Origin of the sequence: Pelagovum sp. HNIBRBA483 (assembly GCF_040931995.1) — a bacterium.
Classification (GTDB): Bacteria; Pseudomonadota; Alphaproteobacteria; order Rhodobacterales; family Rhodobacteraceae; genus JAEPMR01.
The window spans coordinates 956,716-1,181,845 of sequence record NZ_CP162412.1; the positions used below are offsets into that span (position 1 = coordinate 956,716).

The 225,130-nt window shown below is 59.5% G+C and carries 212 protein-coding genes, 3 tRNA genes, 1 other RNA gene, 1 pseudogene and 1 riboswitch (2 of these 218 running past the window's edge); of the genes and pseudogenes, 124 read left to right on the forward strand and 93 right to left on the reverse strand.

What is annotated here, in order from left to right:
* Positions 1-68, forward strand: partial view of a VanZ family protein gene (locus tag AB1E42_RS04745; protein WP_368345849.1) — the 3' end only. It extends 301 nt beyond the left edge of the window; only the last 68 of its 369 coding nucleotides appear in the window; its start codon lies off the left edge, out of view; its stop codon occupies positions 66-68.
* Positions 69-77: 9 nt separating this feature from the next.
* Here AB1E42_RS04745 and AB1E42_RS04750 read toward each other — a convergent pair whose 3' ends face one another.
* Both AB1E42_RS04750 and AB1E42_RS04755 read right to left on the reverse strand, forming a co-directional pair.
* The gene (locus tag AB1E42_RS04750) at positions 78-581 is read right to left on the reverse strand and encodes a hypothetical protein (protein WP_368345850.1); all 504 of its coding nucleotides are present in this window, start codon (positions 579-581) and stop codon (positions 78-80) included.
* Positions 582-662: 81 nt separating this feature from the next.
* Positions 663-2,198: an FAD-binding domain-containing protein gene (locus tag AB1E42_RS04755; RefSeq protein ID WP_368345851.1), complete on the reverse strand. Its 1,536-nt coding sequence runs from the start codon at positions 2,196-2,198 to the stop codon at positions 663-665.
* A gap of 129 nt (positions 2,199-2,327) precedes the next feature.
* Between AB1E42_RS04755 and AB1E42_RS04760 the strand changes: the two genes are divergently transcribed.
* The 8 genes from AB1E42_RS04760 to AB1E42_RS04795 all read left to right on the forward strand — a co-directional run bounded on the left by AB1E42_RS04760 (position 2,328) and on the right by AB1E42_RS04795 (position 11,676).
* On the forward strand, positions 2,328-2,459 hold the full coding sequence (locus tag AB1E42_RS04760; protein ID WP_368345852.1) for a hypothetical protein: 132 nt from the start codon (positions 2,328-2,330) through the stop codon (positions 2,457-2,459).
* Positions 2,460-2,586: 127 nt separating this feature from the next.
* The gene (locus tag AB1E42_RS04765; protein WP_368345853.1) at positions 2,587-5,559 is read left to right on the forward strand and encodes a calcium-binding protein; all 2,973 of its coding nucleotides are present in this window, start codon (positions 2,587-2,589) and stop codon (positions 5,557-5,559) included.
* 124 nt (positions 5,560-5,683) lie between these two features.
* Positions 5,684-6,247, forward strand: a complete 564-nt coding sequence (rfbC, locus tag AB1E42_RS04770; protein WP_368345854.1) for a dTDP-4-dehydrorhamnose 3,5-epimerase — start codon at positions 5,684-5,686, stop codon at positions 6,245-6,247.
* Entirely contained in the window at positions 6,244-7,293 is a 1,050-nt protein-coding gene (gene rfbB, locus AB1E42_RS04775) for a dTDP-glucose 4,6-dehydratase (RefSeq protein ID WP_368345855.1), read from the forward strand. Before rfbC ends, rfbB begins: the two co-directional genes overlap by 4 nt.
* A complete protein-coding gene (rfbD, locus tag AB1E42_RS04780) occupies positions 7,290-8,141 on the forward strand; it encodes a dTDP-4-dehydrorhamnose reductase (protein WP_368345856.1) in 852 nt (283 codons plus the stop codon). Before rfbB ends, rfbD begins: the two co-directional genes overlap by 4 nt.
* Positions 8,138-9,013 (forward strand): glucose-1-phosphate thymidylyltransferase RfbA, encoded by an 876-nt coding sequence (gene rfbA / locus AB1E42_RS04785; protein ID WP_368345857.1) that lies wholly within the window; start codon positions 8,138-8,140, stop codon positions 9,011-9,013. The genes rfbD and rfbA overlap by 4 nt, the downstream gene beginning before the upstream one ends.
* 57 nt (positions 9,014-9,070) lie before the next feature.
* Positions 9,071-10,342, forward strand: coding sequence for a glycosyltransferase family 4 protein (locus AB1E42_RS04790; RefSeq protein WP_368345858.1), 1,272 nt, complete (start codon positions 9,071-9,073; stop codon positions 10,340-10,342).
* Positions 10,342-11,676 (forward strand): hypothetical protein, encoded by a 1,335-nt coding sequence (locus tag AB1E42_RS04795; RefSeq protein ID WP_368345859.1) that lies wholly within the window; start codon positions 10,342-10,344, stop codon positions 11,674-11,676. The genes AB1E42_RS04790 and AB1E42_RS04795 overlap by 1 nt, the downstream gene beginning before the upstream one ends.
* Here AB1E42_RS04795 and AB1E42_RS04800 read toward each other — a convergent pair.
* The 6 genes from AB1E42_RS04800 to AB1E42_RS04825 form a co-directional block, all read right to left on the reverse strand.
* Complete coding sequence (locus AB1E42_RS04800; RefSeq protein ID WP_368345860.1) at positions 11,564-12,814, reverse strand: lipopolysaccharide biosynthesis protein; 1,251 nt, start codon at positions 12,812-12,814, stop codon at positions 11,564-11,566. The genes AB1E42_RS04795 and AB1E42_RS04800 overlap by 113 nt on opposite strands.
* Complete coding sequence (locus AB1E42_RS04805; RefSeq protein ID WP_368345861.1) at positions 12,811-13,596, reverse strand: sulfotransferase family 2 domain-containing protein; 786 nt, start codon at positions 13,594-13,596, stop codon at positions 12,811-12,813. Before AB1E42_RS04805 ends, AB1E42_RS04800 begins: the two co-directional genes overlap by 4 nt.
* Complete coding sequence (locus AB1E42_RS04810) at positions 13,593-14,489, reverse strand: sulfotransferase (RefSeq protein ID WP_368345862.1); 897 nt, start codon at positions 14,487-14,489, stop codon at positions 13,593-13,595. Before AB1E42_RS04810 ends, AB1E42_RS04805 begins: the two co-directional genes overlap by 4 nt.
* On the reverse strand, positions 14,486-15,574 hold the full coding sequence (locus AB1E42_RS04815) for a glycosyltransferase family 4 protein (RefSeq protein WP_368345863.1): 1,089 nt from the start codon (positions 15,572-15,574) through the stop codon (positions 14,486-14,488). Before AB1E42_RS04815 ends, AB1E42_RS04810 begins: the two co-directional genes overlap by 4 nt.
* Positions 15,575-15,643: 69 nt before the next feature.
* Positions 15,644-16,549 carry a hypothetical protein gene (locus tag AB1E42_RS04820; RefSeq protein ID WP_368345864.1) on the reverse strand — a complete coding sequence of 302 codons (906 nt, stop codon included), beginning with the start codon at positions 16,547-16,549 and terminating at the stop codon, positions 15,644-15,646.
* Positions 16,549-16,815, reverse strand: a complete 267-nt coding sequence (locus AB1E42_RS04825) for a hypothetical protein (RefSeq protein ID WP_368345865.1) — start codon at positions 16,813-16,815, stop codon at positions 16,549-16,551. Before AB1E42_RS04825 ends, AB1E42_RS04820 begins: the two co-directional genes overlap by 1 nt.
* A gap of 157 nt (positions 16,816-16,972) precedes the next feature.
* Here AB1E42_RS04825 and AB1E42_RS04830 point away from each other — a divergent pair, with 157 nt between their 5' ends.
* The 7 genes from AB1E42_RS04830 (at position 16,973) to AB1E42_RS04860 (ending at position 26,418) form a co-directional block, all read left to right on the forward strand.
* Positions 16,973-17,389 carry a hypothetical protein gene (locus AB1E42_RS04830; protein WP_368345866.1) on the forward strand — a complete coding sequence of 139 codons (417 nt, stop codon included), beginning with the start codon at positions 16,973-16,975 and terminating at the stop codon, positions 17,387-17,389.
* Between the two features lie 89 nt (positions 17,390-17,478).
* Positions 17,479-18,075: a hypothetical protein gene (locus AB1E42_RS04835; protein ID WP_368345867.1), complete on the forward strand. Its 597-nt coding sequence runs from the start codon at positions 17,479-17,481 to the stop codon at positions 18,073-18,075.
* On the forward strand, positions 18,075-19,262 hold the full coding sequence (locus tag AB1E42_RS04840; RefSeq protein WP_368345868.1) for an O-antigen ligase family protein: 1,188 nt from the start codon (positions 18,075-18,077) through the stop codon (positions 19,260-19,262). Before AB1E42_RS04835 ends, AB1E42_RS04840 begins: the two co-directional genes overlap by 1 nt.
* Complete coding sequence (locus tag AB1E42_RS04845) at positions 19,259-21,271, forward strand: Wzz/FepE/Etk N-terminal domain-containing protein (protein WP_368345869.1); 2,013 nt, start codon at positions 19,259-19,261, stop codon at positions 21,269-21,271. The genes AB1E42_RS04840 and AB1E42_RS04845 overlap by 4 nt, the downstream gene beginning before the upstream one ends.
* Positions 21,272-21,496: 225 nt before the next feature.
* Entirely contained in the window at positions 21,497-22,633 is a 1,137-nt protein-coding gene (locus AB1E42_RS04850) for a glycosyltransferase (protein ID WP_368345870.1), read from the forward strand.
* Between the two features lie 91 nt (positions 22,634-22,724).
* Complete coding sequence (locus AB1E42_RS04855) at positions 22,725-24,668, forward strand: GumC family protein (protein WP_368345871.1); 1,944 nt, start codon at positions 22,725-22,727, stop codon at positions 24,666-24,668.
* A 4-nt stretch (positions 24,669-24,672) separates the two neighbouring features.
* The gene (locus tag AB1E42_RS04860) at positions 24,673-26,418 is read left to right on the forward strand and encodes a polysaccharide biosynthesis/export family protein (protein ID WP_368345872.1); all 1,746 of its coding nucleotides are present in this window, start codon (positions 24,673-24,675) and stop codon (positions 26,416-26,418) included.
* Here AB1E42_RS04860 and AB1E42_RS04865 read toward each other — a convergent pair.
* Positions 26,415-27,011: an HD domain-containing protein gene (locus AB1E42_RS04865; RefSeq protein ID WP_368345873.1), complete on the reverse strand. Its 597-nt coding sequence runs from the start codon at positions 27,009-27,011 to the stop codon at positions 26,415-26,417. The two genes, AB1E42_RS04860 and AB1E42_RS04865, sit on opposite strands and share 4 nt — an antisense overlap.
* 151 nt (positions 27,012-27,162) lie before the next feature.
* Here AB1E42_RS04865 and AB1E42_RS04870 point away from each other — a divergent pair, with 151 nt between their 5' ends.
* Complete coding sequence (locus tag AB1E42_RS04870) at positions 27,163-28,272, forward strand: DUF2235 domain-containing protein (RefSeq protein WP_368345874.1); 1,110 nt, start codon at positions 27,163-27,165, stop codon at positions 28,270-28,272.
* On the opposite strand, the gene AB1E42_RS04875 is transcribed toward AB1E42_RS04870, so the two are convergent.
* Entirely contained in the window at positions 28,269-28,712 is a 444-nt protein-coding gene (locus tag AB1E42_RS04875; protein WP_368345875.1) for a DUF1178 family protein, read from the reverse strand. The two genes, AB1E42_RS04870 and AB1E42_RS04875, sit on opposite strands and share 4 nt — an antisense overlap.
* 70 nt (positions 28,713-28,782) lie before the next feature.
* Positions 28,783-29,304, reverse strand: coding sequence for an NUDIX hydrolase (locus tag AB1E42_RS04880; RefSeq protein ID WP_368345876.1), 522 nt, complete (start codon positions 29,302-29,304; stop codon positions 28,783-28,785).
* Between the two features lie 21 nt (positions 29,305-29,325).
* Here AB1E42_RS04880 and AB1E42_RS04885 point away from each other — a divergent pair, with 21 nt between their 5' ends.
* The 8 genes from AB1E42_RS04885 (at position 29,326) to AB1E42_RS04920 (ending at position 37,231) form a co-directional block, all read left to right on the forward strand.
* Entirely contained in the window at positions 29,326-30,465 is a 1,140-nt protein-coding gene (locus AB1E42_RS04885) for an acetoin utilization protein AcuC (protein WP_368345877.1), read from the forward strand.
* 44 nt (positions 30,466-30,509) lie between these two features.
* The gene (modA, locus tag AB1E42_RS04890; RefSeq protein ID WP_368345878.1) at positions 30,510-31,256 is read left to right on the forward strand and encodes a molybdate ABC transporter substrate-binding protein; all 747 of its coding nucleotides are present in this window, start codon (positions 30,510-30,512) and stop codon (positions 31,254-31,256) included.
* The gene (gene modB / locus AB1E42_RS04895; RefSeq protein ID WP_368345879.1) at positions 31,256-31,948 is read left to right on the forward strand and encodes a molybdate ABC transporter permease subunit; all 693 of its coding nucleotides are present in this window, start codon (positions 31,256-31,258) and stop codon (positions 31,946-31,948) included. The genes modA and modB overlap by 1 nt, the downstream gene beginning before the upstream one ends.
* On the forward strand, positions 31,945-33,030 hold the full coding sequence (gene modC / locus AB1E42_RS04900; protein WP_368345880.1) for a molybdenum ABC transporter ATP-binding protein: 1,086 nt from the start codon (positions 31,945-31,947) through the stop codon (positions 33,028-33,030). The genes modB and modC overlap by 4 nt, the downstream gene beginning before the upstream one ends.
* Before the next feature lie 11 nt (positions 33,031-33,041).
* Entirely contained in the window at positions 33,042-34,205 is a 1,164-nt protein-coding gene (locus AB1E42_RS04905) for an acyl-CoA dehydrogenase family protein (protein ID WP_368345881.1), read from the forward strand.
* Positions 34,206-34,222: 17 nt separating this feature from the next.
* Positions 34,223-35,338 (forward strand): CaiB/BaiF CoA transferase family protein, encoded by a 1,116-nt coding sequence (locus AB1E42_RS04910; protein ID WP_368345882.1) that lies wholly within the window; start codon positions 34,223-34,225, stop codon positions 35,336-35,338.
* A gap of 38 nt (positions 35,339-35,376) precedes the next feature.
* The gene (locus AB1E42_RS04915; protein ID WP_368345883.1) at positions 35,377-35,832 is read left to right on the forward strand and encodes a DapH/DapD/GlmU-related protein; all 456 of its coding nucleotides are present in this window, start codon (positions 35,377-35,379) and stop codon (positions 35,830-35,832) included.
* Positions 35,833-35,896: 64 nt separating this feature from the next.
* The gene (locus AB1E42_RS04920; RefSeq protein WP_368345884.1) at positions 35,897-37,231 is read left to right on the forward strand and encodes an O-antigen ligase family protein; all 1,335 of its coding nucleotides are present in this window, start codon (positions 35,897-35,899) and stop codon (positions 37,229-37,231) included.
* 49 nt (positions 37,232-37,280) lie between these two features.
* Here the strand turns inward: AB1E42_RS04920 and AB1E42_RS04925 are convergent, their stop codons facing one another.
* The 4 genes from AB1E42_RS04925 to AB1E42_RS04940 form a co-directional block, all read right to left on the reverse strand.
* On the reverse strand, positions 37,281-38,648 hold the full coding sequence (locus tag AB1E42_RS04925) for an arylsulfotransferase family protein (protein WP_368345885.1): 1,368 nt from the start codon (positions 38,646-38,648) through the stop codon (positions 37,281-37,283).
* A gap of 113 nt (positions 38,649-38,761) precedes the next feature.
* Positions 38,762-40,051 (reverse strand): aspartate aminotransferase family protein, encoded by a 1,290-nt coding sequence (locus AB1E42_RS04930; protein WP_368345886.1) that lies wholly within the window; start codon positions 40,049-40,051, stop codon positions 38,762-38,764.
* Between the two features lie 4 nt (positions 40,052-40,055).
* Entirely contained in the window at positions 40,056-41,159 is a 1,104-nt protein-coding gene (locus AB1E42_RS04935) for a mandelate racemase/muconate lactonizing enzyme family protein (RefSeq protein ID WP_368345887.1), read from the reverse strand.
* Between the two features lie 28 nt (positions 41,160-41,187).
* Complete coding sequence (locus tag AB1E42_RS04940; protein ID WP_368345888.1) at positions 41,188-43,644, reverse strand: FAD-dependent oxidoreductase; 2,457 nt, start codon at positions 43,642-43,644, stop codon at positions 41,188-41,190.
* Between the two features lie 80 nt (positions 43,645-43,724).
* On the opposite strand from AB1E42_RS04940, the gene AB1E42_RS04945 reads away from it, so the two are divergent.
* Both AB1E42_RS04945 and AB1E42_RS04950 read left to right on the forward strand, forming a co-directional pair.
* Positions 43,725-44,609, forward strand: coding sequence for a MurR/RpiR family transcriptional regulator (locus AB1E42_RS04945; protein WP_368345889.1), 885 nt, complete (start codon positions 43,725-43,727; stop codon positions 44,607-44,609).
* Positions 44,609-45,694 (forward strand): aromatic ring-hydroxylating dioxygenase subunit alpha, encoded by a 1,086-nt coding sequence (locus AB1E42_RS04950; RefSeq protein ID WP_368345890.1) that lies wholly within the window; start codon positions 44,609-44,611, stop codon positions 45,692-45,694. Before AB1E42_RS04945 ends, AB1E42_RS04950 begins: the two co-directional genes overlap by 1 nt.
* Before the next feature lie 11 nt (positions 45,695-45,705).
* Here AB1E42_RS04950 and AB1E42_RS04955 read toward each other — a convergent pair whose 3' ends face one another.
* Complete coding sequence (locus AB1E42_RS04955; protein ID WP_368345891.1) at positions 45,706-46,146, reverse strand: hypothetical protein; 441 nt, start codon at positions 46,144-46,146, stop codon at positions 45,706-45,708.
* A 213-nt stretch (positions 46,147-46,359) separates the two neighbouring features.
* Between AB1E42_RS04955 and AB1E42_RS04960 the strand changes: the two genes are divergently transcribed.
* On the forward strand, positions 46,360-46,707 hold the full coding sequence (locus AB1E42_RS04960; protein WP_368345892.1) for a hypothetical protein: 348 nt from the start codon (positions 46,360-46,362) through the stop codon (positions 46,705-46,707).
* A gap of 298 nt (positions 46,708-47,005) precedes the next feature.
* On the opposite strand, the gene AB1E42_RS04965 is transcribed toward AB1E42_RS04960, so the two are convergent.
* The 8 genes from AB1E42_RS04965 to AB1E42_RS05000 all read right to left on the reverse strand — a co-directional run bounded on the left by AB1E42_RS04965 (position 47,006) and on the right by AB1E42_RS05000 (position 54,508).
* Positions 47,006-47,521: a heme-binding protein gene (locus AB1E42_RS04965; RefSeq protein WP_368345893.1), complete on the reverse strand. Its 516-nt coding sequence runs from the start codon at positions 47,519-47,521 to the stop codon at positions 47,006-47,008.
* A 55-nt stretch (positions 47,522-47,576) separates the two neighbouring features.
* Positions 47,577-48,281 carry a bacteriorhodopsin gene (locus AB1E42_RS04970; protein ID WP_368345894.1) on the reverse strand — a complete coding sequence of 235 codons (705 nt, stop codon included), beginning with the start codon at positions 48,279-48,281 and terminating at the stop codon, positions 47,577-47,579.
* 669 nt (positions 48,282-48,950) lie between these two features.
* Positions 48,951-49,025, reverse strand: a tRNA-Glu gene (locus AB1E42_RS04975).
* A gap of 83 nt (positions 49,026-49,108) precedes the next feature.
* Positions 49,109-50,863, reverse strand: coding sequence for a single-stranded-DNA-specific exonuclease RecJ (gene recJ, locus AB1E42_RS04980; protein ID WP_368345895.1), 1,755 nt, complete (start codon positions 50,861-50,863; stop codon positions 49,109-49,111).
* Entirely contained in the window at positions 50,863-51,831 is a 969-nt protein-coding gene (gene glpX, locus AB1E42_RS04985) for a class II fructose-bisphosphatase (protein ID WP_368345896.1), read from the reverse strand. Before glpX ends, recJ begins: the two co-directional genes overlap by 1 nt.
* 81 nt (positions 51,832-51,912) lie before the next feature.
* The gene (locus AB1E42_RS04990; RefSeq protein WP_368345897.1) at positions 51,913-53,199 is read right to left on the reverse strand and encodes a homoserine dehydrogenase; all 1,287 of its coding nucleotides are present in this window, start codon (positions 53,197-53,199) and stop codon (positions 51,913-51,915) included.
* Between the two features lie 77 nt (positions 53,200-53,276).
* Positions 53,277-53,531 carry a hypothetical protein gene (locus AB1E42_RS04995; protein ID WP_368345898.1) on the reverse strand — a complete coding sequence of 85 codons (255 nt, stop codon included), beginning with the start codon at positions 53,529-53,531 and terminating at the stop codon, positions 53,277-53,279.
* 65 nt (positions 53,532-53,596) lie between these two features.
* Positions 53,597-54,508 (reverse strand): pirin family protein, encoded by a 912-nt coding sequence (locus AB1E42_RS05000; protein ID WP_368345899.1) that lies wholly within the window; start codon positions 54,506-54,508, stop codon positions 53,597-53,599.
* A 163-nt stretch (positions 54,509-54,671) separates the two neighbouring features.
* On the opposite strand from AB1E42_RS05000, the gene AB1E42_RS05005 reads away from it, so the two are divergent.
* The 8 genes from AB1E42_RS05005 to AB1E42_RS05040 all read left to right on the forward strand — a co-directional run bounded on the left by AB1E42_RS05005 (position 54,672) and on the right by AB1E42_RS05040 (position 63,919).
* Positions 54,672-55,166 (forward strand): hypothetical protein, encoded by a 495-nt coding sequence (locus AB1E42_RS05005; protein WP_368345900.1) that lies wholly within the window; start codon positions 54,672-54,674, stop codon positions 55,164-55,166.
* Positions 55,167-55,373: 207 nt separating this feature from the next.
* On the forward strand, positions 55,374-56,813 hold the full coding sequence (locus AB1E42_RS05010; RefSeq protein WP_368345901.1) for a Glu/Leu/Phe/Val dehydrogenase: 1,440 nt from the start codon (positions 55,374-55,376) through the stop codon (positions 56,811-56,813).
* A 149-nt stretch (positions 56,814-56,962) separates the two neighbouring features.
* Entirely contained in the window at positions 56,963-57,367 is a 405-nt protein-coding gene (locus AB1E42_RS05015) for a TadE/TadG family type IV pilus assembly protein (RefSeq protein WP_368345902.1), read from the forward strand.
* 9 nt (positions 57,368-57,376) lie between these two features.
* Complete coding sequence (locus AB1E42_RS05020; RefSeq protein WP_368345903.1) at positions 57,377-58,705, forward strand: pilus assembly protein TadG-related protein; 1,329 nt, start codon at positions 57,377-57,379, stop codon at positions 58,703-58,705.
* A gap of 180 nt (positions 58,706-58,885) precedes the next feature.
* The gene (locus AB1E42_RS05025) at positions 58,886-60,139 is read left to right on the forward strand and encodes a sarcosine oxidase subunit beta family protein (RefSeq protein WP_368345904.1); all 1,254 of its coding nucleotides are present in this window, start codon (positions 58,886-58,888) and stop codon (positions 60,137-60,139) included.
* Between the two features lie 45 nt (positions 60,140-60,184).
* Positions 60,185-60,445 (forward strand): sarcosine oxidase subunit delta, encoded by a 261-nt coding sequence (locus AB1E42_RS05030; protein WP_368345905.1) that lies wholly within the window; start codon positions 60,185-60,187, stop codon positions 60,443-60,445.
* Complete coding sequence (locus tag AB1E42_RS05035) at positions 60,442-63,372, forward strand: sarcosine oxidase subunit alpha family protein (RefSeq protein WP_368345906.1); 2,931 nt, start codon at positions 60,442-60,444, stop codon at positions 63,370-63,372. The genes AB1E42_RS05030 and AB1E42_RS05035 overlap by 4 nt, the downstream gene beginning before the upstream one ends.
* Positions 63,365-63,919: a sarcosine oxidase subunit gamma gene (locus AB1E42_RS05040; protein ID WP_368345907.1), complete on the forward strand. Its 555-nt coding sequence runs from the start codon at positions 63,365-63,367 to the stop codon at positions 63,917-63,919. The genes AB1E42_RS05035 and AB1E42_RS05040 overlap by 8 nt, the downstream gene beginning before the upstream one ends.
* On the opposite strand, the gene AB1E42_RS05045 is transcribed toward AB1E42_RS05040, so the two are convergent.
* Positions 63,905-64,762 carry a helix-turn-helix domain-containing protein gene (locus tag AB1E42_RS05045; RefSeq protein WP_368345908.1) on the reverse strand — a complete coding sequence of 286 codons (858 nt, stop codon included), beginning with the start codon at positions 64,760-64,762 and terminating at the stop codon, positions 63,905-63,907. The two genes, AB1E42_RS05040 and AB1E42_RS05045, sit on opposite strands and share 15 nt — an antisense overlap.
* A gap of 107 nt (positions 64,763-64,869) precedes the next feature.
* Here AB1E42_RS05045 and AB1E42_RS05050 point away from each other — a divergent pair, with 107 nt between their 5' ends.
* Together AB1E42_RS05050 and AB1E42_RS05055 are read left to right on the forward strand one after the other, a co-directional pair.
* The gene (locus tag AB1E42_RS05050; protein WP_368345909.1) at positions 64,870-65,076 is read left to right on the forward strand and encodes a DUF2061 domain-containing protein; all 207 of its coding nucleotides are present in this window, start codon (positions 64,870-64,872) and stop codon (positions 65,074-65,076) included.
* Positions 65,069-65,965, forward strand: a complete 897-nt coding sequence (locus AB1E42_RS05055) for a fatty acid desaturase (RefSeq protein ID WP_368345910.1) — start codon at positions 65,069-65,071, stop codon at positions 65,963-65,965. Before AB1E42_RS05050 ends, AB1E42_RS05055 begins: the two co-directional genes overlap by 8 nt.
* On the opposite strand, the gene AB1E42_RS05060 is transcribed toward AB1E42_RS05055, so the two are convergent.
* Positions 65,962-66,633, reverse strand: coding sequence for an NUDIX domain-containing protein (locus tag AB1E42_RS05060; protein ID WP_368345911.1), 672 nt, complete (start codon positions 66,631-66,633; stop codon positions 65,962-65,964). The genes AB1E42_RS05055 and AB1E42_RS05060 overlap by 4 nt on opposite strands.
* A gap of 43 nt (positions 66,634-66,676) precedes the next feature.
* On the reverse strand, positions 66,677-67,087 hold the full coding sequence (locus AB1E42_RS05065) for a DUF983 domain-containing protein (RefSeq protein WP_368346368.1): 411 nt from the start codon (positions 67,085-67,087) through the stop codon (positions 66,677-66,679).
* 227 nt (positions 67,088-67,314) lie between these two features.
* Between AB1E42_RS05065 and AB1E42_RS05070 the strand changes: the two genes are divergently transcribed.
* The 4 genes from AB1E42_RS05070 (at position 67,315) to AB1E42_RS05085 (ending at position 69,438) form a co-directional block, all read left to right on the forward strand.
* Positions 67,315-67,890, forward strand: coding sequence for an EF-hand domain-containing protein (locus tag AB1E42_RS05070; RefSeq protein ID WP_368345912.1), 576 nt, complete (start codon positions 67,315-67,317; stop codon positions 67,888-67,890).
* Positions 67,891-67,979: 89 nt separating this feature from the next.
* The gene (locus AB1E42_RS05075; protein ID WP_368345913.1) at positions 67,980-68,573 is read left to right on the forward strand and encodes a sigma-70 family RNA polymerase sigma factor; all 594 of its coding nucleotides are present in this window, start codon (positions 67,980-67,982) and stop codon (positions 68,571-68,573) included.
* Positions 68,566-68,937 (forward strand): hypothetical protein, encoded by a 372-nt coding sequence (locus AB1E42_RS05080; RefSeq protein WP_368345914.1) that lies wholly within the window; start codon positions 68,566-68,568, stop codon positions 68,935-68,937. The genes AB1E42_RS05075 and AB1E42_RS05080 overlap by 8 nt, the downstream gene beginning before the upstream one ends.
* A gap of 3 nt (positions 68,938-68,940) precedes the next feature.
* Entirely contained in the window at positions 68,941-69,438 is a 498-nt protein-coding gene (locus tag AB1E42_RS05085; RefSeq protein WP_368345915.1) for a periplasmic heavy metal sensor, read from the forward strand.
* Positions 69,439-69,481: 43 nt separating this feature from the next.
* Here the strand turns inward: AB1E42_RS05085 and AB1E42_RS05090 are convergent, their stop codons facing one another.
* Positions 69,482-70,921, reverse strand: coding sequence for a diguanylate cyclase (locus tag AB1E42_RS05090; RefSeq protein ID WP_368345916.1), 1,440 nt, complete (start codon positions 70,919-70,921; stop codon positions 69,482-69,484).
* Positions 70,922-71,012: 91 nt separating this feature from the next.
* On the opposite strand from AB1E42_RS05090, the gene AB1E42_RS05095 reads away from it, so the two are divergent.
* The 3 genes from AB1E42_RS05095 to AB1E42_RS05105 all read left to right on the forward strand — a co-directional run bounded on the left by AB1E42_RS05095 (position 71,013) and on the right by AB1E42_RS05105 (position 73,660).
* Positions 71,013-71,291, forward strand: coding sequence for a DUF3572 domain-containing protein (locus AB1E42_RS05095; RefSeq protein ID WP_368345917.1), 279 nt, complete (start codon positions 71,013-71,015; stop codon positions 71,289-71,291).
* Positions 71,288-72,001, forward strand: a complete 714-nt coding sequence (locus AB1E42_RS05100; protein WP_368345918.1) for an HAD family hydrolase — start codon at positions 71,288-71,290, stop codon at positions 71,999-72,001. Before AB1E42_RS05095 ends, AB1E42_RS05100 begins: the two co-directional genes overlap by 4 nt.
* Positions 72,002-72,100: 99 nt before the next feature.
* Entirely contained in the window at positions 72,101-73,660 is a 1,560-nt protein-coding gene (locus AB1E42_RS05105; protein ID WP_368345919.1) for a trimethylamine methyltransferase family protein, read from the forward strand.
* On the opposite strand, the gene AB1E42_RS05110 is transcribed toward AB1E42_RS05105, so the two are convergent.
* Together AB1E42_RS05110 and AB1E42_RS05115 are read right to left on the reverse strand one after the other, a co-directional pair.
* Positions 73,657-74,442, reverse strand: coding sequence for a hypothetical protein (locus AB1E42_RS05110; RefSeq protein WP_368345920.1), 786 nt, complete (start codon positions 74,440-74,442; stop codon positions 73,657-73,659). The genes AB1E42_RS05105 and AB1E42_RS05110 overlap by 4 nt on opposite strands.
* A gap of 121 nt (positions 74,443-74,563) precedes the next feature.
* Positions 74,564-75,520, reverse strand: coding sequence for a zinc ABC transporter substrate-binding protein (locus AB1E42_RS05115; RefSeq protein ID WP_368345921.1), 957 nt, complete (start codon positions 75,518-75,520; stop codon positions 74,564-74,566).
* Between the two features lie 75 nt (positions 75,521-75,595).
* On the opposite strand from AB1E42_RS05115, the gene AB1E42_RS05120 reads away from it, so the two are divergent.
* From AB1E42_RS05120 to AB1E42_RS05130, 3 genes are read left to right on the forward strand one after another with little or no spacing between them, the layout of a single operon-like run.
* Complete coding sequence (locus AB1E42_RS05120; RefSeq protein ID WP_368345922.1) at positions 75,596-76,081, forward strand: transcriptional repressor; 486 nt, start codon at positions 75,596-75,598, stop codon at positions 76,079-76,081.
* Positions 76,081-76,851, forward strand: a complete 771-nt coding sequence (locus AB1E42_RS05125; RefSeq protein ID WP_368345923.1) for an ATP-binding cassette domain-containing protein — start codon at positions 76,081-76,083, stop codon at positions 76,849-76,851. The genes AB1E42_RS05120 and AB1E42_RS05125 overlap by 1 nt, the downstream gene beginning before the upstream one ends.
* A gap of 11 nt (positions 76,852-76,862) precedes the next feature.
* Positions 76,863-77,672, forward strand: a complete 810-nt coding sequence (locus tag AB1E42_RS05130) for a metal ABC transporter permease (protein WP_368345924.1) — start codon at positions 76,863-76,865, stop codon at positions 77,670-77,672.
* Here AB1E42_RS05130 and dtd read toward each other — a convergent pair.
* The 10 genes from dtd to AB1E42_RS05180 all read right to left on the reverse strand — a co-directional run bounded on the left by dtd (position 77,669) and on the right by AB1E42_RS05180 (position 87,104).
* Positions 77,669-78,106, reverse strand: a complete 438-nt coding sequence (gene dtd, locus AB1E42_RS05135) for a D-aminoacyl-tRNA deacylase (RefSeq protein ID WP_368345925.1) — start codon at positions 78,104-78,106, stop codon at positions 77,669-77,671. The genes AB1E42_RS05130 and dtd overlap by 4 nt on opposite strands.
* Positions 78,103-79,020 carry a carbohydrate kinase gene (locus tag AB1E42_RS05140; RefSeq protein ID WP_368345926.1) on the reverse strand — a complete coding sequence of 306 codons (918 nt, stop codon included), beginning with the start codon at positions 79,018-79,020 and terminating at the stop codon, positions 78,103-78,105. The genes dtd and AB1E42_RS05140 overlap by 4 nt, the downstream gene beginning before the upstream one ends.
* 152 nt (positions 79,021-79,172) lie before the next feature.
* A complete protein-coding gene (locus AB1E42_RS05145; protein ID WP_368345927.1) occupies positions 79,173-80,105 on the reverse strand; it encodes a carbon-nitrogen hydrolase family protein in 933 nt (310 codons plus the stop codon).
* A 233-nt stretch (positions 80,106-80,338) separates the two neighbouring features.
* On the reverse strand, positions 80,339-81,466 hold the full coding sequence (locus tag AB1E42_RS05150; RefSeq protein ID WP_368345928.1) for a primosomal protein N' (replication factor Y) - superfamily II helicase: 1,128 nt from the start codon (positions 81,464-81,466) through the stop codon (positions 80,339-80,341).
* Positions 81,459-81,857 carry a hypothetical protein gene (locus AB1E42_RS05155; protein WP_368345929.1) on the reverse strand — a complete coding sequence of 133 codons (399 nt, stop codon included), beginning with the start codon at positions 81,855-81,857 and terminating at the stop codon, positions 81,459-81,461. The genes AB1E42_RS05150 and AB1E42_RS05155 overlap by 8 nt, the downstream gene beginning before the upstream one ends.
* Before the next feature lie 4 nt (positions 81,858-81,861).
* A complete protein-coding gene (locus AB1E42_RS05160) occupies positions 81,862-82,962 on the reverse strand; it encodes an SPFH domain-containing protein (protein WP_368345930.1) in 1,101 nt (366 codons plus the stop codon).
* A 26-nt stretch (positions 82,963-82,988) separates the two neighbouring features.
* Positions 82,989-83,960 carry a DUF2927 domain-containing protein gene (locus tag AB1E42_RS05165; protein ID WP_368345931.1) on the reverse strand — a complete coding sequence of 324 codons (972 nt, stop codon included), beginning with the start codon at positions 83,958-83,960 and terminating at the stop codon, positions 82,989-82,991.
* A 12-nt stretch (positions 83,961-83,972) separates the two neighbouring features.
* Positions 83,973-85,133, reverse strand: coding sequence for a toxic anion resistance protein (locus AB1E42_RS05170; protein ID WP_368345932.1), 1,161 nt, complete (start codon positions 85,131-85,133; stop codon positions 83,973-83,975).
* Between the two features lie 13 nt (positions 85,134-85,146).
* Complete coding sequence (locus AB1E42_RS05175) at positions 85,147-86,043, reverse strand: 5-bromo-4-chloroindolyl phosphate hydrolysis family protein (protein WP_368345933.1); 897 nt, start codon at positions 86,041-86,043, stop codon at positions 85,147-85,149.
* Between the two features lie 245 nt (positions 86,044-86,288).
* A complete protein-coding gene (locus AB1E42_RS05180) occupies positions 86,289-87,104 on the reverse strand; it encodes a pseudouridine synthase (protein WP_368345934.1) in 816 nt (271 codons plus the stop codon).
* Between the two features lie 99 nt (positions 87,105-87,203).
* On the opposite strand from AB1E42_RS05180, the gene AB1E42_RS05185 reads away from it, so the two are divergent.
* Entirely contained in the window at positions 87,204-87,656 is a 453-nt protein-coding gene (locus tag AB1E42_RS05185) for a nucleoside deaminase (RefSeq protein ID WP_368345935.1), read from the forward strand.
* A gap of 79 nt (positions 87,657-87,735) precedes the next feature.
* Positions 87,736-88,416 carry a class I SAM-dependent methyltransferase gene (locus AB1E42_RS05190; RefSeq protein ID WP_368345936.1) on the forward strand — a complete coding sequence of 227 codons (681 nt, stop codon included), beginning with the start codon at positions 87,736-87,738 and terminating at the stop codon, positions 88,414-88,416.
* Between the two features lie 228 nt (positions 88,417-88,644).
* Here the strand turns inward: AB1E42_RS05190 and AB1E42_RS05195 are convergent, their stop codons facing one another.
* Positions 88,645-89,337: a metal-dependent hydrolase gene (locus tag AB1E42_RS05195; protein WP_368345937.1), complete on the reverse strand. Its 693-nt coding sequence runs from the start codon at positions 89,335-89,337 to the stop codon at positions 88,645-88,647.
* A gap of 62 nt (positions 89,338-89,399) precedes the next feature.
* Between AB1E42_RS05195 and AB1E42_RS05200 the strand changes: the two genes are divergently transcribed.
* The 6 genes from AB1E42_RS05200 (at position 89,400) to rpmG (ending at position 93,392) form a co-directional block, all read left to right on the forward strand.
* Positions 89,400-90,062, forward strand: a complete 663-nt coding sequence (locus tag AB1E42_RS05200; protein ID WP_368345938.1) for a ceramidase domain-containing protein — start codon at positions 89,400-89,402, stop codon at positions 90,060-90,062.
* Between the two features lie 33 nt (positions 90,063-90,095).
* A complete protein-coding gene (gatC, locus tag AB1E42_RS05205; protein WP_368345939.1) occupies positions 90,096-90,383 on the forward strand; it encodes an Asp-tRNA(Asn)/Glu-tRNA(Gln) amidotransferase subunit GatC in 288 nt (95 codons plus the stop codon).
* A complete protein-coding gene (gene gatA, locus AB1E42_RS05210; protein WP_368345940.1) occupies positions 90,383-91,861 on the forward strand; it encodes an Asp-tRNA(Asn)/Glu-tRNA(Gln) amidotransferase subunit GatA in 1,479 nt (492 codons plus the stop codon). The genes gatC and gatA overlap by 1 nt, the downstream gene beginning before the upstream one ends.
* Positions 91,862-91,899: 38 nt before the next feature.
* Positions 91,900-92,643 carry a hypothetical protein gene (locus AB1E42_RS05215; RefSeq protein WP_368345941.1) on the forward strand — a complete coding sequence of 248 codons (744 nt, stop codon included), beginning with the start codon at positions 91,900-91,902 and terminating at the stop codon, positions 92,641-92,643.
* A gap of 64 nt (positions 92,644-92,707) precedes the next feature.
* Positions 92,708-93,104, forward strand: an RNA gene (rnpB, locus tag AB1E42_RS05220) — RNase P RNA component class A.
* A gap of 120 nt (positions 93,105-93,224) precedes the next feature.
* On the forward strand, positions 93,225-93,392 hold the full coding sequence (gene rpmG, locus AB1E42_RS05225) for a 50S ribosomal protein L33 (protein ID WP_011454349.1): 168 nt from the start codon (positions 93,225-93,227) through the stop codon (positions 93,390-93,392).
* 138 nt (positions 93,393-93,530) lie between these two features.
* Here the strand turns inward: rpmG and AB1E42_RS05230 are convergent, their stop codons facing one another.
* Positions 93,531-94,268 (reverse strand): Bax inhibitor-1 family protein, encoded by a 738-nt coding sequence (locus tag AB1E42_RS05230; RefSeq protein WP_368345942.1) that lies wholly within the window; start codon positions 94,266-94,268, stop codon positions 93,531-93,533.
* A 179-nt stretch (positions 94,269-94,447) separates the two neighbouring features.
* On the reverse strand, positions 94,448-95,419 hold the full coding sequence (locus tag AB1E42_RS05235) for an NADPH:quinone oxidoreductase family protein (RefSeq protein WP_368345943.1): 972 nt from the start codon (positions 95,417-95,419) through the stop codon (positions 94,448-94,450).
* Between the two features lie 263 nt (positions 95,420-95,682).
* Here AB1E42_RS05235 and AB1E42_RS05240 point away from each other — a divergent pair, with 263 nt between their 5' ends.
* The 3 genes from AB1E42_RS05240 to AB1E42_RS05250 all read left to right on the forward strand — a co-directional run bounded on the left by AB1E42_RS05240 (position 95,683) and on the right by AB1E42_RS05250 (position 98,396).
* Positions 95,683-96,054, forward strand: a complete 372-nt coding sequence (locus AB1E42_RS05240) for a helix-turn-helix domain-containing protein (protein WP_368345944.1) — start codon at positions 95,683-95,685, stop codon at positions 96,052-96,054.
* A 67-nt stretch (positions 96,055-96,121) separates the two neighbouring features.
* Positions 96,122-96,934 (forward strand): histidinol-phosphatase, encoded by an 813-nt coding sequence (gene hisN, locus AB1E42_RS05245; protein ID WP_368345945.1) that lies wholly within the window; start codon positions 96,122-96,124, stop codon positions 96,932-96,934.
* Positions 96,935-97,055: 121 nt separating this feature from the next.
* A complete protein-coding gene (locus AB1E42_RS05250; RefSeq protein ID WP_368345946.1) occupies positions 97,056-98,396 on the forward strand; it encodes an 8-oxoguanine deaminase in 1,341 nt (446 codons plus the stop codon).
* Here the strand turns inward: AB1E42_RS05250 and guaD are convergent.
* Positions 98,389-99,681: a guanine deaminase gene (gene guaD, locus AB1E42_RS05255; RefSeq protein WP_368345947.1), complete on the reverse strand. Its 1,293-nt coding sequence runs from the start codon at positions 99,679-99,681 to the stop codon at positions 98,389-98,391. The genes AB1E42_RS05250 and guaD overlap by 8 nt on opposite strands.
* Before the next feature lie 160 nt (positions 99,682-99,841).
* Here guaD and mgtE point away from each other — a divergent pair, with 160 nt between their 5' ends.
* From mgtE to AB1E42_RS05280, 5 genes are read left to right on the forward strand one after another with little or no spacing between them, the layout of a single operon-like run.
* A complete protein-coding gene (mgtE, locus tag AB1E42_RS05260; RefSeq protein ID WP_368345948.1) occupies positions 99,842-101,218 on the forward strand; it encodes a magnesium transporter in 1,377 nt (458 codons plus the stop codon).
* Positions 101,215-101,775, forward strand: a complete 561-nt coding sequence (locus AB1E42_RS05265) for a 5-formyltetrahydrofolate cyclo-ligase (RefSeq protein WP_368345949.1) — start codon at positions 101,215-101,217, stop codon at positions 101,773-101,775. The genes mgtE and AB1E42_RS05265 overlap by 4 nt, the downstream gene beginning before the upstream one ends.
* 41 nt (positions 101,776-101,816) lie before the next feature.
* Positions 101,817-102,632: a TIGR00282 family metallophosphoesterase gene (locus tag AB1E42_RS05270; protein ID WP_368345950.1), complete on the forward strand. Its 816-nt coding sequence runs from the start codon at positions 101,817-101,819 to the stop codon at positions 102,630-102,632.
* A gap of 51 nt (positions 102,633-102,683) precedes the next feature.
* Positions 102,684-103,583, forward strand: a complete 900-nt coding sequence (locus tag AB1E42_RS05275; protein ID WP_368346369.1) for a DMT family transporter — start codon at positions 102,684-102,686, stop codon at positions 103,581-103,583.
* Positions 103,573-105,357, forward strand: coding sequence for an SLC13 family permease (locus AB1E42_RS05280; RefSeq protein WP_368345951.1), 1,785 nt, complete (start codon positions 103,573-103,575; stop codon positions 105,355-105,357). The genes AB1E42_RS05275 and AB1E42_RS05280 overlap by 11 nt, the downstream gene beginning before the upstream one ends.
* Here the strand turns inward: AB1E42_RS05280 and AB1E42_RS05285 are convergent.
* Positions 105,354-106,100, reverse strand: a complete 747-nt coding sequence (locus AB1E42_RS05285; protein WP_368346370.1) for a HisA/HisF-related TIM barrel protein — start codon at positions 106,098-106,100, stop codon at positions 105,354-105,356. The genes AB1E42_RS05280 and AB1E42_RS05285 overlap by 4 nt on opposite strands.
* Before the next feature lie 179 nt (positions 106,101-106,279).
* Here AB1E42_RS05285 and AB1E42_RS05290 point away from each other — a divergent pair, with 179 nt between their 5' ends.
* Genes AB1E42_RS05290 through AB1E42_RS05300 form a run of 3 tightly spaced genes read left to right on the forward strand, consistent with a single transcriptional unit; the run spans position 106,280 to position 108,607 of the window.
* Positions 106,280-107,026: a YebC/PmpR family DNA-binding transcriptional regulator gene (locus tag AB1E42_RS05290; protein ID WP_368345952.1), complete on the forward strand. Its 747-nt coding sequence runs from the start codon at positions 106,280-106,282 to the stop codon at positions 107,024-107,026.
* A 40-nt stretch (positions 107,027-107,066) separates the two neighbouring features.
* Entirely contained in the window at positions 107,067-107,672 is a 606-nt protein-coding gene (locus AB1E42_RS05295) for a LysE/ArgO family amino acid transporter (RefSeq protein ID WP_368345953.1), read from the forward strand.
* Between the two features lie 38 nt (positions 107,673-107,710).
* Complete coding sequence (locus AB1E42_RS05300) at positions 107,711-108,607, forward strand: DMT family transporter (protein WP_368345954.1); 897 nt, start codon at positions 107,711-107,713, stop codon at positions 108,605-108,607.
* Between the two features lie 11 nt (positions 108,608-108,618).
* Here the strand turns inward: AB1E42_RS05300 and AB1E42_RS05305 are convergent, their stop codons facing one another.
* Both AB1E42_RS05305 and AB1E42_RS05310 read right to left on the reverse strand, forming a co-directional pair.
* Positions 108,619-110,019: a short-chain fatty acyl-CoA regulator family protein gene (locus AB1E42_RS05305; RefSeq protein ID WP_368345955.1), complete on the reverse strand. Its 1,401-nt coding sequence runs from the start codon at positions 110,017-110,019 to the stop codon at positions 108,619-108,621.
* Between the two features lie 55 nt (positions 110,020-110,074).
* Complete coding sequence (locus AB1E42_RS05310; protein ID WP_368345956.1) at positions 110,075-111,274, reverse strand: multidrug effflux MFS transporter; 1,200 nt, start codon at positions 111,272-111,274, stop codon at positions 110,075-110,077.
* A 174-nt stretch (positions 111,275-111,448) separates the two neighbouring features.
* Between AB1E42_RS05310 and AB1E42_RS05315 the strand changes: the two genes are divergently transcribed.
* The 3 genes from AB1E42_RS05315 to AB1E42_RS05325 are packed head-to-tail and all read left to right on the forward strand — an operon-like array spanning position 111,449 to position 115,381.
* A complete protein-coding gene (locus AB1E42_RS05315) occupies positions 111,449-112,981 on the forward strand; it encodes an acyl-CoA carboxylase subunit beta (RefSeq protein WP_368345957.1) in 1,533 nt (510 codons plus the stop codon).
* Between the two features lie 12 nt (positions 112,982-112,993).
* Positions 112,994-113,338 carry a hypothetical protein gene (locus tag AB1E42_RS05320; RefSeq protein WP_368345958.1) on the forward strand — a complete coding sequence of 115 codons (345 nt, stop codon included), beginning with the start codon at positions 112,994-112,996 and terminating at the stop codon, positions 113,336-113,338.
* A 45-nt stretch (positions 113,339-113,383) separates the two neighbouring features.
* Complete coding sequence (locus tag AB1E42_RS05325) at positions 113,384-115,381, forward strand: acetyl-CoA carboxylase biotin carboxylase subunit (protein WP_368345959.1); 1,998 nt, start codon at positions 113,384-113,386, stop codon at positions 115,379-115,381.
* Positions 115,382-115,409: 28 nt separating this feature from the next.
* Here AB1E42_RS05325 and AB1E42_RS05330 read toward each other — a convergent pair whose 3' ends face one another.
* A complete protein-coding gene (locus AB1E42_RS05330) occupies positions 115,410-115,862 on the reverse strand; it encodes a DUF4174 domain-containing protein (protein WP_368345960.1) in 453 nt (150 codons plus the stop codon).
* Positions 115,863-116,054: 192 nt separating this feature from the next.
* On the opposite strand from AB1E42_RS05330, the gene scpA reads away from it, so the two are divergent.
* Entirely contained in the window at positions 116,055-118,181 is a 2,127-nt protein-coding gene (scpA, locus tag AB1E42_RS05335) for a methylmalonyl-CoA mutase (protein WP_368346371.1), read from the forward strand.
* Between the two features lie 22 nt (positions 118,182-118,203).
* On the opposite strand, the gene nhaA is transcribed toward scpA, so the two are convergent.
* Positions 118,204-119,334 carry a Na+/H+ antiporter NhaA gene (nhaA, locus tag AB1E42_RS05340; protein WP_368346372.1) on the reverse strand — a complete coding sequence of 377 codons (1,131 nt, stop codon included), beginning with the start codon at positions 119,332-119,334 and terminating at the stop codon, positions 118,204-118,206.
* Positions 119,335-119,550: 216 nt separating this feature from the next.
* Between nhaA and AB1E42_RS05345 the strand changes: the two genes are divergently transcribed.
* From AB1E42_RS05345 to AB1E42_RS05355, 3 genes are read left to right on the forward strand one after another with little or no spacing between them, the layout of a single operon-like run.
* Positions 119,551-120,231, forward strand: a complete 681-nt coding sequence (locus AB1E42_RS05345) for a TerB family tellurite resistance protein (protein WP_368345961.1) — start codon at positions 119,551-119,553, stop codon at positions 120,229-120,231.
* Positions 120,228-121,256 carry an endonuclease/exonuclease/phosphatase family protein gene (locus tag AB1E42_RS05350; RefSeq protein WP_368345962.1) on the forward strand — a complete coding sequence of 343 codons (1,029 nt, stop codon included), beginning with the start codon at positions 120,228-120,230 and terminating at the stop codon, positions 121,254-121,256. The genes AB1E42_RS05345 and AB1E42_RS05350 overlap by 4 nt, the downstream gene beginning before the upstream one ends.
* A 12-nt stretch (positions 121,257-121,268) precedes the next feature.
* Entirely contained in the window at positions 121,269-121,622 is a 354-nt protein-coding gene (locus AB1E42_RS05355) for a hypothetical protein (RefSeq protein WP_368345963.1), read from the forward strand.
* On the opposite strand, the gene AB1E42_RS05360 is transcribed toward AB1E42_RS05355, so the two are convergent.
* The 4 genes from AB1E42_RS05360 to AB1E42_RS05375 are packed head-to-tail and all read right to left on the reverse strand — an operon-like array spanning position 121,619 to position 127,151.
* On the reverse strand, positions 121,619-123,202 hold the full coding sequence (locus AB1E42_RS05360; RefSeq protein ID WP_368345964.1) for a Ppx/GppA family phosphatase: 1,584 nt from the start codon (positions 123,200-123,202) through the stop codon (positions 121,619-121,621). The two genes, AB1E42_RS05355 and AB1E42_RS05360, sit on opposite strands and share 4 nt — an antisense overlap.
* A 6-nt stretch (positions 123,203-123,208) precedes the next feature.
* On the reverse strand, positions 123,209-125,377 hold the full coding sequence (locus AB1E42_RS05365; RefSeq protein WP_368345965.1) for an RNA degradosome polyphosphate kinase: 2,169 nt from the start codon (positions 125,375-125,377) through the stop codon (positions 123,209-123,211).
* 31 nt (positions 125,378-125,408) lie between these two features.
* The gene (locus tag AB1E42_RS05370) at positions 125,409-126,083 is read right to left on the reverse strand and encodes a DnaA/Hda family protein (RefSeq protein ID WP_368345966.1); all 675 of its coding nucleotides are present in this window, start codon (positions 126,081-126,083) and stop codon (positions 125,409-125,411) included.
* Positions 126,084-127,151: an AI-2E family transporter gene (locus AB1E42_RS05375; protein WP_368345967.1), complete on the reverse strand. Its 1,068-nt coding sequence runs from the start codon at positions 127,149-127,151 to the stop codon at positions 126,084-126,086. It lies immediately after the preceding gene.
* A gap of 171 nt (positions 127,152-127,322) precedes the next feature.
* Here AB1E42_RS05375 and proS point away from each other — a divergent pair, with 171 nt between their 5' ends.
* From proS to AB1E42_RS05395, 4 genes are all read left to right on the forward strand, one after another.
* Entirely contained in the window at positions 127,323-128,666 is a 1,344-nt protein-coding gene (proS, locus tag AB1E42_RS05380) for a proline--tRNA ligase (protein WP_368345968.1), read from the forward strand.
* 129 nt (positions 128,667-128,795) lie between these two features.
* Positions 128,796-130,085 carry an ABC transporter permease gene (locus AB1E42_RS05385; protein WP_368345969.1) on the forward strand — a complete coding sequence of 430 codons (1,290 nt, stop codon included), beginning with the start codon at positions 128,796-128,798 and terminating at the stop codon, positions 130,083-130,085.
* On the forward strand, positions 130,078-130,761 hold the full coding sequence (locus tag AB1E42_RS05390) for an ABC transporter ATP-binding protein (RefSeq protein WP_368345970.1): 684 nt from the start codon (positions 130,078-130,080) through the stop codon (positions 130,759-130,761). The genes AB1E42_RS05385 and AB1E42_RS05390 overlap by 8 nt, the downstream gene beginning before the upstream one ends.
* Complete coding sequence (locus tag AB1E42_RS05395; RefSeq protein ID WP_368345971.1) at positions 130,758-131,738, forward strand: Ldh family oxidoreductase; 981 nt, start codon at positions 130,758-130,760, stop codon at positions 131,736-131,738. Before AB1E42_RS05390 ends, AB1E42_RS05395 begins: the two co-directional genes overlap by 4 nt.
* Before the next feature lie 111 nt (positions 131,739-131,849).
* Here the strand turns inward: AB1E42_RS05395 and AB1E42_RS05400 are convergent, their stop codons facing one another.
* On the reverse strand, positions 131,850-132,428 hold the full coding sequence (locus AB1E42_RS05400) for a hypothetical protein (RefSeq protein ID WP_368345972.1): 579 nt from the start codon (positions 132,426-132,428) through the stop codon (positions 131,850-131,852).
* Between the two features lie 216 nt (positions 132,429-132,644).
* Positions 132,645-134,603, reverse strand: a complete 1,959-nt coding sequence (gene parE / locus AB1E42_RS05405; protein ID WP_368345973.1) for a DNA topoisomerase IV subunit B — start codon at positions 134,601-134,603, stop codon at positions 132,645-132,647.
* Between the two features lie 240 nt (positions 134,604-134,843).
* Here parE and ppk2 point away from each other — a divergent pair, with 240 nt between their 5' ends.
* Positions 134,844-135,716, forward strand: a complete 873-nt coding sequence (gene ppk2 / locus AB1E42_RS05410) for a polyphosphate kinase 2 (protein ID WP_368346373.1) — start codon at positions 134,844-134,846, stop codon at positions 135,714-135,716.
* Between the two features lie 72 nt (positions 135,717-135,788).
* On the forward strand, positions 135,789-136,673 hold the full coding sequence (locus tag AB1E42_RS05415; protein WP_368345974.1) for an NAD-dependent epimerase/dehydratase family protein: 885 nt from the start codon (positions 135,789-135,791) through the stop codon (positions 136,671-136,673).
* A 27-nt stretch (positions 136,674-136,700) separates the two neighbouring features.
* On the opposite strand, the gene AB1E42_RS05420 is transcribed toward AB1E42_RS05415, so the two are convergent.
* A complete protein-coding gene (locus AB1E42_RS05420) occupies positions 136,701-138,137 on the reverse strand; it encodes an MATE family efflux transporter (RefSeq protein ID WP_368345975.1) in 1,437 nt (478 codons plus the stop codon).
* Positions 138,138-138,296: 159 nt separating this feature from the next.
* On the opposite strand from AB1E42_RS05420, the gene AB1E42_RS05425 reads away from it, so the two are divergent.
* A complete protein-coding gene (locus AB1E42_RS05425; RefSeq protein WP_368345976.1) occupies positions 138,297-139,184 on the forward strand; it encodes a LysR family transcriptional regulator in 888 nt (295 codons plus the stop codon).
* A gap of 9 nt (positions 139,185-139,193) precedes the next feature.
* Here AB1E42_RS05425 and AB1E42_RS05430 read toward each other — a convergent pair whose 3' ends face one another.
* The 5 genes from AB1E42_RS05430 to AB1E42_RS05450 form a co-directional block, all read right to left on the reverse strand.
* Positions 139,194-140,144 (reverse strand): methyltransferase domain-containing protein, encoded by a 951-nt coding sequence (locus AB1E42_RS05430; protein ID WP_368345977.1) that lies wholly within the window; start codon positions 140,142-140,144, stop codon positions 139,194-139,196.
* Between the two features lie 174 nt (positions 140,145-140,318).
* The gene (locus AB1E42_RS05435) at positions 140,319-141,137 is read right to left on the reverse strand and encodes an SDR family oxidoreductase (protein ID WP_368345978.1); all 819 of its coding nucleotides are present in this window, start codon (positions 141,135-141,137) and stop codon (positions 140,319-140,321) included.
* Between the two features lie 114 nt (positions 141,138-141,251).
* The gene (locus tag AB1E42_RS05440; RefSeq protein WP_368345979.1) at positions 141,252-142,256 is read right to left on the reverse strand and encodes an AraC family transcriptional regulator ligand-binding domain-containing protein; all 1,005 of its coding nucleotides are present in this window, start codon (positions 142,254-142,256) and stop codon (positions 141,252-141,254) included.
* 110 nt (positions 142,257-142,366) lie between these two features.
* Positions 142,367-142,780, reverse strand: a complete 414-nt coding sequence (locus AB1E42_RS05445) for a hypothetical protein (RefSeq protein ID WP_368345980.1) — start codon at positions 142,778-142,780, stop codon at positions 142,367-142,369.
* A gap of 7 nt (positions 142,781-142,787) precedes the next feature.
* Positions 142,788-143,990, reverse strand: coding sequence for a pyridoxal phosphate-dependent aminotransferase (locus tag AB1E42_RS05450; RefSeq protein ID WP_368345981.1), 1,203 nt, complete (start codon positions 143,988-143,990; stop codon positions 142,788-142,790).
* An 82-nt stretch (positions 143,991-144,072) separates the two neighbouring features.
* Between AB1E42_RS05450 and AB1E42_RS05455 the strand changes: the two genes are divergently transcribed.
* The 3 genes from AB1E42_RS05455 to AB1E42_RS05465 all read left to right on the forward strand — a co-directional run bounded on the left by AB1E42_RS05455 (position 144,073) and on the right by AB1E42_RS05465 (position 145,344).
* Positions 144,073-144,459, forward strand: coding sequence for a multiprotein-bridging factor 1 family protein (locus AB1E42_RS05455; RefSeq protein WP_368345982.1), 387 nt, complete (start codon positions 144,073-144,075; stop codon positions 144,457-144,459).
* The gene (locus tag AB1E42_RS05460) at positions 144,459-144,734 is read left to right on the forward strand and encodes a succinate dehydrogenase assembly factor 2 (protein WP_368345983.1); all 276 of its coding nucleotides are present in this window, start codon (positions 144,459-144,461) and stop codon (positions 144,732-144,734) included. The genes AB1E42_RS05455 and AB1E42_RS05460 overlap by 1 nt, the downstream gene beginning before the upstream one ends.
* 157 nt (positions 144,735-144,891) lie before the next feature.
* Entirely contained in the window at positions 144,892-145,344 is a 453-nt protein-coding gene (locus AB1E42_RS05465; protein WP_368346374.1) for a MarR family winged helix-turn-helix transcriptional regulator, read from the forward strand.
* 18 nt (positions 145,345-145,362) lie between these two features.
* Here the strand turns inward: AB1E42_RS05465 and purD are convergent, their stop codons facing one another.
* Positions 145,363-146,625: a phosphoribosylamine--glycine ligase gene (gene purD / locus AB1E42_RS05470; protein WP_368345984.1), complete on the reverse strand. Its 1,263-nt coding sequence runs from the start codon at positions 146,623-146,625 to the stop codon at positions 145,363-145,365.
* Positions 146,626-146,694: 69 nt separating this feature from the next.
* On the opposite strand from purD, the gene xseA reads away from it, so the two are divergent.
* Positions 146,695-148,257: an exodeoxyribonuclease VII large subunit gene (xseA, locus tag AB1E42_RS05475; protein WP_368345985.1), complete on the forward strand. Its 1,563-nt coding sequence runs from the start codon at positions 146,695-146,697 to the stop codon at positions 148,255-148,257.
* Positions 148,258-148,259: 2 nt separating this feature from the next.
* Here xseA and AB1E42_RS05480 read toward each other — a convergent pair whose 3' ends face one another.
* Together AB1E42_RS05480 and AB1E42_RS05485 are read right to left on the reverse strand one after the other, a co-directional pair.
* Positions 148,260-148,658: a hypothetical protein gene (locus tag AB1E42_RS05480; protein WP_368345986.1), complete on the reverse strand. Its 399-nt coding sequence runs from the start codon at positions 148,656-148,658 to the stop codon at positions 148,260-148,262.
* Entirely contained in the window at positions 148,648-149,673 is a 1,026-nt protein-coding gene (locus AB1E42_RS05485) for an alkane 1-monooxygenase (RefSeq protein WP_368345987.1), read from the reverse strand. Before AB1E42_RS05485 ends, AB1E42_RS05480 begins: the two co-directional genes overlap by 11 nt.
* Positions 149,674-149,796: 123 nt before the next feature.
* Between AB1E42_RS05485 and ftsY the strand changes: the two genes are divergently transcribed.
* Genes ftsY through AB1E42_RS05500 form a run of 3 tightly spaced genes read left to right on the forward strand, consistent with a single transcriptional unit; the run spans position 149,797 to position 152,763 of the window.
* Positions 149,797-151,251 (forward strand): signal recognition particle-docking protein FtsY, encoded by a 1,455-nt coding sequence (gene ftsY, locus AB1E42_RS05490; protein ID WP_368345988.1) that lies wholly within the window; start codon positions 149,797-149,799, stop codon positions 151,249-151,251.
* 4 nt (positions 151,252-151,255) lie between these two features.
* Positions 151,256-152,158 (forward strand): DMT family transporter, encoded by a 903-nt coding sequence (locus AB1E42_RS05495; RefSeq protein ID WP_368345989.1) that lies wholly within the window; start codon positions 151,256-151,258, stop codon positions 152,156-152,158.
* On the forward strand, positions 152,158-152,763 hold the full coding sequence (locus AB1E42_RS05500) for an inner membrane-spanning protein YciB (RefSeq protein ID WP_368345990.1): 606 nt from the start codon (positions 152,158-152,160) through the stop codon (positions 152,761-152,763). The genes AB1E42_RS05495 and AB1E42_RS05500 overlap by 1 nt, the downstream gene beginning before the upstream one ends.
* A 10-nt stretch (positions 152,764-152,773) precedes the next feature.
* On the opposite strand, the gene AB1E42_RS05505 is transcribed toward AB1E42_RS05500, so the two are convergent.
* The gene (locus tag AB1E42_RS05505; RefSeq protein WP_368345991.1) at positions 152,774-153,484 is read right to left on the reverse strand and encodes a glutathione S-transferase family protein; all 711 of its coding nucleotides are present in this window, start codon (positions 153,482-153,484) and stop codon (positions 152,774-152,776) included.
* Between the two features lie 81 nt (positions 153,485-153,565).
* Positions 153,566-153,643, forward strand: a riboswitch (SAM riboswitch).
* 51 nt (positions 153,644-153,694) lie between these two features.
* On the opposite strand from AB1E42_RS05505, the gene metZ reads away from it, so the two are divergent.
* The 3 genes from metZ (at position 153,695) to AB1E42_RS05520 (ending at position 157,625) form a co-directional block, all read left to right on the forward strand.
* Entirely contained in the window at positions 153,695-154,870 is a 1,176-nt protein-coding gene (gene metZ / locus AB1E42_RS05510) for an O-succinylhomoserine sulfhydrylase (protein WP_368345992.1), read from the forward strand.
* A gap of 108 nt (positions 154,871-154,978) precedes the next feature.
* Positions 154,979-156,082: a GTP cyclohydrolase FolE2 gene (folE2, locus tag AB1E42_RS05515; protein WP_368345993.1), complete on the forward strand. Its 1,104-nt coding sequence runs from the start codon at positions 154,979-154,981 to the stop codon at positions 156,080-156,082.
* A gap of 94 nt (positions 156,083-156,176) precedes the next feature.
* The gene (locus AB1E42_RS05520) at positions 156,177-157,625 is read left to right on the forward strand and encodes a TrkH family potassium uptake protein (protein WP_368345994.1); all 1,449 of its coding nucleotides are present in this window, start codon (positions 156,177-156,179) and stop codon (positions 157,623-157,625) included.
* Between the two features lie 46 nt (positions 157,626-157,671).
* Here AB1E42_RS05520 and AB1E42_RS05525 read toward each other — a convergent pair whose 3' ends face one another.
* Positions 157,672-159,405: a peptidoglycan-binding protein gene (locus AB1E42_RS05525; RefSeq protein WP_368345995.1), complete on the reverse strand. Its 1,734-nt coding sequence runs from the start codon at positions 159,403-159,405 to the stop codon at positions 157,672-157,674.
* Between the two features lie 198 nt (positions 159,406-159,603).
* On the opposite strand from AB1E42_RS05525, the gene AB1E42_RS05530 reads away from it, so the two are divergent.
* The 8 genes from AB1E42_RS05530 (at position 159,604) to glmM (ending at position 169,891) form a co-directional block, all read left to right on the forward strand.
* Positions 159,604-160,524, forward strand: a complete 921-nt coding sequence (locus AB1E42_RS05530) for a glycine--tRNA ligase subunit alpha (protein WP_368345996.1) — start codon at positions 159,604-159,606, stop codon at positions 160,522-160,524.
* Complete coding sequence (locus AB1E42_RS05535) at positions 160,524-161,051, forward strand: DUF6446 family protein (RefSeq protein ID WP_368346375.1); 528 nt, start codon at positions 160,524-160,526, stop codon at positions 161,049-161,051. Before AB1E42_RS05530 ends, AB1E42_RS05535 begins: the two co-directional genes overlap by 1 nt.
* Complete coding sequence (glyS, locus tag AB1E42_RS05540; RefSeq protein WP_368345997.1) at positions 161,051-163,090, forward strand: glycine--tRNA ligase subunit beta; 2,040 nt, start codon at positions 161,051-161,053, stop codon at positions 163,088-163,090. Before AB1E42_RS05535 ends, glyS begins: the two co-directional genes overlap by 1 nt.
* A gap of 51 nt (positions 163,091-163,141) precedes the next feature.
* Positions 163,142-165,721: a putative PEP-binding protein gene (locus tag AB1E42_RS05545; RefSeq protein WP_368345998.1), complete on the forward strand. Its 2,580-nt coding sequence runs from the start codon at positions 163,142-163,144 to the stop codon at positions 165,719-165,721.
* A 152-nt stretch (positions 165,722-165,873) separates the two neighbouring features.
* A complete protein-coding gene (locus AB1E42_RS05550; protein ID WP_368345999.1) occupies positions 165,874-166,542 on the forward strand; it encodes a cell wall hydrolase in 669 nt (222 codons plus the stop codon).
* Between the two features lie 80 nt (positions 166,543-166,622).
* Positions 166,623-167,540, forward strand: coding sequence for a dihydroneopterin aldolase (locus AB1E42_RS05555; protein WP_368346000.1), 918 nt, complete (start codon positions 166,623-166,625; stop codon positions 167,538-167,540).
* Complete coding sequence (folP, locus tag AB1E42_RS05560) at positions 167,537-168,544, forward strand: dihydropteroate synthase (protein WP_368346001.1); 1,008 nt, start codon at positions 167,537-167,539, stop codon at positions 168,542-168,544. Before AB1E42_RS05555 ends, folP begins: the two co-directional genes overlap by 4 nt.
* On the forward strand, positions 168,545-169,891 hold the full coding sequence (gene glmM / locus AB1E42_RS05565; protein WP_368346002.1) for a phosphoglucosamine mutase: 1,347 nt from the start codon (positions 168,545-168,547) through the stop codon (positions 169,889-169,891).
* On the opposite strand, the gene AB1E42_RS05570 is transcribed toward glmM, so the two are convergent.
* Both AB1E42_RS05570 and AB1E42_RS05575 read right to left on the reverse strand, forming a co-directional pair.
* Positions 169,892-170,800 (reverse strand): DMT family transporter, encoded by a 909-nt coding sequence (locus AB1E42_RS05570; protein ID WP_368346003.1) that lies wholly within the window; start codon positions 170,798-170,800, stop codon positions 169,892-169,894. It lies immediately after the preceding gene.
* A gap of 61 nt (positions 170,801-170,861) precedes the next feature.
* A complete protein-coding gene (locus AB1E42_RS05575) occupies positions 170,862-171,929 on the reverse strand; it encodes an NAD-dependent epimerase/dehydratase family protein (RefSeq protein ID WP_368346004.1) in 1,068 nt (355 codons plus the stop codon).
* A 96-nt stretch (positions 171,930-172,025) separates the two neighbouring features.
* Between AB1E42_RS05575 and AB1E42_RS05580 the strand changes: the two genes are divergently transcribed.
* Entirely contained in the window at positions 172,026-172,592 is a 567-nt protein-coding gene (locus tag AB1E42_RS05580) for a TetR family transcriptional regulator (RefSeq protein ID WP_368346005.1), read from the forward strand.
* 80 nt (positions 172,593-172,672) lie between these two features.
* On the opposite strand, the gene ilvC is transcribed toward AB1E42_RS05580, so the two are convergent.
* Positions 172,673-173,695 carry a ketol-acid reductoisomerase gene (ilvC, locus tag AB1E42_RS05585; RefSeq protein WP_368346006.1) on the reverse strand — a complete coding sequence of 341 codons (1,023 nt, stop codon included), beginning with the start codon at positions 173,693-173,695 and terminating at the stop codon, positions 172,673-172,675.
* A 135-nt stretch (positions 173,696-173,830) separates the two neighbouring features.
* Here ilvC and AB1E42_RS05590 point away from each other — a divergent pair, with 135 nt between their 5' ends.
* From AB1E42_RS05590 to AB1E42_RS05600, 3 genes are all read left to right on the forward strand, one after another.
* On the forward strand, positions 173,831-174,286 hold the full coding sequence (locus AB1E42_RS05590) for an Lrp/AsnC family transcriptional regulator (protein WP_368346007.1): 456 nt from the start codon (positions 173,831-173,833) through the stop codon (positions 174,284-174,286).
* Complete coding sequence (locus AB1E42_RS05595) at positions 174,283-174,738, forward strand: Lrp/AsnC family transcriptional regulator (protein WP_368346008.1); 456 nt, start codon at positions 174,283-174,285, stop codon at positions 174,736-174,738. Before AB1E42_RS05590 ends, AB1E42_RS05595 begins: the two co-directional genes overlap by 4 nt.
* A 68-nt stretch (positions 174,739-174,806) precedes the next feature.
* Positions 174,807-175,928 (forward strand): aminotransferase class V-fold PLP-dependent enzyme, encoded by a 1,122-nt coding sequence (locus AB1E42_RS05600; RefSeq protein ID WP_368346009.1) that lies wholly within the window; start codon positions 174,807-174,809, stop codon positions 175,926-175,928.
* A gap of 6 nt (positions 175,929-175,934) precedes the next feature.
* Here AB1E42_RS05600 and AB1E42_RS05605 read toward each other — a convergent pair whose 3' ends face one another.
* Positions 175,935-177,137, reverse strand: coding sequence for a UbiH/UbiF family hydroxylase (locus AB1E42_RS05605; RefSeq protein WP_368346010.1), 1,203 nt, complete (start codon positions 177,135-177,137; stop codon positions 175,935-175,937).
* Between the two features lie 41 nt (positions 177,138-177,178).
* Entirely contained in the window at positions 177,179-177,823 is a 645-nt protein-coding gene (locus tag AB1E42_RS05610) for a pyrimidine 5'-nucleotidase (protein WP_368346011.1), read from the reverse strand.
* Positions 177,824-177,922: 99 nt separating this feature from the next.
* Here AB1E42_RS05610 and AB1E42_RS05615 point away from each other — a divergent pair, with 99 nt between their 5' ends.
* Positions 177,923-178,582, forward strand: a complete 660-nt coding sequence (locus AB1E42_RS05615; RefSeq protein WP_368346012.1) for a GntR family transcriptional regulator — start codon at positions 177,923-177,925, stop codon at positions 178,580-178,582.
* On the opposite strand, the gene AB1E42_RS05620 is transcribed toward AB1E42_RS05615, so the two are convergent.
* Together AB1E42_RS05620 and carA are read right to left on the reverse strand one after the other, a co-directional pair.
* Positions 178,539-180,392, reverse strand: a complete 1,854-nt coding sequence (locus AB1E42_RS05620) for a glycosyltransferase (protein ID WP_368346013.1) — start codon at positions 180,390-180,392, stop codon at positions 178,539-178,541. The two genes, AB1E42_RS05615 and AB1E42_RS05620, sit on opposite strands and share 44 nt — an antisense overlap.
* A gap of 70 nt (positions 180,393-180,462) precedes the next feature.
* Positions 180,463-181,623, reverse strand: a complete 1,161-nt coding sequence (carA, locus tag AB1E42_RS05625; protein WP_368346014.1) for a glutamine-hydrolyzing carbamoyl-phosphate synthase small subunit — start codon at positions 181,621-181,623, stop codon at positions 180,463-180,465.
* A gap of 162 nt (positions 181,624-181,785) precedes the next feature.
* On the opposite strand from carA, the gene AB1E42_RS05630 reads away from it, so the two are divergent.
* Positions 181,786-182,244 carry a GatB/YqeY domain-containing protein gene (locus AB1E42_RS05630; protein ID WP_368346015.1) on the forward strand — a complete coding sequence of 153 codons (459 nt, stop codon included), beginning with the start codon at positions 181,786-181,788 and terminating at the stop codon, positions 182,242-182,244.
* Here the strand turns inward: AB1E42_RS05630 and AB1E42_RS05635 are convergent.
* From AB1E42_RS05635 to lipB, 4 genes and pseudogenes are all read right to left on the reverse strand, one after another.
* Complete coding sequence (locus tag AB1E42_RS05635) at positions 182,225-182,767, reverse strand: DUF2244 domain-containing protein (RefSeq protein WP_368346016.1); 543 nt, start codon at positions 182,765-182,767, stop codon at positions 182,225-182,227. The genes AB1E42_RS05630 and AB1E42_RS05635 overlap by 20 nt on opposite strands.
* A gap of 152 nt (positions 182,768-182,919) precedes the next feature.
* A complete protein-coding gene (gene ctaD, locus AB1E42_RS05640) occupies positions 182,920-184,593 on the reverse strand; it encodes a cytochrome c oxidase subunit I (protein ID WP_368346017.1) in 1,674 nt (557 codons plus the stop codon).
* Positions 184,594-184,827: 234 nt separating this feature from the next.
* Positions 184,828-186,722, reverse strand: a pseudogene (locus AB1E42_RS05645) (PhoX family phosphatase).
* Between the two features lie 102 nt (positions 186,723-186,824).
* Positions 186,825-187,481, reverse strand: a complete 657-nt coding sequence (lipB, locus tag AB1E42_RS05650) for a lipoyl(octanoyl) transferase LipB (RefSeq protein ID WP_368346018.1) — start codon at positions 187,479-187,481, stop codon at positions 186,825-186,827.
* A 168-nt stretch (positions 187,482-187,649) separates the two neighbouring features.
* On the opposite strand from lipB, the gene AB1E42_RS05655 reads away from it, so the two are divergent.
* Positions 187,650-187,736, forward strand: a tRNA-Leu gene (locus tag AB1E42_RS05655).
* Between the two features lie 55 nt (positions 187,737-187,791).
* On the opposite strand, the gene AB1E42_RS05660 is transcribed toward AB1E42_RS05655, so the two are convergent.
* The 9 genes from AB1E42_RS05660 to AB1E42_RS05700 all read right to left on the reverse strand — a co-directional run bounded on the left by AB1E42_RS05660 (position 187,792) and on the right by AB1E42_RS05700 (position 196,288).
* Positions 187,792-188,883 carry a S8 family serine peptidase gene (locus tag AB1E42_RS05660; protein WP_368346019.1) on the reverse strand — a complete coding sequence of 364 codons (1,092 nt, stop codon included), beginning with the start codon at positions 188,881-188,883 and terminating at the stop codon, positions 187,792-187,794.
* 179 nt (positions 188,884-189,062) lie between these two features.
* Entirely contained in the window at positions 189,063-189,674 is a 612-nt protein-coding gene (locus AB1E42_RS05665; RefSeq protein WP_368346020.1) for a hypothetical protein, read from the reverse strand.
* A 95-nt stretch (positions 189,675-189,769) separates the two neighbouring features.
* Positions 189,770-190,699 (reverse strand): AEC family transporter, encoded by a 930-nt coding sequence (locus tag AB1E42_RS05670; RefSeq protein WP_368346021.1) that lies wholly within the window; start codon positions 190,697-190,699, stop codon positions 189,770-189,772.
* A gap of 25 nt (positions 190,700-190,724) precedes the next feature.
* Positions 190,725-191,525 (reverse strand): MBL fold metallo-hydrolase, encoded by an 801-nt coding sequence (locus AB1E42_RS05675; protein WP_368346022.1) that lies wholly within the window; start codon positions 191,523-191,525, stop codon positions 190,725-190,727.
* Positions 191,525-192,334 carry a TatD family hydrolase gene (locus AB1E42_RS05680; protein WP_368346023.1) on the reverse strand — a complete coding sequence of 270 codons (810 nt, stop codon included), beginning with the start codon at positions 192,332-192,334 and terminating at the stop codon, positions 191,525-191,527. Before AB1E42_RS05680 ends, AB1E42_RS05675 begins: the two co-directional genes overlap by 1 nt.
* Before the next feature lie 8 nt (positions 192,335-192,342).
* On the reverse strand, positions 192,343-193,491 hold the full coding sequence (locus tag AB1E42_RS05685) for a DNA polymerase III subunit delta' (protein WP_368346376.1): 1,149 nt from the start codon (positions 193,489-193,491) through the stop codon (positions 192,343-192,345).
* Between the two features lie 5 nt (positions 193,492-193,496).
* Positions 193,497-194,117, reverse strand: a complete 621-nt coding sequence (gene tmk, locus AB1E42_RS05690) for a dTMP kinase (protein WP_368346024.1) — start codon at positions 194,115-194,117, stop codon at positions 193,497-193,499.
* A gap of 12 nt (positions 194,118-194,129) precedes the next feature.
* Positions 194,130-195,308: a D-alanyl-D-alanine carboxypeptidase family protein gene (locus AB1E42_RS05695; protein WP_368346025.1), complete on the reverse strand. Its 1,179-nt coding sequence runs from the start codon at positions 195,306-195,308 to the stop codon at positions 194,130-194,132.
* 20 nt (positions 195,309-195,328) lie between these two features.
* Positions 195,329-196,288 (reverse strand): SPOR domain-containing protein, encoded by a 960-nt coding sequence (locus tag AB1E42_RS05700; RefSeq protein ID WP_368346026.1) that lies wholly within the window; start codon positions 196,286-196,288, stop codon positions 195,329-195,331.
* 217 nt (positions 196,289-196,505) lie between these two features.
* Here AB1E42_RS05700 and AB1E42_RS05705 point away from each other — a divergent pair.
* The 7 genes from AB1E42_RS05705 (at position 196,506) to xylA (ending at position 205,007) form a co-directional block, all read left to right on the forward strand.
* Positions 196,506-196,596, forward strand: a tRNA-Ser gene (locus AB1E42_RS05705).
* A 731-nt stretch (positions 196,597-197,327) separates the two neighbouring features.
* Positions 197,328-198,608 carry an urea ABC transporter substrate-binding protein gene (gene urtA / locus AB1E42_RS05710; protein ID WP_368346027.1) on the forward strand — a complete coding sequence of 427 codons (1,281 nt, stop codon included), beginning with the start codon at positions 197,328-197,330 and terminating at the stop codon, positions 198,606-198,608.
* 65 nt (positions 198,609-198,673) lie between these two features.
* Positions 198,674-200,605, forward strand: a complete 1,932-nt coding sequence (gene urtB / locus AB1E42_RS05715) for an urea ABC transporter permease subunit UrtB (protein WP_368346028.1) — start codon at positions 198,674-198,676, stop codon at positions 200,603-200,605.
* A gap of 3 nt (positions 200,606-200,608) precedes the next feature.
* The gene (gene urtC, locus AB1E42_RS05720) at positions 200,609-201,775 is read left to right on the forward strand and encodes an urea ABC transporter permease subunit UrtC (RefSeq protein ID WP_368346029.1); all 1,167 of its coding nucleotides are present in this window, start codon (positions 200,609-200,611) and stop codon (positions 201,773-201,775) included.
* On the forward strand, positions 201,772-202,521 hold the full coding sequence (urtD, locus tag AB1E42_RS05725; RefSeq protein ID WP_368346030.1) for an urea ABC transporter ATP-binding protein UrtD: 750 nt from the start codon (positions 201,772-201,774) through the stop codon (positions 202,519-202,521). Before urtC ends, urtD begins: the two co-directional genes overlap by 4 nt.
* On the forward strand, positions 202,514-203,209 hold the full coding sequence (gene urtE / locus AB1E42_RS05730; protein ID WP_368346031.1) for an urea ABC transporter ATP-binding subunit UrtE: 696 nt from the start codon (positions 202,514-202,516) through the stop codon (positions 203,207-203,209). Before urtD ends, urtE begins: the two co-directional genes overlap by 8 nt.
* A gap of 490 nt (positions 203,210-203,699) precedes the next feature.
* Entirely contained in the window at positions 203,700-205,007 is a 1,308-nt protein-coding gene (gene xylA / locus AB1E42_RS05735; RefSeq protein ID WP_368346032.1) for a xylose isomerase, read from the forward strand.
* Positions 205,008-205,099: 92 nt separating this feature from the next.
* Here xylA and AB1E42_RS05740 read toward each other — a convergent pair whose 3' ends face one another.
* The 5 genes from AB1E42_RS05740 to iolD are packed head-to-tail and all read right to left on the reverse strand — an operon-like array spanning position 205,100 to position 210,911.
* The gene (locus tag AB1E42_RS05740) at positions 205,100-206,233 is read right to left on the reverse strand and encodes a Gfo/Idh/MocA family protein (protein WP_368346377.1); all 1,134 of its coding nucleotides are present in this window, start codon (positions 206,231-206,233) and stop codon (positions 205,100-205,102) included.
* Between the two features lie 32 nt (positions 206,234-206,265).
* Complete coding sequence (locus AB1E42_RS05745; RefSeq protein ID WP_368346378.1) at positions 206,266-207,324, reverse strand: sugar phosphate isomerase/epimerase family protein; 1,059 nt, start codon at positions 207,322-207,324, stop codon at positions 206,266-206,268.
* Positions 207,325-207,326: 2 nt separating this feature from the next.
* Positions 207,327-208,139 carry an SDR family oxidoreductase gene (locus AB1E42_RS05750; RefSeq protein WP_368346033.1) on the reverse strand — a complete coding sequence of 271 codons (813 nt, stop codon included), beginning with the start codon at positions 208,137-208,139 and terminating at the stop codon, positions 207,327-207,329.
* On the reverse strand, positions 208,136-209,032 hold the full coding sequence (gene iolE / locus AB1E42_RS05755) for a myo-inosose-2 dehydratase (RefSeq protein WP_368346034.1): 897 nt from the start codon (positions 209,030-209,032) through the stop codon (positions 208,136-208,138). The genes AB1E42_RS05750 and iolE overlap by 4 nt, the downstream gene beginning before the upstream one ends.
* Positions 209,033-209,036: 4 nt before the next feature.
* Entirely contained in the window at positions 209,037-210,911 is a 1,875-nt protein-coding gene (gene iolD / locus AB1E42_RS05760) for a 3D-(3,5/4)-trihydroxycyclohexane-1,2-dione acylhydrolase (decyclizing) (protein WP_368346035.1), read from the reverse strand.
* 102 nt (positions 210,912-211,013) lie between these two features.
* Here iolD and iolG point away from each other — a divergent pair, with 102 nt between their 5' ends.
* The 11 genes from iolG (at position 211,014) to AB1E42_RS05815 (ending at position 223,707) form a co-directional block, all read left to right on the forward strand.
* Positions 211,014-212,021, forward strand: coding sequence for an inositol 2-dehydrogenase (iolG, locus tag AB1E42_RS05765; RefSeq protein ID WP_368346036.1), 1,008 nt, complete (start codon positions 211,014-211,016; stop codon positions 212,019-212,021).
* A gap of 2 nt (positions 212,022-212,023) precedes the next feature.
* The gene (locus tag AB1E42_RS05770) at positions 212,024-213,454 is read left to right on the forward strand and encodes an NAD-dependent succinate-semialdehyde dehydrogenase (protein ID WP_368346037.1); all 1,431 of its coding nucleotides are present in this window, start codon (positions 212,024-212,026) and stop codon (positions 213,452-213,454) included.
* A gap of 19 nt (positions 213,455-213,473) precedes the next feature.
* Positions 213,474-214,289: an HpcH/HpaI aldolase/citrate lyase family protein gene (locus AB1E42_RS05775; RefSeq protein WP_368346038.1), complete on the forward strand. Its 816-nt coding sequence runs from the start codon at positions 213,474-213,476 to the stop codon at positions 214,287-214,289.
* Positions 214,289-215,263: a hydroxyacid dehydrogenase gene (locus tag AB1E42_RS05780; protein WP_368346039.1), complete on the forward strand. Its 975-nt coding sequence runs from the start codon at positions 214,289-214,291 to the stop codon at positions 215,261-215,263. The genes AB1E42_RS05775 and AB1E42_RS05780 overlap by 1 nt, the downstream gene beginning before the upstream one ends.
* On the forward strand, positions 215,247-216,374 hold the full coding sequence (locus AB1E42_RS05785; protein WP_368346040.1) for a Gfo/Idh/MocA family protein: 1,128 nt from the start codon (positions 215,247-215,249) through the stop codon (positions 216,372-216,374). Before AB1E42_RS05780 ends, AB1E42_RS05785 begins: the two co-directional genes overlap by 17 nt.
* A gap of 217 nt (positions 216,375-216,591) precedes the next feature.
* Positions 216,592-217,587 (forward strand): D-xylose ABC transporter substrate-binding protein, encoded by a 996-nt coding sequence (gene xylF, locus AB1E42_RS05790; protein ID WP_368346379.1) that lies wholly within the window; start codon positions 216,592-216,594, stop codon positions 217,585-217,587.
* Positions 217,588-217,681: 94 nt separating this feature from the next.
* The gene (locus AB1E42_RS05795; protein ID WP_368346041.1) at positions 217,682-218,983 is read left to right on the forward strand and encodes a sugar ABC transporter permease; all 1,302 of its coding nucleotides are present in this window, start codon (positions 217,682-217,684) and stop codon (positions 218,981-218,983) included.
* On the forward strand, positions 218,980-219,741 hold the full coding sequence (locus AB1E42_RS05800) for an ATP-binding cassette domain-containing protein (protein ID WP_368346042.1): 762 nt from the start codon (positions 218,980-218,982) through the stop codon (positions 219,739-219,741). The genes AB1E42_RS05795 and AB1E42_RS05800 overlap by 4 nt, the downstream gene beginning before the upstream one ends.
* A gap of 9 nt (positions 219,742-219,750) precedes the next feature.
* Positions 219,751-221,373, forward strand: a complete 1,623-nt coding sequence (locus AB1E42_RS05805) for a CRTAC1 family protein (RefSeq protein WP_368346043.1) — start codon at positions 219,751-219,753, stop codon at positions 221,371-221,373.
* Positions 221,374-221,377: 4 nt separating this feature from the next.
* Positions 221,378-222,709 carry a cytochrome-c peroxidase gene (locus tag AB1E42_RS05810; protein ID WP_368346044.1) on the forward strand — a complete coding sequence of 444 codons (1,332 nt, stop codon included), beginning with the start codon at positions 221,378-221,380 and terminating at the stop codon, positions 222,707-222,709.
* Positions 222,710-222,828: 119 nt separating this feature from the next.
* A complete protein-coding gene (locus tag AB1E42_RS05815) occupies positions 222,829-223,707 on the forward strand; it encodes a MurR/RpiR family transcriptional regulator (RefSeq protein WP_368346045.1) in 879 nt (292 codons plus the stop codon).
* Between the two features lie 123 nt (positions 223,708-223,830).
* Here AB1E42_RS05815 and speB read toward each other — a convergent pair whose 3' ends face one another.
* Together speB and AB1E42_RS05825 are read right to left on the reverse strand one after the other, a co-directional pair.
* Positions 223,831-224,769: an agmatinase gene (gene speB, locus AB1E42_RS05820; RefSeq protein ID WP_368346380.1), complete on the reverse strand. Its 939-nt coding sequence runs from the start codon at positions 224,767-224,769 to the stop codon at positions 223,831-223,833.
* A gap of 46 nt (positions 224,770-224,815) precedes the next feature.
* Positions 224,816-225,130: the end of an arginase family protein gene (locus AB1E42_RS05825; RefSeq protein WP_368346046.1), read on the reverse strand. 666 nt of this gene lie beyond the right edge of the window; 315 of the gene's 981 nt are visible here — the last part of the coding sequence; its start codon lies off the right edge, out of view; the stop codon is at positions 224,816-224,818.

Sequence of the window (225,130 nt, forward strand, 5' to 3'; positions counted from 1 at the left end):
CAATCGGTCTGGGCATCGGGCGCGTTTGCGCGCGCGTGTTCGGCCTTCGATCGCGCTCCTCTTCCTGACGCAGGCGGTTAAAGGGCGCTCCTCACCGCCGCTACCGCCGTTGCCGTCGGCGCGCCTTCGTGCCGCATGATGATCCGGCCGCTTCTGTCCACCAGCAGAACAGTCACTGCCTGTGTCGTCGCTATGCCCAGCGGACCGTTCAGCGTCTCGGGCCGTACATAGAGCGTAAATGTCCGCGCCTCGGTCGCGTCATCAAACGCACTGCGCAAACCACCATCAATAAAGCTCCGCGCCAGCGAGGCACCGCGCCCCAACACAAGCACTTGCGCATAAGGGCCATCGCTGGGAAGTCCCAACTCCTGCACCCAAGCCTCAACGTCCGCTTGCTGGTCGCGCTCGTAGGCGAGAATTACCGCCGTGCGCTCCGCAGGCAGCTCACGCGGCCAATTCACAGTTTTCCCATCAAGGGATTTCATCTCGATAGCAGGCATTGTCTGCGCGTAGCTGCCCCCCGCAAACGCCGCGCAGAGGCCGATCGCAAGCGCGATACAAGTTACAACAGTACGGTTCATGAGAACAAAATCCCTCGTCAATTTATCCTTCTACGCAGCACCTCCGCGAAGCGGATCAATCAACGTTTCCACGCGGCTTTATCAGTCAAATCTCAAAGTTAACTGTTGCGGCGTCGAAGATGGCGGGTTCTTGCGCTTTTTCGAGCGGCGCGTCGGAGCACGGCTGGCATGACGCGCCACGAGCTTTTCAGCGGCGTGGCGATGTTCCGGCGCTTTCCGTATCGCCCAAAGCCGGTCTTTCGCGTTTTTGGCGGCCGCCGCTGGTTCAACAACGGGATGCGGATAGTCCCGCCCGAGTAGGCGCTGGCCCTCTGCATAGGCCCAAGGCCGGTGTCGCGCAGCAGCAGGGAGGCCGGCCAGTTCCGGCACCCATCTTGCGATGAATAGTCCGTCGGGATCCTGATCCAGCCCTTGCTTTACTGGATTATAGACACGGATCGTGTTCATTCCTGTTGTACCCGATTGCATCTGCACCTGTGACCAGTGGATGCCGGGCTCGTAATCGGTGAACATCCGCGCCAGATGCAGGCCAGGCGCCCGCCAATCGAGCCAGAGATGGTAGCTTGCCACAGCCATCACCATCGCCCGCATGCGAAAGTTCAACCAGCCCGTCGCTTCGAGAGATCGCATACATGCGTCGAGGAAGGGCAGTCCCGTCTGACCTGTCTGCCACGCCGCGAGAAGAGGGCTGTCCGGTGCGTTTGGGCGCAGCCCGTCATAGGCGGGATGCAAGTTTTGCCATTCAATGCGCGGCGCGTCCTCCAATTTCTGGATGAAATGGCAATGCCAATGCAGCCGCGAAAGAAAGGAGGTCATCGCGCCGGTCCATCCAGTGCGCGTCCCTTCCGAACGGGCGCTCTCCTGTCGCGCCCATGCCGCTTGGGCAACTTCCCTGATGGAGAGCGTTCCCCATGTCAGGTGTGGCGACAAGCGTGAACACGCATCCGCCCCTTCAAGCGGGCTGGACATCGCCCGCCGATAGGTTCTCCCGCGCTGCTCCATGAAGCTCTCCAGCAGCGTCAGGCCCGCCTCCCGCCCGCCTTTTTGGCAAGCACTCCCCCCATCAGGCGCAAGCCCTAATTGCTCGGGGCTCGGTAGAGGATCACTTGTCATGTTCGCAATCGGGCGCAACGCAATGGGCGCTGCCGATTGCGGCGCACGCATTTGCCGATCCCATGCTTTTGCCCAGCCATCGCGGTTCGGCAGCGGTCGGATCACGCCGAACTGGCGTGGCTCATGCCAAGGGATGCCGTTATCACGGCACCAGCCGGCCACCCGCCTGTCACGCATGAATGTCCAGTGATTTCCTGTCTCCATGTGCGACCATAGGGTGGCGATGACATGCGTCTTGTGGATGCTGTCCAAAACCGCCACTGCCTCGCCAAACTGGATCACCAGCGGCTGTCCGCGGTCTGCGAGGTTTAAGTTTAGCGCGGCGATTGACTGCGCTGCGAAGCGCCAATGGCGGTGGCTGGCATCCGGCTCTCGCCAGTAATCAGGCTCCACGATGTAGAGAGGCAGCACCGGCCCGCGCTCAGCCGCCCGCGCCAGAGCGGCGTTGTCCTCAACGCGTAAATCCCGCTTGAACCAAACAACCTGAAGCGCTTCCTGTTTCATCTGGCGCCATTTAGCGCGCGCAGTCTGCGTGTCACGGCGGCAACGAGTGGCACATCGCTGCGACACCCTGCCTCATCGCCGGAAGCCGATCGCGACCAATCTCCAGTCACATCAACCAATGGAGGTTACATGTTTCGTGGATTGTTCTTGTCGCTCTTCATCATCTGCTCCGGCATGGTGGTGTTGCCCCTTCTGATGGTCTGGGCGCTGGAGGGCGACCAATGGCTCGACACCATGCGCACCATGATGCCGCTCTTTTAATCATTCGCCATTGGAATGGGCGGTTTGGCTCGGTCGGTTCTCCGGCTGGGCCGAAAAATCTTATGCCATATTTTAAACATTAAAACGCGTATGGTGGGTCAATGTAGTTACTGTACGAGTTGAGCAAATGTATTCGCGGACGGTTCTTCTTTCAGAGGCCGGATATAAAAGTGACGTCGTCGAGGACGATCACTTCGAAGCGAATGCGATCTACACCCGCGACTATTTGGACCCAGGCGGCCCGTTTGACCGGATGTTCGCCGATATGGGGTGGTCCGGCCTCCGTTTTCCCGGCGGCACCGTCACCGAAGAAAATTTTGCACCGGGGTCAGGCATTGTCGAACGGTTGTTCGATGTCTCTCGCCCCAGCGGCCTGTCCGATGACGGCGCACCGCGTATCGTGACAACGCCCGCGATGTTCTCGTATGCCATCGACAAGGGCATCGCCGTCGATTTCACACTTCCCACAGACAATTATTTTTCCGATGAGACGGACGAGGACGGCTTTCGCATTCCAAGCACATTCGGACTCTACCGCATTCTGGATCGTGTCGATGAAATGGTCCGTGGCGACTACGGCCACGCCTTTATCGAAAAATTCGAGATCGGAAACGAATTCTGGTACAAGAACGAACGGCAAACGCCGGAGGAATACGGACATATCGTCGAGCATCTGGCCTCTGGTATGCAGTCCCTCTTCGATCTCTACCAGGCAGAGCAAGCGGACGATTCTGCGTGGGTGATGCCCGAGATCAGCGTCCAGTCAGCCCCCGGCTGGCGACCACAAGATAACGAGGCCATCTTTGAGCAACTGTCGCTTTCATCACGAGCGGCGATTGATGCAGTCTCTACCCATTATTACCCGTCCAGTTATACCGTCGCCACGGACCGTCAGGTCCATTTCGATCGCTTGGATGATTGGCAAAACCTCGAAGGCGTGGACAAGGAATTGTCCTACTACGTTTCCGAATGGAACATGGCGACAAGCACCGAAACCGATACCGGCTTGGCCCAAGCATCCGGCATGTTGGAAACGATGCGAGTCATGCTGGAGCGCGGCATAGATCACGCCGCCATTTGGGGCACCCAATACTATAATCTACGCACCCGTCTGGCCGAACTTGAGAACGATCCCGACGCCCCCGGTGGGAAAGACTATTCACTCACGCCAGCGGGTGAAATCTATCGCATGATGTCCTCAAGCATTCGCGGCCTCAGGGTGCTTGATCTCGATACCGACAGTTCACTGCGTGACGCACTGGATGTTCCCGCCGACGAGCGTACTGCCGATCAGACCGAGCAGTTGGTGATGCATGCCTACGGAGGCACCGAAAAGACAGTGATCTTCATCTCCTCCCGCAGTGGCGTCGATATCGACGTTACGCTGGATACTGGAAGCCTCTTAACAGACTACCATCATGTTTGGGCTGAGCGGCTTGGTGCCTTGGACGATCCAACGACGTCGGATCTCGATGAAGGTGACCCCCTGTCGATATACGCGCGGCCCTATGTCGATATCCTGAACGAGAGCACACTGACCGCGACTGGTGATCTCACGGTGACGCTTCAGCCCTATGAGATCGTAAAATTCGAATTTTCAACTGGAACCACCGGCGTCTCGATCTCGGGTCATGACCAAATGGTCGATCCCGCCGCAGATTACGACGACGACCTGCACGGCTCGGCATTTGACGACACGCTATCGGGCAATATCGGCGGCGACATCCTGTCAGGATACGCCGGCAGCGATGCGTTGGATGGCGGCGAAGGCAATGATACCCTGTTTGGCGGCACAGGCGATGATTTCCTTCGGTCTGGTGATGGCACTGACTCGCTTTGGGGCGAGGATGGGGCCGATGTCCTGATTGCCGATACCGGCATGAACGATCTCCGAGGCGATGCCGGTCAGGATCAATTTGTGGTCGATCCCAACGGCCTTACAATCCTCCATGATCTGGATATCGACGCCGGAGAAGGCATAAGCTTTCGCAACCACTATGCGAGCGCCTCTGACGTCATGGACCGCACCGCGGTCGATGGCGACGATCTCCTAGTCTCTCATGACAGCGGTGGAAGTACCCGTCTCGTCGGTCTTGCCGCGCGGCTGTCAGAGTTTGAAACCGTGCTCACCGATTTTCAGGCAGACTCCCCTGTAGACGATATCGTCGCGGCCCTGAATGCTCCCGTGCCGGATGGCAGCATTCCTCCAGACCCAGATCCGGTCGTTGAGGAAGAGACTGCATTCACGCGCGAAGATCTTTACGATCTCCTGTCGCTAGAAGATCCGGCAGAGATCGGCGCGCTCGTCGCCAGCCTGACACCGGAGGAAGAAGCCGGTCTGATCGATCAGGTGAATGGCAACGCACTGGCGCTCTCTGCTGATCAGCAGACATGGGCCAGCTTTTGCGACAACCTGAGCGACGCCGCCTTTGACAGGTTCATCGATGGAATCGATCCGGAAATCCTCGATTTGCGCTACCTGCGTATCGCAGCCGATGAATACGCGAACGGCCCCGACGACCTGAACGATGAAAATGGCCTGCCGATTTGCAGAACCTTCGAAGAGGTCAGCCCAGAGGTGCGCGTTGCCTATTACCTTGCGCTCTCGCCATCGGAGCTGACCCAGCTTGAACAATATTGGGCGGATCTGAACCCGGACGCCGAGGCTCTAACGGCCGCCGAAATTCTGCACGTCGATCTTACCGATGTGGACGCCGAGCGCGAGGCGATCCTAAGCGGTGAGAGCGACCCAGCCTTTTCGATTTTCCTCAAACCCAACAGCTACAGCACGGATTATCTCGACGAACAGGAAGATGAAGAAGACACCGCCGACGCTCAGGGCTTCCAATGTTTTGTCGCAACCTGCGTCTATGGTGATGGCCATCACCCCGATGTGGAGTTCCTGCGCCTCTATCGGGACGAGGTATTGCAGACAGGCGCAATGGGGCGCTTGTTCGTCTGTTTTTACTATAAATACGGCCCTTGGGCGGCTGCGTTTATCAAGCCGTTTCCCGCAGTTAAGACGTTGATCCGCTCTTGTTTGGCGCGCTGGGTCGCGTCCCGTCGCGCCGGTCTGTCCGAGGCGATCCGCGTAAAATAAGGCGATAAGAAATGCGCAGTCACAGTCATTGCGCCATTCCTTTGGGCGCGAAAGCCCTTGCACCTCGTTCGCCTGTCCCGTGTAATCTGTCAGAGGTATCGATGGCGGAGGGATTGGTCCAATAATGCAAGTAGAGGAACGGTTCGGCGGTGTGCTTTTGCTCACACCCGTGCGGCACGGGGATCACCGCGGTTTTTTCTCGGAGAGTTGGTCGCTGCGCGGTTTTCAGGCGGCGGGCGTGCATTTGCCGCCGTTCGTGCAGGACAACCATTCCTTTTCCTCGGCGAAGGGGACTCTCAGGGGTTTGCACTTTCAGGCACCACCGCACGCGCAGGGTAAGTTGGTGCGTTGCGGGCGGGGGCGGCTCTTTGACGTCGCCGTGGATATCCGCCGTGACAGCCCGACCTATGGCCAGTGGGTGGGGGAGGAGCTGAGCTTCGAGAACGGCCGCCAGCTCTGGGTGCCGCCGGGCTTCCTGCACGGCTTTCTAACGCTCGAGCCGGATACCGAGATCATCTACAAATGCACTGACTACTATGCCCCCGCATTCGATGGTGCCGTGCGCTGGGACAGCTGCGGCATTGACTGGCCCGATCTTGACGGTGAGCCTATCCTCTCCGCCAAAGACGCCGCCGCGCCGGCGCTTGCGGATTTCGACAGCCCCTTCACCTATGAGGCAAACGCATGAAGCTCTTGGTCACAGGCGGAGCAGGGTTCATCGGCTCGGCCGTGGTCCGGCTCGCCATCGCGCGCGGGCATGAGGTGATCAATTTCGACGCGCTCACCTACGCGGGCAATCCCGCCAATGTGGCCAGCGTCGCCAATGATCTGCGCTACACCTTCGTCCATGCCGACATCCGCGACCGCGCCGCTGTTGACGCCTGCCTCTCTACGCACAAACCTGATGCGATCCTGCACCTCGCGGCGGAAAGCCATGTCGACCGCTCCATCGACGGCCCCGCTGCCTTCATGGAGACCAATGTCACCGGTACGCTGACCCTGCTGGAGGCGGCGCGCGCCTATTGGCAGGCGGCAGGTCGGCCCGAAGCCTTTCGCTTCCACCATGTCTCCACCGATGAGGTCTACGGCTCGCTTCCTTCTGATCCAGCGGTCAAATTTACCGAAGTGACCGCCTATGACCCACGCAGCCCCTATTCGGCCTCCAAAGCGGCGTCCGATCACCTCGTCCGCGCGTGGCACGAGACTTACGGCCTTCCAGTGCTCGTGACCAATTGCTCGAACAACTACGGCCCCTACCACTTCCCCGAGAAGCTGATCCCCGTCGTCATTTTCAACGCCCTGTCCGAGAAGCCGCTACCCATCTACGGCACAGGTGCGAACATCCGCGATTGGCTCTATGTCGAGGATCACGCAGATGCGCTGCTGACCGTTCTGGCAAAAGGGCAGGTGGGCCGGACCTACAACATTGGCGGCGAGAATGAGCGCAGCAATCTCGATCTGGTGCGCAGCATTTGTGGTATCCTTGATCAGACCCGCCCGCGCAGCAGCGGCAGCTACGCCGATCTGATCACCTTTGTCGCAGACCGTCCTGGCCACGATGCCCGTTATGCCATCGATCCCACCCGCGTCCGCAGCGAACTGGGCTGGAGGCCTTCGGTGACGGTCGAGGAGGGGCTCGCCCGCACGGTTGACTGGTTCCTGACCAACGAGGATTGGTGGCGTCCGCTCCTGTCCCGCGACGGTGTCGGCGCGCGGCTGGGGGTGGCTGGATGATCCTCGTCTTTGGCAAAAACGGGCAGGTCGCACAGGCGCTGGCCCGCGCCTCGGATGAAGCCCTCTGCCTTGGTCGTACGGAGGCAGATCTCTCCGTCCCTGATGCCGCCGCCAAAGCGATTGCCACGCACCGCCCCCGCGCCGTGATCAATGCCGCCGCCTATACCGCCGTCGATCAGGCAGAAAGCGCCCCCGATGCCGCTCATCGCCTTAACGCAGGCGCTGTTGCCGAGATTGCCGAGGCCTGTGCCGCCGCGCAAATCCCGCTCGTGCATCTCTCCACCGATTATGTGTTTGACGGCAGCGGCACCGCCCCCCGTGGCCCCGATGCGCCCACCGCGCCGCTCGGCGTCTACGGTGCAAGCAAGCTGGCAGGTGAGGACGTCATCCGCGCAAGCGGTGCGACAGCAGTGATCCTGCGCACCGCTTGGGTGTTTTCGGCAGATGGCACGAATTTCGTCAAAACCATGCTGCGTTTGGCCGAGAGCCGTGACCACCTCACCGTCGTCGCCGACCAGATCGGCGCGCCCACCCCCGCCGCAGCCATAGCGGAGGCCTGCTTGACCATCGCGGAGAACCTCATTCGCGACCCGGCCAAAACCGGCACCTATCATTTCGCAGGCGCACCAGAGGTCAGCTGGGCCGATTTCGCCCGCGCCATCTTCGCCACGGCAGAGAGGCCGGTCACTGTCACCGATATCACCACCTCCGACTATCCCACACCCGCCGTCCGCCCGTTGAACGGACGGCTCGACTGCCACCTGACCGAGCTCACCTTCGGCCTTCCGCGCCCCGATTGGCAGGCCGCACTGGCCGAGGTGATCACAGAATTGGAGATCAGCACATGAGCACCCGCAAAGGCATCATTCTCGCCGGTGGCAGCGGCACCCGCCTGCACCCGCTCACCATCGCCGTCTCCAAACAGCTCATGCCGGTCTATGACAAGCCGATGATCTATTACCCGCTCTCGGTCCTGATGCTTGCGGGCATCCGCGAGATCGCCGTGATCACCACCCCGCATGACGCGCCGCTCTTCCAGCGCCTCTTGGGCGATGGGGCGCAATGGGGCGTGCAGCTAAGCTACATTGAACAGCCCAGCCCCGATGGCCTTTCACAAGCCTATCTCTTGGCCGAAGAGTTCCTCGCCGGCGCGCCCTCCGCGATGGTTCTGGGGGACAATGTGTTCTTCGGCCATGGCCTACCGGACGTGCTCGCCGCCGCCGATGCCCGTACTGAGGGTGGCACGGTTTTCGGCTACCGCGTACGCGATCCGCAGCGCTACGGCGTGGTCGGCTTCGATGCGGATGGTCGTGTTTCCTCCATCGAGGAAAAACCCGAACATCCCCGCTCCAAATACGCGGTGACAGGGCTTTATTTCCTCGACGGCACCGCGCCTGAGCGCGCCCGAACGCTCACGCCTTCAGCCCGTGGCGAGCTGGAAATCGTGAGCCTTCTCGAAACCTATCTGAGGGAGGGCAGCCTCACCGTCGAGCAAATGGGCCGTGGCTTCGCATGGCTCGACACCGGCACCCACAGCAGCCTCCTCGACGCAGGCAATTTCGTGCGCACCCTCTCCGAACGCCAAGGCCAGCAAATCGGCTCCCCAGACGAAATCGCCTACCACAACCATTGGATCACCCGCGACCAACTCCGCGAACGCGCAAAAGTCTTCGGTAAATCCGACTATGGCGCGTATCTGACAACAATCGCTAACGAATAGCGCGGCCGGAGCAGTGCTCTTCACCTTTCGTTAACCAAGGCGCCCGAGCGTGGCAGGATGACCATTCTGCCCGCTCCAAAAGCCGCTTTATTTCATCCCGTGCGTTCGCCGCCCACGGTTTCGCGGGTCATCATCGTCAGTGATTTCTGTGACCTTCAGGGTGGGCAGGCGAAGGTCGCCATCGATAGCGCGCGTCTTCTGGCCGAGGCTGGGTACGATGTGATCTTCTTCGGTGCCAGCGGTGTTCCCGACCCGCGCCTCGACCATCCGAAGATCAGGGTTGTCGGGCTAGGACAGGTTCCGCTGGCAAACGGTGGCCTCCGCGTCGCGCTTGCGGGTCTGTGGAACGGTACAGCCGCCACAGAGCTGCGTGACCTCATTACGACAGAGGCAGGGCAGGGCACCGTGGTTCATGTTCACGGCTTTGCAAAAGCGCTCTCGCCTGCGATTGGTCCCGTGCTCGCGACTGCGCCGGTACCTGTGATCTATACATTACACGAATATTTTCTGGCCTGCCCGAACGGCGGTTTCTTCGATTATCAGGAAAGGCGCATCTGCACCCGCATGCCGATGAGCGCCGCTTGCATCATGGCGCATTGCGATGCCCGCCAGCGCAGCCACAAAGCCTATCGCCTGTTGCGGCAAATAATCCTCCACCGCGTCGGTAAACTGCCGCAAAGCCTGTGCCATATCGTTGTTCTCACCGAGCGCCAAAGGCAGATCATGGCCGGGCATCTCCCGAAGAACGCGCAGTTGCATCTGTTGGCCAACCCCGTGACGTCGCCACCCAAATCTCCCAACACGCGATCCCGATCAGGCCCGTTTGCCTTTGTCGGTCGGCTCAGCCCTGAAAAAGGCGCGCCCCTTTTTGCGCGGGCGGCCGCTTTGGCAAAGGTGCCCGCCATGTTCATCGGTGATGGGGCGGATGCCGCTGCCGTCCGCTCTGCCAACCCCGACGCCGAAATCACAGGTTGGCTTGCGCACAGCGATGTGCATGAGCGCCTGTCACAGGCCCGTGCATTGGTACTGCCGAGCCTATGGTACGAGTGCCAGCCTCTGGTGATGCTGGAAGCTCTATCGATGGGTGTTCCAGTGGTCGCAGGGCGTTGGATCTCTGGCACCGACTGCATCACCGATGGGGTGAATGGCGTGCTCTTCGATAACCCCGAGCCTGAGCCTTTGGCTGCCGCGCTTCAGGTGGCTCAAACTATACCGGATTTCGACCCGGCTCCATTTCGCGCCCGTTTCGCACCGACTGCCCATCTCAGCGGGCTTCTCGATATTTATCAAAACGCCCTGCACAAATACCTGCACGAGAAGGCATACTGATGCTTCTCGCGCTTCTTGTCTGGCTCGGGCTTGCGTTCTTTCTCGGGTTCCTTTTGCGCCACGGGCTCGCCCGCAAGCGTCCCGCACTCGTCGCATTCACCATCGTTTTAGCGCTGGTCAGTCTACCTCGTCCGTTCATATTCATGTTGGGATTGGATCCACCAATGCCTGCCAGTCATTTCGGCGGGGTCGACTGGCAGCTCGTGTCCCGCGCCTTGCTTTTCTGCCTGCTCTGGGCTGTCGCTGTCTCGATGAGCTACCTGATAAACGGGCGGATGGCACGTCCATTAGCGCCGCTGCTGCCGCGCGGGGGCGGTACTTTGCCCTCCGGCGCTCGTGTCGCGCTGGTTTTGCTCGCCCCCGCAGTTTTTGCCGTTGTGGGGACGGGCTTCCTGCTCGCACAGGCCGGCGGCCTCTCGGCATTCATCATGGCTTCCAAGCTGGAAAAGGCGCTGGCCGGATATTTCATCTTCAAAGAGTCCGCGCGTCTCGCTGCCATCCTCGCCCTGTTCGGCTACCTTAGCTTACGAGCCGATACGGCACCTGCCGCACATTGGGGGCGGTTGGCGTGCCTTTTGACTGGTAGCATCATGGTCATCTGCACCTTGTTATGGGGCGCGCGGTACGATTTCCTGCTGATGAGCGCGGTCGTGCTGTTGGCATGGCGCTTTCATGTCGGGCCAATCGGCGTGGTCAGGCTCGCGCTCTTCGCAGGAGCGCTTTTTTGCGCCGCCTATGCCTTACGCATCATCCGCGCCGAGATCCTCGTTAAACTCGCAACATCGCTCCCGCCGCAACCGTTCTGGCGGCAGCTTTCAGCGGGGATGCATTTCGTCCAGTTCGATGCGCTGATGCTCGTCATTCGCGACGCAGGCGATGTTTTCGCGTTCCGTTGGGGTGCTGATTTCGTCAATGGCATGCAAAGCTGGATCCCCCGAAGTCTCTTCCCCGAAAAAGAAACCTTTCATATCGGCCCGTGGTTCCGCAGGGTGTACCAGCCCATGGCGCGCAACGGCTGGCCGGTCACGACGGTCGGGGCTTGGTATCTCAATTTCGGCATTATCGGCATTTTGCTCGGCGCTTATGTGAGCGGTCTGGCGCTGCGCATTTGGGATGAGGCGTTTGACTGCATGCGGCAATCACCGTGGCAAGCATCTGTCGGTGCCGCGCTGTCGGTCTATATGTTCGAGGCAGGGATTGGCACCGGCTTTCCGCAAGATGTCATCCTACTGATTGTACCGCTTTGGCTGGCAGCACTTTTCCTTTTTGGCCCGCAAATGCGGTCGCAAAAATCCCGCTCAGTACCGCGAGCCGCAGCAAGGCGAGCAGGGTGATCGCCTGCGCTATGCCGATGAGCCCGCCAAAGGTGACGCCGAGCCACATGGCGGGAAGCGACGCCGTGAAAAGCACGCCTTGCAGCCAGCCGAGCATCCGAAAACGCCTTTGCGCGACGATCCCGCTTTGTAGCACATTCGCACAAAGGCGCAGCGCGGTTGCTGGCATGATCCAGAGCAAAAGCGCCGCCGTGTCTGCATAGCCCTTACCAAAAACCGCATCCACCAGCGCCCCGCCGCCCAAGATGATGAGCAAAGTGCCCGCCGCGCCAACCCCGGCTGCGAACCCAAACATCCTTGCAAGAAGCCAGCTAAATGCGCGGCGTTCACCGGCGGCCCAATGCCGCGCTAACCGCCAGCCGAGCGCCTGATCAAAACTGTTCATACCCGTAACTGCTGCGCGTTCGAGATAGGCCGCGGGCAGGTATAATGCCACGGCTACCGGCCCGAGCACGGCGCCCATTATCAAGCGGGGTAGCGCCATTTGTAATGCGATAAAGCACTGGCTGAGCCCCAGCGGCGCGCTGCCTGCTAAAAGGCCGTGAATAGCGGTCTTTCGCCAGCGGGGTCTTAGGCCGACCTCAAGCTTTTGAAGTATGGGGAGATCGTGCAGGGCGATTGCAGCGCTGACGCATAACACCTGAACCCAAAGCGCGCCGTCAAGGCTGCCAAACGCTGCCACGCCCGTGCCAAAACCACATAGCCCCACACCCCCGCGAAGCGCCCACCCCCTTGCCACAAAAGGAATATCTCCCGCGCGCTGCGCCGCGCCAAACAGCAGATCCCCAAGCATCTCCACCGTTTTGAGGAGCAACAATGGCGCGGCAACAGATAGGAGCTCAGGCCGCCATAGGGCAACGGACCCGCAACCGCCGATACAGAAAAGCCCCGCCATCAGGCCGCGCAGTGCCAATGCATCGCGAAAATCAATCCGCCGCGTCGCATCGGCGGCAAGGTTCCCGCGCAATCCAAGCAATAGCAACATGTACGCCGGTTGGGTGAGCGCCATCAGAAGCCCGTATGCGCCGACAGTTTCCAACGGGATGGTGCGGGTGAGCAGGGCCAGAATGCCCAAATGACACAACAGGACGACCCCGTTCGATACGGCCATCGCAGTTGCGTGCTTCTTGCCGCTCATGATGGCGCGGCACGGCGCTGTTGATAAGCCTCCCAAAGGGCGATGTCAGGGGCGCATATTTCTCTGATCCGGTCCGCAATCGCACCTTGGTAGGCCGTTGGCATGGCAGGGCCAGTGCGCACATTTTCAACCCCGATTTTAAGCCGGGTACCGAGCCGTTTCGAAAGCGATGTGTGAAACGCATCCATATGATCGAGATCGCCGATAACGTCGAACCTCTCCAGATTCTTTATCGCGGCTTCGATTGCATCTGGGTGGTGTGGCGGTGTCTCCGAAGGTAGTCCGCTGAGATAGGCAACCATCGTAGCACCTAGCCTCCTTGCCTGCGCGGTTTCCAGAAAATCCGGCAGTTGAAGGCGAATTCCCTCTGTTGCATCCGGATGGCTTGCATTCCAACAGAGGTGAGACATGAAGCGCGCCACGGGTTCGCGCAGCACCGTCGCGAAAGTGTAACTTGCGCTGAATGCCTTATACGCGCGCGGTGAAAAGCCTACATGCATGGCAATCGCACGGGTATTGCAGTGCAGATGGTAGAGAAGGATCGCCTCGCGGAACGGATGCAGCGGCGCGCTGATCTCGCTCTCGCCGATCAAGGCCAGCGCAGCATCGCTGGCAGCGGTCCGCAGCCCCGCCTGCGAGAGAAGATACCGTCGCCTGAGCGCCCGCCCAACAGAAGTTCCGCCGCATTTTGGAATATGATGGAAAACGATCGGATGCGGCAGAAGCCTGTCTGCCGCCCGCGCATGCAGTGCGCGAAACTGATCGACTTGCAGACTGATCATTGCCCTTCTCCTTGCGCAAAAGTGATCCCGAACTCCAGTGCGAGCGCCTGATTGGCTGTCACGAACTCCCGCCTGAGGCGGACAAGCGCTCCGTCATCGGGGCACAGAGCCGCCGCGTCGGTGTTCATCCGGCGATAGAGCCAACGCGCCGCGTCATAGAGCGGTCCGCGCGGCAAATGACTGCGCAAACGGATGGCTGCGTGCTTAAGATGTTCGTTGCGGGTAACGTAGCTGCGATTTTCCGGCGCGAACGGGTAGCTGTCATAGAACGCGGGCGCGATGCCGACCCAATCCGCAATCGCATGTAACGTGCCTGACGGGTGTTTTTTGAGGTCTTCGAGGCTGATCGCCCGCATTCGGTCCGCGCCAAGCTGAGCGCGCCAAAGCCTTAACCAATCGACATAACGCGCATTCGCCACAGCGTTGCCAAGCAGCTCGTTCCCCGGCACAGGCTTTGGCTGCGACGCATCGCAAATCCGCTCAACGAAGGCGCTAAAGCGCAATCCATGCGGCAACTGCCCCCAACTATGCTGAAAATATGTGAAGAGTGAGTGGATCTGCGCCGCGGGTTCCCGCAGCACGAAAAGGCATTTCGGCGCGTTCGGCAGGTGCGGAATATGGGCCAGCGCCGTTGCTGAATAGATATGCGCCGGCGTTGCCTCGAGCCTGATCTTCTTCGCCCTATCACCGCGCGGATAAAGCGCGGCAAGGCCCTCCAACCCGCCATCGATATGCCTTTCTGGATTGTAAATGTGGCTCTCTTTATCTGCGAAAAAACCAGTTTCCTTGAGAGCGGCGGTTTGCACATCGGGATGATCGCCCAGCCAACGGTAGAGCGAGGTTGTCCCACATTTTGGCGCACCGATGATGAAGAGATTAGGAAGGGTCATCATTGTGCCGCCGCCCCGTAAAGGAGATCGGCGTAAAAACCCGCAATCCGATCACGCCAACGATCGACGGTGAAACGGGCCTGATATGTTGTCAGGGCGGCACTGCGGCGGGTGAGGAGATCAGCCTTGTCCAGCGTTGCAAGCAGCGCTGTCAGCGGTTCGATGCCGAGATCGAAACTGCTGCCCGAACGGCCCTCCACGATCAAGTCCGGCAAATGGCTGCGTCGGCTGCAAAGCACGGGCGTTCCGTTGCGCAACGCTTCAGGGATCACCAAGGGAAGACCCTCCCAGCGTGACGGCAATACAACCGCATCGGCGGAGGCATAGAAGTCGTCAATATCGCGGGGGCTGACCCATCCGTGTACGGTGACACCCTCGGGCAGTTCTGCGAGTGATATCCCGCCGCGCACCACTCCGCCCAACAAATGTAGCCGTAATTCAGGCCGCAAGCGGCGGGCGGCCGCGAACGCGGGCAGAAGGATGTCGAGACCCTTCTGCCGGTCGAATCGTCCCACGAAGAGCAGGTGGAGCGCATCCGGATCAGCCGCAAAAAGATCGCGCCGCGCGCCGGTTTTCGGCGGTGCGGCGGCATTGTCTATCCATTGATGTTGCCCGCGATACCGGTGCAGTTTTGCAAGTTCCGCATCCGCTGGGCCGATATTCAGCGTGGCATTGGCAAGGCCACACAATCGCCCCTCGATGATCCTCAGCAGCCTTGCCCGCAGCCGGTCAGGACGCTCATACCTCCCCGCTGCCCAACCATGCGCGCAATAGATCGCCAGGCCGCGCCATCCCGTTAGCCGCGCGGCAATCAGCGCCAGTAGCGCAAAACTTGAATGAAAGAACAGCACCTGCGGCCGTTCGCAGCGGATCGCCACCCGCATGGCGCGTATCATGCGCCAGATCTGCGTGATCCCGCGCTGCCCGCCTGCATAACCCAGCACGCGCCGCGCATGTTGCAGGTCGCGGGCATGGCCGTCCGGCAACAGGAATATGTTGTCGATTCCGCGCGGCGCATGGGCGGCATGGATGTCGAAACACCCCGCAACGCCTCCCTGCGCCGTTTCGCATATGTGCAATACCTTCATATCCCAGCCCTAGGCGGCTGGTGGTTAATTTTTCGATAATTTTAGCAAAATTTGAACCGTGAGCCCCTGTCAGAACAGGCAAAGCCGCGTGATCTCGTGCTTTCCTACTGGCAGGTTAAGCGCACCGGCTGTGATCGTCACAGGCAATGCGCTTTCAGCACCGTCTTTGTCCCAAAGGATCGCATCATAGTCACCGGCGGCCAGATCTAGGCCGAGCGTTTCCGCCGCGCGGGTGCCGCTTGCGCTGAGGATTGGCGCGCTTGGCATGGTCCCTGTCTCAACCTGCATTGCACCGTATGTGAGGGTGCCTGTGATGCCCGTAAACCGGGTCAGCTCAACAGTGTCAGCGCTGATAAGCGGCCCCGTGATCCATATCCGATGCCGGTTGCCGCCGAGTGCTCGCATCCCCGCATTTGCGGGCACACCGTCGATATTGGCGATTTCCGTTACGGCACCATCGCCAAGGCTGAACTGGTAGCGCAGGCGTGCGGCTCCCGTTGTGCCAATCCCCAACCATAGCTCGCAACTGCTGGCTGTTTCCGCTTCGACGATGGCAGAGCATGTGATCTCTGCTCCTGCTGCGAGGCTGGCGATGTCGATGGCGTTAAACTGAAGATAACCTGTTCCGTCATCTTCGATCCGTGTGCGCTCCAACCCGCCAGCCGCGCCCAAAGGCGTTACGGAGGTCAGATTGACGGCGGTTGTTTTGCTTGGGTTACAGAGCGTCATTGCGGCCCGCTCCAGCAGCAGATGCTTTTGCGCACCACTGCCGATGATGCGCGGCACATCGGCAGGCAGCATGCTGATCGACCCATCCGTATTCACGAGGGCCGCGTCGGAGCTGCGGAAGACTTGCCACCCATGTGTGAAAACCTCCGCGCCGTAGTCAAACACAGCCCGCGGCACCGCGCCGTTCTGGCCGTATGCGGTCAGGCAAGTGCCGCGCCGCGTTGCATTAAAGAGAGCGGCTGACATCACCACCCCGCCACAATATCGGTGATGCTCGTGCCCGTCGCATGAACGCGGCGCACCTCCAGCGCATGCCAGCCCGGCAGAACATTGGAGAGTGTCACCGTCTGCCCCCCGCTCGTGGTGACCGTCAACTGCCCGCCCTGGGATAGGTGAATCCAATGGGCCAGATAGGGCAGGTCGGTGGAGTCGTCTGGTGTCACGGCAAAGAGGTTGGCCGGCCCACCGGCGGGTTTGCGTTGAAAACCTTCAAAGGAATCCTGTGTTGGCATATTGCGCTCCTTGATTGCGTTTGGGGCAGTGTCGCGCGCGCAGCTTGCCAAGCGGTTGGCCCCCCGACCGCCGCGTTTACTTCTCGTTAGGAGGCGGCCCTATTTACCCGTTGTTAATGAAGGCGCTGCATTACCGAACGGAACAAGCGGAGTTGCGATGCGGGTTTCGGCTCTTTCTTTTTGTATGGTTTTGTCCGTCTTGGCAGACGGTAACGCTGCGCAGGCGCAATCGCGTGTCGCGGTAGGGGTGGTGGATCAGTTGCAGGCCGCCTGTGATTCTGCCGGCGAGGCCTGTATCAACTCGTTCCAGATGCAGCTCGCCGATCTGGCCACGCCACGTTCGTTCCGGTCGCAGGCACAGGTCGATCAACTGGCCATCGGTGTTGCTGTCGCCGCTGTGCAGGTTGCCCGTCGCCGCCCTGATCTGGCAGAGGGATTGGCGAATGTCGTGGCGGAGGCGGCATTGTCTGTTTCTCCCGGGCGCGCCAGCGCAATGCGCCGTGTGGCAGAGGCCGTGACCGCCGCATCCCCCGCGCCGATTGACCTTCGAAAGATCGTCGGCAGCCGGAACTAACCCAGTTCCCCGCACTCCGAAACATGGCCGTTAATCCAATCGTAACCATTCCCGCCTTTGGTTAATGCGGAGTGAATTGGAGTCGGGCCATGCCGCGTCAACAGGTCGTCAAACTGGCGATTGCCTTATATGCGCTTTGGCTTTTTGCCGGTGCGGCGCTTCTGCTTCAGGCGGATCGCCAAGCACGCGCGTGGCAGGCCAGCAATGGCCTTTTGCCCACTGCCGCGCAGTTGACGCGCCTTTCCTACCGTCGATGGGAGGACATGCTGCGCGCATGTGATGATGATCTGGTTACACAAAAGGCGGTCGATCCCCAACGCATGGCCGATTGCGCGCACCTCGCGCATGCCACTCCTTCTGGCACCCGCGTGCCAGCGCTTGCGCTACTTGTCGCGGCAGGTGCCGCGCGGCATCGCGGGGACATCACTGCCGCCCATGCAGCGCTTGCCAGATCGCAGGCGGCTGCGCCTTTTGAAGGGTGGCTTGCCGCACGCCGGGTCACCCATTTACGCCATTTGCCCCGCGCGCGGGATGCCCTGCACGGTTGGGCGCTGGCTGACCTCCAGCTCCTCGCAGGGGCGCGGCGTTTCCACGATGTTCTGCACGAAACCTATCGTGGCCGCGTTGATCTGCGGACGTGGATCGCCGCCGCTCTGCCTGCGGCCACGGGGGAGGGCGCGCCATAATGACCCCTTCCGCCGTCGCTTTCCCCGATGTTTTGCATACGCGCACGGCGCGGCCCTTAATGATCGCCGCCAGCCTGATCGGGGTGGCGATCATCGCTCTGTCCGTGGCGAATGGTGGAAATCGGGTCTATGCCTCTGCACCTTTTGCGATGGCGATTGCGGCGCTCCTCGCAGCACTGCTGATCGGGCGCCCGATGCCACGCCTGCCGCGCCGCGCTTTTTTGGCTGGCGCCGCGTTCACCTTCCCACTGATGATCGCACTCACGCAGCTTTTCTTTCCGCGCATCTGGCCGACGCCGCTGCCACACCTCGCTGCCGCCAGTGTTATGCTCTTAGCGATGCTGCTCGCACTCTACCTCGCCGTTTTTTGGGTGGCACACGCCCCGCCCGCGCGCGGCGCTTTGATGATCGTCCTGTTCGGTGGGATCACCTGCCACGCGCTGTGGGCGGTGTTCTCGGCGGCGCCCTTCGCGACGGGTGGTTTTTACTACCGCAACGCATTCGCAAGTTTCGCGGGGCTGGGTACATTGATCGGTCTGTTTCTTTTCTCCGTTACGCCAATAGCAGGCGCGCGCATACCAGTCTTGGTGGCCACACTCGTGTGCTTTGTGGCCGTACTGGCGTCTGGTTCGCGTCTGGGAACGCTGTCCTGCCTTTGCGGGTGCGGTCTTTATATCGCCTTTAGCCGGCCCCGTTTGCACATGCTCGCTCTTTCCATGATCGCGCTTATCTGCCTGCTGCCCTTTGCCGCTCCGGTCATCACCCGCCTGCCACTCGTTTCAGTAAATGCCCCCGAACGTTTGGAGCTTTATGCGCAGGTTTGGAACATGATCACCTTCCACCCTGTATTCGGGAGCGGTGCGGGTGGTTTCGTCCCTGCGTTCGAGGCCGCAAGGGGTGCCACGCTTTCTGCTGCGTTCAGCTATGACCACGCGCATAACAGCCCTCTTGCCGCATTCGCGGCCTTTGGTATCGTCGTCGGTACGGTTCCGTTTTTGTTGCTCGGCAGTGTCACCGTTGCCCTCATCCGCTCCGCCCGACAAAGCCCGCTCGCACGACTTGCAGCATCAGGACTGGCGATGGCGGCTCTCCATGCGCTGGGCGATTTCACCTACGAAATTCCTGCCAACGCGGCGCTGCTGACGGTCATTCTCGCGTTGGGCTGCACTGACGGAGCAACATCATGACAAGCCCCTCCCGCCCAATTGTTGATGACCAGCTCGACCTGCGGGGGTTCCTTGCGGTCATGCGGCGGCAAATCGCGCTCATACTGCAAGTGCTCGTTGCTGTTGCGCTTCTGACCGCGCTGTACCTCTCCCTCACGCCCCGCGCCTATACCGCGACAGCGCTACTGCGGGTCGATCCGATGGCGATTTCCTTGGTCGAGGCGTCGGGAGGTTCGCCTTCGGCGCAGTCATCCCGTATCGACACCGAAGTCGAAATCCTCCGTTCAGGCGGACTGGCGTTGCGGACGATTTCCGCACAATCTCTGCTGCGTGACCCTGATTTTGGCCCTCGGCTTGGCATGGTCACCCGGATGAAAACCGCTCTTGGATGGGAAGACGCCGCTGAAACCTTTTCCAACGACGCCGAACTACAGCACAGCCTGTTACGTTTTTCCGAGGCGCTTGCCGTCCGCCGCATCGGGTTAACCGAAATCATTTCGGTTTCGGTCACGACTGCAAACCCTGATCGCGCCGCCGCCATCGCCAATGCGCATGCGGAAGGGTTCATTCAGGATCAGATCGATAGTAAGCACCGTGCAGCCCAGGCCGCACGGGAGGTCATGGAGGCAGAGCTCGCCGCGACGCGCCTGCGCTTCCAAAGCGCGGAGGCAGACCTTCAACGTACGCGCGAATCGATCGCGGAAACTGGTAACGCAGAGGCCGCCCGCGCGACCCGACTGGCTGTAGAATCTGCCTTTGCACGCGATGACTGGCAGGGCATTATTTCAGAACTTGAAAGTGACAGTCTCGCCGCACTTGTCCGCCAACGGGAAAATCTGCGCAACCGCCTTTCGGGGGAGTTGGCGCAGGAATTGTCTGCCGATGACCTACGCGCGACCCTCGACGCAGTAGAGCGTCAATTGGACCAAGAACTGCAATCAGCACTGTCTGCACTCGATTTTACCGCGCAAACCGGATTCGCAAGCGACAGCGCTCTGACCGATCTCTATAGCCGACAACAAGAGGCTGTTGTTGCCCGCCGCCAGTATGAGCAGGTTTTGGGGGCGCTGCGTGAACTTGAAGCGCGCGCGGCATTGCATCTTGCGGATGGGCGGATCGTCTCCCCGGCGTTGCCGCCACTTTCGGCGTCCTCACCGAGGGTGATGCTGGTTGTCTCCGTGGCGGTTTTCATGGGGATTGGTCTGGCGATCGCGGGCGCGCTGTTAAAAGAATATCACTTTGGTGGGATCACTTCCGTGCAGCAATTGCGCAACGTCCTCGCCACGCCGGTCGCGGCCTCTGTTCCCTTGGTGCGGCTGCCCGGTGCTGATGACGTCGCCGCCGATCTGATCGACGAAACGCCGCTTTCGCCGTTTGCTGAATCCTTCCGCCGCTTGCGGGCCGCAATCGACCTGCAATTGCCGCGGCAAAAAGGGGCTGCGACGGTGATCATGGTGACCTCCGCATTCGCGGGCGAGGGCAAGAGCACAGCCGCATTGTCCTTGGCGCGAACCTATGCTGCCGCAGGTCAGCGATGCCTTTTGATTGACGCTGATTTCCGAAATCCGTCGATCCACCGCCTGATGCGGATCTCGCCAACGCGCGGGTTGCACGACTTCTTGCAAGCCGGTGCCGAACTGGAGGCACTCGCCGACGACGATGCCAGCAATTTCTACGTTCCCGATCGCGTGGCGGGGTTGCACACGGTTCTCGGCGCAAATCCGTCTGTAATCCCTACCGATACGGTTTTGCAGTCCGAGGGGTTCCGGCAACTGATGCAAAACGCCCGCGCGCTTTTTGATGTGGTGATTTTGGATACGCCACCATTGATGCCGGTCGTCGATGCGCGATACCTCGCGGCGATGACCGATATCTGTCTCTTCTGCGTACGCGCCGGATCGACCGATCAACGCCCCATCCGAGAGGCATTTCAGGAACTTCCCGATTCCCATTGGGCCATCATGAGCGTGTTGATGGGAGGCGAGAGCCGAAAAGAAAGCTATTCCGGCAAATATAACTGGGCGGCTTGATCTGCCAAAGATCTTGCTGGCTGGGTTTGCGCACCCCAGGAGTGTGCAGTTGCGGGAAAGAGTGACCCCCTCCGCCTGAAAGGACGGCGATGAAACGCCCGCGCAACGTTTCGCACGCGCAGCAAAAGCGATTTGTCGTGAAGCCTAACCTGTGCTAAGAGCCAAGTGGCTAATCTCATTTTGCCACTGCTGTTCAGTCAAGACTTCCGAAAAAGTGCCATTACCATGAATGTTGCTGTTGTTTCTTTGCTCGTTGTTTTTGCTGTATCGTTTGTGGTCAGCGGTTTTATCTGGGCAACGAAATCATTTCAGATGGGGGCCTTATCACGGCGCGCCGATACCCGCGCGGTGCAAGCCTCTCATGTCGCTCCGACGCCGCGCCTAGGCGGCGTGGCTTTTGTCATCGCACTTGCTGCTGCCGTTATCTCATGGGGTTCATCTGACGGCGAACGCGACACTTATCTTTTGTTCATTTCGACCCTTCTTCCTGTTTTCGCCGCCGGCTTACTGGAAGATCTCGGCATGAACGTCCGGCCTCGTAACAGGCTAATCGCTGCTGCGGCGTCAGGCATGTTGGTCGTTGTCTTCTTTGGTTTCTGGTTGCCGCGCGTCGATCTCCCCGTCATCGACCTGTTCTTCACCTTTGCGCCATTCGCCATCCTCTTCAGCCTCTTTGCCGCGGCGGGCGTTTCGCATGCTTTCAACCTCATCGATGGTTTGAACGGCCTGTCGACCTCTACCGCCATGATGGTTGCTGGCGCATTGGCCTATGTTGCGGCCAAGCATGGTGTGCCGAATGTATTCGAGGCTTGTCTGATCTGCATGGCAGCCCTGGGTGGGTTCCTGCTGTTCAACTATCCGTTTGGCAAAGTGTTCCTTGGGGACGGTGGTGCCTATTCCGTCGGTCATTTCCTGGGCTGGAGTGCCATAGCGCTCGTTTATGCCCGTCCCGAAATCAGCGCCTTTGCCGTCCTTTTGATCTTCTTCTGGCCGGTGGCCGATACCTGTTTTGCCATCTACCGCCGCCGCCGCGCTGGGCGCCCATCCGATCAACCGGACCGGCTCCATTATCATCAGCTTGTCATGCGTGCGCTCGAAATTCTGCTGTTGGGGCGTGGTCGTCGTGAATTGGCCAATCCTCTTGCAACAGCCGTCATGCTTCCGATGATCGCGTCGCCGATGATCGCTGGGGTAATTCTGGTCGACCAACCGCGTCAAGCTTTCATAGCCTTCATCGGTTTCGTGGTGCTTTTTGTCGGGACCTACCTGATTGGCCTGCATCTCGCGCGTCGAATTCCGTTCCGGCACAGAAAACCACACCCTGAAGCCGCCGACCGTGCAACGCATATCGCCGCAGGCTAGAGGGCTGTCCCGCTGGCCAAAGGGTTGCAAAACCTGCCAAAAACCAGCAAGACCAATCGGAATGTGATTTTGGCGCCGATGGGGGATGCACTTGTCTGACAATACAGTGGAGATTGCTGACGACGAGATCGATCTCGCCGAGTTGTTTGCGGCTTTGTGGTCCCAGTGGTTTCTCATCGGTGTGACGACGTTTTTGGCAGCGGCTGCTGCGGTCTACTACGCCGTTGCCATCGCCGAACCTGTTTTTGAAGCGCGGGCGAAATTCGCCTTCGAGGAAAAATCTGGCGGACTGTCAGGTCTGGGTGATCTAGGTGGTTTGGCTGCCTTGGCAGGCGTGTCGGCTGGCGGCGGAGGCGGCCCCTCAGCCACGTTGGAAGACAGGATCAAATCCCGGGACTTCATCCTGTCCATTGCTGATGAGGCAGGGCTTTTTGACGATGAAGAATTTAACCCGCCATTCGGTGAGCTGAGCTTGCGTGGTGAGATCCAGGTCGCACTCGGTGTCAGTGAGCGCCGCACATATTCGCCTGCCGCTGAAATCGCCCAAATCGTCGAGAAGTTTAATGAGCAAGTGGTAGTGTCAGTCGGTGATGGCGGTTTGGTCAGCATCACCACGTCGCACAGCGATCCAGAACGCGCCGCAATCATCACCAACACCATCGTTGAGCGCGCCTTGGCGGATATTCTGACGGATCAGAAAGCCAAGTCTCGCGCCCAAATCGATTATCTCGCGGGCGAACTGTTGCAAGTCCAGTCGGAGCTTGAATCTGCGGCCGACGCCATCGCGGAATACGCGGTCAAGAATGATCTCGCCTCCGATCAGGAGCTTGCGCGCGCATCGGCTCAGTTGGTGCTCCTGCGTGATCAACGCGAGACGATTTCCGAACTGCGCGCCGCCTTCGATGCGCTTGAGGCGATCCGTAGTGATTCACCTGTGTTTTCAACCACGACCCGCAACCGTCTGATCGACGACCACCCAATTGTGCGCAGCAATGATTTCCGCCGTTTGATCGGTTGGCAATCCAACCCGTCGACGTGGGAAGTCCCAGCTGAAGAGCAGATCGAGGATGCCCGCGCCAACTTGGATGTCCGCTTTTTGGAAGTAAACCGCACCATAGACGAGTTTGAGCAGTTAGCCCGCCGCAATGCCAACGCCGCCTCTGAACTGGCAACTCTGGAGCGCGAGGCGACAGTTCAAAAAACCATCTATGAAGTGATGGTGCGCCAATTTGAAACCCAGCGCATTACAGAAGGTTTCCAAGCGGCAATTGCCGATATTTACGAGATGGCCGTCCCGCCGATTAGGCCAACTTCTCCGAAAAAACCTCTGATCGCAGCATTGGGTTTGGTGCTGGGGTTGTTTATCGGATCCGGCGTCGCCCTTATCATTACCATGCGGCGCGGCGTTCTTTATACCCGCCGCGCGGTGTCGGAAGCGATGAGCAGTGACATTGCCGCTTCTGGGGTCAGCCGTTATTTTGGGCGTTTGGTGGCGCGCGTTGGCCGCCTGTCGGCCAAATTTTCGCGCAGGCCGCATCCGCAACTTGAGGAAATTTCCGTCGAGATCGCACAATCGCTGCCCAAGCGCATACTCGTCACACCTACCAGCTCCGCGCCGCTTGCTGGCGGGGTCGGGCTTTATCTTGCCTCGGCACTGCCCGACGGCGGGGCAGCGGTTGTTGATCTGACAGGGAGCTTGAATGTGAGTGGCATCACACCAAGCTCAAGCAAGGGGCTGCTTGACAAGTTCGAAGCTGGCGATGGTGTCACCATTTTCAAAGCGCAGCGCAAGGCCCGCTTGAACCCGCTTTCAATTGAGCAAACGATCTCCGAAATCGAGGACAGTTTCGAGCGCGTGATCGTCGTTTGCCCACGGGTTGACGAAGGCGCGCCGGTCACAGCGGCACTCGCCCCGCGGGCGCAATGGATCGTGTCGGTGGTGCGCGCCGGCCGCACAACGCGGGCGCAAGCTGATCGTCTCAAGTCCCTTCTTAAGCGCGCGCCATCTGCCCGCGCCACGCTGATCTGCGAGTAGGCCAATGGTAATGACCCCACTGAAGTTCACTCTCCCCGCAGTTCTCGCTCTTACCGCCTGTGATACGGCTTATGTGTCGCAAAGCCTGCCGCTCGAAGCCACGCGCGAAGCTGCCGCGCTGGATCAGGCTGATTTCACCCTCGATATTCAGCCGCTGACACCCGAAGTAACCCGCGCCGCCAATGCCACACGCTGGCAACGCGCGGCAATCGTGCTCGATGCCGGCTCCGCATCCGGCACAGCCCTGCAAAGTGAAACGACGGCACGCGCCGAACGACTTCCCCCTAACGCCCCGCCACCCGTTTATCGCATCGGCGTCGGTGATGTTTTGACACTTGCCTCGCAGCGCCAAACTGTTGGTTCCGACGGCGTGCCTCGCGCCATCGTCGAAGGGCTTTCGCTTCCGGTTTTGGAAAACGGGACAATCTTCGCCGCCGATATCGGAACGGTCAATGTTCTCGGTCGCACTCTGGATGAAACACGCGCCCTGATCGCCGAGAGGCTCGCCGCTTCCGCAGGCAGTGCTGCTGCACCATCAACGCTGCCGTTACCGCCGACTGGCGCACGCCCGATCTACAAGATCGGCGCGGGCGACATCCTGTCTTTCACCCAGTTCATCCCGCAGGTTTCTGACAGCGGTTTGGTGAGCGACGTGCCGACAGCGCGCCCGCTCGTCGTTTCCTCGACCGGCTCGGTGACGCTTCTCGGCGCAGGCGATGTCACCGTTGAGGGCATGACCACCGAAGAAGCGATTGAAGCATTGTCCTCCGCTTTGCTGCGCGCAGGGCTCAATCCCGAGGTCGAACTTTCGATCCAGTCGAATAATTCTCAACTCGTCCGCTTGATGGGGGACATCCCCGCCGGAGTCACGGACTTGTTGATCCCTGTGGTCGAGGCACCTGTCAAACTTGTCGATGTCATAGGTGGCCTGAATCTGCCCTCGCCTAACGGACGCGACTATTTGATCCGCCTGCGTCGTGGTGACAAGCAATACGGTATAGCCGCCAGCGCTCTGCTTGAAAATTTCCGCAGTGAAGCGATTTACCTGCATCCCGGTGATGTTGTCGTGATTGAGGCCCGTGATAGCGCCGCTGACTTCTCGCTCAACATTACAGGGTTCAATTCGCAAACCGTCACAGTCACGTCGGCCACGGGCGGTGGCCGCAACAACGTCTTGCCGATCACGACAGACCCGCTCACGCTGGCTGATGCCCTGCGCGCGGCAAATGTCACCGTTGACCGGCGCAGCGATGTCATTGCGCGTATCAGCCGCAAAGGCAGTGAATATCGCGTCTCCGCAAGGCGTGTGCTCATCGAGGATCCCGCTCGCGATATCTACCTTCAAGCTGACGACAGGATCGTTCTCGAGCCCGTCGCCTACGACCAACAAAGCGTGATGATCACTGGCGCGGGAACCGCGCCACGTCTGATCGAGATCGAGCAAATCGCGCGTCCCAGCTTGGCCGATGCGGTATTTTCCAGTGGGGCCATGGGTAACGATGAGGCCGACCTCAAGCAGGTGTTCCTGCTCCGGCTAGATCACAATGATCACAGTGAGTTTGATGCCTATTATCTGGACCTCAGCAACCCGACGCGCCTTGCGTTGGCCAATGACCTCCAGCTGCGTCCCGATGACATCATCTTCGTCTCCGATCAGCCGGTCAGCGAGTTCACCAGCGTCACCGGCCGAATTGCGAACGCGCTGCGCTCCGGCCTCGGCTTGGCAGCGATCTTCGGCCTGACCCCCTAGACGGTCACCAACGGTTCCCGTTCACCCGGCCGGATAACCGCTGGATCATAGGGCGTGCGCGCAAAAACCGCGCGCACCCGCTCTGCGAAATGTTCAATCGGCTCATGCGCATAGTTGGGGTCGAAAGAGCTTTGATCCCAGCGCTCGCAGAAGGTCGCACAGTCGTCGAAATATGGATGGCCGCGATAAATCTCGCGCTTGTCGGGGTTGGCGCCCACATGCTGCCCGTAATAAGCCAGTTGGAAATCCCCGTGCTTTTCAACAACCCATGTGCACTGCTCCCGCACGAAGGGGCGCAGGATCGTCGCGGCGTATTCGTCATGGTTATAGGGGGCGTAAATGTCGCCAATATCATGCAACAGGGCTGAGACGACCCAATCAATATCGGCCCCGTCGCGCTCGGCGCGGGTGGCCGATTGCAATGAATGCCCAAGGCGGGTGATCTGATAGCCCGAAAGGCTCTCGTCCAGATCGACCAGCGCCTTCAACAGCAGGTCTGCGGTGCCTTTCGTGTACTCGGTTTCGTGTTTCGTCAGGAAGGCATAATCCTCTGCATCGCCATCTTTCATCGCGGTAAATTTGACCTGATCCATCAAAGCCTCCCTCACGGTTTTCTCCACCGAACATCAAACATTCCTGCGCGGCAAGAAAAGAGTGATCCACTGGACAGCAAAGATCAGGTCGCTAGGCTGAACGAGAGCAGCGCCAGCAGAGCGCTATCGAGAAGGATAGGTTTTTCCCCCTATGCCATTGCGACGTTTCGGTGATTGGTTCCTTGGCTTGTTCCGTCGCGCTCCGCGGCAGGAAGAAGACCCCGTTCGCCGCCGTGGTCCCGCGCTCCATGTGGTTATTCTGGATGGCACGATGTCCTCCTTGGCAGACGGATATGAAACCAACGCAGGCAAAACCTACAAGCTGCTGCGCGAGGCAGGGCATACCGCCAACCTGACCCTGCATTACGAAGCGGGCATCCAATGGCGCGACTGGCGAGAGACTTACACCGTGATGACGGGTAAGGGCATCAACCGCCAAATCCGCCGCGCCTATGGCGTGCTTGCGTCCCGCTACCGCGAAGGGGACAGGATCATCCTGATCGGCTACTCGCGTGGCGCCTATGCGGTGCGCTCGTTGGCTGGTGTGATCGGCAAAGTTGGCCTATTGCGCCCGCACGAAGCGATCGAACGCAACATCCGGCAGGCCTATCGCCTCTATCAATTGCGGAGCGATCCGACGACCCGCGCGGCCTTCCGGGCTGCTTATTGTCACGCAGAGGTGCGCATTGATGCCATCGGCGTTTGGGACACGGTCAAGGCTCTTGGCCTGCGGCTGCCGCTCCTGTGGCGGCTGACCGAGGAAAAGCATAGTTTCCACGATCACCGGCTCGGGCCGCATGTTGCCTTCGGCTTTCATGCGCTTGGGATCGATGAAACCCGCGAGGGCTATCTCCCCGTTTTGTGGTCCTCTCCAGATAACTTCGATGGGCGGGTCGAGCAGATCTGGTTCCGTGGCACGCATGGCGATGTCGGCGGCCAGATCGGGGATTTTCTCCCGGCGCGCCCGCTTGCCAATATCCCGCTTGTCTGGCTTCTTGAACGGCTCGCTGATTGTGGCCTTCCACTTCCCGCAGGCTGGCAAGGCCGTTTCCCGCAGGATCCGCTCGCACCAATGGTCAGCACTTGGCGCGGCTGGGGGAAGTTGTTCTTGCTGCGCAAGCGTCGGCTGGTGGGGCGGGAGCCATCCGAGTTCCTCCACCCATCCGCCAAAGATCACCCGCGCGGTGCAGAACTGCCAGTTTGGTCACCGGCCCAAAAGGAAGAAGGGTTCAACAGGACGAAACGGCCTACTAACGGTTAGTTTGATTTCCGCTTCGGCGCAAAGGGCAGGGGCGTCACCGGCACGCCATCTTCCAGCAGTTTGCGCGCCTCGTCGAGCTTCGCCTCTCCGTAGATTGAGCGCTCTGGCGCTTCACCCGCATGCATCGCGCGGGCTTCCTTGGCAAAACTGAGCCCGACATACTCGGAATTTGCTTCAACCTTCTCGCGCAGCGCCTTCATTGCAGCTTCCGCCGGGTTTGACGGGGCAGAAAGCGGCCGTTCCGGCGCCGCAACAACAGGTTCCATCGCCCCTTTTTCGGAGCGTACCGCAGGTGCCATCAGCTGTTTCTCGACCGTGCCCGAGCCGCAAATCTCGCAGTGGAGCATACCCGCATCCATCAGCTTGCCAAAAGCCTCACCGGATTTGAACCAGCTTTCAAAGCCGTGCCCCTGATCGCATTTCAAACTGTATTTGATCATCAATCTACCGCCGCACGGCATTGCTTCCATGCGGTTACATAGTCACTTTGCCCTTCATGGCAAAGGGCATTCACGCCAACCATTTGCCTATTTGGATTTGCTTGGCGTTGAAGTTCTTGACGATCTTGGCAAGCTCCGCGTTGTCGAGCTTCTTTGCAGCCTTCTTTGGGCGGTACCATTTCCGCCGCCGTTCGTCCTTTTCCGGCCACTTGGTGTGCGCGGCGGTTACATGCACCGGGTAAACCATCGTCAAAACCGGCAAAATCCCGTCATCCGTGCGCTTATCCTCAAGATAGACACCCAGACAAAGATCAAGTGCCTTACCCGTCAACCCAGCCTCTTCCCAAGCCTCCTGTGCCGCGGCTTCGGCAGGGGTCTGATTATGCATCGGCCAGCCCTTCGGGATGATCCATCGCCGCCGCCTGCGACTGGTGATCAGGCATACCTGTGTTTGCTTCCCCACACTGCGATAGCAAAGCGCCGCGAACTGAACACGCAAGTCGCTCTTAGGAACGTGCCTCAGTGACAGCGGGCGCTGGACCAACATTGACAATTTCTCCTGAGGAACATGTTGTGCTGTGTTCGAGCGCATACTCGCATCCGGAAGAGGCTGATGCAATTACCATCCTCATCGTTGCCGGTCCGTTTTATCGGGCATGAGATCTATCGCGGGTCGTCTTACGGGCCGTGGCATCCTTTGCGGGTGCCGCGTGTCTCAACGGTGATGGATCTCACCCGCGCATTGGGTTGGTTGCCGACCGCTCAATTCATTATCTCCCCCCGCGCCAGGCCCGCGGCCTTGTCCCTGTTTCATACGCCCGCCTACATTGCGGCGCTGGCGCAAGCCGAGGCGGATCAACAGGTCAGCGATCCCGTCCGCGCCCGTCACAATATTGGGACGCCGTCCAATCCGGTCTTTGCCGAGATGTTCCGCCGCCCCGCCACTTCCGCAGGGGCGTCGCTTCTGGCCGGTGAGTTGCTCTCTGAACCCGGCATCATCTATTCTCCCGCGGGGGGCACCCATCACGGCTTTCCCGATTACGCCAACGGCTTTTGCTATTTCAATGATCCGGTATTGGCGATCCTGTCCTTGCGCCGCTCGGGCCTGCGCCGCATCGCTTATATCGACATCGACGCCCACCACCCTGACGGCGTCGAGGCTCGTTTCGCCGATGATGCGGACGTGCTGCAAATATCTACTCATGAAGAAAACCGCTGGCCGCGCACCGGCGCGCTCGCCGATCGTGGGGTAGGGCAGGTCTATAACCTGCCCCTGCCGCGCGAAATGAACGACGATGAGATGGCCCTGATCCGTGATCATCTGCTCTTGCCACTGGTGCAACGCTTCCGCCCCGAGGCGATTGTGCTGCAATGCGGCTCTGATGCCTTGCTCGAAGATCCGCAATCCCGCCTTGCCCTCTCGAATAATGCGCATCTGGATATCTTGCGCGGTTTGATGTCGCTGTGTGACAGGCTCTTGGTCCTCGGCGGTGGCGGCTACAATCCTTGGTCTGTCGGCAGGCTTTGGTCGGCTGTTTGGGGCGTTCTGAACGGCCATGAGCTGCCCGATTCCCTGCCGGATGCAGCGCGCGGCGTCCTCGCTGACCTGCGCTGGGAGGGGCGTAAACGCTTTACCGGCCCGCCCGCTCATTGGGTCAACGAACTGCGCGATGCCCCGCGCAATGGCCCGATCCGCGCCGATGTCCGCGCGCGCGTCGCGCATCTGGCAACGCGCGAAGGCATCTGGCATTAGGAACGCGCTTTGCCCATAGTCGTCTCAAAGCAACCGGAGCGATGATGCGCCATATCTTGAACCTCATATGTGCCCTCTGCCTGCTGGCCTCCGCGCCAGCGCGGGCCGCACCGCTGAACCTTTACGCGGCGGCGAGCCTGAAGGACGTGCTTGATGAGGTTGCGTCCGTGTGGTCCGGCCCGGATCTGCGCATCGTTTATGGCGGAAGCTCCACCATCGCGCGGCAGGTTGCACGCGGCGCGCCCGCTGATCTGGTGATCACTGCCAGCAGCGATTGGATGGATTGGTTGCAGGCGCAAGACGCGCTTCGGCCCGAGACACGCAGCGATCTCCTCGCAAATCGGCTCGTGCTGATTGGCCCCGCTGGCGCGACCCCCGCCGCATTGGACGACAGCCTCCCCGCCCGTTTAGGTCAAGGGCCGCTCGCAATGGCACTCACCGAGGCCGTCCCCGCAGGCCAATACGGCCGCGCCGCGCTGGAACATCTCGGCCTCTGGGAGCCGCTCGCGCCGTTTGTCGTGCAGGCTGCAAATGTGCGCGCGGCATTGGCGCTTGTTGCGCTGGGCGAAGCGCCGCTAGGCATGGTCTATGCCACCGATGCCGCCGTCGAGCCGCGCGTCATGACCCTCGCGGATGTGCCTGAAGCAAGCCACCCGCCCATTCGCTACCCGATGGCGCTGACCGCAACCGCCCAAGATGGCGCCACCGCGTTGCAAGCGTTCCTCACCAGCGATGAAGCCCGCTCGATCTTCTCCAAAGCGGGTTTTATCCCGCTGCCGGAGGCGCGCTGATGTTCGGTCTGGGTGCCGCAGAACTGGAGGCCGTGCGCCTCTCGCTGAAAGTGGCGGTCTGGGCCACCGTTCTCGCACTGCCAGTGGCCTTTTTCTTGGCATACGCGCTGACCCGTTGGCGCTTTCCAGGGCGTGGCGCGCTGAACGTTCTGGTACATTTGCCGCTGGTCATGCCGCCGGTGGTTACGGGCTACCTTCTGCTCCTCGCTTTCGGGCGGCGCGGGCCGATCGGGGAGTGGCTCGAAAGCCTGTTCGGCTTCGTTCTCGCCTTTCGCTGGACGGGCGCGGTGCTGGCCGCCGCGTTGATGGGCCTGCCCTTGGTCGTTCGGGCGATGCGGCTCGCGCTCGAAGCCGTTGATCCCAAGCTGGAGGCCGCAGCAGGCACCTTGGGCGCGGGTCCGCTGCGCGTGTTCTTCACTATCACCTTGCCACTGGCATTGCCGGGGGTGCTGTCCGGTGCGGTTCTCGGCTTCGCCAAGGCGATGGGCGAGTTCGGCGCCACGATCACCTTTGTCTCCAACATTCCTGGAGAGACACAAACCATTCCGCTCGCGGTTAACACGCTGCTCGAAGTTCCCGGCGCCGAACCGCTGGCCTTGCGGCTGGCCGTGGTGTCGATCCTCATTTCTGCCGTGGCGATCTGGCTTTCCGAACGGCTCGCTTCCCGCCTCCACAGTCGGAGGCAGGCATGACCCTCACCGTTGCCTATACCCAAACCCTCGGCGGCCGCGTGTTCGATATCGCCTTCGAGACAGGCCCCGGCGTGACCGCGCTTTTTGGCCCTTCGGGTGCGGGTAAAACCTCCATCGTCCACGCCGTCGCCGGCCTCTCGCGCCCAGATGCAGGCCGGATCGTCGTTGGCGGAAGGGTGCTTTTTGACGGCGCAGCGCGGTTATCCGTGCCTGTCCATCAGCGCCGAGTCGGGTGCGTGTTCCAAGAGGCGCGGCTCTTTCCCCATATGACCGTCCGCCAGAACCTCACCTATGGCGGCAGCGCGGATTTTGACGATATCGTCAGCCTTCTGGGGCTTGAGGCGCTGTTGGACCGCCGCCCTGCGGGCCTTTCCGGAGGCGAGTCGCAACGCGTCGCCCTTGGGCGGGCTTTAATGTCCGCGCCGGAGATCCTCCTGCTGGACGAACCGCTCGCCGCGCTGGACGCCCCGCGCAAGGCCGAGATCCTTCCGTATCTCGAGCGGATCCGCGATGCTGCCCGCCTACCTGTCCTTTATGTCAGCCATGACCTGTCCGAGATCACCCGCCTTGCCTCGCATCTCGTGCTGATCGAGGATGGGCATGTGCGCCAGGCTGGCCCGATTGCCGATATCCTGAGCGATCCACGCCACAGCCGTTATTTCGGTGTCCGCAATGCAGGCGCACTGATCGAAGGTACGGTGGTCGGCTACGATGCCGAGGATGCGCTCAGCACAATCCGCTTTGCTGGTGGCGAACTGACCTTGCCTGACTGGATCGGCCCACCCGACGCCCCCGTCAGGGTGCGGGTCGCGGCGCAGGATGTGATCCTCGCGCGGCAGGCCCCGCCTGATCTGAGCGCCCGCAACTGCCTGCCTGCCCGCGTGACCGACCTGCACCAAGGCGACGGGCCGGGGATGATGGTCGGCATGAGCTTGGGGCAAACCCGCCTTCTTGCCCGCATCACCCGCCGCGCTGGCCGCGAGATGGACCTCGCTGTCGGCGATCAGGTCTGGGCTATCTTCAAAACAACCGCCGTCAGCGGGCGCAACGTCAGCGCAGGCGGCTTTGAGTCGGAAAATTGAGGAGTATATAGATGACCATTGGGTTCGAGACAGAGTTTCAGGACATCCGCGAAGGTGTGCGTGCGCTCTGTGCCCAATTCCCCGATAGCTACCACCGCGAGGTTGACGAGGCCCGTGCCTATCCTGAGGCTTTCGTCGATGCGCTCACCCGCGAAGGCTGGCTCTCCGCCCTGATCCCCGAAGAATACGGCGGTTCCGGCCTTGGCCTCACCGAAGCCTCGGTGATCATGGAGGAGATCAACCGCTCGGGCGGCAATTCCGGAGCCTGTCATGGGCAAATGTACAATATGAACACGCTCGTGCGCCACGGCAGCGAGGAACAGCGCCGCACCTACCTGCCGCGCATCGCGTCGGGCGAGCTGCGCTTGCAGTCCATGGGCGTCACCGAGCCGACAACCGGCACCGACACCACCAAAATCCGCACCACCGCCGTGCGCAAGGGCGACCGCTATGTGATCAACGGTCAAAAGGTCTGGATCAGCCGCGTGCAGCATTCCGACCTGATGATCCTCCTTGCCCGCACCACGCCGCTGGCCGAAGTGAAGAAGAAATCCGAAGGCCTGTCGATCTTCCTCGTCGATGTGAAGGAGGCTTTGCAGCAGGGCATGAGCCTGCGCCCAATCCGCAACATGGTCAATCACGAGACAAATGAGCTGTTCTTCGACAACCTCGAAATCCCCGCTGAAAACCTGATCGGGGAGGAGGGGCAGGGCTTCAAATATATCCTCACCGGCCTCAATGCCGAACGTGCATTGATTGCTGCCGAATGCATTGGCGACGGCTACTGGTTCGTGGACCGGATCACCAAATACGCCAGCGAGCGCAGCGTCTTTGGCCGCCCCATCGGGCAGAACCAAGGCGTCCAGTTCCCCATCGCCGAAAGCTATATCGAGGTTCGCGCCGCCGATCTCATGCGCTTCGACGCCTGCCGCCTGTTTGACGCGGGCAAGCCCTGCGGGGCCGAGGCGAACATGGCGAAATACCTCGCCGCCAAGGCCAGCTGGGAAGCGGCAAACGCCTGTTTGCAGTTCCACGGCGGCTATGGTTTCGCCAGCGAATATGACGTCGAGCGCAAGTTCCGCGAAACCCGTCTTTATCAGGTCGCGCCGATCTCCACGAACCTGATCCTCTCCTATGTGGCTGAGCATATTCTCGGCCTGCCGCGTTCTTTCTAGCGCTGAAAGGTTCCCGCATGACGCTTCCCCTTTCCGGCCTCAAAGTCGTCGCTGTCGAGCAGGCGGTCGCAGCCCCTTTCTGCACCGCGCGGCTGGCCGATGCAGGGGCAGAGGTCATTAAGATAGAGCGTCCCGAAGGCGATTTCGCCCGTGGCTATGATGATGCGGCGGCAGGGCAGTCCAGCTATTTCGTTTGGCTCAATCGCGGCAAGCACTCCCGCGTGCTCGACCTGCGCACCGCAGAGGACCGCGCCGCGCTGGAGGCGCTGATCGCCGATGCCGACGTGCTCGTCCAAAACCTGAAAGCCGGTGCGCTGTCCCGCTTGGGCTTCGCCCCTGAACGCCTGCGGGCAGACTACCCCCGCCTGATCACCTGCTCCATTTCCGGCTATGGCGAGGACGGCCCACTTGCCGATCGCAAAGCCTATGACTTGCTCATTCAGGCAGAGTCGGGCCTCTGCTCGATCACCGGCGGCCCGTCCGAGCCGGCTCGCGTCGGTATCTCCATCGTTGACATCGCCACCGGCGCGACCGCCCATGCCGCGATCCTTGAGGCGCTGATCCAGCGCGGGATCACAGGGCAGGGCGCGCGGATCGACATTTCCATGTTCGATGTAATCGCCGAATGGCTGACCGTCCCGCTCCTCAACCACGAAGCTGGCCGCACGCCCAAGCGCATCGGCATGGCGCATCCGTCGATCTCCCCCTATGGCGTGTTCGAAACCTCGGACGGCAAGCAAATTCTCATTTCCATCCAGAGCGACCGCGAATGGCGCAACCTCGCGCGTGACTTCCTGCAACAGCCGGACCTCGGCACCGATCCGCGCTTTGCCACCAACGTGCAGCGCGTCGCCAACCGTGCCGAAACAGACGCCCACGTCGCCGCCGCCTTTGGCACACTCACCGCCGCCGATGCCATCTCCCGCCTTCAGGATGCTGATATTGCGCTGGCGATGGTCAATGACATGGCCGCCCTCGCGTCCCACCCGCATCTGCGGCGCATCACGCTCGACACGCCCACCGGCAGCGTCTCCTTGCCCGCGCCCGCGGCCCGTTTCGCCGAGCAGCCCCGCAGCTACGGCTCCGTCCCGGCCCTCGGCGCTGGACAAACGCCGCCAGAGCAAGAAGGGTAGGGAAGTAAGCAGCATTCGGGATCGCATGGGAGGAACGGGTGGCTCTCAGTCTGAACAACTTGCGGAAATTGCGCGGGGCGCTGGTTGCCCTGCGCAGATGGGGTCTCCGCACGATCTGGGGCATGGATATTCACCCAACTGTCGAGCTGTCCTTCTCCGCGCGGCTTGACCGCACCCATCCCAAGGGCATTCACGTCGATGCCTATACCTATATCGCTTTCGATGTGCGGGTACTGTCCCATGATATGGTCCGCGCCCTTCGCAGCGATACGCGGATCGGCAAGCATTGCTTCATTGGCGGAAAATCTCTGATCTTGCCCGGCGTCACGATTGGCGACAGTTGCATCGTTGCCGCCGGATCGGTTGTCACCAAATCTGTCCCCGCCAACAGCATCGTCGCCGGAAATCCCGCGCGGGTGATCCGTAGCGGTGTCGAATTGTTGCCCTATGGTCGCCTGCCCCCCGCATCGGAAGGCACGGCTGAAAAAGGATAATTGGGCATCGCGCACGGATATGGCATTGTAACCGCACAGAACCCAGCCACAGACGGTCAGTCATTTGCTCCGAAGCCCCACTCTCATCCCGGATGCCCATGTCAACGAGGCACCGGCACAATCCGAACTCCCCCGTTGGGTCAAATTCGGGTTGGTGCTCTACCTTTTTCTGATGTTCTTACCGCTCCAGCCACATCTGGCGGGGATCAACCTAATCCCGTTCCGGCTGTTCCTTCTCGTAACGATCATTCCCTTCACCCTCATTCGGATACGCTCTGACTCCGGCTTCGACCGGATCGACGCGCTGATGGCCCTTCTGAGTTTCTGGGTGTTTCTGTCCTTCATCGTCAATCATGGCATGGCGCGGTTTGAATTCGCGGTGATGTCAGCGATTGAATATTACGGCGGTTTTCTGGTTGGCCGCGTGCTGGTCACCTCGCTGTCCGGATTCCGGTTCTTCCTCAACGCCTTTGTCATCGCACTCGCACTGATGATCCCCTTCGCGGTGATCGAAAACCGCACCGGAACGAACCTTTGGCTCGATTTTTTCATAAAGTTTTCGACAACAAACATGCCTGGACCTCCCGAAATGCGCTTCGGTGGATTCAGGGTCAATTCGGTCTTTGCCCACCCGATCCATTTCGGCATCGCAGGTTCAATGTTCCTAGGCTGCTATTTCACGCTCTATCGCTGGGGAGAGGGCCGCGCGGTCCGTGTGCTCGTTGCGTTAGCCGTTGTGTTCTTGGCCCAGTCGTCGGCGCCCATGCTCTCGGTGGGTGGGCAACTTGGGCTGCTTGCGTGGGGTGTCATGAGCCGCGACCGCTGGAAGCTTCTTCTGGCTTTGTTTGTCGCTGCTTTCGTGTTCCTCAGCATTGCGTCCGATCGCGGCCCGATCATCATTTTGGTCGAGACGATGACCCTCAACCCCCGTACTGCTTGGTGGCGGATACACATCTGGAACTTCGGCATCGAAAACGTCTGGCAAAATCCGATCTTCGGATTGGGGATGCGCGATTGGGTGCGGCCGCACTGGTTGGCCCCCACGGTGGATAATTTCTGGCTCTTGATCGCCATGCGGCATGGGCTGCCTGCAGTTGCCTGCCTGATCGGCGCGGTGGCCATCACCATCACCCGCATCATGCGGGCAACCTACGCGCAGCCGGATATGGAGCGCGCGCGCTTGGGCTATCTCATCTCGATGCTCGGCTACATCATCGCCTTCGCGACCGTGTTCGCATGGGGGCAAATGGTGGCGCTCAGCATGGTCTTCCTCGGCGCCGGCGCCTTCCTCTTCGCCCCCACCAATGGCGGCACGCCTGACGAGGAAAGCACTAATATCCAACCACCAACCCCGCGTGCAATCGCGCCGCGCTATACGCGGTTTCCGGCCAAAAAGTGAGCGCTTCACTTTTGACTAAGGACTTTCTTCCGCAATTCATGTCGCCGCGCTATTGGCAGGTATCAAACCCAGCAAGATTGTTGCCAAAAAAATTGCGCGGGAACAGGTCTGCATTAGTGATTTCGCCGACGTATTGGTCATTAAACTGATTGACATATTCCCAAACAATCATACCGCTACCATCGACCTCAATAACCCGCCCACCGTCAAATTCGGTGATGATCATGCCGTCATCTGGCAAGAGTTCATGCTGACCTCGGATTACCGAAAGCATTTCTTGTCCGGTACTTTCGCCGAAGCGCACTTCGGTCTCCGATGTCGCTGGGTCAACGAGTATGATATTCGTGGAAAAAGGCGTCGAAAGGTCTGTGCGGCGATTTTTGTACGCTGTAGAAAATGTATTATTGTTGAAAACCGAGATGCGTCCATCTGACCTGAATTCGGGATCATGCTGCCGTAGCCAGGGGCCCGTTTGATGCCATTTGACAGCATGGGTTTCTCGATCGATGACCATGATGAAGTTGAGCTCACGCATCGAAATCATCAAATCACCAGCCCTGAACAGCGGAAAAGAGTCGGAAAAGCGAGAACTCAGCTCCGCAATTTTGTTTGCATGGACCGGCTCATCAGGACCGACGCTGCCTGCATCGAAACTGCTGCCTGTTGCTGTCAAAATTGGCAGTAAACCGCCTTCCCGCATCAACTCGGGAATGGAAGTTCTCTCAAGAATTTCTCCATCTTCTGAAATCCTCAAAATGGTATCTTCCTTGATCGTGCCGGTGCTCAAAGTGGCTGAGAAGGGGCGGAACCGATCAGGTTCATGCGAAGGTTCCCAGAGTGTTCGGCCAAGCACCCAGTACCCGCCTTTTTCGGCGCGCGTGACCGAGTGGTGCGTATATTCATCTACGGCCCAGACGACCTCGCCACATTGAGTCAATTTCACGGTGCCGCAATACTCATAATTGAACACAAGTTCGCCGTGAGGGGTGACGAGTGCTCCATGCGTATCAACGTCCAGCGGAGAACTTACCGCGCAAGGACGGCTTTCCGCATCTGGGAAATGTTTCAAATAATCCAATGACCAGCGTTGAATGATCGTACCATCGCGCTCGATGAGCCGCGCTTGGTTTTCACCGTCGAAGAACCCCATCATGAATACGAGGTTATCATCGTCGGTGACGTTCTTGGTTACCCCGTTGCCCTGCCCACGGGAAGGCTGCAAATGATTTCTGACCGAGAACGGAACTTCGTCGAACAAGCCGATATTTCCAATATCGACCAATACCGTCCTGAGCAATGGTACCGGTTGTAGGTCTTTGGAAGACGCCACCACACCATAGACAAACGCGCCGCCGATTGTGAGGAATACTGCGGATAATATAAACAGATATTTTGCGACTCGATCCAGAAACGTCATGAACTCTAAACACTACAGTCAAAAATTTAAATTAAAGGTGGTCCCTCGATAATTGAGGCGATGATGGCGAAAATGAGTTCAAAAAGATATGTCTTTCGCAATTACGCTGCTTTTTAGGGAGACTTGCCCCCCGCCACCGCCCGCGCTGCTTTGGCGATTGCCGCCTCCGTAACCTGTAAATCTGCCTCCGTGAGCGCGAGGCTGGGGTAGGTCTTACCGGCGGATTTGAAAATTCCGTTGGCCTTCAGCGCCGCATTCCAGCGGCCAGCCGCCGCCGCGTCGCCCTCTTTTACCGCGCGGTAATCTCTTGGTGCGTCCTTGGTGAACACGACTTCAAACAATGTCGCATCGCCGACGATCTGATACGGCACGCCGGTCGCACTCAGATGGGCGTCGATCATCCCCATGATCCGCTCCCCCGTCGCGCGGAGGGACGAATACTGCCCCTCACGCCGTAGGATTTCGAGGCTCTTCAGCCCCGCCGCCGCCGCCACCGGATTGCCTGAAAGCGTGCCCAGCTGCATCAGCCACGCATCCGCCCCCACTTCTGCTTTGTCGAAATGCGCCATGATATCCGCGCGTCCCACCGTCGCCGCCAGCGGGAAGCCGCCACCGATCACCTTGCCCAGTGTGCACAGGTCGGGCGTCACACCATAGAGCGTCTGCGCACCTCCGTAATCAAACCGGAAGCCCGTCACCACCTCGTCGAAGATCAGCACAATGCCATAGCGGTCACATTCATCCCGTAAGCATTGGAGAAAGCCAGACTCCGGCGGGATGATCCGCTGCAAGGGCTCGACGATCAGCGCCGCCACGTCATGCCCGTGTTCGGCCAATAGCGAGCGGATGAATTCTGGGTCGTTGAACGGCGCGATCAGCATTTCTGCCGCGACGCTCTGCGGAATCCCCGCGCTATCTGGCACCGCTTGCGGGAAGTTCACCCGCTTGCTTGGCGCAAGGCTCATCTGCGCCTCGGCCGACATGCCGTGATAACCGCCTTCAAACTTTACGATCTTGTCCCGCCCCGTAAACGCCCGCGCCAACCGGATCGCATACATATCGGCCTCGCCGCCGGAGGAGACATAGCGCAGCCGCTCGGCACAGGGCACCGCGTCACAAATCGCCTCGGCCAGTTCGATGCCCTGCGGGTTGTTGGCAAAGAAGGTCTGCCCATTGGGCAGCTGTTGCAGCACCGCCTCCAGCACCTCAGGGTGCCCATGCCCCAGCAGCATCGGGCCGGAGCCGATCAGATAATCAACATACTCCGTCCCATCCGCATCCCACACCCGCGCAGCCTCGCCACGGGTGATAACGGTCGTCGGATCAAAATTTCCGAAGCCCCCCGCAGGGAGCACGGCGCGCGCGCGGTCAATCCATTCGGCTTGGGTGGTCAGGCGGTTCATTGTGTCAGTCCAGTATGAGGTCAGGAGTGCCGAGTGCGGCAGCGTCAACGGTGATGCCAAGCCCCGCCCCCTTGGGCGGTGCGATCCGCCCCTTGGCGCGGCTCGGGGCGTCTGGCGCGAGGCGCGGCCCAACATAATGCGACAGGTCACACACGTTCAGCACCCGCGCCGGTTCGGTCGCAGCACCCAGATGCAGCGCGGCAGCGGTAACGATATCCGACCCCCAAGTGCATTCGATGCACATCTTTGCGCCCAGATGCAGGGTCAGGTCGCGCGCGCGGCGTGTCGCCGATAGCCCGCCAAATTTCGACAGTTTCAGGGCCACCGCATCCATCAACCCCAATTGATGCGCTTGCAAAAGGCTCGCGGTGTCATGCGCGCGCTCGTCGAGCTTCATTGGCAGTCCCGTTGCCACCTTCACCTGCGCGCATTCCTCCAACGTGTTGCAGGGTTGCTCCAGCATCACGTCCAGATGCGCCACGGCGCGCCCCACGCGGATCGCGTCCAGTGTCGTCGCGCCACAGTTCCAGTCGCCATAAACAAGCGGCCCGTCACCCACCGCCGCGCGTACCTTGGTCAGCCGCTCCACGTCGGTTTGCCAGTCGCCCGATGCGCCAAGTTTCACCTGAAACTGGGTGATCCCTTGCGCTTGCGCGTCTCGGGCGATGCGGGCCATTTCGTCCGGCGCAACACAGGTGATCGAATGATAAAGCGGCATATCCGCCTGCCGCTTCCCGCCCAACAGCGCGTGAAGCGGCAGGCCCGCCACCTGACCAGTGATGTCCCACAGCGCGATATCGAGCGCCGACATCGCATAGCGGTGATCGGGCAAATAGGCCGCGCAGCGCGTGATGAGCGCCTCCGGCCCAACGGGATCAGCGCCAAGGATCACCGGCGCCAGTTCTTGCAGGGCAGGGGCCACGCCCCGCGCATAGGCGGGCAGGTAATGCGGGATCGGGCAGACCTCTCCCCAACCGCGCAGGCCAGTATCGGTATCGACAGCGATCACCACACTCTCGACGGTATCGCAGGTTTTGCCCTCGGCCATGTAATAGGCCGTGTGGCTCGTCAAAGGCACATGCCAGAGCGAAAGCCGCGTGATCTTCATCTCTTACCCGCCCTTGTTCCCGCGCAGGTCATTCCGCCGCCTCCACGACCGCATCCGCGCGTGGCTTCAGGCTTTGCGGGTCATAGGCCGGTTCGCCCAGCACCCGTGCGCTGCGCGGCTGGCCGTGGATCACCACCTCCAACGCCGTGCCAGCTTTGGCGGCATGCGGCTTGAGATAGGCAAAGGCGAGGATCTTGCCGACCGTGTGCCCATAGGCAACCGACGCGGTAGAGCCGACGACATTGCCCTCTAACAGCACCGCCTCACCGCCATGCCCGTCGCGCACCCCGTCGGGCGCAATCTCCAGATAGGCGCAGACCCAAGGCAAATCGGTGTTCAGAGTTTTGTCGCGGCCAAGATAGTCCTTATCCTCCCGCGCAAAGCGCAGCACATCCGCTTCCGCCAGCGTGACCTCATTGGTCAACTCGCCCGCCCCTTTGAAGCCCTTTTCCATCCGCATCACGTTCATCGCAAAGCTGCCGTAATCGGCAATGCCATGCGCTTCTCCGGCCGCCCAAAGCGCTTGATAGACGTCCAGCATCGCATCAGCTGGCATGTGCAGTTCCCAGCCCAGCTCGCCCGCATAGGACATACGGAAGGCCCAGATCGTATGCCCCGCGATGGCGATCTCCTGCGCCGAAAGCCAGCGAAACGCCGCATTATCCAGCCGCGCATCGGTGCATGCCGCGAGCACATCTCGCGTCCGCGGCCCGTTCAGAGACAGAGCGCCCCACGCCTCCGACAGCGCGGTCACGGTCACATCCTCGCCCGCGCGCTGCGCTGCCAGATGATCCAACAAGCGCTGCTCGAAGAAAGCCGCGCAAACAAGGTAATAGCGATCCTCCGCCATCCGCACAATGGTGGTTTCCAACTCGATCCGCCCACGGCGGTTCAGCATATGAGTCAACGTGATGGAGCCGTTTTTCTGTGGCATCCGGTTCGCTGTCAGCCGGTCAAGCAGGGCATAGGCATCCGGTCCCTCGACCATCACCTTGGTGAACGCGGTCACATCCATGATGCCCACCCGCTCGCGCACCGCCTTCACCTCAGCGCCGACCATCCGGTCTGTCTCCGTGCGGCGGAAGCTGTAGTGATCCTCCTGCGCCACCCCGTCGCGGGCAAACCAGCGCGGCCGCTCGAAGCCGTAAACCTCCTCGTAAACCGCGCCTTTCGCCTTAAGTAGCTCATACAGCGGCGATGGTTTGATCGGGCGGCCTGCCAGCCGGTTGAAATGCGGGAAGGGGATCTCATGGCGAAGGCAGTAATCCTCCTGCGCTTTCACCACCTGCCACTCTTTCGTTGCATAGCTGCCAAAGCGGCGCGGGTCATAATCCCGCATCGAAATATCCGCCGCCCCATGCACCATCCAGCGGGCCAATTCGCGCGTTAGTCCCGGCCCCCAGCCAATGCCAATTTGCGTGCCGCAGCAACACCAGTAATTCCGCACGCCCGGGGCAGGGCCGATCAGCGGGTTGCCATCCGGCGGATGGCTGATCGCGCCATGCACATCGCGGGTGATTCCCAGTTCGGCGAAGATCGGCATCCGGTTCAGGCTTTCCTCCAGCCACGGCATCACACGGTCATAATCCGCGTCAAACAGCTCGTTCTCGGCCTCCCACGGGCAATGGTCGATCCACACGCTGTTCGGGTTGGTCTTTTCGTAAATGCCGATCAGCCCCTTTTTCTGCTCCATGCGGATGTAGCCGGAAACCTTCCGGTCATCGCGGATCACCGGCAGTTCCTTCTCCAGATCGCGGAACTCCGGCACTTCGTCGGTGACGAAGTAGTGATGCGTCATCGAGGTCATCGGCAGTTGCAGCCCAGACCATTCCCCCATCTGCCGCGCATAGGTGCCGCCTGCGTTGACGACATGCTCACAGCGGATCGTGCCTTTTTCCGTCTCCACGATCCATTCACCATTGTCGGCTTGGGTGATGTGCGTCGCGCGGCAGCGGCGGAAAATCCGCACCCCCTTCGCCCGCGCTCCTGCGGCCATCGCCATAGTGACGTTCGTCGGGTCCACATGGCCATCATCCGGCGTGTGCAACGCCCCCAAAACACCGTCGAGATTGTAGAACGGATGCAACTCCGCCACCTGTTCCGGCCCCACCAATTCGATATTGAATCCAAGGCTCCGCCCGACCGAGAGCGTGTGCCGCAGCCAGTCCATCTCGTCCTCGGTATAGGCCAGCCGGAACGACCCGCAGCCATGCCAAGTGACCGCCTGTCCCGTCTCCGCCTCCAACTTGCCGGAATACAACCCGATATTGTAATCGACGCATTTTCCGAGGCTGAAGCTCGATGTTGAATGCGTGATCTGCCCCGCCGCATGCCATGTGCTGCCACTGGTCAGTTCCGCTTTTTCAAGGAGCACCGTGTCCGCGCCCCAGCCCTCGTGGCCGAGGTGATAGGCCAACCCGACCCCCATCACCCCGCCTCCCACGATGACGACACGGGCCTGAGTAGGGAAGTTGGAATCCTGCATTTGTCTGTCCTGTGAATGATCTTGCTGCGACTCGCATTTTCGATGGACAGGCTAATGGGACGTTTGTATCATCGTCAATCATGAATCAAACAAATGTATCACAAACTGTTCTCGACCGACTCGCTGGCGAGTGGGACAGCCTCACCCCCGAGGCGCAAAAGGCCGCGCGCTATGTGCTGGAAAATCCGGCAGATGTCGGCGTCTCCACCGTGCGCGAGATCGCGGAAGCGGCCAACGTCAAGCCAAACACCTTTGTCCGTATGGCGCGGCAGGTGGGGTTCGATGGCTACGAGGATTTCCGCGCCCCGTTCCGCGAGGCCATCCGGCAGGGCGGCGTCAGCTTTCCTGACCGCGCCCGCTGGCTACAAGGGATCAGCCGCTCCGGCGAGCTGGGCGGGCTTTATGCCGATATGATCGGCAGCGCCGTCCGCAATATCGAGGAAACCTTCGCCACCATCTCGGCAGATGATCTCAAAGCAGCGGCCGAGGCGATCTGGTCCTCGCGGCAGGTGTTCACCCTCGGTGTGGGGGTGAACAACGCCAATGCGCGCAACTTCACCTATCTCGCCTCCACCGGCATGACCCAGTTCCACGCCATCCCCCGCCCCGGGTCCACGGCGGTCGATGATCTCGCATGGGCCGACGGGCGCGATGTGCTCATCGCCATGACCTGCAAGCCCTACCGCACCGAGGTGATCGAAGCGGTGCAAATCGCCCGCGAGCAGGGCGTCACCGTCATCGGCATCTCCGACAGCCCCGCCAGCCCGATCATTCTGGCCGCGCAACATGGCTTCACAGTTGCCGTCGATACACCGCAGTTTTTCCCGTCTTCCGTGTCCACGATTGCGCTTCTCGAAACGCTCCTGAGCTTCGTGATCTCGGTTGCCAGCGATGAAATCGTCGAACGGGTCGAAAAATTCCATCTCCGTCGCCACCAGTTGGGCATTTATCAAGAGGATCGCTGATGACCGCGCCGCTCACCCATTCACTCGATGCCCGCTACTACACTGATCCCCTGATCTTCGAGGCCGAGCGCAAGGGCCTTCTCGCCCGCACATGGCAATTCGCCGGTCACGCCAGCCAGCTCGAAAATCCGGGCGATTACTTCGCGTTTGAGATGGCCGGCGAAAGCCTCTTCTGCATCAAGGGCCGCGATGGCGAGATCCGCACCTTCTACAACGTCTGCCAACACCGCGCCCACCAGCTTGTCTCCGGTGCCGGTTCCACCCGCGTTGTCGTCTGCCCCTATCACGCATGGACCTATGAGCTGACAGGCCAACTGCGCGCGGGGCCAAATCTTAAGGCGGTTGAGGGCTTCGACAAAAGCAAAGTCTGCCTGACGGCGGTTCGTACCGAAGTTTTCCTCGGTTTCATCTTCGTCAACCTCGATCCCGACGCCGCCCCGATGGATGACTGGTTCCCCAATGTCCGTAATGAACTGTCAGAATGGGTGCCGAACTGGGACAAGCTCAAACCCATCGAATGGGTAGAAATTCCCGAAAACTGCAATTGGAAGGTTTCGGTCGAAAACTACTCCGAATGCTACCACTGCTCGATCAATCACCCGACCTTCGCCACCGGCGTGATCAAGCCTGAAACCTATGACATCCAGCCCCAAGGCTACTGCCTGCGCCACACGACCGAGTGCCAGAGCCTTGAAAATATGACCTATGAGATCGACCGCTCCAACGCCCATGCCGAGGAGTATTCGAGCTGGTTCCTCTGGCCAATGTTCAGCTTTCAGGTCTACCCCGGCAATGTGCTCAACACCTATCACTGGCGCGCCGTGGATGCCGACCATGTGATCGTCTGGCGCGGCTGGTACACCGAAGAGGGCTGGGACAGCGAAACCATCCGCCGCCTCGCCGTGCAGGACCGCGCCACCACAGTCGAGGAAGACATCCACCTCGTTGAATCCGTCCAGCGCGGCCTCAAATCACGCGGCTATGTCCCGGGGCCACTGGTGGTTGATCCCCGCTGCGGCGTGAACTCCGAACACTCCGTTATGACCTTGCAAAAATGGATGCGCGAAGGTGTCTCCCCGCTCTAGCGGCGCAGGGATTATCCGGCCAGAACGCTCACAAAAAACACCAGACGGTTGCCCTCGGCAAAAACGTCGACAATGTACATGTTTTGATACCGCGCATCGAGCATGAGCCGCTCAAGATTTGGGACAGTGCCGTCGCACCATGTTCTTAAGTCCGCATTGGAGATCATCGACCGGCGGTTCAGGTCTGTAAAATATCCGTCCCATTCATCAAGGGGACCGGCCGCATTGAACCGATGCATATTCGCGCGATCTTGCTGGATCAGTCCAAGAGCATTGCCAAGCGCCGCGCCACGCGAATTCACGCGGTCCTGTGGATCGACGGCAAAGACATAGGTAAAGAGATGCCCCTTCGCACCTACCGGAACGCCTTCCCAATTCTTACAGGCCGGAGCCGCACTCGCCACAGTCGCGGCTATCGATAGAAAAATCGAGATTACAGCAAGTCGCAACATGGCTGATCCCTTCTCCGTGTTCAGGTTCTCTTCGCGGCGTTATGCATAACGCCCACTGTGCTAGGGATGATAATTTACCGAGCCATCTCTGCCAGATTTCCTATACTGATGCGCTGATTTTTGTTTTGCTCCCTGTTGTATCATTACGGCGTGATCGCCGTGAAAATTAGGCCCAGGCACTTGCGCTTCGCCATTCAATTGGGGGTGTCCTTGATGAAGATTTTCTTGTCCCTACTCTTCATGTTTTTAGCCACCGTTACGCGCGCAGAAACGTTCATTACCTCGGATCTCGACGGCGATGGTCACGCGGAAAGTTTTGAACTCATAGGGGCTGACATCGATGCGCTCGATGATGGTGCTGATCTCCTGATCCGCTCTGGCGCGACCACCATACGCGCGCGCGACATTGCTTGGGTCGGTGGGCTTTACGGCCAGCTTCCTATGCTCGTACGCGCGCCGAATGGATCCATCCTGCTGACGTCGATGAACGCGTCCGTTGGGCGTGATCGTTGGGAACTTACCCTCACCATAGCCTATCGCTCGGGTGTGCATATCGCATAGCTGGCTACACCTACCATTGGCGCGATACCTTGAACCCTGATGCGTTTGGCTCCTGCAATCTCAATTTGTTAACGGGGCGCGGCACTCTCACGACGCCAAATCAGAAGAACAAACCCGTTCGCACAGTGCTGTCAGCGCCTCGGGTCGAGGAGTGGTCCGCCTATGCGCCTCTACCCGCCGCTTGTGATCCTGACCTGTCGTAGCGCCATTTTTCTGCTTTGAAGTCGCCGCGCAAGGAAAGCATCGCCAAAGCTGAAGAGGGTGATGGTAACGCAGCGCCCGATGCGCGGTCCGCCGATCAGTTTCGCGGGGCGTCGATGCGCACCATCGCTTCATTTCTGCGCATGAACGGGAGTGTGAAAGGCCCATTATAGGTTGCCCTTATGACCTCTCCTCTTACGGAATGGCCATCTGCGTTCAATGCGTTTAGCAATTCGGTCCGAGCGCGTGCAAAGTTGCTCTCGGTAGCGCTGCCGCGATAGCTCCGCACAGCATAATAGCCGCCCTCCACGGAAATAATTTCGACCCGTGGATTCGTCGGCTGCGGCGCCGTTTCCGACGTGAATTCCTTTGGTAGGAAAAACTGCATGAACCCTGTATTTTCGGCAGTCGACTGCAAGACAGGTACCGTCATGGCAAACTTTTCGGATTGCGCGACAGGGACCGTCATACTGACCTTTTCGGAACTGGTGTTGGCACCAGAGATATATTGGGAGAGTAACCGGAAAGAGCCGTTCTGACTCCCTTTAGACCTTACTTGCGCAGCGAGGCGGTCTTCGTAGAGTCGGATCTCATAACCCTCCGCTTTGCTCACAACGTCAAAAGGGCACTAGCGCTAAGCCAGCGCCCTTGAGATTCATGTTAGTCTGTCAGTGGGTATCCTTTTCACTGTCTTTCGTCGCGAGATACCAAATGATAAGACCGAAGAGAATCTTATTCACGAAATCCGCTAAGTTGTAGACCGCATTCAGCGCGCCTTCATCGACCCCGCCCATGAAGTATCCAAGGACATATCCAATTGGATAAATGGCCCAACCTACCAATACAATCCAACGCATCGCATTAAATGCAGATTTGACAGATGTCTCGGCGGATGCCGCTGCGCGACCAGCTTCTCCTCCGTAGATTTCCCAGATTATGATCGCCCAACCGACCATACCGATCCAGAAACCCAAGCCTGCCGACATAATGCCCGCCTCGCCAAGGTAACCAAATATCAGCATCACCAAGGTGCCGACAAGGAGCCTCAAGAAGGAGCCGAAGCCGACACTTGCGCCTACAGCCCGTAAGATGATGTAGAATTCGATCATCAATAGCGGCACCGTGATCAGCCAGTCTATGTAGCGATAAACGATTGGGGTAGTTTGCTCGACGACCCAGTAGTCTCTCATGTAGTCATAATGAACTCCGGCGATCAGCGTCACCAAGCCTGCAACAAGCAGTGACAACCTCCAATGAGATTTTACCCGAAGTCCTTCGTAGAGAAAAAAGACAGTCGATGCGATCATTGCGACCGACACCAGCCAGAATGTGACCCCTACGAGATCACTGCTTTGTAAGAACATTTTTTCCATTTGCCCCTCCCTTGTTGAGCTACTTCAACAGTAGCGCGATTATTGGGAGCGACATATTGACACGCGCATACAAATTAGTCCCAAAAGGATACCTCTAGAGTGTGCGCTGCGGAAAAAAAACTGGCTAATTTATGAAAATACACCCTAGAGGCGAAAAAGAAACCCCAAGGAAAAAGTCGAACGTCAGCTTCTATAGCGATCCAAGACTGTGGATCGGTTGGGTTTTTGCGATTTCGTGGTCAATGCTGATAGTCCAACCACTTATAATGCTTTCAGCATCCCTGAACTTCTCCGGCACCTGACAATTACTCACTGACTGGACGGCGACTGAAATTCAGACGTGTGGGCTGTGATGGCGCAGCTCTGTTCATGGTTGAGGGGTACGGTCGGTTTGAACCGATGAGTTAAGATGCGAACCTCAACCAGAACATGACGCGAAAGTAATTCTGTTCCGCGACATGACGTACCGCTTCTCCACGTAATGGGAAATCGGGGGCACACTGCTGCGAGTCTCGTGGCTTCTCTGGGTGTCAATGCCACTTGGGAGTGCCGTCGGCGAAGTTTAGGTTTCTAACGTGATGTTCCCAAGGAAACCTACAGGGAAAACCTACGGGGAAAAGCCCCCTCAAGAGCTCTCAAAAGTCTTCAAAATAAGGATATTTGTACAAGTGGCAGCCCGTAGGGGAATCGAACCCCTCTTTCCAGGTTGAAAACCTGGCGTCCTAACCGATAGACGAACGGGCCACTTGGTGAGGCGGCTTTTAGGCAAAGCAGGGGGAGGGCGCAAGAGGGATTTTTCGAAAAAACATCTCCGGCAACGAAAAAAATCACCCCCGTGAAATTGCCTCTGCCGCATCTTCCAAACGCAGTTGAACCGACTGCCTCCCTTGCCAGACATTGATGTCCAAACGTCCCGCCAGATGGAACCGCGCGCCGCCGTGATTGAGCAGCCTTGGCCCCAGTGGGCCATCCATCGCGCCAAAGCAGATCGCGTCCAGCCGCGCGCCCATCCCGTCGCCAAAGCTGATCTTGAGGTGGTTTGCCCCAACCTGTTTGGCAAAGCTGATCTGCACATCGGGGAAGGCAAAGCGCGGGGCAGGGGCGCCCGCGCCAAATGGGCCTGCCTCCTCCAGTTGCGTCACCAGATCGACCTGCGCCGCACCTGGCATCAACAGCCCGTCGAGCCGCAAATCTGCTGGCCCCATCTGCCCCGCGCCTTGCCGCTCCAGCAGTTCTCCGAGCCGCGCCATCGCCGCTTCGATCTTGTCGGGTGCCACCGTTAGCCCCGCCGCCATCTTGTGGCCGCCGCCTTTGATCAGCAAGCCTTCACGCGCCACCTGATGGATCGCCGCCCCCAGATCAACGCCAGAGATCGAGCGCCCCGATCCCTTGCCCTCGCCATCCGCAAGGCCGATCACGACCGCTGGCCGGTTCGTCGCTTCCTTCAGGCGGGCGGCAACGATCCCAACAACGCCCGCATGCCATCCATCTCCGGCGGCCCAGACAAGCGGCCCCTCCAGCCCCCGCGCCTCTGCCTGTTCAAGCGCACTGTCACGGACCATCGTTTCGATCTCGCGCCGCTCTGTGTTCAGAGCATCAAGCCGCTCAGCCAGAGCCGCCGCTTCATGCGGGTCGGTGGTGGAAAGCAGCCAGGCGCCGAGATCCGATTTGCCAATCCGCCCACCGGCATTCACCCGTGGCCCCAAGAGAAAGCCCAGATGATATGCGTTCGGCGTTGCATCCATTCGCGCCACATCCGCCAGCGCCACCAAGCCGGGGCGTTGCCGTCGCGCCAAGACCTTCAGCCCTTGCCGGACAAAAGCGCGGTTCAACCCCGTCAGCGGTGCCACATCCGCAACCGTCGCCAATGCCACGAGGTCAAGAAGCGCCATCAGGTCAGGCCCGCTCTTGCCCGCTTCTCGCAGGCGGCGGTTCACCTCGACCAGCAACAGGAACACCACGCCCGCCGCGCAAAGATGCGCCAAGTCACCGCTTTCGTCCTGCCGGTTCGGGTTCACCACCGCGCACGCATCGGGCAGTGTCTCACCGCCCAAATGGTGATCGAGGATCACCACATCGGCACCCTCGGCGGCCGCAATCGCTTCATGGCTCAGCGTGCCGCAATCCACGCAAATGATCAGGTCATGCGCGCTGGCAAGGCTCTGCATTGCAGGCACGTTCGGTCCGTAGCCTTCGTCGATCCGGTCGGGGATATAGAGCGTCGCCTGCTGGCCCATATCGCGCAGCCAGCTGATCAGCAGCGCAGAGGATGCGCCCCCATCCACGTCATAATCGCCGAAAATCGCAATCCTTTGCCGCCCTTCCAGCGCCGCGATGAAGCGCGCGGCCGCTTTCTCCATATCCCGCAGGCTGCGGGGGTCAGGCATCAGCTCACGCAGCTTCGGGTCAAGAAATGCCGCCGAGTCAGTAGGGGTCACCCCGCGCCGCACCAATGTCCGGCAGACAGGCGCGAGCAGGCCCGTCAACTGTTCCATCGCCTCGGTGTGGCGCTCTTCCTCGACGGATGGTCCGATCCAGCGTCGGCCCGTCAGCGATTGCGTCACCCCGAGGAAAGCAGTCATCAGCGGCCGGTCGGGTGGCGGTAGCTCATGCGGCGCACCGATCCGGTCTTCGACCGCATCAGGATCGTCTCGGCGGTCAATGCGCCCGGTTCGCGCTTGATGCCTGGCAGGAGCGAGCCGTCGGTCACGCCCGTGGCGGCAAAGATGACGTCGCCGGAAACCATATCATCGCGGGTATAAACGCGGTCGAGGTTGGTCACGCCTGCGTTGGCAGCGCGGCCGCGCTCGTCATCATTGCGGAATAGCAGCTTACCAAAAATCTGCCCGCCCATGCATTTCAGCGCCGCGGCGGCCAGCACACCTTCTGGTGCGCCGCCAGAGCCCATATACATGTCGATGCCGGTTTTGTCCGGCTCGGCGCAATGCATCACGCCTGCAACGTCCCCGTCAGTGATCAGCCGGATCGCCGCGCCGGTGGAACGCAGCTCCGCGATCAGATCTTCATGGCGCGGGCGTTCCAGCACGCAAACGGTGATGTCCTCGGTCGAACATCCTTTCGCCGCCGCCAGCGCCGAAACGCGCTCCGACGGGCTCATCGTTAAAGTGACGACACCCGGTTTGAAGCCGGGGCCGATGGCGAGCTTGTCCATATACACATCCGGTGCATGCAGCATCGAGCCACGCGGCCCCATCGCGATAACGGCAAGCGCGTTGGGCATGTCCTTGGCGGTCAGGGTCGTGCCTTCCAGCGGGTCAAGCGCGATGTCCACCGCAGGGCCGGAGCCAGTGCCCACTTCCTCACCGATATAGAGCATCGGCGCTTCGTCGCGTTCGCCTTCACCGATCACCACCACACCGGCAATATCGAGGCTGTTGAGCTGGGTGCGCATCGCGTCCACCGCTGCCTGATCCGCTGCTTTTTCGTCACCCCGTCCGATCAACCGCGCCGATGCAAGCGCCGCCGCCTCCGAAACACGGGCGAGGCCCAGCGATAGCATTCTGTCATGAAATTCGGCGGCTTTGGACATGGGTATTCCTCTCTGATGTCTACGTCCCGCCTAGCCCGTGGGTCGAGAGGGCGCAAGTTTGTGAACGCTAACAGGCAGTAATCAAACCGCTTCGATGCGGATCGCCACAGGTTCACCCTCAACAACGCCCGTGCTGCGGAAGCCTTCCAGCGCCTCTTCCAGCGCCATGCGGGTCGTCTTGTGGGTCACGATCAGCACAGGTGCTGCCGTGTCCTGATGCCCGTATTGCCGCATCCGGTCGATAGAGACACCGGCCTCGCCCAACACCCGCGCGACTTTCGCCAGCGCACCGGGTTTGTCCTGCAATTGCAGGCGCAGGTAGTAGGGCGCTGGCACAGCGGCCCGCGCGGCGCGTGCCTTGCGCAGGGTCACGGCCGGTTGGCCAAAGACCGGCATGCGGAAGCCCCGCGCCAGATCAAGAATATCACCCATCACCGCGCTCGCGGTCGGGCCTTCACCCGCGCCAGCCCCGCGCAATACGATCTGGCCCACGCTGTCGCCTTCCAACACCACCATATTGGTGCCACCGTCGAGCTGGCCCAAAGGTGAGCTGTCCGGCACAAGGCAGGGCGACATGCGCTGTTCCAGCCCGCGGCCGGTCATTTGGGCCACGCCGAGCAGCTTGATCTTATAGCCCATATCGGCCGCCTGCCGGATGTCCTCGATGGTGATCGAGCCAATGCCTTCCAGCTCGACCGCATCAAAATCCACCTGCGTTCCAAAAGCGATGGAGGCAAGGATCGCCAGCTTATGGCCCGCATCAATGCCGCCGACGTCGAGGTTCGGATCGGCTTCCAGATAGCCCAGCTTGTCGGCCTCGTCGAAAACCGCCTCATAGGGCAGGCCCGCGCTTTCCATCCGTGTGAGGATATAGTTGCAGGTGCCGTTCATCACGCCCATCACGCGGGTAATCTCGTTTCCGGCCAGCCCTTCGTTCAGCGATTTGATCACCGGAATGCCGCCCGCCACCGCGGCTTCAAAGCGGATCACCCGGCCCGCCGCTTCGGCGTGCTCGGCCAAAGCCTGCCCGTTCACCGCCAGCATCGCCTTGTTCGCGGTGACAACATCCTTGCCCGCCGCCAGCGCGGCTTCGGTCGCGGCCTTCGCAGGCCCGTCCGAGCCGCCCATCAATTCAACAAAAATATCCACGTCGTCCCGCGTTGCGAGAACCACCGGATCGTCTTCCCAAGCGTAGCCGTCCAGCGACACACCGCGATCCTTGTCGCGCGAGCGGGCCGATACTGCCGAAATCTCGATTGTGCGGCCAGTACGCGCGGTCAGCAGCTCTCCATGTTGGCGAATGATCTTGATCAGACCGACACCGACCGTTCCGAGACCGGCGATTCCGAGGCGCAATGGGGCAGACATATGAGATTCCGTGGCTTGAAATGTTACCGCGCTGTTATCGCGATCCGCCCGTCTCTGCAACGCGCGATCTGGCCTTTTCAGGGCTGCCGTGCCCGCAATGCGTCGGCCCGCGCGCGCAAATCAGCACCTTCGGCGCTCGTGGCATTAGCAATAGCCGCGCCATCGGCGCTCATCCCGTCCGCACCCGCGAGGATATAGTCGATCGAGGTCAATTCCGTACCCGATACAGCGCCGCTCGGGGTCATGTCATCGGGCAGGGCGAGCGTTTTGGGCCAATCAGCGCAGCCTGCAAGCCCTGCAAGCACCAGCACCAGAATCGCATACCTTCTCATGAAAAAGCCCCGCCCGTTTGCACGGGCAGAGCCTATCTCGAAGCCCCTCGGCTGCACAAGCGGCGTCAGTGCGCCGGCTTGATAAAGGTGCCGTTGCGCAACTCGCGCATCGCTTGGCGCAGTTCCTCTTGCGTGTTCATCACGATCGGGCCGTGCCACGCGACCGGCTCCTCGATCGGCGCACCGGAAATTAGCAAAAAGCGAATGCCTTCCTCACCTGCCTGCACCGTGACCTCTTCGCCCGTGCCAAACCGGATCAGCGTCCGGTTGCCCGACAGGTCGCGGATGTTCACCTCCTCGCCCATCACTTCCTTTTCAAGCAGAACGCCCTGCGGCGCGGAGGCGTCGCTGAACCGTCCTGCCCCCTTAAAGACATAGGCAAAGGCACGGCGGTAAGTGTCGATCTTGAAGGTCTTGCGCACATTCGGCGGCACATAAATGTCGAGGTATTGCGGATCAGCGGCAATCCCGTCTACCGGCCCACGCTTACCCCAGAACTCGCCAACGATCACCTTCACACGGGTGCCGTCATCATCGATGATTTCGGGGATATCCTTGCCCTGCACATCCTGATAGCGCGGCGCAGTCATTTTCATGCTGCCGGGAAGGTTCGCCCAAAGCTGGAAGCCATGCATCTGGCCGGCGATATTTCCTTTCGGCATTTCCTGATGCAGGATGCCCGATCCGGCGGTCATCCACTGCACGTCCCCCGCGCCGAGCGTCCCCTCGTTGCCAAGGCTGTCGCCATGTTCGACCGTGCCTTGCAGGACATAGGTAATCGTCTCGATCCCGCGGTGCGGATGCCACGGAAATCCGCGCATGAAGTCCTCGGGCCGGTCATTGCGGAAATCGTCAAACAGCAGGAACGGGTCCAGTTCCGATGGATCCTGAAATCCGAAAGCACGGTGCAGTTTCACACCCGCACCTTCCATCGTGGGCATGGCCTTTCTGGCCTCAAGAGTCGGGCGAATCGACATAACAATCTCCATTGCGTTGCTGCCTTAAATATGGAGCGCGCCCCCGCGATTGCAATTTCTCCTACTGCGGTTTTGCGCAGAGTGTCCGTGCATTTGCGCGCAGCTGTCTTTCCCTCCGGTGCTTGTCAGGCTACATCGCTGTCACCCCAGTAGGAGAGCGCCCGTGTCCGATGACCTCTATACCGCCGACGAAAACGGCTTTTATGCCCGCCTCCATGCCGCGCCGATCCGCCGCCATGTAGCCTACGGGATGATCCTGCTGTTTGGAGCGGCGGTGCTCTATGTCCTCTTCCAATCCCCGCCCTCTGGCCCGTGGGTCGTTGTGATGCTCGCCATTGCCGCCGCCGCGTTCTGGGCCGCGATCCGCTTGCGCAGCGCGACGCTTCTTTGGATCGACCTCACCGAAGAAGGCCTCAGCGACAGCGCCGGAAATCAGATCGCAAGCTTCGAGGATATTGTCTCCGTCCATCGCGGTGTGTTCGCGTTCAAGCCATCAAACGGGTTCCTGCTGAAGCTGCGCCACTCCCAGCCTCTTGGGTGGCAGCCCGGCATGTGGTGGCGCTTCGGGCGCCGTGTTGGCATCGGCGGCGTGGTGCCTGCGATCAATGCCCGCTACATGGCCGAAACCATAGAGCACCGGCTCGCCGCGCGCCGCTAGGAGCCGAGGCCCACAGGCGATCGTCCGGTCTGCCTGTCATCGACAGTCTAAAATTCTGCAAGAATTTGCCGATAGGGACTATGTCCTTAATTCGGATTTTTTTGCGTTTTTATAAAGATTTTGCATGAATTCTGGCGTTAGGGTGGAAATCAGGGTGGAGGAGCCCGTTACAAGAGCCGCGCGCTGCGCGGGATAGAGGAGGCGAAAATGGCCGCAGCCGAAACACCGATTAAAGAACCCTCATTTCGTGAATCCGTTGATATCATGTTCAACCGTGCGGTGCGGTTGATGGATCTCTCCCCGGGGTTGGAGGAAAAAATCCGCGTCTGCAACGCAACCTATACCGTCCGTTTCGGTGTGCGTCTGCGCGGTGGGATTCATACGTTCACCGGCTATCGTTCGGTGCATTCCGAGCATATGGAGCCGGTCAAGGGCGGCATCCGCTATGCCACTTCCGTCAATCAAGACGAGGTCGAGGCGCTCGCCGCGCTGATGACCTACAAATGCGCGTTGGTCGAAGCACCGTTTGGCGGGTCAAAGGGCGGATTGTGCATTGATCCCCGCGCTTGGGAAGAACATGAGCTAGAGGCAATCACCCGCCGCTTCGCCTACGAATTGGCAAAGCGTGATCTGATCCACCCCTCGCAAAACGTCCCCGCGCCCGACATGGGCACCGGCGAGCGGGAGATGGCATGGATGGCCGATCAGTACATGCGGATGAACACCACTGATATTAACGGCCGCGCCTGTGTCACCGGCAAACCGATCAATCAGGGCGGCATTCAGGGCCGGACAGAGGCAACGGGCCGCGGCGTCCAGTTCGCCCTGCGCGAGTTCTTCCGCGATCCCCTTGACGTGGCGAAGGCAGGTCTTGTCGGCACGCTCGACGGTAAGCGCGTCGTGGTGCAGGGCTTGGGTAACGTGGGCTTCCACGCCGCCAAGTTCCTGTCAGAGGAAGACGGCTGCAAGATCGTCGGCATCATCGAACGCGATGGCGCTCTGTACGATGAAAATGGCATCAACGTTCCGGCTGTCCACGAATGGATGACCAAGCATGGCGGCATTGCCGGTTATCCCGACGCCATCCACCACGAACAAGGCGCCGCCGTGCTTGAGGCCGATTGCGATATCCTGATCCCAGCGGCGCTTGAAGGGGTGATCAACCTCTCCAACGCCGAGCAAATCAAAGCTCCGCTGATAATCGAGGCCGCAAACGGCCCCGTCACCGCTGGCGCGGACGAGATCTTGCGCAAAAAGGGCGTGGTTATCATCCCTGATATGTATGCCAACGCAGGTGGTGTGACGGTTTCCTATTTCGAATGGGTCAAGAACCTCAGCCATATCCGCTTCGGCCGGATGCAGCGCCGCTCCGAGGAAGCCCGCGCACAGCTCATCATCGATGAGTTGGAGCGCCTCAGCACCGAAAAAGGGCTCGGCGCGCTCAGCGACCGCTTCAAGACCGAGTACCTGCGCGGGGCAGGGGAGCTAGAGCTGGTCCGTTCCGGCCTTGATGACACGATGCGCACGGCCTTCCAGTCGATGCGCGCGGTTTGGCACGGGCGCGACGATGTCGAGGATCTGCGCACCGCCGCCTATCTCGTCGCGATTGACCGCGTGGCGGGAAGCTACCGCGCCAAAGGCTTGTAATCAAATAAAAACCCCAAGCGGGCGCCGTCACAGCGCCCGCTTACAATCCAAAGGCGAGCGCCCCGATTTGGCCACAATCGGGTCATGATGGCGCCCATTGCTTAAGCGAAAAGACTCTCTGCGTGGCCCCATGTCACGGAGAGTCGACAATGCAAATATTCAGAAAATTGCTCACAAAGTTCCACCGCGCCGAAGATGGCTCCGCCACCGTCGAGGCCGTCCTCTGGCTGCCGTTCTTCGTGCTGACATTCGTCATGATCGCGGATACGTCCTTCGTTTTCCACCGTCAGGCCGAGATCCAGCGCATCGTTCAGGATGCCAACCGCCTCTATTCGGTGGGTTTCCTGCAAAGCGAGAGCGAGACGGTCGATTGGGTCAAGACAGCGCTAACGCCGCTCTCGACAGGCGCAAGTGTCACCGCAACCGAGGATGGCGGCGTGATCCGCACCCGCGCCTTGGTGCCGGTCGAGGATCTTGTCGCGGTCGGCATGTTCGGCTTCCTCAGCGGCTACAATATCGGGGTCGAGACCGAACAGGTCATCGAATTCTTTTAGGATTATACCATGATCGCCCGTCAAGCATTCCAGCATCTGATCCGCCGCCTCGCAACGCGCGAAGACGGTGGCATCACGATTTTTGGGCTGTTCATGTGCGCCTGTGTGCTGATCCTCGGCGGTATCGCGGTTGATATTTCGCACCTCTACGCCGCTCGCACGCAGCTTCAGGTTACAACGGATGTCGCCGCCCATGCCGCCCTGCATAGCGTGAATTTCTCGACCCGCGATCCCGTTCAGGCCAAGATCGACGCACTGGCCACGGTCGAAGCCAATATGCCGAAATCCCGCTACGGCGAGGTCATCACGGCGCAAGACATCACCTTCGGCAACTACGACTATGACACACGCACCTTCACGCCTGATGCGACTTCGGACGACGCGGTTGCCGTGCGCGGCCGCCGCGCCCGCGCTGCCCGCAATCCTGTCTCCACATTCCTTTTGCGGCTGGTGGGGATCGACTATTTCGATGCGGTCACACAGTCGGTCTTTGTGACCTACATCCCAAGCTGTTTCCGCGAAGGCTTCGTGGCGAATAACACGATCGATATGCAGTCGAACAATATCTACACGGCCGGCTTCTGCATCCATTCCAACTCCCATGTTGAATTGAACAGCTCCAACGAATTTGCCGACAATACCGTCGTTTCCATGCCCAACGATGCCGATATCGTCACCCCCGGCGGCGAGCTGGACAGCAACCCCGGCCTTGAAGGGGCGCTTGATGAACACGCCTATAAGATCGGTGTATTGAAGATGCTGCCCGTCTGGATGGCCGATTTCGCGGCGGGCAATACCAACTTCACGCCCGATTACATCAATGCATCAGGCGTGATCTCCCTCACCGCCCCTCAGTTCAAAGCGCCAAACATCAAGAAAAACCGCATTCACCTCGTCACCTGCAACGGCAGCCAGCCGCTGAACTTCAGCTCCAATGTGGTGATCGAAGATCTGGTGCTGATCACCAATTGTCAGATCCACTTCGCGGCAGACGCACTCTTGCGGAACTCGGTCATCGCGACCACCAATACCGCGTCCAAGTCTATTTACGCTGGCGCCAACATCACCATCGGTGAGGATGACAACTGCGGCGCAGGCGGCGACAGCCAGATCCTGACCTTGGGTTCGGTCGAACTGACAGCCGGCGTGAACATCTACGGCAGCCAGATCATCGCGCAGGATGACATTTATCTTACCTCCAATGCCGTGGGTATCGAGGGCGCGTCGCTGATCGCGGGTGACCAGATTTCGATTACGTCGAATGGCTCGATGGGGTTCTGTGGGGGCGAGTCGATGACCCGTAATTTCGAGGTCGATTACTTCCGCCTCGCCTACTGATACGCCCTGCGTTTCAGTAAATCCGCAGCCGCTTTCAGCTTTCGTTGAGTATTTTCCCCGCGCGCCCGAAAATCGTCGCAGATAGAAAGATTTTGTCGAAAAGCGGCATTGCCTGCCGTTGTCGGATCGTTAACGTTGCCTCCGAACCTGCCGCAGCGGCGGGCCGTATGGAGAGCAGACATGCGATATTCCGGACTGCAAGTCCTGAAAGAGGGGCTGTTCGGTCAGAAAGGGTGGAAACCCGTCTGGCGCGATCCCGCGCCGAAATCCGAATATGACATCGTGATCATCGGCGGCGGCGGCCACGGCCTTTCAACCGCCTATTACCTCGCCAAAGAGCACGGCCTGACCAACATTGCCGTGCTGGAAAAGGGCTACCTTGGCGGCGGCAACGTGGGGCGCAACACCACCATCGTGCGCGCCAACTACTTCCTGCCGGGCAATTCCGAGTTCTATTCCCATTCGCTCAAGCTGTGGGAAACTTTGGAGCAGGAACTGAACTACAACGTGATGCATTCGCAGCGCGGGTTGATCAACCTGTTCCACTCCGACGGCCAGCGGGATGCCTTCGTGCGGCGCGGCAACGCGATGATCAATCAGGGCGACGATGCCGAGCTGCTCGACCGCGAAGGCGTGCGCAAGCATCTCCCCTATCTCGATTTCGACAATATCCGCTTCCCTATCTACGGCGGCCTCCTGCACCGGCGCGGCGGCACCGCGCGGCACGATGCGGTCGCTTGGGGCTACGCGCGCGGCGCCGATCAGCGCGGCGTTGACCTGATCCAGAATTGTGAAGTCACCGGCATCGACATCGAAAACGGCAAGGTCCGCGGCGTGCAAACCACCCGTGGCGCGATCCGCGCAAAGAAGGTCGCCATCGTCACCGCTGGCCGCTCCGGTCAGGTCGCGGCGCTGGCGGGGATGCGCCTGCCCATCGAAAGCCACATCCTTCAAGCCTTCGTCACCGAGGGGCTGAAGCCCGTGATCGATCATGTGGTCAGCTTCGGCATGGGCCACTTCTACATCAGCCAGTCCGATAAGGGTGGCCTCGTATTCGGCGGCGATCTGGATTTCTACAGCTCCTACGCCAGCCGCGGCAACCTGCCGATGAAAGAGCACGTCATGGACGCCGCCATGACCCTGATGCCGATGATCGGCAAGGCCAAGGTCTTGCGCAGTTGGGGCGGCATCATGGACATGACGCCCGATGGTTCCCCAATCATCGACAAGACAGATACCGTAGGGCTCTTCGTCGATTGCGGCTGGTGCTATGGCGGCTTCAAGGCGGTGCCGGGGTCGGGCTACTCGCTCGCCCATCTGATCGCCACCGGCAACCATCACGCCCCCGCCGCCCGCTACCGGCTCGACCGCTTCCGCACCGGCTACGGCATCATGGATGAAGAGGGCAAAGGCTCTCAGCACAACCTCCACTGACGGGATGAGAAACATGACAAGCCCCCGCATAAAAGGGATTTCCGCATGAGACTGACATGCCCCGTCTGCGGTGACCGCGACCACCGCGAATTTACATATAAAGGCGACGCCGTGATGCTCGACCGCCCCGCGCCCGACGCCGGAACCGATGCATGGGACAGCTACCTGCACCTGCGCGACAACCCCTGCGGCGACACCCGCGATCTCTGGTATCACGATCCCTGCGGCGCGTGGGTCGTGGTGGAGCGTAACACCGCCACTCATGCCGTCACCGGCACCGCCCTCGCATCGGAGGCCAAAGGATGAGACTCACCGGCAAAGGCCTCCTCGATCAGAGCCGTTCCATCCCCTTCAGCTTCGATGGCGTGGCCATGTCCGGCGTCGAGGGCGACACGCTCGCCTCCGCGCTGCTGGCCAATGGCGTGCGCGTCGTTGCGCGTTCGTTCAAATACCACCGCCCGCGCGGCATCCTCGCGGCAGGGTCGGAGGAACCCAACGCACTCGTCACCATCGGGCGCGGCGCAGAGACAGACCCCAACGTCCGCGCCACGGTCCAAGAGCTTTACGCAGGGCTGGACGCCGCGAGCCAGAACCGCTTCCCGTCGCTGAAGTTCGATCTCCTTTCGGTCAACGACCTCGCTTCGCCCTTCCTCGCCGCAGGGTTCTACTACAAAACCTTCATGTGGCCGCGCAGCTTCTGGGAAAAGCTTTACGAGCCATTCATCCGCCGCGCCGCCGGCCTTGGTGCGCTGAGCGAGCAGCACAACCCCGACCGCTACGAAAAAGCCTTCGCCTTCTGTGATGTGCTGGTGATCGGCGCTGGCCCGTCTGGCTTGATGGCTGCGCTGACCGCCGCGCAAGCGGGGCTTGATGTGATCCTCGCGGACGAAGACAGCCGCATGGGTGGCCGCCTCCTGTCCGAGACGCACGAGATCGATGGAAAGCCCGGTCATATCTGGGTAGACGAGATGCTCGACACCCTGCGCAGCATGGACAATGTCCGCCTGATGCCGCGTACGACCGTCACCGGCGCGTATGATCAAGGCACCTACGGCGCTCTGGAGCGCGTGGGCCACCACCGCGCCCGCACTGAGGGCCTGCCGCGCGAATGTTTCTGGCGTATCGTGGCGAAACGCTCGATCCTCTGCGCCGGTGCGCTTGAACGCCCCATCGCCTTCCCCAATAACGACCGCCCCGGCATCATGACCGCCAACGCGGTGCGCAGCTACCTCAACCGCTATGGCGTCGCTGCGGGGCAGGCCGTCAGCATCTTCGCCAATAACGACGATGCCCACCGCACCGCGCATGACCTCGCCGCCGCAGGGGTGAACATCGCCGCCGTGATCGACAGCCGCGCTGATGCGCAAGTGTCGGGCGATTTCCCCGTCTATACCGGCGCGCAGGTGATCGGCACCTCGGGCCGCCTCGGGCTCGAAAGCATCACCATCCGGCACGCGGGCGGCACGCGGAAAATCTGCACCGACTGCCTCGCCATGTCCGGCGGGTGGAACCCGACCGTCCACATGACCTGCCACATGAACGGCCGCCCCACATGGCGCGAGGATATCCTGTCCTTCGTGCCGACACCGGGCAGCGTTCCAGGCATGTCCGTGGCCGGTGCCGCCAATGGCAGCTTCTCGACGGCCGCTTGCTTGGCCGAAGGTGCCGCCGTTGCCGCTGCGGTTGCCGCCGATCTGGGCAAGAAGGCCGCACCCGCCACCACGCCAAAGGCCGAAGATGGCGCTTATCGCCTCGCGCCCCTGTGGATGGTCGAGGGCAAGGGTCGCAAATGGCTCGATTTCCAGAACGACGTGCATGTGAAGGATATCCACCTCGCCGCGCGGGAGAACTTCCGCTCCGTCGAGCATATGAAGCGCTACACCACCCAAGGCATGGCCCCCGATCAGGGCAAGAACTCCAACGTCGCCGCCCTCGCAGTGCTGGCCGATGCAACGGGCCGTGGTATCCCCGAAACCGGCACCACGACCTTCCGCCCGCCTTACGTCCCCGTTTCCATCGCGTCGATGGGGGCAGGGGCGCAGGGCAAAGGCTTCGCGCCCCAGCGCCTGACCACCTCGCATCACGCCGCCATTGCACGCGGCGCTCCGATGATCGAGGCGGGCCTCTGGTATCGCCCCAGCTACTTCCCCCGCGATGGCGAAGAGACATGGCGTCAGTCCTGTGACCGCGAAGTGGGCTATGTGCGCAACGCGGTCGGCATTGTTGATGCGTCCACCTTGGGCAAGATCGACATCCAAGGCCCCGATGCCGCTGCCTTCCTTGATTTCGTCTACTCCAACACCTTTTCCACGCTCAAGGTCGGCCGCGCCCGCTACGGCCTGATGCTGCGCGAAGATGGTTACGTCATGGACGACGGCACCACCGCGCGACTGGGCGAGAACCACTATGTGATGACCACCACCACCGCCGCCGCAGGCGAGGTGATGCGCCATCTCGATTGGGTCTTGCAGGGCCTCCGCCCCGATTTCGATGTGCAGATCGTCTCGGTGACAGAGCAATGGGCGCAATTCGCCGTCGCCGGCCCCAAAAGCCGCGAACTGCTGAACGGTCTGCTCGACACCCCCATCGACGGCGAGAGCTTCCCCTTCATGGCCTGTGGCGAGGTCAGCATCGGCGGCATCGGCGGGCGGCTCTTCCGCATCTCCTTCTCCGGCGAACATGCCTATGAATTCGCCATTCCCGCCCGCTACGGCGAAAGCCTCTACAAGCTGCTCGTCGCCCGCGCCGAGGCGCTCGGCGGTGGCCCCTACGGGATGGAAGCGCTCAACGTTCTGCGCATCGAAAAGGGCTTCATCACCCATTCCGAGATCCACGGCCGCACCACGGCCTTTGACATCGGCATGGAGCGCATGGTTTCCGCCAAGAAGGACTGCGTCGGCAAAACCATGTCCGAGCGGGCGGGCCTGAAAGACCCGCAGCGCGGACAGCTCGTGGGCCTGCGTCCCGTCGGTTCGGTCAAGCAACTGACAGCAGGCGCGCATCTCTTTGCCGAGAGCGCGGAACCTGTCCGCGTGAATGACGAAGGCTATATCACCTCCGTCGCTTATTCGCCGACGCTGGAAACCTATCTCGGCCTCGGCTTCCTCAAGAACGGCCGCGCGCGGCACGGGGAGAAAATAAAAATGGTCGATCACCTGCGCGGCGTCACCGCCATTTGCGAGGTCTGCGATCCCGTGGCCTTTGATCCCGAGGGAGGACGTGTTCGTGGTTGAACTCATCGCTAAATCAGCCTGCGCGGGCCACTTGCCCGTCACCATCGGTAGCCTCACGCTTAGCGAGGAAACCCCCAATCCCGTCACCTCCATCGCACCGTTCAAGGGGCAGGCGGAGGCAGTGTCTGAGCGGCTCGAATCCGCGCTGGGCGTTAAATTCCCCGCTCCTAACCGCTCCACCTCGAAATCCGGCGTTCGGCTCGTGTGGTCGGGGCAGGGGCGGGCGCTCTTGATGGGCGCCGCCGCGCCTGATCTTGCTGGCCTCGCTGCGATGACCCATCAGTCCGACGCCAATGCCATTGTCACCCTCAGCGGCGACGGCGCGGAGGATGTCCTCGCCCGTTTGGTGCCGGTCGATCTGCGCGCCGCCCATTTCAAGCGCGGCCACACAGCCCGCACACTTCTCGGGCATATGTCCGCCAGCATCACGCGCACAGGGGCCGACAGCTTCGAGATCATGGTCTTCCGCGCGATGGCGGGCACGCTTGTGCATGAGCTGACCGAGGCAATGGAAAGCCTCCACGCCCGTCGGTCACATCTCGTCTAACAGCCCTTTGAGCACGTCCGGCCAATCACGGTCGGACGCACTCGCCTCGCGGATCAGCCGGTCGAAATGGTCGGTGATTGCGAGCACCCGCTCGCTGTCACGAAACGCCAGATAGTTCCGCCCCAGATACACCACCGCCAATAGCGGCCCAAAGATCGTGACCGGCGCGGAAAACAGCCGCCGCGCATCAAACAAGAACACCCGCATCTTGGGGTAGAGCTGCTCATGCAGCGTGATCATCTGTTCGATCTGCGCCCGCCTGAGTGCTTCGGGAACGCCATCGTAATAGCCCTCGCCCCGCGCAAAGCTCTCGACCTCGTGGCGGGGCAGGGCGATCTCGTAATCCGAGCGCGATCCCGCCATCCATTCCAGCCTGTCACGGCTCGCCCCAATCGCCTGATCGGTGGTCCGTCCCAGCGATGGCTCATATTCCCAGCGCAGCATATCGGGCAGTTTCAGCATATCCGGCAACCCCGCCGGCACATGGCGGATCTTGTAGCCCGCCGCTTCCTGATGCCAGCCAAAGATGCTTTCATCCACCAGCGCGCGCGGCGCTTCCGGCATGGTCAATGAGGCCGCCACCAGATCGCTCGCCTGTTCGGGCCGCTCACTCAGGCCCAAGAGCCAGTCGGCGCTCACGCCCAAAACCGCCGCGCATTGCGCCACGACCTGCGCATTCGGCAGCCGCGCCCCGTCGCCCTTCAAGATCTGGTTCACCGTGGAGCGATCCACCCCCGCCCCCCGCGCAAGGGCGCTTTGGCTGATCTGCTGTTCCCGCATCGCCTGTCCGATCCTGTCCCGAAACAGGGTTGCACGGTCACGTTTGTCGATTTTTGTAAACATAAGTTTATAAATACACCATTTGTGGCGTTCTGTTAATCACATTCCAACTGCCCGTCTGCCGTCTGCCAATGTAACGGTTTTGTGACCCCGAAATTGCAGGAGGCAAGATGGAAACCCGCACCCGTTCGCTCGTCAAAGCCGTGATCTGGAGCGCTCTTGGCTTCCTCGTGATGGCGCTTGTGGGCTTGGCTTTTACCGGCTCTCTGGCGGTTGGCGGCGTGATGGCGGTGCTCAACACGGTGATCGGCCTGATCACCTATGTGCTCTACGAACGCCTCTGGGCGCGCATTTCATGGGGGCGGCTCGATGCCTAATCGCCGCGCGAAGTTCGAGTGGATCACCCTCGCGCTGATCCTCGCCTGTTACGCGGTGTGGGGGCTGTCCGTATTCTGGCTCTCCACCATGAGCCTCTGGCTCGCGATCCCTGTGGCGGGTGCCAGCATCGCGCTGCATTCTTCCCTCACGCACGAAGCAATCCACGGCCATCCGTTCCGCCGCGCGTGGCACAATGCGGCGCTGATGTTCCCCGCGCTGACGCTCTGCGTGCCTTACATGCGCTTCCGCGACAGTCATTTGGCGCATCACACCGATGCCCGCCTGACCGACCCCTATGACGACCCCGAAAGCAATTACCTTGATCCCGCCGTTTGGGAACGCCTCGCCCCGCTGCTGCGCTGGGTGCTGGCGTTCAACAATACGCTCGCCGGTCGTCTGCTCATTGGCCCGCTGGTGGGGCAGATCGCGTGGATGATCGCCGATGCCCGCGCCATCCGCGCAGGCGACCGCGCGGCCCTCTCGGGCTGGCTCTGGCATCTGCCTGCGCTGGCGCTGGCACTGGCGCTTGTTGCCGCCGCACCGATGCCGCTCTGGGCCTATCTCGTCGCGGCCTACATCGGGCTCGCGATCCTGAAAATCCGCACTTTCCTCGAACATCAGGCACATGAACGCGCCCGCGCCCGCACCGTCATCATCGAAGATCGTGGCCCGCTCGCATTTCTATTTCTTAACAACAACTTACACGTTGTTCACCACATGCATCCCCGTGTGCCGTGGTATCGCCTCCCGCAGCTCTACCGCGCCAATCCGGAACGCTATCTGGGCTGCAACGGCGGCTACCGTTACCGCTCCTACGGAGAGGTTTTCCGCCGCTATTTCTTTCAGGCCAAAGACCCCGTGGCGCACCCGCTCTGGCGCCGGCCCTAGACCAGCCCCAGACGCATGATCTCGCGTTCCTCGTCGCGGTTCTTGAAGAACGGCACACTTTCCGGCGCGCGCCCTGTCTCCAGCGCGGCAATCTCGGCTAACACGATTTGGGTGATAAACGGCAAGTCAAACTGCCGCGCGCGGGCCAGCGGCACCCATTGCAGATGCGCCAGCTCATCCTCGGCGCCGTCAAAATCGTCAGGGTCGCTGGTCAGCAGCGCCGCATCCGCCAGCAAGAACCGGGCGTCAAACCGGCGCGGGCGACCCGGCGGCGTGATCGCGCGAAACACGAAATGCATCCCAGCGCCACTTGGTCTCAGCCCCCGCTTCGCATAACCCCGCCAGCCCTGCGGCGCATCCGGCCAAGCAGCCTGCGCCCCAATCGTCTGTCCGGTTTCTTCCCATAACTCGCGGATCGCAGCGGCGGCAAAGCTCTCGGGCGGCAGCGTGCTCTCTTGTTGCAGCCGCTCGGCACAGCGCAGATCAAGCGGCGCCGCTAGCGGCACAGTGCTGTCCACCGGATCAATCGCCCCTCCGGGAAATACGAACTTCCCCGGCATGAATGCGGCGCTCTTGCCCCTTTGCCCCATCAGCACCGCACGGCCCTCTGGCATCTCTCGCATCACGATGATCGTGGCGGCGTCTCGGATGGGGGGCGCGTCGGTCATACATTGGCTCCGTTCATCATGAGGAGCGCACCGGCACGACTGTTCAGTTTTTGCCGAACCCGTGCATCCGCTTCGCCCACTGGATGCCCACAACCAGCCCTTTCAGCCGTGGCAGCAAATAGAGCGAAAGCGCCACACAGCCGATGGTGAACCCCGTCGCCATCACGATAGGATCGGGGCGGAACTTGGTAAAGACCACATGGATCATCGGCGCCATGATATGCCCCACCACCAGAATGGTCAGGTAGGCAGGGCCGTCATCTGCGCGGTGATGGTGCAGCTCTTCGCGGCATACGGGGCAGTTGTCCTGCACCTTCAGATAGCCCGAAAACAGCCGCCCCTTCCCGCAATTCGGGCAGGTCCGCCGCAAGCCGCGCATTACAGCGGTCTTGGCATTGCGTTCGTCCTCGGCGCCGAGGGAGGTATCGGTAGCTTCGATCGGAAGGTCTGTCATATCGGGACCGCTATCTGGCATATGGTTTCTCCAAGCGTCACACTTGCGCCACGCGTACTTGTTTTTAAAGGGGGGAAACACCCGCCGCGTCGCGATGTCGCAAAGGGAAACCCACCTCTCTGAAACTTTTTTGTCTTTCTCGCGACGGAAAAGCGCCGCCGCGGCGTTTTACCTCTGTCTTCGGCAGTTGAGGGCCGCAGGACAGAGAACCTCGAAAGGATAGAAGAATGAAAACCAAACTCTTGATGGCAGCCATTATCGCGGGTCTAGCAGCCAGCGCAGTACAGGCAAATGACGGGATGTCCCGTCGTGGCGGGGGCATGGGGCCAATGGGCGGCGCGCCTATGATGGATTTCGCCACGCTCGATCAAAACGGCGATGGCGCGATCACCCTCGAAGAGCTTCAGTCCATCCCGCAATCCCGCTTCGCCGCGGCCGACAGCAACGGTGATGGTGCGCTGAGCAGCGACGAACTGTCCGCCCAGATGGCCGCGCAGATGGCGGCGCGCGTTGCGCAGATGATGTCCCGCTTCGACGCCAATGGCGACGGGCTGTTGCAGGCTGATGAAATGCCGAAGCCCCGCGGTGAAATGCCTGTCGAGCGGATGCTCGCGCACCTGGATACCGATGACGACGGTCAGATCTCTCAAGAGGAGTTCGCCGCAGCCGCAGAGATGCACGGCAAAGGGCGCGGCGGCATGCATGGCGGTCTTGGTGAAGGTCACGGCAAGGGCCACGGCGAAGGTCACGGTCATGGTGAAGGTCACAGCCACGGCCACGGCGACGACGATCACGATAGCTGATCGCCGCCTCGCCCGCGCGGTCCGGTGCGCAGAACTGCACCGGGCCGCGGCATTTGCCTTGCTGCCCGTTGCGGAGTACAGCCTGCCTCATGACACCTGCCGCCAATCCTGCTTTTGCCGACGCGCCCGACGCGGCGCTGATCGTGGCATTTGCCAACGGCGATACGGCAGCAGCAGCCGAGATCATGGCCCGCTTCGCGCCGCGCGTACTGGCGCAGGCCACGCGGCTTTTGCGCGATCAGGAGGAGGCAGAGGACGTGACGCAAGAGGCATTCTTGCGGTTGTGGCGGGTCGCACCGCGCTGGCAGCAAGGGCAGGCGGCCCTGTCCACATGGCTCTATCAGGTGACGTCCAATCTCGCGTTGGACCGCCTGCGGCGGCGGCATCGCAGCAATACCTCGCTGGATGCCGTGGCCGAACCGCAGGACGATGCACCCGCCGCCGTGGACCGCTTGCAAATGCAGGCCCGGCAGGAGGCACTGGGCGCGGCACTGGCGCAGTTGCCCGAACGGCAGGCACAAGCGGTCGCATTGCGCCATCTCGAGGGCTTGGCCAATCCACAGATCGCCGAGATCATGGAGATCACCACCGAGGCCGTCGAAAGCCTCGTTGCGCGGGGTAAACGCGCCTTGGCTACGCAGTTGATGGCCCGTAAACAGGAATTGGGGTTTGATGATGACTGATAAAACCGATCCAAAATCCGAGGCTATCCTCGACGTGCTTTTCGATGAGCGGCGCGCGGAGGATGTCGCCCCCCCTTCTGATGCCCTGATGGCCCGCATGATGGCCGATGCCAGCGCCGCGCTTGCCGACGCTGCACAAGAGGCCACGCCCGTAGGAATTCCGCGCCGATCCCCCATTGCGGGGCTATGGGCCGCGCTGGGTGGCTGGCTCGGGGCAGGCGGGTTGGCGGCGGCCACGTTGACCGGACTTTGGGTCGGCATTGCGCAGCCCGCCGCCCTTGACTCGCTCAATGACGCGCTGCTCGGCCAGAGCCAGACATTAACCATTTTTTCGACAACCGATCCGTTCGGAAGCGAGGGCTGATCCATGACTGATCCCATGACCGATCCAAAACCCGATCCTGCTATGCGTCCCCGCTCCACAGGCACCAGCCGCGCCGTGCGCCTGGTGCTGGTGCTCTCTCTGGCGCTAAACCTCGCCGTTGCCGGTGTGGTCATTGGCGGCGCCGTCAACGGGCGGATGCCACATCACTTCGGCGGGTTTGATATGAGCCTCGGCCCGTTCGAACGCGCCCTGACGCCGGAAGGCCGCCGCGCCATTCGTGAGGATCTGCGCGGTCGCATCGAGCTGCGTGATCGCCGCGTGCGCGCTGGTAGGGAGGAGTTGATGAACTTCCTTTCCGCCCTCCGCGCCGAGCCGTTCGACGGTGCCGCAGTCGCCGCCATTTTCGAGACACAGCGGTCCCGTGCCACCAGTGGCATGCAAGCCGGTCACGAGGCGCTCCTAGCCCGTCTCGGCAGCATGAGCCCCGCCGACAGAAAAGCCTTCGCTGATCGTCTGGAGAACGAGCTGCGCCGTCGCTAGCTTGCCTGAATGGTGCGCGTGTTCTGCGCATCACGCCACGGCATCACGCGGCGGCATCGTCCTGCAACAGGCTGACCTGATTGCGCCCGTTGCCCTTGGCCGCATAGAGGGCGCGATCGGCCCGCGCGATCAGTGTTTCCGGTGTCAGAGGGTGCTTGCCACCCGCTGCGCCGCTCGCCACCCCCACCGAGATTGTCAGCGTCACGCTGCGGCCGTCGGGCAGCACAAAGGGCGCGCCTTCCATTGCGCGGCGCAGCCGCTCTCCGGTTGCCGCTGCGGCGGCGGCATCCAGCTTCGGGATCACCACGAGGAATTCTTCTCCGCCAATCCGCGCGATCAGGTCGATCCGGCGGAGGGCGTCGCGCAGGCGTGCGGCAATGCCTTGCAGCACCGCATCGCCGGCAGCATGGCCGAACCGATCATTGACCGCCTTGAAGTGATCAACGTCCAGCACCAGCGCCGCGATATCTTCCTGCCCTTTGCCATGCCGCTCTAGAAGTGTCGCCATATGAGCCAGCGCATAACGGCGGTTATGCAGGCCGGTGAGCGGGCAGGTCACTGCCGCTTCCGCGCTGCGCTGCACTGTCGCCCGCAGTCGGTCGAGCCTGATCTTCTGGGTCGCAAGGCGCGTCAACCTGAGCAGTAACTCGTCAACCGGCGCCACCTCGGTGGCGATGTCATTGGCCCCCATGTCCAGCGCCATCGCGGCAATCTCCGCCTCGCTCTCGGCATGCGCTGTGAGGATCAGCTGCGCCGTATGGCGCGTGTCAGGGCGGCTGCGCAGGTCAGCCAGCAGTCGGAACAGCCAGCCGGGGTCATGGGCGGTGCTTTCCGTGGGGCGGGCGTCAATCAAGATCACATCCGGTGCCTGCAACATCGCGTCATGCGCAAGGAACGCTTCCGCCGTCCAGAGCGGGGCAGGGCGGCCTGCCTTCTGTTCCAGCGCCTCGGCCAAGGCCGCGCTCTCGGTGGCATCCGCACAAAGGATCGCGGCCCGCAGCGGCAATCCACCGGCGCTGGCGCTCGCACCTGAAAGGTCAAACCCCGCCTCCGGCTCTGCAAAGCCCAGCGCACGTCCCGTATCCTCGAGAAAGCGTAGCTCCGCTTCCGTTTCGCGGGCGCGCAACAGGCTACGGATACGCGCGCGCAGGAGCGTGTCGTTCAGCGGTTTCGCCAGAACCTCGTCCGCGCCCGCTTCCAGAACGGCCCGCCGCGCTTCGGCATTGTTAAACCGGCCCACACCGATGATCGGCACACCGGCCCCGCCCGATTCCCGCCGCAGCGCCCGTGTAAACCGCGCCGCTTCGGGCCCCAGCGTGCTCATGTCGATGACGATCAAATCCCAACGGCTCAGGGACAATTGCAGCCGCGCCTCATTCAGCGATCCGGCGGTCGTCACCTGATAGCGCGCGGTTTCCAGCCGCACTTTCAGCAGAATGCGGTTGGTCGCCACCGTATCGATAATCAGAATTCGGCCAGACATTCCGCGCCCCTTTCGCGCTGATGCATTGAGTTTCATTCAAATTGTGCGCATTAGGTTAAAAAAGCGTGAGCAGGCGGGCTGGGAGGCTAAAATGGGTCCTGAAGCGGCAGAAACTGTGGGCATTAAGGCACTTGGCTGGCTGGCTGCCAATGATGATCTGCGCTCTGTTTTCCTCGGCGCCACCGGCGCACAGCTCGAAGACCTGCGCGCCAGCGCCAGCGATCCGATCTTTCTCGCCTCGGTGCTTGATTTCCTGATGATGGATGACGCCTGGGTCATCGCTTTTTGTGATGATGCGGGCCTGAAATACGAAACACCGATGCGCGCACGCCAAGCCATGCCCGGCGCAGAGCAGGTCCATTGGACATGAGCCAGACACCCATCACCGGCATCGTTTTCGATAAAGACGGCACGCTATTTGATTTCAACGCCACATGGGGCGCTTGGGCAGGGCGCTTGATCCGCGAACTGGCGGCGGATGATCCCTCCCGCTATGACGCGCTGTGCAGCGTTTTGGGATATGATCCCGCCGCGCAAGCGTTCGAAGAGGGCAGCATCGTCATTGCCGAAACGGTGCAAACCGTGTCCGGCGCGATCCTGCCGCACCTGCCCGCTGGCACAGACCGCGCATCGCTCATCGCGCAGATGAACGCGCTCGCCGCCGACGTACCGCAAATATCCGCTGCACCTTTGCGCGCTTTCATGGCCGATCTCTCGGCGCGCGGCTTGCGGCTGGGCGTGGCGACCAACGATGCAGAGGCACCCGCCCGCGCGCATCTGTCCCGCGCAGGCGTGCTGGAACAGTTCGATTTCGTCGCCGGATATGACAGCGGCTATGGCGGCAAACCAGCCCCGGGCCAGTTGCAGGCATTCTGCGACCGTTTCGCGCTTGCCCCCGCGTCATGTGTGATGGTGGGTGACAGCTTGCATGACCTCCACGCAGGCCGTGCCTTGGGCATGTGGACGGTCGGCGTCCTGACCGGCCCCGCCCCCCGCGCGGCGCTCACGCCGCATGCTGACGTCGTCCTGCACTCGATTGCCGATCTTCCGGCATGGCTGGATCAGGTCGCCACGCGCTAAATTTCGCGAGATTTTCAAAAACGACGAAATCTGTCGCTTTCGGCACCGAAACCGACACGCGCACTCGTAATGCTGTGCAGGAAACCAAGGGAGTCTCCCATGTCCGATCCTGCCCCCCGCCGCCGCCGCTCCGGCGGTCGCGCCGCTAACACCGCCCTGCGTGGCGCTGGTACTTTCCAGCAAATGCCGTGGCGCATACCCGTCAATACCGACCGCCCGACCGAGCCGCTTGACGAGGCCGGCGTCGCCGCGATCCACGATGGCGCAATGCGTATCCTCGAGGAGATCGGCATCGAATTCCTCAACGAGGAAGCGCTGGACTTGTTCCGCGCGGCAGGGTGTACGGTGAATGGCACCAATGTTCGTATGGGGCGCGACTGGGTGATGGAGATGGTCGGCAAGGCGCCCACCCAGTTCACCATCATGGCCCGCAATCCGGCCCACGAGATCACCATCGGCGACAATCATATCCTGTTTGGCAATGTGTCCTCCCCGCCGAACTATTTCGACCTCGAGATCGGCCGCAAAGTCTCCGGCAACCGCGAGCAATGCGCCAACTTGCTCAAGCTCACCCAGCATTTCAACTGTATCCACTTCGCCGGCGGCTATCCGGTGGAGCCGGTGGATATTCACCCCTCGGTCCGCCACCTCGACGTCCTCTTTGATAAACTCACCCTGACGGACAAGGTCATGCATGCCTATTCGCTGGGCAAGGAGCGCGTCGAAGACGTGATGGAGATGGTGCGCATCGCGGGCGGGCTGACGGATGAGGAGTTCGAGTCGCGCCCCTATATGTACACCAATATCAACTCCACCTCGCCGCTGAAGCATGATGTGCCGATGATTGACGGTTGCCTGCGTTGCATCCGTCGCGGGCAGGCGGTGATCGTCACGCCCTTCACGCTGGCCGGTGCGATGGCGCCTGTGACCATGTCCGGCGCGGTAACGCTCTCAATCGCCGAAAGCCTCTCCGCCATCGCGCTGTTCCAGTTCGTCCGCCCCGGTGCGCCATGTGTTATCGGCACCTTCACCTCGAACGTCGATATGAAATCCGGCGCTCCCGCCTTCGGCACGCCAGAGTATATGCGCGCCACGCAGATGACCGGCCAGATGGCGCGCTTCTATGGGCTGCCAATGCGGGCCTCCGGCGTTTGCGCGGCCAACGTGCCCGATGGACAGGCCATGTGGGAAACTTCCAATTCGCTCTGGTCAGCGGTGCAGTCCGGCTCCAATGTCGTCTACCACGCGGCTGGCTGGCTCGAAGGCGGCCTGATCGCCTCGCCCGAGAAATTCGTAATGGATTGCGAAGTGCTGCAAATGATCCAGCGCTATTTCGAGCCCGCGATCACCGCCACCACCCCCGATGATATCGCGCTCGATGCGATCCGTGAGGTCGGCCCCAACGGGCATTTCTTCGGCCATCCGCATACGCAGGCCCGCTATGAGGAGGCATTCTACGCGCCAATGGTTTCCGATTGGCGTAACTTCGAGGCATGGGAAGCCGCTGGCAGCGTCTGGACGCCGGAACGCGCGCATCGCATTTTCAAGGATATCATCCGCGATTTCCAAGAGCCACCAATGGACGTCGCCATCCGCGAAGAGCTTGCTGCCTTCGTCGAGCGCCGCAAATCTGAAGGCGGTGCACCGACCGATTTCTAGGGCCTTGCTCCCGCCGCCGCGAGCCGCCTGAGCAGGGGTCTGAACGGCCATATCAGCGCGCGGACGACAGACGTGAGCACCGGCCTTGCATTCGCCATCATCGTGCGGGCGTAGTCGTCGGCTTCCTGCTCTTGTGTGTCCACCTGTCCGGCCTCGATATGTCCGGCCGTATGGTGGCCGATCTCATGATAGAAAGTGAATTCCCCATCCAGCCGTCGCCACCAGCGCCTGATCCCACGCGATGGGCCGGACGGCCATGTCAGAACGATGCCCGAGAAGAAACGGTTGTATTTCCCTAGATAGCCGGCGCCTTGCTCGCGCCCGATGACATCAATCCGCGTGATGTGCGCGAGCGACACCCCCCTCGTCTGGCTCCACCGCTGCATGCCAGCGATGAGTGTCGCGCGGTCGGCGATGTCGGAGGACACGAAGACAGGAATTCCACCAGCCAAGTGCATCGCAGGCACTTCGCCAATCCGTTTCGCCATCAATTCGAGCGTTTGCCTATGGAGCGGATGCAATCGGCTTGCGCGCAACCTGTCGACCTCTTTCTCAAAGGCGGCCGGGTCCACCTCGTCCAACAGCGCAAGCAAAACACCGAAATACCGCGACGCCGGCCCGCGTGGGGCGTCAAGCCATGCCGACGTGTTCAACTTCTCCTGTATCAGCTGCGCAGACGACGCCCCCTCACCGATCAGCTCGCGCCATGCGTCCCGCACAGTCTCGACCTTATCCGTCGAGATCCCCCTGAGGAGCCGGTCGATTGCGGGTCGCCTTTGCATTGTCATGCACTCCGTTTAGTTGCTGAATCGGGCGAGAGTGCGGCCCATCGGTGGTCAAATGCCCTCAAAAATAGCCAATGACTATAGCTTTCACGAAATATAGCCAGAGCGGTCGTCCTCGTCAGCTCCCGCTTGCGCAGTCCGCGATGGTCTGCGCGAGTTCGCGCATCATCTCCGCATAATGCTCCGGCCCGAGCGGGATCGCCGCGCCCATCGGGTCCACAGTGGCGCTGCCCACACCGCTGCCTGCGACAAGGTTCTCGACGATGCGCGATCCGGTTTCACGGTCGCCCAGCACGCAGGAAACCGCGCCGCTCTGCACCAGTTCGGCAAGTTCTTGCACATGGCGCAGCCCCGGATCGGCGGCATCGCTTTCGGCAATCGCGCCCGCAATGGTCAGCCCGTAGCGCCGCGCGAGGTAGCGGTAAGCATCATGCGGCACGATCACCGCACCGTTCACATCTGCCAGTACCGTCGCCAATTCCGCATCCAGCGCGGTCAGGGCGCTTTCCCAGTCGCCTGCACGCCGCTGATAAAGCGCCGCTTGCGCTGGATGACCTGCTGCCAAGGCGTCAGCCGTGACATGCCCCCATGCTATCATCACGGTGGGGTCTAGCCATGCATGCGGGTCAAATTCTCCGTGATCATGCTTGTCCTCCGCCCCGTGGCTGTCATGCTCGTCATGCTCGTCATGCTCGTCATGCTCGTCATGGGCGGCAGTGCCCGCAATCGCGATCTTCTCCCACCCGCCCTGCGCCATCAGCTCCAGCTGCGCCGTGCTTTCCGCAACCGTTTCCAGCGCGGCACCCAGCCATGGCGTCAGCCCGTCACCGACCCACACCAGCAGATCCGCCTCACTCAGCGCGCGCGCATCCGAGGGGCGCAGCGCGAAATGGTGGGCCGATGCCTCCGCTGGCAGCAACAGCCGCACGTTCTCCGGTTGCCCCGTCAGCGCCGAAAGCATGCTGTGCACAGGGGCAATATCCGCCACCAGCACCGCTCCGTCCTGCTCCGCAAACGCTTGCGGAGCGACTGTCTGCATTGCCAAGAAACCACCAATGACAACCAACTTGCGCATGAAATTCCCACCTTGTGACTCGCTCTCTTTGGGCATATAGATGATATGTTATAACATAACAAGATCGGCAATCGCATGACGCAGTCCAGCGCCAAACCTTTTTCCAGCCACGATCACGCAGGCTGCATCTCCACCGCGCTGACAGCGGCCGAGGCACAATGCGCCGCGCGTAAAGTGCAGCTCACGCCGGTGCGGCGCCGTACGCTTGAGATCTTGCTCGAAGCTCATGCCGCCCTTGGCGCCTACGATGTTCTGGCACGGCTCGATGCGGATGGGTTCGGCTCCAAACCGCCCGTCGCCTATCGCGCGCTGGCCTTTTTGGTGGAGCAGGGCCTGGCGCACCGGATCGAACGGCTCAACGCTTTTGTCGCCTGCGCCCATGCCGGTGCCAACCATGATCCCGCATTTCTGATCTGTCGTGGGTGCGGTACCGTGGCCGAGGCCGAAACGGTTCCCGGTGGCGCGCTGTCCCGCGCGGCAGCGGCGGCAGGCTTCCTGATAGAGCAAACGGTGATCGAGGTCGAAGGCCTTTGCCCCACCTGCCAAGAGGAAGCCGCCTGATGTCCGCGCCGCTACTTTCCGCCACCCATATCTCCGCAGGGCACGGCACCGGCAGTCCAGTGCTGGAGAATGTCTCCCTCTCGCTCCGCCGTGGTGAGATCGTAACCGTTGTCGGGCCAAACGGCTCGGGCAAATCCACGCTGCTGCAAGTGCTGATCGGGGCGCTGACACCCCGCAAGGGGCAGCTCACCCGCGCAAGCGGGCTGCGCATCGGCTATGTGCCGCAGAAATTGCAGATCGACCCGACCTTGCCGATCACCGTGCGTCGTTTCCTCGACTTGCCGCAAAAGGTCAGCGATGCCGCCGCCGCCGAGGCACTTCAGGCCGCAGGCGCGTCCGGCGTTGGCGCGCGGCAAATGACGGCGCTTTCGGGTGGGCAGTTCCAGCGGGTGCTGCTGGCCCGCGCGATCCTGTCGCGGCCTGATCTCCTGATCCTTGATGAGGCCACCCAAGGACTCGACCAACCCGGCTCGGCGCTGTTCTACCGCCAGATCGAAGAAGTCCGCGCGCGGCTCGGTTGCGCAGTGCTGATGGTCAGCCACGAATTACACGTCGTGATGAGCGCCTCTGATCGGGTGATCTGTCTCAACGGCCATATCTGCTGCGAAGGCACGCCTGAAGTCGTCTCTGCCGCGCCCGCATACCGTGAGCTGTTCGGCAGCGGCACAGGCGGCGCACTGGCGCTCTATCGGCACGAACATGACCACGATCATGACCACGCCCATCACCATGACCATTCCCATGATCACACCCACCACCACCCTCACTAAGAGACAGCCCAATGAGCCTCGCCGTTCTTGATGATTTCGTGATCCGCGCGGCCCTTGCTGCACTGGGTGTGGCGCTTGCAGCAGGGGCGCTTGGCTGTTTCGTCGTCTGGCGGCGGATGGCCTATTTTGGGGATGCCACAGCCCATGCGGCGATCCTTGGCGTGGCGATTGCGCTGGGGTTTTCGCTCTCGGTATTCACGGGCGTGATCGCGGTGGCGCTCCTGATGGCGCTGCTGATCTTCGCCCTGACAGATCGCGGCCACGCCGCCGATACGGTGCTGGGCGTGATGGCGCATGGTGGGCTTGCACTGGGCCTTGTCGCCGTCGCGCTGCTGCCCGGTATGCGGGTCGATCTTGAGGCCTATCTCTTTGGCGATGTGTTGACCGTCTCCCGCGGCGATCTTCTGGTGATCTGGGGCGGCGCGGCAGGCGTGGGCGCTGTGCTCTGGTGGCGCTGGTCAGCTCTGCTGACCGCTACGCTCAGCCCCGACCTTGCTTTTGCCGCCGGTATCAACCCACGCCGCGAGAAACTGATCCTGACCCTGCTGCTCGCGGCTGTTGTGGCGGTCGCGATCAAGGTCGTCGGTGCGCTTCTGATCACCGCGCTCCTGATCATTCCTGCCGCCGCCGCCCGCCCGCTGGCCCGCACACCCGAGCAGATGGCGCTCACCTCTATGGCGCTCGGCGCAGTGGCCGCGCTCGGCGGCTTGGCAATGTCCCTGCGGCTCGATACACCCGTTGGCCCGTCCATCGTGGTGACGGCGGTTTTGCTGTTTTCGCTGGGTCTTTTGGTCGGGCGGCTGGTGCCAGCGCTGCGCTAAAGCTCGATCCAGATCGTTACCGGCCCGTCATTGGTCAGCGCCACCTGCATATCCGCGCCAAACTGCCCCTTGGCGACCGGCACCCTCAACGCCGCCAATTCGCCCGCAAACGCCTCGTAAAGCCGCTCGCCCTCCTCCGGTGCCGCCGCTTGCGAAAACCCGGGCCGGTTGCCGCGCGAGGTGTCCGCCGCCAGCGTGAACTGGCTCACCACCAAGGCTTCCCCGCCAATATCCACCAGCGAGCGGTTCATCTTCCCCGCCTCATCCTTGAAAATGCGCAGCTTTGAAATTTTCGCCGCCATCTTCGCGGGCAGGTCGTCCGTGTCGCCTTCCATCGCACAGATCAGGATCAGCACACCTTGCCCGCAAGCGCCGATCTCCGCGCCATCAACGCTGACGGATGCCCCGCTGACCCGCTGAATGAGCGCCCTCACAGCTCGTCCCTCCGCGGTGGGTTGGCCCCCGCGCGGCTCACCGTGACTGCCGCCGCCTTCACACCCAGCTCCAGCGCCGCGCGGATGTCCTCCGCGCCCAGCGCCGCGACGCGCTCTTTCGTCAGGCAGCCTCGCTCATGCAGCGCCGCCAAGACGCCCGCGTTAAACGTATCGCCCGCGCCGACGGTGTCCACCACCGTGACCTTGTTGGCGGGCACATGCACTGTCTCGCTGGCGGTATATCCGGTGGCGCCTTCGGCCCCTTCGGTGATGCACACGAGCTTCACACCCTTCGCCAACAGCCCCCGCGCGCGGTCCGCAAGGTCGCCTTCACCTTCCAGCCACAGCAAATCCTCGTCTGAGAGCTTCACAATATCCGCCATCCCGATCATCCGTTCGATCCGCGCACGATAGGCGGCTTCATCACGAATGAACCCGGGCCGGATGTTGGGGTCCAGCATCGTCACCTTGCTGCCCGCCTCGCGCGCCATCAACGCCTCATAGGTTGCGCCGCACGGCTCCACCACCAGCGAAATCCCCCCGAAGAACAACGCCTCCGCATCGATCGTCGTCGGCAGGTCCGCCTCAGAGAGCATCCGCCCAGCGGTGTTCTCGTCATAAAAGGCATAGGTCGCTTGCCCGTCCACCAGCTTCACAAACGCCACGGTCGACGGCTTTTCTGAGACATGGATCAGCGCGGTATCAACGCCACTATCCCGCAGCACGTTTTGCAGGATGTCCCCCAAAAAATCCCCCGCGATGCCGGAAAAGAACCCCACAGGCGCACCCAGCCGCCCCAAGGCAATCGCGGTATTGAACACAGCCCCGCCCGCATAGGGGGCAAACGCATCTTCGCCCGCCTCGCTCTTGCGCGGGAGCATGTCGATCAGGGCTTCGCCACAGGCTAGGATCATCGTTATTCCTCCGGTTGTTGCTGCACTGATAGCGCAAACATTCCGCAGGCGCGAGGCAAAATCCGCACCCTGACAATCAAGCCAAATGGTAATCAGCGCTGCGGCCGTCAGCCCTGATCCTCTTGCGGCGATGACCTGCCGCGATCTGGCGCTTAATCAAATTTTATTGGTGATTGCTTCGCCCGATTGACCCGCAGCGTAAACACATCCGGCCGCGCATAATGCCCGCTCACATCGAACTTCCGCCGTGATGCAGCGGCGGCGCCCACGTCGATCTCGCTGATCAACAGGCCTTTTTCCCTCCGCATCGGTCCGGCGTGAAGCCCCCCGAAGGGCTTGTAAACCACCGCGTCGCCATCATTGATCCACTCCGCCGCATCGGGAAACAGCTCCCCGTAATAGGGCAGGTTGGTCGGCACATCCCCCGCCTCGAGCGAGGTTGAACAGCCGATAACCCAGCACCCGCCCTCTCGCGCAATATGCTGCATCGTCGCGAGCCAAGCTTCGCCGCAGTCCCATGTCGGTGCGCAGTAGATGTCGATATTCTGGGCATAGAGCGTGAACCGCGCCAGCGGCATGTAATTCTCCCAACAAAGCAGCGCGCCCACACGCCCGACAGCCGATTCGACCACCTTCAGCGTTGAGCCGTCGCCAAAGCCCCACACCATCCGTTCAGGGTTCGTCGGCATCAGCTTGCGGTGGTTGTTCAGCAGTTTGCCATCCGCGTCGATGATCGCCACGCTATTGAACAGCGTGCTGCCACTAAGCGTGCCGTCAACTTCCTGATGTCCCATGACAACGACTACGGAATGCTCTTTCGCCGCCTCTTTGACAGGTGCCAGATCGTCCTTGCTCAGGTCGATGGAATTGGCTTGCGACAGGGCGAACAATGCGTCGGTTTTCTTCATCTCCGCACCCGGCTTCAGCCGCCAGACAAAAGTCGGATACCCCGGAAGCCACGTTTCGGGGAACACGATCAACCCGCACCCCTGCGCCGCCGCATCCGCAATCAAGGCCACCGCCCGCGCCAATGACTCCTCTTTGTTCATGTAAATAGGTGGTTGCTGCACAACTGCGATTTTCATTATCTCTCCCTCCCCGCCAGATGACCTGCCACCAGCATAGACCAAATGCGCCGTTTCCGGTGGCTTTTCTCGCCTTGGGGTTGTGGGTCGGCAATGAGAGGCCATGCCGCAGGGGAAGTCTGTTCCGCGGGAAAAATGCGCGTTGTTGCAGCCAAATACCCGAAACCGCATCCGCCGAGGGCGTTGGGTTCCATCGGCAATCTCTGATTGCCTGCCCGTTCCACCCCGATACCCTACTGGTTCTGCGACGCGAAATACCCGATCGTGCCAATGATCACCGCCGCAAACAGCAGAGCCGCCGCGATCTTGATGATCGACCACGGCCGCCCGCCTTGCACCCGCCCTGTCTGGCCGTTGATCACCACCTGATAGCGCGTGCCGCGATAGCTGTAGGCCGCCACCCAAACCGGCAGCAGGATATGCTTGAAGGTCACATCGCGGATGTCGGTATCCACCCGATGAATGCGCTGGCGGTCGCCGCCGATGTCGCGTCTCACGTCACGGCGGATCTGCCGCGCCATCTGTTCGCGCGCATCCTCGAATCCTTCTTCGGGATCAACACGATAGGCTTCCGAGTTGAACCCCGCCAGAAAATCGTTCCGATAGGGCGTTACTGCGCCCAGTTCCCACGGGGCCAACGCTTCAGTGTCGCCCTTTGGCAAGCTGCGCGAGGCCAGCACGAAAAGGTCGTCAAACCGCCGCGCCACTGTGCCGGCCACACTGCGCCAGCGGGTTTTGCGCTGCCGGATCACCTGCGTCTTGCCGTTGCGCCTCACGGTGCGGCTAACGGTGTAATCGGTGCCGCGCTGGCCGCTATAGGTCGAGCGTGTTGCCGCATCAAAGGTCCAGAACGGCACATAAACGCCGCGCAACCCTCCCGCCTTCCGCGCGTGTTGTTGCAGCCCGTTTGGGGCAAACCACAGCTTGCCCAGCCATTGGCGCATCGCCTGCTGCGCCGCGCGTTCGGCAAGGGCGAAAGGGATCAACCCTTGCGGCTGGATGCGATGCGGCGCGCTTGTCTCCGCCACCACAGGCGTGCCGCAATAGGGGCAGGCTCCCGCGCGGCTGGCCCCGTCGAAGATCACCTCCGCACCGCAATTCGGGCAGGGATGCGGGGCAGGGGGCGGCGCATCAGAGGTCAGATCACCCGCCTGCCGCAATCCGGCCAGAGCGCGCTTGTAGTCCATCTCCTGCACCAGCGGCGGCGGTGTGGCGTCCGTGTCCTCGACATCCTCCTCCGCTCCGCAATGCGGGCAGAGCAGATGTGTCGTCCCCGGTTCATACTGCATGTCCCCGCCGCAAGAGGCGCAGGGGAAGCGCTCCGTCTCGGCGGTAGGGTCGGCTCGCTGCGCATCAGCCACTGGCGCGTTCCTGATGTTCAAAGCTCACCATCTGCGCCACCTCCCGCGCAGCCGCACTGGTGTAGCGGATCACATGGCAAAAGAGCGCGACGCGCCCCTCCCGCCAGATCCGCCCCGAAACCGTGCCTGCCCGCCCGTGGGTGACGATGTCGCTGATCTCGATCCGCTCCGGCGGCGTGAGTGCCGCAAGCCCCGCGGCAATCGCTTCCGGCCCGATCCGCACTGGCCCGCGCCCTTCCCAACTGCTGCCCGCGCCGATCAGCCCCGCAGGCATCACCGCCACGCCCGAAAGCGCCAGCGCAATCGCTTCGGTTCGCGCTCCTTTGTCAGAGGCTGGCTGTGGGCATTGCCGCTTGATCTCGGTCGTGGGGATCAGCAGATCGTCAGCCATCGGCTTACGCCTCCGGTGGCGGGGGCGGCGGCATCACCGTGAACAACTGCGCCAGCTCGGTCACATCCTCGGCCCGCTTCCAGCCGTCTTGGCCCGCGGTCCACACAAAGCTTTGCCGCGTCAGCGCGCCCTCAGCAGCCATCCGCCCCATCTGCGCCTTGGAGAACGGCCCCTTCGTCGCGCCGTTTTCGGCAATGTGCCAGACATGCTCCACGGGCGGCGGTGGTGGCGCGGCGGCCGCGCGGGCAGGGTGGGCACCCCACGGCCCCATATTCTGCGCCATCGCCATGCCCATACCAGCACCAAGCCCCGCTGCCATCGCACTGTCACCGCCCGTTCCGGCGGCACTCAGCGCCTCGGCGGCGGCATATTGCGTGTAGCGGTCCAAATCCCCGATCAGCCCCATCGAGGTCCGCTTGTCGAGCGCCTTTTCCACCGCATCCGGCAGGCTGATATTCTCGATATACAGTTCCGGCAGGCTCAGCCCGTATTGCCCCAGCACCGGCGCGATCGCTTCCCCGATCACCTTGCCCAGATCGCCGGTATTCGCCGCCATATCCAGCACCGGAATGCCCGATTGCGCAATCGCGCGGCTGAACTCCTGTACGATGATGTTGCGGATCTGGAAGCTGATCTCATCACGGGTAAATGCCCCCTCCGTGCCAACGATCTCGGTCATGAAAACCGCCGGATCGCTGATCCGCGCCGCATAGGTGCCAAAAGCACGAATCCGCACTGGCCCAAACTCCGGATCACGCAGCATCACAGGGTTTTTCGTGCCCCATTTGAAGTTCGGCATCCGCGTTGTCCGCAGGAAGTAGATTTCCGATTTGAACGGCGAGCGGAACCCGTGATCCCAATGCTGAAGCGTGGTCAGCACCGGCATGTTGTTGGTTTCCAGCATATACAGGCCCGGCGTGAACACATCCGCCAGCTGCCCCTCATGCACAAAGACAGCAACCTGCCCCTCGCGCACGGTGAGCTTCGCCCCGTATTTGATCTCGTGGCCGTAGCGCTCAAACCGCCAGACCATCATATCGGGGTCGTCCTCCGTCCATTCGATAACGTCGATGAACTCACCCGCCAGAAAATCCAGAATACCCATAACTCTCTCCTCGTCACGCCGCCCCGTCAGACAGGGCCGCCCGTCGTTTCCGCGATAATTTCCTCCGCGATCCGGCGCACCAGCGGCGCGGCAGTATCGACCGTCATCCCCGGTTCCAGCCTCGGATCATACAGCATTTCCAGCAGCAATTCGTCATGCCGCGTCAGATAGGCGAATTCCTCGTCATCGTTAAAGATCGACGGTCGCGCCTGCGGGCTGTCATTGGCCAAGCCAAGCCCCTGCGCCAGCTCCTCATGGATGCAGGATAGCCGCATCAAGGGCGGGTGCTCACCACGGATCAATGCAATCGCGCGATCATAGGTCACGCCGTCCGCATTCAACGCGCCGATCACCGCGCAAAGCTGGTCCTTCGGCAGGTCAAGAAACGCCCGCTTCGTCGCCCTTGTCATCCCGGGCATCAGCGCATCGAGTTCCGGCCCGAATGCGCGGCGGTCGTCCTCATTGAGCACGAGAACATGAAAATTGGCGCGCGCGTCGGTCTGGATGATCCGCAGCCCCGTCACCTCCGCCAGCCGTGCGGCAAAGGCGGTCACGTCTTCGGTATCCCGCAAGCGCTGTTCTTCCGCCACGGTCGCGCCGAAAATCAGTTGCATCCGCACCGGCTTGTTCCAGCGGCGCAGGCGGCTTTCGGTTTCCCGCGCGACCAGCCCGTCGCCCTCGGTCACATATTCGTCCCGCAGCGCAATCCGCAGGAAATTGGTCGCCAAGTCCCTTGCGTCAAAGGGCGTATCCACCCCGCCACCATCGGTGCGCAACAACCCTTGCGCCAGCAGATCATTCTCCAACCGCTGGTAATGCACCCCCAGCGCGATGCTTTCCTGACTGCGCTCGCCAATATCCTCCGGCGCGGCAGTATCGGGGGTGGGCATGACAGGCGCAGGCGGGCGCGGCAGGGCCACACAGCCCGCCACCAGCCCCATCAGGGCCAGCCCGCCAAGGGCGCGTCGCAAACGCCCATATCCTTGTTTTGCCGCCATGCGCGTGCTGCCTCAGGCGTCAGGGTCGGGGCCGCGGGCCGCATCCTGCGCCTTCGCTGCCGAGAGCGCGCCGCGCAGCTCCGTGGTCATGCTGGCCAGTTCCTTCTCGGCCTCCGCACGGCGGCGCTTGCCCTCATCCGCGATTTCAAGGCTTTCGTGGATCGTCGCGATCAGGTTGTCATTCGCTGCCTTGATGGCGGCGATGTCAAACACCCCGCGCTCGATCTCGTTACGGATCGCGGCATTCGCCTGCCGCAGGTTCTCGGCATTAGCGGTCAGCAGCTCGTTGGTGAGGTCATTGGCATCCTTCACCGCCGCCGCTGCCTCCGATGACCGCTGAATCGTCACCGCCTGCGCAAGCTGTGTCTCCCACAGCGGCACCGTGTTCACCAAGGTCGAGTTGATCTTGGTCACAAGGCTCTTGTCATTTTCCTGCACCAGCCTGATCGAGGGCAGGGACTGCATCGTTACCTGCCGCGTCAGCTTCAGGTCATGTACCCGCCGCTCAAGATCGTCCCGCGCGGCGCGCAAATCGCGCAATTCCTGCGCCTTCATGATCGCCTGATCCTCAGGCGCGGCGTCGGCCTCCGCTGCAAGCGCAGGGATCGTTTCGCCGTCCAGTTCCGCCAGTTTCTGCTCACCCGCCGCGATGTAAAGCGCCAGCTCTCGGTAGAAAGCGAGCGTCTTGTCATAAAGCTGGTCAAGGCTCTCGATATCTTTCAGCAACAGGTGCTCATGCCGCAGCAAGCTATCGGTGATCCGGTCGATCTGGCCCTGCACGCTCTCATAGCGGGCCATGAATTTCGCCGCTGGTGCCGCACGCCCGATCAGCCGCTCCCACCAGCTCCGCTTGCGGCGCATGTCCAGCTCGCTGATCAAAAAGCCCCGAATGGTGGTCACGATCTCGCGCAGGCTGTCTCCGGCAGGGCCAACATCCTTGTTGCGCACGCCTTGCAGCATGGATTGGCTGATCTCTTGGAGGTCAGCCTGTGCGCGGCTGCCAAAGCTGACAATCGCGGTGCTGCTCGTCAGGTCCAGCTCCGCCAGTCGCGCGGCGACTGCCGCGGCGTCGGTCACGGCTTCCGTCTCTTCTGGCGTGGCAAGCGCGGTGCCTGTCACGGCTGCGATCTTGTCCTGTTCGGCTTGCGCCTGTTTGCGAATTTCCACTGACATTGGCTTCCCCTCGTTATGCGTCTCGCGGCTTCAACCCTTCGCGGGCCAGCCGGTCACGCAGCACTTTGATCTCGATATCCAGATCGCCGCGGTTATTTTCCAGCATCGCTTGCGTGCGGCTGGCAAAGTTTTCTTCAAGATCAACCAGCAGCGCCACGAATTCCGCCCGCGTTTCCGCGTCACCGCTGCGGCTGTAATGCTGGGCGAATTTTTCGGCAGCATCCCGCGCGCCCATCAGGTAAACGCCCAGATATTTCCGTGCCGCTGTCAGGTCGCGCGGATCGCTCTCCACGCTATGGATCATCCCGCGCGCGGCGTCTTGAAAGGCGATCACCTTCAATTCCAGTTTCCTGTCGCCCAAGGCGTGAATATGACCGAACATCTCCGCCAGATAGGCTTCTGCTTCGTTCACCACCCGCGTTACCCGCTCGCGCTGCACCGCGTCCATTCCCGGCGCGGCCTTGTCCCGCAGCGGATCAATGCCAAAACTGCCCAGATGCAACACCCCCGCCGCCACGCCGTACAGCACGGCGTTCAGCAGGCCCGTCTCATGCATCAGCGCTGCACCTGTTATGCCCACGCCCGCCAGAACAGCCGCGAAAATCTTGCGCGGGATCGCCGGCCGCTTGGCCAGTTCACGCGCGTTATATGCGGCTTCCGCCCGAAGCCCGTTGCGCAACAGCCACGCGCCCAACCCCAGAACGCCCGCCGATGCCAGCCCCAACAGAAGCCCCGCCGCGCCCTCATCCAGCGCGCTGAACGCCAGCAAAACCGGCGGCAACCACATCAGGTTGGCACGAAACCCCGCCGGATCGCTCTGCCGCCCGCGCCCAGGCAAACGGCGCATCGGCTTTGCCTCCTGGCGGCGATGTCCTTCGGGGCTGTGTGCGCCTCCATACCGTTGCGCCATCACATGCCTCCCAGCCAGCCCAAGGCAACGCCGGTCATCAGCACCATCATCAGGATATAGGCAAGCTTGCCAACGGGACCGGGAATCACCGCGCCACCTCCGGCCTGTGAGGGCCGCGCATGATCACTGTGTTACTGTCATCCGCGCATCGCATGGACATAGAATAGGAAGACTTCGCGCCCATTGCGAGAGGGACAGTGCCGCTTTCGGCGATTTTCGGCAGACCTGCGCCCGCCGGACAGCGATCAGCGCTTCGGGCGCGGCGGCCCGGGCTTGCGGCGGCGCTGCGGCTTCGGGCGCGGCTTGTCGCTATCGCTCTCGGCAGGGCCTTCGCCCAACTGGTCGCGCAGCACGCGGCGGCGCACCTCTTCCACTTCGCCCGCCTTCAGATTGCCCAGCTGAAACGGCCCGTAGCTGATGCGAATGAGCCTGTTCACCACGGTGCCGAGCTCCGCCATCGCGCGGCGGATCTCGCGGTTCTTTCCTTCGCGCAGGCCAATCGTCAGCCACGCATTCGCTCCTTGCTGGCGATCAAACGTCACCTGCATCGGCTGGTAGCGGATACCTTCCACCTCGATCCCCGCGCGCAGCCGGTCCAGCGTCGCTTCCGAGGCCGAGCCCTTGATCCGCACGCGATAGCGCCGCAGCCAGCCGGTATCAGGCAGCTCCAGCTTCCGCTTCAGCGCCCCGTCATTCGTCAGGAGAAGCAGCCCTTCGGAGTTGAGGTCCAACCGCCCCACCGACATCACCCGCGGCATATCCTCCGGCAAGGTGTCAAAAACCGTCTCGCGGCCCTTTTCATCCTTCGCCGTCGTCACCAACCCCGCAGGCTTATGATAGAGCCACAGCCGCGCCGGTTCCTGCGGGCCAACAGGCTTGCCATCCACCGTGATCCTGTCCTTCGCGGTGATGTTCAGCGCAGGGCTGTCGATCTTCCGCCCATTCACGCTGACCCGCCCCTCGGCAATCATGCGCTCCGCTTCCCGCCGCGAGGCAACGCCTGCGCGGGAAAGCACTTTGGCGATACGGTCGCCGTCGGGGGGTGTCTGTGATCCGGTCATATCTCGTCGTTACGCCCTGCCGCGCCGCACTGCAATCGCCCGCGCGCAGAAATCCGCATCACCCTTGCCAAAAGCGCGGGGCAGGGGCATCACATCCCCATGACATTCCGCTCGCATATGGACATCGCGCTGGAGGAAGCCCGCAACGCCGCCGCCCGTGGCGAGGTGCCGGTCGGCGCTTGCGTCATTGCGCCTGATGGCACGGTGATCGCCCGCGCTGGCAACCGCACCCGCGAATTGAGCGATCCCACCGCCCATGCCGAAGTGCTCGCCATCCGCGCCGCCTGTGCCGCGCTGGGGAGCGAACGGCTCACCGGCCACGACCTCTACGTCACGCTAGAGCCTTGCCCGATGTGCGCCGCCACCATCAGCTTCGCCCGCATTGCCCGCCTCTACTACGGTGCGGGTGACCCGAAATCCGGCGGAGTCGCCCAAGGCGCCCGCGTCTTTTCCCACCCGCAGTGCCACCATAAGCCCGAGGTCTATGACGGCATCGCCGCACCCGAGGCCGAAGCGCTGCTCACCCGCTTCTTTGCCGAGAAGCGCACTTAAACCACCCGAAAACCCCCGCCGCGCGACTGCCACGCAAATTTGTGCTAACGTTCCACGAAACGCTAAGCGGAGCATTCTCATGGCCCACATCCCCTATCTCCAGTCCATTTATCCTCTCGCAGGCGAGTCAGCAGTCGATATCGGCGCGGGGGAGGGCACCTTCTCGCGCCAACTCGCGGCAGAAGGGGCCAAAGTCACCGCCATCGAGATCGACGCCGATAAGGTCGCATGGGCACGCGCCCACCTGCCTGCGGACATCACCGTGAAGCGGGGCGTCGCCGAAAAGCTCCCCCTGCCAGATGCCTCGCAAGATCTCTGCTGCATGTTCTTCTCGCTGCACCATGTCCCGAAAGAGGCGCAAGACACCGCCTTCGCCGAAATCCTCCGCGTGACCAAGCCCGCAGGCCGCCTCCACATCGTCGAGCCATTTGCCTATGGCACCATGTTCGATGTGGTCCGTTTCGTGGAGGATGAAACCGAAGTCCGCACCCACTCCCACGCCATCCTGCCGCAGCTTTCCGAGCGCCTCCCCCTGCGCCTGCGCGCGCATGAGGATTACACCCTTACCCGCGCCTTCGACAGCTTCGATGACTTCGCCGAACAGATCATCCGCATCGACCCCGCCCGCATGGAGGTCTTCCCCGATGTGGCCGATGAGATGCGCGCCGCCTACGAAAACGCGGTCGAGGAGGAGGCAGGCCAGCGCGTCCTGCGCCAGCCCTGCGCCGCTTATCATTTTGAGGTTATGGGCAGCGCCTAGGCCGCTCTGGCGGTTCGCCCCGTTGCCCGCCGCTTTCTACCTGTTAACCAAAAAGTTACCCCCGCGCCGCGCTCCCAACCGTTAACGTTCGCTTTCGCAGCAGTCCGGTGGGCAGGTATTCTGCAGGTGCGATATGCATAGGATGTGCATCAGTTGTGCATCACTTGTGCATGCCCATTAACCATTGATTCCGCTGCGGCGCAGAAATTTACCTTTGTTGTGAATGGGTTAAAATTTCAGTGTCTCCATCACCTCCGGCACCCGCACATCCACCTCCGGCAGCGCCTGTACCAGCGCGTCAGCGGATTGCGCCAAAATCGGGAATGTCTTGTAGTGGCAGGGGATCACCGTCTTGAATTTGAAGTAACGTTTCGCGGCATAGGCCGCGCGCCCCATATCCATCGTGTAATGGCCGCCCGCACAGAGGATACCGATGTCGGGGCGGTGCAAATCCCCCATCCACTCCATATCCGCCATGATGTCCGTATCACCCGAAACGTAGATCACGTGACCGTCCCCCGCGATCATGAATCCAGCCTCCGATCCAGCGACCGATAGCCCGTCGCCCGTATAGTCGATGCTGGAGGAATGCACCGCATTCACCATCGTCACCGCCACACCGTTGAGGTGCAGCGTTCCGCCCTTGCCAAAGCCCGTCACATCAGCGCCGCGCCCATCAAGCACTTGGCTCAGCTCATGAATGCAGCCAATGCGGGCGCCGGTTTCCAGCGCGATTTCAATGGCTTCCGCTGCGTGGTCGCCATGCCCGTGCGTCAGGAAAATCCAGCTCACCCCCTCCAGCGCCGCCGCGCGGCTCTCGTCGGGGAAACTCGGATTGGTGGTTAGCCAAGGGTCGATCAGCAGGATTTCATTGCCAATCTCGATCCTGAAACTCGCATGTCCCAACCAAGTGATTTTCATTTTCGCCTCCCGCGCTATTGTCCATGTTATCTGAGGTTAAACCGGAAACAGGACGCCGCGAAATGGAACTTTTCAACCAGATTGACGGCTATTGCGAACGGACGGATTTCACCTATTGGTCCGAGCCGCTGAACGCCGTGACCAATCTCTCCTTCATCATTGCCGCGCTGATTTTGTGGCCGCGCGTGCGCGGAATTCTGGGCGCACAGGTGCTCGTAGCGATCCTTTTCGTGATCGGCGTGGGCAGTTATCTCTTCCACACCCATGCCACCGTTTGGGCCGCGATGGCCGATACAATCCCGATCGGTCTGTTCATTCTCGCTTATCTTTTTCTGGTTAATCTCCACATCATGCGCTGGCCCCTCTGGGCCGCCACCCTCGGAACCCTCGCGTTCCTACCCTACGCCACCGCCGTCACCTCGGCGATCATGCATATGCCGGTCAGTTTCTTAAAAATCTCTTCATTTTATTGGTCGGTCCCTCTTTTACTTGTTATTTACGCCTCTTTCCAAAGGGTTAAGGCCGCAGGCGTCAGCCGCGGCTTCCTGATCGGGGCGGGGTTGCTCGCTTTGTCGCTCACCTTCCGCTCGCTCGATGAAACCCTCTGTTCGGCCTTGCCGATCGGCACCCATTTCATGTGGCATTTGCTGAACGGGGTGATGCTTGGCTGGATGATCGTCGTTTACCGCAGCCACATGCTTGCGAGTGCGCCACAGGGCAGGTAAAGCAGGCGCGATTGAGAATTTACGGAGAGCCCCATGTCGATTGACACGGAAACCGCCCGCCGCGTCGCCAAGCTGGCCCGCATCAAAGTCGAAGAGGACGCGCTGCCCGCACTCGCCTCAGAATTCAGCGCCATCCTCGGCTTCATCGAGCAATTGAATGAGGTCGATGTCGAAGGCGTCGAGCCAATGACCTCCGTTACCCCGCAACGCCTCAAGCGGCGCGAAGATGTGGTGACAGACGGCAGCCAGCAAGCCGCCGTTCTCAAGAACGCGCCCGATGCCCGCGAGGGCTTCTTTGCCGTGCCGAAGGTGGTGGAATAATGACCGATCTGACCAAACTCAAAATCGCCGAGGCCCGCGACGCATTGCGCAAGGGTGATGTCACATCCGTTGAATTGACCGAGGCATGCCTCTCCGCCATCGACGCAGCCGATGCGCTGGGCGCTTTCGTTCACAAGACACCCGAGATCGCGCTTAAGCAGGCCAAAGCCGCCGATGCCCGCAACGGCGCAAACGCCCCCGCGCTTAACGGTATCCCCTTGGGGATCAAAGACCTTTTCTGCACCAAAGGCGTGCCGAGCCAAGCGGCCAGCGGCATCCTTGAAGGGTTCCGCCCCGAGTACGAAAGCACCGTCACCAGCCAGCTTTTTGCCGATGGCGCCGTGATGCTCGGCAAGCTGAACATGGACGAATTCGCGATGGGCTCGTCCAATGAAACATCCGTCTACGGCAATGCCGTGAATCCGTGGAAGGTCGATGACCGCCAGCTCACGCCGGGCGGCTCCTCTGGCGGTTCCGCTTCTGCTGTTGCGGCTGATCTCTGCCTTGGTGCAACGGGCACCGATACCGGCGGCTCGATCCGCCAGCCCGCCGCCTTTACCGGCATCACCGGCATCAAGCCCACCTATGGGCGCTGCTCGCGCTGGGGCATCGTGGCTTTCGCCTCCTCGCTCGATCAGGCTGGCCCGATGACGAAAGATGTCCGCGACGCGGCGATCATGCTCACCTCGATGTGCGGGCATGACCCGAAGGACTCCACCTCCGCCGATCTCGCCGTGCCGGATTTCGAAGCCGCACTGACCGGCGACATTAAGGGCAAAACCATCGGCATTCCCAAGGAATACCGCATGGAGGGCACCCCCGCCGAGATCGAAAAACTTTGGTCAGATGGCGCTGATATGCTGCGCGATGCCGGAGCCAAGGTCGTCGATATCTCACTGCCGCACACGAAATATGCATTGCCCGCCTATTATGTGATCGCACCGGCTGAGGCTTCCTCCAACCTCGCGCGCTACGACGGTGTCCGCTTCGGCCATCGCGCCAGCCTTGAGGCAGGCGACGGCATCACCGAGATGTACGAGAAGACCCGCGCCGAGGGCTTCGGCCACGAAGTGCAGCGCCGCGTCATGGTCGGCACTTATGTGCTCTCCGCAGGCTTCTACGATGCTTACTACAACCGCGCACGTCGGGTGCGTGCCCTGATCAAGCGCGACTTCGATCAGGTCTTTGCCGATGGCGTCGATGCGATCCTGACACCCGCCACACCTTCTGCGGCGTTCGGCCTTGGCGAGATGACGGATGCCGATCCGATCCAGATGTACCTCAACGATGTGTTCACCGTGACGGTGAACCTCGCGGGCCTGCCCGGTATCTCGGTGCCCACGGGCCTTGATTCCCAAGGTCTGCCGCTCGGTTTGCAGCTTATCGGCCGCCCTTGGGAAGAGGGCGACCTGCTGAATATCGCCTATCGTCTCGAGCAATCCGCGGGCTTCGTGGCCAAACCGTCTAAGTGGTGGTAAGCAAAACGGTGATTGACTGACCAACAGGGATTTTAGGGATGCGTGTTTGGGGTGTGTTGGGGGTAGCAATTGCCGTTACCGTAGCAGGCTGTGCGCCAGAGGTGCCCGATAGCGGGCGCGGCGTCGGTTTTGGCGATTACACTGAATACCAACTCCAGCAATTGCGCAGGCAGCAAGCCATTGCCGCGCGCCCGAACCCAGAGTCGCTTACCGGAACGCCGCTTGTGGCCGATAACTCTCCTGCCCGTGACGGAACGTTGGCAGAGGCCCCTGCAAGCGAAGATGCTCCCTTGTCGGCAATCTCGCCCGATGCGCTGGCTGCGGTTGGTATTGGCGCCATCGCGCCGAGTGAGACGATCGAGGCCACGCCGCTCGAAGCCAACAACCCCACGCTCTCGGATGAGCAGGATTTCGCGGCCGTCTCCGAGCGTGAAACCATCGAGAGCGATGCAGAGCGTCTGGAGCGTCTCGCGGGGGCCTACGAGGTCATCCAACCGGGCGCTGTGCCTGTGCGTGAAGGTGATACAGGTCCGAACATCGTTGAATACGCGTTGAACGCGCCGAATGCCCTTGGGCAGGAATGGTACAGCCGCTTCGCCTTCTCGAGCGAAACGCGCTTCCAACGCAACTGCGCCAAGTACCGCACGCCTGATGAAGCACAGCGCGATTTCCTCGCCCGTGGTGGGCCAGAGCGTGATATGCTGGGCATTGACCCTGATGGCGACGGTTTCGCCTGTGGCTGGGATCCTGCGCCATACCGCGCGGCTCTTTCCGCCCAGTAAACCACCGCTTTTACAATTTGGACGGATTGACCCGCCCGCGCGGGCCGCATAGGAGCGGTATCGCGCGGATGGCTGGATGACCGCGGCAGGGTTCGCCCCGTCGAGGAAAGTCCGGACTCCACAAGGCACGGTGCCGGGTAACGCCCGGCGGGGGAAACCCTAGGGAAAGCGCCACAGAGAACAGACTACCGTCGCTGCGGCGGCGGAAAAGGTGAAACGGTGGGGTAAGAGCCCACCGCGGGACTGGCAACAGGACCGGCACGGCAAGCCCCACCGGGAGCAATGCCAAATAGGGGCCTCGCGCGGGTGTGATCGGCTTGCCGATATCCCCGCAGGGACGCCTGACCCCGAGAGGCCCGGGTTGGCAGCTAGAGGTCCATTGGCAACAATGGATCGAGATGAATGGTCATCCAGGGCGGTCTTCGCCCGGACAAAATCCGGCTTATAGGCCATCCGCGCAAATCTTTCGCTCTTGCCGCGCTTTGAGTGTTGACTCGGGGGCGGCTGCCGTTAAAAGGCGGGCTTCATACGAATTTATGCGCGACGCGCCCGATAGGGCCCGCGATCAGGAGAGATGAGACATGGCGAAGCCGACCACCATCAAGATCCGCCTGAACTCCAGCGCGGGGACCGGCCACTTCTATGTGACCAAAAAGAATGCACGCACCATGACCGAGAAAATGGTCGTTCGTAAATACGATCCGGTTGCACGCAAGCACGTCGAATACAAAGAAGGTAAGATCAAGTAAGATCACCTCTTTTGCAGAGATCAGGGCCGCGCTTCATCAGCGCGGCCTTTTCTTTTGCCTGCTCGCCTGTTCGGAGCTGGGAAGCAAATAAAAAAGGCCGCCCGAAGGCGGCCTTGCATTTGTGATCTTGAGGACTGCTTATTCGCGGTTGCCCAGGAATTGCAGCAGGAACATGAACAGGTTGATGAAGTCGAGGTAGAGGTTCAGTGCCCCCATGATCGCTGATTTGGCGAGCCACTCGCTGTCCATCGACTTTGCGTGCTGGATATAGTCGTTCTTGATCTTCTGCGTGTCATAGGCGGTGAGGCCTGCAAAAATCAGCACACCGAGGATCGATACGGCAAAGTAGATCGCCGGCGACTGCAGGAAGATGTTGACGATCATCGCAACCACGAGCCCGATCACACCCATGATGAGGAACGATCCCCAACCGGAGATGTCCTTTTTCGTGGTGTAGCCCCAAAGGCTGAGCCCCGCGAAAGAGATCGCGGTGATCAGGAAGGTCTGCGCGATCGAGACATCTGTGAACGCCTTGAAAATCCATGCAATCGACAGGCCCATTGCGCCGGCAAATGCGTAGAAGAACGTTTGCGCGCCGGCAGCGGAGAGGCGGTTGATTGCGCCACCAAACAGGAACACCATCCCGAGCGGCAGGAACATTGCAATCCAGCCGAGGATGTTCGGCTGCAAGGTTGCCGGATCACGGAAGATCGACAGAAGCGCATCGTTCGAACCGATCGCCCAAGAAACACCCGCCGTAACCAGTAGGCCCACGGACATCGTTCCGTAGACTTTGTTCATATGTGCGCGAAGGCCCTCATCGATCTCGGCAGTGCGGGCACCTGCCGCGGTCCGGACCGTCTGATAGTTAGCCATTAACCCCTCCAAGGTATGTTTTATCCGTTGACCCCACGCATGCGCGAGGCTTGTGTAATATATTGGAAACTTCCCTCCGGTTTTCAAGATTTTCCGGTCGGGATTTCGGATTTCCAGTGAAAATGCCGGAAACTGTGCCATTTCTTAACAGCGGGTTAAAAATAAGGCAGGGTAAGAGGTTAACCCATCGTTATCACGACTTTGCCCGTCGACTTGCGCTCCCGCAGCAGCTCAAGCCCCTCCAACGCCCGCTCAAATGGCAACTGGTGACTGATATGAGGGCAGATTTTTCCTGCTTCATAGAGCGACATCAGATCGGTGAGGCTCTCGCGCAGAACATCCGGCGCGAATTTCATATAGCCGCCCCAGTAGAAACCGATCAGGTCGATATTCTTGACGAGCAGATGGTTCGCCGCGACCGGCGGCACCGTGCCTGATGCAAACCCGATGCTCAGAATCCGCGCTTCCCGTCGTGCCGATTTCATCGCCAGCGTGAATAACTCGCCCCCCACCGGATCATAGACGACATCCGCGCCACCAGCGCCTTTTACCTCCGCAATCAGGCGCTCCAGCCCCAAATCGGAATCAAGAACTTCATCAGCTCCGGCGGCTTGCGCTGTCGCGCATTTCTCCGCACCGCGCGCAACGGCAGTAACGTGCGCACCCATTGCCTTTCCGATCTCCACCGCAGTCAGGCCAACGCCTCCCGCTGCACCGAGAACCAACAGGCGTTCACCAGCCCGGAGCCGTGCCCGCCGCGTCAGGGCAAGGTGCGATGTGCCGTAGGCGATTTGGAATCCCGCTGCATGTTCATCCGGCATGCCGTCGGGGATCGGCAGGCATGCCGCTGCCTCGAACACACCTTCTTCCGCAAGCCCGCCGGCCCCGCAAAACACAGCAACCCGCTGCCCGACTGAAATTTCGCCGCACCCCTCAGTGATCTCGATCACGTCACCCGCAACCTCCAGTCCCGGCGTAAAAGGGGTAGGGGGTGTATCCTGATAGCGCCCTTCAACCATCAGGAGGTCAGCAAAGTTCAAACCGCAAGCGCGGATACGCAGCCGAATTTCGCCCTTGGCGAGTGTTTCGCGTTTAAGCTCGCAAAGCGCCGGAAGTTGACCGTAGGCTGTCACTTTGAAGGATCTTAGCATATCGCTCTCTTTTTTAGATAGGCGGTTTAAAGAAGAATAGTCTTTAATTTCAATTGATTGATGATTTCCACCATACTTAGAGGATAGGGTGCATGCTATCCTTTAGATTGTATTTATGTGCTTTTGCCCATCTGGACCCCTGCAACTCCGGCGTGTTTTATGGGGTCAGTGAAGTTACTCGGTGTTGAGCGCGCGGCTTGATAAAACAGCAACCAAGCCAAAGTGCAAACGACTGACGCCGAAGGTAGTGATTGGAGCAAGATATGAAACACCCTGTTGACGTCCATGTTGGCAAGCGTATCCGGCATCGTCGTTGGATGAATGGTACGACGCAACAGCAATTGGCTGAAAAGGTTGGTATCAAGTTCCAACAGATTCAAAAATACGAAACTGGCATGAACCGCGTATCCGCTTCCCGTCTTTGGGATATCGGTCATGCTTTGAATGTCCCGATCTCCTTCTTCTTTGAGGGGTTGGAGCAGGACGACGCTTCCGTACATGGTGCCGCCGACCTCCCGAGTGATATCCTGGCGGATAAAGAGGCGCTGGAGCTTCTCCGTTCGTACTACACGATGCCGGAAAACCAGCGCCGCCGTCTGTTCGATCTGGCCCGCGTTCTGAGCGACGCTGCCTGAAAGGACGGTTGACCCCTGATGCCGTCCCGCGCTACCGCCTTTTTTAGATAGGCAGGAGCGGGGCGGTATGGGGTCGCAGTCAAACGAGTATGACATCGAAGAGTTGTTGCGTGTCGCGACCACGTTGGCCGATATCGCAGCGCCGGAGACACTCCGGCACTTTCGGGCGTCATCTCTCTCCGTCGATAATAAAGACAGCTCCGGCTTCGATCCGGTCACGGTCGCTGATCGGGCAGCAGAGCAAGCAATGCGTGCCTATCTCGCGGAACACCGCCCGCGTGACGGCCTCCTCGGTGAGGAATTCGGCGCAAGCGCGGGGACGAATGACCTCACATGGATCATTGACCCGATTGATGGAACCCGTGGCTACATGTCCGGCACCCCGACCTGGGGCACGCTGATTGGGCTGCGGGATGCTGACGGCCCAGTCCTTGGCTTAATCGACCAGCCCTATATTGGTGAGCGGTTCATCGGCGCGAACGGGCGTGCGTGGATGAGCGGGCCGCATGGCGAACGTGCGATCGCGACGCGGCAAGGCTCTACACTCGAAACAGCGATCTTGTTCTCGACCTTCCCTGAAGTCGGCAGTGCTGAGGAGCGGAAAGCTTTCGAGGCCGTTTCCGCTTATGCGCGGCTCACACGCTTTGGCATGGATTGTTACGCCTATGCGCTCGTTGCGATGGGGCAGGTCGATCTGGTGATCGAAGCCGGACTGAATGCCTACGACATTCAAGCGCCACTCGCTCTTATTGAAGCCGCTGGCGGTGTTGTCACTGATTGGGAAGGCCAGCCTGTCACCGCAGGTGGCCGCGTCATCGCCGCTGGCAATAAAACAGTCTACGCCGAAGCGCTGGCTGTGATCCGGTCGACCCTGAACTAGCGAAATCAAATGATTGCGCGATTTGTCTCTCGCGCCCTATAAGAGTTGGGCCGAGTCCTTGCCCCTTCTGTCGGCGCGTTCCCGTGATCTCCGAAGGGGAGAACCTGAAGAGGGGGGCACCATGGGACAAAAAACAATCATCAGGAAAGCAGACTCCATCCTCACGATGGATGACCAGCGCCGCGAGTTGGTTCAGGCCGATATTCTTTTCGAGGACGGCGTCGTTATCGCGGTGGGCGAGGACCTCGATGCACCGCTGGCAAATGAGGTTTCCGGCGTCGGTTGCATCGTGACCCCTGGCCTCGTCAATACCCACCACCACCTCTACCAGACCCTCACCCGCGCGGTGCCGGGTGGGCAGGATGCGCTCCTCTTTGGCTGGCTGCAAACGCTCTATCCGATCTGGTCCCGTTTTGGGCCGGAAGAGATGTTCGTATCTGCGCAGATTGGTCTTGCGGAACTGGCGCTGTCGGGCTGCACATTGACCTCCGATCATCTTTACTTGTTTCCCAACGGGTCACGGCTTGATGATACTATCGCTGCTGCCTCCGAAACAGGACTGCGCTTTCATCCCACCCGCGGTGCAATGAGCATCGGAGAAAGCGGTGGCGGGCTGCCACCTGATGATCTTGTTGAAAAAGAAGCCGCTATACTCGACGATTGCATCCGCGTGATCGATGCCCATCACGATGCAAGCGAAGGCGCGATGGTGCGCGTCGGCGTCGCGCCTTGCTCCCCCTTTTCCGTTTCACGCGAACTGATGCGGGATGCCGCTTTGCTGGCGCGGGACAAGGGCGTCATGCTGCATACACACCTTGCCGAAAACGATGAAGACATTGCCTATTCCGAGGCAAAATTCGGCTGCCGCCCCGGCCAATACGCTGAAGATCTTGGATGGACGGGCGATGATGTCTGGCATGCTCATTGCGTGAAGCTTGATGTACAGGAGATCGACCTTTTCGCCCGTACCGGCACAGGTGTCGCCCATTGTCCTTGTTCCAACTGCAGGCTTGGTTCCGGTGTGGCTCCTGTCCGTGCGATGCGGGATCAGGGCGTGAAAGTTGGGCTTGGGGTTGATGGTTCAGCCAGCAATGATCAAGGCAATCTGGTACTTGAGGCGCGTCAAGCCATGCTTCTTCAGCGGGTTTCGCGCGGGGCTGATGCCATGAGTTCCCGCGAAGCGCTTGAAATTGCCACAAGAGGCGGTGCCGATGTCTTGGGACGCTCTGATGTCGGCCGGATAGCGGTCGGAAAGCGAGCTGACATTGCCATGTGGGATACACGAGGTATCGAAAGCGCGGGTTCGTGGGATCCTGCTGCCCTCTTGCTGGCAGGCCCTTCTAAAGTCCGCAACCTCTTTGTCGAAGGTCGCCAAGTGGTGGCCGACGGTACGATGACGACGATCGACCTGCCCAAAGTCATCGCCCGTCAGAACGCGCTGGCACGGATGCTGGTTAGCTAAGGGCGCGCCCGTTTATCCACACGGCTCTAACCGCGCGGTCGTCACCCATCATGATCGTGGGGAATAAAGCATCCCAAAAAGACTCGGCTCTGCTGGTGCGCTGAGCGATTGCTTCGGTCGACTCAAGATCGAGGATCACCAGATCAGCAGCAGCGCCGACGCCCAAATGCCCGATATGTCCTTGCCGGTGCACCGCGCGCGCGGATCCTTCTGTCGCCAGCCAGATAAGCTGCGCCGGATGCAAAGCCACGCCACGCAATTGGCCGATCTCGTAGGCGGCTGCCATTGTCCGCAGCATGGAAAATGACGAACCACCACCGGTGTCCGTCGCCAGCCCGACGCGCAGGCCATGTTGTTTCAAACCCTGTAGGTCAAACAGACCTGACCCGATGAAGGTATTTGATGTCGGGCAATGCACCACCGAGGCATCCATTTCTTTCAACCGCGCGATTTCTCTCTCTTCCAGATAGATCGCATGCCCGTAGAGCCCTTTCGGCCCTAAAAGACCAAACCGCTCATAGGTATCGAGGTAATCGCGGCTCTCGGGGAAAAGTTCCTTGACCCACGCCAACTCTGGTATCTGCTCGCTCAAGTGGGTCTGCATCAGGCAATCTGGGTGCTCCGACCAGAGCGCGCCCACTGCCGCCAGTTGTTCAGGTGTCGATGTAGGCGAAAAGCGTGGTGTAATCGCGTAATGCGCTCGGCCTTTGCCATGCCACTTTTCCAACAACCGTTTGCTGTCATCATAGGCCGATTTTGCGGTGTCGCGGAGCGCATCGGGTGCGTTTCTGTCCATACAGGTTTTGCCCGCGAACACCTCCATTTCCAGCTCTGCGGCGGCGTTGAAGAATGCATCAACACTTTCGGGATGGATGGTGCAAAAACTCACGAGCGAGGTTGTGCCATGTTGCGTGGCCAGCCGCAGCGTCCGTTCGGCGATCTCTTGCGCATAGCCGCTGTCGGCAAAGCGGGACTCTTCGGGGAATGTATAGGTATTCAGCCAGTCGATCAGCTGCTTTCCCCAGCTCGCGATGATCGCCGTTTGCGGATAATGCATATGCGCATCAACGAAACCGGCAGAGATCAAATCGCGGCCGTAATCGTGTCGGCGCGCAGTAGGCGTGGCGGAAAGCACAGCGTCTCGTTCATCAACCATGCGAATCACACCGTCCTCGACCAGCACCGCGCCGTGGCGCCGGTGTTTGGTCACGGCTTCCCATCCAGTGTCTCCAAAAGGATCACCGTCAAAGCTAAGGGTCTGCCCCAAAAGAATGTCCTGTGTCATAATCCCTACGATATGGATTTGCGAAGCGCGGGTAAATTCAATCTCTTCATGAGGCAGTTTCAAAAAAGTCGATGAAATTGCCTGTTGTGGCGGTTCACGACCATTCCTCCATTGAGCGTTCTGCCATTCTCTTTATGGTGCCCAAAAAAGCGGTGTGCTCATGACTGACTTCATTGACGAAGATAACGAAGAAGAAGCCTTCGGTGTCACCGACAGGCTGATTTCCGATGTTCTTGAGGCCGTCGGTGAAGAAAATGCTGCCGCAATCGACACGCTGCTTGAGCCGCTCCACGCCGCTGACATCGCACACCTGATCGAACAGATCGACAATAAAGACCGTCGCGATCTTTTGAGTGTCTGGAAGGGCGGCGTCGACGGCGACGTACTGTCGGAACTTGATGAAAGCCTGCGTGAGGAGGTGATCGAAAGCCTTGCTCCGGCGGAGCTGGCCGAGGCTGTTCGTGATCTGGAATCGGACGACGTGGTCGATCTGGTCGAGTATCTCGATGAGGAGCAGCAATCAGCAGTTCTGCAATGGCTGGCAGGCCCTGACCGTGCAGCTGTCGAGAAGGTATTGGCTTATCCGGAGGAGTCCGCGGGCCGTCACATGCAGCTTGAAATTGTGCGTGCCCCCGATCATTGGACGGTTGGCGAAGCAATCGATTTCCTCCGCTCTGGCGTCGAACTGCCTGAGCAGTTTTATCATGTGATCCTCGTCGATCCCCGTATGAAGGCAAGCGGTTATGCCACACTCGGGCGTATTCTCAGCTCACCCCGCTCAGCCAAGCTTCGTGATATTGCGGAGGAAAGTTTCCGCACCTTTCACGTCGAGCAACCTGCTGCGGATGTTGCCCATGCATTTAACCACTATCACCTGATTTCAGCTCCTGTTGTCGACGATGATGACCGGATCATGGGCGTGATCACAATCGACGACGCGATGACCTTGCTCGATGAAGAGCACGAGGAAGACATGCTGCGCCTTGCTGGTGTTGGCGATGGAAGCCTGTCTGACAACGTGTTTGAAACCACGATGCAACGTTTGCCGTGGCTTGCGGTCAATCTGGTGACAGCCATTATGGCCTCGCTCGTGATTGCTCTTTTTGAAGAAACCATCGCAGGCCTTGTTGCTTTGGCGGTGTTGATGCCAATCGTTGCGTCAATGGGAGGCAATGCGGGAACCCAATCGCTAACGGTGGCTGTTCGTGCGATCGCCACACGCGACCTCACAGGCTCCAACGTCTGGCGCGTGATCCGTAGGGAGGTGTTCGTCGGCCTTCTGAACGGATTGCTGTTCGCCGTCGTGATGGGGATTATTGGCTGGCTCTGGTTCGATACGATCATGCTGGGCGTGGTCATTGGCCTCGCAATGGTGATCAATCTGGTAGTGGCCGGTCTGGCAGGGACGGTCGTGCCTGTCTTGTTAGAGAAGGTAGGCATTGATCCGGCATTGGCGTCTGGTGCGTTTGTGACGACCGTGACAGACGTTGTCGGTTTCTTTGCCTTTCTCGGATTGGCTGCGATGGTGTTGCTATGACGGATTTGGAACAACTTAAACAGACCGCGCGCAAGGCCGCCTTTGCGCGCAGAAAGCAAGCATTTGATGCCGGTCTGAGCAGCTCTGCCCAGTTATCTTCGGTTTTGGCGGGCTATCGCGGCGTGCCAACAGCCGGTTACATGGCCATGCGCACCGAGATCGATCCGACCCCCGTTATGGAAGAAGTCGCGGCACACGGCCCAATTGGGGTGCCGGTAATTCTTGGGGCGGGACAACCGCTCAAATTCCGCGTCTGGGAACCCAATTGCGAAATGATAGAGGGTGAATTTGGCGCACGCATTCCGGCCACGGGTGATTGGATCGAACCTGAGATTTTGATCGTCCCATTGGTGGCCTTCGACAGAAAGGGTGGCAGGCTCGGCTACGGTGGCGGCTTCTACGACCGCACACTAGAGGGTTTGCGCGCCAAGCGTCCGACTTTGGCTATCGGCTTTGCTTTTTCAGCACAGGAAGCCGACGATCTGCCATTGGAAGCAACAGACCAACCGCTTGACCTGATTGTCACCGAGGCGGAAGTGATCGAGATGTCGCGTTGAGGGAACTTGTTCTTCCGCGACAACATCCCTAACAGGAATTCATGCGTATACTTTTTCTAGGTGATGTAGTCGGGCGGGCAGGGCGGTCAGCGGTGATCGAGCGGCTTGCGGGATTGAAGGCAGATCTCCGGATCGATTTCGCGGTGGTCAATGGCGAGAATGCCACCAGTGGTGTTGGCCTTTCCGCCTCCCATGCCAAGGCACTGCTGAGTGCGGGCGCAGATGCGCTTACCTTGGGTGATCATGCCTTTGACCAACGCGATATGCTTCAGTTTATCGAGCAAGAACCACGAATTCTGCGACCTTTGAACTACTCCAAAGCGGCTCCAGGCAAAGGGGCACGGATATTTTCGACAACCAGTGGCCACAAAATCCTGATTGCGCAGGTGCTTGGGCAGGTTTTCATGAAGCGCCCTTTTGATGATCCTTTCTCGGCTTTGGACGCCCTATTGCGCCAATACCCGCGTGGCGGGCAGGTTCAGGCCAGTTTGATCGACATTCATTGCGAGGCGACCTCCGAAAAAATGGCCGTTGGTCATTTTTGTGACGGACGCGCCAGCGCTGTCGTCGGCACCCACACGCATGTCCCGACCGCAGATGCCATGATCTTAGCGGGCGGTACAGGTTATCTGACTGATGCCGGTATGTGCGGTGATTATGACTCGGTTATCGGGATGAAAAAGGATGAACCGCTGCGCCGATTTATAACTGGCATGCCCAAGGGCCGGTTTGAGCCTGCGTTGGGCGAGGCGACCTTGTCGGGGTTCTTTGTGGAAACAGACGACCGCACTGGAAAAGCGATGCAGGTGTCCACGGTGCGGCTCGGCGGGCGTTTGCCCCCGCAGCTTCCGGCCTAAGCGATGACATCTGTCCGCGCGCCATGGTTGGGAGTGCTCGCTGTGCTCGGGATGGGCTGGGGCCTGACGCAACCACTCGCTAAAATAACTGTATCTGCAGGTTACCCGCCGTTTGGCATTATCTTTTGGCAGTCTCTGATAATATCTCTACTTCTCGGCAGCATTTTGGTGGCTCGTGGGCAGCGGCTGCCTTACCATCCAAGGGCGCTTGGCGTTTTTATTGCCATCGCCCTTTCAGGAACAATTATTCCGAACGTATTTTCATACACTGCTGCGTTTCACTTGCCATCAGGGATCATGTCGATCGCGATCGCAACAGTTCCGATGTTCGCCTTTCCCATCGCACTTGCTCTGGGTGCCGACCGATTTTCCCTGCCGCGCCTGGTGGGGCTGGTTCTTGGTCTTTGCGGTGTTGGCGCTATTGTTCTGCCGCAAGGCAGTTTGGGCGACGGTGTCCTTTCGGTTTGGGTCTTCGTGGCTCTTGTCGCGCCGCTTTGTTATGCAATCGAAGGCAATTATGTTGCCAAGTGGGGAACGGCGGGGCTCGATCCTGTGCAAACCCTTTTCGGCGCCTCCATAGCAGGGATTCTTCTCTCCGGTGTCGGCAGCATTTCAACCGGACAGTTCTTCGTACCAGCTGCGCCGTTCCAAACAGCGGATTTGGCGATTGTTCTGAGTTCGCTCATTCACGGTGCGGTCTATACCGGATATGTCTGGCTCGTTGGTCGCGCAGGGTCAGTATTTGCGGCGCAGGTCAGTTACATCGTAACGTTAAGTGGCGTGGTCTGGGCGATGCTGATCCTCGGAGAAAGCTATTCCGGATGGGTATGGGGGGCACTCTTGTTGATGATTGCAGGTATCAGCCTTGTGCAACCACGGCTCAATACCAAGCCGGAACTGATTGACACGCCATTGCCGCCTGCGGATGGGCTCGAAAATCATGATCGCTGATTGGTTTAACCTTTCGCAAGACTTTCAAGCCTATGCCACGCTCCTCGTGGTGGGCATGATGTTCGTCCTTTTCCTACGCGAAACGTTCTCGACTGAAGTTGTTGCCCTTGTCGGTGTTTCATCTCTGCTTGTCTTGGGCAGTTTGCCATATGAAATGGGGCTCGAGGTGCTGGCCAATCCCGCTCCTTGGACCATTGCCGCCATGTTCATCGTGATGGGCGCTTTGGTACGGACCGGGGGGCTCGATAGCCTGACATCGCTGGCTGAACGCTATTCCAAAAGCCATCCTACTCTGGCAATCGCGGCGGTACTCCTTTTCGTGGTCGCGGCATCCGCTTTCATGAACAACACCCCCGTTGTTGTGGTGATGATCCCAGTCGTCGTCCAGCTGTCAAAAAGCATGGGGGTTGCCAGCTCCAAAATGCTCATCCCATTAAGCTATGCTGCGATTCTGGGCGGCTCCCTCACGCTCATCGGAACCTCTACCAACCTGCTTGTTGATGGTGTGGCGCGTTCTGAAGGGCTCGCGCCTTTTTCGATCTTTGAAATCACCCCGATGGGACTGATCGTCTGTTGTTGGGGACTTATTTACCTCCGTTTCATCGCACCGCTTCTACTCCCAGAGCGTGACAGCATGGGCAGCCTTTTGTCTGACCGTTCAAAGATGCGGTTCTTCACCGAAGCGATAATTCCGCGTGATAGCAACCTCATCGGGCGGGAGGTGAAAGGCATACAGCTTTTCAAACGGGAGGGCGTACGGCTCATTGATGTCGTGCGCAAAGAGGTTTCGCTGCGGCGAAACATGAATGATCTCAAACTTGAAGAAGGCGATCGCGTGATCCTCCGCACCCCGATGGCAGAATTGCTCTCTCTGCAACGCGACAAGAGTTTGCGTCGGATGGATCAGCTCTCGGCGGTGGAAACAACCACAGTCGAAGTGTTGATCGCACCTGATTGTAAGCTTGTTGGCCGCAGGTTAGGCGAGGTCCGCCTGCGCCGGCGCTATGGCGTATATGTCCTCGCGGTTCATCGTCGCGACCGTAATATCGGCGGTCAAATTGATGATCTGGTGGTGCGCGTCGGTGACACGCTGCTGTTGGAAGGCGCGCCGGAGGAAATTCAACGCCTTGCTGTTGAAATGCAGATGGTTGACGTCTCCAAACCTTCAGCGCGTGCCTTCAGGAGGACACATGCGCCGCTGGCAATCGCCGCTCTTGCAGGGATCGTCATTTTAGCGGCATTCGGTGTGGCTCCGATACTTTCTTTGGCGGTGATTGCTGTTGCGCTGGTCCTTGCGACGGGTTGCATTGATGCCGAAGAAGCATTCGAGTTCGTCGAAGGGCGGCTTCTGGCGCTCATCTTTGCCATGCTTGGTGTCGGGGCTGCGCTTCAGCACTCTGGAGCGGTCACGATGATTGTGGACCTTGTTGCGCCAAGCCTATCGTCATTGCCGCCGTTCTTCCTGATTTGGGCGATTTATCTCCTGACCTCGATTTTGACTGAATTGGTGACCAATAACGCGGTCGCGGTGATCATCACGCCAATTGCTATTAGCATCGGGACAGCGCTGGGAGTTGATCCAAGGCCGCTGGTCATTGCTGTGATGATTGCCGCCTCCGCCAGTTTTGCGACGCCAATCGGCTACCAAACCAACACACTTGTCTATGGACCCGGCGGTTACAAATTTACCGATTTCCTGAAAGTCGGTATTCCCTTGAATTTGAGCATGGGGATCCTTGCCTCCGCAGCGATCCCCATGATCTGGCCTCTCTAGATAAATGGCGCGGTCGTGCCGCGTGCTGCGTTGGCAACTGCCAGAGCTTCTTCAAGCGCGATAGAACGATCAAATAAAGCGCGGCCTATGATCGTGCCGGAGATACCCGGGACGTATTTGATGCGCGAAATATCGTCGAGGCCACGGATGGTGCCGCGTGCAACCACGGATGACGGTGATTGTTCGGCAAGCCGGGTAATCATCGCGAGTGATGCATCGGAATCTGCAATATCTGCATCAATGTCCGTCACCAGAATCCCTGCGAGCGGGTCGTCTTTGAACCAGCTGATGAAATCATCAGGTTCATAGGCGCTTTGCTCCTTCCAACCACCTGACATGACCTTGCCTTGAAAGACATCGACCGCCACGACGACCTGATCGGGGTACGCATGCGCCGCCCGTTTGACCAGATCCGGGTTCGTGACGGCGGCGCTGGCAATCACAACGCGCCCTGCGCCGGCGTCGATCCACTGAGAAATTTTCTCCATTGAGTTCATGCCGCCCCCCAATTGAACGGGAATGCCTGCATGGCGAATGATATCGAGTACAAGCGCCTCGTTTGTTTCAGTGTTGTGGGCGACTGCATCGAAGTCAGTCACATGCAACCATTCCGCGCCTGCCGCCGCGAACTCGCGCGCACGCTCGACGGCATCGACATGCCATATCTGGGGTTCGTCGAGCCGCCCCCGATGCAGGCTGACACAGCGTCCATTTTGCAGTTCGATTGCGGGGATAATCATCATGGCGAGAACCTCCATGCCAATGGTTTTGCGCGACACTAATCGGACCATTCTAACATATGGGTGATCAAAACCGGCATTTTGTTGGCCGCTTCCGCTTCGTTGTCGTTGTTCATGGGATTGCGGAAGGGCCTACGTCTGGCATATAGAGCCGAGAAATTCCAAGCATCTGAGGTTGTCTCATGGCCGGCCATTCCAAATGGGCAAATATCCAGCATCGCAAGGGGCGGCAGGACGCTGCGCGCTCGAAGCTCTTTTCCAAGCTCTCGAAAGAGATCACCGTCGCTGCGAAGATGGGTGACCCGGACCCCGAAAAGAACCCGCGTCTTCGTTTGGCTGTGAAGGAAGCCAAGTCGAACTCCGTACCGAAAGACGTGATCGAACGCGCCATTAAGAAGTCGATGGGCGGTGACGCGGATAGCTATGAGGAAATCCGCTACGAGGGCTATGGCCCGGGCGGTGTAGCGGTGATCGTCGAAGCGATGACGGATAACCGGAACCGGACGGCATCTAACGTCCGCTCAACCTTCGGCAAAAATGGTGGAAATCTGGGCGAAACTGGTTCTGTTGGGTTCATGTTCGATCGCAAGGGCGAGATCATTTATGCCGCTGATGTTGGCGATGCCGATACCGTCATGATGGCGGCAATCGAAGCAGGTGCCGAAGATTGTGAAAGCGATGAAGGTGGTCATGTCATCTATTGTGCCGATACAGACCTCAACGATGTATCAACCGCACTTGAAGCTGCGCTGGGCGAGTCGGAATCGACCAAACTGATCTGGAAGCCAAGCACAACCACTGAACTGGATCTCGAGGGTGCGCAAAAACTCATGAAACTCATCGAGGCGCTCGAAGATGACGACGACGTTCAGAACGTAACCTCGAACTTTGAAGCCTCTGATGAGGTGATGGAGCAGTTGGCTGGTTAGACGGCTAACGGCTCAGGTCGTAGCGTGAGCGTGGTTCTCGATGAGTGAGGCATTTTTTTCAGGCTTTGCGCTCGGCCTGAGCCTCATCCTCGCAATTGGTGCTCAGAACGCATTCGTTTTGCGGCAAGGTTTGCGCGGTCAGCATGTATTTGCAGTTGTCATGACCTGCGCACTCTCGGACGCGGTGCTGATCGCGCTTGGCGTCTTTGGGTTTGTGACACTTTCCGACCTTGTCGAAAAATTGGCAACCCCGCTGCGCTACGCGGCGTCCCTGTTTCTTTTCGGCTATGGTATTTTGAGCTTCCGTTCAGCATGGCGCGGCGGTCACGCACTCTCGGCGGCCGAAGACGGGGCATCGTCCATCCGCCAAGCACTGGGCATTTGTCTCGCACTCACATGGCTCAACCCGCACGTCTACGTTGACACGGTGCTTCTGCTTGGCTCTGTTTCGCTGAATTACGTCCCGTATACAGCTGTTTTCGCAGCGGGCGCCATGACAGCGTCTTTGGTGTTCTTCGCCTCCCTTGGCTATGGAGCGGCCGCTCTGCGTCCTATTTTTGCAACGCCAAAGGCATGGCGGCTACTTGATGTCCTTGTTGGGCTGGTCATGTGGTGGCTCGCGACGATGCTTCTATTTATGGGCTAGGGCTTGATCCTTCAGCCGTTTAGGCGTCACCTGCGGGCATGACCGACCACGCCATCATTCCAAAGCCACCCCTCATCGGCATGTTCTGGATGCTTGTCGCTGGTTTGAATTTTGTGGCGGTGACCGCACTGGTCAAGGCTATCGTGTCTGATGTGCCTGCGGCGCAGGCGGCTTTCATACGGTACGCGCTGGGATTGCTTTTTATCGTACCGATGATCCGCGCCATGCGCGGCACCCGCGTGACAGCCCGTGCATTTCGGGTGTTCGTGTCGCGAGGGCTCTTTCATGCTTTCGCGGTGATTTTGTGGTTCTTTGCTATGGCTCGTATACCGATCGCCGAGGTTACCGCACTGAACTATTTAAACCCCGTGTATGTCACCGTTGTTGCAGCGTTGTTCCTTGGTGAAGGGATTGCAGCGCGGCGTTTGCTAGCCGTTGCTGCTGCATTCATCGGTGCGCTCGTTGTCCTGCGCCCCGGCCTTCGGGAACTTGAAGCCGGCCATATTGCAATGCTCGGAACTGCCGTTCTTTTTGCCGGGAGTTATCTTTTGGCCAAGCGCCTCTCCGCCGAGTTCTCGGCGGCAGTGATTGTCGGGTACCTTTCAATGATCGTCACCGTCATTCTGTTCCCGTTCGCATGGGCTGTTTGGGTCACGCCAAGCTGGCATGATCTGGGTGGCCTCTTCCTCGTTGCACTGTTCGCAACAGCTGGGCATTACACGATGACCTTGGCTTTTGCCGCTGCGCCGCTTTCGGTCACGCAGCCGGTGACGTTTCTTCAGCTTGTCTGGGCCAGTCTTCTCGGTTGGCTGATTTTTGACGAAGGGCTTGATCCTTTTGTCATCTTCGGTGGCGGGCTGATCGTCGCTGCCGTCAGTTTTATAACTTGGCGGGAGGCTGTTTCCGCCCGCAAGAACAGGTCAACCGCGCTGTAGGTAACGCCTGATCAATTCACCTTGTAGGGCAAGATCTCTCGTGTGTCGGGGTTGATCTCAATCTGTCTTTCCAAGGGGGGGATTGATCTTTGAGCGCAGGTTCGGCGTTCGCATATGCGACACGAAATTCCAATCGGCTCGAACGCTTCGGCGACGTCTGTATCCATATGATCGGCGTAAACCAGTTCGCGGGCATGTTGCACTTCGCATCCTAAACCAATGGCATATCTGCGCGTGGGTGCATGAAAAGCGCCGCCAGATTTGGTGACGTCCCGTGCGAGACAAAAATAGCGGATCCCGTCCGGCGTTTCTGCAAGTTGCCTCAGGAAACGGCCAGGAGTTTCGAATGCGCGATGGACGTTCCAAAGCGGGCAAGCGCCGCCATAGCGCGCAAATTGCAGCGTGGTGGCCGAATGCCGCTTGGTAATGGTTCCTGCCGGATCCACACGCACAAAGAAGAAAGGAATGCCCTTGGCGCCGGGGCGCTGCAGGGTCGAAAGCCGGTGTGCAACCTGCTCTAATGACGCTCCGAAACGGTCAGAAAGCCTTTCAAGATCGTGGCGGAACTCGCGCGCCTTCTCGAGGAATAACATGTAAGGCATCATCGTTGCGCCAGCGAAGTAGTTTGCCAATCCAATCTTCGCAATTGAGCGCGCTTCTTCGGATTGGAAACGGGCGAAATCAAGCGTAGCGTCGATGAGCTTTTCTGACGTTAACAGCGCGAGCTGGGTCAGTATCTGAAAGGTTTGTGTAGACTCCTCGGAGCGCCTTGAAAGGGTCAGGCGCCTGTTCTCCCGATCATACGAACGCAGAGTTTCCGTATCTTCAAAATGAACAGAGATTTGCCGCGCGCGAAGCTGCTCGATGGCCGCTTGCATCAGGGTGCCATGTTCTTTCAGCCGATCGTGGAAATTCTCCGCTGCCCGATCAATGGCATCAATGTAATTGTCGCAGTAGTGAAAGAAGTCACGCACCTCTTCCCAAGGGGAGGGTTGAAGGCGCGCGCCATCGCGTCCTAGTGCCTCGTCGAGCGAGGCAAGTCGTTCATGCGTCTGTTTATAGGCGTTATGCAGTTCCAGCAAAGCGCGCGCGAAACTCGGCGCGTTTGAGGCGACAAGCCGGAGATCGGCTGGTGTCGGACTGACGCCGGCAAACACAGGATCGGCCAAAATTTCCCGCATATCGCCAATCAACCGCGCCTCATCACCTGATTGTAATTCGGTGACATCGAAGCCGAACTCCCGCGCGAGCGAGAGGACGACTGTTGTGCTCACCGGACGATTATTGTTTTCCATCTGATTGAGGTAGGGCAGCGAAACGCCCAGCTTTTCGGAAAACGCTTTTTGGGTAAGGGAAAGCCGCGCGCGAATCTCGCGTAGCTTTGCTCCGGCATATAGTTTTTGAGTGGCCATGTCGCTTTGCAGTTTTGCTAGTTCCTATTAGCTACTGCAAATTGCGTCGCCGCTGTCAACCAAGGGCCTTGTTCCGCCGCACCACATAGAGGCTGCTGAAAATCGCAAGAACCGATGTTGCGAACATTAGGATTTGGAGCGGGATTGCACCGCTGGATGCGTCCAGCAAGCTACCTGCAAAAGCTGAGAGAACGGCGCCACCGGCAATCATGATTGCGCCGCCAAGGCCGCTGGCAGTACCTGCAAGTTGTGGCCTAACGGACAGCGACCCTGACGTCGCGCTTGGAAGAAGTATGCCGTTTCCGACGCCAAGCAACGTGCAAAAGCCGAAGAAAATTAGAGGATGCTGAAGCCCTAAAAGTGCAAGCGCAAGAGAGATGCCTAGTCCAATCGTTGAGATGCTGGACCCAATCACGCACATTTTGTCGATTCCAACCCGCACGGAGTAGCGGCCAGATATGAAATTACCAAATGCGTAGCCAATCGCCGGTGAGCCGAGAGCTACACCTGCCCAAAAGGGTGAGAGGCCGAAGACAATGCCGGCGACAAATGAGGTGCCACCCAATAAGGCAAAAAACGCCCCCGAGGCAAATGCCGCGCTGAGCACATAACCCCAAAAGCGGGGCGAGGTCAGGAGGCCGGGGTAATCGCGAATTTGATCTCTGAAAGTGCCAGTTTGTGTTGGGCGGGTTTCGGGCAAGTTGGCGATACAAAGTAAAAGCACAACAATTGCTGCGAAGCCTAGAAGGTAAAAACTGGATTGCCAGCCAAAGAACTGGTCCAAGATACCGCCAACCATTGGGCCGACCATCGGGATCAGGGCCATGCCCATCGTTACATATCCGATCATCGACGCCGCGCGGTCTTGATCGTAGATATCACGAACAATCGTTCGGCTCAGAACCATCCCAGCGGCGACAACAGCTTGGCTGAAGCGGAAGATCAGGAAGGGCACAACCGAGGTGCTAACCGCGGCACCAATACTCGCGATGGCGAAAATAGCCATTGCGCCCAGTAAAACAGGTCGCCGCCCAAAGCGATCAGCCAGCGGGCCAATGATGATCTGAAGCACAGCAACGGAAGCAAGATATCCCGAAACTGCCAACTGAATAACGCTGTAGTCAGTTTCAAAATAAACTGTCATTGCCTGCAACGATGGCAGAAAGATCGACATCGACATGGCTGAGATACCCGCGAGCATGACGAGCATTCCAACACTAGGAGGCTTGGCAGCAATGCCGGGTTCTTGGATCATTTTCAGATTCATGATCTTCGGTTACGCTTCAAATCCCAAAATGTCTATCGGCTAGCGGCTTACACTTTTTGCAAACATGAGTTTTCTGCAAAGCTTTTTATTTGCAAATTTACGGAAAGGTGCTTCGTGATTTTGTATCGGGCCGGTACACATGGGCAAACCGGAGGAGATTCTATGCGCGACATTCTTCAGCAATTGGAAGAGAGGCGGGAAACAGCGCGCCTCGGAGGCGGGCAAAAACGTATTGATGCTCAGCATTCCAAAGGAAAGTTAACAGGACGAGAGCGGATCGAGCTTTTGTTGGACGAAGGCTCCTTTGAAGAGTTTGATATGTTCGTCTCTCATCGCTGCACCGATTTCGCCATGCAGGAAAACAAGCCCTCAGGTGACGGTGTCATTACCGGATGGGGGACTGTGAATGGCCGCATGGTTTATGTTTTCAGTCAGGACTTTACCGTTTTTGGTGGGTCGCTCTCCGAAACGCATGCACAGAAGATCTGCAAGATCATGGATATGGCCGTTCAGAATGGCGCGCCTGTGATTGGTCTGAACGATTCCGGTGGCGCGCGGATTCAAGAGGGTGTCGCCTCGCTTGCGGGTTATGCCGAGGTGTTCAAGCGCAACATCTTGGCATCCGGCGTCGTGCCCCAGATAAGTGTGATTATGGGGCCGTGCGCGGGCGGTGCTGTTTACTCGCCCGCAATGACTGATTTCATATTCATGGTGCGTGACACGAGCTACATGTTCGTGACCGGGCCTGATGTGGTGAAAACCGTCACAAACGAGATCGTTTCTGCCGAAGAGCTTGGCGGCGCAAGCACGCACACAAAGAAATCATCCGTTGCGGACGGTGCGTTCGATAATGACGTCGAAGCCCTGACGGAGGTGCGACGGCTCATTGATCTTTTGCCGCTCAATAATCGTGAAAAACCACCTGTCCGCCCGTTTTTTGACGATGTTCAACGGATCGAGGAAAGCCTCGATACACTGATTCCGGAAAACCCCAATGCTCCCTACGATATGAAGGAGCTGATCCATAAAATAGCGGACGAAGGGGATTTCTACGAAATCCAAGAAGACTACGCAAAAAACATCCTGACGGGGTTTGTTCGGCTTGAAGGGTCAACAGTTGGCGTTGTCGCCAATCAGCCAATGGTTCTGGCAGGTTGTCTCGACATTGATAGCTCACGAAAGGCCGCGCGTTTCGTTCGTTTTTGCGACGCTTTCGAAATCCCGATTTTGACGCTCGTTGACGTCCCTGGTTTCCTTCCAGGTACCAGCCAGGAATATGGTGGTGTTATCAAGCATGGCGCCAAGCTGCTCTTTGCTTTTGGCGAAGCGACGGTGCCGAAAGTTACGGTGATTACGCGCAAAGCATATGGTGGCGCCTATGATGTGATGTCGTCGAAGCATTTGCGCGGTGATTTTAACTACGCTTGGCCAACGGCCGAGGTCGCGGTTATGGGAGCCAAGGGCGCGACGGAGATTCTTTACCGGTCTGAACTGGGCGATGCAGACAAGATTGCGCAACGCACGAAAGACTATGAAGATCGCTTTGCAAACCCTTTCGTTGCAGCCGAGCGCGGCTTCATTGATGAAGTGATCATGCCGCATTCCACCCGCCGCCGCGTTTGCAAGGCTTTTGCGAGCTTGCGCGGCAAGTCGCTGCAAAATCCGTGGAAAAAGCACGACAATATTCCGCTTTGAGGCTCACCCCGCATGCATAAACACAGAGGTTTCCCAAGTCGTCTCCCTGGAACGGATTATCAATTCACGATCCGTCGCCCGGGGAAGGACGGCGCGACGAAGCTGGTCGCCCGCGAACGATTTCGTGACAGGCGCCCGGCCGATCGCCGTGCCGATGCTGGCTTTATGCAGGCACTCTGGGAGGCATTCGGCGAGGAGCCTTTTGTGCGCGGAAACCTCGATGCGGGCCGTTTGGGATGGCTGCTGGGCCGAGAGGTTGTCGCCCTGGATGAACCATTCGACGCAGAGGATTACGATGCGTTGCTTCAAATCAATTTACCGCTCGCGCGGCAGAGCTTTCCGGAGATCTTTGAATGATTGCCCGTCTCTGCCTGCCGCGCGCCCAACATCGGGGATAATCGGATGTTCAAAAAGATACTGATCGCAAACCGTGGCGAAATCGCCTGTCGGGTTATCAAGACAGCCCGTGAAATGGGCATCGCGACGGTTGCGCTCTACTCGGATGCGGACCGCAATGCGCTTCATGTAAAAATGGCGGATGAAGCGGTCCATATCGGGCCAGCGCCCGCCAATCAGAGCTATATCGTGATCGAAAACGTGATGGCTGCCATTCGCGAAACTGGTGCGGAAGCTGTTCACCCGGGCTATGGCTTCCTTTCGGAGAACCCAAAATTTGCGGAGGCCTTGGCCAAAGAAGGCGTCGCCTTCATCGGGCCGCCGGTCGGGGCGATCGAGGCGATGGGTGATAAGATCACATCCAAAAAAATCGCGCAGGAGGCGGGGGTAAGCACGGTTCCCGGCTACATGGGGCTTATAGAAGATGCCGATGAGGCCGTGAAGATTAGCCAGCAAATCGGTTATCCGGTCATGATCAAGGCCTCCGCTGGCGGCGGCGGTAAGGGCATGCGGATTGCGTGGAATGACGAAGAAGCCCGTGAGGGGTTCCAATCCTCGAAGAACGAAGCGGCATCATCGTTCGGAGATGACAGGATTTTCATCGAAAAATTTGTCACCCAGCCGCGCCATATCGAAATTCAGGTTCTCGCCGACACCCATGGCAATGCTGTGTATCTTCACGAGCGGGAATGCTCCATTCAGCGCCGTAACCAGAAGGTCATCGAAGAAGCGCCATCGCCGTTTTTGGACGAAGCGACCCGCAAGTCGATGGGCGAACAAGCTGTCGCTCTTGCACAGGCTGTCGACTATGCTTCGGCAGGGACGGTCGAGTTCATCGTTGACGGTGAACGGAACTTCTACTTCCTCGAAATGAACACCCGCCTACAGGTGGAACATCCCGTTACGGAGCTCATCACTGGAATTGATCTCGTCGAGCAGATGATCCGCGTTGCGGCTGGCGAGAAGCTGGCGATCAAGCAAAGCGATTTGAAGATTAACGGCTGGGCGATGGAAAGCCGTCTTTACGCAGAGGACCCATATCGGAACTTTCTGCCATCCATTGGCCGCTTGTCTCGCTACAGGCCACCGGCTGAATCACAAGACGCGACTCGTGTTGTGCGAAACGATACCGGCGTCTTTGAGGGTGGTGAGATCAGCATGTATTACGATCCGATGATCGCCAAACTCTGTACATGGGCGCCCGATCGCAAATCAGCGATCGAAGAAATGCGGATCGCACTTGATCGTTTCGAGATCGAAGGAATCGGACACAATTTACCTTTCCTCTCAGCGGTGATGGATCACCCGAAGTTTGTCTCGGGAGATATAACAACCGCATTTATTGCAGAGGAATACCCCGACGGCTTCGAAGGGGTCGCGCTGAACGAAGAGAGCCTCAAGCGCATAGCTGCTGCTTGTGCCGCGATGAATAGAGTCGCTGAAATCCGACGGTCGAGAATATCCGGAAGGATGGATAATCACGAGCGTCATGTAGGCGAAGATTGGGTGGTGTCGCTGCAAGGGCAGGATTTTGTGACCCAGATCTCGGCTGACAAGGGTGGTTCGACTGTCACCGTCGCTGGAGAAGCGTACCGCGTCGAGAGCACATGGGTACCCGGGCAGTCGCTCGCTGTTCTCGAAGTGAATGGTGTGTCGCTTGTTCTCAAAGTTGAGAAACGCACCTCGGGCTACCGCATTCGCACAAGGGGCGCGGACTTGCGCGTTTTCGTGCGCACCCCACGGCAGGCAGAACTCTCACAATACATGCTTGAAAAGGTCGCGCCTGACACATCGAAGCTGCTTCTGTGTCCAATGCCTGGTTTGATCGTTTCGATGAACGTATCGGAAGGAGATGAAGTTCAGGAAGGGCAGTCGCTCTGCGTTGTGGAAGCGATGAAGATGGAAAACATCCTTCGCGCAGAGCGAAAGGCGGTCGTGTCAAAAATCCACGCAGCGCCGGGTGACAGTCTGGCGGTGGACGAAATCATCATCGAGTTCGAATGATGCTCACGGCACCCGCTCAAAGCAGACCCTACCGTTGCTCGAGTAACTCTTGCTGGCGGATTGTGGATTTATCAATTGAGCGGGATACCTCGCGCATATGCCAAGGCGCTGGCTTGCGCAGAATGACCCTGCCGTCCTTGTCAAGCACGACAAGACCGAAGCCCCGCGGGCGCAGGTTATCGCGCCATTCTGACGGGTTCGCGCGGTCCGTGTCTGTGATGATGATAACATCCCGCTCGACGAGAACCTCGATCCGTTCTTCGATGAATTCCATTTGGGTGCGAAATTGCGGATCAAATGGGCTATCAGCAAAAACGATTAAAGGCCGAGCCTGCCAGATCAAATCGCCAGGAGATACTTCGTCCCCTTCAAAGATCGTTGCAGGCTCTTGCAGCCATGTTTCGAGCGCGTTGTCGGCCGCAACCAGCGTGCCTGACGCAAGCCATGCCAAGAGTGTTGCTGTGAATAAGTTCGGTCTCATACAAATCAATATAGTATCGGAAATTGCGAGTGCTAACCGAAAGTACGCGGAAACATGCAACTTCCCGAAAATAGCCATGAGCGCCAATACGAACTTCTTGAAACCAAGCGTTTCTACCAGCCATTTGAACAAAATGATGCCGGTGATCCCTCGGATCACCGGCCTTTCGGTATCGATCCAGAGGAGCCAAAAATGAGCCGCGATGACACCTGGAGAAACCTTGCCGCAAAAGAACTGCGTGGTAAGTCTTTGGATGAACTGCATTGGGACACGCTGGAGGGTATCAGGGTTAAACCGCTTTATACTCAGGATGATCTGGCGGAGGTGACGCATATCGGCTCCGTGCCGGGGGAGGAGCCATTCGTACGCGGTGTGAAGGCGACAATGTACGCTGGTCGTCCCTGGACCATTCGCCAGTATGCGGGGTTTTCCACTGCCGAAGAGTCCAACGCTTTTTACCGCAAAGCCCTCGCCGCCGGTCAGCAGGGTGTATCCGTTGCCTTCGACCTTGCGACCCATCGTGGGTATGACAGTGACCATCCGCGTGTAATCGGCGATGTGGGCAAGGCTGGGGTCGCAATAGATAGCGTCGAGGACATGAAAATCCTGTTCGACGGTATTCCGCTTGATCAGATTTCTGTCTCAATGACAATGAACGGTGCCGTGATCCCGATTCTGGCCAACTTTATCGTTGCAGGCGAGGAGCAAGGTCACGACAAATCGCTGCTTTCAGGCACGATCCAGAACGATATTCTCAAAGAATTCATGGTGCGGAACACTTATGTATATCCGCCCGAGCCTTCGATGCGGATCATTGCGGATATTATTGAATATACATCCGCTGAGATGCCGAAATTCAATTCGATCTCTATCTCTGGCTATCATATGCAGGAGGCTGGCGCGAACCTTGTTCAGGAACTTGCCTACACCCTCGCAGATGGTAGGGAATATGTCCGCGCTGCGATTGAGCGCGGACTTGATGTGGATAGGTTTGCAGGGCGGCTGTCGTTCTTCTTTGCTATCGGCATGAACTTCTTTATGGAAGCCTCCAAACTGCGCGCAGCGCGGCTTCTTTGGCATCGCATCATGTCTGAGTTTGAGCCGAAGAACCCCAAATCCCTGATGCTGCGGACCCATTGCCAAACATCCGGCGTCTCTCTTCAAGAGCAGGATCCGTACAACAACGTTGTGCGCACGGCTTATGAGGCGATGGCCGCAGCCCTTGGGGGTACGCAATCGCTACACACGAATGCACTCGACGAGGCAATGGCCCTTCCTACGGAATTTTCGGCGCGCATTGCTCGGAACACGCAGCTCATCTTGCAGGAAGAGACAGGGATCACGAATGTCGTAGATCCATTGGCCGGATCCTACTACGTCGAAACCCTTACTCAGCAATTGGCAGACGAAGCTTGGAAGTTGATTGAGGAAGTCGAAGAGCTTGGCGGAATGACCAAAGCTGTGGCTTCTGGTATGCCCAAACTGCGTATTGAGGAAAGTGCCGCGCGGCGTCAGGCCATGATTGATCGCGGGGAAGAAGTTATCGTTGGGGTCAATAAGTACCGATTGGATAAAGAGGATCCGATCGACATTCTGGATATCGACAACGCAAAGGTGCGCGACGGACAGATCGGGCGATTGCAGCGTGTTCGTGCGGAACGGAACGAGGCTACATGTCAGGGGGCGCTCGCAGAGCTGTCCAAGCGCGCGAAGGACGGTGGAAACCTGCTTGAAGCGGCTGTCGATGCGGCGCGTCACAGAGCGAGCGTTGGAGAAATCAGTATGGCAATGGAAAAAGAGTTCGGCCGTCATCGGGCGGAGGTGAAGACCCTCTCGGGTGTTTATGGCGCCGCCTACGAAGGTGATGAAGGATTTGCTGAAATTCAGCGTAATGTTGAAGCCTTTGCCACAGAGGAGGGCCGTCGACCGCGCATGTTGGTTGTGAAAATGGGGCAAGACGGCCATGACAGGGGCGCGAAGGTGATCGCAACCGCGTTCGCTGACATCGGCTTTGATGTTGATGTCGGGCCACTCTTTCAAACACCGGAAGAGGCAGCCCAAGATGCGGTTGATAACGATGTTCATGTCATCGGTATCAGTTCACAAGCAGCCGGTCACAAAACGCTGGCGCCAAAACTGGTTGAAGCGCTGCAAGCCGCGGGTGCCGGAGATATCATCGTAGTTTGTGGGGGCGTCATACCGCAGCAGGATTATGATTACCTATTTCAGCGCGGCGTAAAGGCAATCTTTGGCCCGGGTACCAACATCCCTAAAGCTGCCGCAGATATTTTGCGGCTCATCCGCGAAGCACGCGATTGAGCCGCAAGCCGTTTTCGAAGTGTTATGGTGTCTCGGCGGCCAACGGTTGCCGCTCTTCGCCGCGCGATGCCATCACGAGGACGGTGTAGCCAACAATGGCCGAAATCACCGATCCTGAAAGAACGCCTATGCGTACTTCATTCATCAAGGCGGGGTCAGAGAAGCTGAGCCCCCCTATGAAGAGTGACATCGTGAAACCGATACCAGCAAGGCAGGCGATGCCATATATATGCGCCCAAGTGACGCCAAAAGGCAGCCTAGCCAATCCCAGTTTTACCATTGCAAAGGTCACGCCGAAAACGCCCACTTGCTTGCCAACGATCAGCCCCAATGCAATCCCCAATGGGAGCGGAGCGAGCAGGTCCGAAATGCCAATCCCGCTCAAGACAACGCCAGCATTTGCAAAGGCAAATATCGGCACAATTCCGTAAAGAACATACGGCGTCAGACCGTGTTCGAGTGCGTGCAGGGGCGACTTCCCATATTTATCTTTAATCGGGATCAGGAACGCGGTTACGACCCCTGCCAGCGTTGCGTGTACCCCCGATTTGAGAACTAGGAACCACATTACAGCGCCAAGCAGAATAGCCGGCGCGATACGGTGGCTGCCATTCCTGTTGAGCAGAACAAGGCCTGCCAACGGGATAAGTGACAACAAAAGATAGTCAATTTTGAGATCTGCGGTGTAAAATAGCGCGATAATCACGATTGCGCCGAGATCGTCGAGAATGGCGAGTGTGAGCAGGAAGACTTTCAACGCAGCGGGCGCGCGCTTTCCGACAAGGGCGAGCACGCCGAGAGCAAAGGCAATGTCCGTCGCTGCCGGAATGGCCCATCCGCCCAGAGTTTCGGGCGAACTGCTATTGAAGGCAAAGAAAACTAGAGCAGGTACAGCCATGCCGCCGACGGCCGCAGCGCCGGGAAGGATTACGTCTCGGGGGTTCTTGAGTTTTCCTTCGACGATCTCGCGTTTGAGCTCTAAGCCAATAAGGAAGAAGAACACCGCCATGAGGCCGTCGTTGATCCATAGGATCAACGGTTTTTCCAAGCCAGTTCCATTCAGCGTGACGGCCAGATACGAACCGAGAAAACTTTCGTATAGCCCAGCCAGTGAAGAATTGGCGATTACCAATGCGGCAACTGCGGACAGCATCAAAAGGATGCCACCCGATGCGTCACTTTTGAAGAAGTCGTCAAAGGCTGTTCTTAAGTTCACGGTTCCCTCCAAATTATTTGGCTATAGCTATGCGCAAAAGCTCTGTTTTCAAGCGCTGCGACGTTAAAACCGTCCCAAAAGCTGTATTGGCCTTGGACATCGTGGCCGTCCTGTTACTCTCGAGCCAGATCATGTGTTGAAACGGTGTACTGAATGTCGATTTGGTCAAGAATTAGCGAGGCAATCGCAGCTTTGCGAGCAGGAGAGAGTCTCTCGACCGTTTTCGAGAAATTGAAAACACCACCAGAGCGTTCCGTTGCGTTTACAATCGCGGTTATCGCGCTTGGGGCGAAGATGGCGAAGGCCGATGGGCGCGTGACCCGTGATGAAGTGCAAGCCTTTCGGGAGATTTTCTTCATTCCACCCGAAGATGAAGGAAACGCCGCAAAGGTCTTTGATCTCGCGCGACAGGACGTCGCCGGATATGACATTTACGCGAGACGGATCAGGCGCATGTTTGGCGATGAAAAAGGCCCGCTTTGCGATCTGTTGGAGGGCTTATTTTATATCGCAATGGCAGACGGAAAGTACCATCCTCACGAAGATGCAGTTCTCACCGAGATAGCGCGCATTTTCGATATTGAGGAGGCTCAATTCAAAAACGTGCGTGCCAGATTCGTTCCAGACGCGGAGCGCGACCCGTACGATGTTCTCGGGGTCTCGCATAACCTCCCCTTGGCGGAAGTGCGTAAGGTATGGCGTGACCAGATCAAGGCATCGCACCCTGACAAACTTTTGGCGAAAGGCTTGCCGGAGGAAGCGATCAAGCTGGCCGAAAAGCGGGTCTCTGATTTGAACCGTGCGTGGCGCGAGATTAGCGGGAGCGCGGCTTGAGGATAGCCACCTACAATGTCGAATGGTTTGATGCGCTGTTTGATGAAGGTGGGCAGTTGCTGGATGATGATGAATGGTCGGGCCGCTACAATGTTACAAGAGGCGATCAAGCTTGGGCATTGCGCGACGTTTTTCGTGCACTAGACGCGGATATAATCCTCGTTGTCGAGGCGCCCGATCACAAGCCGAAGCGGCCTTCTACGAAGTGTCTTGAGCACTTTGCCAAGTTTGCAGGCATTCGGGCGACCACTGCCGAAATTGGGTTTCCAAACCAAACACAGCAGGAACTCGTCGTTCTTTTCGACCCGAAGGTGGTAAAACTGCGCCATGAACCGGTAGGGCACAAAAGCGGAAAAGCTGGGTTAGCCGACGCACCGAGGTTCGATACGGTTTTTCGATGGGACCTCGATAATGACCAACGCGGTGACCCTGTACGTTGGTCGAAGCCGCCGCTTGAACTGATCGTAAAACACCGAAGTGGCTTCGAATTTCGTATGATCGGCGTGCACGCGAAATCAAAAGCACCACATGGCGCCAAGAACGAAGTCGAAATGATGCGTCGCGCTGTTGAAAACCGGAAAAAACAATTAGCGCAATGTGTTTGGCTGCGACAGCGAGTCGAACAACATTTGAAAATGCACGAAGACCTCATTGTGCTGGGCGACTTCAATGATGGGCCGGGTCTTGATCCTTACGAGGAAGCGCTCGGAAAGTCCGGCGTCGAGATCGTTGCGGGACAAGATGGTGAGGCAAAGCTATTTGACCCTTCGCTGCTGATGGGCGCGACAATGACGACTTCGCGCTTCAAGTTAAAAGGCGACGATTATCTGGAAGCGCTGCTCGATTTCTTGTTGGTAAGCCCAGATTTCCTTGACCGGAAGCCGTTCTGGCGCGTTTGGCATCCACTACGGGATCCAGAAATTAACGCTAACAAGCGCCTTCGCGACGCACTTCTTCTAGCTTCTGACCATTTTCCGGTGACATTGGATTGCGAAATCGACCTTGGGAAGAAGTCACCTGTTTGATAGGTTGGTATCATGAAAAGAATGGTTTTGATCACGACACTAGCCTGCGCTTCGCTCCCGCTTTCTGCACAAGAAGCCCCCGAAAGCGGGGCTGAATTGATCGAGCGCGGCCTGTCGCTGTTTTTCCAAGGGCTTGCGGATGAATTGGACCCGGCTATCGACGAGTTCAGGCGTCTGGGAACCGAGATTGGCCCCGAACTCCGCGCCCTGCTGCTCGCATGGGGCGGCGGTTTGATCAAGCTGGCTGAACAGATTGATGATTTTGATCATTATGACGAGCCGGAAGTGCTTGAGAACGGAGACATCATCATTCGTCGGATGCCTAGCGCTCCGCCACTTGCCGTGACCTATGAAGTAGATCTCTAGAGTGCTTCGCTGATGACGGTTTCCCCGGTGGCGTCCAAGGCGACGGCCAGCGCGTCAAACCGTGACTGCGCAACTTCACCAAATAGGGGTTCGGCGTCCGAAGAAAGCGTGAGTTTCAGGTGTCGTTTGCGGGGCTTCCAGCGTATTTTCGCGGGTAGATCGTCCGATTGGAGCCAAAGCATAGCGCCGAGCCGCATCGCCTTTCCCAGTACTTCGGCGTCTTTCTGGCTTTCTTTCGAGATCATATCCAGCAAATGATCAAAGCGGGTGCTCTTCAATTTGTTTGTGTAACGATGCATGAGAGAAAGACCGAGAAACACGCGCTCCGCATGCTTGAGGCCGCCGAGGTTTGCGCGGGTCGCGTTGTCAAAAGCGACTTCCTCCCTGTAATCGGGATGCGCGCGCCAGCTCACGTCATGTAGCAGGCATGCAGCTTTTATCACCCGCTTTTGCTGCCAGTCGGCATTTGGGAATAGCGGGATCACAAAGTCATAGAGGACTTTGCCAAAACCGGGGAGGCGGGCATCCTTCGACTCGGCAAAGCGACATGCTTCAATCAGTGGGTCACGTTCCCGCAGATCGGGCGGCATTTGCTCGTAAAGCATACCTTCCCGAATTCCATAGGACGAAACAGTAATATCCTTTGGCTTGAAGAGCGCGATGAGTTGCTTGAGTATTTGAACGGCGATCGGCACAAGCGCCATACGTTCGCTGCTTATGCCGCAGCGACCGCGTAGATCTTCGAGGTTCGCGGACCAGATGTAATCTGCGGTTTTCGATATTTCGCGGGCAGTCATGCGGTATTCATGCAGGACGGTGAGCGGGTAGCCGCGCCGCTCCATGTCGATCCGCGCGATCGCACGCCACGACCCGCCGACCAAAAACAGCCGCTTGCCTGTTTCGTGGTCCATCTGCTGGTGAAGGTCTTTGATGATACGCTTGATGTGATCTTTAAGGCCGCGCTTCCCACCCGGAATGTCTCTCAGCTTTAGCGGCCCCAATGGGGATGTCAGTCGGTGCCCGACATTGCCATCGGCAAGGTTGGCAAGCTCCATGGATGATCCGCCAATATCGCAGACGAGCCCATAACTTCCGGGCCAGCCAAGGAGTACACCTTGTGCAGACAGCCGCGCCTCTTCCTGCCCGTCGACGACCCAAAGCCTGACGCCTGTTTCTCGCTCAACCTGCGCTCGGAATTCAGCGCCATCATCGGCTTCGCGGACGGCCGCTGTTGCCACGGCAGTTAGCGGCAGAATGCCCATCCCGCGCGCGAGAGCGGCAAACCGACGGATGGCCGAGATCGCACGCTCTTTACCTTCAGGGTTCAACTTGCCGGTTTCTGATAATCCCGCACCGAGGGCGCACATGATTTTTTCGTTATAGAAATAGGCGGGAGATCGTGCCGCGCCATCGAAAACGACCAGTCTGACCGAGTTCGAACCAACGTCGAGAACACCCACGCGGGATAGCGCCCGTGCTTGCGGATTGTCGAATATTGGCCTTCCAAACGGGCCCCATTCGGCATCTTCGGTCGTGGTCATCTTATCCTCACGAAGTTCGGAAAGGTGTTGCTCGGGCATCTGATGTCAATCGTCCGTGTGGGTCAACTTTGGAACGTCCGCCGCACCCGCGGACCCGCGCCCCGAAAGCGACGGATTTTCCATGAAGAACCGGTGACAGTTGAATGCGAAAGCACCTTCTTCGATCTGTTCTCGTCTGAAACTGCCATCGGCGGCCATCAGCCAACTTTGTGCAACGTCATGCAAATTGGCCGCCATGACTTGGCTGACGATTTGCGCTTTGACGGTCGGGTTGGTGATCTCGACGAGGCTTTCAACGCGACGGTTGAGGTTCCGGTCCATCCAATCCGCCGAGGAGATAAATACACGAGCCTTTGAGGAGGGAAGACCTGCGCCATTTCCGAAGCAGACGATGCGCGAGTGCTCGAGGAAACGCCCGATGATCGATTTGACGCGAATGTTCTCGGACAGGCCTCTGATGCCGGGGCGAAGGCCACAGATGCCACGGACGACAAGGCTGATCTTTACCCCTGCCTGACTTGCATCGTAGAGAGCGTCAATCACGTCCTCCTCGATCAGGCTGTTCATTTTCGCCCAAATGGCCGCAGGCTTTCCCGCGCGGGCAAGCTGGACCTCCGCTTGGATCATCTCGAGTAGTTTGCTCTTGAGGTTGAGCGGCGCTATGGCAAGGTTTTCCAAGATTGCGGGCTGGGCGTAGCCAGAAAGGTAATTGAAGACCTTTGTTGCATCTCGCCCCAGTTTGGCGTCGCAGGTGAATAGGCTGAGGTCTGTATAGACCCTTGCTGTGATGGGGTGATAGTTGCCTGTTCCGAAGTGGGTGTAAGTGACAAGACTGTCACCTTCCCTGCGCACAACCGTGCTGATTTTCGCATGGGTTTTGTAATTCAGAAAACCATAGACAACGTGCGCACCCGCCCGTTCGAGCCGGCGAGACTGGCGAATATTCGCAGCCTCATCAAAGCGTGCCTTGAGCTCGACCAGCGCAGTGACAGACTTCCCTTCCTCTGCCGCTTCGCAGAGCGCCTCGACAATTGGTGAATTGCGGGATGTGCGGTAAAGTGTTTGCTTGATGGCAACAACGTTCGGGTCTTGTGCCGCCTGCTTAAGGAAGCGGACGACCATATCGAACGTTTCGTAGGGGTGGTGGAGGAGCATGTCTTTTTGCCGGATCGCCGCAAACATGTTGCCGTCGTGATCCTGGACCCTCTCAGGCACCCGCGGGGTGTATGCGGGCCATAGCAAGTCACCACGTTCATCAAGGACGAGTTCTTTCAGGCTGCCGAGCCCGATCGGCCCTTCAACCTCAATGACTTCGTCTTCGGTGACGTGCAGTTCGTCCATAATCATCTGCCGCAAAGATGACGGGGCATCTGATGACAGCTCCATGCGCACCACTTCGCCACGGCGGCGACGCTTCAGGGCAACTTCGAATTCGCGCACCAGGTCTTCTGCTTCGTCTTCGACCTCGAGGTCACTGTCGCGGAGGACTCTGAAAGCGCAGAAGCCTTTCATTTGATAACCCGGGAATAGCTGCTTGAGATATATCAGCAGAACCTCTTCGAGCGGCACGAATCTCCCGGAGCCCTCGCCAGCAAGCCGGATAAAGCGATCAATCTGATGCGGGACCGGCAGCAACGCGCGTAATGAGCGGTTGTCTCCTTCACGCTTGAGCTGCAAGGCCAGCGCGAAGCCCTCATTGGGGATGAACGGGAACGGGTGCGCGGGATCAACCGCTAAGGGGGAGAGAACAGGGAAGACGCTGTTTAGGAACACATCTTCCAGATAGGCCAGATCGCTCTTATCAAGATCATCGCGCCCAAGAACGGAGATTGCTTCATCAGCGAGCAGGTCTTTGAGTTCGGCAAACACTGATTGTTGCCGTGCCATGAGCGCGCGTGCGTTCTGGTTGATCAGTGAGAGTTGTTCGACTGGGGTGCGTCCGTCAAGATGCGCGGTCGAACTGCCAGATTTTGCCAACTCACGCAGACCCGCCACGCGGACAGTGTAAAATTCGTCAAGATTGGTTGCCGAGATTGACAGGAAACGAAGCCGTTCGAGCAGAGGGACACGCTGGTTTTCAGCCTCTTCCAAAACCCGCCAGTTGAAGCCCAGCCAGCTTAGCTCTCTGTTGAAGAACCGCTCGGGGCCAGACAGGTCGTCTTCCACTTCAAGCGGCTCTGGAAAAGGGGAGCCAAGGAAATCGGTCAGCGTCATTTGGTGGCATGCCTTTCAGGGTTTGGTGGCATTATGGCAGTTGATCGCTACGCTGGTCCAGAAGCTCGGCGGCCAAAGCACGGTTGATTTTGCGTTTTCTTGCAAGAGCTTCGCTATCAAGTTCTGCGACGATTTTCTGCGCTGCTTCGAAGGAGCGCTCAATCCGATGCGCCAAGAACGAGACAAGACGAATATCGACGCTTATCTGTCGATCCTCGAAAAGCTTCATCAGAACGGCGCTGAGGAGCTGATCGTCCGGATCTGTGATTGAGACGCTGGAGGTGGCTTGCAAGCGGCTGGCGAGGTCGGGCAGTTTTACCGCCCACTGACTTGGTGGGGTTGCCGCAGTCAGTAGCAGCCGGCCGTTCCTATGTGACAGATCGTTGTGGATGTGGAAAAGCGCTTCTTCAGACTGGTGGGGAAGCTCTTCCAAATCTTCGATCACAAGATGGCTGGCCTCTGACAGAAGAGTAGATGGTGTTATCGCGGCGGCGGAGAGGATCTCTGCGCCGGTTTCTTGGGCGAAGACACGGGCCAGGTGGGTCTTACCAGAACCTTTGGAGCCATGAAGCGCGAGTTTCCCATTTGGCCAGTCATCTGGCGCCATGACAAGCGCATAGGCATGGGCATTGGCTTCTGAGACGAAATAATCGTCATGCACCAATGAAACCTGGCGGGGCAGGTCAAAGATCAATTGCTTGGACATTTAGTCTTTGTTCTTTCCGGCAAATCCTGTGTACAGGCGACCGGTTTTGTACTGCGCGATGGCAAAACGGGCGATGACGCCTAAAATCGCGGCGATTGGAACAGCTACCAACATGCCCACAAACCCGAACAAAGTGCCGAAGACCGATAGCGCAAAGAGAAGCCAGACAGGGTGCAATCCGACCGAGCCGCCGACCAGCTTGGGTGTCAGGATGTTCCCTTCGAGAAACTGGCCGAAGGCAAAGATCCCAGCTACGGCGGCGATCCAACCCCAATCACCCCAGAATTGGAACAGTGCCAGACCAACTGCGAGTACGCCACCGACCAGCGCGCCGACATAGGGTATAAAGGTGATTAGTCCCGCGATGAACCCAACAACAAGGCCGAAATTGAGCCCGACCAGCATGAGGCCAAGGGCATAATAAATCCCAAGTGACAGGCACACGGTACCTTGGCCGCGAATGAAGGAGGCGAGGGTGGTGTCTATGTCTCCAGCGATTTGGCGAATGATGGGTGCATGGTCGCGGGGCAGAAGTTCGTCGATGCGTGCCACCATGTTGTCCCAATCGAGCAAAAGGTAGAAGGCAACAACCGGCACGACAACGAGGAGAATAATCAAGTTGATCAGGCTCAGTGCCGATGTCAGCACCCCGTTGAAAAGTTGGCCACCCTTGGATTGCACCATTTCACCGATAGCGGTGAGTTGTTTGCGAATGGTGCTTTCGGAATCCACAAGTTCCGGAAAACGCTCGGTCAGCCATGTTTGAATAGTGGCGATGTAACTTGGTGCCGCGTCAATCAGCGCTGCTGCTTGCTGGATCAGAGTGGGGATGACGAGCAGTACCAAGAGCACAAATGCAATTGTCGCGACGAGAGCAATCACGGCAACCGATAGGATACGGTTTAATCCGAGGCGTTCCAATCTGTCGGCAATAGGGTCGAGAACGTAGGCGATTGCCCCGCCAAGGATGAATGGTAAAAGGACGTCGCCAAGCAGCCAAAGCACGACAAAAAAGACTGCGACAGCAATCCCCCAGTATTTGACTTGATCGCGGACAGGTAGCGCCATGGTTCCCCTTCGTTTTGGCTGTATGTCGTTCGTTGGCGCGGCGGTTGCAAGGTATTAGCTTGGTTTATTCTGCGTTTGCGCGCAATAGCAGGGCTTTGTCTGCTCTTGCCTGTCAGGTCGCGCTCTTCTACACCGCGTGGGACCAAAAGTTTCAACTAAGGAAACCATTCCATGCGCCTGAGCCGCTATTTCCTTCCTGTTCTTAAGGAAAACCCTGCCGAAGCCCAGATTGTGAGCCACCGCTACATGCTGCGTGCGGGGATGATAAAGCAGGCCAGTGCTGGCATTTATTCTTGGCTTCCAATGGGGTTCAAAGTTCTGCGGAAACTTGAGCAGATTGTGCATGAGGAACAAATCCGCGCAGGGCATATCCCGATGTTGATGCCCACTTTGCAGTCAGCGGATTTGTGGCGTGAGAGTGGCCGTTATGACGATTACGGTCAGGAAATGCTGCGGATCAAGGACCGTCATGATCGCGATATGCTCTATGGTCCGACCAATGAGGAACTGATCACGGACATTTTCCGTAGTCATGTGGGCAGCTACAAAGATCTGCCGCTGACGCTTTACCACATCCAGTGGAAATTCCGCGACGAAGTGCGCCCGCGCTTTGGCGTGATGCGTGGCCGTGAGTTCTACATGAAGGATGGCTACAATTTCGACCTGACGAAAGAGGACGCGCTGCATGCTTATAATCGCCATCTGGTAAGCTACCTGCGCACCTATGAGCGAATGGGCTTGCAGGCCATTCCGATGCGCGCTGACGGCGGACCGATTGGTGGTGATTACACCCACGAGTTTCTCGTTCTCGCGGAAACTGGCGAGTCGGAAGTTTTTTATGACAGCGAGATCACGGATCTCAAATTTGGTGATCGTGAAATCGATTACGACTCGGTTGATGCCTGTCAGGCCGTGCTGGAGGAGTTTACAAGCCGCTACGCACGCACCGACGAAACCCATGACGAAGCCCTGTTCAGCCAAATCCCTGAGGAGCGCCGTCGTTCGGCGCGTGGTATCGAGGTTGGACAAATCTTCTACTTCGGCACCAAGTATTCGGCGCCGATGGGCGCGGTTGTCGTGAATGAAAAGGGTGAGCGCGTGCCGGTTCATATGGGCAGCCACGGGATCGGTGTGAGCCGATTGGTTGGTGCGATCATCGAGGCAAGCCATGATGACAAAGGGATCATCTGGCCTGAGGGCGTGACGCCGTTCCACTGCGGGATCGTCAACCTCAAGCAAGGTGATGATGAAGCTGATGCCGCTTGTGAAGCAATCTATGCGTCGCTCACTGCGCTTGGGCTTGAGCCACTTTATGACGACCGCAACGAGCGTGCGGGTGGGAAGTTTGCCTCGATGGACCTTATTGGTTTGCCGTGGCGGATCACCGTTGGGCCGCGCGGATTGAAGAACGGGGTTGTAGAACTCACCAGCCGCCGCACGGGCGAAAGCGAGGAGCTGCCGCCGGAACAGGCGATTGCGCGGATTGCCCAGATCTACGGGAAGGCGCAGGCCTGAGGGCATGTTACAAACACGCGCGGGGGAGCCAGACTTGATGGCCCCTTGCGCGGGTGTGCGGCTTCTCTCTTTTCTGGCTCTACGACGCTGGCTGACCTATAACGACCTGAAGCTGATATAGGCCCAGAAATGTCCAAAGGTTCGACAAGACCGTTCGCCAAATTCGAATTCATGATCGCTTGGCGTTACATCCGTGCGCGGCGGGCCGAGGGTGGCGTCTCGGTGATGACATGGATCAGCCTGATCGGCGTGTCACTGGCGGTGTTTGCGCTGATTGCAACGCTTGCCGTGCGCTCGGGCTTTCGGGCGGAGTTCGTTGATACGATCCTTGGCGCGAACGCTCATGTGACGCTTTACCAGACCATCGAAGTGGACGAGGCCGGGCGGACAAGTCGCGCTATTTCTGACTATTCAGATCGCGCGCAGGCTGTGCTTCAGGTCGAAGGTGTGACGCGCGCAGCGCCGCTGGTGCGTGGTCAGGTGATGGGAAACTTTCAAAATTCGAACATTGGCGTCGAGGTTTATGGCATAAACCCCGATGATTTTTTCACTATTCCAAGAATTGGGCGTGGATCTGACGGCTTGGGCGATATTGGCTCCTTCTCACAAGGGATTGCGATCGGAACTGGCGTCGCGCGTGAATTGGGGGTCGGCGTCGGTGATCGGATTAAGCTGATTTCTCCGAACGGGGTGCGCACGGCCTTTGGCACATCGCCTCGCGTGAGCGCCTATGATGTGGTTTATGTATTCTCCGCAGGGCGTTGGGATATCGACCGCACGCGCGTGTATCTACCGCTCTCCGAAGCGCAGCAGTTTTTCAATCGCGGCGATGTGGCGGATGAGTTGGAGGTCATGGTCGACGACCCCGAGGCGATTGACGGGATGATACCCGATCTGATGGCGGCGATGGGGCCGCGCGCGCTTGTGTGGACGTGGCGCGATAGTGCGGGTGCGTTTCTCCGCGCCTTGAGCGTTGAAGATAACGTAATGTTCATATTGCTCTCGATCCTCGTGTTGATCGCGTCGATGAATATTATTTCCGGCCTGATCATGCTGGTAAAAAACAAAGGGCGGGATATTGGCATTTTGCGGACGATGGGGCTGACCGAAGGGGCGGTGATGCGGGTGTTCTTCATTTGTGGAGCCAGCATCGGAACGGTCGGAACGATTGTCGGCGTGGTTTTGGGCTGTCTCTTTGCAATCTATGTCGATCCGGTTTTCGCATTTATTAATTATGCGACCGGTGGTGGGGTGTGGGACCCATCGATCCGGGGAATTTACGAACTGCCCGCGGAATTGAGGCTGTCAGATGTGCTATCCGCTGTTGCCCTTTCGCTGGGGCTTTCTTGGGGGGTGACGCTGTTTCCGGCGCGGCGGGCGGCGCGGATGAACCCGGTGGAGGCGCTGCGCTATGAGTGAGCCGGTTCTGTCGCTGCAAGGGGTCACGAAATCCTACAACCGTGGAAAGCCGAATGAGGTCAATGTCTTGCGGGGTGTGGATTTGACCGCCTCCGCGGGTGAGATGATCGCGCTCGTGGCGCCTTCGGGGGCGGGTAAATCGACCCTTTTGCATATCGCGGGTTTGCTGGATGTACCGGACAGCGGGACGGTCGGCCTGGCGGGGCAGGATATGACCGCACGGAGTGACCGGCTGCGGACAGCGGCGCGGCGCTCGGAGGTGGGGTTCATCTATCAGTTCCACCATTTGCTTCCCGAATTTTCGGCCTTAGAAAACGTCGTTTTGCCGCAACTGGCCGATGGTGTCCCGCAGAAGGTGGCCAAGGCGCGGGCTTGGGCACTTCTGGAGTCTGTCGGTGTTGCCGAACGGGCGGCGCACAGGCCAGCCGCGCTTTCGGGAGGGGAGCAGCAGCGGGTCGCGTTTTGTCGTGCGTTGGCGAATGAACCGAAGCTTCTATTGGCGGATGAGCCAACCGGCAACCTCGATCCGGAAACGTCGGAGCGCGTGTTCGAAGCGCTCATTTCGTTGGTGCGGGACACCGGCCTTTCGGCCGTGATCGCGACGCATAACATGGAACTGGCCGCGCGAATGGATCGAGTTGTACGGTTGGAAAACGGGAGGGTCATTGAAAAATGAAGGTTCAAGTTTCTGAAATAAAAGAGAAATCCAAGGCCGCCCTTGTGGCGCGCGGGGCAGGGGAATTTCAGGCTGACGAGGTCGCGAAAGCCGTTGCGCGGGCCGAGGCACTGGGGAATGTGATCTGCGGTCTTTACTATTTGGAAAGCTATTGCATCCAGCTGACCTCCGGTCGGGTGAACGGCACGGTTGCGCCGGTCATTTCGCGCCCTAAACCGGGCGCTGTGACAGCGGATGCGCGCCTTGGTTTTGCGCAGCCTGCGTTCGCCCGTGGTCTGCCGGAAGCGGTGGCGGCGGCGCGGGAGTGTGGTGTCGCAACTTTGGCGGTGGCGCATTCCCATACATGCACAAGCTTGGGCTATTTCACCGAACAGATCGCTGCTGAAGGTCTTATCGGGATCGGGTTTACAAATGCTTCGCCGATCGTGGCACCGCCGGGGGGCAATAAGGCTGTGATCGGCACGAACCCGTTTGCAATGACCGTTCCAGGTGATGGTAAGCCGCTGATGCATTTCGATTTTTCGACCTCTGCGGTGGCGCTGGGCAAGATCACCATGGCCAAGGCGGCAGGGCAAAAAATCCCGCTGGGATGGGCCGTGGATGCAGATGGAATCCCGACCGACGACCCCGAATCAGCCCTTAAAGGCGCATTGGTGAGTGCGGGTGGCTACAAGGGCTGGGGGTTGGGCCTTATGGTCGAGATGCTGGCCGCTGGCCTGACCGGATCGGTAAACTCGTTAGATGTCAAAGGCTTGAAACTGGCCGATGGCCCGCCGCATGATTTGGGGCAGTTCTACATCTTGATTGACCCCGGCACCCATGCCGACACGTTGGCAGAACGGTTCAAACGGGTGGCCGATGCGGTGGCGGAACAGGAAAATGCAAGGATTCCAGGGGCTTCGAGGCGTGAAATGACAGAGATCGACGTGCCGGATGCGCTTTGGAGCCAAGTGTTAACGCTCGCCGGTTCGGCCTGATCGGGGCGATGCACAACCCATGCACAATTGATGCACAACCTATGCATATCGCACCTGCAGCATTTTGCGCAGTAACGAACCGTGACGGTGGCTATCGTCACGGGCAACGGGCTATTGATTAACGAAAATATTCTGTCCGTCAGGGCCAGAGAGCACATCAATCGACGTCAGATCATCGCTGCTGAAATCGAAGGTCGTGCGCGGCCCGTCTATGCAGACATCGACAATGGCGGCGGCGGTGTCTTGGCTGATGTCGACATTTGTAGGCTGAAGCGTATTCGTTGCGGTGACAATAGCCTCGGTATCCGGCGCGCGCTGGGCGATATGGACGAACACATCATTGCCATCAATTTGGACAAGCGCGACCGCGCCTTCGGCCTCTTCTGATTGGACGACCTCGGCGGCGGAGCCACTGCCCGTGACATCGATCACGACGCCACCATCCGCGAGGCCGGGGATCGTGACGGCGTGCTCTTCGTCCAAGCAATAGATCGGATCATAGGCGGCGCTGTCACCGGAATAATAGAGCGTGTCTTCGCTACGCCCTTCGGCGATGAAGCCGCGCGTATCGCCCGTGGGTGCCTCAGCCTCGTAAATACGCAAGAGATCGGTCATTCGGGTGTGTTGATCTGCATGAGCGAGCGAGGCAATGCCAAGGGATGCAAGGCTGAAAAGGATCGTTCGCTTCATGAAAACACCCTCCGCAGGGTGGCGCAAAGAGAGTTCGCGCTATGTTGGGGCGGCCATAAGAGTGGAAATCAGATAAGTACTGTCAACACTTTGTCAACGGTTTGGGCTTTCGATGGTGCGAGGGGAACGGGGCGCGCAGTTCCAAACCACCTCGCGATTGAGAGACGTCTCGTTGAGGGTGCCGCGAAATGGAGCGTGGCAGTCTATTGAAAGTGATTAGACATCCAACTCCTCAACGAACTTCGCGTTCTCCTGAATGTACTGGAAGCGCAGTTCGGGTTTCTTGCCCATGAGCCGCTCGACGAGGTCGCCGGTTTCGCCGGGTTCGTCCTCGTCGATGGTCACGCGGATCAGCTTGCGGGAGGCGGGGTCCATCGTGGTTTCCTTGAGGTCTTTGGCGTCCATCTCGCCCAAACCTTTGAAGCGCTGCACGTCGATCTTGCCTTTGCCGCCCAAGCCCTTTTCCATCACGGCTGCTTTCTCGGCTTCATCGGCCACATAGAGCCGCCGCGCACCTTGGGTCAGGCGGTAGAGCGGCGGGCAGGCGAGGTAGAGGTGGCCGTGATCGATCATCGGGCGCATCTGGGTGAAGAAAAACGTCATCAGAAGCGAGGCGATATGGGCGCCGTCGACATCGGCGTCGGTCATGATGATGATTTTGTCGTAGCGGAGGTCATCGACGTTGAACTTGGTACCCAGCCCGACGCCGAGCGCTTGGGTCAGGTCGTTGATCTCCTGATTGCTGCCGAGCTTTGAGGAGGCGGCGCCAAGCACGTTGAGGATTTTGCCGCGCAGGGGCAGGAGGGCTTGGGTCTTGCGGTCGCGGGCCATCTTCGCGGAGCCGCCGGCGCTGTCGCCTTCGACGATGAACAGTTCGGTGCCTTCACGGTTGGTGGCGGAGCAATCGACAAGCTTGCCCGGCAAGCGGAGCTTTTTGGTCGCGGATTTGCGGGCGGTTTCCTTCTCCTGCCGGCGGCGGAGGCGCTCTTCGGAACGCAGAATGAGGAAATCGAGGATGGCGCCTGCGGATTTGGTATCGGCGGCCAGCCAGTTGTCGAAATGGTCACGGACGGCATTTTCGACGAGGCGCTGGGCTTCGGTAGTGGCGAGGCGGTCCTTGGTTTGGCCCACGAACTCCGGCTCGCGGATGAAGCAGGATACCAGCGCACAGCCGCCGGTGATCAGGTCGTCGCGGGTGATCTGGGCGGCTTTGCGGTTATTGATCAACTCGCCATAGGCGCGGACGCCTTTGAGGATCGCGGCCCAGAAACCGGCCTCATGCGTGCCGCCCTCGGGGGTGGGGACGGTGTTACAGTAGGACTGGATGAAACCGTCGCGCGCGGGCGTCCAGTTGATCGCCCATTCGACCTTGCCGGTGGTGTTAAACTTCTCTTGGAAATCAACGGTGCCTGCGAAGGGGCGCTCGGCATAGGTGGAGGCGCTGCCCAAGGTTTCGCTAAGGTAATCGGCTAGACCACCGGGGAAATGGAAGGTGGCTTCTTGCGGGGTTTCGCCATCGTCGATCGCGGATTTCCAGCGGATCTCGACGCCGGAGAAGAGATAGGCCTTGGAGCGCACCATCTTGAGGAGGCGGGCGGGCTTGAAACGGTGATGGCCGAAGATCTGTTCATCGGCATGGAAGGTGACGGTGGTGCCGCGCCGGTTGGGGGCGGCGCCGACTTCCGCCACGGGGCCTTGCGGCAGGCCGCGGGAGAAGCTCTGCTCGTAGAGTTTGCGATCACGGGCGACCTGAACGACCATAGAATCGGAGAGCGCGTTGACCACGGATGCGCCAACACCGTGCAGGCCGCCGGAGGTTTGATAGGCCTTGCCTGAGAATTTGCCGCCCGCGTGCAGGGTGCAGAGGATCACCTCCAGTGCGGATTTGCCGGGGAATTTCGGGTGCGGATCGATCGGGATGCCGCGGCCATTGTCGCGGATGGTGATGGAATAATCGTCGTGTAGCTCAACCTCGATCCGGTTGGCGTGACCGGCGACGGCTTCGTCCATCGAGTTATCGAGAACTTCCGCGACGAGGTGGTGCAGGGCGCGTTCGTCGGTGCCGCCGATATACATGCCGGGGCGTTTGCGGACAGGTTCGAGCCCCTCCAGCACTTCGATGGAGGAGGCGTCATAATCGGTGGGCTCGTTGCCCGCGAGGAGATCGTTGGCCATGCTGCTCTTCTTGCGTTTCTCTTAGCGCATATTGTGGCAGGTGGCGCGGGCGGGGGCAATCAGTAGTTACGGTGGCAAGCTGGTAACAGGGGCGGAAAAACCGCCGTTATCTTGATCAGCGTCAAGGTGCTGTTTCATTCTTTGTGCAGGGTGGCTGCCGAGAGATAAAAGGAGAGCTGCATGACCACCGAAGGAAAAGCGAAAACCGAAGCGGCCGAAGCCGTCCAGCCGCAGAGCCAGATGCCGACCGCGGCATCCATCGCGCAGGCGTTTGAATCAGGCACTTACCCCTATGAGGACAGGCTCGGCCGGAAGGAATACGAGGCCGAGAAGGCGCGCCTTCAGGCGGAGCTGTTGAAGGTGCAGCTGTGGGTGCAGGAGGCGGGGCAAAAGTTTGTGCTGATCTTCGAGGGGCGTGATGCGGCGGGTAAGGGCGGTACGATCAAGCGCTTTACCGAGCATTTGAACCCCCGCTCGGCCCGCGTTGTGGCGCTCAACAAGCCCACGGACGAGGAGCGGGGGCAGTGGTTTTTCCAGCGGTATATCAAGGAGTTGCCGACCGTTGGTGAGATGGTTTTTTATGATCGGTCTTGGTATAACCGTGCCGGCGTGGAACGGGTGATGGGCTTTTGCTCACCTAACGAATATCTGGAGTTCATGCGGCAGACGCCGCTTCTGGAGCAGATGCTCGTGCGGTCGGGTATCAGGCTTTACAAATACTGGTTCTCGGTGACGCAAAACGAGCAGCAGAGCCGCTTCAAGGCGCGGGAGACGGACCCGCTCAAGCAATGGAAGCTTTCCCCGATTGACAAGGCGAGCCTCGATAAATGGGATGATTATACCGAAGCGAAAGAGGCGATGTTCTTTTACACTGACACCGCCGACGCACCTTGGACGATCGTGAAATCCAACGACAAAAAGCGCGCGCGGCTCAATGCGATGCGGCATTTCCTGTCAACGATCGACTATCCGGACAAGGATGAAAGCATTGCCCGCGCTCCTGACCCGCTGATCGTGGGTGGGGCGCACCATGTGGTACATCGCTCGGAGCATATTCTTGGGTCGTCGCTGCATCCGGATCATCGGCGCGGTGGCAACGGTAAGGCAGGCTAACGGCGCTTGGCTTTGCGGGGCGGCAATGGCAAGTTGCGCGCCAAAGGTCGCATTACATTTGGGGAGCGGGACATGCGCGTATTTTTCACTGGTGGCAGCGGTAAGGCTGGACGACATGTGATTCCTGTGTTGCAGGAAGCAGGCCATGATGTCGTCAATATTGACCGCGTGCCGAGCGGATTGCCGAACACAAATGAACTGCTGATCGACCTGTGCGACAGTGGACAGGTGATGGGGGCGATGACCCAATGGGCCGGTTTTGACGAGCTTGAAAGTACGCCTCAGCCCTATGACGCGGTGGTGCATTTTGCCGCCGTGCCGCGCATTTTGATCGGAACGGACGGTGAGTGCTTCCGGCAGAATACGCTCGCGACCTATAATGTGATCGAAGCCGCGGTGAAGCTGGGAATCAAGAAGATCATCTTTGCCAGTTCGGAGACGACCTACGGTGTGTGTTTTGCTGCGGGCGAGTTGAAACCTGAATATGTGCCAATCGACGAGGAGCATCCGACTGTTCCGCATGACAGTTACGCAATGTCGAAGGTGTGTAACGAGGCGACGGGGCGCAGTTTTCAGGCGCGGTCCGGTGCTGATATTTACGGGCTACGGATCAATAATGTGATTGAACCGCATGAATATGCGGAAAACTTTCCGGCATATGTGAAAGATCCGGCGCTGCGGCGGCGCAATATTTTTGCCTATATTGATGCGCGCGACTTGGGGCATATGGTGGACCGCTGCCTGCGGACCGATGGTTTGGGCTACGAGGTGTTCAACGTCTCGAACGATGACAGCTCAGTGGCGATGCCAACTGATGAGGTGATCCGCACGTTTTACGATGGTGTGCCGATGAAGGGCGAGATGGGGCCGCAGGACACCTTCTACAGCAATGCCAAGGCAAAACGGTTGGTGGGATTTGCGCCCAAGTATGGCTGGCGAGGTGACCTGGGCGTTTAGGCGCGGTCCACGTTGCCAGAAGTGTGCTCAGGCCTGCGGATCGGGGAAGGTATCGACCGCAGGTGAAGGCACTGGCACGGGTGTCTCCGTCGGAGTGAAATGCGGCAGCGTATCGCGGCGGATCAATAGCCAATACCGGATTGTCATGGAAGTGGCGGCAGCGCCAAGGCCGACGACGAGCCCGATCCAGACGCCTTTAGCGCCCAAGTTGAGAACGAAGCCCAAGACATAGCTCGCGGGCATGCCGATCAGCCAATAGGAGATGCTGGCCAAGAACATCGGTATGGTGGTGTCTTGCAGCCCGCGCAGGACGCCAAGTACCATGATCTGCATTGCGTCCACAAATTGGAACGCGGCGGCGACCAGCACCAGCGTTGCGCCGGCGGCGATGACTGCCGCGCGGGCGGGTTCATCTGGGTCGACGAAGATTGCGACGAGTGCCTCGGGGAAGGCAATGAAGCAGGCGACGACAAGCGTGCCGAATGCCAAGGATACCGCGAAGGCCACCATTGCGCCGCGCTGGAGATTGGCGCGGTCTTGCCGCCCGTAGGCCGCGCCGGTGCGGATCGTCGCCGCTTGGCTCATGCCGACATGGAACATGAATGTGATCCCTGCCAGTTGCAGCGCGATGCCATGCGCGGCGAGGGGGATCTCGCCAAGCCAGCCCATCATGATGGCTGACGCAGTGAAGAGTGCGGATTCTGCAAAGGTGGTCAGGCCGATGGGAATGCCCATGCGGGCGACCTCGGTAAAGATTGACCAATGCGGCCGCCACCATGCCTGAAGGAGCGCGTATTGTGGCAGCTTGCGCAGTGCGTAGACCGTGAGGCCGATCAACGGCAGCACCTGCATGCTGACCGATGCGATGGCCGCGCCTTGCAAGCCAAGCTCGGGCGCACCGAAATTGCCGAAAATCAGGACGTAATTGAAACCTGCGTTGGCAAAGACAGCCATCACCGTGACGACAAGCTGAACGGTTGTATATTCCAGCGCGGAGAGGAACGACCGCAGAGTGACCATTGCGAGGGCAGGCGCCATTCCGAAGCCGATGATAGACAGGTAATCGCTGGCAAGGGCTGCCAGTTTCGGATCTTGGCCCGCGAGCAGGAAGAGCGGCTCGGAGAAGAGCATAAGCGGCAATACGAGCAGCGCGAAAAACAGCCCGAGCCACACCCCCATGCGGGTGACTTGGCGGACGCGGGCGCTATCGCCGGTGGCCGCGGCAGCGGCGGCCTTTGGCATCACGGCAAAGCCAAAGCCCGCGCCGACGATGAACAGGATAAAAAAGAACGTCGATCCCAGTGTCACGGCTGCGAGCGCGGTCACATCGTACCAGCCGAGCATCAGCGTGTCTGTCATGTGAATGGCGAACTGCGCACCCGAACTGCCCACGAGCGGCAGGCCCAGCACGAGAAGCTCGCGCAGGTGGCGGTGCCAGGGAAGGAGGGGGCGGTGGGCAGTCATAGCGGCTCTCTAGATTGTGATTGCGGTCAGGTCCACCCGTTTGGCGACACGCCGCAATAATGGACAGGGCGGCGCCTACGGCGCATGGTGAGCGGGATATGATTGAGGTCGCCGTGAAATGGTTAATGAACCGTTAAGGCGCGAGAGAAGAGTGGCAGAATGATAGATAAACTTGAGATGCTGATCGCGCTGGCGCGGGAGGAGCATTTTGGCCGCGCGGCGGAGAGCCTTGGACTGACGCAGCCAACGCTTTCGGCGGGGGTCAAGCAGTTGGAGGCGCAGCTGGGGGTGCAGCTTGTCTGGCGTGGCTCGCGCTTTGGCGGGCTGACGCCAGAGGGTCAGCGGGTGCTGATCTGGGCGCGGCAGATCGTGGGCGATGCGCGGACCATGCGCGAGGAAATGCGCGCGGTGCGGCAGGGGCTTTCGGGGGAGGTGCGGCTGGCGGTGATACCGACCGCGCTGACAGCGGCATCGGCGCTTTCTGCCGGATTTGCGGCGGCGCATCCCGGGGTGCGGTTTACCATCCTGTCACGCACGTCGATCGAGATTTTGGCGATGTTGGAAAACCTCGAAGCGGATGCGGGGATCACCTATCTGGACAACGAGCCGCTGGGCCGCGTCGCGACTGTGCCGCTGTATCGCGAGGAATACTGCCTTGTTTGCACGCAGGACATGCCGCTGGCGGAAAAGGTGGAGATCGGTTGGGACGAATTGGAGGGGCTGCCGCTGTGTCTCCTTACGCCGGATATGCAGAACAGGCGGATCCTGAACCAGAACTTTCAGGCGGCGGGGGTAAGCGTCACGGCCTCGGTGGAGGCAAATTCGACCGTTGTGCTGGCGGCGCATGTGGTCACGGGGCGCTGGGCGACGATCCTGCCCAACAAGATGGCGCGATTTCTGGCTGCCGGAAACGGGTTGAGCGTTGTGCCGATGGCGGCACAGGCGCGGGCGCCGTTGGTGGGGATGGTGGCGCTACATCGTGACCCGCATACGCCGGTGCTGGAAGCGCTGATCAAGGCTGCGGGGGCGATGCGGGAGGCGGTTTGAGCCTATTTCTCAGGCGTGGTCGAGAGACAGGTTCCGGCGGTCGATGGATGGCGCGACTTTGCCACGGGATGCGACAACGCACAGCGCCTCGATATCGACGCCGCGATCCTGCCGCAGCACGCAGTCATGAAGCTGGATGGCGTGGAAGCCTGCGGCCTCTAACACCTCTGCGATATAGGTGGGGGAATGGGCGAAGCGGCGGCTCTCGCGCAGTTCCACCGGAGCCGTGCCGCGTTCGATGGTGAAGGCGAGGCGGCCTTGTGGGGCGAGCGCGCCGGCGATCCAGCCGATGATCCGTTCGAGCGCGCCGAGATAGATGAACACATCAGCCGCAACGATTAGGTCATAGGTGGTGGTTGCGAGGGCGAGTGTGCCGATGTCCTGTTTGGAGAGTTCGTCGTAAACGCCCTTTGCGGCGGCTTCGTCCAGCATGCCTTGGGAAATGTCGATGCCGCCGAGCCAGTCGCAGAACGGGCGCAGCTCTTCCCCCATCAGACCTGTGCCGCAGCCGAGGTCGAGCGCCTGTGTGGCATGGGTAAATCCATCCGCCTGAAGTGCGGAGAGAAGCAGCGCGGGGCCGCGATAATCGAGCGCTTCGACCAGCGATTTGTCGAACCGTGGTGCGTATTGATCAAACAGCAGTTCGACAAAGGCGGGTGGGATGTTTTCGGTCACGGGGATATCGCGCATGAGGTCAAGCTTGAGGCCCGCGCCGAACGGGTCGGCGGGGTCGGCGGCTTGGGCCTTGCGCCATGCATCGGCGGCCTCATCCTTTGCGCCGACCATTTCGAGAAACTCGCCCAAGCGGAACCAGCCTGCGGCCCAATCGGGTGCAAGTGAGAGAGCACCGGCGAGAACCTCGATCGCAACAGGAATATCGCCCAGATGGGCCATCGTCTCGGCATAGGCGGCACGCCGGTCCGCAAGCGGATGACCCGAGGGGAATGGCTTTCCAACCATTGATGAACTTTCCGAAGGGCCGCTGGCAGGCCAATGCCATGCGGGAAGCACCGCGCGTCATGCACGCGGCACTCCGGCGCTTAGGGCCAAGGAGGGGAAGCTGTCAAGATGGGTGTTGGGCCTATGGATGGGCGCCCTGAGTACAGGACGCCCAGTTGCCGGAACAGGAAACTGTTAGAGGCCGAAATTCTTCCGCAATCCGGCAACGAAGGCTTCGTCTTGTCCGAGGTCATAGCGCCCGCTGAGAAGCGACGCAGCGCCATCGCCGGAGACGTAGCGCATTTGATCGCTGCCGTCGGTTGCGGCGTTCCAGATCACTTCGGCAACATCTGCCGGTTCTTGGTGGCTGGACGTGTCCATGTTCGCCATTGCGGTGGTCATGGCATCAACCATCGGCTGGTAGTCAGTCAGGTTCGGGTCGGTCGTGAATTCAAAGCTGCGGCCGCCGAAATCGGTTTTGACACCGCCGGGCTCGATGATCTTCACCCGCAGGCCAAGTGGCCATAGCTCGTAATGTAGTGCCTCCGACAGACCCTCCACCGCGTATTTGGAGCTGTGATAGAGCGTGCCGAGCGGATAGGTCATGCGCCCACCGACCGAGGAGATATTGATAATGATGCCTGCCTTTTGTGCCCGCATGATCGGCATAGCCGCCTTGGTGGCTTCTATAAGTCCAAAGAAATTGACCTCGAATTGGCGGCGAATGGTGTCCATCGGGGTGGCTTCGAGCGGGCCATAGGCGCCGTAGCCTGCATTGTTCAGCAGCACGTCGATGGAGCCGAAGCGCTCCATCCCTGCGGCGAATGCCGACGCGATTGAGGTGTTATCGACGAGGTCGAGCCGTGTTACCAGAATGTTGTCATGGGCAAGATCGGCACCGTCATCAGTGTTGCGCATTGTGGCGACGACGTTCCAGCCGCGCTCTGCGAAGAGGCGGGCGGTTGCCTTGCCGATGCCGGAGCTTGCGCCCGTAATGAGAATTGTATGGGTCATGAGGAGATCCTTTAGGGTTGATTGCGCCGTCTGATGCTCAACATATGGGTGTTGTGATGTGATCGTCACTCGCCGGACGCGCCAAATGACATGCGGAAAGTGCCAATGGGGGCATTAGGCCCGCGCGTCTGCCCGCCATGCTTCAGGTGTGGTGCCTGTCCACCTGTGGAAGGCGCGGAACAGTGAATTGGGATCTTCAAAACCAAGGAGGAAGCTGACCTCGTCAACGCTGAGGTTGGTCGAACCCAAGTAATGGCGTGCCAGTCGCGCGCCGCAGAGGTTGAGCACTTCGAGCCAGCTTGTCCCTTCCTCGGCAAGCCGCCGTTGGAGCGACCTTTTGCTGACGGCGAGTTCGCGGGCGACGTCCTCGATCTGGGTCCGGCCGCTGGGCAGGAGTTCGTTGAGCGCGTGTTCGACACGGGTGCGCATGGTTTCGCCGCGCTTGGCGTCCTCCATCCTGCGCCGAAGTGATGGCGCGAAAAATTCCCACATCAGATCATCATGGGTGAGAAACGGCCGGCGGGCGTCAGCGGCAGCCAGCGTGATCGCGGTGTTGGTACCAAGTGTTACTGGGCAGCCGAACCATGCCTCATATGCAGCGTCCATTGGTGCAAAAGCAGGAACCTCGACGCTGACAGGCTGAACATTGTGGCGCGTGGCGCGGCGGATGAAGCTGACGAGAAAGACAAGTTCAGCCAGTCCCATGATCAAGGGCACATCCGGCCGGAATTTGCAGCTATGGCGGATGGTGGTGACGGTGCTCTCGACATCAACATCGAGGCTGAACGCGCCGACGAGGCGTTTGAACTCTCCCAAACGTCGCGCGGCGGTGTTCATATCAGGGGAGCAAATCGCGGCAAAGAGCGCGGGATCGAACAGTTCTGCCGAGGCGACTTGCCCAAGACGCAGGGCCAATGTCGGGTCGTTTGCCTCGTCGTTCAGGGTGTCCCAAAGGGTGTAAAAGGCGTCGAGCGTGATCCGTGTGCCGTCTCCGTCAAGCACGCCGTTTGGAAGGCCCGCGCGGCGCAGGACGGTTTGGGGCGAAAGGCCGAGATCGGACAGGATCAGGCGCCATGCCTTCCCGACATGGACCGTTGGGGCTGTTTGGGATCGGGACATGCGCACCTCCGGTATGTGGATACCGCTTGGAGGTGATTCCAGCAATTTCAGGCTGCGCCAACATACTTGCCGAATGCGCCAAAAGGGGGGGTGTTTGGGTGGCGGAGGCGTTATTCCCCGCGCCGCCCCTTGAGCAGGCGGTCGGCCTTTTTGCGCACGAGGACGTTGCGTAGGTCGTGCATGGCGAGGAGGAGGGTGTCTGTCACCGCTTCGAGTTGCTCCTCGTCGGCTTTGGACTGGACCCATTGCGCGGTGAGGTTGAGGTGGTCCACCGTTCGAAGGATGTCATCCACGTCCCGCTGGGCGAGGAGGGCGAGGCGTTCGGTCATCCAGTCCTTGATCGCGGCGAGGTCTTCGTCCGTCAGGCGGGTGTCGCCTTGCGGCTTGATCTCGCCATTGCGGATGTTGACCACGGCGATCTGGTCAAGGTCGATGCGGCGCTGGCGGTTTTCGGTATCGACGCGAAACACCGTCGCGCCGTTGTCGCGCACGCGGAAATAGTAGTCCGGTAAGTCCGCGCCCATGATCGCCTCACTTCAGTTTCGTGCAGAACTCGGTGATCCGGCGGCATGCCTCGGTGAGCTCTTCTTCGGAGGTAGCGTAGCTTACCCGAAAGCAGGGGGAAAGCCCGAAGGCCGCGCCGAAGACGACCGCGACGCCGTATTCCTCAAGCAGCGCGATGGCGAAGTCTTCGTCGTTGGTGATCTGCTTGCCGCCTGCCGATGTTTTGCCGATGCAATCACGGATCGACGGATAGACGTAGAACGCGCCTTCCGGTGTGGGGCAGGTGATCCCCGGCGCGGCATTGAGCGCAGAAACCACCAGATCGCGGCGGCGCTGGAAGAGCGCGCGGTTCGGCTCAAGATACTCCTGCGGGCCGGTCAGTGCGGCCAGCGCCGCATATTGGCTGACGGTGCAGGGGTTGGAGGTGGATTGCGATTGCAGTTTGCGCATCGCGGCGATCAGCGGCTCTGGCCCACCCGCGTAGCCGATGCGCCAGCCGGTCATCGCGTGGGCCTTTGACACGCCGTTGACCGTCAGCGTCCGGTCATGGAGCGCGGGGGCGACTTGCGCGGGCGTGCAGAAGCGGAAATCGTTAAAGACGAGGTGCTCATACATATCGTCGGACATCACCCATACATGGGGGTGCTTTTCGAGCACGTCGGTGAGGGCTTTCAGCTCGTTCCAAGCGTAGCCTGCGCCTGTCGGGTTGGAGGGGGAGTTGAACAGGAACCACTTCGTTTTGGGGGTGATGGCGGCTTCGAGCGCGGCGGCGGTAAGTTTGAAATTGTCGTCGATCCGTGTCTCGACGATGACTGGTGTGCCACCCGCGAGGCGGACCATGTCGGGATAGCTGACCCAATAAGGTGCGGGGATGATCACCTCGTCGCCGGGGTTCAGCGTGGCCATGAAGGCGTTGTAGAGCACTTGCTTTCCGCCGGTGCCGACGCTGATCTGTGATGGTTTGTAGGTGAGGCCGTTTTCGCGGGAAAACTTATCGCAGATGGCTTGCTTCAGCTCGGGGATACCATCGACGGCGGTGTATTTGGTTTTGCCCGCGCGGATGGCGGCGATGGCGGCTTCCTTGATCGCGTCTGGCGTGTCGAAATCCGGTTCGCCTGCACTGAGCGCGATGATGTCGCGCCCTGCGGCGCGCAGCTCGGCGGCGCGGGTCGTCATGGCGATGGTGGGCGAAGGTTTCACGCGCGACAGTGTCGCAGACAGCAGGGTCATGGTCGGCTCCGGTGGCCATTAACGGTCACTCGTGTCATATGGTGCAGGTACAACCCGATCAAGCGGCAAAGAGGACGTTGATATGACCGAAACGAACTGGTTCAGCGAAGATGCAGCAACCTTCGGCGATAGGCTTGCGGCGGCGCGGGAAGCCGCGGGACTTCAGCAGAAGGAGCTTGCGGCGCAGATCGGGGTGAAGGTCGAGACGCTCATCGCATGGGAGCATGACCTCAAAGAACCGCGCGCCAACCGCTTGCAGATGCTGTCGGGGATTTTGGGCGTGTCGTTGAGCTGGCTTCTGACCGGCGATGGCGAAGGCCCGACCGATCCCGGTGATGTGGATGTCATCCCTGACGATATCGCGGCGATCCTGACCGAAATTCGTGCGGTGCGGACGCAGATCGTTCAGCGCACCGACCGGCTGGCGCAGCTTGAAAAGCGTCTTCGGGCAGCGCTGAAGGACAGCTGATGCAGGGTGAGACTCGCGAGATCAGACTGAAGCGCCTGCGCATGCGCTCGATGCGGCGGGGGATCAAGGAGATGGACCTGATCCTTGGTGGTTACAGCGATCAGCATCTTGATGGGATGGATGCGGAGATGCTCGACCTTTACGAGCGCCTGCTGGAAGAAAACGATCAGGACCTCTACCAGTGGGTCAGTGGCCAGGTTGCCGCGCCTGCGCCCTATGGTGAGTTGGTGGCCGAAATCGCGCTTGGCGCGGACGGGATCGTGCGCCCTGCATGACATTTTTGCGGTTTTCGAACTGATTTAACCGAAAATTCGAGAATTCGGGTCAATGTGCTCTCCAGACGGAAAAAGGAGAGCCATCATGACCCATCATAGCCCTGTCGCGCTGGCAGAGGCAGAGCCCAAGGCCATCACCGCCGAACAGACCGCATTTATGGGGCGGTATCTGGAAACCCTAACCTTGGTCGAGCGTCTGCATCGCCTTTTGCTCGACGTGATCAAGGACGAGTTCGAGCGGCTTGGCGTGCTGGAGATCAATCCGGTGCAGGGGCTGTTGCTGTTCAATGTCGGTAATAACGAAGTGACGGCGGGCGAGCTGAAGAGCCGCGGATATTATCAGGGCTCGAATGTCAGCTATAACCTAAAGAAGCTGGTGCAGCTTGGCTATATGCATCACCAGCGCTGCCAGATCGATCGTCGCGCGGTGCGCGTCCGGCTGACGCAGGAGGGGCGGACGGTGCGCGATGTCGTCGGGCGGCTGTTCGCAACGCATGCGCTTGGCCTTGTGGAGAAGGGCGTGATGGGATTTGCCGATATCGAGGAGATTACCGCCACGCTGCGGCAGGTGGAGCGCTACTGGACGGAGCAGATCCGCTATATCTATTGAGCGGGCGTGGCGGGGTGCCTAGAGCGCCCGCCAGCCGATATCCCGACGGCAGAAGCCCTCGGGCCAGTCAATCGCATCGACCATCGCATAGGCACGGTCGCGGGCCTCTTGCAGGCTGGCGCCGCGCGCGGTGACGTTGAGGACGCGGCCGCCGGTTGCGGTGATCTTGCCATCAACTTCGGTGGTGCCTGCGTGGAATGCCATGTTGGAGGAATCTTCGGGTAGGATGTTCAGGCCTTTGATTTCGCTGCCTTTCTGATAGCTGCCCGGGTAGCCGTTTGCGGCGAGGACGACGGTGATTGCGTGATCGTCGGCCCATTTGACCGCGACGTCAGCAAGGCGGCCTTCGGCACAGGCCTGGATCAGATCGAAGGCCTGACCGCCAAGCCGCATCATCAAAACCTGACATTCAGGATCGCCAAAGCGAACGTTATATTCCACAAGGCGCGGCTGGCCGTCCTTGATCATCAGGCCCGCGTAGAGGACGCCTTGGTAGGGCATGCCCTGACGGGCCATTTCCGCCATCGTCGGACGGATGATTTCATCGAGCGCTTTTTGGGCGATTTCGTCGGTCAGGACCGGCGCGGGAGAGTAGGCGCCCATGCCGCCGGTATTGGGGCCGGTATCGCCATCGCCGACGCGCTTGTGATCTTGAGCTGTGCCGATGGGCAGAACAGTTTCACCATCGACGAGTACGAAGAACGAGGCTTCCTCGCCGTCCATGAACTCTTCAATGACCACTTCGGCACCGGCGGTGCCAAACTCACCGCCGAACATATCGTCGATGGCATCAAGTGCTTCCGCCTCGGTCATTGCGACGATCACGCCTTTGCCGGCGGCGAGGCCGTCAGCCTTTACTACAATCGGCGCGCCTTGGGCGCGGATGTAGTCTTTGGCGGGTGCGGGATCGGTGAAACGCTCATAGGCGGCAGTGGGGGCGTTGGCCGCATCGCAGATCGCTTTTGTGAAAGATTTGGAGGCTTCCAGCCGCGCAGCGGCGGCGGAAGGTCCGAAAACTGAAAGTCCTGCATCGCGCAATCTGTCGGCAACACCAGCAGCGAGAGGCGCTTCGGGGCCGATGACCACGAAATCAATGGCATTCTCGGCGGCAAAGGTCGCGACCACATCGCCATCGTTGATGTCAATCGACGCGCATTCGGCGATTTCGGCCATGCCAGCATTGCCGGGCGCGCAGATCAGCCGATCGCATTTGGGGTTTTGCTTGATCGCCCAAGCGAGGCTGTGTTCGCGCCCGCCGCTGCCCAAAACCAGAATGTTCATTGCGTCCCCCGCTTGGCCTTTGATTGCGGGCGTTCTAAGGTCGGGGGAAGGTAAGAGCAAGAGCGACAGATGGACCTGTTTGAAGACGAGGCGGCGAGCGGCAACACACCCGAGTTCAGCGTGGCGGAAATTTCTGGCGCGGTGAAGCGGACGATCGAGGGTGAGTTTGGCCATGTGCGGGTGCGCGGCGAGGTGGGCCGCGTGGTCATCGCGCGCACGGGGCATATGTATTTTGACCTGAAAGACGATCGCGCGACGCTGGCGTGCGTAAGCTGGAAGGGGCAGGTTTCAAAGCTGACCCATCGCCCCGAGGAGGGGATGGAGGTCATCGCGACGGGCAAGATGACGACCTTTGGCCCGCAATCGAAATACCAGCTGAATGTCGAAGATGTCGCCCCTGCGGGGGCGGGCGCGCTGATGGCGATGCTGGAAAAGCGCAAGGCGATGTTGCAGGCGGAGGGGCTTTTTGCGCCGGAGCGCAAGGCGGCGCTGCCGTTTCTGCCGGAGGTGATTGGCGTTGTGACCTCGCCCACGGGGGCGGTAATCCGCGATATTTTGCACCGCTTGCGGGATCGCTTCCCGAGGAAGGTTCTTGTCTGGCCGGTGGCGGTGCAGGGCAATGCCTGTGCGCCGGATGTGGCGGCGGCGATTGAGGGGTTCAACCGGATGACGCCGGGCGGTGCGCTGCCACGGCCCGATCTGTTGATCGTGGCGCGGGGTGGCGGCAGCATCGAGGATCTGTGGGGCTTCAACGAGGAGATCGTGGCGCGGGCGGCGGCGGCGAGTGAGATACCGCTGATCTCGGCTGTGGGGCATGAGACGGATACGACGCTGATCGATTATGTGTCCGATTACCGCGCGCCAACGCCGACGGCGGCGGCAGAGCGGGCGGTGCCTGTGCGATTGGAGCTGATGGCATGGGTCGAGAGCCAAGGCGGGCGCTTGGGGCAAGCAATGCAACAGGCGCTGCGCCTGCGGGAGCAGCGCTTGCGGGATATTGCGCGGGCCTTGCCGAAGGGCGATGCGATTCTCGCGCCCTACCGGCAAGCCTTTGATGTGAATGCGGAAAAACTGCCGGTTGCCTTGCGGACAGCCACGGCGCGGAAGGCGCTGCGGTTGAGCGAGGCAAGCGGCAGCCTGCGGCCTTCGGTACTGCAATCGCGGACGCGGCAGGCGGCACGGGAGCTGGCGCAACCGGCAGCAAGGCTCGATCCGGCTTTGGCGCGCTATGCCAAGGATCAACGGCGGGCGCTGGAGGCGTTGGTGGCACGGATGCGGCCCGACACGCTGGCGCGCGAGACGCGGCGAGAGCGGGAGCGTTTGGCGCGGGTGTCACGGCAGTTCGCGGATGCCGCGCGGCGCTTGGAGGACACACGGCGGGCGCGGGTGGAGGCGCTTGACCGCCTACGGGAGACGCTCGGCTATAAAGAAACGCTCAAGCGCGGTTATGCGGTGGTGCGCGGTGATGGCGCGTTGGTCACAGGGACCAAGGCTGCGCGGGCAGCGGGCGAGTTGGAGCTGGAATTTGCCGATGGCAAGCTCGTTATCGGCAGCGGCGGGGGTGGCGGCGGGGGCAGTAAGCCGAAGAAGCCCGCGCCAAAAGCCCCACCGGAGCAAGGGACTCTTCTATAACATCAGGAGCCGAAGCCGGGGCAGGTTTGGCCGGGGTGGTCGGATACCTCGTAAAGTTCGGTGCTTGGGCTGCCGGAGTAGCGCGCGCGGAGGCGGTCGTTTTTAAGGAAGAACTTCCAGCATTGGGGCGTGTCATCGGGCGGGTAGATGAAGCAGATCTCGCCCGTGGCAGAAGCGTACCAGTGGCCCGAACGGCAGGCTTCGCCCTCGAATGACCAGATCACACGGCGGTCGCGGAAGTAGGTTTCGGTGCCGTAGATCGTTTCGCCGGCGCGGGCGTAGCCGAGGGTGCGGCCGAGGGTGAGGGCCGCGAAAGCATCTGGACTTAGCGGCTTTTCGGCGGCGCTGAGCGTGCTGGCCCAGAGGAGCGCCGCTAGGAGGGCAAGCGGTTTACGCTGCATTGCTTTGTTGCCATTTTGCCAATCTTGGGTCCATCACCCGCCGCCACAAGCGTGGATAGAGGGCGACGCAGGCCATCACAGGCAGTGACCGCGGAAGCATTGGCACATCGGGAGCGAGGGTCAGTGCCGGGTAGGGGCGCGAGGGATGGGCGTGATGATCGGAGTGGCGGGGCGCGTTGAGCATCAATCCTGAAGAATACCAGTGCGGGCTGTTCCAGCTATGTGCGGGGGCGATGGGCACGGGTTTGCCATTGTCGCCGGTGGCGCGGCGCAGGCCGTAGTGTTGAACGTAATCCGACATCAGGAGCTGCATTTGTGCGAAGGCACAGAGCAGCAGATATGCCAGAACGCCCCATGCGCCGCCGATCGCCACGGCAAGGAACAGCATCAGCGCAGCACCTGCCCAGTAGCGGAGATAGGGGTGGGCGAGTTGGCTTTTGCCCGTGTTTTGGAGGCGGTCGCGTTCGGCTTGCCAACCGGCGCGGTAAGAGCCGACCCACGCGCGGCGCAGAAAGCGGTAGAGGCTTTCGCCACGGCGGGCGCTGTTGGGGTCGGCATCCGTCCCCACAAAGCGGTGATGGACAAGCGGATGCGCCGAGGCGTGATGACCGAAGAGCAGCGAGACATAGACCCAGACGCCGAGGCTACGCAGGGAGCGATCGGTGCGGTGGATCAATTCGTGTGCATTGGAATTACTTACTTGCCCGTAGACCAGACCTGCCGCCGCGAACAGCGCCAGCTTGGCGGGAAGGGAGAGCGCATCGCCTGCGAGCGCGGCGACGGTGGCCGCAAGCGAGACGAGATGGGCCATAGCCAAGAAGGCCGAGAGCACATCCGCTGCGGTCTGGGAGGCGTCGGGATTGGCGGCTGCGGAGCGGCGGGAAACCCATTCATCAAGGAGCGCTGTGAGTGCCGTCATATAGGCGAGCGCGGCAAGCACCCAGAGCCCACCTGCGAGCGCACCCGCGATGAGCAAGGCGTAGGCTGTGAGAGTGGCGATAGCGAAAAGGCGCATTGGGTTTCCGGTGATGTATGCGCGCATGATAACCGCCGTGCGCGTCGGGTCCAGTGGGGAGGCCTTCCCAATTCGGTTCTTTGCGATTAGGTGGGAAGAAGAATTCCTAAAAGGCCTGCCGCGATGTCGTTTTTTAAGAAGCTCAAGGACAGATTGCTCAAGTCCTCCTCGAAGATTGATGAGGGGTTGGAGGCAATTGTTGAGGACGGCGGTAGCGCTGAAGCGGGCGATGAGCCGGTCACTGAGGTTGAGGAGACAGCGCCGCAGGAGGTGCAGGCTGCGGTTGACACGCTTGCCGAGGTGAGCGAGGCGATTTCTGAGCCTGAGCCTGAGCCTGAGCCTGAGCCTGAGCCTGAGCCTGAGCCTGAGCCTGAGCCTGAGCCTGAGCCTGAGCCTGAGCCTGAGCCTGAGCCTGAGCCTGAGCCTGAGCCTGAGCCTGAGCCTGAGCCTGAGCCTGAGCCTGAGCCTGAGCCTGAGCCTGAGCCTGAGCCTGAGCCTGAGCCTGAGCCTGAGCCTGAGCCTGAGCCTGAGCCTGAGCCTGAGCCTGAGCCTGAGCCTGAGCCTGAGCCTGAGCCTGAGCCTGAGCCTGAGCCTGAGCCGGAACAGCGCCCTGTCGAGGTGCAGCCGCAGCCGTTGGAAGTGGATCGCGCGGTGGCGCCTGATCTGGAAGAGGCCGCTGAAGAAGCGCCGAAGACCGGATTTTTGGGCCGGATGCTGGGCCGTTCAGCGCCCAAGCCGGTGGTGCGGCGCGTGCTGGATGACGACATGCTGGAGCAGCTTGAGGAGCTGCTGATCACCGCTGATATGGGGGTCGAAACCGCGATGCGGGTGACGGCGAACATGGCGGAGGGGCGCTTGGGCAAAAAGCTCTCGGTCGAGGAGATCAAGCGGCTGATGGCCAGTGAGATTGGCCGCATCATGGAGCCCGTTGCGCGGCCATTGCCGATTTATGCCAAGCGCCCGCAGGTGGTGCTGGTGGTTGGGGTTAACGGCTCTGGCAAAACCACGACGATTGGCAAACTGGCGAGCCAGTTCCGCGCGGCTGGGAAATCAGTGGTGATTGCGGCGGGCGATACGTTCCGTGCGGCAGCTGTTGAGCAATTGCAGGTCTGGGGCGAGCGGGCTGGTGTGCCGGTGCTGACCGCGCCTGAAGGATCGGACCCTGCGAGCCTTGCCTTTGATGCGATGACCAAGGCGCAAGAGGATGGCGCGGACCTGTTGATGATCGACACCGCAGGCCGCTTGCAAAACCGTGCCGACCTGATGGAAGAACTGGCGAAGATCGTGCGGGTGATCCGCAAGAAAGACCCTGAAGCGCCGCATAATACGCTGTTGGTACTGGATGCGACGACGGGGCAGAACGCGGTCAATCAGGTGGAGGTGTTCCAGAAGCTTGCCGACGTCTCGGGGCTGGTGATGACCAAGCTTGACGGTACGGCGAAGGGCGGGGTTCTGGTGGCGCTGGCGGATAAGTTCGGCCTGCCGATCCATGCCATTGGCGTAGGTGAGCAGATCGACGATCTGGCCCCGTTTGACCCGGAAGAATTTGCTGCAGCGCTCGTGGGGCTGACGGACTAGGCCAATGGGAGAATGGCTAGTCTCGATCGCCGGTACACCAGAAGGGGCGCGGCTGGCGACGCTGTTGGCGCTGATGTCTGCGGTGGCGCATGCGAGCTTTGGCGCGCTGCAAAAGGGCAAGCATGATCCGTGGATGAGCCGTGGGGCGATTGACCTGTGGTTGGCGATCCTGTCGGCGCCGGTTGCGCTGTTTCTGGTGCCGTGGCCGACGGGCCAGACGATGGTGATCCTGCTCGGTGCGTTGGTGATCCATTTTGCCTACAAGCTGTCGATGGCGTTGGCCTATGAAAAGGCGGCTTACACGGTGGTTTATCCGGTGGTGCGGGGATCGGGGCCGCTGTTCACCGTGATGGCGGCGAGCATCATCTTCCATGAGTTTTTCACGCCTGTGCAGTGGGCAGGGGTGGCATGCCTATCGGGGGGCATCTTGTTGCTGGCCTTGCGCAACCTTTCGGAAGAGAAGATCGACCCTGCCGCGCTAAAAATCGGGATGTTGTGGGCGGTGATCGGGGGGCTGACGGTTGCGGTTTACACCACCTATGATGCATGGGGCATCCGGCAGTCGCTGAACCCGTTTACCTTTCTGGCATGGTTCTTTTTTATCACCGCGCTAGACTTTCCGGTGCTGGCCTACATGCGGTACCGGCGGATGCCGGAAAAGCCTGCATTGGGGGCGCTTATGCTGCGCGGGGTTGCTGGGGCGGTGATCGCGTGGTTCAGTTTTGGCGGCGTGATGTTGGCGACGCGGTTGGGCAAGGTGGGCGAGGCGGCAGTGCTGCGGGAAACCTCGACCGTTTTTGCGGCCTTGATCGGCTGGTTCATTCTGGGCGAGAAGGTAGGCCCGCGCCGCTTGGTGCTGATGACAATGATCGCGGCGGGGGCCGTGCTGGTAGAAATGGGTGGATAATGGCCGAACGTAAGATCAATCCCCTGCTGAAGCAGGTGCTGGAGCTGGGACCAACGCTGGCGTTTTTCTTCATCTATTTGCGCATCCGCGATGATGTGTTCACCTTTGGCGGAACGGAATATTCAGGCTTTATCGTTGCGACGCTGATCTTTGTGCCGATCCTGCTGGTGGCGATGGCGATCCTGTGGGCGCTGACGCGGAAGATGAGCCGGATGCAGGTATTTACTGCCTTTATGGTCGTGTTTTTCGGCGGGTTGACGGCGTGGTTCAACAATGAAGCCTTCTTCAAGATGAAGACGACCATTGTTTATGGGGTTTTTGCCGCGATCCTCGGCTTTGGGCTGCTGAGGGGCACGAGCTATCTCGAATGGATCATGGGTGAGTTGCTGCCGATGCAACGTGAGGGGTGGATGATCCTGACGCGGCGGCTGACGGCGATGTTCACGGCGCTGGCGGTGGCGAATGAGATCATCTGGCGGACGCAGAGTACTGATCTGTGGGTGAAGCTGGAAACGTTCGCCTTCCCCGCGGTGATGTTCTTGTTCCTGTGGGGGCAGATCATGGTGCTGCAAAAGTACCTGATCGAACTGCCGGAAAAGGAATAACCGCCGCTGGTTAGCGGCTGGCACCGAAAAGGGCATCGCGCATGGTGTGCGGATCGAACGGTGTGCCATCGCGAAGCTCGGCATGGAGAGCGCGGCCGCGCTGGACGGCGGGGCGCTGGGCCATCGTATTGAGCCAGCGGGCGAAATGGGGTTTATCCTCAAGCGTTTGGCGCTGGCCCTCCCAGAGCGAGGACCATCCCCAAGCGGCCATATCCGCGATGGAGTAGAAATCACCGGCGAGGAATTCATATTCCGCCAGCCGCTTGTCCATCATTCCGTAAAGGCGCGCGGTTTCGTTGACGTAGCGGTCCTGGGCATAGGTGTTGATCACCGGCGGATCGAAGAAGGGCGCGTATTTCACGAAGTGATGCACCTGGCCGGCCATCGGGCCGACGGAGGCAACCTGCCAGTGGAGCCATTGATCGACCTCGATCCGCGCGCGTTCGGTTGTGCCGTAGAAGAGGCCGGTTTTGCGGGCGAGGTATTGCAAGATCGCGCCGCTCTCAAAGATTGTGATCGGTGCGCCGTCGGGGCCATCAGGATCGGTGATGGCGGGCATTTTGCCGTGTGGGTTGATGGCGTGGAACTCTGGCTTGTGTTGATCGCCCGCGTTGATGTTGATCAGCGTCACTTCGTAGGGCAGCGCCATTTCCTCTAGCGCGACGGAGATTTTCCAGCCGTTTGGCGTGGGCCAGAAGTAAAATTGAATCGGTTGTGTCATTGTGCCTCTTCCCTGTGCAAGACGTAACCTGCACGCACCGAGATACAAGGGATACGTTGACCTTTTCGCGGGGTGGGCGTAAGAGATTTTTGTGGCGATTTGTTACCGGATTGCGGGCCACGTTAAATATGCCGCTAAAGAGGTCGACGGGTTTGTCACCCCGATACCTTTTCCGGTGTCGGGGTTTTTTCGTGCCGAGAGGGGCAAACGATGGACGATTGGAGCAAACGGACGAAGGCAGTGCACGGCGGCGTGCGGCGGAGCCAGTATAACGAGGTCAGCGAAGCGATCTTCATGACGCAGGGCTTTGTGTACGACAGTGCGGAACAGGCGGAGGCGCGGTTCCAGCAGCTTGGCGATGACGAGTTCATCTATGCCCGCTATGGCAACCCGACTGTGCGTATGTTCGAGGATCGGATCGCTGCCTTTGAGGGGGCAGAGGATGCCTTTGCCACCGCCAGCGGTATGGCGGCGGTAAACGGGGCGCTGGTGTCGATGCTGAAGGCGGGCGATCACGTCGTCTCGGCGCGGGCGCTGTTTGGCTCTTGTCTCTACATCCTTGAAGAGGTGCTGACCCGTTACGGGGTGGAAGTGAGCTTCGTCGATGGGACCGATCTGGCGCAGTGGGAAGCGGCAATCCGGCCTGATACGAAGGCTGTGTTCTTCGAGAGTATTTCTAACCCGACGCTGGAAGTGATTGATATTGCGGCTGTTTCGAAGCTGGCCCATGCGGTGGGCGCGACAGTTGTGGTGGACAATGTGTTTTCAACGCCGGTGTATTCGAATGCCATCGCGCTGGGCGCGGATGTCGTCGTGTATTCGGCAACGAAGCATATTGACGGGCAAGGCCGCGCGTTGGGCGGAGTCGTTCTCGGCGCGAAGGACTATGTTCGCGGTGTTCTGGAGCCGTATCTGAAGCATACCGGCGGTGCGCTTTCGCCGTTTTCGGCATGGCTGATGCTTAAGGGCATGGAAACGCTTGAATTGCGGGTGCGAGCGCAGACCGAGAGCGCGCAGATGCTGGCCGAGGCGCTGGAAGGGCATAACGCATTGAGCCGCGTTCTGTATCCCGGTCTTAGGAGCCATCCGCAGCACGCGCTGTGCCACGCGCAGATGGGCGCTGGCGGCACGGTACTGGCGCTGGATCTCGGCTCGCAAGAGCGGGCGTTCAAGTTCCTTAATGCGCTGAAGATTGTGGTGATCTCGAACAATCTGGGTGACGCGAAATCCATTGCGACTCACCCTGCTACCACAACCCACCAGAGGCTGGCGGATGATCAGAAGGCGGCGCTGGGCATTACGCCTGGACTGGTGCGACTCAGCGTTGGGTTGGAAGGCGGAAACGATTTGCTACGCGACGTAGAAAATGCGTTACTGGCGCTGTAATTGTGATCCTTATGTCGGAAGTTAGCGTAGTATTAACGATTTTGTTTGAACATCGTTAACCAATGCCCATCTAAAAAGCAGGCGGGCGTCACCGTTGAGGATCACGATATGAACTTTCATACGACGGATATGGACCGGGAGCCAACCAAGGAAGAGGCGGCAGCCGCGCTGGAGGTCGTGCGCCGGTGGGCAGGGCTCGCGTCGGACGGGGAGGTGACAGCGCTTGATCCGCAGATCCGCCTGCTGACCGAGGAGCCGGAGGTGGACAGCTATCCGGTGCTTTCTCGCAGCTATCCGCGTGATTTCAAAGTGACAGACGCCTATAAGGATAGCCTTCCAGACCTGCAAAACGGCCCGACATCGTTGATCCGCGGGGCCAAGCAGCAAATTCAGCATGTGGGGATTTCAAACTTCCGCCTGCCGATCCGGTTCCGCACGCGGGACAACGGTGACTTGACGCTACAAACATCCGTGACGGGAACGGTGAGCCTTGATGCCGAAAAGAAGGGCATCAACATGTCTCGTATCATGCGCAGCTTTTACAAATACGCTGAGGAGACATTCTCCTTCGAAGTGATCGAGCGCGCGCTGGACAGCTATAAATCCGATCTGGAAAGCTTTGATGCGCGAATCCAGATGCGCTTCTCTTTCCCGATGAAGGTGCAATCGCTGCGCTCTGGGCTGGAAGGGTACCAGTATTATGACATCGCGCTGGAGCTTGTTGAAAAAGCGGGCGTGCGCAAGAAGATCGTGCATCTGGACTATGTCTATTCCTCGACCTGCCCATGCTCGCTGGAACTGAGCGAACATGCCCGCCAGACCCGCGGGCAACTGGCAACGCCGCATTCGCAGCGCTCGGTTGCGCGTGTGTCGGTGATGCTGGAACGGGACGCGCCGGTGGTGTGGTTCGAAGACCTGATCGAGATGGCGCGCGCGGCGGTCCCGACCGAAACACAGGTGATGGTGAAGCGCGAGGACGAGCAAGCCTTTGCCGAGCTGAACGCTTCCAACCCGATTTTCGTGGAAGATGCGGCGCGGCTGTTCTGTGAGAAATTGCAGAAAGACCCGCGGATCGGTGATTTTCGCGTGGTGGCGAGCCATCAGGAGAGCCTGCACAGTCATGATGCGGTCAGCGTGCTGACCGAGGGCGAAACCTTTGCCACGGACAGCATTGATCCCAAGCTTTTCAGCACGTTATTCCACGTCGGCTAAAGCGCGGGCAACAAGTGACATTTCAAGGGGAAGGCGGGCGCTTGCGCCCGCTTTCGCTTGACAGGGCGGACCGGCCACGCCAACGATCCGCCCCATGTTGGACCTGCGCCCCGTCGGATATGTGATCGGCCTTTTGGTGGCCGTGCTTGGCCTGATGATGCTGGGGCCGATGTTTTTCGATCTGGTGGAGGGTGACTCTGAATGGCGGACCTTCCTGCAAAGTGCGACGATAACATTCATGGCTGGTGTGCTTGTGGCGATGGCTTGCGCCAATGGCACAGAAGCGGGGATGAACGTCCGTTTAAGCTTTCTGCTGACTGTCGGGGTCTGGATCGCGCTGCCGTTTTTTGGAGCGTTGCCTTTCATCATCGGTGAGACGCACCTGAGTTTTGTTGACGCGATTTTTGAATCGATGTCGGGGATGACAACCACCGGAGCGACTGCGATTCCCGCGTTGGAAAGCCATTCCTATGGCATCCTGTTATGGCGCGGCATTTTGCAATGGCTTGGGGGGTTGGGCATTGTGATCGTGGCGATGATTTTCCTGCCGGTGATGAAGGTCGGCGGGATGCAGTTCTTCCAATCGGAAGGGTTTGACACGCTTGGCAAGGCGCTGCCGCGCGCGCTGGACATCGCCAAGGGTTTGTTGGGCATCTACGTTCTGCTGACGGTGGTTTGCATTGGCGCCTATGCGCTGGCGGGGATGACTGTGCAGGAAGCGACCGTTCATTCATTCACGACGATTGCAACGGGCGGGTTCTCGACCTCGGACAGTTCTTTCGCGGCATTCCCCGGCGCGCCGCAATATGTGGCGGTCTTTTTCATGTTGTTGGCGACCTTGCCCTTTGTGCGGCTGATCCAGCTTTTGGCAGGGGAAACAAAGCCCTTGATGTTGGACCCGCAGGTGCGGGCCTATCTGCTGTGGACAGTCTACGCGGTGGTGTTGATCGTTGCTTACCGGACGAATGCCGAGGGTGGCTTTAGCGAGGAATTGTTTCGCTCAACGCTATTCAACGTCGTGTCGATTTTCTCTGGGACTGGGTATGGCGACGGGGATGTGCTGGCATGGGGGCCGTTTGCCTTTGCCATTCTGATCTGCGTTGGCGCGGTTGGGGGCTGTTCCGGCTCGACCGGCTGTTCGATCAAGGTCTTTCGGTACCAGATCGCTTTGCGGGCAATATCGGCGCAGATCCGACGCATCCACAGCCCGAACCGCGTGGTTTCGGTCAGGTTCGATGGGCGCGCAGTCTCGGGCGAGGTGATCGACTCGATCATGCTCCTATTCACCTGCTTTATCCTCAGCTTTGGGGTGTTGATCGTGGCGTTGAGCGCGACAGGGATCAGCTTCTTGGCGGCGGTGACGGCGGCGTGGACGTCGATCTTTAACATCGGGCCGATTTTTGGTGCCGAGGTGACGGCATCAGGCGCGATCCATCAGTTCCCCGATGCGGCCAAGTGGCTGATGGTGCTGGGAATGCTGGTGGGGCGATTGGAAATCGTATCGGTGTTTGTGTTGTTGTTGCCGCGCTTCTGGCGGGCGTGACCCCGCGCTTGGGAAAGCGCGCAGAATCAACAAATATGTGCGCGATCTAGTCTTGCCAGCAACCGACAAGGGCCACGATTTCTGCCGCGCGGTTGGAGCGCTGGGTCGGGGTGAGCTCCTCGCCCGATGGCGTTGCGCTCAGGGCGGAGATACCAGCCGCGCTCAAGACAGGCAGAATGGCGTCCGTGTCGACTGCGAAGCCGACACCGGGGGGGAGCTGGCGGTCGCCGTCGGCAGGGGTTGCCGCCAGAATGCCGAGGAGATCGCCTGACAGGTTCATAATGCCGCCGCCGACATCGCCTGCCGCCGTGCTCACTGAAAGGCGCTTGAGATGCTCCTCCCCGCCGAGGCCACGGAGATCTTCGAGCGTGCCGTAGGTGACGGTGGGCATCGGTAGCACGCCGCCATATGAGTAGCCCGCAACCCCAACACGCGCGCCGAGCCGAGGAACGGCGCTGTCGAAACGCGCAACACTGATCGGGGCAAGCGGGTCTTCGGGGCGCAGGACGGCGAGGCCGGTGGCCGGATCACGATGCGCGATGCTGGCGGCGAAATTGCGATTGATGGTCAGGGCGTCGCAGGCCTCAACGGCGGGTAGCGCAGTGAGGACGGCGCCGCTGGCATCCACAAAAACACCTGACGCTGTAGAAGCAGGATACCGGATCGCCAAACCAGAAACGAAATCGATGGATTGGCTCTCATCAATTGGTACCGAATTTGGGTCGAGCGCACCCGAGATTTCGCGGTAGCTTTGCTGCATTTCGCTCAACAAACGGCTGCGGCGTTCTTCGTCGCCAGCGGGCCAGACCAGTGCGAAACCTTTGACGGTACGGCCGTCGGTTGCCGCTTGGATATGGGTGTGAATACGGCTGTTGACGCCTTCGATTTGGAAGCTGTCCCCCCGGCGGCTGCGCGGGCCTTCAGGCGGGACGATTTCGAGCGTTTGCAGCACGTCGTAGAGGGCCGCGAGGGTCACGCTGTCGCCCGGCTGGGAGATCAACAGGACTTGGGCGTCGCTGCCGTCGATCGCATCGAAACGGGCGAAGGGTGGATCATAAGAGGTGAATTCGACCACGCTCATCGGGATCAACATTTCGATGCCAGCGCTGCTGTCGCTAACGATTGTCAGGCCGAGCCCTTCGAGCACCGCATTGTACTGGCGCAGGAGTTCGGCCCGCTGGGCGGTTGTGAGAACGCCCGTAGGTTCGTGGTTATTGGCCTGCTGCCATGCTTCCATCGCTGCGCGGGTGCCACGGCCAAAGGCGCCATCAATCGCTGCATTATAGAAACCCGCCCATCTGAGCGCGATTTGGAGTTCTTCGCGGGCGGTGGCGCTGAGCGCGGCCTCGCTTCTGCGGGCTTCTGCCACGGTTTGATCCGGTGGGGTGATCGGGAGAGGATCAGCGGCAGGGGGAGCGAGAACCGGCGTGGTTGCTGCCTCGGTGCTGTCGCTAGCGGCCGCGTTGACCGGCCAGAAACGCTCGCGGAACTGATCACCATCGGTCAGGAAGCTGTCACCGGGAATGATGCCTTGCGCCTTGAGGCGGCGCATGTTGGCCACGGCGGTATCGCGGTCGAACGGGCCAAGGGCAATGGCGTACCAGCCGCTGGCAGACAGGAAACCGTTTACCGTATCGAAGGTACTGTCATAATCATTGGCGCGGAACTGGGCATCGGTGAGAGTTGGCTCGGCTTCGACCTGAATCCAGAAAGGCTCCTGGGCATAGGCTTGGACGGCGATGACGGTCGATAACAGGACCGCGAGACTGGTGCGCTTCATTATTCTTGTTCCAAATCTGTTGACTGTCGCGAGCTGTGGTGGCGTCGCAGTTTGGGGGAAACTATCAGAGATTTTCCGCCAGTCAGCACCCAAAACAGCAAGTTTGCGCAACTGTGGCACACAAGGCGCGATTGACCCTGCCGCCCCCGCCGCATATGGAACGGGGCAACGCAAAAGAGGGCGCGAAAAGAGGCGAAAATGGCGGAGAAACCCCGTTCCTTTCAGGAAATCATTCTGCGACTTCAAAGCTATTGGGCATCAAAAGGGTGCGCGGTGCTGCAACCCTATGACATGGAAGTGGGTGCGGGCACGTTCCACCCTGCCACCACGCTGCGCAGCTTGGGATCGCAACCTTGGGCCGCGGCCTATGTGCAGCCTTCGCGCCGCCCAACGGACGGGCGCTACGGTGAGAACCCGAACCGCTTGCAGCACTACTACCAGTATCAGGTACTGATTAAGCCCAGCCCGCCGGATTTGCAGGCGCTCTATCTGGGATCGCTGGAAGCGATTGGCATCGACGCCAACCTGCATGACATCCGTTTTGTCGAGGATGACTGGGAAAGCCCGACGCTTGGCGCGTGGGGCTTGGGCTGGGAGGTCTGGTGCGACGGGATGGAGGTGAGCCAGTTCACTTATTTCCAACAGGTGGGCGGGCATGATTGCCATCCGGTTTCGGGCGAGCTGACCTACGGGCTTGAGCGCTTGGCGATGTATGTGCTGGGTGTGGATCATGTGATGGATATGCCGTTCAACGACCCGGATGCACCAATTGCGCTGAGCTACGGCGATGTGTTCCGGCAGACCGAAGAAGAATATTCGCGGCACAATTTTGATGTTGCCGATACGGAAAAGCTCCTGCGCCATTTCGAAGATGCTGAAGCCGAGTGCCAGCGCCTGTTGGAAGCGCCGGCGGAAGACCCGAAAACCGGCAAGCGGATCATCATGGCGCATCCGGCCTATGATCAGTGCATCAAGGCCTCGCACCTGTTTAACCTTCTGGATGCGCGTGGGGTGATCTCTGTCACCGAACGGCAGGCCTATATCGGGCGGGTCCGAGCGCTTGCGAAACTGTGCGCGGATGCCTTTGTGCAGACCGAAGCAGGAGGGTTTGCAGCATGATGGGGCGGTTTATGGCGCTGTTGCTGTTGCTCAGCGCGCTGGTCGCGGGCGGTGCGATGTACTACTTGCAGGTCTATGCCTTCTACGAGGAGTTGGATCCGGCTGATGTTGGAAATGTGAAAGTTTTCGACCTAAATACCGGGCAATCTGAAGGTATTTTGACAGAAAACCTCAAGGCCATTGATAGCGACAGTTCTCCGATCCGGTTCCGTTCTTGCTTCGAGACGCCGCTGAGCGTGGCGATGATGACCGAAACCTATGCGATTTACGATGCAGCCGAGCCGCTCGTGGCGCCGAGCTGGTTTGACTGTTTTGACGCGCAGGAAATCGGTGAAGCGCTGGAGCAAGGCGGGGCTGTGGCTTTCCTTGGTGAAGAGAACATCACCTACGGGATTGACCGCGTGATTGCCGTGATGCCGGATGGCCGCGGCTTTGGCTGGAACCAAATCAATGCCTGCGGCGAGGTCGTCTTTGATGGCGACGCGGCGCCGGAAGGCTGTCCGACACCACCCGAAGGGGCGAACTGATGCCTGACGTTCTGATTGAACTGTTTTCTGAAGAAATCCCCGCGCGGATGCAGCGCAAGGCGGCTGATGACCTGAAGTCGCTTGTGACCAACGGTTTGGTTGAAGCGGGGCTGACCTATGCGGGGGCGGCGGCTTTTTCGACGCCGCGGCGCTTGGCGTTGTCGGTCGAAGGGCTGACCGCCGAGAGCAAGCCCGTGCGCGAGGAGCGCAAGGGGCCGCGTGTGGATGCGCCGGAAAAGGCGATCGAGGGTTTCCTGCGGGCGACGGGGCTGAGCAAGGAACAGCTTGAGGTCCGCGACGAGAAAAAGGGGCAGGTCTACTTCGCTGTGATCGAGAAGCCCGGACGGACGGCTGCGGAGATCTTGGCCGAGGTGCTGGAAAAGGCCGTGCGCAATTTTCCGTGGCCGAAATCCATGCGCTGGGGCGCGGGGAGCCTGCGGTGGGTGCGGCCGCTGCATTCGATCATTTGCCTGATGAGCGATGAGCAGGGCGCGCAAGTGGTGCCGTTGGAGATCGACGGGATCGTGGCGGGCGACGTGACGCGCGGGCATCGTTTCATGGCGGGCGATGCCTTCCGCGTGACGGGGTTTGACGACTATGAGGCCAAGCTGAAGCGGGCGAAGGTTGTGCTGCGCGCCGAGGAGCGGGCCGAGATGATCTGGCACGACGCGACCAATCAAGCCTTTGCGCAGGGATTGGAAGTTGTTGATGATAAAGGCCTTTTGGCCGAAGTCGCCGGGCTGGTAGAATGGCCGGTCGTGCTGCTCGGTGCGATTGATGATGCGTTTCTGGGACTGCCGCCAGAGGTGTTGCAGACCTCGATGAAAGAGCATCAGAAGTTCTTTAGCGTGCGGAACCCGAAAACCGGGCGGATCGAGAAGTTCGTGACTGTGGCCAATATGGAAACCGCTGACCACGGCGCGACGATCCTTGCAGGCAATCAGAAGGTGCTGGCGGCGCGGCTGTCGGATGCTAAGTTCTTTTGGGAGAATGACCTGCGGATTGCTAAGGCGGGCATGGGCGCGTGGCGGGAGAGCCTTGCCAATGTGACGTTCCACAACAAGCTTGGCAGCCAAGCCGAGCGGATCGCGCGGATTGCGGCGCTGGCCGGTGAAATTGCGCCGATGGTGGGTGCGGAGGCAGCGCTTGCCGTGCAGGCGGCGGAAGTGGCGAAGGCGGATTTGTCCTCCGAGATGGTTTATGAATTCCCTGAATTGCAGGGCTTGATGGGGCGCTATTACGCCGAGGCAGCGGGGCTGCCAGCGGAGGTCGCGGCGGCATGTGAGGCGCATTACTCGCCGCTCGGACCGTCGGACGATGTGCCGACTGCGCCGGTTTCGGTGGCTGTGGCGCTGGCGGATAAGTTGGACACGCTGACTGGCTTCTGGGCGATTGACGAGAAGCCCACGGGATCGAAAGACCCGTTTGCCCTGCGCCGTGCCGCACTGGGGGTGATCCGGCTGGTGCTGGTGAATGGGCTGACGCTGCCGCTCGGCGCTGTGAAAGGGGTGAGCGATGATCTGCTTTCTTTCTTCCATGACCGGCTCAAGGTGTTCCTACGGGATCAGGGCGTGCGGCATGATGTGATTGATGCCTGTATCGCGATGGACGGGGCGGATGATTTGGCGCTGTTGGTCAAGCGGGCCGAGGCGCTGGGCGCGTTCCTCACGACCGATGACGGTGAGAACCTGCTGCAAGGGTTTAAGCGGGCGAATAATATTCTGACGCAGGCCGAGGAAAAGGACGGCGTTGAGTATTCATTCGGTGCGGATGTGAAATTTGCCGAGGACGAGGCGGAGAAGGCGCTCTTTGCTGCGTTGGATGCGGCTGAAGCCGAGATCGCACCGGCAATGGCTGCGCAGGATTTTGCCGCAGCGATGGCCGCAATGGCGCAACTGCGCGCGCCGATTGATGCGTTTTTCGAGGCGGTGCAGGTGAACAGCGACAATCAAGTGGTGCGGCGGAACCGGTTGAACCTACTTTCTCGCATTCGCAGCATTTGCGGTTCGGTGGCGGACCTTCGCGTCGTCGAAGGCTAGGGATTCCTTCGATTTTTTGAAGTTTCCCTTGCCGCGAATCGGAAGCTGCCTATGCTCGGCCCATCTCATTGGAGTGCTGCAGTGCAGAAAGAGCGCCGATTCGAACCAATTACGCTGATCACCGCCACCGCGGCGATGTCGCCGGCTGTGCATGGCGGGCGGGCGAAGTGCCTTCAGCGCTTGGTGCGGTTGGACATGCCGGTGCCGACGACGGTGGCGCTGTCTTTCAAAGCGGTGCTTGATCTCGCGCATGGCAACCTGCCTGACATGGCCGCGATCATGGCACCGTTTGGGGATGCGCCGCTGCTCTCGGTGCGGCCGTCGAGCCAAGACCCGGATTGGGGCGGGCCGGGGGCGATCCTGAACATCGGGATGAACGATAAGAAATACGTCGCTATGATCGAAGAGATCGGGGAAGCAGCCGCCACGGCGCTTTATCTGCGGTTTATTCAATCTTATGCGGTGCATGTGGCGCGGCTTGATCCGGATGCGTTTGATTTGCCCGAGGCACCGACGCCTGCGGCGTTGCAAGCGGCGCTGGATGCTTACGAATACGAGACGGATGAAACATTCCCCCAAAGCCCTGCGGAGCAGCTGTCCGAAGTGCTGCGCTCGATGGCGCGGGCTTGGGATGGCACGTCGGCGCGGCTCTTGCGACAGGCGCGTGGCGCACCGGCGGATGCGGGTCTGGGTCTGGTCGTGCAGGAAATGGCGCTCGGTGTCGGCCCGGGAGAATGCGGCTCTGGGGTGATCCAGTTCATTGACGAGGCGACCGGCGAGCAGCGGATCACGGGGCGTTACCTGAGCCAAAGCCAAGGCCGTGAGGCGCTGACGGCGGGGTCGGGTGCATTGTTCCTGACGAAGGATGAGCGCGGACCTTCGGTCGAAGAACAAATGCCGGAGATCTTTGCCGAGTTGCTTGCGCATGGGGAGCTGTCCCGCAAGCGTTTGCGTGAGGAAATGCAGATCGAGTTCGTCGTTGATCAGGGCAAGCTGAGGATACTTGACGCCGTACGGGTGCAGCGCTCAAGCCGCGCGACGGTGCGAGTCGCGGTTGCGTTGGCCGAAGATAAGGTAATCCCGCGCGAAGAGGCGCTTATGCGGGTGACGCCGACGGCGCTATCGGAGCTGCTGCACCGGCAGGTAGACCCGAAGGCCGCGCGCGACCTGATCGCCAAGGGGATCGGGGCCAGCCCGGGTGCTGCGACGGGAAAGATCGTTTTCACCGCGGATGACGCGCAGGCGAGCGCAGCGCGGGGAGAACCGTGCATTCTGATCCGGCGTGAAACGACGCCGGAGGACATTCGAGGCATGCATGCGGCGCAAGCGGTCGTGACGGTGCGCGGTGGCATAACCAGCCACGCGGCGGTGATCGGGCGTGGCTTGGGCCTGCCTTGTGTGGTGGGCGCATCGGACCTGACGTTTGATCGTAAGACCAAGGCCTTTGTTGGCCCGCGCGGGCGGGTCTTTGCCGCTGGCGATGTGATCACTGTTGATGGCACCACGGGCGAGATCCTGAACGGGCAGGCGGCGATGTTGGAAGCGCAGCTCGATGATGCGTTCAAGACGCTGCTGACATGGGCGGACGAGTTCCGCGATATCGGCGTGCGGGCAAATGCCGACACGCCTGCGGATGCGCAAACGGCGCGAAACTTCAAGGCGCAGGGGATCGGGCTGTGCCGGACGGAGCATATGTTCTTTGAAGGGGATCGCCTTGGCGTGATGCGCGAGATGATCTTTGCCGACAGTGCCGAGGAGCGCAAAGCGGTGTTGGAGCGGCTGCTGCCGATGCAGCGGGGCGATTTTACCGAACTGTTCGAGATCATGCAGGGGCAGCCGGTCTGCATCCGGCTGTTTGATCCGCCGCTGCACGAGTTTCTCCCGTCTGATAAAGCGGGTTTGCGGGAACTGGCTGACCAGTTGGCGTTGCCGCTGTCGGATGTCACCACCCGTGTAGAGGCAATGACCGAGTATAACCCGATGCTTGGTCTGCGGGGAGTTCGGCTCGGGATCACCGTGCCGGAAATCTACGAGATGCAGGCGCGGGCGATATTCGAGGCAACCGTTGCCGCGAGTACAAAGGGCGCGCCTGTTGTGCCAGAGATCATGATCCCGCTGGTGAGCGCGATGCGAGAGGTTGAACTGGTCAAGACGCGGGTGGATGCGGTGGCAGCGTCGGTCAAGGCGGAGACGGGCAAGGATTTTGCCTACCGGCTGGGCGTGATGGTTGAAACGCCCCGCGCGGCGCTGCGGGCTAGCGACATTGCCGAACATGCGGCTTTCCTTTCTTTCGGGACCAACGACCTCACGCAGATGACCTATGGTCTGTCGCGCGATGATGCGGGGCGGTTCATGTCGGCCTATGTGAATGCGCATGTGTACGAGGAAGATCCGTTCCACAGTCTCGATATTGACGGTGTTGGAGAGCTGCTGTCCATCGGCGCCGAGCGCGGGCGACAGAGGCGCAAGGACATCGTTCTTTCGATTTGTGGTGAGCATGGTGGAAGCCGTGCCGCGATCGCTTTTTGCCGTGAACAGGGCTTTGATTATGTGTCGTGCTCGCCCTTCAGGGTGCCCGTTGCGCGACTTTCCGCCGCTCAGCTGGCCATTGGGGCAACACTCGAAGCCTAGATTTTGTAGCCAATTGCATAGTTGCCACCGTATCTAGAACCCTTTGAGCCCATGCGCATAGGTCGCAGGCCGTAATGCTAGACGCAGAGCCGGTTTTCCCCTAGGAACGGCCCGCTTGCGCGAGGCAGATCGCGTGTATCACGGATGGGTCGATGACTCTCACGCGTTTTGGTCGATGGGTACGCCGCGTTGTTATGAGCGGCATGATGTTGGGGCTGGTTGCAAATGTTGCCGCCGCTGAAGAGGGGCTCGCCGATCGGCTGGGCGCACTTTTGGGGCAGGAGCGCGAAGCCTTGGCTGTGCTGCCTTCATCGCGCCTCAACGCATTGACCGCGCCGCCGCGTGCGACGAATGAGGGCGAGGCTTTTGCTTATGATCGCGCGTTTCTGGCAGAGATGCCGCGTGCGGATGGCGGCCCCCAGTGGGAATGCTTGGCCGAAGCTTTGTATTTCGAGGCGCGTGGCGAAAGCATCGCGGGGATGTTCGCGGTGGGCGAAGTGATCCTGAACCGTGTGGAGAGCGCATCCTTCCCCGATAGCATTTGCCGCGTTGTCAATCAGGGCACGGGTCGGAAATTTGCCTGCCAGTTCACCTATACCTGTGATGGGCGGCTGGAAACCGTGTCGGAGCCGGAAGCGTGGACCCTTGTGGGCAAGGTTGCGCGGCTTTTGATGGATGGCGCAGAAACGGGGCTGACCGATGGGGCGACGCATTATCATGCGAACTGGGTGAACCCGTCATGGTCGCGCCGGTTTGCGCGCACGGCGACGATTGGCGTGCATCATTTTTACCGCATGCCGACGCGCACCGCCTCTAACTGATCAACTGTCGTTTCTCTGGTTCTTGAGCATCCAGTCGTGGGCTAGTATGCCGCCGATACCACTACGGGAGGGGCTGCTTCATGTCTGACGAAATCCGCATGGCTTTTGCGCATCCGAGCGAAAGGGCTGAAGCCAGTGCCACCCAGCCCTGTGACAGGATCAGCCTGCGGGACTATGTTGTCGAGGTCGAGATCGGGGCGTTCCAGCTTGAACGTGGGCATTTGCAGCGGGTGCGGTTCAATGTGGTCGTCGAGGTTGCCCCCTTGGGGCCGATTGATGACGATGTGGATCAAATCCTCTCTTATGATCGTGTCACCGAGGCGATCAATTACGAATTACAGGCTGAGCGGCTGAACCTTCTGGAAACACTGGCGGCGCGTGTTGCGGAGCGCATCTTGCACGAGCCGCAGGCGCTGCGGGTTTTTGTGCGGATTGAGAAGCTTGATCGTGGGCCGTTTTCGCTCGGCGTTGAGATCGTGCGGGCCAAGGGAGAGGAAGCCAGCGCAGGGCAGGTGCACGAGGAGCCGCCGCACCCGCGTATGGTCTATCTCTCCAATGCGGCGATTACTGCCCCGCAGTTAAAGGGATGGATCGACACCTTGGTGTCAGACGATGTGCCGCTGGTGATTTGCGTGGGCGCGGCAGATGTGGCTGCGCCGCAAGCTGGTAATGCACTAGCGCAGCGGCGGATCGACCTTCTTGCGATTGAGCAGAACGCCTGGATTTTGGCCGCGCGGGACAAGCGTTGTATGGTGGTTGGCACCCGTACCGAACTGGACTGGGCGATGAAGAATGGGCAGGTGAGTGTCTGGGCGCCGTCGAAGATCGTGCTTGACGCGGTGGACGGCCCATCGGCGAGCCCGCGCGACGCGCTGGCGCTGGTCGCATGGTTTGCGGGCGAGATGACGGCAGCTGAGCTGCTGGTGATCGGGGCGGACGCGCCCGCCTGCGAAGTGCCTGTCCGCGCGATGGCTGTGACCGAGGAGGTTGTGCTGTGAGTGTTTACTACCGCCCGCTTTTGCAGACAGATTTGCACCGCCCGATTGAGGCGCTGACATTGGGTAACGGATGGTGCTGGTTTACCCATGCGGAGCGGCTGGAGCGGGGGCGCGACCCTTGGATCGTGCCGGTCAAGGATTTGCCTGAAAGCGTGCTTTCGCGCCTGACGGACCCGCGTGCGCCGATTGCCGGAATGGCAATGGACAGGCCGCAGTTGATGGGCATTCTCAACGTCACACCGGACAGTTTCTCGGATGGGGGCTTGTTCTTGGGTGCCGATGCGGCACTGGCGCAGGCCCAGGCGATGGAAGCGGCAGGCGCGGCGATCATCGACATTGGGGGGGAAAGCACCCGACCGGGTGCGAAAGAGGTAGAGATCACGGAAGAGATCCGCCGCACCGCGCCGGTGATTGCGGCGATCAGGGCAGGATCGGACATCCCGATCTCGATCGACACCCGAAAGGCGGATGTGGCGCAGGCGGCAATCGCGGCAGGTGCGACGCTGGTTAACGATGTGGCGGCGTTCACCTTTGACCCAGCATTAGCTGCCGTGACGGCGGATGCAGGACTGCCCGTTTGCCTGATGCATGCCCAGGGGCGGCCCGACACGATGCAGGACAACCCGCGTTATGATGACGTTTTGCTGGATGTTTATGACTTTTTGGAGGCGCGGCTGAAGGCAGCGGAGGCCGCCGGCATTCCGCGAACCAAAGTCGTTGTCGATCCCGGCATCGGTTTTGGAAAGACATTGCAACATAACGTGACTTTGCTTCGCGGCTTGTCGCTGTTTCATTCGCTGGGAGCGCCGATCCTTCTTGGCGCGTCGCGGAAACGGTTCATCGCGGAAATTTCGGATGCGCCGGAGATGGCGGCGCGGATGCCGGGCTCGGTGGCTGTGGCGCTGTGGGGTGTGACGCAAGGTGTGCAGATTTTGCGTGTGCATGATGTTTTGGAGACGCGGCAGGCAATGAGCTTGCAGCTGGCATTGAGTGGGGTCGTTTGAATGGCGCGGAAGTTTTTCGGGACGGATGGGGTGCGTGGACGGGCGAATGCGCATCCGATGACTGCCGAAATGGCGCTGAAACTGGGCGCTGCCGCGGGGCGGTTTTTCCGAAATGATGGCAGCAACGGGCATCGGGTCGTGATCGGCAAGGACACGCGGCTTTCGGGCTACATGTTTGAAAATGCCCTGACCGCTGGACTGACCTCCACCGGGATGAATGTGTTGCTGTTGGGGCCGGTGCCGACCCCCGCCGTAGGGCTGTTGACCACTTCGATGCGGGCTGATGTGGGGATCATGATTTCGGCCAGCCATAACCCGCACCACGATAACGGGATCAAGTTCTTTGGTCCTGATGGGTTCAAACTGTCGGACGCGGCGGAGACTGAGATCGAAGCGCTTTTGGCGAGCGAGATCGAGCCTGCGAAGGCCGAGAACATTGGTCGTGCGCAGCGGATCGACGATGGGCGATTCAGGTATAACGAACGGCTGAAATCTACCTTCCCCTCTGGGCAGACTTTGAAGGGGCTGAAGATCGTTGTCGATTGTGCCAACGGTGCGGCTTATCGCGCGGCGCCGGAATTGTTGTGGGAGCTGGGTGCGGAGGTGATCCCCGTCGGTGTGGCGCCCAATGGCTATAATATCAATGACGGCTGCGGGTCGACCGCGCCGCAACTGGCGGCGGAAGCCGTGTGCGCGCATGGCGCGGATGTGGGGCTGTGTCTCGATGGGGATGCGGACAGGATCATGATCATTGACGAAAAAGGGCAGGTGGCCGACGGCGACCAACTGATGGCGCTGATGGCGACGCGCTGGGCAGACGCCGACCGACTCTCGGGTGGTGCATTGGTGGCGACGGTGATGTCTAACCTCGGGCTGGAGCGGCATCTCGCGGCGCGTGGTATCGGCCTGCAACGGACGCAGGTGGGCGACCGCTATGTGGTCGAGGCGATGCGGGCGGGTGGCTATAACCTCGGGGGGGAGCAGTCCGGTCATATCGTGATGACCGATTATGCAACCACCGGAGACGGGCTGCTCGCCGGATTGCAATTCCTCGCCGCGATGGTTGAGACGGGCCAACCGGCGAGCGCGTTGCGACAGCAGTTCGAGACTGTGCCGCAGATGCTGAAGAACGTCCGTTACGGGGCGGGCAGCGATCCGATGACCGCAGATACGGTTCGGAAAGTCATTGCCGATGCCGAAGGATTGTTGAGCGGCAAGGGCCGTTTGTTGATCCGCAAGTCGGGCACCGAACCGCTGGTGCGGGTGATGGCCGAATGCGAAGACGAGGCGCTGCTTGTTCAGGTCGTTGAGGGGATCGTGGCCGAGGTGGAAGCCGCCGCGAGCTGATCAGGCGCGTGGCAGGAACCAGCGCGTGATCCCTGCAAGCTGGCTGACGGCCAGACCGCTGAGGATCAGCGCAAGTGCTGCGTAGAAGCGCAAGGGCAGGTCTTCGGAGAGGACCATCGCGCCAAACACCATCGACCAGAGCGGTACCTGATAATTCACGAGGGTCATAAAGACGGAGCCTGCGCTGCGGATGACCTGCACGCGCAGAAGTGTTGCCAACGCGGTAGGCAGGAAGCCGAGGAACAGGATTGCGAGGCTGCTGCGCGTATCGACCCATTGGGGGACGCCTTCAAATACCAGCATCGAAGGGACGAGAATGATTGCGCCCATCGTCAGGGATAGCGCGGAAAGCGAAACCGGATCGACGGGTGGGCAGCGCCGCGTCAGGATCGAGGAAAGCGCATAGCAGAGCGCCGCACCGAGGCAGGCGATCTGGGCCAGTGGCTCGGCGCCTTGGCCCAACTGCATCACCCCAGGGCCGATCAGTACAAGCGCGCCGACAAAGCCAAAGCAGACCCCGAGGAACTTGCGGATGGAGAGCCGCTCATCGGTGAAGAAGTGTGCGAGCGGCAGGATCATCAGTGGCACGGCGGACATTGAAATCCCAGCAAAAGCCGAGGGAACATATTGTTGCCCCCAACTCAGCAGCATGAAGGGGAAGGCGGTGCTCAGTGCGCCGATGACGGCGATGTAGCGCCAGAGCCGTGCATCGCCCAAGTTGGGCATGGGGCGGCGCATTGCGGCGCGTGCCGTCAGAAGGGCAATGGCACCCAGCGTGGTACGGGCGCAGGCGACGGTAATTGGCCCGTAGCCCTCCAGTGCGATGGACACGACCATGAAAGTTCCGCCCCAAATGAGGCCTAGCGTGAGAATCGAGAACCAGTTGAAGGGTGTAGGTGCCGTCGTCATGCCGGTGTTTGAGCACGGCAATCAACGGCTGTCCATTACCCTTGTGTGGTGCGTGCCGTGTTTATTTGGTGAAGACGCCAGCGTCGCGCATTTGTTCATACATTTCGACAAGGCCCTTATCTGAGTCGGAGAATGTCAGGCCAAGTGACTTTTGAGCCTTGCTGTTATCGGCGCGCCATGAATGGCCGATGGTGCGGCTGACGGTTTTGCGTGTGAGAGCTTTGTTGACCATAGGACCAATAAGCCAGACCAGCCATTTTGGCATGGTTCTGCGCGGCACGTGGGCATCAGGGTAGGCGGCGCTGATGGCGGCGCCCATGTCGATGATCGTTCCGGCTTTCTCGGCGAGGATATGGCGCCCTTCGGCATCGGGGAGGTAGGCGCCGCGGAGGTGCGCTTCGGCGACATCGCGGACATCAACCTTGCCCGTTTCGAGATGCGGTGCGCCGGATTTGAAATCACCGCCTGCGATTTGACGGACGAGGTTGAAGGATTCGCTCGTCGGGATCGGGCCGCCGACGGACGGGCCATAGATGCCGGCTGGGTTCATCACCACGAGGCGCCAGCGATCTTGTGCGTTGGCCATCTCCCATGCGGCGCGTTCGGCGACTGTTTTGGAATAGCTGTAGGGGATATGGTCAATGGAGGAAGTGGTGTTCCAGATCTCTTCTGTCAGGATGCCGCCCGGGGCATCAGCGCAATCGCCGGTATCGCCGTAGATGGCGGCGCAGGAGGAGGTGAGCACCACGCGGGTGACGGTGTCTGTCCTGTTGACGCTTTCAAGGACATTGCGGGTACCCTTGAGGGCCGGATCGACGAGATCGCGCTGTGGGTCGGCGACGCTGAGGATATAGGGCGAAGCGGTGTGAAAGACGATACCGCAGCCGGCCATCGCGGCATCGAAGCTGTTTGGCTCGAGGAGGTCGGCTTTGAACAGGGTTAGCTCGCCGGGTAATTTGGTACCCATCTCGATCAGGTGACCGACTTTCGCGTGGTTAGACGGGTCGCGCACCGTTGCATGGACGGTGACGCCTGCCTCTAGGAGCTGTTTGACGATCCAGCCGGCGAGATAGCCTGTGGCGCCGGTGACGAGAACGGGACGGCTGGTATCAACTGTGAAATCAGACATGGAAGCTCCTCAATTTTTGTAATCAAATGTTTACATGATGGGTGTTTGACGGTTTGTCAACAACTGTTTACAGAAATGGATGTGGCAGGAGGTGACATGATGGCCCAAGAAAAAACGCGAAGACGCGATTCCGAGGCGACCGCTGCGGCGATTGTGGCGGCGGCGGCGGAACTGTTTTCCCAGCGCGGCTACGATGGCGCCAGCACGCGTGAGATTGCGGATCGTGCGGGGGTGAATGTCGCGTTGATCAGCCGTTATTTCGGCTCGAAAGAGGGGCTTTTCGAGGCCTCAATTCTGCCAATGCTGTCGATCAACAGGTTGCTTTCACACGACATGGCGACTTTTGGAACGCGCATCGCGGGCTATTATTTTGATGCCTTGCCGGAAAAGACCGCTGATCCGATCCTTGCGGTGATCCGTTCCAGTGGCAATGAAGCGGTGCGGGCGAAGGTGCGGGACAGGCTGCGCGAACGGTTTGTGAATGCCATTGCCGAAAAGCTGGACGGGGCAGATGCCAAAACCCGCGCGGTGATGATCGTGATGGTGCTGAGCGGTGTCGACCTGATGGTAAGGGTGCTGGGCGTTGTGCCGGAACATGACAGCGAGAGAGCCGCGCTGAAGGAACGGTTGGCAGAGGATATTCAGAAGCTGGTGAATGGCTGATCCTATGCGGCGCCCTTTGGAGTGAATAAAAAAACAGCCCGCCAGAAGGCGGGCTGTTCGTTTGTCAGAAGTGACCTGACTTAGTTCTTGGACTTGTCGACCATTTTGCCTGCGGAAATCCACGGCATCATGGCGCGCAGCTTGGCGCCGGTTTCTTCGATCATGTGCTCGTCGTTGTGGCGGCGAGCGGCTTTGATCGTCGGCTGGCCGACAGCGTTTTCGAGCATGAAGTCGCGCACGAATTTGCCCTGCTGGATGTCGTCAAGGACGGCTTTCATGCGGGCTTTGGTTTCGTCGTACTTGAAGATGCGCGGGCCGGTGACGTATTGGCCGTACTCGGCAGTGTTGGAGATCGAGTAATCCATGTTGGCGATGCCGCCTTCGTAGATCAGGTCAACGATCAGCTTCACTTCGTGCAGACACTCGAAATAGGCCATTTCAGGTGCGTAGCCTGCTTCGACCAGAGTCTCGAAGCCGCAGCGGATCAGCTCGACGAGGCCACCGCAGAGAACAGCCTGTTCGCCGAAGAGGTCGGTTTCGCACTCTTCGCGGAAGTTGGTCTCGATGATGCCCGAACGACCACCGCCGATGGCGGAGCAGTAAGAAAGAGCGGTTTCCAGCGCCTTGCCGGATTCGTCGCTGTGGACGGCCACGAGGCAGGGAACGCCGCCGCCTTTGGTGTACTCGCCACGCACGGTGTGGCCGGGGCCTTTCGGGGCCATCATGATGACGTCAACACCGGCTTTCGGCTCGATCAGGCCGAAATGCACGTTCAGGCCGTGTGCGAAGGCAATCGCTGCGCCCGGGCGGATGTTGTCGTGGACGTATTTCTTGTAGGTCTCTGCCTGAAGTTCGTCGGGCATGGTGAACATGATGACGTCACACCAAGCGGCAGCTTCGGCGATGCCCATGACGGTGAGGCCTTCGGCTTCGGCTTTGGCGGCCGAGGGGGAACCTTCGCGCAGGGCGACGACGAGGTTCTTCGCACCGCTGTCGCGCAGGTTCAGCGCGTGGGCGTGGCCTTGGGAGCCGTAGCCGAGGATGGCGACTTTTTTGTCTTTGATGAGGTTCACATCGCAATCGCGATCGTAGTAGACGCGCATTTTGGCGCTCCTTCTCCATGAATTTCGATGCGCGGACCATACGGTGCGATCAGGTGAAGTGCGAGAGAGAAGTGGAGGTTTTTGCCCCTCAAAGCGATATTGTTATTCGTATAATTTACATTTATTGATATTTTTATGCTTGATGATCTGGATCGCCGTTTATTGCGCCAAATGCAGTCTGATCCGGCGCTTTCGGTGCCGGAGTTGGCCGAGCTGTGCGGCGTGTCCGTGGGGCGGGCGAGCCGGCGCTTGGAGCGGTTGCGCGAAGAACAGATCATCAAGGGGCAGGAAGCGGTGATCGATTGGCAAGCCTTGGGGTTTGCGGTGCGGGTGTCGCTGCGGGTGACATTGGACAAGACCGCACCGCGCGCTTTTGACGATTTCCTCTCTGCTGCGCGCGAAGTACCGGAGGTTATAGAATTGCAGACGTTTCTTGGGCAGGTCGATGTGCGGCTGCATCTGGTGGCGAAAGACCTGCCACACTACCAAAGCATCTATCGCCAGCGGATCCTCACCTTGCCACATATCGCGGATATCGAGGCGCTGATGACGGTTTCGACGGTGAAGATGGATATGGACCTTCCGCTATGACCGAAATCGACGCGACCGACCGGAAACTGCTTCGCGCCTTGGCCGAAGACGCGACGCAATCGGCCAGTGCGTTGGGGCGGAAATTTGGACTGTCGCAACCGGCAACGTGGCGCAGGCTGCGGCGGCTTCAGGAGAGCGGGGTGCTCTCGCGGCAGCGGTTGGTTCTGGATCAGGAACGCTTGGGGTTCGGGGTGACGGTGTTCCTTGGTGTCAAACTCGCAACAAAAGGACGTGTGAGCCTTGAGGATTTCGAGCGGGCGGTAAGTGCGATCCGTGAGGTGCAAACGGTGGAGCATGTGCTGGGGCTTTACGATTATCGCCTGCGCGTGGTGGCGCGTGATCTTGCGGATTTTGAGCGCGTGTTGCGGCGGCGGATCATGACATTGCCCGGGGTTGGCAATGTGGAGGCTAACGTTCTGCTGAGTGAAGAACGCCGTCCCGGCCCGATTTGAGACTTAGCCGCGCTTTGTAATTGCGTTGGAGCATTGGGCGCGGTTAGGTGTGCCAACATTATAGGAGAATGATGATGTCGCAGGTCGATCCCGATGGGCTGATGGAATTTTCGGTGGTGTTTACCGATCGCTCGCTCAATCACATGAGTGTGGCTTTTCAGACCGTGATGCGGGATATCTCCGGCATGTTGAAAGAGGTCTATCAGGCCGACCATGTGGTGATTGTGCCGGGCGGTGGCACCTATGGGATGGAGGCAGTGGCCCGTCAGTTTGGCAAAGATGCACATGCGCTGATCGTGCGGAATGGATGGTTCTCGTTCCGTTGGACGCAGATCTTTGACGCTGGTGACTTTGCCAAGACGACCACGGTGATGAAGGCGCGCCAAACGGGCAATGACAGCCGCGCGCCCTTTGCGCCGGTGCCGATCGAAGAGGTGGTCGCAGCGATCCACGATGCGCGGCCTGATGTGGTATTCGCGCCCCATGTTGAGACGAGTGCGGGGATTATCCTGCCGGATGATTATGTCGCGTCCCTTGCCGCTGCCGCGCATGAGGTTGGCGCGTTGATGGTGCTGGATTGTATCGCCTCGGGTTGCGCATGGATCGACATGAAAGCGACAGGCGTTGATGTGCTGATCTCAGCGCCGCAGAAGGGCTGGTCCTCAACGCCATCGGCGGGGTTGGTGATGATGTCGGAGCGTGCATGGGAACAGCTTGGGGAGACAAGCTCCAACAGTTTTGCCATCGACCTGAAGAAATGGGCTGACATCATGAAAGCCTATGAAAACGGCGGCCATGCCTATCATGCGACGATGCCGACGGATTCTCTGCGTGCTTTCCGTGAAACGATGAAGGAAACGCAGCGCTACGGGTTTGACCGGCTGAAAGAAGCCCAGTGGGAGTTGGGCAATCGCGTCAGGGAGATGTTGGCGGCAAAGGGCATTCGCTCGGTTGCGGCAGAGGGCTTTGGCGCGCCGGGGGTTGTTGTGAGCTATACGGACGATCCGGAGATCCAGAACGGAAAGAAGTTCATGGCCGAAGGAATGCAGATTGCCGCTGGTGTGCCGCTGCAATGTGATGAGCCGGATGATTTCCGCACATTCCGGCTCGGGCTTTTCGGGCTGGATAAGCTCTATGACGTGGATGGCACGGTCGAACGGCTCGGGCTTATCTGTGACAAGGTGCTGTAAGCAGATCTAGGAGCGCGCGCCAAGGCCGAGGCGCATCAGGCCGCGCCGCAAAGGCGTGAGCTTGTAGAGCGCCTCGATCCCTTTGGCGCGGAGATCGCGCAGCAGTGGGCTGCCAGCGATCGACGCGCGATTGAGTGCATCCACACCGCGCACGCGGAGCATCACTTCGGGGTGGCGGCGACGGTTGTAGGCTTCCAGCATCTTGCGGTCGCCCAAGTCTTGCGGGCGGGCTTTTGCGAGGTCGAGCAGGCAAGAGAGATCAGCGAGCGACATGTTCAACCCCTGTGCGCCGATGGGCGGCACCACATGGGCGGCCTCGGCGACAAGTGCTACGCGCTCGGCGATCATTTTGTCAGCCAATTGGCTGATGATCGGCCAGACGAGACGCTTTGATGCCAGTTTGAGCGGGCCATAGACCCCAGCGGAGCGTTCTGTCGCTTCGTCTTCAAACGCGGCTTCAGACAAGTTTGCGAGGCGCTGGGCGTCGGGGCCGTGAGTCATCCAGACCACAGCGGAGCAGGGTTTCCCCTCGTGATCAGGCAAGGGCACGAGGGTGAAGGGGCCGCCGGTACGGTGGACCTCGGTTGAGACATTCTCATGCGGCGCGTCGTGGGTGACGGCGAAGGTCACGGCCTTCTGACCGTAGCGGGTGGTTTTGGCGGCGATGCCGACAGCCTGTCGCAACGGGCTATTGCGACCATCCGCTCCGATGACGAGGCGCGCCGCGATGTGCTGCCCATCGCTGAGGGTGACACGGGCCTCGCGCTCGCGGGTCAGGATGCCGGAAAAACCAGTGCCGGAAAGGAAACGGACATTGGGAAGCTCCGAAAGGCGGGCGACCATTTCGCGGCGTAGGAGCCAGTTTGGGAAGTTCCAACCGAAGGGGGCAGAGGAGATATCCTCGGCGTTAAAGTCGCGGGTGACGCGGGGCGCGGCCTCGGCGCCGCCGGCGTCGACGATGCGCATGACTTGCAGCGCGCTGGCATGTGGCGCGAGGCGGGACCAAAGTCCCGCCGCATCAAGAAAGGCGCGCGCTGGCTGGAGGAAGGCGGTGGTGCGCAGATCGGCACCTTCGGCCTGCGCGTCGGTCACCGGCGGGGCCGGATCGACGATCACCACATCAAAGCCCGCGCTGCCGAATGCCGCCGCCGCCGATAGACCGGCAACGCCGCCGCCGGAGATCACGATATCTGTCGTCGAAATGCTCATGTATCAGTCATAATCCGCGTGGGGTGAGACGGGAAGGGGGCTCAGACCAGCTGCGACAGAAAAGCCGCGAGATCATCGGTATGGTGATGGATGTGATCGGCGGGCAAAGGTTCCGGCCCTACATGGACCGTGCGCATTCCCATTGCATGGGGCGCTGCGAGGTTGCGGATGTCATCCTCGAACATGGCGCCTTGTTCGGCGGCGAGGCCATCGAGCGCGAAGATCGCCTCGAAGGCTGCCTGCTCCGGTTTGGGGCGGAACTGCGCATGTTCGACGCCGTAAACGGCATCAAAGACATCGGAGAGCCCGCGCGCGGCCAGAACCCGCCTTGCATAGGGTTCGGTGCCGTTGGTGTAGACGATCCGTCGCCCGGGCAGGCGGGTGATTGCGGCGGCGAGCGCGGGATCGGGGGTCAGGTGGCTCATGTCGATCTCGTGCACCTCGTGCAGATAGGGTCCGGGATCGACGTTATGTTCGTTCATCAGGCCGGCGAGGGTGGTGCCGTACCGCTGCCAGTAATCGGCGCGGAGAAAATCCGCCTCCGTCCGCGATACGCCGAGGGCGGATTGCACGAACGTGGTCATTTTGACTTCGATCTGGTCGAAGAGGCGGGCTTCGGGTGGGTAGAGGGTATTATCGAGGTCAAAGACCCACGCGCGGACATGTGTGAAATGTGCAGCAACCATGGCCTATGGGTAGGAGGCAAATTGGCGCGGCGCAAGTGGTTTGGCTTGATGCTGCCGCTGTGAGGGGGCTAAGGTCGCGGGACAGTGCCGGAGAGAGTGATGACAGCCCCTAAAAGCCCGCAACGCGATGCGTATGAACTGATACTCGAAGCGATTGATACGCATGTTTACAAGCCCGGCGACCGGCTGGTGGAGAGCGATCTGGCGGACCGGTTTGGCGTGTCGCGGACGCCGATCCGAGAGGCATTGCAACGGCTGGAGACGCAATCTTTGCTGACCCGTGACGGGCGCTCGCTGATCGTGTCATCGCTTGATCATACGCAGATGGCCGAGCTTTACGTCGTGCGCGGCGAATTGGAGGGGTTGGCGGCGCGGTTAGCGGCGAGCCATGCGACACCGGAAGAAAAGCATGTTTTGCGCGATATGTTGGAAAACGATCGCGCTTTGGTGGCCGATCCGGGGGCGCTGAGCCGTGCCAATAAACGGTTCCATAAGCAGATCCACCTGGCCAGCCATAACCGATTTCTGGTGCAGCAGCTCGATCTTGTGCATCGCTCGATGGCGTTACTGGCCACGACGTCTCTCGCGGCAGAGGGGCGGGGTGAGGTGGCGCTGGCTGAGCATGAGGCCATCGTAAGCGCGATTGAGGCAGGTGATGGCGATGCGGCTGCGGCGGCGCTGCGCGAGCATATCTCGCGGGCGTTTGTCACGCGGCTCAAACTGGATGCCGAGGCTGTTGAGGGGCGTGACGGGGCGTAGCCACCGGTCCGGCCGCGCTATGCCCGTGGCTTGTTTTGTCCCAGTAGAACGGACGGGCAATCATCTCCCATAAGCCTTTATACATCGCCAAGGCTGCCAGCGGAAAATAGAGGTGTAGCGTGAGTGCCCAGAGTGGGAGACTCGCATGACGGGTGCGGCTTGCAGCAACCATTGCTAAGGCGATGGAGATGACCTCTGACAGAATAAACACCGCAGCCAGCGCGATCACCGCTGAATCTGGCAGGAGGGATGAGAGCGGATGCGGCAGCCCGAGCGCCAAAAGCCAGAATGACCAGAGCAATGGTGCGAGGGTGAATTGAAAGAGCGTGCCAAGGAACAGCACCTGTACGCCGATGAAGCGCCATGTGCCGAGTGACCGCCACAACCCCACAGGCGCGCGCATATGGGTTGCGTAGGTCATGGCGTAGCCTTTGAGCCAGCGGCTGCGTTGCCGGACCCACGGCCACGGGCGGCAGTTTGCTTCTTCGTATGTGACGGTGGGGACGAGCGCGGTCTGGTAGCCGAAACGGGCCAGACGCAGGCCAAGATCGGCATCCTCGGTCACGTTATGGGCATCCCAGCCGCCAATTTCTTCGAGTACAGAGCGCCGGAAGAAGAGTGTCGTGCCGCCAAGCGGTAGCACCCAGCCGATCTTTGACAGCGTCGGCAGAACCGCGCGAAACCAAACCGCATATTCGAGCGTGAAACAGCGGGAGAGCCAGTTCTGGTCGCTGTTATAGAAATCGAGCACGCCTTGCAGGCAGGCGACCTGTGCCGGGGCGGCGGCAAAGGCGCGAGCGATCTTTTGGAGTTGGGCGGGCGCGGGGGCATCCTCGGCATCGTAGATGCCGATGATTTGGCCGCGTGCGAATGTGAGCCCGTGATTGAGCGCGCGCGGCTTTGTCTGGATTTGCCCAGGTGGGACGGTAATCACCCGCATCCAGCGTGGCAGGTTCGCGGCGGCGAGGGCCTGCTGGGTGGTTGTATCACCCTCCTCAAGCAGCAGACAGATATCGGTGAGTGGGCGGGGATAATCGAGCTGCTGCAGCCGGTGGATGAGATGCGCGGCGATCCGGCGCTCGCGGTACAGAGGCACGAGGAGCGAGATCACCGGCAGGCGGGCGGGGAGGACTTCCGCCCCGCCAGCGGCTGGTTTTTGCGGGCGGATGAGCAGCAGTAAAGCGCGCAGTTTGAGAATGCTCAGTGGGATCAGGCTGAGGACAGCGAGGGCTGATAGGACGACAAAGAGTGGAATGGGGGCAAGGACTGCGGCGGCGAAGAAGAAACTCGCAGCGAGAGGGAGCAGGGCAGAGAGACGTAAGCTGCGGCACGAAAATTCAGCGGCTGTAGCGGATTCGGCGTGGTGTTTATGTGCCGTGCGGTAAAGCGTTGCTTGGGCTGCGTCGAGGGAGCGGCTTTCAACCATCGCGACGCGGACTGCGCCGAAGGCGGCTTGGAGCGCTGGAAGGGCGGCTCCTACGCGAGACGGGTCCGCTGCGAGTATGACGACCTGACCGCCGATCCGTTGCCACGGGCAGACACCGAGCGCCTGTGCGCGGGAAAACGGCAAAAGTGCTGCCAATGCGGCATCAGGCGCCGGTGACAGCTTGCCGAGAGGTACCGTCCCGAGGTCATGGGCGAAACGGGCGGCGATATCTGACGGGGCGATTGTGGGAGCGTGCAGCAGCGCCTCATTCGGTGTGATATCCCAGTGCCGTGCCGATCGGATGAGCGCATCTGTTGGATCACCAACAGGCGCTGGTGCGACGGACGGAACACGACTCTGGGTTTTAAGTGCCGAGAGCGCCATGATTGCCCCTTTCCCTGTGGCGACAGGGTGGAGCAATCTTGCTTAACAGCTGGTTAAGGCCACGGGTGAATTAGGCCTTGCGGGCGTCCATTGCCTCAGAAAAGCGGTCGAAGAGGTAGTAGCTATCCTGCGGGCCGGGGCTTGCTTCGGGGTGGTATTGCACAGAAAATACCGGCCGTTCGGTCATACGAATGCCGCAGTTCGAGCCATCGAACAGCGAAACGTGGGTTTCTTTCACGCCGTCGGGCAGGGTCTGGCTATCCACGGTGAAGCCGTGGTTCATCGAGGTGATCTCCACCTTGCCGGTTTCCATATCCTTAACGGGATGGTTGGCGCCGTGGTGGCCGTGGTTCATCTTGATCGTCTTTGCGCCGAGGGCGAGGGCGAGCATCTGGTGGCCGAGGCAAATGCCGAAGACGGGCAGGTCCGTTGTGTTCAGAACCTGTTTGATCATCGGCACGGCATAGCTGCCGGTTGCCGCCGGATCGCCCGGACCGTTGGAGAGGAACACGCCATCGGGGTTGTGCGAGAGCACTTCCTCGGCGGTGGCGGTGGCAGGCAGTACGGTCACATCGCAACCCGCGGAGGCGAGGCAGCGCAGGATGTTACGCTTGGCACCGAAATCAAGCGCGACGACCTTGTGGCGCGGTGCGGTTTGCGGAGCGTAGCCTTCGGGCCAAGCCCAGCGCATTTCGTTCCATGTGTAGGACTGGCTGCAAGTGACCTCCTTCGCGAGGTCGAGGCCAACGAGGCCTGAGAAGCCGCGCGCCGCAGCGACGAGGGCGGCAACGTCGAAATTTCCCTCGGGGTCATGCGCCAGTGCGACATGGGGAGCACCTTGCTGGCGGATCGCACGGGTCAGGCGGCGGGTATCAATGCCGCCGATGCCGACGCGGCCGCGCTTGGTGAGCCATGCTGTCAGTTCCTCTGTTGCGCGCCAGTTGGAAGGTTCCGTCGGATCCCATTTGACGACCATGCCTTCTGCTACCGGATCGCCGGTTTCGTCATCCTCGGCGTTGACGCCGACATTGCCGATATGGGGGAAGGTGAAGGTGACGACCTGCCCTGCATAGGAGGGGTCGGTCATGATTTCCTGATAGCCGGTCATGGCGGTGTTGAAGCACAGTTCAGCGGTTGTCTGGCCGGTGGCGCCGAAGCCTTTCCCGTAGAACAATGTGCCATCGGCAAGGGCGAGACAGGCGGTAGGTTTATCCTGAATGCGTTGGGCCATGGCAGCGACTCCGGAAAGGTCAAATCGCCGTGGTCCTAAGGGACTGGGAGGGGCGGGTCAAGGCCGATAGCCGTAGATGAGGCGGTTTAGATGATGAGTTGTCATAACTGGCATGGCAGGCTAAATGGGGGTCTTGATTTTGCTTTGCCATGAGGACTGCCAATGGACATGCGTAGCCGGATTTCCGCAGCATTGAAGGACGCGATGAAAAACAAGGAGGCCGAGCGCCTCTCGACGTTGCGCCTGATCAATGCCGCGATCAAGGATCGGGACATTGCCGCGCGTGGTGATGGCGAGGAAAGTGCCGTAACCGATGATGTTGTGCTCGGCATTCTGGGCAAGATGGTCAAGCAGCGACAGGAAAGCGCGCGCGCCTACGAAGAGGGCGGGCGGCTGGAACTGGCTGAGAAGGAGCGGTCTGAAATCGAGGTCATCGAGGACTTCCTGCCGCGTCAGCTGGATGCGGATGAGGTTGATGCCGCAATTAGTGCCGCGATTGCGGAAGTCGGTGCCGAAGGCCTGCGTGATATGGGCAACGTTATGGCTGCCCTGAAGGCAAAGTACACCGGACAGATGGATTTTGGCAAAGCCGGACCAATGGTCAAAGATCGCCTGAACTGAGGCGTCCTTTTTTCAGGTCGGAAAACAGTTCGTTCAGCTCTTGATAGAGTGTGAGGCGCTCTTGTTTTGTCAGGAATGCGCCGAGTTCGACCTCGCGGCCGCCGCCGGTGAGCGTGAGGTAGTTCTCGATCTGGCCATTTTTTTCGTAGCGGTTGACCCGCACCCAATGCGGATTGGCGGACCAATTCTGCCGTAGGCGGTTTGGATTGTGGCGCGTGAGTTCGACCTTATCGGGCCAGATTTGCATTTCCTCGACCAGTGACCCGTCCCGATAGCTGCGCCCCAGCCCCCACCAGACACCCGCCAAGGCGAGCCCCATGAAGGGCAACAGCCCCCAGAGCACCGGAGTACCGAGCACTGCGAGCAGCGGCAGCGCGATCATCACCGCCGTGAGGCCAATGAACAGCACAAAGCCACGTTTCGGAAGCGAGCGATACGGCCAGAGATACAGGCTGGCGATCGGGCTTTCGGGATCGCGGGGGAGGGCAAAGGGCGGCGGCGTTGGGGTCCATTCGTGGGGCATGGGGAACCTTTTAACATGTCAGCGCTGAATTAGGGCGCAGCTGTTTTGTGAAAAGGGGCGTGGGCTGTGCAATTTTGCCGCTGATGGCGGGGCAAAAGAAAACCCCCGGCAGCGGTGCTGTCGGGGGTCTTTTGTTCACAAGCCTTGCAGCATTAGTGTGCGTGGACTTTGTCCCAGTCTTCTTGCTTGGGGAGCGTCTCGAAAGTGTGCTCCGGCGGCGGGGAAGGCAGGGTCCATTCCAGCGTGTCTGCGTATTCGTTCCACGGGTTGTTCTCGGTCACACGCTTGCCAGCGAAGAGCGTGTAGAACAGCAGAACGATGAAGAACACGAAGGATGCGAAGGCGATGAAGGCGCCGATCGACGAGATGTAGTTCCAGTAGGCGAACGCCTCAGGATAGTCGATGTAGCGGCGCGGCATGCCCTGACGACCCAGGAAGTGCTGCGGGAAGAAGGTGAGGTTGGCACCGATGAACATGGCCCAGAAGTGCAGCTTGCCTGCCCACTCAGGGAACATACGGCCGGACATCTTCGGCATGTAGAAGTAGATACCTGCGAAGATACCGAACACGGCGCCGAGGCTCATCACATAGTGGAAGTGCGCAACGACGTAGTAAGTGTCGTGGTAGGCACGGTCCACACCTGCTTGCGACAGGACGATACCTGTCACACCGCCGACGGTGAAGAGGAACAGGAAGCCGAAGGCCCAGAGCATCGGGGTGCGGAACTCTACCGACCCGCCCCACATGGTGGCGATCCACGAGAAGATCTTAACCCCGGTCGGAACCGCGATCACCATGGTGGCCAGCATGAAGTAGGACTGCTGAGTCAGCGACATACCAACGGTGTACATGTGGTGGGCCCAGACAACGAAGCCAAGCGCACCAATGGCAACCATTGCGTAGACCATCGGCAGGTAGCCGAAAATCGGCTTCTTGGAGAAAGTCGCGATCACATGGCTGATGATACCAAAGGCCGGTACGATGATGATGTACACTTCGGGGTGGCCGAAGAACCACAGGATGTGCTGGTAGAGCACAGGGTCACCACCGCCTGCCGGATCGAAGAATGTCGTCCCGAAGTTGCGGTCGGTCAGCAGCATGGTGATGGCGCCAGCCAGAACCGGCAGGGCCAGCAGGATGAGCCATGCAGTCACGAAGATCGACCATGAGAACAGTGGCACTTTGTGCAGGGTCATGCCCGGCGCGCGCATATTCAGGAAGGTGGTAATCATGTTGATCGCACCAAGGATCGAGGACGCACCAGAGACGTGGACGGCGAAGATCGCGAGATCCATCGACATACCTGCCTCATTGGTGGAGAGCGGCGGATAGAGCACCCAGCCAACGCCGGAACCGAGTTGGCCGTTGCCGCCTGGTGCCAGCATGGACGCAACACCAAGCGCGGTGCCGGTGACATACATCCAGAAGCTGAGGTTGTTCATTCGCGGGAAGGCCATGTCCGGCGCACCGATCTGCAGCGGCATGAAATAGTTGCCGAAACCACCGAAAAGCGCGGGAATCACGACGAAGAACATCATCAACACACCGTGGTAGGTGATCAAGACGTTCCAGAGGTGGCCGTTAGGGGTACATTCGCCCGCGGCAGCTGCCGTGAAGCGTGCGCCTTCGAGGCACATGTATTGTACACCCGGTTCCATGAGCTCGAGGCGCATGTAAACGGTGAAGGCGACCGAGATAAACCCGACCAGACCTGAAACAAAGAGATACAGGATCCCGATGTCTTTGTGGTTGGTGGACATGAACCAACGGGTAAAGAAGCCCCGTGTGTCTTCGTGTTCATGGCCGTGGATGGCTGCGTCTGCCATTTGGCACTCCCATATTGGCTACAACTCGAAAACGGTTTGACCAGAGTCGCCCCGCCTTTGGTCCGGTTCTAGTGCGATGGGACATGAGGGGCAACAAACAATCAGAATAATCTGTTGAGATAAATTGGCGCACTTGGCCCAAAGGGATGGGGCCGTGGAATTGCCAACATATGCCTTTTGCACAAAAAAACGTGCCGCCCGAGTGGGGCGGCACGTTGTGGTGCGGTCAGGTGATTAACCGATTTGTCCGTTGTCGTCGCGCTTGACCACAATGACAGACGAACGCGGCAGGCCGTTGCCATCGGGCCAGCTGCCACCGGGGTGCTGGATGCCAACAAACATTGTGCGGCGGTCTGCCGACCATGTCAGGCCCGTCACCTCGGAGCCGTTCGGGCCGGTCAGGAAGCGTGCAATCTCGCCGGTAACGGGATCGCCGACCAACATCTGGTTATTGCCCATGCCGCCAAAGTCACCTTCGTTGCTGTCATCGCCGTCTGTCTGGATCCAGACGAGGCCGTTGCTGTCAAACGCCATGCCATCGGGAGCGTTGAACAGGTTGCCCGAAGTCACATTTTCGGAGCCTGCGTAGGCGTCGGAATGCACATCGGGATTTCCTGCCATGACGTAGAGATCCCAATCAAAGGTATCTGCGGCATGGTCATCGTTATGTGGCATCCAGCGGACGATCTGACCGTAGTTATTGACCTCCCGCGGGTTTGGTCCGTTCGCAGGCGTGTCGTCGCCACCCGCGTTGGGTTTGACGCCACGGTTCTTGTTATTGGTCAGGCAGCAATATGCCTCGACCGCAACAGGGTTTGCAGCGATCCACTCTGGGCGATCCATCGTGGTTGCACCAACTGCCGATCCGGCGATGCGCGAAAAGATCAGGATCTCGGCAACGCTCATGCCTGTGGTTTCTGGTGTCAGCGGAAGCCATTCGCCCGTTTGGTCATCGTTGAAGCGCGCGACATAGAGCGTGCCTTCATCCAGCAAGCCTTCAGTGGACGCCTCCGGGCTATAGGTGCCGTTCGACACAAAGCGATAGAGGAACTCACCGCGCTCGTCGTCGCCCATGTAAACAACCACGCGGCCATCAGGCGCGAGCACCACCTCGGCGTTTTCGTGCTTGAAGCGGCCAAGGCCGGTGTGTTTCACGGGTGTGCTTTGTGGGTTGGTCGGGTCTATTTCGACAACCCAGCCAGCGCGATGCGGTTCGTTGGGGTTTTTCGAGGTGTCGAAGCGGGCATCCCACTTGTGATAGTCGTAGCCCCAACCTTCGACTGGCACGCCGTAGCGGCTGTAACCTGCGGCGACGTTTTCTGGGTAGCTTGCTGTGGCATCGGTCGAGCCGAAGTAGCCATTAAAGTTTTCTTCGCAGGTCAGGTAGGTGCCCCAAGGGGTTTTGCCGGAGCCACAGTTGTTGAAGGTGCCGAGGCTTTCGGTGCCGGTGGGATCGGCATCCGTCTTAGGAGATCGTGGCCAGCAGCGGGGCCTGTCATTTTCATTGGGGTATTGTGGTGGATACGGCGGTTGAACGGGCTGTCGGTGACGAGCTGCCATCCGCCTTCGGCCTCTCGAACTTCCATGACTGTGACGCCTTGCAGGTTTTGCAGTTTGCGCACGTCTTCGGCGTTGGCTGGTGTTCCGTCTTGCGCGGAGGGGAGATTGATGCCGCGGTTGGTGTATTCATGGTTGATCGCAATCAGTTCGTGGCCGTTGAAGGAGAAGGTTTCCATGCCGTCGGTATTTTCACCGAAAACCAGATCTGAGCCGGAGACAGACCCGCCATCGGTGATATCGTAGCCAGCGCCTGCTGACATGAGCGGATCGCCCCAGCGCGCGAGAACCTTCCAGTTGTAGCCTTCCGGCACATGGACGGTGAAATCGGTTTGTGCCGCGATTGGCGTGAACGGGAAGCGGCTCGCAGTCTGTGCTTGTGCGGAGGTGCTGCTGAGAAGCCCCGTTCCCATGACAGCAGCGCCCGATCCGAATGCCAGAACGCCGCCAAGAAAGCCGCGGCGGGAAATGGCGCGTTCGACAACATTGTCGAAATCATTGGTTTCGGGACGCGGGAAGTTGAGTTCATCCCAATCGTCTGCGGACAAGTTAACGGTATTGATGTCTTTCATGACAAAGCCCTGTAGCTAAGGTTGCGGATCATTTCCGCGACCGTGGCTAGAGGCTTTGATTGTCGGATTCGTTACGAGTGGATAAAGCTTTTGTAACGGACGCTATGAACGCGGGGTGATGGCCGTATCAAAGGTGCGCCGCAGTGCGTTGTCGAGGTCGTCCATCGCAACTGGGAGGCCGAGATCGACGAGGCTGGTGACGCCGTGATCACGGATGCCGCAGGGGACGATGCCGTCGAAATGGCTCAGGTCTGGGTCAACATTAATCGAGATGCCATGAAAGCTCACCCACCGGCGCAGGCGGATGCCGATTGCGGCAATTTTGTCTTCTGCGACGGAGCCATCGGGAAGGCGCGGTTTTTCGGGGCGTTCGACCCAAACGCCGACGCGGCCATCGCGGATTGCGCCGTGGATGTTGAACTCGGCGAGGGCCGCGATGACCCAATTTTCGAGATCTTGCACAAAGCGGCGCACGTCGTGGCCGCGCTTTCCGACATCGAGCATGACATAGGCCACACGCTGACCCGGGCCGTGGTAGGTATACTGGCCGCCACGTTTGGAGGTAAAAACGGGGAACCGCTCGGGATCGGTGAGATCTTCGCGTTTGGCGGAGGTTCCGGCGGTGTAGAGCGGTGGGTGCTCCACGAGCCAGATCAGTTCATCACCCGTGCCAGCCGCGATGGCTTCGGCGCGCGCTTCCATGAAGGCGACGGCATCGTCATAGGCGGTGAGCCCTTCTGCAATGATCCACTCTACCATCTGTTTTCCGCTGTTTTGATGGGTTTTCCGGCCGGTTTACATTCATATGCGGGCTAGCGCGGGAAATGTCATCCCGCGATGTGAGAAGATCGCGGACAATTTCTGCATTTTGCCTCTTCACAAGCCCTGCGCCCTTCGGTAGAGAGCGCGTCACCAAGCCTAGACAGTGCGGTCGTGGCGGAATTGGTAGACGCGCAGCGTTGAGGTCGCTGTGGGGTAACTCCCGTGGAAGTTCGAGTCTTCTCGACCGCACCATTCAAAAGAAAAAGCGCCCCTGAAACGGGGCGCTTTTCTGCTTTTGGTGGTATTATCAGTTCGCGGTGAGGGGGCTATTTACCGACATCGCTCGCAAGACATTGGCTTCGCCTTGGCCGTAGGTGGCGAAGTCCTCGGCGCCCCAGCCGGTTGCGCCCAGATCAACGAGCGTGTCACGGTCGGTCGTAGTGAGGAGGCGCGTTTTGATCTGGAGGGGATCTTCGGTGCCGAATTTGCCGCCAAGGAGCGCAGCGTAACCTGCGACAACAGGTGCGGCGAAGGATGTGCCGTAGAGACAGTGACCAGCCGCCGCCCCACAATCCGCACCGTAATTCGCGAGTTCATCAGCAGTGGTTTCGCCACCTTCAACACCGACGACGAGGAATTGCGCTTGTACCGTTTCGTTGCTGCCTGCAATCGTCGAGTAGCTGGCGATGGAGGCTAGCGCATTGGCATCGCCGTTATTGCGCAACGCACCAACAAATACGGCCGATGCGGCTCCGATCAATGCTTCGTTCAGATAGTCTCTCGTTCCGTTTACCGCAGTTCCAACAGCCGCGCCCCAGTCATTGCCTGAGGACTTTGCAACGAATGCCGAACCGCTGGTCGCAGCGTCGATGATTGTTTGCTCGCGTTTTGACCACAGCAGGTTATCGACATTGAGACCGTCATTGGCGATCATTCCATAGCTGAGGTTTAGAACATTGAATCCAGATCCCATCTTAACCGGACCGTTTGACGTCCAGTCACGTTCGACAACATTGGCACCCGGCGCGAGCAGGCGCACCTGATCGGATGTCCAGTCACCGTGGTGTTGGAGAATGACGCCAGCACCATCGAGATTACCTTCGAAGATGTCGCCGCTGGAGTAATCGTCAACGACAGTTACCGTGGCGCCTACGCCGATTGCGCCCGTGTCCCAAACGCCCTGAACATCGGAATCCATCCAGTCGTAATAAGTTGTGCTGGGTGGAGGGGGCGGAGGGTCGCCGCCGCCATCGCCGCCTTTGTCCTTGTTCGGTCCTTTGCCTTCTGGTGGGGCAAAGGCGACAATGTCAAAACCCTGCGCCGGCAGGGCGGTGACGCTGGCGAGTGTGAGAGCGGTTGTCGCAAGGGCAACGCCGATTGCGGATTTGAAATGGGTCATGGCAGCTTCCTCCCAAAAAAGTGGGTTATGGAGGCATCCTAACACGAAACAACTTTAGCGTGATATTAATCGTGCAAAAATTTTGGCAGTAACCGGCGCCGGAGCAGGTTTCCCGACAATAATGGGGTAAACAACATATTGTTGATCGTACCGACCCAATGAGTCGCCGCGCCGGAAATTTAAAAGCGGATTGTATAGGCGAAGCGAATCAAACCCCAATCAGGTGTGCGCTCTTCCCAGAGGTAATCCAGTGTTTCTTCTGGTGGCAGAGGAGAGCCTGAGAGGCGGCAGTTAACCTCGCGTGCGCCGCCGATGGCACCGTAGTCGGCGGTGCAGCTATCCTCGGAGAGCCATTCGCCCAGTCTGAATAGCACCATCAGAGTGACGGAACGGTTTTCATCAATGTCGATCCGATGGGTCAGGCCCAGTGATAGGCCAGCGGAAAGATCATAGCTGGGCGCGGATTCAGGTGTGGCAAAGCCCCAAAGACCCTCGGTTTTCGCGCCGATGTCGGTGCGAAACAGTGCGCGAATGGTGCGGCGTCCGGTGCCGTAGAGCGGGGCAAAGGATTCGTATGCACCGGTGGAAAGGAGATAACTGTCGAGGCTGACGGCGCGTGTTCTGTCCGAGAGAGGCGAGCCGAGGGAGAGGCTTGCAAGGTCGGTGCGCTCCCAAAACGACTGCGCGACCGTGACCTGCGGCGAAAGAGCGAGCGCCACGCCGAGGCAGAGGAATCTAACAATGAGCCGCTTGACGCGCAGGGGGCATTCCTTTTCCGGTGTCTCGGTCAACTGTGCCGAACTGGCGAAAGGATTGCTACCTAATTGGACGGCGCTTTGTTGGAAGCAGGGAAATACCGTGGAAGGCGGGCAGGTATTGGCGGGCTTTAGGGCAGCAGCGAGAGCCAGCCCCATGCGGTGAACAGCGACAGGGCGGTCGCGATCAAGACGCTCGATGCTGCAACGCGGCGGGCGGAGCCGTACATATTCGCGAAGAGGTAGGCATTCACCCCCGGCGCCATCGCGGAGGTGAGAACGGCGCTGCGCAGGCCGTCACGGTCGAGGCCGGTCAGCTTTGCGAGGGTGAAGGTGACCGTCGGGTGTAGGATGAGTGAGACGCCCACGATGAACAGGATGACACGAATGTCTCCTTCGGGGCGGTAACGGTAGAGCACACCGCCGAGGCCGAAAAGGGCTGCGGGCAGGGCGGCGCGGATCATCATGTCAATCGCGTCGGTCAGGGCAGAGGGCAGGGTAATGCCGGAGAGGTTCACAACGAAGCCAAGCCCGATGCCGATCAGCAGCGCATTGCGGAAGATTGCGCGGAATACTTTGCCCGGAAGGGCGGCAAGGCCGGCATCGCGGTTGCGCACGATTTCCATCGCGGTGATGCCGATGGTGTAGCAAAACGGCGCATGTAAGGCGACGATGGCAAAGTTGGCGGAGAGCGCATCGGCCCCGTAGGCGCGTTCGGTGAGGGGCAGGCCGAGAAGCACCGAGTTGGAAAAGAGGCCGACAAAGCCGATGGCGATGCTGTCTTCCCATGTTCGGCCGAAAAGGAAGCGTGCGCCGAGAAGACCGGCTGCAAAGCCTGAGAACGCGCCAACATAGAAGCTCAGCAGCAGGTCTGCGCGGAAGTTCTGGGCAAGGTCGAGATTGGCAATGGCGCTAAACAGAAGGCAAGGAATGGCGAATCCTTGGGTGAATTTCATCAGGGCATCTGTGCCTTGGTCGCTGAAAAGCCCGCGCCAGACGGCAACATAGCCGAAGCCCACCACCAAAAAGACGGGCAGAATGACATCGAGGAGCGCAGCCATCCGACCAGCCTTTCAGGAATGTGGATCAGATAGGTAGGGTGATTTCCATGCCGTCATAGGCGGGCGTCACATGCTCGGGGGTTTCGGCGGCAACGGTCGCGTAGTCCAGATCAATGTGCATATTCGTCAGGATTGCATTTTTTGGCGCGGCGCGGGCGATCCACTCAAGCGTTTTGTCGAGATGTGCATGGGTGGGGTGCGGTGTGCGGCGCAGCGCATCAACGATCCAGTAGTCCAGCCCCTCAAGTGTTGGCCAGACGCTATCAGGAATTTCGGCCACATCCGGCAGGTAGGCCAGCGAGCCGATACGGAAGCCGAGGGCGTCGATGCTGCCATGATTGACGCGGAACGGGGTGAAGGTGATGTCACCGCCCGCGCCGGAGATGCTGACGGGGCCATCAAGAGGGTTGAGATCGAGGATCGGCGGGTAGGGCGAGCCTTTTGGCTGCACGAAGGCATAGCCGAAGCGCGAGAGGAGAGCATCGGAAGTGTCACCATCGGCCCAGACTTGCAGGCGTTCGCGCATGTTAAAGACGATCATCCGCAGATCGTCGATGCCGTGGACATGATCGGCGTGGGAATGCGTATAGATGACCCCGTCGAGCGCACCGACATCTGCGTCGAGCAATTGGTGGCGCAGGTCGGGTGAGGTGTCGATCAGCACGGTGGTGGTGCCATCCGGCCCTTCGCGGGTGACGAGCGCCGAGCAGCGTGTGCGCCGATTACGCGGGTTTGACGGATCACAATCGCCCCAGTGGCCGCCGAGGCGCGGAACGCCGCCCGACGAGCCGCAGCCCAGAATGCGGAAGCGAAGTGACTCTGTCATCAGGCGGCGGCCTTCCATTGTGCGGCTTTCCAGAACAGTCGGTCGAAATTGGCGGTTGTCGCGGCGGCAAAGTCTTCGACTGTCAGGCCGAATACTTCTGCGCCGACACGGGCCGTATGCGCCGTGTAGGCAGGCTCATTACGCTTGCCACGGTGCGGCGGCGGGGCAAGGTAGGGGCTGTCGGTTTCAACCAGAATACGTTCCAAGGGTGCCGCCGCGAAAATATCGCGCAGCTCTTGGCTTTTGGGGAAGGCTGCGATGCCGGACATTGACAGGTAAAAGCCCAGATCAAGCGCCGCGCGGGCCAGTTCTGCCGAGCTGGAGAAGCAATGCATCACGCAGGTATAGGGGCGCTGGTGATAGGCTTCGCTCAGGATGCGGGCCATGTCATCATCGGCGGCACGGGCGTGGATGATCAGGGGCAATCCGGTTTCCTGCGCGGCCTCGATATGGATGTTCAGCGAGCGTTGCTGAATTTCGGCGCTGTCAGCAGTGTAGTGATAATCAAGCCCGCTCTCGCCTATACCGACGAATTTCGGATGTTGAGCGAGGGAAACGAGGTCTTCAACCGAGGCCAGTGGTTCTTCGGCGGCAGACATCGGGTGGGTTCCGGCGGCGTAAAATACGGGATCGTATGCCTCGGCTATCGCGCGGACGGACAGTTCGTTGCGCAGGCGGGTGCAGATGGTGACCATCCGCGTCACACCGGCCTCGGCCGCGCGGGCAATGATGTCGTCGCGCTCACCGTCGAAATCGGAGAAGTCGAGATGGCAGTGGCTATCGACGATTTGGGGCGGTCTGTGCGTCATCCTTGGCCTCAGACGGTGGCCGCGGCGTGCTTTGCGGCGGTTTCTTCGATCTTGAACAGCATATCTAGGATGACGCCGGAGGGGTCAAGGTTGACCGCGCGGGCGTGACCGGCGCGAGCGGAAAGCTCTTGTGTCAGATCGGCCCACGCACGGGCAGCGCGGTCGTTCGGTGACAGCCGCGTCAGAAGGCGGGCCTCGCCGGAACTGCCTTGCAGCGATGGTTCGCCCAAAAGGCCCGTGCGCGCACAGCGGGCAAGGAAGGTCAGGATCAGGTCCAGCAGAAGCGTGTAGCGGACATCTGCCCCTTTGGAACTACAGGAATTGGCGAGCGCGATAGCGGTTGGACGGTCAAAATTGGGCAGACCTGAGAGGAGGGTGACGATCTCGTGGTAGAGATGCAGACCCTCATGCGACAACAATCGGATGGACTCTCCCACTGAGCCGCCGGAGAGCGCGGCCAATGCAGCGGTTTCTGGCGCGGGAAAACCGGCAGCAGGCATTGCCTCGGCTATCTGGCTTTCAGTTAAAGGCGAGAGACGCAGCTCGCGGCAGCGGGAACGAATGGTGGGAAGGAGTTTGGAGGGGTGATGCGATACCAGAAGGAGAGTGGTGTTTGCGGGTGGCTCTTCCAGTTCCTTCAGGATGGCGTTGGCGGCATTGCGGTTCATTTCGTCGGCACTGTCGACGATCACCACCCGCCGTCCGCCATCCGCGGCGGAAAGGCCGAAGAATGACTTGATGCCGCGTACGGCGTCGACGGTGATTTCCTTGCGCAGGCGGCCTTTTTCGTCATGGCCACGGCGGATGACAAAGAGCCGTGGATGGGCCCCAGCGGCCACGAGCTGCACATCATGATTGTTGGGGTCGGTATCGAGGCTGGCGGGGGCGATTGGCGCGTCACCGAAAAGGCTTGGGCCGCTCTCTGCCCCTGACAGCGGGCGGGAGAGCAGGAAGCGGGCAATGCGCCATGCCAGCGTTGCTTTGCCGATGCCTTTAGGGCCTGTCAGCAGCCAACCTGAATGCAGCCTGTCTGCATTATAGGCAGCAAGAAATGCGGCTTCAGCCGGTTCCTGCCCGATCAGGCGGCTGGTTTCACGCGGGTGAGGGACGCCTTCGAGGCGGTCAGGTTCTTCAAGCGCTTCGGGGGCGTCGATCATGACGCTCATTGGCGTGCCTCGAATTGTGCGGCGACTTCTGCTGCGACGGCTTCGACGGCGCGATTTCCGTCCACGACCAGACATCGTGAGGGGTGCGCCTTTGCAAGCGTGAGAAAACCATGCCGGAGTGTTTCTTGGAATCCAAGGCCGAAATCCTCGAACCTGTCTTCGCCCGAGCTGCGGGCCAAGCCGCGTTCGAGCGCGATTTGGGGGTCCATATCAATGATGAAGGTCAGATCCGGTTCCTGTCCAATCATAATGGAATGCAGCTGCTCAACGGCGCCGCGCAGATCGCCACGAGTGGCGCCCTGATAAACACGGGTTGAATCCGCGAACCTGTCAGAAATCACGACCGCCCCTTCGGCGAGGGCGGGGCGAATGGTTTTTTCGAGATGGTCGCGGCGGGCCGCATTGAACAGGAGCAATTCGGTTTCTGCCGACCAGCGGTTTGGATCGCCAGTGAGCAGCAATTGCCTTATTTCCTCGGCGCCTTCGCTGCCACCAGGCTCGCGCGTGAGCACCACCTTGCGCCCGCTGAATTGCAGCCGCTCGGCGAGGAGGCGGGCTTGGGTAGATTTACCCGAGCCGTCGATACCTTCGAAGGTGATGAATATTCCCTGCGTCACGCGGACTGCCCTTTAGGTGCCGTCAGCGGCGGGTTGCTGTGGTGCGATTTTGCTGAGCAGAACTTGCGCCGCGGTGCGCAGCCGTATCGCGAAGCCGCCTTCGACAACGGATTCTTCGGCCACCAACGGCACGCGCGTTTCGGGCAGGCCCTCCAGAGTGATCACCAGTTCACCCAGTTGCTGGCCCTTTCGGATTGGCGCGGCGATGGGGGAATCGTAGACAACTTCGGCTGAGATGGCGTTGTCGCCGATCACGGGAACGAGCAGGTGAATATCATCTTCGACGGTCAGCCCGACATTGGGCAAAAGCCCCATCCATACATCGGCGCGGGCCAGTTCGGTACCAGCGCTTACGACCTCGCGTTCGGCAAATTGGCGGAAGGCCCAAGTGACGATGCGCTCGCTTTCAACCGCACGGTCAGCGGCGGTATCGAGGCCTGTTATCACCCAGATGATGCGCCGATCACCCTGTTTTGCCGAGCCGACAAGGCCGTAGCCTGCCTCCTGCGTGTGGCCTGTTTTGAGGCCATCAGCGCCGATATTCATACTCAGCACAGGGTTACGATTGCGCGAGTTGGCGGGGACACGCCCATCAAAATTGAACTCTTCCTGCGCGAACAGCGGATAGAAAGTCGGGAATTCGGTGATCAGGTTTTGGGCCAAAATCCCCAGATCGCGCACCGACATGCGGTGCCCAGCTGCCGGCCAGCCATTCGAGTTTGTGAAGGTCGAGTTGTTCATGCCCAGCTGTCGTGCGCGGTCTGTCATGAGGCGGGCAAAGCCACCCTCCGTGCCATCGGGAGACAGCGCCTCGGCAATCACTGCGCTGGCGTCGTTGCCTGACAGCACGATGACCCCCCGCAGCAGGTCTTCGACGCTGATACGCTCGCCCGCGCGCAGGAACATCGACGAGCCGCCATAATCCATCGCGTGTTGCGAGACGGTCAGTTCTTCATCGACCCGAAGCCTCCCGTCGGCGATCGCCTCGAATGCCATGAACAGTGTCATCAGTTTGGACATTGACGCAGGCGGAAGCGGCTCATCGGCGTTTTTGGCCATCAACACGGTGTCGGTCGTCAGGTCATAGACGAACGCGGCACGCGCCTTTGTATCAAAAGACTGGGCATGCGCTGCCGGTGAGATGGCTGCAACAAGGACGAAAAGGATGGCCTGGCAAAGCTGGCGCGTCATGGGGATGCGATTTCCTCTTTTTAGTTCGTCACATAGTAGGCATCGGCGAAGCCTTTGGCCCGCACTTGCTCAAGTAGGGCGGAACGCTCGCGGGCCGAGCTTGCGGGGCCAACAATCAGGCGCCAGAAGGTGCGGCCTTGGCTCGTTTGTTCGAGAATGGTCGGGATGATGCCGGACTCGCGCATCATGTCCGCCGTGCGGATCGCGTTTTCCTCAATGTTGAAAATGCCGATCTGGATGAAGGGCTTCTCAAGCGGGCCGTTGCTGAGCGCCGTTGTCGGCTGCTCGGTAGGGGGCGTTGGTTGGGTGACGGTTTCTGCCTCTGGAGCAGGGGGCGCAACCGAGGTTGCCTCCTCGGGCGCTGCGAGGCCGGAGGGACGGGCGATTGGCCGTGGCTCGCCGTCCGGAAGCGCCATGCTTGTTTCGGCCGCATCAATGGCCGCAGCGGCACCGGCGAGGGTGTTGCCCAGCGTGGTTTCTTCGATGTCTCTGGGGCTGTCGAAATCTGTCGTGGCTTCCGGTTCTTCCACCGCAACCTGCTCGCGCCGCAGCGCGGTGACATTCAATTGCGTGGGCGCGCCAGCGAACAGGTCTATCGCCGCGGCCGCATCAGACGACACTTGCAGTGCGGGGCCGGGGGTGCTGCGTTCGCGCCGGAAAAGAGCACCGATAACGAATTTCCCGTTTTCCTGATTGCGGATAATCACGCGTTCCGGCTCGATTACATCGGGGTGTGCCACCCATACGCCGCCAAGCGACGGGCGCCCGTCCCAAAGACCGTTTGCGGTGATTTGGAATACTTCGGGCGCTTCGACGTCACGTTCGATCAGCTGGATAGATTGTGCCGCGCCCGTTGTCGCTTGATTGCGTTGCAACGCGGCACCGAAATCGAAGCCCTCGCCCGGTGCGCAGGCGGTGAGCAAAGCCACCGCACATAAGGCGCTGGCGGCCGTTCCTCTGCGCAAGAAATGTGACGTCATCACTGCCCCCGTTTTTGTATGTGTTTCGCCGCAAAACCCGCGGATTTTGCGAACCGAATGCTCTTTTTTCTATCCCGCGGCCCAAATGGCCTAACCCTTGAGAATGATAGACTGTGATTTCCTGATTTGAAAGTGCGGGGTCGGGCGGTTGGCGGAAAAATGACTGTTACGATCGCCACTGGCAGAATCGTTTTAGCCTGCGTAAAGGAAATGCGCCGGAGGAGTGGCAGAGTGGTCGAATGCGGCGGTCTTGAAAACCGTTGAACGTCAAAAGCGTTCCGTGGGTTCGAATCCCACCTCCTCCGCCAGCGACCCCTGTCTCTGTCAGCGCAGTTGTTCTCTCGCGTTTTCCGGGGGTTTACGCTGACAGCATCGAAAAACTGCTCATACTGTCGCTATATTGAAGAATTCCTGATCAACGCGATTAGTTAGAATTTCTGCACCGAGTATACACTTAACCTCCTATTTTCCGACGCAGGCGCTTCATGTGGGATCCAAATCGGCACCAGCGTAAGTGGGGCCGACCTTTTTAGAAAAGGCAGCTTGTGCATCACAACCTACTGAAATACTTATAAATCATCAGCCTAGTTGCTTGGCTGTGAGTTAGGAGCCTTTTGGCCGACCAATAACTGGGATTTTGAGCTAAGGCGCTATGATCACCGGATATATGGCCTCAACGCGAGTCGGGTTTGCTGCTGTGCAGCAAAAACTGATGGGGTTTTGACAGCTTTTGCGTTGTGCGAGCGGTCACTTTTTGGGCAGTCGGGGCAAACGCGAACGATAATTGGGCGAAAACTCATCAACCCAAGCACCCTGTCGCGCACTTATTGGCATTGCAGCAATTGCTGTGGCTTGTTGAGCGGGCCCTGTATGGGCATTGAAACGTCCCGCAGGGCCCATCCTGGCAGATAGTTTCCCCGCGAGACGACAACATCACTGCTGTGGGTTTCAGATAAGTCGTCTGCGACCGTTTTCAAAGTGCTTTAGAGCATTTTTGAAACCGCCCAAGAGGCCCATGGCGCAACTTGGAACGTATATAATGGCTAAACTCCTCCCCCTTTCTTCGTTGCTCACGGCTGGTCTGCTTTCATCGACAGCTGCCTTTGCTTGCGATGGCCCGATAAAAGTAGGCGTCTTGCACTCGCTCTCTGGCACCATGGCGATTTCGGAAACCACGCTCAAAGATACAATGGAGCTTTTGATTGAAAATCAGAACGCGGCCGGCGGTTTACTTGGCTGCGAAATCGAGGCTGTCGTGGTTGACCCGGCATCCGACTGGCCGCTTTTTGCTGAAAAGGCCCGTGAACTGCTGACTGTATCAGAAGTCGACGTGATCTTTGGCTCCTGGACGTCAGTATCGCGCAAATCGGCGCTGCCCGTCTTGGAAGAGTTGAACGGTTTGATGTTCTATCCGGTGCAGTATGAGGGCGAAGAAAGCTCGCGAAATGTGTTCTACACTGGCGCTGCGCCAAATCAGCAGGCGATCCCAGCGACTGATTACTTCCTTGAGGAACTCGGCGTTGAGAAATTTGCGCTGCTTGGAACTGATTATGTCTACCCACGGACAACCAACAACATCCTTGAAGCCTATCTGATGGATAATGGCATCGCGGCCGAAGATATCTTCGTGAATTATACGCCCTTTGGTCACTCTGACTGGGCAACCATCGTTGCAGATGTCGTCGCCTTGGGTGCGGACGGCAAGCAGGTCGGCGTCATTTCAACCATCAACGGTGATGCAAACATTGGTTTTTATAAAGAACTGGCTGCGGCAGGGATCTCTGCGGATGACATCCCCGTGGTTGCGTTCTCGGTGGGCGAAGAAGAACTCTCGGGCCTTGATACGACCAATCTTGTCGGTCACTTGGCCGCTTGGAACTACTTCCAGTCCGCAGAATCCGAGTTGAATGACGAATGGGTCACAGCCTGGAAAGCAAAGATGGGAGAAGATCGTGTAACCAACGATCCGATGGAAGCCCACTATATCGGCTTCAATATGTGGGTGAACGCTGTGACTGACGCAGGCACAACGGACGTCGATGCAGTGCGCGAAGCGATGTATGGGCAGGAGTTCCCGAACCTCACTGGCGGCACCGCCGTGATGTTGCCAAACCATCACTTGGCTAAGCCGGTCCTGATTGGTGAGATCACGGCAGACGGTCAATTCGACATCATCAGCCAGACCACAGAGGTACCAGGCGATGCATGGACAGACTACTTGCCAGAGTCGGCAGTTCTGGTCTCTGACTGGCAAGAGCTTGGCTGCGGTATGTACAATACCGAAACCGAGACCTGCGTTCAGCTGACCTCGAACTATTAAGACCCTCTGGGCGTGCGAGCCTTCGTGCTCGCGCGCCTGAATTCCTGACGAACAGGCTTCGCACCATGCTCCGAATACTGCTGATGGCACTCGCCGTTTATCTTGCCATACCCAATGGCGCGACCGCCCAAACCCTACAATCCATCTTGCAGACCCACGCTGATGAGGTCGCCAAACCTGGCCGCAGGACAGTTGGTGTTTTGCTGGATGATCTGGTGGCCAGCGCGTTGCCTCAGGCCGTCCCCTTTCTTGAGGCATGGCGTGATCGGGAAATCGTTCAGCGCGAAGAAGACGGCCTGTTCCTGCGTCAATTGGGCGGTGATCTGCTTGATCTGGACACCGGCGAGGTGATCGGCACAACCGAAGGATCTGCACTTACCGAATCCCGTCCAAATGGCGGCGTGCGACGCGCGATTGGCGACGTGTTGGTTCAGTTTCAACTTTCAGATCCGGTGATTGAAAAACGTCAGGCTGCGGTCGATGCCATTGCGCGCAGCATGGACTCCAGTCAATTGGCCCCTCTTGCGGCTTCTATTGCAGATGAAGCGGATGCCACGTTGCGCGCCAGAAAAGAGCGCCTCGTGGGTCTGCTCCGCGCCAGTTTCGCACCGACAACGGCAGAGCGTATTGAAGCGATCGCCAACCTAGGTAGTGATCTTTCGGTCGATACGCGCGCCGTTCTGAATAATATCCTCGCCACCGAGGCAGGTGTCGCCGCCGAGTTTCCTGAGGGTTCAAATATTGCCGCTATCCTGACACCGGGAATTGATCTGACCGAGGCGGACGCTTACGCCCAGTTGGTTGATGCGGGCCTTGCTCCGCCGGTGATCAGCCCCTCGGAAATCCGGCAAGCGCTTGTGGCCAACATTGTCGACGAGAAGGTCGGTGGCCTGCAAGTTGCGACGCTCGGGACACAGGATGCGCGCGCGGCGGCTTATCAAGCTTTGGCTGCTGCTGGCACGGTCCCGACGCTTGTCACACCGGCAGACCAAGCGGCGGCACTCGAAGACCATGTGTTCTACCTGAGCTACATTGAACCTGACAAAGAGATCACAGACGCCGCCCGTTCATCCCTCGATGCGATCGAGACGAAAGTGGCATTCAGCCAAGCCGCTGATCTGGGGCTCGACGCGCTGTCGCTCGCTTCGATCTACTTTCTTGCAGCCATCGGCCTCGCGATCACTTTTGGTGTTATGGGGGTCATCAATATGGCCCATGGCGAGTTCATCATGATGGGCGCCTATACGGGCTATGTCGTCCAACTTTTTGTGCCGGATTACACAGTGTCGATCATCGTCGCCCTCCCGCTGGCCTTTGCGGTAACATTCGGCGCAGGTGTCGCAATGGAACGCCTCGTGATACGGCATCTCTACCATCGACCGCTAGAAACCCTGCTGGCGACATTCGGCATTTCCATTGCCCTGCAACAGCTTGCCAAGAACATCTTTGGCACCCAGGCCAGGCCTCTGACATCACCGAGCTGGCTTGATGGCGCACTGGTCTTTAACGATGTGGTTGCCATCAGCTACATCAGGATCGCGATTTTTGTACTCGCGCTGATCTTTCTGGCATTGATTGTCTACGTCCTCCGGCGAACACGGCTTGGTTTGGAAGTTCGGGCGGTCACGCAAAACCCGGGCATGGCCTCTTCGATGGGGATCAATCCTGATTCTATCAATATGATGACCTTTGGCCTTGGCTCAGGGATTGCCGGGATCGCAGGTGTGGCCATCGGGCTTTTCGCGCAGGTAACTTCGGAAATGGGGCAAGCCTATATCGTTCAATCGTTTATGACCGTTGTGGTCGGAGGGGTCGGCAGCGTCTTTGGTACGCTGGCTGGGGCCGGTCTGATCGGTGGTCTGCAAAAAGGGATCGAATGGTTGAACCCGTCGAACACGCTTGCGGCCCAAACTTACATGATCCTTTTCATCATTCTTTTCATTCAATTCCGTCCCAAGGGCATCGTTGCTCTAAAGGGACGGGCAGCGGCGGATTGAACTATGGGCAAATCATTTCTTTCTCAAAACCCGTCAGTTCTTTGGTTCTTGATTGCCTTGTCAATCTTCACCCTTGTTGTGACGCTGCTATCCGAGGTCACTGGGGTCGCCTTCATCTCAACCAGCTTTGTAAAGACATTGGGCAAAACGCTTTGTTTGTGCCTGATCGCGGTCGCGATGGATGTTGTCTGGGGATATTGCGGAATTCTCAGCCTCGGACACTTCGCCTTCTTTGGGGGCGGTGGCTATGCCATTGGGATGTGGCTGATGTATGCGCGCACAGAAATCATTGTGCTTGAAAGCCTAGCTGGGCAAGCGCTACCGCCGACGCCACAAGAAGTCTCTGATGCCATTGGCACGCAGATATTCGGTGTGGTCGGCAGCTCGGAGTTTCCGTTGATCTGGGCGTTCGCAGACAGTCTGATCCTGCAACTGGTTATGGTCGTTCTGATCCCTGGCCTGCTTGCATTGGTTTTCGGCTGGCTCGCTTTCCGTAGCAGGGTCACAGGGGTGTATCTGTCGATCCTCACACAGGCGATGACGCTGGCTCTGGCTCTTTACCTTTTCCAAAATGACAGCGGTTTGCGTGGGAACAATGGCCTCTCTGGCTTGCAGAATATCCCCGGGTTTGAGGACACGTCGCAAGCCACGATCTCCATCGTCTTTTTTTGGGCCTCAGCGCTCGCGCTGGGGCTGGGGTATGTGTTCTTCGCTTGGGTTGTGTCTGGAAAGATGGGGAGCGTGATCAAGGGCATCCGTGACAATGAAGCCCGCGTGCGTTTCCTTGGCTATCACGTCGAAAGCTATAAGCTGTTTATCTTTACGATCACAGCCATCGTCTCTGGCATCGCTGGCGCGTTGTACTACCCGCAAGCGGGGATCATTAACCCAGGCGAAATTGCACCGATCGCTTCGATCTATCTTGCGGTCTGGGTCGCCATCGGTGGACGCGGGCGGCTTTACGGGGCGGTCATCGGCGCGGCTTTTGTCTCGCTGCTGTCCAGTTGGCTCACGGGCGGTGGTGCCCCCGACGTGCCGCTGGGGTTCTACACGATCAAATGGACAGATTGGTGGCTCGTCCTGCTGGGGCTGAGCTTTGTTGTGGTTACGCTTTTCTTCCCCAAAGGCATTGGGGGAGTGTTCGATAAATTGGTAAGGAAACCGTCATGACAAGCCTGCTCGAAGTCTCGGGCGTGTCCGTCAGTTTTGATGGGTTTCGCGCTATTAACAATCTCTCCGTCCAATTTGCTGAAGCCGAACTGCGGGCCATCATCGGACCCAATGGCGCAGGCAAGACGACGTTCATGGACATTGTGACCGGCAAGACAAAACCCGACGAGGGCAAGGTTGTCTGGGGGGAAAAGAATATCTCCCTGTTGGGGATGTCCGAAAGCGAAATTGCTATGGAAGGGATTGGTCGGAAATTTCAGAAACCCACGGTGTTTGAAGATCAAACTGTTCGCCAAAACCTTGCGATGGCTCTCAAAAACCCCCGCAGCCCCTTTGCGGTACTTTGGCACAAGCGCACCAAGGCAAATGCGGCGCGTATAGAAGCTATCGCCGAGCAGATCGGCCTGACGGCGCAGCTCACTAGGATCGCAGGGGAGCTTAGCCATGGACAAAAGCAGTGGCTTGAAATCGGGATGCTGCTGGCGCAAGAGCCGCGGTTACTGCTCGTTGATGAGCCTGCCGCAGGTATGAGCGTTGAGGAACGCGAAAAGACCACCAATATCCTGCGCGAAGCCGCCAAAACTAGGGCCGTTGTGGTTGTCGAACATGATATGGAGTTCGTCCGCCGCCTGGAGTGCAAAGTCACGGTCCTACATGAAGGATCAGTGCTGGCCGAGGGCAACCTGGATCATGTGACCAGCAACCCAAAGGTCATCGACGTTTATTTGGGGCGCGGACATGCTTAGCGTCGAAAACCTCAGCCTGAAATATGGCCAAAGCCAAATTCTCTTCCACGTTTCCTTGACTGCCAAGCGCGGTGAAATCACGACCTTGATGGGCAACAATGGTGTCGGCAAAACCAGCTTGCTCAAGGCAATTGCAGGCAGGCACCCCTATAGTGAGGGCAGTTTGGAAGTGGACGGCGGCAGGTTGACTCTTCCAAGCGCGTTTGAAGCAGCCCGCGCTGGCATCGCCTATGTTCCGCAAGGGCGTGAGGTCTTTCCACTGATGACCGTGCTTGAAAACCTTGAGACAGGTTTCGCGTGCCTTCCAAAGTCAGATCACATGATCCCTGACGAGATTTTTACGCTCTTTCCGGTTTTGCAAGAGATGCAAACAAGGCGCGGCGGTGACCTCTCGGGTGGGCAACAACAGCAATTGGCGATTGCCCGTGCTTTGATCACGCGCCCCAAGGTGCTCCTTTTGGATGAACCGACAGAGGGCATCCAGCCAAATATTATCCAACAGATCGGTGATGCGCTGCAACAACTGCGCAGCAAAGGGGACATGGCGATTCTGCTGGTCGAACAGAATGCCGACTTCGCCTATGGGAATGCAGACCAGATTTACGTCATGGAACGTGGGACCATGAAACTGAATGTGCACAGATCAGCGATCTCTCAGGCTGCCCTTCTGGAACATTTGTCGCTTTAGCTTGGATAACTGCGTCGCTGGATTGCGCCGAGGAAAATTCAGACCGCGGATTCCTTGCGGAGACGGGGCAGCATGGATCTTATTTCACCGCCAGTTGCCCTGTTTTTGTTAGCGCAGCCGTCTCCTCTCCGTTTTTAGCCGCTTTTTGGCGGGTTTGGTGAGGGCCTGCGGTGAGAGCGATCGCCAACGCTCCGTGCATTCCTGAGGCTCATTGCGGCGCCAATTGGCGCTGTTCCCGTGCATTAAAAGGTGCTGCGACAAAAGCCAAGCTGGGGAGATCAGTGCCTCGAATGCGGCTGTCTTATGCTAGAGCAACTCCCCAAGAAAGCGACTGCCCTGAGAGGTTTGACTGCGCCAGCAGCCCTGCGGCGCGGATGGTGCTTGAGAATGTTCCTAAAATCCGCACACTGATCCCAATTGGCATTGAATGGCCATCCTGAGTGATGGCGCCAGCGTAGAAAATTGAATTTTGGATACGGGACGACTACCCATGACAACCGGTTTCTTCGACGGCATTGCGCCGGTCAAACATGAGGGTGAAAACAGCAACTCCCCTATCGCCTATCGCCACTATAACCCTGATGAGCTGGTTATGGGTAAGCGGATGGAGGAGCATCTGCGGTTCGCTGTGGCATGGTGGCATTCTTTTGCTTGGGAGGGCGGTGATCCGTTTGGCGGGCAGACATTCGAACGGCCATGGCATCCGCAGGACAATATGGCGAAAGCGCGCGAAAAGGTTGATGCTGCTTTCGAGTTTTTTGACATTCTCGGCCAACCTTATTTTTGCTGGCATGATGCTGATATCCGGCCCGAGCAGGGAAATTTCGCGGACAATCTGGCGACCCTCGACGAAATAACCGACTACATCGGTGACAAGATGCAGGGAAGGAGTATTGGCTGCCTTTGGGGCACCGCCAATATGTTCTCGCATCGCCGATGGATGGCGGGCGCGTCGACGAACCCTGACCCTGATGTGTTTGCCTTTGCCGCCGCGACCGTGAAATCCTGCCTTGACGCGACCCACAAACTCGGCGGTGAGAATTATGTCTTGTGGGGAGGACGTGAGGGTTATGAAACCCTGCTCAACACCGACATGGGGCAAGAGCTGGATCACATGGGCCGCTTTTTGAGCATGGTCGTCGATTACAAACACAAGATCGGTTTCAAGGGGACGATCTTGGTCGAACCGAAACCACAAGAACCTTCGAAGCACCAATATGATTTTGATGCGGCGACGTGCATCGGCTTCCTGCGCAAATACGGTCTTGAGGGCGAGGTGAAATTAAACCTTGAACAGGGGCATGCCATCCTCGCTGGGCATTCATTCGAGCATGAGTTGGCAGTTGCCGCATCCGAAGGTTTGTTGGGGTCGATCGATATGAACCGCAACGACTACCAGTCTGGTTGGGATACTGACCAGTTCCCCAATAATGTCCCCGAGGTGGCACTGGCCTATTACCATATCCTGAAGGCTGGTGGGCTTGGAACCGGAGGCACCAACTTTGACGCGAAGCTGCGGCGTCAATCCTTGGACGCCGAGGATCTGGTTGCGGGGCATGTTGGGGCGATGGATGTCTGTGCGCGTGGATTGAAGGCCGCAGCGGCAATGATCGAAGACGGCGGACTGGAGACCGCGCTACAGGAGCGTTATGCTGGGTGGCGGACAGATGCCGCGCAGCAAATGCTGGGTAGCGATCTGGCCGCGATTACCGACCGGGTGCTGGCCGAAGAGATTAACCCGCAGCCGAGATCGGGGCGGCAGGAAATTCTTGAGAATTATGTGAACCGGTTTGTCTGATCACAGGCTCTGCGGTGGCCCTGAATATAGGGCCGCCGCAATAAAAATGGGTGTATCGCGCGATGAACGCCTGAGGGGCATGCGCCGCCCGATCAAACGGCGATGGGCGTAAGCCATACTGGGCTTTCGCTCGAAGCGCTGTCCACGACCGCCTCGACGAAGGCCACGCCTTTGAGGCCGTCATAGGCGAGAGGCACGTTTTGCCCCAAAGGTCCGGGCGCGCGCCCCGCCGAACGCGCGCGGATCGCTTCTGCAAAACCGGAATAAATGTTGGCAAATGCTTCGAGGTAGCCCTCGGGGTGGCCGGGCGGGGTGCGCATGCGAACCTGTGCATCCGCCGATAGCTCGTCTGAACCGCGTTTGATCAATTGAACCCGTCCGCCAAGTGGTTGGAAAACCAAGTCGTTCGGTTGCTCTTGGAACCATTGGAATGATCCCTTATCGCCGAAGACGCGCAGGCGGATTCCATTCGAGTTGCCTATCGCGACCTGTGACGACCAAAGAAGCCCGCGCGCGCCGCCTTTGTAGCGTATCATGACATGGGCATTATCGTCCAACGCGCGCCCCTCGACAAATGTGGCTATATCGGCGGTTAAACTTTCGAGTTCCAGCCCGGTCACAAAACCCGCCAGGTGGTAGGCATGGGTGCCGATGTCACCGATTGAACCGCCGCGTCCATTCTTGGTCGGATCGGTGCGCCAGGCAGCCTGGGCGTTGCCCTCTGCCTCGATGGCGGTCGCCATCCACTCTAGAGGGTATTCCACTTGTACGGTTCGGATTTTGCCAATTTCTCCGTTGGCGATGCGCACCCTTGCTTCGTGGATCATCGGGTAGCCGGAGTAGGTATAGGTCACGCCGACGAAGCGGCCGGATTCGCGGGCGAGCTTTTCCAGTGCGACTGCGTCGTCGAGCGTTGCGGTCAACGGTTTTTCGCAAATGACATCAAAGCCAGCCTCTATGAGCGCTTTGGCGATGGGGTAGTGGGTGAAGTTCGGCGTGCAAATAGCAACCGCATCGACGCGATCTTCGCGGCTGGCTTCGCCAGCGATCAATGCCTTGTAGTCGCCATATGCGCGGTCCTCGTTCAGGCCTTGTGATAAAGCGAATGCGCGGCCTTTTTCAGGATCGACGTCAAATGCGCCAGCGACCAGATCCCAAGCGCCGTCGAGGCGGGATGCTATGCGATGAATGTTGCCGATATAAGCGCCTTCGCCGCCGCCGACCATGCCGAGGCGCAGTTTGCGTTGATAGCTCATAGTCAATTCTCCAGTCCGAGCATTTGCCGGTTCGCCTTTTGATCCGCGCCAGATTTGACAAAATCGTCGAACGCGCGATCCGATATTTTAATGATGTGATCCGAGATGAATTCTGCGCCTTCTCGCGCACCATCTTCAGGGTTCTTGATGAAGCATTCCCACTCGAGGGTAGCCCAACCATCGAAGCCGTAAGTAGAAAACTTGGTGAAGATCGTGCCAAAATCGACTTGTCCGTCACCGGGGCTGCGGAAACGACCGGCCCGCTTTGACCAAGGCATAAAGCCGCCGTAGGCGCCGGATTTTCCATCCGGTCGGAACTCGGCATCTTTGACATGGAAGGCTTTGATACGGTCATGGTAGTGGTCGATGAACGCCAGATAGTCCAAGGCCTGAAGCACGAAATGGCTAGGATCGTACATGATGTTGGCGCGTGGGTGATGGCCCACTTTTTCGAGAAAGTATTCCCATGAATGGCCGTCGTGCAGATCCTCGCAGGGGTGAATTTCGAAGCAGGCGTCAACGCCGTTTGCGTCAAACTCGTCGAGCAGCGGCTTCCAGCGCGCCGCCAATTCCGTAAAGGCATCGTCCACAAGCCCTTCTGGCCATTGTGGATAGGGGTAAAGGTAAGGCCAAAGGAGCGAGCCCGAAAATGTGGTATGCGTGGTGATCCCAAGGCGATTAGACGCCCGCGCGGCCAATCGCAGCTGTTCCTCCGCCCATGCGCGCCGCGCGGTGGGGGAGCCACGCACATGATCGGGCGCAAAACTGTCCATGATCTGGTCATGGGCTGGATGGACGGCGACCAACTGGCCGGTGATGTGCGAGGCGAATTCGGTGAGGGTCAGGTCATGGTCGGCGAGCAACCCCTTGATTTCGCTCGCGTAGGTTTCACTTTCGGCCGCACGCTTAATGTCAATAAGCCGCGTATCCCATGTCGGGATTTGCACACCTTTGAAGCCCTTTTGCTGCGCCCATTTTGCGAGGCTTGGCAAACTGTCATAAGGGGGGTCGTCGGCGGCGAATTGCGCGAGAAAGACGGCGGGGCCTTTGATCGTTTTCATCGTCATAATTGCAGGGCCTCATCGGGTACGGGCGCGTCATCGTAGGCGCCCCAGATGGATTGGTCGAAATTGACGATCGTTCCGGTCATCATTCCGCTATCGTTAGACGCCATCCAGAGAACGGCTTTTGCAACTTCCTTCGGGTCGAGAATGCGACCGAATGGCTTTGCGGCGGCAGCGCGGTCTATGAAATGTGGGTCGCCTGTCTCGAACTCGATCAATTTGCGCTCATGGTCGGAATTCATCCAGCCAATCGAGAGCTGGTTTACATGTATCCTGTTGCGCATGAGGGCAAAGCCTGCGTTCCGTGTGAGTGTCGCCAATGCGCCTTTGGACGCGGAATAGGGGCAGAGGAAAGGTTGGCCTGCGTGTTCGGACATGGAGCCGATATTGACAATGCGCCCTTCAACGCCTTCGCGGATCATGATTTTGGCGGCATCCTGCATCAGGAAGAAAGGCGCGCGAACGTTGACGGCGAACATGCTGTCGAACAGTTCGGCACTTGTGTTCATGATATTCCCGCGATCCGTTAGGCCTGCGGCGTTGACGAGAATGTCGACCCGGCCGAAGGTTTCATCAGTCTCGGCCATGATCCGGTGTACGTCCTCGAGATTGCCCAGATCGGCCGCGACCATGCGCACATCTATGCCAAAAGCTGCGCCAATCTCTGTGGCGACTTTCTCGCCCTTTTCGCGGCCTCGGCCGACAAGCACTATTCCTGCGGCGCCGGCTTCGGCGAACTGGCGGGCAATTGCCGCGCCTAGGCCTTGCGTTCCGCCAGTAATGACAGCGATCTTTCCGTCTATCCGGTTCATTCCACTACCTCGTATCCTGCGATATCCATCACGTTTTTGAGCGTTCTGCGCCCCTTGATTGCCATCTCTAGAGGCGGGTGCGCCACCGGATCTTGTTCGGCTTCGATTACAAACCATCCTTGATAGCCCTTGGCGGCGAGGGCTTTAACGATCTCTTCAAAGTCGAGGGAGCCATCACCGGGAACTGTGAAGGCGCCCTTGATGACCGCATCAAGAAAGCTTTCGCGGCTTCGGTCCAACCCATTAATCACGTCGAAGCGCACATCCTTGGTGTGGACATGCGCTATTCGGGCATGGTGATTGTCGATCACGCGCAGATTATCGCCGCCGGCGAACGCCATATGGCCCGCATCGAACAGAAGTGGCACTGACGAGTTCTGCATGAACATGTCGAGTTCGGCCTCTGTTTCGACTACGGCTGCCATGTGGTGATGGTAGGCGATCGGCATGCCCTGCGCTGCGCACCAGTCCGAAAAATCCGATATCTTGCGCCCATAGACGGCCATCTCGGCCTCGGTCAATCGCGGCTTTTGGGCAAGTGGAGTGTAGCGTTCCCCTTGCACCGAGCGCGCTGTTTCGCCGTAAACAATGCATGGCGCTCCGGCTTCCTTGAAAAAGGTAAGTTGAGCTGCGATCCTGTCTTTTTCGGCTTCGATGTCGCCATCGAGCAGCAGTCCGGAAAACCATCCGCCACAAACCGACATTCCGTGCCGTGCGAGGGTTGGGCCAAGTTCAGCCATATTCATGGGGAAGCGACGGCCGGTTTCCATGCCGCTAAGCCCTGCCGTGGCAGCCTGTCGTAGACATTCGTCGAGCGAAACATCATCCGACAGGCTCTCCAGATCGTCGTTCCACCACGCTATCGGGGCGATCCCTAGTCGCGCTTGCAACATGCGATCACACGCCCCGGCGTTGTTTCTGGCGGAACGCTTCCTGACCTGCTCGTGCCTGGCGGATGCTTTCACGGTTGTTGATCTCGGGAACGCCGACGTACCAATCTGCACCGCCGGGCGTCCATGTGTAGGCATCTGAATTGATCACCAAAACGGTTGTGCGATCAGTGCCTTGTGCCCATTCCATATTGACCTCGAGGTCAGCGAGGCTCTCGCAAAAGCGGGCTTCGGCGCCCATGGCGCGGGCGTGCGAGACGAAATCAACGTGCAAAGGATTGTCCTTGTTCTGCACGCGGCTGTCTTTAAGCAAGTTATTGAAGCCAGGAACGCCCATGCCGGTTTGCAAGCGGTTGATGACGCCAAAACCGCCATTGTCGCAGACCACGACAATCATTTTATGGCCGGACAAGACTGTCGAATAGATGTCGGAGTTCATCATCATGTATGAGCCATCGCCAACCATGACGATTGGCACACCGGTTTGAGTGCCGTCTGGGCTGGTTTTGGCCATTGCGTGCCCCCAACCACCCGCGATTTCATAGCCCATGCAGGAAAACCCAAACTCGAGGTCATAAGTGTTCGGGGCTTTTACGCGCCAGTTCTTGGCCGTTTCGCCGGGGAGGCCGCCGGCGGCCGTGACCATCGTATCCTCCTTGCGGGCCATCTTGTTCACCACGCCGATGACCTGCGCATACGAGGGTAGGGCGCTATTTGTCGGGGTTTGGCCCTCGTCCAGTGCCGTGTTCCATTCAGCGTAGAGCTTTTGAGCGCGCTCCATTTGTGCGGGATCGCAAGCCCAATCGCCCAGCTCGGCGTCGATTTCTTGGATGCATTCCAATGCGTCCCCGACCACAGGCACCGCGAAATGTTTGCTGGCGTCAAAGCGCGCCGCGTTGATGTTCAGGAATTTCGCGTCCTTGGCGAATGTAGTCCAAGAGCCTGTTGTGAAATCCTGCATTCGAGTGCCGACGGCAATCACGACATCGGCAGTTTCTGCCAGTTCCTTCGCTGCGTCGGTTCCCTCGATCCCCATTGCACCCACATTCACAGGGTGATCATGCACGATCCCCCCTTTGCCAGCGATGGTTTCCGCGACGGGAATGCTACGACGCTGAGCAAAGTCGGCCAGCAATTCATTCGCGCCGGAGTAACGCACACCGCCGCCGGATATGATCAATGGCTTTTTAGCCGATTTCAGCAGCGCGACAGCAGCAGCGACCTCGTTACGAGAGGGCCGAGGACGCGGTATGATCCACGTTTTTTCGGCAAAGAAACTTTCCGGGTAATCATAAGCGATTTCCTGAATGTCCTGTGGCAGACCGATGAAGGCAGGCCCGCAATTGGCGGGTTCGAGCATCGTTGTCAGTGCTTGCGGCAGTGACGATAGAATCTGTGCCGGATGGGTGATCCTGTCCCAGAAGCGGGTCACGCTGCGGAAACCGTCATTGACTGTCGTGGAGGGGCTTCCGAAATGCTCGACCTGTTGCAGAACGGGATCCGGCAAACGGTTTGTGAATGTGTCGCCCGACAGTAAAAGAAGCGGTAGTCTGTTAGCGTGAGCGGTGCCTGCGGCAGTGATCATATTCGTCGCGCCCGGTCCGACAGAGGATGTTGCAATCATGATCTGCCGGCGAAGCTTGGCTTTCGCGAAACCGACGGCGGCAAGGGCCATCGATTGTTCGTTTTGTCCGCGCCAAGTGGGAAGGCGGTCTTGAACTTGCTCAAGCGCTTCTGACAGGCAGGTGACATTGCCATGGCCGAAAATGCCGAAAACGCCTGCAAACAACGGCACCTTTTCGCCGTCAACTTCGGTATACTGGTTACACAGATAACGCACTATCGCCTGTGCCATGGTCAGATTGACTGTTTTGTCGGACATCGCGGCTTCCTCCCGTTGACGGATTCTCCTCAGTTGTGAAATGTATATTGACATTGATCGATCGTTGCAACGATCATTGCGAAAATTCACGGGGAGGATTCCATGCTGAGAATTGCCGTCTTGGGGTGCGGGCGTATTGGTCGCATGCATGCCGAAAATATCCATGCCCACCCACGGGCGGAGCTAGCGGGTGTATTCGACGTTGTTGAAGCAGCCGCGAAAGAGGTGGCTGCGAATTTGTCGGTTAAGCAATTTGCCAGCGCGGACGATATTTTCAGTGCCAATGAGGTTGATGCGGTTCTCGTCGCGACGTCGACGCCAACGCATGCGGATTTCATCGAAGCGGCGGTAACGGCCGGAAAGCCTTGCTTATGTGAAAAGCCGATTGACCTGTCGGTAGCGCGCGTCAAGGCATGTGCATCAGCCATTGCAGGGACGACAGTGCCGATCATGTTGGGCTTCGTGCGGCGGTTTGACAAAGGTCATGCGGCGGTTCGCGCTGCCATAGAGGCCGGACAGATCGGCGACGTGCATCAGGTGGTGATTACTTCGCGTGATCCCGATATCGCGCCGGATGCCTATATCGAGGTTTCGGGCGGTATTTTCAGAGACATGACGATCCATGATTTTGACATGGCGCGGTTTATTATGGGCGAAGAGTTCGAAACGATCTCGGCGGTTGGTGCGAGATTGGTCGCTCCCGCACTTATGGAACGGTGCGACGACTACGACACCGTGACAGTCACCATGACCACGGCATCTGGAAAGCAATGCGTGATCTCAAACTCGCGGCGGGCTGTCTACGGCTATGATCAGCGTGTTGAAGCCTTTGGCACGGGAGGTATGGCGATTTCGGAAAACCATCCGGAGAACAATGCAAGGCTTTATGGTGGCGCCTATACTGACCAAAAAGCGCCGCTGTTGAATTTCTTTATTGAACGCTACGCACAGGCGTTCGCGTCCGAGATTGATGCTTTTGTTGACGCGGTCGAAAACGCCGCGCCGCCTGCCGTTGGTTTTGATGATGGTCACAAGGCACTGTTGCTCGCTGAAGCGGCGTTGATCTCGGTGCGCGAAGGTCGGCCGGTGCATCTGAAAGAGGTTGAGTAAACATGTACGAACAATTTGGATGTTTCATTGATGGTGCGTGGTGTGCTGGCGGTGCCCGCCTCGATGTGTTTTCGCCTGTTACAGAAAAGCTGCTCGGTACCGTGGCCGCGGCAAGCGTTGAGGACACTGAGGCGGCGCTTGATGCGGCAGCGAAAGCTCAAGCGCAGTTGCAGGCAATGGGTGGCTTCGGCAGAGCTGACGCGCTGCACAAGATCGCCGATGCCATGATCGCCCGCGCTGATGAAGCGCAGCGCATGATCTCGACCGAGACAGGTAAGCCGCTGGTGCAATCCGGCAGGGAATGGGGCCTCGCTTGCGACCAGTTCAGATGGTACGCCGAAGAGGCGCGCCGGATTTATGGTCGAGTGGTCGATAGCCGCGTTCCGGGTGGTCGCTTTGAAATTTCCCGAGAACCTGTTGGTGTCGTCGGTGCCTTTACCGCTTGGAACTTCCCCGCCGCCCTCCCAGCCCGCAAGCTGGCGCCCGCGCTCGCCGCGGGCTGCCCGGTGGTTCTGCGTCCTTCCTCGCAGACCCCGGGCGTGGCGATGATTATCGTGGACTGCATAAAAGCTGGTGGCTTGCCTGATGGAGCTGTCAACCTCGTGGCGGGGTCGACGGCTGCGACCTACGGGACAATCATGGCTGATCCCCGAGTCCGAAAGGTTTCACTGACCGGATCGACGCGCGTGGGGCAGCAAATGATCCGCGACGCGGCCGACACGGTGAAGAAAGTGTCGATGGAACTTGGGGGTAACGCGCCGTGCATACTATATGATGATGCTGATTTGGAGGTCGCGCTGGACGTAATCGTCGCTACAAAATTTGCCAATTGCGGCCAAGTGTGTGTCACGCCTGATCGCTTCTTTGTGCACGCATCCTTGCATGATGCATTTGTTGCGGGTTTCACCGACCGCGCCAAGAAAATCAAGCTGGGCGACGGGCTCGACGACAGTGTTGGCATGGGGCCATTGATTAACGAAGGGCGTCTCTCTGAGATTGATTCAATCGTACAGGGTGCGGTTAGAAGCGGGGCCACCGTCGCGACGGGCGGCCAGCGTGCGGCTGGCTTCAACGAAGGACATTTCTATGAACCGACCGTTCTGACGGGGGTTACAGATGATATGGAAGTCTTTTCCGAGGAGAATTTTGGACCAATTGCGGCGATCACGACCTTTACAGACGATGACGATGTCTTGGCGAGGGCAAACGCATGCAACATGGGGCTTTCGGCTTATGCCTTTACGACCTCACCCGAGCGCGCGCGCCGGACGATTTCGACGCTAAAGGCGGGCATGGTCGGCATAAATTCATTTGCTTTGGCAGCCAGTGAGGCGCCGTTCGGCGGCACAAACTTCTCTGGCATGGGGCGTGAAGGCGGGCTTGAGGGTATTGAGGATTATCTTGATACGAAACTCGCCCAGATCGTTTTCTGATGAATTTGGGGGACTTGAAATGATCGAGAACAAGGTCAAAAGGCTCTGGGCTGAGGGTAAGCCGGTACTCCATGGGTGGTTGTCTGTTGGCAATGCCTTCACAGCAGAAATTATGGCCGCGCAGGGGTATGACGCGATATCTGTTGATTGGCAGCATGGCGCTCTGGACTATTCGGACCTGTTGCCAATGTTTCAGGCGATGCGGGCCAGCGGCACGACAATCGGGGCGCGCGTGCCGTGGTTGGATCCTGCCGCGATCATGAAGGCACTTGATGCCGGCGCCATGCAAATCATTTGCCCGATGATCAATTCGCCTGAACAGGCTGCGGAGTTCGTCGGCTATTTGCGTTATCCGCCTCATGGACAGCGCAGTTTCGGTCCTACACGGGCAGCATTTGCGCAAGGGGCGAACATCCATGCCGAGGCCAATGATCAGATCATCGGCTGGGCAATGGTCGAAACCAAGGAAGCGATGGCAAATCTGGATGCGATCGCTGCGACCCCGGGGCTGGACGGAATTTACGTTGGGCCTGCGGATTTGACGTTTTCCCTCTGCGATGGGCGATATCCGCCCGGCTTTGACCGCGAGGAGCCAGAAATGATCGCGGCGTTACAGACCATTGTGCGAACCTGTCATAAGCATGGGATCAAGGCCGCGCTTCATTGTGGGACAGCCAACTATGCTGCCCGCGCGAGTGGTTGGGGCTACGACATGACAACGGTATCCGGCGACTCGCGGCTGCTTGCCGCGGCTGCTGCGGAATCGGTTGCGGGCTTCAGGAGCGCGGTTTCTGGCATCAAAACGAAACCTTCGGACGCGAAGGGGGGATATTGATGCCCAGAGTTATTGTCGCTGGTAAACTCCACCCCTCGGGCAAAGCGCTGCTGAATGCGCAGCCGGATATTGATGTTCACTTCATAGATGAAATCAGCGAGGAAAGTTACGCGCCCTTCATCCACGATGCAGATGCATTGCTCTTGCGGACACAGCCGTTGACGGCTGCGACGGTGGCAATGGCTAAGCGGCTAAAGATCGTTTCGCGCCATGGCGTTGGATATGACGCTGTCGACGTCGGGGCATTGAGCGCGCGCGGGATTGCGCTGGCCGTGTGCGGGGATGTCAATTCATACTCGGTTGCCGAGCATGCGTGTATGATGATCCTCGCGGCGTCAAAACGTGCTGTACGCGGGGACAACTCGGTGCGCCATGGGCCGTGGGAGTGGCGCAATTCATTGCAAAGCCAGGACCTTCGTGGCCGGAATCTGCTTGTGCTTGGCTATGGCAGGATTGGCAGGCACACTGCAGAGATGATGAGCGGCTTTAAGATGAATGTCAGGGCGTTTGACCCGTACCTTCTTGCTCAGGGCTGGCCCGCTGGGGCGATCGAGCCCGTCGCTGATATTTCTTCCGGTTTGGCTTGGGCGGATATCATAACCATTAGCGCGCCTAAGTCGGACAAACCGTTGATCGGCTCCGCAGAATTTGATGCGATGAAAGACGGTGTGGTGATTGTGAACACCTCGCGTGGCGGTATCGTTGATGAGGTGGCGTTGGTGGCGGCGCTCGAATCCGGCAAAGTCGGTGCGGCGGGACTGGATGTCTTCGAGGAGGAACCAGTGCGTGATGACAATCCGCTCAAGAGGTTCGATCAGGTTGTGCTCTCGCCTCATATCGCTGGTGTTACCGAAGGTGCTGCCGAGCGCATGGCGCTGGGTGCGGCTCAGAACATCATCGATCATCTGAACAACGAAATAGACACCTCATTGGTGGTTAATCGAGACGATATTTTACATGCACTCAAAGTCTAAGCTCCGCGTCGGCATGGTCGGCACAGGTTTTATGGGAAAGGCGCATGCCTTCGGCTTCTCTGCTGCGCAGAAAGTCTTTGATCTGCCCTTTGAGATCATCCTTGAAATGGTCGCGGATGTAACCGTCGAAGCGGCGCAAAGAGCAGCGCGTGCCTATGGGTTCAACCAGTTCACCGCGAACTGGCGTGACATCATCGAGAGCAGGGAGATTGACGTTGTATCAATCACCGCGCCAAACGCCTTGCACAAGGAAATTGCTCTGGCTGCGATTGCCGCAGGGAAGCATGTTTATTGCGAAAAACCATTGGCGCCTTTGGTTGCGGACGCATTGGAGATGACCGAAGCGGCCGAGGCGGCTGGCGTCAAGACGCAGGTGGGATTCAACTATCTGTGTAACCCGATGATGCAGTTGGCCCGCGCGATGATCGCTGAAGGTGAGCTCGGTGAGATCCGTAGCTACCGTGGAATCCATGCAGAGGACTACATGGCCGATGCGGCGTCCCCCTATACATTCCGTCATGACCCCGCCGGGGGCGGGGCGCTGGCCGACCTCGGTAGCCATGCGTTGGCGACCGCAGAATTCCTCCTTGGGCCAATTGGTGATGTTCTTGGAGATTGCCATACAGTCATCGGCGAGCGCAGTGATGCCAGTGGGACGAAGCGACGGGTCGAGGTGGATGATGTCGGGCGAGCGTTCCTGCGATTTGAGAATGGTGCGAACGGTACGATCGAAGGCAACTGGATCGCGACCGGCCGAAAAATGCAGCATGATTTCGAGGTATATGGGACCAAGGGAGCGCTGGTTTACACAGGCGAGCGGCTTAATGAACTGCTCTTTTATGAAACTGGGGCAAAGACTGGCAGACAGGGGTTCCGCAGGATTGAAGCTGGGCCGGACCATCCGCCTTATGGTCAGTTCATCGTCGCGCCAGGGCACCAGATTGGGTTTAACGATCTGAAAACAATAGAAGTTGCGGAATATATCCGCGCGATTGGTGGGCAAACTCCGGAGCCTTTCAACTTTCGTGATGGATTGCGAATCCAGACTTTGGTCGAGTCGATTCATGCTTCGTCCCGCGAGAGAAGCTGGCGGAGCACGCCGTTCACCTAAACGGGCATCGTTTCAACCACATCAGATGTTTGACGACCGTGCTCTCTTGAGGCGCGCGGGGTAGGGTATTCGGGTTTTTGCAACAACTATTGCAAAAAAATAAATTTGACAAATTTTGCTTTATGGGAAAAGCTAGGACCGAGGCGGCCCGTTTGTGCGACCGTCTTGGAAAACATTGGGAGGAAACCAAGTGAAAAAAACTATTCTGCTCGCATCAATGGCAGCAGCCATGATTGCAACCGATGCAGTCGCACAAGACCTGACGGTTTGTGTAAGCTGGTCGAATTTCCGTGAGGAACGCTGGAAGACGGATGAAGCTGCAATCGTGGGCGCTCTTGAAGCCGCTGGTGCAAAATACGTTTCGGCTGATGCGCAGACCTCTGCGACAAAGCAGCTGGCGGATATCGAAGGCATGATCACCCAAGGATGCTCCTCGATTATCATTCTTGCACAGGACTCCGCGTCGATCGGACCGGCTTTGAACGCTGCCGAAGACGCTGGTGTGCCGGTCGTTGGATATGACCGCATGATCGACGACCCGCGTGCCTTCTACCTGACCTTTGACAATGTGGAAGTTGGCCGGATGCAGGCGCGTGCGGTCTTGGAAGCGCAGCCGACTGGCCGGTATGTCATGATCAAGGGTTCGCCGGTTGATCCGAACGCAGACTTCCTGCGTGGCGGTCAGCAAGAAGTGCTGCAAGAAGCGCTGGACTCCGGTGCGATCGAAATCGTGGGCGAAGCCTACACTGACGATTGGCAGCCTGCAAACGCGCAGCGCAACATGGAGCAAATCCTGACACAGACCGACAATGGCGTTGACGCTGTTGTGGCCTCGAATGACGGAACCGCAGGTGGTGTTGTTGCTGCCCTGACGGCGCAAGGCATGGCGGGTATCCCGGTTTCTGGCCAGGATGGTGACATGGCTGCACTGAATCGCGTGGCGCTGGGCACTCAGACGGTTTCCGTCTGGAAAGACAGCCGCGCACTGGGCCGCAAAGCAGGCGAGATCGCTGTAGCATTGGCAACCGGTACTGCAATGGCTGATGTTGAGGGCGCTGCCACCTTTACGTCCCCGAGCGGCAAAGAGCTGACCTCGGTCCTGCTCGCACCGCAGCCGATCACGCAGGACAAGCTGGATATCGTTCTGGACGCTGGCTGGATCTCGAAAGAGACACTCTGTGCAGGCGTGACGGGACTGGCTGTTTGCGAATAATGGCCGCTTGAAAAACGAGTGCGACGGTCGGATCATATCTGATCGTCGCACCCAACTTTTGAAGAGCCGACGGTTGCTTGGGAGGGCACACTAAATGAGTGACAGAGACGCCGCGTCAGGAGCGCCAACTCCGAAACGTAATATTTTTGAAACCTTGGAACTGGATGTGAGGTTGTTGGGAATGTTGGTGGCGTTTTTTGCCATCACATTGGTTTTCACAATCTGGACAGGTGGAACGTTCATTCAGCCCAGAAACGTGTTCAACATCACGGTTCAGACGGTACCCGTAGCGATCATGGCATGCGGCATGGTCTTCGTGATTGTCTCGCGCCACATCGACCTCTCTGTTGGCTCCATGTTGGCAATGTGTTCTGCTGTCATGGCTATGATGCAGGCATACTGGCTGCCGTCACTTTTCGGATTGGAATATGGCAGCCCCCTGATCCTTTTGCTGACAATCGTAATCGGGTTTGCTGCTGGTACAGCGATGGGGGCAGCTTCGGGTTGGTTGATTGGATACCAAGCGATCCCGTCATTCATCGTCACTCTTGGCGGACTGTTTATTTGGCGTAACGTCAACTGGTTCACGACCAATGGTCAATCTGTTTCCCTGACTGACCCAAATCTGCTGATGTTCGGCGGCACCGAAGGCGTTCTTGGGGCTCAATGGAGCTACGCTGTCGGGATAGGGGCGTCGATCGCTGCTGTCGCAGTGTTGTTGTCAGCCCGCCGCAATAAGGTCCGCCATGGTTTCATGGTGAAACCGGTTTGGGCAGAAGGCGTGATGATGGCACTCATAGTCGGTTCGATTATGTTGTTCGTTGGGTGGCTCTCTCGGTACCCGATACCCGCAGGCAAATTGCGCCGCATGTTCGAGGCGCGCGGAGAGGTGGTGCCAGAAGGCTATACCGCGATGCATGGTCTGCCGATTTCGGTTTTGATTTTGATCCTCGTCGCGGTGGGGATGACCGTGATCGCGCTCAAGACGCGCTTTGGTCGCTATATCTTTGCAACGGGGGGCAATCCGGATGCGGCTGAACTTTCCGGTATCAACACGAAATTTCTGACGGTGAAGGTTTTTGCGCTGATGGGCTTTCTCTGCGCCGTCGCCGCGCTGATCGCGCAAGCACGACTGCAAAGCCACGGCAACGATATCGGCATGCTTGAAGAACTGCGGGTTATTGCGGCCGCCGTCATTGGCGGAACCGCGCTGGCTGGAGGTGTCGGGACGATTTACGGTGCCGTGCTCGGCGCGCTGATCATGCAGTCTCTGCAATCGGGCATGGCGATGGTCGGTGTCGATACGCCGTTCCAGAATATCGTGGTTGGCCTTGTCCTGATCATCGCTGTCTGGGTTGATATCATTTATCGTAAACGTGTGGGGATCGCAAAATGACCAACGAAGCAAAAACGCCACTTGTTGAGATGCGCGATATCTCTATCGCTTTCGGAGGTATTAAGGCGGTGGATCATGTCTCCATTGACCTTCACCCCGGGGAGGTTGTTGGATTGCTTGGGCACAACGGTGCTGGCAAATCGACGCTTATTAAGTGCCTCTCCGGTGCATACCAAAGAGATAGCGGTGATATCTTCATCGACGGAAAGAAGGTTCAGATCGATAATCCGCGCGACGCGCGTGCGCATAATATCGAGACGATTTATCAGACCCTTGCGCTCGCGGACAACCTTGACGCTGCTTCCAATCTCTTTCTGGGCCGCGAACTGATGCGGAACGGGTTGGTCGATGATGCGAAGATGGAAGCTGAAACGCGGAAGATCATGGGAAGGCTGAACCCGAACTTCAAGAAGTTCAACGTTCCTGTAAGTGCATTGTCTGGTGGACAGCGGCAATCCGTTGCGATTGCCCGGGCCGTGTACTTCAATGCAAGAATTCTCATCATGGATGAGCCGACTGCGGCGCTTGGACCGCATGAAACTCAAATGGTGGCTGAGTTGATCGCAGAGCTGAAGGCCCATGGCATTGGTATTTTCCTGATCGAGCATGACGTTCATAACGTGATGAAGCTATGCGACCGAGCGAGCGTTATGAAGAATGGCGAGCTTGTGGGAACCGTCAATGTCGCCGACGTGACGGATGACGACATCCTCGGAATGATCATTCTTGGTAAGAAGCCGGCGCATTTGGCTGCGTGAGGTCCTGCTGTGCGCGCGCCGTCAAGGCAGGTAAACAAACGTACCGTCGATACAAAACACCCCAAGCGCGGTAAGACAGGGGCCTTTCTGCTATGCGCGCTTGGGGTATGTTTTGCCAGTCATGCCAATTTTGCTTTGGCCGACGTGGCTTTTGTCGATCGTTCTGCGGCACTTCCGGCCGAGCATGTCTATGATGGTGGCTGGAACTTCTTCGTCGGCGGTGGTCTCGCTGTTTTTGACTGCAACGGCGACCGCCTGCCGGACGTGTTTGCCGCAGGTGGCAGTAACCCGGCGCGGTTGTTGATCAATGCATCGGAGCGCGGCGGTGATATCGGCTTCGAACTTGGCGCGCTGCCGGTGATAACAAGCGTTACCGGAGCTTATCCTCTCGATGTCGATAGCGACGGGGTGCTTGACTTGGTTGTGCTGCGCCACGGTGAAAATATTCTCCTACAGGGGTATGGGGAGTGCCGTTTTGCGGAAGCACCGCCAGCTTGGAACTTTCAGGGCGGCAATGAATGGACCACTTCTTTTACAGCCACTTTTGAAAGAGGGCAGGGGTGGCCGACGCTGGCGTTCGGAAATTACGTTGATGAAACGAACCCGGAAGGTCCGTTTGCGGCGTGTGATGCAAACTATTTGATGCGCCCTAATGGGCGGTCATTTGCCAAACGCAGGGCTTTGGAACCCGGTTATTGCGCGCTGTCGATGCTCATATCGGATTGGAAACGCAACGGTCAGCCTGACCTTAGAATATCGAATGACCGGCAATATTATGTGCGGGAAGGTCGTGAGCAGATGTGGAGCCTTGACCCGCTGAGAGAATATTCCGCAGCAGATGGTTGGCCCGAGCTGAAAATTTGGGGAATGGGGATCGCAAGCCGCGATTTGACAGGCGATGGGCTTCCTGAGGTTGTCCTGACCTCTATGGGCGATCAGCAAATCCAATTAAACCAAGGTAACGGCATCATGACTGCCGCGCCTTACACGATTGGTACTTATGCCACGACACCCTATGTCGGCGACGATGGGCGCCCCTCTACGGGTTGGCATGCCGCGTTCGGTGATTTCGACAATGATGGCCGCGATGATCTGTTCATTGCGAAAGGGAATGTCGATCAAATGCCTTCCAACGCTATTCATGATCCGAACAACCTCTTGATGCAGAACACTGACGGGACCTTCACGGAATGGGGCGAAATAACCGGTATTGGGACGACTGAGCGTGCGCGGGGCGCGTCGTTGGTGGACCTCAACAATGATGGCTTGCTCGATATTTTAGTGATCAACCGTCGGGCCCCGATGGAGGTATGGCAAAACCGTTCGGTGAATACTGGAAACTGGATCACGCTCGATTTGGTGCAAAAAGGTGCCAATTCTGACGCGATAGGGGCCTTTGTCGAGCTGAGACTGCCGGACGGGCGCATCTTGACCCGTGAAAGGACGATTGGGGGTGGCCATGCGTCGGGGACCGTTGGGCCGCTGCACTTTGGCTTGGGGGCGGCTGAGGCCGCGTCTATGCGGGTTATCTGGCCGGACGGCGAGGAAACGGAGTGGGCGGAGATCGGCTTGAACACTGCCTGGACGGTCACACGAGACGTCGGCGCAGCGCCGGTACTCAGGGAGGAATGAGATAATGCGTTTCTTACCGTTGATCTTGCTTTGTTTGCCGACGGCGATTTACGCACAAGCCTTGCCAGAGCCTCTGACCGACGCTGACTTTCCCAAGGCGAATATGGAAGAGATTGCGCTCGGGCAACTTCTGTTCTGGGACGCTGAACTGTCGGGAAATCGCAACATCTCATGTGCGAGTTGTCATCACCCGCGGTTTGGTACTTCGGACGGGTTGTCGCTGGGCATTGGGGAAGGAGGTCTCGGTTTGGGGCCGGATCGACGCCCAAATCCGGACAACCCTCCGGAGCAACGTATCCCGCGTAATGCGCCGGCCCTTTGGAATGTAGGCGCGGCTGGGTTTACCGTGCTTTTTGCCGATGGTCGGATCGAAGTAGATCACAACCGGCCAACTGGGTTCAGAACCCCGCTTGAGGATGAGATGGTGCAAGGTTTTAACTCGCTCCTTTCAGCGCAGACCATGTTCCCTGTATTGTCGCAAGATGAGATGGCAGGCCATTACAGCGAGAATGAGATCGCAGCGCTGGTGCGCACTGGACGCCTTACTGGAAGTGACGGTGCGTGGGCGGCTATAGCGGCGCGAATTGACGCCATCCAAGAATATCAGGCGCGTTTCCGCCAAGCCTATGCAGAAATTTCTGGTGGGCGAGAGATCAATTTCACCGATATTTCGAATGCAATTGCCGCCTATATGGCATTTGATTTTCGATCAGACACTTCGCCATTCGATGCATTTCTGCGCGGCGAAGATAGCCTCGATGCTGATGCGCGTGCAGGGCTTGAACTGTTTTATGGGGATGCCGGTTGTAGCACTTGCCACAGTGGGCCGTTGCTGAGTGATATGTCTTTCCATGCAATGGGAGATGTTCAGATCGGACCGGGCAAGGCGGAGCGTTTCGAGACGCACCAACGCGATACCGGACGCATGCGCGTTACCAACAGGGCAGAGGACGCCTATGCTTTTCGGACGCCTTCGTTGCGAAATGTTACGCTGACGGCGCCCTATGGGCATTCAGGCGCCTTCGCCGATTTGGAAGCGTATTTGCGCTCACACATCGCGCGGGGAGGCCAGATCGCTGACTATGACACGACCGAGGCCATTTTGCCGGAGATGACCCTTTCCAAACCGGATTTGGCACCCGATGCGGCCGGAGCGGATTTTGCTGGCATCTACGCGGCGGCGCAATCAATGCCCGCACAGGAAGTTGAACTAGAGGACCGCGAAATCAAACAATTGATGGCATTTCTGAAGTCTCTTGAAGACCCCATAGCGCGAAGTGGTGGGCGCTTGGGGATCCCTGAAAAAGTCCCTTCGGGATTGCCGGTTGAGCGCTGAGTAGATCGCTTTTGACTCTTTCTAATTATTGCAACGATTGTTGCAGGTTCAATCCATTCGATCTAATGTCATGTGTCGGTTTGTGATCTGGGTGGGGCGCTGTTGATGAGGAGAAGAGCATGGTAACGCAGGACGGATCGCCACCGGCGGACTATGAAGAACTCATCCGGTTGATCCACGACCGCTTCGAGCAGATGAGCAAAACGTATCAAAAAATTGCCGAGTATCTGACCCAGAACCCCAATGAAGTTGCGGTCCAGTCGGTGAACGCGATTGCAGCGCATTGCGATATTCATGCATCCAGTTTTGTCCGGTTCGCGCAGTCGTTGGGTTATAGCGGCTTCAAGGATTTGCAATCACTGTTTCAGCGGCGACTTTCTACCGCGGCGCCCGGTTTTGAAGCGCGAAAGAAAGCTTTGGAGGGCGAACTCTCGAGGCGGGAGGACCGCTCGGAATACGGTTTTTTGCGCGATCTGGTGGTGAGGGATATCGCTTCATTGCAAGACCTGCTGGAAAAAATGGATGCTGGTGACATTGCCCGTGCCGCGGAAATGATCGAAAGAGCCGGTACGGTTTATCTGGTTGGTCAATTGCGATCCGAGCCGGTGGTGAGCCTGTTGCGCTATATTCTTGCGATGCTTGGGCGGCCATGTGTGCTTCTTGATGCGAGCGGTGGGCTGGCGACCCATATGGCGCGTAACATGAAGCCTGACGATGTCTTGATTGCGGTATCCTTCAGGTTCTACGCCACAGAGGTGGTGAATATCGTCGAGGAATGCGCAAAACTAAATGTGCCAATCATCGCAATCTCTGACAGCACTTTATCACCACTGAAGAAGCCATCTGCGGTGCTCTTTGCGGTGCCAGAGCATGACTATACGTTTTCACGCTCGCTTGCTGCACCGATGTGTTTGGCGCAGGCTTTAATGGTCGCTGTCGCGGCGCGGGTTCAGCAGAATTCAAACGATCCGCGGATACCGACAGTCACCGCGCAATAGGCGCGCCATTTCTATCAAAACTCGGCATTTTCGCGAACAGGTTGACAGTGTATGAGCTGATCAAGGTGGGCAGTTCTTTGCTCCAAATGTCGTGTGGCTCTCGTTTGAGTGCATCTGTCGCGATTACCCGCGGCGTTTTTCAATCGCTTCAGACAAAACTCCCATCAGTTCAAACAGGAGGGAAGCCCCGAGCCAAGCCGTGCCGCCTGTTGGGTCGAACGGCGGCGACACTTCCACGAGATCAGCGCCTACCAAATTCACGCCGCGCAGTTGGCGAATAACCTGCTGCGCTTGATAGCTGTTCGGGCCACCAATTTCTGGTGTGCCGGTCCCCGGTGCGTAGGTTGGGTCGATAAAATCAATATCAAAAGTGCAGTAGCTTGGCCTTTTGCCCAAAATTTCCCTCACCTCCGCCATGACGTGACTGGTGCCCCGCTCGTAGAGTTCTTCGATCCTGATGATGCGGATGCCCTGTTCCAGTCCCCACTCAACATCGGTCGTGTCATAAGCGGTTCCTCTGATGCCAACCTGAACGAAGCGCTTCGGGTCAACGAGTCCTTCTTCGACAGCGCGGCGGAAGGGCGTGCCGTGGGTATATTTGCTTCCGCCAAAATAGGAGTCGAACAGGTCGGTATGGCTGTCGAATTGCACCAATCCAAGCGGCTCCTCCTTACCCAGTGCGCGGAGAACAGGTAGAGAAACCAAGTGATCTCCTCCGACCGTCAATGGACAAATACTTTGGGCCTTCATCGCTGCAAGGAATGTTTCGACGCGAGTGAGCGTGTCCATGATGTCTACGGGGTTCGGCGCGACATCGCCAAGGTCCGCACAGTTTACCTTCGCGAAGGGGGCAATTCCCGTGACTGGGTTCATCGCGCGGATCATCGTTGACGCATCCCGCAATTGCCGAGGGCCGTGGCGGGCGCCCGCGCGGTTTGTTGTGCCGCCGTCCCAAGGGACGCCGATGAGCCCTAACTCAACATCATTGTAACGTTCATTACCGGGCGTGAGATGCGGCAGTCGCATGAAGGTGGGGACGCCAGCAAAGCGGGCCAATTCCATCGCGGAAACGGGTTGAAAGAACGGGTCAATTTCGCGGGTCAATTCGTTACTCCGATGCGACGTTCTCGGCTATCATTGCAACCATCTCGAACATGATGGCCGCGGCGGTCAAGGCCGTGATGTTATTGGGGCTGTCCTTGGTCGGCATCATGCACACCACATCGCCGCCCACGATGTTCATACCACGCGCGGCTCTAAGCAGGCTGATCGCCTCATCTATGTCAAACCCCTTCTCACCAGGTTCAATATTCGAGACGCCGGGCGCAATGGTTGGGTCGAGGCAATCGAGATCGAATGTGATGTAGACGGGGCGCCCCGCGAGCACTTCCTTGCTTTGGGCGACCACGTCTTCGAGTCCGCG

What these genes read in the sequence shown, in the direction of transcription:
- AB1E42_RS04750 (WP_368345850.1), bottom strand. Translation starts at nt 581, where the DNA reads ATGAACCGTACTGTTGTAACTTGTATCGCGCTTGCGATCGGCCTCTGC.
- AB1E42_RS04755 (WP_368345851.1), bottom strand. Translation starts at nt 2,198, where the DNA reads ATGAAACAGGAAGCGCTTCAGGTTGTTTGGTTCAAGCGGGATTTACGC.
- AB1E42_RS04760 (WP_368345852.1), top strand. Translation starts at nt 2,328, where the DNA reads ATGTTTCGTGGATTGTTCTTGTCGCTCTTCATCATCTGCTCCGGCATG.
- AB1E42_RS04765 (WP_368345853.1), top strand. Translation starts at nt 2,587, where the DNA reads ATGTATTCGCGGACGGTTCTTCTTTCAGAGGCCGGATATAAAAGTGAC.
- rfbC (WP_368345854.1), top strand. Translation starts at nt 5,684, where the DNA reads ATGCAAGTAGAGGAACGGTTCGGCGGTGTGCTTTTGCTCACACCCGTG.
- rfbB (WP_368345855.1), top strand. Translation starts at nt 6,244, where the DNA reads ATGAAGCTCTTGGTCACAGGCGGAGCAGGGTTCATCGGCTCGGCCGTG.
- rfbD (WP_368345856.1), top strand. Translation starts at nt 7,290, where the DNA reads ATGATCCTCGTCTTTGGCAAAAACGGGCAGGTCGCACAGGCGCTGGCC.
- rfbA (WP_368345857.1), top strand. Translation starts at nt 8,138, where the DNA reads ATGAGCACCCGCAAAGGCATCATTCTCGCCGGTGGCAGCGGCACCCGC.
- AB1E42_RS04790 (WP_368345858.1), top strand. Translation starts at nt 9,071, where the DNA reads ATGACCATTCTGCCCGCTCCAAAAGCCGCTTTATTTCATCCCGTGCGT.
- AB1E42_RS04795 (WP_368345859.1), top strand. Translation starts at nt 10,342, where the DNA reads ATGCTTCTCGCGCTTCTTGTCTGGCTCGGGCTTGCGTTCTTTCTCGGG.
- AB1E42_RS04800 (WP_368345860.1), bottom strand. Translation starts at nt 12,814, where the DNA reads ATGAGCGGCAAGAAGCACGCAACTGCGATGGCCGTATCGAACGGGGTC.
- AB1E42_RS04805 (WP_368345861.1), bottom strand. Translation starts at nt 13,596, where the DNA reads ATGATCAGTCTGCAAGTCGATCAGTTTCGCGCACTGCATGCGCGGGCG.
- AB1E42_RS04810 (WP_368345862.1), bottom strand. Translation starts at nt 14,489, where the DNA reads ATGATGACCCTTCCTAATCTCTTCATCATCGGTGCGCCAAAATGTGGG.
- AB1E42_RS04815 (WP_368345863.1), bottom strand. Translation starts at nt 15,574, where the DNA reads ATGAAGGTATTGCACATATGCGAAACGGCGCAGGGAGGCGTTGCGGGG.
- AB1E42_RS04820 (WP_368345864.1), bottom strand. Translation starts at nt 16,549, where the DNA reads ATGTCAGCCGCTCTCTTTAATGCAACGCGGCGCGGCACTTGCCTGACC.
- AB1E42_RS04825 (WP_368345865.1), bottom strand. Translation starts at nt 16,815, where the DNA reads ATGCCAACACAGGATTCCTTTGAAGGTTTTCAACGCAAACCCGCCGGT.
- AB1E42_RS04830 (WP_368345866.1), top strand. Translation starts at nt 16,973, where the DNA reads ATGCGGGTTTCGGCTCTTTCTTTTTGTATGGTTTTGTCCGTCTTGGCA.
- AB1E42_RS04835 (WP_368345867.1), top strand. Translation starts at nt 17,479, where the DNA reads ATGCCGCGTCAACAGGTCGTCAAACTGGCGATTGCCTTATATGCGCTT.
- AB1E42_RS04840 (WP_368345868.1), top strand. Translation starts at nt 18,075, where the DNA reads ATGACCCCTTCCGCCGTCGCTTTCCCCGATGTTTTGCATACGCGCACG.
- AB1E42_RS04845 (WP_368345869.1), top strand. Translation starts at nt 19,259, where the DNA reads ATGACAAGCCCCTCCCGCCCAATTGTTGATGACCAGCTCGACCTGCGG.
- AB1E42_RS04850 (WP_368345870.1), top strand. Translation starts at nt 21,497, where the DNA reads ATGAATGTTGCTGTTGTTTCTTTGCTCGTTGTTTTTGCTGTATCGTTT.
- AB1E42_RS04860 (WP_368345872.1), top strand. Translation starts at nt 24,673, where the DNA reads ATGGTAATGACCCCACTGAAGTTCACTCTCCCCGCAGTTCTCGCTCTT.
- AB1E42_RS04865 (WP_368345873.1), bottom strand. Translation starts at nt 27,011, where the DNA reads ATGGATCAGGTCAAATTTACCGCGATGAAAGATGGCGATGCAGAGGAT.
- AB1E42_RS04870 (WP_368345874.1), top strand. Translation starts at nt 27,163, where the DNA reads ATGCCATTGCGACGTTTCGGTGATTGGTTCCTTGGCTTGTTCCGTCGC.
- AB1E42_RS04875 (WP_368345875.1), bottom strand. Translation starts at nt 28,712, where the DNA reads ATGATCAAATACAGTTTGAAATGCGATCAGGGGCACGGCTTTGAAAGC.
- AB1E42_RS04880 (WP_368345876.1), bottom strand. Translation starts at nt 29,304, where the DNA reads ATGCGCTCGAACACAGCACAACATGTTCCTCAGGAGAAATTGTCAATG.
- AB1E42_RS04885 (WP_368345877.1), top strand. Translation starts at nt 29,326, where the DNA reads ATGCAATTACCATCCTCATCGTTGCCGGTCCGTTTTATCGGGCATGAG.
- modA (WP_368345878.1), top strand. Translation starts at nt 30,510, where the DNA reads ATGCGCCATATCTTGAACCTCATATGTGCCCTCTGCCTGCTGGCCTCC.
- modB (WP_368345879.1), top strand. Translation starts at nt 31,256, where the DNA reads ATGTTCGGTCTGGGTGCCGCAGAACTGGAGGCCGTGCGCCTCTCGCTG.
- modC (WP_368345880.1), top strand. Translation starts at nt 31,945, where the DNA reads ATGACCCTCACCGTTGCCTATACCCAAACCCTCGGCGGCCGCGTGTTC.
- AB1E42_RS04905 (WP_368345881.1), top strand. Translation starts at nt 33,042, where the DNA reads ATGACCATTGGGTTCGAGACAGAGTTTCAGGACATCCGCGAAGGTGTG.
- AB1E42_RS04910 (WP_368345882.1), top strand. Translation starts at nt 34,223, where the DNA reads ATGACGCTTCCCCTTTCCGGCCTCAAAGTCGTCGCTGTCGAGCAGGCG.
- AB1E42_RS04925 (WP_368345885.1), bottom strand. Translation starts at nt 38,648, where the DNA reads ATGACGTTTCTGGATCGAGTCGCAAAATATCTGTTTATATTATCCGCA.
- AB1E42_RS04930 (WP_368345886.1), bottom strand. Translation starts at nt 40,051, where the DNA reads ATGAACCGCCTGACCACCCAAGCCGAATGGATTGACCGCGCGCGCGCC.
- AB1E42_RS04935 (WP_368345887.1), bottom strand. Translation starts at nt 41,159, where the DNA reads ATGAAGATCACGCGGCTTTCGCTCTGGCATGTGCCTTTGACGAGCCAC.
- AB1E42_RS04940 (WP_368345888.1), bottom strand. Translation starts at nt 43,644, where the DNA reads ATGCAGGATTCCAACTTCCCTACTCAGGCCCGTGTCGTCATCGTGGGA.
- AB1E42_RS04945 (WP_368345889.1), top strand. Translation starts at nt 43,725, where the DNA reads ATGAATCAAACAAATGTATCACAAACTGTTCTCGACCGACTCGCTGGC.
- AB1E42_RS04950 (WP_368345890.1), top strand. Translation starts at nt 44,609, where the DNA reads ATGACCGCGCCGCTCACCCATTCACTCGATGCCCGCTACTACACTGAT.
- AB1E42_RS04955 (WP_368345891.1), bottom strand. Translation starts at nt 46,146, where the DNA reads ATGTTGCGACTTGCTGTAATCTCGATTTTTCTATCGATAGCCGCGACT.
- AB1E42_RS04960 (WP_368345892.1), top strand. Translation starts at nt 46,360, where the DNA reads ATGAAGATTTTCTTGTCCCTACTCTTCATGTTTTTAGCCACCGTTACG.
- AB1E42_RS04970 (WP_368345894.1), bottom strand. Translation starts at nt 48,281, where the DNA reads ATGGAAAAAATGTTCTTACAAAGCAGTGATCTCGTAGGGGTCACATTC.
- recJ (WP_368345895.1), bottom strand. Translation starts at nt 50,863, where the DNA reads ATGACTGCTTTCCTCGGGGTGACGCAATCGCTGACGGGCCGACGCTGG.
- glpX (WP_368345896.1), bottom strand. Translation starts at nt 51,831, where the DNA reads ATGTCCAAAGCCGCCGAATTTCATGACAGAATGCTATCGCTGGGCCTC.
- AB1E42_RS04990 (WP_368345897.1), bottom strand. Translation starts at nt 53,199, where the DNA reads ATGTCTGCCCCATTGCGCCTCGGAATCGCCGGTCTCGGAACGGTCGGT.
- AB1E42_RS04995 (WP_368345898.1), bottom strand. Translation starts at nt 53,531, where the DNA reads ATGAGAAGGTATGCGATTCTGGTGCTGGTGCTTGCAGGGCTTGCAGGC.
- AB1E42_RS05000 (WP_368345899.1), bottom strand. Translation starts at nt 54,508, where the DNA reads ATGTCGATTCGCCCGACTCTTGAGGCCAGAAAGGCCATGCCCACGATG.
- AB1E42_RS05010 (WP_368345901.1), top strand. Translation starts at nt 55,374, where the DNA reads ATGGCCGCAGCCGAAACACCGATTAAAGAACCCTCATTTCGTGAATCC.
- AB1E42_RS05015 (WP_368345902.1), top strand. Translation starts at nt 56,963, where the DNA reads ATGCAAATATTCAGAAAATTGCTCACAAAGTTCCACCGCGCCGAAGAT.
- AB1E42_RS05020 (WP_368345903.1), top strand. Translation starts at nt 57,377, where the DNA reads ATGATCGCCCGTCAAGCATTCCAGCATCTGATCCGCCGCCTCGCAACG.
- AB1E42_RS05025 (WP_368345904.1), top strand. Translation starts at nt 58,886, where the DNA reads ATGCGATATTCCGGACTGCAAGTCCTGAAAGAGGGGCTGTTCGGTCAG.
- AB1E42_RS05030 (WP_368345905.1), top strand. Translation starts at nt 60,185, where the DNA reads ATGAGACTGACATGCCCCGTCTGCGGTGACCGCGACCACCGCGAATTT.
- AB1E42_RS05035 (WP_368345906.1), top strand. Translation starts at nt 60,442, where the DNA reads ATGAGACTCACCGGCAAAGGCCTCCTCGATCAGAGCCGTTCCATCCCC.
- AB1E42_RS05045 (WP_368345908.1), bottom strand. Translation starts at nt 64,762, where the DNA reads ATGTTTACAAAAATCGACAAACGTGACCGTGCAACCCTGTTTCGGGAC.
- AB1E42_RS05050 (WP_368345909.1), top strand. Translation starts at nt 64,870, where the DNA reads ATGGAAACCCGCACCCGTTCGCTCGTCAAAGCCGTGATCTGGAGCGCT.
- AB1E42_RS05055 (WP_368345910.1), top strand. Translation starts at nt 65,069, where the DNA reads ATGCCTAATCGCCGCGCGAAGTTCGAGTGGATCACCCTCGCGCTGATC.
- AB1E42_RS05060 (WP_368345911.1), bottom strand. Translation starts at nt 66,633, where the DNA reads ATGACCGACGCGCCCCCCATCCGAGACGCCGCCACGATCATCGTGATG.
- AB1E42_RS05065 (WP_368346368.1), bottom strand. Translation starts at nt 67,087, where the DNA reads ATGACAGACCTTCCGATCGAAGCTACCGATACCTCCCTCGGCGCCGAG.
- AB1E42_RS05070 (WP_368345912.1), top strand. Translation starts at nt 67,315, where the DNA reads ATGAAAACCAAACTCTTGATGGCAGCCATTATCGCGGGTCTAGCAGCC.
- AB1E42_RS05075 (WP_368345913.1), top strand. Translation starts at nt 67,980, where the DNA reads ATGACACCTGCCGCCAATCCTGCTTTTGCCGACGCGCCCGACGCGGCG.
- AB1E42_RS05080 (WP_368345914.1), top strand. Translation starts at nt 68,566, where the DNA reads ATGACTGATAAAACCGATCCAAAATCCGAGGCTATCCTCGACGTGCTT.
- AB1E42_RS05085 (WP_368345915.1), top strand. Translation starts at nt 68,941, where the DNA reads ATGACTGATCCCATGACCGATCCAAAACCCGATCCTGCTATGCGTCCC.
- AB1E42_RS05090 (WP_368345916.1), bottom strand. Translation starts at nt 70,921, where the DNA reads ATGTCTGGCCGAATTCTGATTATCGATACGGTGGCGACCAACCGCATT.
- AB1E42_RS05095 (WP_368345917.1), top strand. Translation starts at nt 71,013, where the DNA reads ATGGGTCCTGAAGCGGCAGAAACTGTGGGCATTAAGGCACTTGGCTGG.
- AB1E42_RS05100 (WP_368345918.1), top strand. Translation starts at nt 71,288, where the DNA reads ATGAGCCAGACACCCATCACCGGCATCGTTTTCGATAAAGACGGCACG.
- AB1E42_RS05105 (WP_368345919.1), top strand. Translation starts at nt 72,101, where the DNA reads ATGTCCGATCCTGCCCCCCGCCGCCGCCGCTCCGGCGGTCGCGCCGCT.
- AB1E42_RS05110 (WP_368345920.1), bottom strand. Translation starts at nt 74,442, where the DNA reads ATGCAAAGGCGACCCGCAATCGACCGGCTCCTCAGGGGGATCTCGACG.
- AB1E42_RS05115 (WP_368345921.1), bottom strand. Translation starts at nt 75,520, where the DNA reads ATGCGCAAGTTGGTTGTCATTGGTGGTTTCTTGGCAATGCAGACAGTC.
- AB1E42_RS05120 (WP_368345922.1), top strand. Translation starts at nt 75,596, where the DNA reads ATGACGCAGTCCAGCGCCAAACCTTTTTCCAGCCACGATCACGCAGGC.
- AB1E42_RS05125 (WP_368345923.1), top strand. Translation starts at nt 76,081, where the DNA reads ATGTCCGCGCCGCTACTTTCCGCCACCCATATCTCCGCAGGGCACGGC.
- AB1E42_RS05130 (WP_368345924.1), top strand. Translation starts at nt 76,863, where the DNA reads ATGAGCCTCGCCGTTCTTGATGATTTCGTGATCCGCGCGGCCCTTGCT.
- AB1E42_RS05140 (WP_368345926.1), bottom strand. Translation starts at nt 79,020, where the DNA reads ATGATCCTAGCCTGTGGCGAAGCCCTGATCGACATGCTCCCGCGCAAG.
- AB1E42_RS05145 (WP_368345927.1), bottom strand. Translation starts at nt 80,105, where the DNA reads ATGAAAATCGCAGTTGTGCAGCAACCACCTATTTACATGAACAAAGAG.
- AB1E42_RS05155 (WP_368345929.1), bottom strand. Translation starts at nt 81,857, where the DNA reads ATGGCTGACGATCTGCTGATCCCCACGACCGAGATCAAGCGGCAATGC.
- AB1E42_RS05160 (WP_368345930.1), bottom strand. Translation starts at nt 82,962, where the DNA reads ATGGGTATTCTGGATTTTCTGGCGGGTGAGTTCATCGACGTTATCGAA.
- AB1E42_RS05165 (WP_368345931.1), bottom strand. Translation starts at nt 83,960, where the DNA reads ATGGCGGCAAAACAAGGATATGGGCGTTTGCGACGCGCCCTTGGCGGG.
- AB1E42_RS05170 (WP_368345932.1), bottom strand. Translation starts at nt 85,133, where the DNA reads ATGTCAGTGGAAATTCGCAAACAGGCGCAAGCCGAACAGGACAAGATC.
- AB1E42_RS05175 (WP_368345933.1), bottom strand. Translation starts at nt 86,043, where the DNA reads ATGGCGCAACGGTATGGAGGCGCACACAGCCCCGAAGGACATCGCCGC.
- AB1E42_RS05180 (WP_368345934.1), bottom strand. Translation starts at nt 87,104, where the DNA reads ATGACCGGATCACAGACACCCCCCGACGGCGACCGTATCGCCAAAGTG.
- AB1E42_RS05185 (WP_368345935.1), top strand. Translation starts at nt 87,204, where the DNA reads ATGACATTCCGCTCGCATATGGACATCGCGCTGGAGGAAGCCCGCAAC.
- AB1E42_RS05190 (WP_368345936.1), top strand. Translation starts at nt 87,736, where the DNA reads ATGGCCCACATCCCCTATCTCCAGTCCATTTATCCTCTCGCAGGCGAG.
- AB1E42_RS05195 (WP_368345937.1), bottom strand. Translation starts at nt 89,337, where the DNA reads ATGAAAATCACTTGGTTGGGACATGCGAGTTTCAGGATCGAGATTGGC.
- AB1E42_RS05200 (WP_368345938.1), top strand. Translation starts at nt 89,400, where the DNA reads ATGGAACTTTTCAACCAGATTGACGGCTATTGCGAACGGACGGATTTC.
- gatC (WP_368345939.1), top strand. Translation starts at nt 90,096, where the DNA reads ATGTCGATTGACACGGAAACCGCCCGCCGCGTCGCCAAGCTGGCCCGC.
- gatA (WP_368345940.1), top strand. Translation starts at nt 90,383, where the DNA reads ATGACCGATCTGACCAAACTCAAAATCGCCGAGGCCCGCGACGCATTG.
- AB1E42_RS05215 (WP_368345941.1), top strand. Translation starts at nt 91,900, where the DNA reads ATGCGTGTTTGGGGTGTGTTGGGGGTAGCAATTGCCGTTACCGTAGCA.
- rpmG (WP_011454349.1), top strand. Translation starts at nt 93,225, where the DNA reads ATGGCGAAGCCGACCACCATCAAGATCCGCCTGAACTCCAGCGCGGGG.
- AB1E42_RS05230 (WP_368345942.1), bottom strand. Translation starts at nt 94,268, where the DNA reads ATGGCTAACTATCAGACGGTCCGGACCGCGGCAGGTGCCCGCACTGCC.
- AB1E42_RS05235 (WP_368345943.1), bottom strand. Translation starts at nt 95,419, where the DNA reads ATGCTAAGATCCTTCAAAGTGACAGCCTACGGTCAACTTCCGGCGCTT.
- AB1E42_RS05240 (WP_368345944.1), top strand. Translation starts at nt 95,683, where the DNA reads ATGAAACACCCTGTTGACGTCCATGTTGGCAAGCGTATCCGGCATCGT.
- hisN (WP_368345945.1), top strand. Translation starts at nt 96,122, where the DNA reads ATGGGGTCGCAGTCAAACGAGTATGACATCGAAGAGTTGTTGCGTGTC.
- AB1E42_RS05250 (WP_368345946.1), top strand. Translation starts at nt 97,056, where the DNA reads ATGGGACAAAAAACAATCATCAGGAAAGCAGACTCCATCCTCACGATG.
- guaD (WP_368345947.1), bottom strand. Translation starts at nt 99,681, where the DNA reads ATGACACAGGACATTCTTTTGGGGCAGACCCTTAGCTTTGACGGTGAT.
- mgtE (WP_368345948.1), top strand. Translation starts at nt 99,842, where the DNA reads ATGACTGACTTCATTGACGAAGATAACGAAGAAGAAGCCTTCGGTGTC.
- AB1E42_RS05265 (WP_368345949.1), top strand. Translation starts at nt 101,215, where the DNA reads ATGACGGATTTGGAACAACTTAAACAGACCGCGCGCAAGGCCGCCTTT.
- AB1E42_RS05270 (WP_368345950.1), top strand. Translation starts at nt 101,817, where the DNA reads ATGCGTATACTTTTTCTAGGTGATGTAGTCGGGCGGGCAGGGCGGTCA.
- AB1E42_RS05275 (WP_368346369.1), top strand. Translation starts at nt 102,684, where the DNA reads ATGGGCTGGGGCCTGACGCAACCACTCGCTAAAATAACTGTATCTGCA.
- AB1E42_RS05280 (WP_368345951.1), top strand. Translation starts at nt 103,573, where the DNA reads ATGATCGCTGATTGGTTTAACCTTTCGCAAGACTTTCAAGCCTATGCC.
- AB1E42_RS05285 (WP_368346370.1), bottom strand. Translation starts at nt 106,100, where the DNA reads ATGATGATTATCCCCGCAATCGAACTGCAAAATGGACGCTGTGTCAGC.
- AB1E42_RS05290 (WP_368345952.1), top strand. Translation starts at nt 106,280, where the DNA reads ATGGCCGGCCATTCCAAATGGGCAAATATCCAGCATCGCAAGGGGCGG.
- AB1E42_RS05295 (WP_368345953.1), top strand. Translation starts at nt 107,067, where the DNA reads ATGAGTGAGGCATTTTTTTCAGGCTTTGCGCTCGGCCTGAGCCTCATC.
- AB1E42_RS05300 (WP_368345954.1), top strand. Translation starts at nt 107,711, where the DNA reads ATGACCGACCACGCCATCATTCCAAAGCCACCCCTCATCGGCATGTTC.
- AB1E42_RS05305 (WP_368345955.1), bottom strand. Translation starts at nt 110,019, where the DNA reads ATGGCCACTCAAAAACTATATGCCGGAGCAAAGCTACGCGAGATTCGC.
- AB1E42_RS05310 (WP_368345956.1), bottom strand. Translation starts at nt 111,274, where the DNA reads ATGATCCAAGAACCCGGCATTGCTGCCAAGCCTCCTAGTGTTGGAATG.
- AB1E42_RS05315 (WP_368345957.1), top strand. Translation starts at nt 111,449, where the DNA reads ATGCGCGACATTCTTCAGCAATTGGAAGAGAGGCGGGAAACAGCGCGC.
- AB1E42_RS05320 (WP_368345958.1), top strand. Translation starts at nt 112,994, where the DNA reads ATGCATAAACACAGAGGTTTCCCAAGTCGTCTCCCTGGAACGGATTAT.
- AB1E42_RS05325 (WP_368345959.1), top strand. Translation starts at nt 113,384, where the DNA reads ATGTTCAAAAAGATACTGATCGCAAACCGTGGCGAAATCGCCTGTCGG.
- AB1E42_RS05330 (WP_368345960.1), bottom strand. Translation starts at nt 115,862, where the DNA reads ATGAGACCGAACTTATTCACAGCAACACTCTTGGCATGGCTTGCGTCA.
- scpA (WP_368346371.1), top strand. Translation starts at nt 116,055, where the DNA reads ATGAGCCGCGATGACACCTGGAGAAACCTTGCCGCAAAAGAACTGCGT.
- nhaA (WP_368346372.1), bottom strand. Translation starts at nt 119,334, where the DNA reads ATGCTGTCCGCAGTTGCCGCATTGGTAATCGCCAATTCTTCACTGGCT.
- AB1E42_RS05345 (WP_368345961.1), top strand. Translation starts at nt 119,551, where the DNA reads ATGTCGATTTGGTCAAGAATTAGCGAGGCAATCGCAGCTTTGCGAGCA.
- AB1E42_RS05355 (WP_368345963.1), top strand. Translation starts at nt 121,269, where the DNA reads ATGAAAAGAATGGTTTTGATCACGACACTAGCCTGCGCTTCGCTCCCG.
- AB1E42_RS05360 (WP_368345964.1), bottom strand. Translation starts at nt 123,202, where the DNA reads ATGCCCGAGCAACACCTTTCCGAACTTCGTGAGGATAAGATGACCACG.
- AB1E42_RS05365 (WP_368345965.1), bottom strand. Translation starts at nt 125,377, where the DNA reads ATGACGCTGACCGATTTCCTTGGCTCCCCTTTTCCAGAGCCGCTTGAA.
- AB1E42_RS05370 (WP_368345966.1), bottom strand. Translation starts at nt 126,083, where the DNA reads ATGTCCAAGCAATTGATCTTTGACCTGCCCCGCCAGGTTTCATTGGTG.
- AB1E42_RS05375 (WP_368345967.1), bottom strand. Translation starts at nt 127,151, where the DNA reads ATGGCGCTACCTGTCCGCGATCAAGTCAAATACTGGGGGATTGCTGTC.
- proS (WP_368345968.1), top strand. Translation starts at nt 127,323, where the DNA reads ATGCGCCTGAGCCGCTATTTCCTTCCTGTTCTTAAGGAAAACCCTGCC.
- AB1E42_RS05385 (WP_368345969.1), top strand. Translation starts at nt 128,796, where the DNA reads ATGTCCAAAGGTTCGACAAGACCGTTCGCCAAATTCGAATTCATGATC.
- AB1E42_RS05390 (WP_368345970.1), top strand. Translation starts at nt 130,078, where the DNA reads ATGAGTGAGCCGGTTCTGTCGCTGCAAGGGGTCACGAAATCCTACAAC.
- AB1E42_RS05395 (WP_368345971.1), top strand. Translation starts at nt 130,758, where the DNA reads ATGAAGGTTCAAGTTTCTGAAATAAAAGAGAAATCCAAGGCCGCCCTT.
- AB1E42_RS05400 (WP_368345972.1), bottom strand. Translation starts at nt 132,428, where the DNA reads ATGAAGCGAACGATCCTTTTCAGCCTTGCATCCCTTGGCATTGCCTCG.
- parE (WP_368345973.1), bottom strand. Translation starts at nt 134,603, where the DNA reads ATGGCCAACGATCTCCTCGCGGGCAACGAGCCCACCGATTATGACGCC.
- ppk2 (WP_368346373.1), top strand. Translation starts at nt 134,844, where the DNA reads ATGCCGACCGCGGCATCCATCGCGCAGGCGTTTGAATCAGGCACTTAC.
- AB1E42_RS05415 (WP_368345974.1), top strand. Translation starts at nt 135,789, where the DNA reads ATGCGCGTATTTTTCACTGGTGGCAGCGGTAAGGCTGGACGACATGTG.
- AB1E42_RS05420 (WP_368345975.1), bottom strand. Translation starts at nt 138,137, where the DNA reads ATGACTGCCCACCGCCCCCTCCTTCCCTGGCACCGCCACCTGCGCGAG.
- AB1E42_RS05425 (WP_368345976.1), top strand. Translation starts at nt 138,297, where the DNA reads ATGATAGATAAACTTGAGATGCTGATCGCGCTGGCGCGGGAGGAGCAT.
- AB1E42_RS05430 (WP_368345977.1), bottom strand. Translation starts at nt 140,144, where the DNA reads ATGGTTGGAAAGCCATTCCCCTCGGGTCATCCGCTTGCGGACCGGCGT.
- AB1E42_RS05435 (WP_368345978.1), bottom strand. Translation starts at nt 141,137, where the DNA reads ATGACCCATACAATTCTCATTACGGGCGCAAGCTCCGGCATCGGCAAG.
- AB1E42_RS05440 (WP_368345979.1), bottom strand. Translation starts at nt 142,256, where the DNA reads ATGTCCCGATCCCAAACAGCCCCAACGGTCCATGTCGGGAAGGCATGG.
- AB1E42_RS05445 (WP_368345980.1), bottom strand. Translation starts at nt 142,780, where the DNA reads ATGGGCGCGGACTTACCGGACTACTATTTCCGCGTGCGCGACAACGGC.
- AB1E42_RS05450 (WP_368345981.1), bottom strand. Translation starts at nt 143,990, where the DNA reads ATGACCCTGCTGTCTGCGACACTGTCGCGCGTGAAACCTTCGCCCACC.
- AB1E42_RS05455 (WP_368345982.1), top strand. Translation starts at nt 144,073, where the DNA reads ATGACCGAAACGAACTGGTTCAGCGAAGATGCAGCAACCTTCGGCGAT.
- AB1E42_RS05460 (WP_368345983.1), top strand. Translation starts at nt 144,459, where the DNA reads ATGCAGGGTGAGACTCGCGAGATCAGACTGAAGCGCCTGCGCATGCGC.
- AB1E42_RS05465 (WP_368346374.1), top strand. Translation starts at nt 144,892, where the DNA reads ATGGGGCGGTATCTGGAAACCCTAACCTTGGTCGAGCGTCTGCATCGC.
- purD (WP_368345984.1), bottom strand. Translation starts at nt 146,625, where the DNA reads ATGAACATTCTGGTTTTGGGCAGCGGCGGGCGCGAACACAGCCTCGCT.
- xseA (WP_368345985.1), top strand. Translation starts at nt 146,695, where the DNA reads ATGGACCTGTTTGAAGACGAGGCGGCGAGCGGCAACACACCCGAGTTC.
- AB1E42_RS05480 (WP_368345986.1), bottom strand. Translation starts at nt 148,658, where the DNA reads ATGCAGCGTAAACCGCTTGCCCTCCTAGCGGCGCTCCTCTGGGCCAGC.
- AB1E42_RS05485 (WP_368345987.1), bottom strand. Translation starts at nt 149,673, where the DNA reads ATGCGCCTTTTCGCTATCGCCACTCTCACAGCCTACGCCTTGCTCATC.
- ftsY (WP_368345988.1), top strand. Translation starts at nt 149,797, where the DNA reads ATGTCGTTTTTTAAGAAGCTCAAGGACAGATTGCTCAAGTCCTCCTCG.
- AB1E42_RS05495 (WP_368345989.1), top strand. Translation starts at nt 151,256, where the DNA reads ATGGGAGAATGGCTAGTCTCGATCGCCGGTACACCAGAAGGGGCGCGG.
- AB1E42_RS05500 (WP_368345990.1), top strand. Translation starts at nt 152,158, where the DNA reads ATGGCCGAACGTAAGATCAATCCCCTGCTGAAGCAGGTGCTGGAGCTG.
- AB1E42_RS05505 (WP_368345991.1), bottom strand. Translation starts at nt 153,484, where the DNA reads ATGACACAACCGATTCAATTTTACTTCTGGCCCACGCCAAACGGCTGG.
- metZ (WP_368345992.1), top strand. Translation starts at nt 153,695, where the DNA reads ATGGACGATTGGAGCAAACGGACGAAGGCAGTGCACGGCGGCGTGCGG.
- folE2 (WP_368345993.1), top strand. Translation starts at nt 154,979, where the DNA reads ATGAACTTTCATACGACGGATATGGACCGGGAGCCAACCAAGGAAGAG.
- AB1E42_RS05520 (WP_368345994.1), top strand. Translation starts at nt 156,177, where the DNA reads ATGTTGGACCTGCGCCCCGTCGGATATGTGATCGGCCTTTTGGTGGCC.
- AB1E42_RS05525 (WP_368345995.1), bottom strand. Translation starts at nt 159,405, where the DNA reads ATGAAGCGCACCAGTCTCGCGGTCCTGTTATCGACCGTCATCGCCGTC.
- AB1E42_RS05530 (WP_368345996.1), top strand. Translation starts at nt 159,604, where the DNA reads ATGGCGGAGAAACCCCGTTCCTTTCAGGAAATCATTCTGCGACTTCAA.
- AB1E42_RS05535 (WP_368346375.1), top strand. Translation starts at nt 160,524, where the DNA reads ATGGGGCGGTTTATGGCGCTGTTGCTGTTGCTCAGCGCGCTGGTCGCG.
- glyS (WP_368345997.1), top strand. Translation starts at nt 161,051, where the DNA reads ATGCCTGACGTTCTGATTGAACTGTTTTCTGAAGAAATCCCCGCGCGG.
- AB1E42_RS05545 (WP_368345998.1), top strand. Translation starts at nt 163,142, where the DNA reads ATGCTCGGCCCATCTCATTGGAGTGCTGCAGTGCAGAAAGAGCGCCGA.
- AB1E42_RS05550 (WP_368345999.1), top strand. Translation starts at nt 165,874, where the DNA reads ATGACTCTCACGCGTTTTGGTCGATGGGTACGCCGCGTTGTTATGAGC.
- AB1E42_RS05555 (WP_368346000.1), top strand. Translation starts at nt 166,623, where the DNA reads ATGTCTGACGAAATCCGCATGGCTTTTGCGCATCCGAGCGAAAGGGCT.
- glmM (WP_368346002.1), top strand. Translation starts at nt 168,545, where the DNA reads ATGGCGCGGAAGTTTTTCGGGACGGATGGGGTGCGTGGACGGGCGAAT.
- AB1E42_RS05570 (WP_368346003.1), bottom strand. Translation starts at nt 170,800, where the DNA reads ATGACGACGGCACCTACACCCTTCAACTGGTTCTCGATTCTCACGCTA.
- AB1E42_RS05575 (WP_368346004.1), bottom strand. Translation starts at nt 171,929, where the DNA reads ATGTCTGATTTCACAGTTGATACCAGCCGTCCCGTTCTCGTCACCGGC.
- AB1E42_RS05580 (WP_368346005.1), top strand. Translation starts at nt 172,026, where the DNA reads ATGATGGCCCAAGAAAAAACGCGAAGACGCGATTCCGAGGCGACCGCT.
- ilvC (WP_368346006.1), bottom strand. Translation starts at nt 173,695, where the DNA reads ATGCGCGTCTACTACGATCGCGATTGCGATGTGAACCTCATCAAAGAC.
- AB1E42_RS05590 (WP_368346007.1), top strand. Translation starts at nt 173,831, where the DNA reads ATGCTTGATGATCTGGATCGCCGTTTATTGCGCCAAATGCAGTCTGAT.
- AB1E42_RS05595 (WP_368346008.1), top strand. Translation starts at nt 174,283, where the DNA reads ATGACCGAAATCGACGCGACCGACCGGAAACTGCTTCGCGCCTTGGCC.
- AB1E42_RS05600 (WP_368346009.1), top strand. Translation starts at nt 174,807, where the DNA reads ATGATGATGTCGCAGGTCGATCCCGATGGGCTGATGGAATTTTCGGTG.
- AB1E42_RS05605 (WP_368346010.1), bottom strand. Translation starts at nt 177,137, where the DNA reads ATGAGCATTTCGACGACAGATATCGTGATCTCCGGCGGCGGCGTTGCC.
- AB1E42_RS05610 (WP_368346011.1), bottom strand. Translation starts at nt 177,823, where the DNA reads ATGGTTGCTGCACATTTCACACATGTCCGCGCGTGGGTCTTTGACCTC.
- AB1E42_RS05615 (WP_368346012.1), top strand. Translation starts at nt 177,923, where the DNA reads ATGACAGCCCCTAAAAGCCCGCAACGCGATGCGTATGAACTGATACTC.
- AB1E42_RS05620 (WP_368346013.1), bottom strand. Translation starts at nt 180,392, where the DNA reads ATGGCGCTCTCGGCACTTAAAACCCAGAGTCGTGTTCCGTCCGTCGCA.
- carA (WP_368346014.1), bottom strand. Translation starts at nt 181,623, where the DNA reads ATGGCCCAACGCATTCAGGATAAACCTACCGCCTGTCTCGCCCTTGCC.
- AB1E42_RS05630 (WP_368346015.1), top strand. Translation starts at nt 181,786, where the DNA reads ATGGACATGCGTAGCCGGATTTCCGCAGCATTGAAGGACGCGATGAAA.
- AB1E42_RS05635 (WP_368346016.1), bottom strand. Translation starts at nt 182,767, where the DNA reads ATGCCCCACGAATGGACCCCAACGCCGCCGCCCTTTGCCCTCCCCCGC.
- ctaD (WP_368346017.1), bottom strand. Translation starts at nt 184,593, where the DNA reads ATGGCAGACGCAGCCATCCACGGCCATGAACACGAAGACACACGGGGC.
- lipB (WP_368346018.1), bottom strand. Translation starts at nt 187,481, where the DNA reads ATGGTAGAGTGGATCATTGCAGAAGGGCTCACCGCCTATGACGATGCC.
- AB1E42_RS05660 (WP_368346019.1), bottom strand. Translation starts at nt 188,883, where the DNA reads ATGACCCATTTCAAATCCGCAATCGGCGTTGCCCTTGCGACAACCGCT.
- AB1E42_RS05670 (WP_368346021.1), bottom strand. Translation starts at nt 190,699, where the DNA reads ATGGCTGCGCTCCTCGATGTCATTCTGCCCGTCTTTTTGGTGGTGGGC.
- AB1E42_RS05675 (WP_368346022.1), bottom strand. Translation starts at nt 191,525, where the DNA reads ATGACAGAGTCACTTCGCTTCCGCATTCTGGGCTGCGGCTCGTCGGGC.
- AB1E42_RS05680 (WP_368346023.1), bottom strand. Translation starts at nt 192,334, where the DNA reads ATGACGCACAGACCGCCCCAAATCGTCGATAGCCACTGCCATCTCGAC.
- AB1E42_RS05685 (WP_368346376.1), bottom strand. Translation starts at nt 193,491, where the DNA reads ATGATCGACGCCCCCGAAGCGCTTGAAGAACCTGACCGCCTCGAAGGC.
- AB1E42_RS05695 (WP_368346025.1), bottom strand. Translation starts at nt 195,308, where the DNA reads ATGACGCGCCAGCTTTGCCAGGCCATCCTTTTCGTCCTTGTTGCAGCC.
- AB1E42_RS05700 (WP_368346026.1), bottom strand. Translation starts at nt 196,288, where the DNA reads ATGACGTCACATTTCTTGCGCAGAGGAACGGCCGCCAGCGCCTTATGT.
- urtA (WP_368346027.1), top strand. Translation starts at nt 197,328, where the DNA reads ATGGCTAAACTCCTCCCCCTTTCTTCGTTGCTCACGGCTGGTCTGCTT.
- urtB (WP_368346028.1), top strand. Translation starts at nt 198,674, where the DNA reads ATGCTCCGAATACTGCTGATGGCACTCGCCGTTTATCTTGCCATACCC.
- urtC (WP_368346029.1), top strand. Translation starts at nt 200,609, where the DNA reads ATGGGCAAATCATTTCTTTCTCAAAACCCGTCAGTTCTTTGGTTCTTG.
- urtD (WP_368346030.1), top strand. Translation starts at nt 201,772, where the DNA reads ATGACAAGCCTGCTCGAAGTCTCGGGCGTGTCCGTCAGTTTTGATGGG.
- urtE (WP_368346031.1), top strand. Translation starts at nt 202,514, where the DNA reads ATGCTTAGCGTCGAAAACCTCAGCCTGAAATATGGCCAAAGCCAAATT.
- xylA (WP_368346032.1), top strand. Translation starts at nt 203,700, where the DNA reads ATGACAACCGGTTTCTTCGACGGCATTGCGCCGGTCAAACATGAGGGT.
- AB1E42_RS05740 (WP_368346377.1), bottom strand. Translation starts at nt 206,233, where the DNA reads ATGGTCGGCGGCGGCGAAGGCGCTTATATCGGCAACATTCATCGCATA.
- AB1E42_RS05745 (WP_368346378.1), bottom strand. Translation starts at nt 207,324, where the DNA reads ATGAAAACGATCAAAGGCCCCGCCGTCTTTCTCGCGCAATTCGCCGCC.
- AB1E42_RS05750 (WP_368346033.1), bottom strand. Translation starts at nt 208,139, where the DNA reads ATGAACCGGATAGACGGAAAGATCGCTGTCATTACTGGCGGAACGCAA.
- iolE (WP_368346034.1), bottom strand. Translation starts at nt 209,032, where the DNA reads ATGTTGCAAGCGCGACTAGGGATCGCCCCGATAGCGTGGTGGAACGAC.
- iolD (WP_368346035.1), bottom strand. Translation starts at nt 210,911, where the DNA reads ATGTCCGACAAAACAGTCAATCTGACCATGGCACAGGCGATAGTGCGT.
- iolG (WP_368346036.1), top strand. Translation starts at nt 211,014, where the DNA reads ATGCTGAGAATTGCCGTCTTGGGGTGCGGGCGTATTGGTCGCATGCAT.
- AB1E42_RS05770 (WP_368346037.1), top strand. Translation starts at nt 212,024, where the DNA reads ATGTACGAACAATTTGGATGTTTCATTGATGGTGCGTGGTGTGCTGGC.
- AB1E42_RS05775 (WP_368346038.1), top strand. Translation starts at nt 213,474, where the DNA reads ATGATCGAGAACAAGGTCAAAAGGCTCTGGGCTGAGGGTAAGCCGGTA.
- AB1E42_RS05780 (WP_368346039.1), top strand. Translation starts at nt 214,289, where the DNA reads ATGCCCAGAGTTATTGTCGCTGGTAAACTCCACCCCTCGGGCAAAGCG.
- AB1E42_RS05785 (WP_368346040.1), top strand. Translation starts at nt 215,247, where the DNA reads ATGCACTCAAAGTCTAAGCTCCGCGTCGGCATGGTCGGCACAGGTTTT.
- xylF (WP_368346379.1), top strand. Translation starts at nt 216,592, where the DNA reads ATGGCAGCAGCCATGATTGCAACCGATGCAGTCGCACAAGACCTGACG.
- AB1E42_RS05795 (WP_368346041.1), top strand. Translation starts at nt 217,682, where the DNA reads ATGAGTGACAGAGACGCCGCGTCAGGAGCGCCAACTCCGAAACGTAAT.
- AB1E42_RS05800 (WP_368346042.1), top strand. Translation starts at nt 218,980, where the DNA reads ATGACCAACGAAGCAAAAACGCCACTTGTTGAGATGCGCGATATCTCT.
- AB1E42_RS05810 (WP_368346044.1), top strand. Translation starts at nt 221,378, where the DNA reads ATGCGTTTCTTACCGTTGATCTTGCTTTGTTTGCCGACGGCGATTTAC.
- AB1E42_RS05815 (WP_368346045.1), top strand. Translation starts at nt 222,829, where the DNA reads ATGGTAACGCAGGACGGATCGCCACCGGCGGACTATGAAGAACTCATC.
- speB (WP_368346380.1), bottom strand. Translation starts at nt 224,769, where the DNA reads ATGGAATTGGCCCGCTTTGCTGGCGTCCCCACCTTCATGCGACTGCCG.